We start from the raw sequence: 230,686 nt of genomic DNA on the forward strand, positions 1-230,686 counted from the left end.
GCCGCCTTGGCCGAGTACGGCACCGACCGCAGCCAGCAGTCCTCGTAGAGCGCCACGTAGGAGCGTACGAGGGCCGGGCCGCGGATCATCATGACCGGGCCGGACGGGTCGTCGGGATCGGCCGACACCAGGGCGCTGTGACTGTCCGCGATCAGCAGGTCGAAGGGCACCTGCTGGGCCAGTCGCACCTCCACGCCGGTGGCCGCGAGGTCGGAGAGGTATTTGCGCTGTCGCGGGGCGGAATTGATGCTCTGCCCGTAAATGGCGCGAACCTGTACCCCGCGTTCCAGCAGGGCGGAGTCCGCGGCGAGTGAGTGGACGAGTACTTCCGAACCGGGCAGCGGGCCGGGATGCATGGAACCGGTGGCCTCGCTGATGGTGGCATTGAAGTCCTGGAGGAACTGCCGCCGCCGGTCCGCTTCGGTCAGCAGTTCGACCTCGATATCGGCGGTCTCGCGCATCACCGCGGGCCGGTATCGCTCTATCAGCGCCTCGGCGGCCTCCACGATCGACGACAATTCGTCCCGTTGCGCGCGCAGCGCCTCGCGCTGCCGCGCGAGGAGGGCGATCAACGCGGTGTCCGGCTCCACCGAGTCCACTTCTTCGGGTTGCCGGCCCGGACGTATCAGCCCCAGCTCGGACAATTCCGACCAGCCGGCCTTCGCTTCGGACTCGGTGAGGCCCAGCCGGGCCGCTGCCTCGTCCGGCGGCGTGGAACCGCCCGCGCGCAGGGCCTGGTAGAGGGCGAGCGCGACATCGGCCGCATCCGCCCCACTCCGAACAGCACTGGCCACGGCTTCCCCCTTTCATCACCGCGTTCCGGACCCCGAGGCGGACCGCGGTGTGGCGACAGCACCCGAAGCGACTTTAGCAACGGTTCAGTCCTGTGCCAGCGGCCGAGGTCACTCCGCTGAGGGCCGCGCACCCCATGCCGGCGATCCATAATCGATCATTATCGGCGTCCGCGCTACTGTCCCGACAGGGCTCGGCTCACCGGTCAGGTCGCCGGACGGTGATCGAACCGGCGAACGGACCGGGGCCCGGACGCGGGTCCACGAGCGCCGGGCGGGTACCAAGAGGTGTGATGTCGGCGGAAAACGAACGGTAAAGGAGGCCGAAATGCCGCTGCCCGTCGTACTGCCGGTCGCACTGATCGGCGCCGGCAAGGTCGCCCACGCCGCCCACGTGAGAGAGATCCGCGACCTGCCGGACGACCTGCGGCTGGTCGCGGTGGTCGAACGCGACCTCGCCCACGCGGCGGCCGTCACCGGCGGCCCGGCCGGTTTCCCGGACGCGGTGGTGTGTACGGACGTCGCGGACGCGGTACGCGCCGGCGCGCGCGCCGCCCTGGTGTGCACCCCCTGGTGGACCCACCGGGACGTGGTGCTGGAGTGCCTGGCCCAGGGGCTGCCGGTGCTGTGCGAGAAGCCGGTCGGCCTGGACCTCGCCGAGATCGACGAGATGATCGCGGCCGAAGCCGCCGCCCAACTGCCGGTCGCCGCCGGCTACATGAAGCGGCACGACCCCATCGTGCGGATGTTCGTCGACCACTGCCGGGCGCACCTGGACCGGGCCCGCCGGCTCACCGTGGACATCCACGACCCCAACGCGCCGCACCAGGTCGCGCACCTGATGCCGTACCCCCCGCCGCCCTTCGGCCCGCAGCCGCCGGCCGCCCGCGCCGCACTGGCCGCGGCCCTGGGCCCGCAGGCGAGCCCGGAGCAGCAGGACGCGTACGCCCGCGGGCTCGGCGGGTCGCTGATCCACCAGGTCAACATCGTGCACGCGGTCCTCGACGGATCAGGGCGCGAGCTGGAGGGGCGGCTGCTGCACGCCGACCGGTGGGCCGGCACCGACGGCGTGGGCTGCCGGTGGCGGCCGGACGGCGAGTTGGTGGTGGACCTCACCCACCAGCGGCTGCCCGAGCACCGCCGCTACCGGGAGGTGCTGGAGTTCACCGCGCAGGACACGGTCGCCACCCTCACGCTGCCCTCGCCGTACGCCCGCGACGAGGGCGCCCGGCTCGACATCGACACCTGGGACGCGGCCGGCGGCCTCGCCGATCGGCACACCCGCACCGCCGGCCCCGGCGCCACCGGCTTCCGCCGCCAGTTGCTGGCCTGGGCCCGCTCACTGTCCGGCGACGGCCCGCCGCTGCCCGGACTGGCCGAGGTACGCCGCGACGCCCGCGTGATGCGCGAGGCGGCGCTGCGGCTGTCCTGAACCTGGCCGCCGGCCTGAACCTGCCGCCGGTCTGAACCCGATCGCTGTCCTGCGCCTGACCAGCGTCCCGAACCTGACCCCACCTCATCCGCCGTGGCCATTCGGCGGCTTCGTCAGGTGCATGCCCGTATGGGCTGCGTGTGCGCGCCGGACCGGGGTAGCCGTAGGTCAAGGAGCCCCGATGTCCGGAGGTGACCGACATGCTGATCCTGGGTTTGCTGCTCCTTGCCGGTACGGCCGTATTCACCGGCATCGTGATCGGAGACAACCGAACCGGTCTCCCTGACCACAACGTGACGGTGTTCGGCCAGCACATCGCCACGATGAACTCGCTGGAGACCTTCTGCGCGGGTATCGCCCTCGCACTGATCTTCGCGTTCGGCCTGCTGCTCGTCGCGGCGGGCAGTGCCCACCACCGCCGCCGTACCCTGAAGATCCGCGCCGCCCGCAAGGACGCGGCGCAGGCCGCCAGGGAACGGGACGAACTGGCCGCGCGGCTGAACGCCGGCGACCCGTACGCCACCACCGGCGACCCGTACGCGAGCGACGCGGCGCCGACCGTCGCCGAGCCCGCCCCCTACACCGCCGATCGCTCCGCCGACACGAACCGGGCGCCGGACGCGGACAGCGTTCCGGAACCGGCCCGTGAGTCCGAGCCGTCCACCGGGTCCACCCGGGCCGTGACGGTCCCGGAGCGGAGCCACCGGCGCCACGCCCGGCACCTGTTCGGGCACTGAGAACGCGGACCGCACCCGCGGCCCGTCACCCCGCACAATCCTCGACTGTTGTGCACACGGTCCCCCCGCCCGGCATCCGGGCGGGGGGACCGTGTGTGCGCGTGCGCTACGGCAGGGGCCAGGCCAGCCTCAGCCGTCGATGCGGTGGGTGGTCCAGAAGGACGTCAGGTCGGTGCTGGTCGCCGCCTGGGCCGCCGCCTTGAACTCGGCGGTGGTGGACACCCCGTACCAGTGCGCCGCCGCGTAGTCGTGCAGCAGCGTGGTCATCGCGGAGTCGCCGATCAGCCGCCGCAGGTCGTGCAGCGCGCACTTGCCGTACCCGTAGACCACCGTGGAGTACCGGGAGGAGTGCGCGTCCCAGTACGCCATCGAGTTGGTGATCTTCTCCGCGGACGACGCCCACGAGACGCTGTTCCAGCAGTTCGTGCCCGTCTTGCCCTCGGCGATGTCGGTGGAGTAGTCGGCGAACGCCTCGTCCAGCCACGGGTTGTTGTACTCGTCGTCGCCGACGATGCCGTACCACCACTGGTGGGCCAGTTCATGGGTGAGCGCGTTGCTGTCCACCAGGTCGAGCACGAAGCCGGGGTACTCCATGCCGCCGAACCAGAAGTTGTTGTCCAGCACGGCGTCCACCTCGGTGTACGGGTAGGCGCCGAACCGGCCGGCGTGCGCGTCGACCGCCGACTCGGAGGTGGACAGCATCGACTGGGCGCTGCTGGTGCTGATCCCGCTCACCGCGTACACGTTGACCTTCACCCCGCCCGGTGAGGTGCCCGACACCTTGCTGAACGCGCCCGCCGCCCAGGCGAAGTCGCGCACCTTGGTGGCGGTGGCCGTGGTGACCGTACGTCCCGAGGCGCCGGGGGTGTCCACCGAGGTGCCGGTGGCCGGGACCAGCAGGGAGGTGGGGTGGTCCAGGGTCACCCGGAAGTCCGCGGCCAGCGAGTAGAAGCTCTCGCCGTTGTTCGTGTACGGGTCCAGGTGCCAGCCCGAGGCGTCCCGGATCGCCAGCACCGGCAGCGCGTTGCCGATGAAGCTGAACGCCCCGTCGCGCCCGAACCGGTCCGCGCCGCTGGGCACCGCGATCTTCAGGTCGAACCCGACCGTGCCCGACTGGCCCTGGGCCAGCGGCGCCGGCAGGGTGACGTCCAGCGCGGTGCAGCCCACCGAGAGCGCGCCCGCCGTGCCGCCGGTCACGTTGGTGACCGTGATCGGCGTGGTCGGGCAGGAGCCGTGGTAGTTGTCCCACAGCCGCAGGTAGACGTCGTTCAGCGGGGTCGCCGAGGCGTTGGTGAAGGTCACGCTCTCGTGGCCGTTCCAGTTCGCGCCGGTGCTGTCGCTGGTCAGGCTCACCGTGTACGCGGGCGCGGCCGGGGTACGGGTCGCGTCCGACGGCGGCGGGGTGGTGGGCGGCGGCGTGGTCGGGGGCGGGGTCGTGCCGTCGCCCGAGGTGTTCAGCGCGACGTCGTCCAGCACGAAGCTGGTCTGCAGGCTCGAGTCCTCGGCGCCGGTGATCGCCAGGCTCGCGCTCTGCCCGGCGAACGCGGACGCGTCGATCGTCTTCTGCACGTAGCCGGTGCCGGCGTCCAGGTTGGAGTACGTGGCCAGGGTCGTGCTGCCGAGCTTGACGGTCAGCTTGTCGTACGCCGTGGAGGTGCTGGTCTCGGCGGTGTCGACGTGCAGCCAGAACGTGAGGGTGGCGGTGGTGCAGCCGGCCGGGATCGCCAGCGACTGGGAGAGCGTGTCGGTGTGCGTGCTGCCGTAGCCGTCCAGCCAGGCGAAGGAGCTGCCGGTGTGGGCGCTCTCGCCGCCGCCGGTGGTGATCACGCCGCTGGAGCTGGTCCACGGTGACGTGCCGCTCTCGAAGCCGCCGTTGGCGACCACCTGGGCCGGGGTGCAGGCCGCCGGGGCCGCGGCGGCCAGCGGGGTGCCCGCGGCGCCCGCCGCGCCGGCCAGGGCGACGCTCGCCGCGAGGGCGAGGCCGGCCGCTCCGGCGCCGGCGATCAGGGACAGTCGTCGGTTCCTCATCGTCTCATCGGGTCCTCTCGGTGGGGGGATGAGCCGTACGAAACGGGACCGTGCGGTGGAAAAGGCCCCGTTGTGCGGGGCCTTGCCCAGAGTGTGCACATGACAATGCTGTGAGCGGTAGAGGGCGTGGGGCGGATGTCCCCCCGGGGTGGTCGCCCGTTGGGGGCGGGTGCGGTTCGGGGCGGGCCGGCCGGGTCAGTCCTGGCGGCCGGAGGCGAGGGCGGCGAAGCGGAGGGCGACGTCGCGCCAGACGCGGGCGGATTCCGGTTCGTCGGCGAGGGCCCGGTGGTGGAGGGCGCCGCGGTCGAGGCCGTGCGGGGTGAGGCGGGCCGGGTCCCAGCGGGTCAGGCGGTCCGCGGCGGCCTCGGGGTGGAACTGGACGCCCCAGGCCCTGCTGCCCACCCGGAAGGCCTGGTAGGGGCAGCGCTCGCTGCTGGCCAGCCAGCTCGCTCCGGCCGGCAGCCGGACGATCCGGTCCACGTGGTTCTCGATCGCGGTCGGCCGCTGCGGCAGGTCCCGGAAGAGCGGGTCACGCGCCGCCTCGGCCCGCAGCGCGAGCCGCGTGCTGCCGAACTCCGGCTCCCCGGACCGCCCTTCCACCGCGCCGCCGGCGACCTGCGCCAGCATCTGGCCGCCCAGGCAGATCCCGAACACCGGGACCTGGTCCGTCAGCGCTTGCGCGACCAGCGCGCGTACCGGGCGCAGCCACGGCGCCCGCTCGTCCTCGTCCGGCAGGAAGCCCCCGCCCAGCACCACCAGGGCGGCGTAGGACGTGAGTTCGTCCGGCACCCGCGCGCCCGGCTCGTACGCCCGGACCACCTCCGCGCCCAGCCCGCCCTCGGCGAGCCACCCGGCCCACCGGCCCAGGTCCCCCGACACGGTGTTCTGCACGACCAGTGCCGTGGCTCCGCCCGCCACCCCGCCCGCCACCCCGTCCGTCACCCGGTCCTCCCGCTGTCCGTGCCGTCCTTGATCCGCCGCTCATTGTCGTCCTCCCCCAGCCCGGCGGCCGGGGGTGCCCCCAGCCGGGTCGTGCCGGTGGCGGGGCCCGGAGATCGTCGCCCGCGGAAACGGTCCGTTCCCTTGACAGTTCCTCCGCGCGTTGGTGACATCTGACGGGTCACGTTTGATCGTGTTTGCAATCTCCCCTCAACTCCCCCCATTTCCCGCACAAATCCACAGGTGTGCGGCCGCGCGGTCAGGGCGCGGCCAAGGAGGAGAACCCGATGAGCTTGAGCACGGACCACCGGCCGAGCGCCGGCGGCGACAGACCGGACGCCCAGGGCCGCCTCCGGATCCGCACCCCCTTCCGCGGCAGCGACCGCGCCCGGGCCCGTAGCACCGCCCCCGGCACTCCCTTCGCCACCCGCGTCCGCCGCCGGCTGGTCGCGCTCGGCGCGGCCGGGCTGCTGGTCGCCGCCGGGGTCACGGCCACCGCGGGCGCCACCGCCGCGCCCGCGCAGGCCGAGGACAACGGGGTGGGGGCCAAGCCCGCGCTGGGCTGGAGCAGTTGGAGTTTCGTCCGGCACGACCCCACGGCGCAGACCATCGAGGCCACCGCCCGGGCGATGAAGGACAGCGGCCTGGCCTCGGTGGGCTACCAGTACGTCAACGTCGACGACTTCTGGTACCCCTGCCCGGGCGGTCAGGGCCCGGCGGTGGACGAGTACGGCCGGTGGGCCACCGACACCGCCAAGTTCCCCTCCCAGGGCTCGGAGAACGGCATCCAGGCCGTCGCCGACTACGTCCACTCCCTGGGGCTGAAGTTCGGCCTGTACGTCACGCCGGGCATCTCGAAGCAGGCCGTGGCGGCGAACACGCCGATCGAGGGCACGCCGTACCACGCGCAGGACATCGCCACGACCGCCGGTGAGGCGAACTACAACTGCGGCGGCATGGTCGGCATCGACTACACCAAGCCCGGCGCGCAGGAGTTCATCGACTCCTGGGCCAAGCAGTTCGCCGGATGGGGCGTGGACTACGTCAAGATCGACGGCGTCGGCACCCCCGACGTACAGGACGTGCAGGCCTGGTCCCAGGCGCTGCGCGGCACCGGGCGCCCGATCCACCTGGAGCTGTCCAACGGCCTTGACATCAACAACGCCGCCACCTGGAACAAGCTGTCCAACGGCTGGCGCACCGGCGGCGACATCGAGTGCTACTGCGGCCCGAACGGCAGCAGCTACCCGCTGACCACCTGGTCCTCGATCTCTTCCCGCTTCGACCAGGTGGCGGCCTGGGCGCCGTACGGCGGGCCGGGCGGCTTCAACGACTACGACTCCCTGGAAGTCGGCAACGGCGCGAACGACGGGCTGACCCTCGACGAGCGCAAGACGCAGATGAGCCTGTGGTCGCTGGCCGCCTCCCCGCTCATGCTGGGCACCGACCTGACCCACCTGGACCCGGCCGACCTGGCGCTGCTGAAGAACACCGACGTGCTGGCCGTCGACCAGGACGCGATCGACGCCCACCGCGTCAGCCGCGACGGCAACACCCAGGTGTTCGCCAAGACCGAGCAGAACGGCGACACGATCGTCGGCCTGTTCAACACCGGTTCCGGCTCCCGGGTCGTCTCGGCGAGCGCGGCCGCCCTCGGACTGCCCGCCGCGCCCGACTACTCCGTGCAGGACCTGTGGAACCACACCACCACCGAGTCCGGCGGCACCGTCGCGGCGGCCGTCCCGTCGCACGGCGTGGCCCTGTTCCGGGTGCACGCCCTGGCCAAGGTCTCCGCGAGCCTCGCCCCCAGCACCACCGTCTCGCTGAGCGGCCTCGACGCGCCCACCCAGCAGGCCACCACGACCGTGACCGAGTCCTTCACCGACTACGGCGCCCGCCCGGTGAAGAACGTCCGCCTCGACCTGACCGCGCCCGCCGGCGCCACCGTCGCCCCCTCCTCGGGCGCCCGGTACGGCTCGGTCCCGGCCGGCGGCACCGCGCAGTTCTCCTTCACCGTCACCGCCGCGTCCGGCTCGGGGCTGTGGGACTCCGCCCCCGTGACGGCGACGGTGACCTACGACGACCGGTCCGGCACCGGCGGCCAGGCGACGGCCGCCGACACGATCACCGTCGGCAGCCCGGTCGCCGCCCCGTACAAGACCTACGCGTCCACCGCGGCCGGCTTCAGCCAGTCCGGTACGCAGCTGGGCATCCGTGCCCAGGGCGCGGACGTCTACGGCGGCACCGACGAGTACGGCGCGGTCTACCTGCACGGCGCAGAGCACGACGGGTCGACGACCGTGGTGAAGGTCGGCGCGCAGACCAACACCGACGCCTGGGCCAAGGCCGGGATCATGGTCCGCAACGACATCACCAACGCCTCGTCCTCGCCCGGCTTCGTCATCCTCGCCGTGACCCCGGGCAACGGCTACGCCCTCCAGTGGGACAGCAACGGCGACGGCCAGCTCGACTCCAACCAGTCGCACGCCACGGTCACGTACCCCTCGTGGCTGAAACTGGTCCGTGCCGGCACCACGTACACCGGCTACTGGTCCACCGACGGCAGCACCTGGAACCTGGTCGGCAGCGTCAGCGTGCCGCCGGCCGCGGCCACCCAGGACGTCGGCGTCTTCGCCACCGCGCACGCCGCGGGCACGACGGGCGAGGCGGACTTCGACGCCTTCTCGACCAGCTGACCGGTAGACCGAGCTGACCGGTAGACCGAGCTGACCGGTAGGCGCTGTTGACCGGCTGAACCATTCATGGCCCGTGGCCCGTACGGCTCCTCCCGCCGTACGGGCCACGGTCATGTCCGGGGTGCTCCGGCGCCCTCACCGGTCACGGGGTGAGCGCGTGCGGGGCCGGGGCGCGGCGGATGCGGGCGGTCAGGGCCGCGACGTCGTCCTCGGCGTGCTCGGCGTCCAGGTTGCCGAGGATGAAGTCGAGGCTCTGCTGCACCCCGGCGCCGGGCGGCAGCCGCAGGCCGGCCAGCCGGGCCAGGGACACGTCGATGTCCTCGTGCCGGCGCTCCACCAGGCCGTCGGTGAACATCACCAGCGTCTCGTCCGGGCCGAGCCGGCAGGTGGTCTGCTCGTAGCCGCCGATGCCGGTGCCCAGCGGCGGGCCCACCGGCAGCCGCAGCAGCGTGCCGGTGCCGTCCGGGCCGAACACCACCGGCGGCAGGTGCCCGGCGCTGACCAGCGAGCACGTGCCGCGGGCCGGGTCGACTCGGACCAGCAGGCAGGTGGCCGGGCGCCGCGAGCCGTCGCGGGCCGCGGCGGCGTCGAGCTGCCGCAGCACCCGGTGCGGGGGGAGGTCGGTGGAGGCGATGTAGCGCAGCAGCGACCGGTACGCGCTCATGTCCACGGCCGCGTCAAGCCCGTGCCCCATCACGTCGCCCATCACCAGCAGCGTGCGGCCGAAATGCAGCCGTACGGTTTCCAGCCAGTCGCCGCCCACCAGGTCGCCGCCGCCGGCCGGCAGGTAGTGCGAGGCCACGTCGAGGTTGGCGTGCGGGCGGCCGGGCTCGGCCAGCAGCGCGCGCTGGAGGTTCATCGCGGCGTCCCGTACCGCCTCGTGCCGCCGCGCGTGCCCCAGGTGGATCGCCGCGAGGCGGGCGGCGTGGTGCAGCACTGTCACCTCGGCGCCGGTGAAGGCCAGGCCGGTGCGGATGGCGACCACCGCGCCGTAGCGCCGGCCGCGGGCGACCAGCGGGACGGTGATGGCCCGCACGTCGCGCGGGGTGTGCGGCGGAAGTAATTCCGGACGCCCGGCGGTCGCCGCGCGCGCCAGTGCCTCGGGGCCGCCGCCGAGCCGGGCGGCCGGTACGTCCTCGGGCAGCAGCTCCACCGCGGCGGCCTCGCACAGCTCCCGCCGGACCAGGAACCCGGCCAGCTCCCTGCACGTCGCCGGTTCGTCCAGCGACGTCCCGATCGACTCCGCGGCGTCCTCCAACGCCCCCGCGGCGGCTTTTTCCCGGGCCTCCGCGGCGGCCGGTCCCGCCGTGTCCGCGGCGCCCTCGCCGAGCCGCTCCAATACGCCACCTCCGGACACGCCCGTCTCCCCGTGATGTCCCCGTCGTTCCGGTCACCGGCGGTGGGCGAGCGCGCCGCGGATTCGTTCCGGGCGTCCCATCCCACCAGTCGACAGGTAACCGGCTGCACCACGGCTCCGGGCGATCCGACGAACGTCGGATGAACGGTACGCTTTTCGGGGTTCACCGGGAGTGGGCCCGCCTGGCGGCGGGCCGGTTCGCCCAAGGACGCGGCTGCGCCGCGGGGCTCGCCGGGGATACTCCGGGCCCACCTGGCGGAGTGCGGTTCGCCGGGAGCGCCCCGCAGGGGCGTGGGGAACTGCGCGACAAGCCCTCCCGGGAGGTACCCCCACCGTGGCGCGGGTCGTCACCGGCCCGAAGGGGCAGTTGCTGTCGTCTCCGGACCACCGGCCGCATGTGGTTGCTCGCGCAGTTCCCCGCGCCCCTAGGTTTTCCCGGCGAACCGAACTGCGTCAGTTCTCGGTCCAGCCGTGGCGTTTGGCGACGTTGACGAGGACGCGGCGGATGGCGACGATCTGTTCGCCGGTGAGGGAGGGCACGCCCTCCAGAAGGACCTCGGTGACCTCGCGGGTGTACTCCTTCGCGCTGAGCACGTCGCAGAGCAGATTGTCCCCGTCCATCGGCACCGCGTCATCGGCGAGGCGGACGGCGGAGGCCTTGGGGCCGCGCTCGCCCTCCTCGATCTCGAACTCCACGGCCAGCCCGGTCCGCACCTGCGACTCCGGGATCAACATGTCGTTGACGTGCAGGAACACGTCCTCGCCCCCTTGCTGCGGAGCGATGAAACCGTAACCCCTCGACGGATCGAACCGCACCACACGACCAGCAACCACCGCACGAACCCCCAACCCTGCCAGCAACATCCCCGCGCCGGACCTCCGTGGCCCGGACAGCACCTACCACCCGCACGATACTGTCCTCCGCCCCCGGTCAAGCACCCATCCGCGCGACCTCGTCCTTCCGGGAGGGCCCGACGGCGGTCGGGGGGTGTGGGGCGACGGAGTGTGAGCCGGGGCGAAACGGACGCCGTACACGCCTGCCGTACGGGTGAATGCCCGGCAAAAGAGTGGACATTCCGGGCGGGTGGCCGGTCAATGAGAGGGCCGAACCGGTGGACCGCCCGTCCTCTGCGAGGAGTTCAGCCGCCGGCTTCCGCTTCGCCTGCCCTGTGAGGCCCGGCGCCAGGTCCCGCCATTCCGTCCCGGTCCCTCCGTGCTGCCCCCGGAGGACGGCGGGCGCCACGTGCCCCTTTGCCGACACCCCGGCCGTACCCCTTGCCCGTCAGGCCGCACACCGCACCCAACCATGCCGTCAGGCAGGAGACTCATCATGACCACGCTCGTCCCCAGCGCTCAGCAATCCCCGAACCAGTGGTTCCCGGGGCAGTGGAACCAAGGCCCGTTTCAGCAGCCCTGGCCCTTCGGGCCGCTGCTCTTCGCCGACCTGCCCCTCTCCGGGCCGGCGGCCGGCGGCAACACCGTGATGCTCGTCGGGCTCGGTCTCGGCGGCGCCACGCAGGTGCTGTTCGGCACCACCCCGGCCACCATCAGCGGCGGCGACCCGCTCGGCTTCACGCTGACCGTCGTCGCGCCGCCCGGAACCGGCACCGTACTGGTCACCGTCGTCACGCCGAGCGGCACCAGCAACCCGGTGCCGTACACGTACAGCGTCGGCACCGGGGCGCCGACGGCGGCCAGCATCCTGCCCAACCAGGGGCCGACGACGGGCGGTACGCCGTTCGTGATCGTGGGCACCAACCTGACCGGCGGCACCGTGACGTTCGGCGGCAACGCGGCCACCGTCCTGGCCACGACGCCGCTGGCGATCATCGGCCTGGTCCCGCCGCACGCGGCCGGCAACGTCCCGGTGGTCGTGACCACGCCGAGCGGTACCGCCACCGTGCCCGGCGGCTTCACGTACCTCGCGCCGCCGCCCCCGCCGCCGGTCGTGACCGGCACCGTCACGCCGAACACCAGCGTGGCGGCCGGCGGCGGCACGTTCACCATCGTGGGCACCAACCTGACCGGCGCCACGGTGACCTTCGGCGCCACGCCCGCCACCATCACCACCAACACGGGCACCACCATCACCGGCACCATCCCGGCGGGCACCGCCGGAACCACTGTGCCGGTCCTGGTCACCACCCCGGGCGGCACGGCCTTCGCCGGCACCCTCACCTACCTGGCGCCCCCGGTCGTCACCGTCACCGTGACGCCCCTGTCCGGCCCGGCAATCGGCGGCACCCCCTTCACCATCGTCGGCACCAACCTCTCCGGCGCGACGGTGACCTTCGGCGGCAACGCGGCCACCATCACCACCAACACGGGCACCACCATCACCGGCACCACCCCGGCGGGCACCGCGGCCACCACCGTCCCGGTGGTCGTCACCACGGCCGGCGGCTCCGTCTCCGGCGGCGCCTACACCTACGTCTGATCGTCCCCGGCACCACACCTACGAGCGGTGTCCCCGGGCCCTCCGCATCTGCGGCGGGTCCGGGGACACCGGCATGTCGTGCGGGACGGTCAGTGGCAGCCGACGCGGTAGGAGCCGTTGCCCGAGGCGGCGGAGGGGGAGGTGGCCACGGTCAGGCCGATGTAGGGGCGGCTGCGGTCCTTGGCGAAGGTGAAGGTGTCGGTGAAGGTGTAGTTCTGCGAGCCCTTGGGGAAGCGGGCGGTCTGCTGCGGCATCGTCGTGGCGCCCTGGGGAGTGGCCGAGGTGTTGCGCCACCAGGTGAGCAGGAGGGTGCCGGACGCGGTGCCGTCGTAGTGGACGGAGACCGTGGCGGTGGCCGTGCGGTTGCCGGTCGAGCAGGTGAAGCCGGTGACGGCCACGGAGGATACGTGCGGGCCGCCGGGCACCGGGGCGACGGGCCTGCTCGGGTGCGCGGACGGGGCCGCCGGGGCCGTGGCCGGCACGGTCGTCGGGGTGACCGGCGGGAGCGTCGTGGGAGCGGCCGGCGTCGTTGCGCTCTCGGTCGTCGGCGGAGTGGTGCTCGGGGAAGGCGACGCGGAGGGCGTCGCCGTGGTCGCCACGGCCGAGGGCGAGGTGGCCGCCGGGGCCGCCGCCGAGGGCCGCGCGGTGGTGGCCGTGGGACTCGGGTCCGCGCTGGTGGTCGTCTTGTCGCTCCCGGAGGCCACGGCGCTGATCGCGACGGCGCCCACCACGATCACGCCCGCGACCGCGGCGGCGAGCACCTTGGCGCGCCGGCCGAACCGGGGCGCGCGGCTCTCCCCGTCGCCCGCCGGTTCCGGCAGGGGCGGGGTGCCCGGCACGCCCACCCCTGCGGCTACGCCGGCCACCGCGGGCGGGGCCGGGGGCGCCACCAACGGTACGACCAGCGCGGCCAGTTGCCGCTGCCCGCGCTCCTCCCAGCCGGCGCCGTACGCGGCGGCGGCGACCGTGTCGACCTCGGCCACGAAGTCCGTGGCCCCCTGCGGCCGTTCACCCGGCTCCTCGGCCAGCCCGCGGGCCACCAGCGGCCGTACGGGCTCCGGCACCTGCGCGGCGAGTCCCGCCGCGGCGACGGCCGTGTTCGCCTCGGCCACGGAGTCGGTCGCGCCTTGCGGCTGTTCGCCCTGCTGGTGTGCGTCCGGGACCGGGGCGTTGGTGTGCTGTGCCGCGAGTTCCGCGGAGGCAGCGACCGTGTTCGCCTTGGCCACGGAGTCGGTGGCGCCTTGCGCTTGTTCGCCCTGCTCCTGCGCGTCCGGGACCCGGGCGGTGGCGTGCTGCGTGGCGGGATCCGCCGCTGCGGCGGCCGTGTTCGCCTTGGCTGCGAAGCCGGTGGTGTTCTGCGGCTGTTCGCCCGGCTCCTGCGCGTCCGGGGCCGGCGTCCGGGTCTGCTGGGCCGCGTCGGTGGCCGTGTACGGAGGTGTGCCGGTCAGGCCGGCGAAGAAGACGGCCGCCGTCGCATAGAGGTCGCTCGCCGGGGTCGCCGGGGCGCCCGCCCGCAGTTCGGGCGCGGCGTACGGGGACGCCGCCGCGGGCGTACGGCTCTCCGTACCGCCTTCCGCGCCGGCCGGTGCGTTGCCCGCCGCGCTGTTTCCCTCGGCGCGGGCCGCCAGACCGACCCCGCCGAGCTTGACCGTGCCCTCGGGGGTGACCAGTACGTTCGCGGGTTCGTACGCCCGGTGGACGACGCCGGCCCAGTGCGCGGCGGCCAGCCCGAGCAGCGACCCCTTCAGCACGGCCAAGGCCGCCTCGGGGGCGAGCGGGCCGTGCTCCCGCAGCAGGACGTCCAGGCCCACCCCGTCGACCGGCTCCGTCACGACCGCGGCGTGCGGGCCGTCCTCCACGTACGCGTGCAGGCGTGCCACATACGGCGATTCGAGCCCGCCGAGCTTGTCGGCCTCGCTCCGGAACGCCTCCCGGAAGGCCGCGTCCTGCGCGAGCTCCGCCGACAGGTACGTGATCGTGACGGGCACACCGCTCGCCTCGTGCCGCGCCCGCACCACCCGGCCGAACGCGCCCGTACCCAGGTCGCGCTCGGGTACGTAGCCGGCGAGCTGCCAGGGTGCGGCGTCGGGGGCGGTGGGCGCGTCGGGGGAGGGGCCCTGGGGTGCCGCCGCCTCGGGTGAGGGGGCGGCACCCTTGGCGGTCCCGGCTCCCTTGGCCGCGGCGGCGGTCGGCTGCGGCTGCTGCAGTACGGGTTCGGTGGCCGCCGTCTTCGCGTCGGCGGCGGCCTTCTTGGCGGGCGCGGCCTGCTTGGCGGCGGTGGAGGCGGTGGCCTTCCGGGCCGGGGTGGCCTTCTTCCCCGGCGCTGCCTTCTTGGCCGGGACCGCCTTCGTACCGGCGGTCGCGGCGACCTTGCGGCCCTTCACCGCCGGTGCCGCGGGCTGCGCCGGGACGGCCGCGGGAGCTTCCGCGACGGGAACCTTTTCCGCGGGCGCCGTCTGCCCGTTCGCGGGGGTGGCCTGCGCCGACTCCTCGGCGGCCACAGTCTCGCCCTTTGCGGCAGACTCCGAAGGCGCTGCCTGCCCGTTCGCCGGGGCGGCCTGCGCCGACTCCTCGGCCGTCACAGCCTCGCCCTTTGCGGCAGACTCCGAAGGCGCCGCCTGCCCCTTCGCCGGGGCGGCCTGCGCCAGCTCCTCGGCCGCCGCGGTCTCCTGACCCTTGGCGGCGGGCTGCGAGGACGTCGCTTCTCCGTTCCCAGCCGCACCCTTCCCCGCGGGCTCCGAAGCCGCCTGCCCCTCCGCAGCAGCCCCCTGACCCTCCGTCACCGCCGAAGCAGCAGCCGCATCCTTCTCGGGCCCACCCGCGGGCGCCCCCTCCTCGGGCCCACCCGCGGCCGCCCCCTTCGCGGGGGCCTCCCCAACCGGCGCGCCCTTCACCGGCGACCCCTTCTCGGGAGCCGGAGCCTGTGTCGTCTTCCGGGGCCGGGCGGCCGCGGCCTTCCCCGTTTTCGCCGCGCGCTTCGGGGCCGGGCCCGAAACGCGCCGCTGTGCGGCCGGCTGCTGCGCGTCAGCGGCCGATCCGTTGTCCTTGCCGGGTATGCCCGTGCCGTCGTGGTTGTCCACCTGATCCGCTCCTCGCGCTGCCCCTTGGGGAGGAGCCGCTGTCCGTTGCCCGCGACGCGGCTCCTCGACGCCCGCATCCGTACTCGGGCTGCTCCACCGGCGAACGGTCCGATCCGCCGGGGCCCACGGATCCTCGTCCCGCGGGAGGGCCGACGCCGAAGAGACGGCCGGGGGCCCCGGGAAACGCTCAGGGGCCGCAGGGGGGAGGAGCCGTGAGGGTCAAGAGGGTACTGCCGTACGGGGGTTCGCAAAGGATCGGGGCAGCGGCGCAACCGGGCCCGAACCCGGCCACCCGACCCGTACGCCCCTCACGTCGTCCGCCGCACCACCAGGCGTACGAAAATGGCCAACCTGTGAAAGCGCTTGCTACCGGTGTTGTCACGCCCTGGCGCACTTCCTACGCTGGGAGCGCTCCCATCCGGCCGCGGAAACGCACGAACCACGCACACCACCCTCACCGGGGGTCCGTACGTCGTACGTCCGTACGCCCATTCCCGGCCACCGCCTTCGCGGCGGCCATCTCCGCCGAGCCGGACCGGCGCGCATCCCCCCACCTGGCGTGCGCCGGCGAGCGAACGACCCCGTGCCGTACGGCCGTACCTCCGTACGTACGGCTGGGGCCGCGCCCGCCGGCCGCGCGCATGTCATGGAGGTCCCTATGCGCTTCCCCAGATATCGGCCACGGGCGTGGGCAGCCGCCGTCTTCCTGGCCGCGGCGGGCCTGACCACCACCGCTCTCGTCCCGCAGGCGGGCGCGGTCAGTGCTCCCCGGGCCGTCGCCCGGGCGGTCCAGGCCCAGTCGGCCGGCGTGGCTCAGGCCCCGCAGGCCGCTCAGGCCGCAGCCACCGCGGGCGTCGAGGACGACGGCGCCGACTGCGCGGTGCCCGCGCCCGGCTCCCTGACCGCCAAGTCCCTGCTTCCCGACCCGTTCACGAAGATGAACGGCACCCGCGTCACCACCACGGACGACTGGCGGTGCCGGCGCGAGGAGATCAAGCAGCAGGCGGAGCGGTACGTCTACGGCGCGAAGCCCGCCAAGCCCGCGAGTGTCACGGGCACGGTCAGCCGGACCGGCATCACCGTCAACGTGAGCGACCAGGGCCGCAGTTCGAGCTTCACGGCGAGCGTCGACCTGCCCAGCGGCACCGGCCCCTTCCCGGCCGTCATCGTCCTGGGCGGCCTCGGCGCGGACACCGCCACGATCAAGGCGTCCGGTGCCGCCGTGATCAACTACGACCCCACCGCGGTGGGGAAGGAGGGCACGCCCCGAACCAACAAGCAGGGCGCCTTCTACAGCATTTACGGCTCGTCCAGCAGCACCGGCCTGCTCATGGCCTGGTCCTGGGGCGTGAGCCGGATCATCGACGTCATCGAGCAGTCGGACGGCAGCGTTCTGCGGGCCAACGCGACCGGCGTGACGGGGTGTTCGCGGTACGGCAAGGGCGCGTTCGTCGCGGGCGCCTTCGACCAGCGCATCGCCCTGACCATGCCGATCGAGTCGGGCAGCGGTGGCGCGCCCATCTTCCGCGGCATCCCCGGGGAGAGCGGCTCCCAGCCGCTGAGCAGCGCCTTCACCGAGCAGCCGTGGCTGGGTGACGCGTTCACCTCCTTCACCGGCAACCCGACCACGCTGCCGGTCGACACGCACGAGATCGTGGCGATGGTCGCGCCGCGCGGCCTGTTCATGATGGAGAACCCGCACATCGACTGGCTGGCCGCGAAGTCCGGCAGCGTGGCCGCCCAGGCCGGGGCCGAGGTCTACAAGGCGCTCGGCGCGGGCGCCGACATCTCCTACTGGTCGGACGTCCAGGACGGCACCCACTGCGCGGTCCGCCCGGAGTGGAAGGCCCCGCTCCAGCAGAGCATCGCCAAGTTCCTGTTCAACACCGGCACCGCGCCCGGCGTGTTCCGCATCTCCTCGCTGAAGTCCGGCTCCCTGTCCTCGTGGCGGGACTGGACCACTCCGACCCTGACGCCAGGGGGCTCGACGAACGGCGGCACGTCGTCGGGTACGACCGCGGGCACCACGGCGGGTACGACCGCCGGTACGACGTCGGGCACGTCCTCCGGAACCAGTTCCGGCACGTCATCGGGAACCACGACCGGCACCACGGCCGGCACGACCGCCGGTACGACGTCGGGTACGACCTCCGGAACCAGTTCCGGTACGAGCTCCGGCACCACCGCGGGCACCACGACCGGCGGCACGACCGGCGGAACCGGTGGCGGCGCCTGCGCCGCGACGTACACCACGGTCAGCGCCTGGACCGGCGGTTACCAGGGCGAGGTGGCGGTGACCAACACCAGTGCCGGCGCGATCAACGGCTGGACCGTGACCCTGACCCTCGCCTCCGGCCAGACCATCACCAGCCTCTGGAACGGCACGGCCAGCGGGACCAGCGGCGCCGTCACGGTGCACAACGCCGCGTACAACGGCACGGTCGCCCCGAACGCGAGCACCACCTTCGGCTACACCGCCAACGGCGCCTCCTCGACGGCGCCGACCGGCATCACCTGCACCAGCCCGTGATCCCCGCCGTATGACACCGCGCGTCCCGCCCCGGCCGGCACCTCCGGCCGGGGCGGGACCGTACGGCACCGGGGCCCGGCCGGGATCAGTCCGTGGCCCACTCCGCGAGAACCTGCGCCGTGTGCTCGCCCGGCAGCGGGGCCGGCCCGGGGACGTCGGCCGGGGTGCGGTCGAAGCGGGACGCCGGGGCCGGCTGGAGAGCGCCGTCCACCGTCACGAAGGCGCCGCGGGCGGCCAGCTGCGGGTGGTCGGCGGCCTGCGCGGGCGTCAGCACCGGGACCACGCACGCGTCGCCGCCGGCCTGCGCGAACACCTGCGTCCAGTGCGCGCTGTCCCGCGCCCGGAAGGCAGCGGCGAGCAGGGCGCGCAGCGCGGGCCAGGAGGCGGGGTCGTCGCGGTCCGGCAGCCCGGGCGCGTCGAGCAGGCCGAGCCGGTCGAGCAGGTTCCGGTACAGCCGCGGCTCGATGGCGGCCACCGCCATGTGCCGGCCGTCGGCGCACGCGTAGAAGGTGTAGTACGGGGCGTCGGTGACGGTGTGGTTGCCGGGGACGTCCCGCCACTGGTGGACCAGGGTCGCGACGAGCGCGGCGCCGTCGCTCAGGGCGGTGTCCACGACCTGCCCGCGCCCGGAGGAGGACCGCTCGTACAGAGCCGCCAGCACCGCCTGCACATGCGCCATCGCGCCGCCGGCGAAGCTGGACAGGTACGCGGAGGGCGGGGGTACGGGGGCGCCGGTGCCCGGGTCGGTGTCCAGGGCGCCGGTCAGCGCCAGCACCGCCAGGTCGTGCGCCGCCCGGTCGGCCCAGGCGCCGTCCTGCCCCCAGCCGCTGACCCGGCCGTAGACCAGTCGCGGGTTGCGCTCCAGGGCGGTCTTCGGGCCGATGCCCAGCCGCTCACTGACGCCGGGTCGGAATCCCTCGACCAGCACATCGGCCCGCGCGATCAGGTCCAGCGCGGTCGCCACGCCCTGCTCGCTCTTCAGGTCCAGCGCCACCGAACGGCGGCCGCGGCCCAACGGGTCGGCCACCCGGCCGGCGCCGGGCGCGGCGGCGGCCCGGTCGATCCGTACGACGTCGGCGCCGAGGCCGGCGAGCACGGTGCCGACGAACGCCGTCGGTGCGGAGCCGGCGAATTCCAGTACGCGGACGCCTGCCAGCGGTCCCACGCCGATCAACCCCTTTCGCATTCCTGAGTGTTCCTTGGTGTTCCTCGGTGTTCTCCGTTGTTCCCCCGGTTTTCCCGGGCACATTTCCGTGTGCTGCCGGATGACGACGTTATGCGGACGCATCGATCCGGTCACTGCGGAAAGCCGTAGCGTGCCGGTGACTTGTCGCGGCCGAGACTGGGGCGAATGTCAACGTGCCCTCGTATTACGGATCTCCCAGGATGGATGTCCAGGAAGGAAAGGTGAATTTCCGTGGCGGTTCTGTACACGGCCGAGGTGGCCTCCACCGGTGACGGCCGCAACGGCGCGGTCCGGTCGTCCGACGGCATTCTCGACATGGGGCTGACCAGCCCGAAGGAGCTGGGCGGGGCGGGCACCTCGACCAATCCCGAGCAGTTGTTCGCGGCCGGGTACGCGGCCTGCTTCCACAGCGCGCTGCGGGCGGCGGCCCGTGAATCGAAAACCGTGCTGAACGGCGACACGGTGACCGCCCGGGTCACCCTGAACAAGGACGACGGCGGTTACCACCTTTCCGCGTCACTCACCGTCGAACTGCCCGGACTGGACCGGGAACAGGCCGAATCCCTGGCCGCGGCGGCGCACGGCCGCTGCCCGTATTCGAAGGCGGTCGCGGGAAACGTGGACGTCGCGGTGACCGTCGCCGTCTGAGTCCGGGAGCGCCCGTCCGAGTCCGCGCACAACCCGCCGGCCGTCCGGGAAATCCGGACGGCCGGCGGGCTTTTGTACGGCATCGGCCCCCGCGTCAGGCCCCGGCCGCCGCGGCCGCGGCAGCCGGCAGGGCCCGGACCACCCGGTCCACCGCCCCGTCGTCGTGGGACGCGGAGACGAACCACGCCTCGAAGGGCGACGGCGGCAGGTAGACGCCCTGGCGCAGCATCTCGTGGAAGAAGGCGGTGTACCGGCGGGACTCGGTGGCCCGTACGTCGTCGAAGTTCAGCACCTCGCGGTCGGTGAAGAACACCGAGAACATGGTCCCGGAGTACTGGACGCGGTGGGCGACCCCCGCCGCGTCCAGCGCGGCGGAGACCTCGCGGCCGATGGCCGTGGCCACGGTGTCCAGCCGCTCGTAGACCTCGGGCGTGCAGTGGCGCAGGGTGGCCAGGCCGGCCGCGGTGGCGACCGGGTTCCCGGACAGCGTGCCGGCCTGGTAGACCGGGCCGGCCGGGGCCAGGTGCGCCATGACGTCCGCGCGCCCGCCGAAGGCCGCGGCCGGGAAGCCGCCGCCCATGACCTTGCCGAAGGTCATGAGATCGGGTGCCACGCCGTCGACCCCGTACCAGCCGGAGCGGCCGGCCCGGAAGCCGGTCATCACCTCGTCGGAGACGAACAGCGCGCCGTACCGCCGGGTGATGTCCCGCAGGCCCGCGTTGAAGCCGGGCAGCGGCGGCACCGCGCCCATGTTGCCGGGCGCGGCCTCGGTGATGACACAGGCGATGTCGGTGCCGATCTCGGCGAAGGTCTTCTCCACCGCCGCCAGGTCGTTGTACGGCAGCACGATCGTGTCCGACGCCTGGGCGCCGGTCACGCCCGGGGTGTCGGGCAGGGCGAAGGTGGCCAGGCCCGATCCGGCGGCGGCCAGCAGCGCGTCCACGTGGCCGTGGTAGCAGCCGGCGAACTTCACCACCTTCGAGCGCCCGGTGAAGCCGCGGGCCAGCCGGATCGCCGACATGGTCGCCTCGGTGCCGGAGGACACCAGCCGCACCTGCTCCACCGGCGCCACCCGGGCCACGATCTCCTCGGCGAGTTCCACCTCGGCGGTGGTGGGCGTCCCGAAGGACGTGCCCCGCCGCAGCGCCTCCTCGACCGCCTCCAGCACCGCGGGGTGCCGGTGCCCGAGGATCATCGGACCCCAGGAGCAGATCAGGTCGACGTACTCCTTGCCGTCGGTGTCGGTGAGGTACGGGCCCTGCGCCGAGGCCATGAACCGCGGGGTGCCGCCCACCGCGCCGAACGCGCGCACGGGTGAGTTGACGCCGCCCGGGATGACCTGCCGCGCGCGGCCGAACCACTCCTCGCTGGTCACCGCGCACCTCCGGCGGCCGGGACGGCGGTCGCTTCGACGGTCGCTTCAGCCGAGGCCGTCGCGGCCGGGCCGGTCAGAGCGGCGTCGAGCACGACGGCGCCCTGGGACAGGACCCGCACCGGGTTGAGGTCGAGCGAGAAGCCCTGGGGCCAGTCCTGGACGAGTTCGGCGACCCGGTGCAGGACGTCCGCGGCGGCGGCGACGTCCACGCCCGGGCGGCCGCGGGTGCCCGCCAGGACCTTCGCGCCGCGCAGTTCGGCCAGCATCTCCGCGCCCTCCCCGGGGCGCAGCGGAAGCAGCCGGTGCGCGACGTCGTCCAGGATCTCGGTGAAGATCCCGCCGAGCCCGGCGGTCAGCACCGGCCCGAGGTCGCTGGAGTGCACGCCGACGATCAGCTCGACGCCGTCCCCGACGACCTCCTCGGCCAGCACGTCGCCGCCGAGCGCGGCGATCCGCGCGTACGCCAGCGCCGCGCCGTCGGCGGTGACGCCGACCTCGACGCCGCCCGCCTCGGTCTTGTGCAACAGCCCCGGCACGACGGCCTTGAACACCGCGCTGCCGCCCAACTCCTCGACGGCACGTACCGCGTCGTCCGGGCCGGTCACCGTCCGGCCCCGGGGTACGGCGACACCCGCGTCGGCCAGCAGCCGCTTGAGCTCCGGCTCGGTCGCGCCGGGCAGCGGACCGGTGGTGCCGGCGCCGACGGACGCCTCGGGCAGCGCGGTGCGGGGCCGGCTGACCTCCCACAGGGCGGCGGCGGCCCGCAGCGCGCGGGCCGGTGTCGGGTACTCCGGCAGCCCGGCCTCCCGCAGGTCGCGCGGCGCGTCCGGGGCGAGGAAGTCCGCGCCGGTGCGGGCCACCAGGATCGGCTTGCCGCCCTTCTCCGCCGCCTTGGCCAGGCTGGTCACCGCCTTCTCCACGTCCGGGCCGGCCATCACGCAGAAGCAGGCGACGATGATGTCCACCGAGTCGTCGGCGATCAGCACGTCCAGCGACCGGTCGAAGAGCGTGGGGTCGCTGAGCACGGTGGCGGTGATGTCCACCGGGTTGTCGATCGCGCCGAACGCGGGCACGATCCCGGCCAGCGCCTCCTTGCTCTGCGGCTCCAGGGTGCTCAGCTCCAGGCCCTCGGCCTCGATGGCGTCGGCGGCCAGGATTCCGGAGCCGCCGGAGGTGGTCACCACCGCGACCCGGTTGCCGGCCGGGCGCCGCTCGGACTCGAAGACCCGTGCGACGTCGAGGAGTTCGTCGATGTCGTCCACGCGCACGATGCCGAGCTGGCGCAGCGCCGCGTCCAGGACGCGGTCGTCGGTGGCCAGGGCGCCGGTGTGCGAGGCGGCCGCCCGGCCGCCGGCCTCGGTGCGGCCCGACTTCAGCAGGGCCACCGGCTTGCCGGAGCCGGCCAGCGCGCGCAGGGTGCCGATGTCGGGGGCGTCCTCCAGGTACCCCAGCAGCCCGGAGACGCTCGGTTCCTGGCTGAGTTCGCGCAGCACCTCCAGGGCCGTGACATCGGCGTCGTTGCCGGTGCTGACCACCCAGCCGGGGCGCAGGCCGCGCTCCAGCGCCAGGCTCGCGGCGCCGAAGCCGAGCGCGCCGCTCTGGCTGACGAAGGCCAGGCTGCCGGGCTCGAAGGGCACCTCCTCGGCCCCGAACAGCGGGCTGAAGGTGGCCATCACCCGGTTCTCGTAGCCGACCGCGCCGATGCAGTTGGGGCCGATGACCCGCATGTTCCCGGCCCGGGCCCGCGCGACGACCTCGGCCTGCAGCCGGGCGCCCTCCTCCCCGGTCTCGGCGAAGCCGGAGGAGGCGATCACCGCGAGCGGCACCCCGGCGGCCACGCAGTCGTCGACCGCGCCGAGCACCCGGTCAGCGGCGACCATGATCAGCGCCAGGTCGACCGGGCCCGGCACGTCCCGCACGCTGGGGTAGGCGGGCACGCCCAGGATCTGCTCCGAGCGCGGATTGACCGGCAGGATACGGCCCTTGTAGCCGTACCGCAGCAGGTAGTCCATGGGCTTGCGGCCCAGCGCTCCGGGGCGTTCGCTGGCCCCGATCACGGCGACCGAGCGGGCGTTCCACAACGCCGAGATGTCACTCATGCGATGGCCTCGACCTTCGTCTTGTCCGGTGGGCGGTGGGCGCCGGGGGCGCCCGGCACGAACAGCTCCCCGAGCGCGTCGAGGTACCGGGCGCCGTCGGAGGAGGCGGCCAGTTCCCGGACCCGGACGGTGGGCTGGTGCAGGATCTTGTCGACGATCCGCCGCACGCTGCGGCTGATCTCCTGATGGGTGCTCTCGTCGATGTCGTTCAGCCGCCGCGCCAGCCGGCTCAGTTCGGCCTCGGTGGCCTCGGCCGCGGCGTTGCGCATCGCGGTGAGGATGGGGGTGGCGCCGGCCAGCCGCAGCCCGGCCGAGAAGCTGCCGACCTCCTTGGCCACGATCTCCTGGGCGGCCACGACGCTGGCGGCCGAGATCTCGTCGCCCTCGCCTTCCTCCGCGATCCGCTGAAGATCGACGAATGTGACGCCGGGCAGGGCCGCGGCCTCGGGCGCGATGTTGTGCGGCATGGCCAGGTCCAGGACGAACAGCGGCCGGCCGGCGCGCTCGGCCATCGCGGCCTCGACCGTGCCGACCGGGACCACCCGGCCGGTGGCCGCGGTGGCGCCGACCACCACGTCCACCTCGGTCAGCAGCCGCGGAATGTCGTCGAGGCCGAAGCCGTCGCCGTCCGCGGTCGCGGCGAGCCGCTGCGCCTTCTCCGGCGTGCGGTTGGCCAGGTGGACCCGGCTCAGCCCGGAGCGGCGCAGCGCGGCGACCACCACGCCGGCCATCGAACCGGCCCCGATCACCAGGGCGGTCCGGCCGGTGAGCGAACCCACCTGCCGTTCGAAGAAGCCGAGTCCGGCGGTGGCCAGCGAGCGGCCGGCCTCGTTCAGGCCGGTCTCGTTACGGGCCCGGCGGCCGACCCGCAGCGCCGTCTGCACGGCCCGGTCGAGCACCTTGCCGGAGCGCTCGAGCTGCTGGGAGCGGTCCAGGCCCTGCTTGACCTGGCCGAGGATCTGGTCCTCGCCGACGACCACCGAGTCCAGGCCGGACGCCACGGCGAACAGGTGGCGTACCGCGTCGTCGGCCTGATGGGTGTACAGGTGCGAGTCCAGGGCGCCCGGTTCGAGGTCGGCGTGCCGGGTGACCAGCTCGCGCAGCGCGTCGCCGCTGGCGTCCGGGCGGGCCTCGGCGTAGATCTCCAGCCGGTTGCAGGTGGACACCACGACCGCGGCGTCGAAGCCGTCCACGGCCGTGATGTCACGTATCAGGTCGTCCAGCGGGCGCTCGGTCTCGGACAACCGCTCCAGCAGGTCCAGCGGCGCGGTGGCGTGGCTGATGCCGAGCACGAGCATGCCGGGCGCGGCGGAATCCGGGGCGGCGGGCGCGGCCTGCCCGGCAGCGGCGGAGGCGGCGGAAGAGGGGGGAGTGGGGGTGGTCACGGGGTCACCGGTCCAGGCTGTCGGCGAACTCGGCCGCCCAGTAGGTGATGACCTGCGTGGCGCCGGCCCGGTGGATGGCGGCCAGGCTCTCCCGGACGATCTGGTCCCGGTCGATCCAGCCCTTGGCTGCCGCGGCCTCGACCATCGCGTACTCGCCGGAGACCTGGTAGGCGGCGACCGGCACCTGCACCTGGTCCGCGATCAGCCGCACGATGTCCAGGTAGGCCAGCGCCGGCTTGACCATCACCATGTCCGCGCCCTCGGCGACGTCGAGTTCGACCTCGCGCAGCGACTCGCGGATGTTGCCCGGGTGCTGCTGGTACGTCTTGCGGTCGCCGCGCAGCGTGGACTCCACGGCGTCCCGGAACGGGCCGTAGAAGTGCGAGGCGTACTTCGCCGAGTAGCCGAGGATCGCCACGGACTGGTGGCCCGCGGCGTCCAGCGCCTCACGGATGCGCCGCACCTGGCCGTCCATCATGCCGCTGGGCGCCACCACCTGGGCGCCGGCCTCCGCCTGGACCACGGCGACCCGCGCGTACAGCTCGATGCTCGCGTCGTTGTCGACGTCCCCGTTCGCGTCCAGGACACCGGTGTGCCCGTGGTCGGTGTACTCGTCGAGGTTGATGTCGCCGATGACCACGGTGGCGTCGCCGACCTCGGCGGACACGTCGCGCAGCGCGACCTGCAGCACGCCCTCGGGGTCCAGGGCGCCGGAGCCCCGCGGGTCCTTGTGCTCGGGGATGCCGAACAGCATCAGCGCGCCGACACCCTTGTCGACCGCCTCCACGGCGGCCTTGCGCAGGCTGTCGCGGGTGTGCTGGAACACGCCCGGCATGGACGGGATCTCGCGCGGCTCGCTCAGCCCCTCGCGCAGGAAGAGCGGCTGGACGAGGTTGGCCGGACCGATCCGGGTCTCGGCGGTGAACCGGCGCAGCGCCGGGGTACGGCGCAGCCGGCGGGGGCGGTAGTACGGTCGTGTGCCGCCGTCGGGGAAGACGCTGGGCCCGTGGGCAAGGGACATGACGGATTCTCCTAGCGGTGTGCGGGTGGGGTGGGGCGCCCGGGCCGGGAGGGACCAGGGACACGGCCGCCGCTATCGGTTCAACCGGCCGGGAGGGGCACCCGGCGCGCCGCCCGGACCGGGCGGCGGCGCGGATCAGGTGGTGCCGTGCATCAGGGGTGGTGCCTGGATCGGGGGTGGTGCCGTCGATCGGGGGTGGTGCCGTCGGTCAGGGGTGGCGCCGTGGATCAAGGCGGCGCACTCGGGTCACTCGGGCCGCGGCGCGGTCACAAGGTGGCGCCGAGGAAGACCTTCTCCAGGTGGGCGGTCACCGCGGCGTCCGGCCGACTGAACCAGTAGCCGTGGCCGCTGCGCGCGAACAGGCCGAGTTCGCCCAGGTTGACCAGGGTCTCGGCGAGCTTGACCGCCAGGCCGGCCGGGTCGACCACCGGCAGGCCGTGCAGCTCGTGGATGCCCAGGTGCCACAGGATCTCGTTGGGGATGCCCTCGGCGGGGATGACGACCTCCGCGCCGGCCCGGGCGGCGCGCTGCGCCGCGGCCGAGTACACCTCGACGAACTGGTCGAAGTCGCCCTCCAGGGACCGGTGGACCGAGTCCCAGCCGCCGGGTACCACCTCGTAGGAGGCGAGCGAGGAGGTCAGGCCGTAGCGCGTGATGTTGGCCCGGATCGGCTCCTCCAGCGGCGGCATGAAGCCCAGCAGCCCGAAGCGCTGCCCGGTCATCGCGGACAGGAAGAACGCGGCCTCGCCGTAGCCGAGGGTGGGGATGGCCGCCAGGTGGCGGGCGTCGCGCAGGCCGGGGTCCTGGCCGGCGGCGATGATCCAGGCGTCGTAGCCCTGGCGCTCGGCGGTCACCGCGGCCTGCGCGAAGTGCTGGCTGAACAGCACCTGGGCCGAGTGGTGGCCGACCAGCCCGAACGGGGTGCGGTCGGGGTACGTCTCGGCCGGCAGGGTCTTGATGTCGACGGTGGTGCCGGGTGCGGTGATCGCGTCCAGGTGCTCCCGGTACCACTGGTCGAGCAGCGGGAGCCGTCCTTCGACGGTGTGCTTGTGGAACCAGATCCGCATGGGAATCGCCCCTCAGTCCTCCCGCTGGCGCGGGTGCCGGTGTCGTGGTGTCGTTTCCGCGGTTCTCTTTCCGTGGCCGTGGTTCCGGCCGTGACGGTGGCGGCGGCCGTGACCGTGGCTCACGTCCTGGCCGCCGCCGGGCCGTTGGCGCCGGTCGCTTCCGGGGACCGGCGGTCTCATCGGACGGCCTGCCGGACCGCGCTCCCCGGCAGGGGGAGGGGAGCGCAGTCCAGCAGGGACGCCTTGACCAGGTAGTCGGTGGCCGCGCCGGGGTCGGCGGCGGTACGGCGGATGCCGTCGAGGGCCCGCCGCAGGGCGTCGCCCCCGTCCAGCCCGGCGGTCCTGGCCTCGCTGCGGGGGATCACCGACGTCTCGGCCACGGTGCGGCGTTCCTCCACCGCGGCGTCGAGGTCGGCCTCGCCGGCCCGGCCGGACAGCAGCGCGGCCAGCGCCCGCCCGACGGCCACGGCGTCGTGCAGGCCGCAGTTCATGTTCATGCCGCCCGCGGTGGAGGTCAGATGGGCCGCGTCCCCGGCGAACAGCAGTCGCCCGGCCCGGTAGCGGGGCAGCACGAAGGCCGCGAGCCGGTACGTGTGGGCGTCCGCCACCTCCACCCGCGCCCCCACGCCGGGCAGCGCGGCCGCCAGCCGGTCCCGTACGGCCGCGGGCTCCACCGCCCGCTCGCGGGAGTCCGTGGCCGGGACCCGGAAGATCAGCCGCCAGTGGTCGGGCATGCCGAGCACGCTGTACGACTGCCGGGCGTCGCGCACGTAACTGAGCGGCGCCAGGTCCGGGACCAGCCGGTCCAGCGGGGTGCGGGTGACGACCCGCAGCGCGAAGTGGGGGTACTCCCGTGCGGTGGACGGCAGTCCGGCCGCCTCCCGTACGGTGCTGTGGCTGCCGTCGGCGGCGATCACCCAGGCGTGCCGGCTCTCCTGCCGCTCGCCGGCGCTGTCCGGTCCGAACGCCGTGGTCAGCCGTACCCCGTCCGCGTCCTGGCGCACGCCGGTCACCGCGGCGGCGAACCGCACCTCGGCGCGGCCGGTGGCCTCCAGCGCGGCCAGCAGCAGCGGGGTCAGCCGGGACTGCTCCACATGCAGCCGGTACGGGTGGCCGGTGCGGCCGGCCAGCAGCCGGTAGTCGAGTTCGGCGTGCACCTGCCCGTCCAGGTCCCGCCACTGGATCCGGGCGACCTCGCGGCCGGCCCGGTGCAGCGGCTCGGCCACGCCGAGTTCGTCGAGCAGGTCCAGGGTGGCGGGGTGGAAGGTCGAGGCGCGGGAGGCCGCGGACAGCTCCGGCCGCGACTCCAGGACGGTCACCGGCACGCCCGCGCGCGCCAGCACCAGGGCCGCGGTGAGCCCGACCGGACCGGCGCCGACCACGGCGACCGGTGAACCGGCGGGGGGCCCCGCCGCCGTACTCATGCCGCGACCGTCCGTTCGGCCAGGCGGCGCAGCAGCGGGTGGGCGGCGGGCGTGCCGGCCGGCAGGCCCGCGGTGTCCAGCGCCCACCAGGTGCTGGCCAGGTTCGAGGTGAGCAGCACCTGGCCGGTGTCGCGGCCGAGTTCGGCCAGCGCGGCCAGGGTGAACATGCCGGTGCCGGTGAACAGTACGGCCGTGTCGTCCGAATCCCCGGGCAGGTCCGCGGCGCGCACCTGGGCCACCAGTTCCTCGGTGGTCACGTCGTACGGCGAGAAGCGGTCCCCGGCGCGTACCTTCACCACCCGCTCCACCGTCAGGCCGGCCTGCTGCCAGTACCGCGCCGACAGTTCGGTGAGCCAGGGCTGGTAGGGCGAGATCAGCACGAGCCGGTCCACCCCGGCGGCCCGGGCGGCGGCGAGGATGGCGCCGGCGGCGGACCGTACCGGGACGCCGTGCCGCTGCGACAGCTCGTCGCACAGGACCCGGTCACCGGCGGGCGTGAGCAGATAGTGCGACCCGGTGCAGGCCACCACGGCGGCGTCCAGCCGCAGGTCGCCGAAGCCGGACAGGGTGCCGGGCAGGACCTCGTTGTACGTCTCCAGGCGTTCGCGCAAGTCCTTTCCCGGCAGGACCGGGAACCGTACGGTGTGCACATTCATCGCCGAATTCGTCAGTTCACCGATTTCCGGTTCGACTGCCGCATTGGCCGGCGGAACGACAACTCCGAGCCGTGGTGCCGAGTGCAGAGCCATGGCGGATTCTCCCCAACTCGCCTCCAACATCGGCAACACCCTAGGCCGGGCCCGCACCCCGGACACTACGGGAGTCCGCACAGCCGGACCTTCGGATGCGCCCCGAAACAACCGGAGCGCGGCCCGGTTCCGTTGCGGATGCAAGAATCGCGTAAAGAAGGGTAAAGAAAATCGGCGGTACGGCGGTCGGGCCGCACCGCCGATTCGGCGGTACCACGTGCGTATTCCGCTATTACTTGCTCCGGACGCGCTCTAGCCCTGCGCGGCCTGCGCTATCAGTTCGTCCAGCTTCGCCCGCCGGGTCAGCCCGGCGTTCACCGCCCAGTACCCCTCCGGGATCTCCTTCACGATCGTCCACACGGGGGTCTCGTCGTCGGCGCCGTACTGCGCCTCCTCCCGGACGATCCGGGTGATCTCGGCGGCGAGCGACTCGTTGCGCTCCGGGGTGAGGAAGTTCTCCAGGGCCGTCACGACGACCAGGAACCCCGGGGTCGCGCCGGGCAGGGCGGTGGCGCCCCGGCCCTTCTCGGCCTCGTGCAGATAGACCCAGGTGGCGCCGGCGAAGAAGTCGGTGCCGGGCAGGCCCATCCAGGTCAGGACGGCCCGGGCCACCCGCTGCTGGACCGTTTCGACGGCGGTCTCCGGGAACGCCCCGGCGGGCGCGGTGATTTCGACCAACGGCATGGTGCATCCCTGACTTTCCGGTTGGCGGATCGACGATTACGGACGGGCCGGACGGGCCGGACGGGCTCGGACGGGCTCGGCCGGGCTCGGCCGGGCGACGCGGCACCGCACTCAGGCGATGGCGACGGGTGCCCGGCCCATGGCCGCGGCGAGCTGCGCGCGGCGGCGGATGTCGAGCTTGCGATAGATGCGGGTGATGTGCAGTTCGACGGCGCGGGTCGAGACGGTGAAGGCGTCCGCGATCTGCTTGTTGGTCATGCCGTCGAGCATCATCGAGGCGATGCGGACCTCGTGCGCGGTCAGCTCCTCCTGGGCCGCCGTCCGCCGCGCCGGCTGCGGGCCGCGCCGGCCCGGCAGCGGCGCGGTCGCCCCGCCCCGGATCAGCTCGAACGACCCGGCGCCGGACCCGGCGCGCTCCAGGCCGGCGAGCAGCACATGCCCCATCACCGCGTCCCACTCCCGTACCCGGATGTCGCCGATGACGTGCGACTGCGTGTACGGATCGGCGTACAGCACCTTCAGCACCGAGCCCCGGTCGCCGGCGTCACAGAGCAGCAGTTCCCCGGTTCCGTCGCGCCACGGGCCGCCGCCCAGCAGGAACCCCTGCTCGGCCATTCTCTTCCAGTAGGAGCGGTGCGCCTCGCCGAATCTGAGCCGCTCGGTCGCACTTCCACGGAATGCGATCTCCACCACGTAAGCCACTGATACCCCTTGTAAGGAACTCGCCTCGACGGACAGCGAGTTGCGACGTCTGCTCGGACACGTGCATCGAGGACGCGCTCGTGTACCCGGCCGCGGGAGAGCAGCCGGGTGCACATGTGAACGTATGGAACCTGTGGAACAGGCGAAATCCCGCCGGCCGGGCGTCGTCATCGTCCGTCCGGCCGGCCGGGTTCGCCGTCGATCACCGAAGTACCGATGTCCGGCCCGCTATTTGGCCGCCACGCTGCTCACCTGTGCGGCCGGCGCGGCGCTCGGCGCGGGCTTGGGCTTGCGGCGCAGCAGGCCGGTGGCGGCGAGCACCGCGACCGCACCCACCCACACGGTCCAGTTGAGCGGCTCGTTCAGCACCACCGCGCCGAGGACGACGGCCACCGCGGTCATCAGGTAGGTCACGGTGGACGCCACGGTCGCACCGTCCTTGATGATCAGTTCGAAGTTGAGCAGGGCCGCGACGCCCGTGCACAGCACGCCCAGCACGATGACCGACAGCACCGAGTCGGTGCGCCAGGTCACGCTCTGCAGGCCCAGGAACGGAAGGGCGACGACCATCATCCCGGTCGCCACGCTCAACTGCCCGCCGGCCAGCATCAGCGGCGGGATGCCCCGCTTGACCAGGAACTTGCCCATGTACGCGAAGCTCGAGCCGAAACTGATCGAGCCGAGCACGAAACACAGCAGGCTGGTGCCGTCACCGGACTCGCCGCTGCTCCACGGCGAGGCGATCAGCGCGGTGCCGCCGAGCCCGAGCAGCACACCTGCCGCCTTGGTGCCGGTGACCCGCTTCTCCTGGCCCAGCAGCAGCGCCGCCGCCAGCGTCCAGATCGGCGCGCTGCCGTTCACGACGGCGGCGACGCTGCTGGATCCGTGCCGCTCGCCCTCCGCGTACAGCGTCCACGGGACGGCGTTGCCCAGCAGCGCGGCCACACTCAGGTGCCCCCAGGTCGCGGCCCCCTTGGGCAGCCGCAGCCCCCGGGCGTACCCGATCGCCACAATGACGAGCGCCCCCATCGCCAGCCGGATCAGCACCATTTGGACCGGCGAAAATCCGTAGCCGGACTTTTTGATCCACAGGAATACCGAACCCCAGATGAGGCTCAGCGCGGCCAGCCGCGCATACGTCGCTTTGGACATGGGAATGCCGTCCTCCGGCCAAGGGCGTCAAGGAAAATGGCGAGCCAGCCGCCATGATGAATTACCGTGTCCAAGCGTCGCATTGCACCGTTGCCCGGGTCCATCAATAACCCGTGGACGGTACCGTCCACATTCACTTGCGGATCGGGCGGCCGGATTCCGCCGTCACCGGGCCGGGATCACCCTGCCGAGGTCACCGCCCCGCCGTCACCGGGCCGACGTGACCGTGTCCGGCACTCCGGGACCCGCCCCCGTGTCCGCCACCGCGCCCGTCGCCACCTCGCGCAGGGCGTCGAGCACCGCGGCGATCTCCGGGGACTCCTGGCTCCCCTCGCGCACCGCGGCGAACACGAACCGGCTCGGCGCGGCGCCGGAGAACGCCCGGATCGTCACGTCGGGCCGCGGCGCCGGCTTGGCCAGCCGCGGCACCAGGGAGACCCCGAGCCCGAACCGCACCGCGGCCAGCGTCGCGTCCCAGTCCCCGATGGCGTGCGAGGCCAGCGGGGTGAACCCCGCGGCGGCACAGGCCGCGACACCGATGTCATGGCACAGCCCGGTCGTGGCGAAGATCCAGGTCTCCCCGGCCAGGTCCGACAGCCGCAGGTCGCCCCGGTCGGCCAGCCGGTGACCGGCCGGCAGGGCGACGTCGAAGGGGTCCTCGCACAAGGTCACCCGGTGGTACCGCGAGGCCTCGGCGCCCGCCTCCCGCATGGTGTCCGCGGAGATCACCACGTCGGTGTCCCCGCGGTGCAGCATCGCGAAGCTCTCCGGCGGATCGGCCTCGGCCAGGACCGTGCGCAGCCCCGGCCGGTCCTTCCGCAGCCGCGCCACGGCCGGCAGGATCAGCGCCGACAGCGTGGTGGAGAAGCCCGCGACCGCCACCTGGCCCGCCTCGCCGCTCTGGTACGCGGCGAGCGCCGCGTGCATCTGCTCGACCTGCGAGAAGACGGCGTCGGTATGGCGCAGGACGATACGGGCCGCGGCGGTCAGCCGGAGTCTGCGCCCGGCCGGCTCGGTGAGCTGGACGCCCAGCTCCTTGCCGAGTGCGCTGATCTGCTGGGACACGGCCTGCGGCGTCAGGTGGAGAGCCTGTGCTGCCGCGCCCACCGTGCCCCGCTCGCTCAGTTCGCGTAACACCCGCAGCTTCCGCAGGTCCAGTTCTCCCATGGCACCCGCCTCCTCCGGCCGGCCGTCCCCCGACCCGCCGCCGCGCCAGGAGCCCGATTGCTCCCGGTCATCAGATGTTCACAATAGGCGACCGCTGTCGACATCCACGACTTCGTTCACGAACATTTCAAGAACCTCCAAGTCAGCCTCGGTGCGCCCCTTCGCCCGCTGCTCGCCCGGGAAGGTCGGATCGAGGATGACGTCCTGCGCGCCCATCTCGTACAGCATGCCCAGATCGTCCCGGATCTGCTCGACGGTCCCCTCACCGAGCAGCCGCCCCGGCCCCAACGGCCGCCGGGTCACCCGGAGTTTGATCCGCGGGTTCACCGCCGGACAGGGCAGGCCCTCCTCCTCGGCGGTCTGCCGCAGGGCCGGCACCCCGATGCCCAGCAGCCAGTCGCCGGGCACCGACGTCGGATGCCAGGCGTCGCCGTACCGCACCGCCCGGCGCAGCGCGCCCAGGCTGTGCCCGCCGACCCACACCGGCGGCCCCGGGCGCTGCACCGGCAGCGGCCCGGTGTGCACCTGGCGGAAGGAGACGTGCGCCCCGTCGAACGAGGCCACCTCGTCGGCCCAGCACGCCTTGATCGCCGCCAGGTACTCGTCGCTGATGGCGCCGCGCTTGCGGTAGGGCACGTCCAGCACGGCGAACTCCCGGGCCGCCCAGCCCGCCGCCGCCCCGAAGACCAGCCGCCCGTTGCTGAACCGGTCGATGTTGGCCGCCATCCGCGCGGTGTGCACCGGATGCCGGTACGGCAGGATCGCGACCGTGATGCCCAGCCCGATCCGCTCGGTGGCTCCCGCGAGGTAGGCCAGCGTGGTGAACGGGTCGTAGAAGGGCGCGGGGAACAGGTGGTTGACGTCCGGCGTCAGCGCCACATGGTCGCTGACCATCGCGTAGTGGAAGCCCGCCTTCTCGATCCTGCGCACCCACTCGACCATGGCGTCCGGTGACGCCTCAGGGCCGTAATTCGGGAGATTCACGCCGAGTTTCACAGTGGGTTCCCTTCGGTGGTGCCGCCGGGTCGGCGGGGTTCGGGCCGGCGGCGGCCGGGGACGCCGGCAGCCGCATGGAGACAAGGTTGAGAAGCAGACCGGCGAGGGCCACCAGCGCGGCGAGCAGCGGCAGCCGGCCCGCGCCGAGCCCGGCGGCCAGTGCCGCGCCGCCGAGCGCGGCGCCCACCGAACTGCCCAGGTAGGTGGCGGAACTGTTCAGCGCGACCGCCGCGCCGCCCTGTGCGTCGGCCCGGATCAGCCGGTGCTGCTGCGGCACGACGAACCCCCAGCCCGTCGCGCCCCACACCGCCAGCGGCAGCAGCACCAGGCCGGGCAGCGCGCCGCAGCCGGGCAGCACCGCCAGCGCCAGCCCGAGCAGCCCCAGCAGCACCCCGGACAGCACCGCGGGCCGCCCCAGCCGGTCGGCCACCACACCGGACAGCAGGCTGCCGCAGACCCCGCCGATGCCCCACACCCACAGGTACGGCGTCGGGTTCCCGGTGTGCCCGCCGGCGGCGAGAATCGGCTGAAGATACGTATACGAACCCAGGCTCGCGACGCCCTGGAGGAACGTCACCACCACGACCGCCGCGATCCCGGGCCGGGCCAGCCCGGACAGCCGGGCCCGCAGCGTCGGCGCGGCGCCGGGCCGTACCCGCGGCAGCCGGGCCGCCACCCCCGCGCAGGCCACCGCCCCCAGCGCCGTCACCAGCCACATCGAGGCCCGCCAGCCGTGATCGGTGGCCAGCAGCAGGCCCAGCGGCACCCCCAGGACCGTGCCGCCGCTCATCCCGCCGAGCACCACCGCCAGCGCCCGGCCCCGCTTGTCCTCGCCGGCCAGCGCGGCCGCGGCGGTCGCGGCCGTGGGGCTGTACAGGCCCGCGCCGACCCCGGCGACCGCGCGCGAGACCAGCAGCACCGGGTAGCTGCCGGCCAGCGCGGCCGCGGCGTTCGCGGCGGTGAACACCAGCAGCGCGGTGACCAGGACCGTACGGGTGCTCAGCCGGGCCAGCGCGGCGGACAGCAGCGGCGCGGAAACGGCGTAGCAGAGGGTGAACACGGTCACGCACTGCCCGGCCCGGGGGAGCGAGACGCCGAGGTCCCGGCCGATCCCGGCGAGCAGCCCGGTCATGACGTAGGCGTCCATGCCCATGGCGAACGCGCCGAATCCGAGCAGGGGGACGCCGCGCGGGGCACCCGTCACGGGCATCGCACTCTCCGGGGTGATCTGGGGCTGGTCCGGCCGTCGCCGTGGCCGCGGGTGTCGGTCGCAGGGTCGGTCGCGGGCGCGGCCGTTGCGGGCCGGCGGACGCGGGGCACCGGCACGCGGTACGCGCACGGTGGGGCGCCGGCGAACTCTCCGGCCGACTCCGCGTCGCAGAGCGGCTTCGGGGGAACGTACCGAAGCCGATGGGTGGTCACCACAGGGAGATCCTCCGCGAGTCCGGGCCGGGCGATGCCGTACCGGGCGCCACCCGCTGCCCCGTCTCTCCCGCGCGGAGGGCTGTGAGCAGTGGGTTCCCGGCCTGTTCCGCATGGTGCGGCGGGAGTCGCCGGCCCGCCATGGGACCCGCCGAAAAGCGCAGAAAAGGGTTCGGGGTTCCGCAGCCTCGCCGCCCGCGGGCCCGGTTTCCGGTTCGGCGCCGCCTACCGTGGGACCGACCCGGAAGGAGCCCACCGTGTCCGACCGCACCGTGTCAGACCTTTCCGCGCAGCCGACCTTCTCCGGTCCTTCCGGCCCGGCCCTCGACGCCGCGCTGTTCCCGCCGGACCTGCCCCGTCCCAGCGACTGGGAACGGCGGTACCCGCCGCGCCACCTCCCCCCGGGCGCCGAGGTCACCCGCTTCGCGCCCAGCCCCACCGGCAAGCTGCACATCGGCGGCCTGTACACCGCCGCGGTCTCCCGGGCGCTGGCCCACCAGTCCGACGGCGTCCACCTGTTGCGCGTCGAGGACACGGACCAGGCACGGCTGGTGGAGGGCGCGGCGCAGTCCTTCGTCCACCTGCTGGAGGCGTTCGGGCTGGGACCGGACGAAGGGGGCGCGGAGTTGGGGGACGGCGGTACGGAACCGGCGGGCGGCGGTACGGAACCGGCAGGCGCTGGTACGGAGTTGGCGGCCGGGGATTCCGTGGCGGACGGCGAGGCCACGGATCCGGCGGACGGGCGGTGGGGCCCGTACCTCCAGTCGCGGCGCCGGACGGTCTACCTCAGCTACATCGCGGACCTGGTGCGCCGTGGCCTGGCCTACCCCTGCTTCTGCGGCAAGGACGCGCTGGCCCGGCACGCCGAGGAGCAGCGGGCCTCCCGGTCGCCGCTGGGCTACTACGGGAAGTGGGCGCCCTGCCGCGTCCTCGACCCCGGGACGGCCGCGGCGCGGGCCGGGGCCGGTGAACCGTACGTGATCCGCTTCCGGTGCCCGGACGAATTCCCGGGCCGGATACGGTTCCAGGACCGGATCCGCGGGTCGATGGTGATGCAGGACAACGGCAACGACGTGGTGCTGCTGAAGTCCTCGGAGCTGGTGCGGCCGCTGCCCACCTACCACTTGTCCCATGTCGTCGACGACCACCTGATGCGGGTGACGCTCGTGGTGCGGGGCGAGGAATGGCTGCCGTCCACGCCGCTGCACCTCCAGCTCCACCGGGCCCTGGGCTTCGAGCCGCCGCAGTACGCCCACCTGGCGCCGCTGATGAAGGCGGAGGGCAGCAGCCGGCGCAAGCTCAGCAAACGCAAGGACCCCGAGGCGTCGGTGGGTTACTACCTGAGCGCGGGCTATCCGCCGGCCGCCGTACAGCACTACCTGCGGGGCCTGGCCAACGCCCGTCTGATGGACGGCCCGACGGCGCTGGTGCTGGCCGCGCAGGTGCGGATCGAGGAGATGCGGCCCACCGGCCCCCTGCTCGACCTGCCCAAACTCCAGTCGATCAGCCGGGAGTTCATCGCGGGCCTGGCGACCGGGGAACTGCTCGGGCAGCTCACGCGGTGGGCGGCGGAGTACGACGAGGAGCTGCACGCGGCGCTGCGGGAGGATCCGGAACTGGCCCGGCGGGCGGTGGCGGTGGCCCAGGACCGAGGCGGCGGCCCGGCCCGCAAGGACCTGGCGCGGTGGTCGGACTTCCGGGAGAAGTACGGCTTCTTCTTCCCCCGCTTCCTCGGCCCCGCCCCGGCCCCCGGCGACGAGCGCTTCGGCCCGCTCCCCGCGGACCTCACCCGACGCGTCGCGGCCGACTTCGCCCACCACTACCGCCACGAGGACGACCCGGCCGCCTGGCTGGCCCAACTGCGCGACCTGGCACTCCGCCACGGCTTCGCCCCGGACACCCCCACCTGGCGCCGCACCCCCGCCGCCTACGCCGGCCCGCCCCGCCACGTCGCCAACGTCGTCCGCGTCTGCCTCACCGGCTCCTCCCGGAGCCCCGACCTGTTCACGGTGGCGCACGCGCTGGGGGAGGCGGAGGTGCGCAGGCGGCTGGTGCTGGGGGAGTGAGCGGGCTCCCGGCGCCGCGGCGATCCACGGGATCAGGGCGATCTCCGGGACGACGGCGGTGACCGTGATGACGCCGGTTTCTCGGCCAGGGCCGCACGATCAGGTCATCGACGCCCGGCAGCCGTTTGAAAGCGAGGCGCCGACCGCACAATGTCTGTAGACATGCGGGGGGTGCGTGTTCTGAATGCGAGCGCGGGATCTTCGGGGGACGAGGCACCGGGCGGCGGCCGGCAGGACGTCCGCAATGAGCTCAGCGGGAGTGTGACCGGGCCGAGCGTGCAGGCCGGGACGGTGTACGGCGGGATCCACATCACCGCCGCGCCCGCCGGTCCGACCGGGTCCGCCGAGTCCGCCTCGGCGTTCGTGCCCGTCGTGCCGGTCGTGCCCGTCGTGCCTTTCGAGCACAGGCCCTGGCAACTGCCCCCGGTGGGGCGCCTCGCCGACCGTACGCTCGAACTGGCAGCGCTGGAGGACTTCCGGCGCGGGGCGGCCGGCCTCGGACATCCGACCCTCGCGGCGGTGAGCGGCATCGGCGGGGTCGGGAAGACCGTACTGGCACTGTCCTGGCTGCACGGGTTGCGGGACGACTTCCCCGACGGGCAGTTGTACGCGGACCTCGGCGCCCAGCCACAGGACGGCGCGCCGGTCAGCCCGTTCGAGGTCATCGGCCGTTTCCTGCGCGCGCTGGGCGTGCCGGCCGACCGGATTCCCCAAGCGGCGGACGAGCGGACGGGTTTGTACCGGTCGCTGACCGCCACCCGGCGCCTGGTGGTCCTGCTCGACGACGCGGTGACCGCCGCCCAGGTACGGCCGTTGGTGCCCGGCGGGCCCAGCGTCGTGGTCGCCACCAGCCGCTGGCGCCTGCCCGGTCTGGCCATGGACGGCGGCTACCTGCTCCACCTCGAACCGCTGGGCACCGACGCGGCGGTGGAGCTGCTGGCGATGACCCTGGCCGACGACCGGGTGCGCGCCCAGCCCACCGACGCGCGGGCGCTGGTGGAACTGTGCGAGGGCCTTCCGCTCGCGGTGCGTGTCGCGGGCGCCCGCCTCGCGGCGCGACCGGGCCGCGGGATCAACGCGATGGTGCGCGAACTGTCCGACGAGCACAGCCGCTTGGGGGCGCTGGCCATCGACGGAGACCACGGAGTACGGGCCACGCTCGACCTCGCGTACGGCGGACTGCCGCAGGACGCGGCCCGCCTCTACCGATTACTCGCCCTCCACCCCGGGCCGGACTTCACCGCCGACGTGGCGGCGGCCGTCCTCGGCGACGCCGACCGCGCGCGGGCCGAACCGCCGCGCCTGCTCGAACTCCTGCACGACGCCAATCTCCTCACCGACACCGGGGACGAGCACTACCGCTTCCACGACCTCGTACGGCTGCACGCCGCATCGAAGGCGGAGACCGACGAGGACCCGGCGGAGCGGACCGCCGCCGAGCGCCGCGTCCTCGACCACTACCTCGCCACCGCGACCTGCGCCGAGGAGATCCTCGACCCGCACCACCGCTCCCTGCCGCGGGATCACGGTGCCGGGCCCGTCGTGGTGACGGCCTTCGGGGACGACGGGAGCGAGGCGGCCCTGGCCTGGCTGGAGCGGGAACTGCCCAGCCTGATGCGGGTGCTCCGGCACGCCCGGCGGTCCGGGCATCCGGCCGTCACCTGGCAGCTCGCCGACGCCATGTGGTCGCTCTTCGTCCGCCGCAAGCACTACGAGGAGTGGCGCGCCGCCCACGAGGAAGGCGCGGCCGCGGCACGCGAACTCTCCGACACCGCGGCCGAATGCCGGATGCTCACCTCGGGCGGCCTGGGCGAGCTCGACACCGGCCAGCATGCCCGCGCCCTGGAGTCGTTCGAACGTGCGGCCCGTCTCTTCGAGGCCCAGGGAGACGGCCTCGGCTTCGCCCGCACCCTCAACTACCGTGGCCTCGCCCACCAGGGCCTCGGCCAACTCCGGGAAGCCGCCGCGCTGTTCGAGCAGGCGGCCGCCGAACTGCCGCGCTGCGGCGACGTACGAGCCGGCGGCCTGGCCCGCTTCAACCTCGCGGAAGTCGCCCTCGCCGAAGGCCGCTACGAGGCGGCCACCGCCGACGCCGAGGCCGCCCACCGCACGCTCACCGCTGAACGCGACCCGTACAACGCCGCCCGCGCCGCCCGCGTGTCCGCCACCGCCCACCTCGCCCTCGCCCACCCCGACACCGCCGAGCCCCGCCTGCTCTCCGCCCTGTCCGCCCTCCACGGCGTCTCCGACTTCGAAACGGCCCAGACCCTTGAGGTCCTGGCCGAGTTGCTGGAAAGCCGAGGCCAACCGGGCCCCGCCCGCGACCGGTACGAGGAGGCCATCGCCCTGTACGAAGGGCTGGGCCTCACGACGCGGGCGGAGAACGTACAGGCGCGGCTGGACGGGGAGGAGGGTACGGCGGGGTAGCGGTCCCGCTCGGCCTGGGGCGCCGAATCCCCTTCCGACGAGCCGTTCCGGTGCGGCGGCCGTCCCCGTGCCCCGGCCGCCGCACCATGTGCCGTGCCCCTACCGGTTGTGCCGCCGCTTGCCTGCGGCGCCGGGATTCCCTCCGGCGAGCCATTCCGGCGTCCCGGGTCGGCCCGACACCCCGGCCGCCGCAGGACATCCGTGCCCCTACCAGTGGCCCTGCCACGCCTCCTGCATCACCCCCACCTCCTCCCGTACCGCCGTCTCGGCGCTGCCGGTCGGCCCGAGCAGAAGGGCCGACGACGTGCGAACGGTTTCCGCCGGGATGCCTGCCACCAGCCAGGAGTGGACCAGGGACGCCCACACCGGCCAGGGCGGATCCGTACCGGCCGCCGTGCCGGGGTCGGGTCGCCGCCAGCAGGCACGTACTCGGGAGTCCCGGGGACTGCCCAGCAGCAGCCAGCAGTCGGGTCCGTCGTGGGCCGCCACCACCAGGGCGCCCGGGTGGTGGCGGGCCAGCTCGGTCACCTGCTGCGGGCCGCCGCGGGTGACCAGCACGTCGGCCACGACGCGCCACGGGTCCGGGGCGTCGGCATCGGCCTCGACGCGCAGGTGACGGTCGACGGTCACCGCTCCCGTGTCCGCGCGCACCACCTGTACGACGGTCGGGGCCGGCCCGGTTCCGGCCGGGCCCGGGCCGCCGAGAACGGCCAGGGCCCGGGGTTGACCGGGATCGTCGGGGAAGAGCAGCACGGCCGTCATGCCACGACGTCGCCGGAGCGGTCCGGCCCCACCGTGAACGGCAACCGGGCCGGTTCCGTGACCCAGCCGGCGACCGGGGGCCGCAGGCGGAGCTTGCGGTAGAGCAACGCCCGCATGCGGCGAGTGAAGCGGCCGGGCTCCGAGGTGATCCGGGCCGCCACGCGCCCGTACCGCTCGGCGTCGTAGCCGGCGGAGCTGCGGTCGAGCTGCTTGCGGATGGGGCGTTCGCAGTTCAGCCGAAGGGCGAACGAACTCAGTTCGGCCACGGGCGAGTCCGGGGACACGTCCGCCGCCGGATAGCTGCCCATGAGCACGGGCGCGCCGGACGCGGCACCGTAGAGCGCCATGGAGCCGTGGTCGCAGACCACGTAGTCCGCGGCCACCAGCGGTCCCAGCTCGTCCGCGTGCTGGCTCACCAGCAGCAGGCCGGCCCGGCACAGATCGGCCAGCCAGGCCCGGACCTGCCATTCGCCGTGCGCGTTCCAGACGTGCGGGTGCAGCATCGCGGCGACGCGGTACTCGTCCCGGGGCAGTTCGGCCATCAGCTTTTCCAGCACGTCCGGCGTCTGCCCCAGCAGCGACCGCGGACCCCAGGTCGAGATCACCACGACCAGCCGCTGCCGCGGGCCGACCCCGAGCGCCGCGCGGTACAGCGCGCGGCCCGGCAGGCTGGCCATCATGCGGTCGTAGGCGGGATCGCCGATCACCCGGGCCGCGGGAAGGGCTTCCGGGCATTCCCGGGCCAGGCGGGCGAGGTCCTCCTTGTGGGACAGCACGATGGTGTCGGGGACCACGACGCCATCGCGTACCAGCCATTGCCGGTTCAGACCGTAGACCTCCCGCGTCGCGGCGAGCCCGCGCCGGCCGTCTGGGAGCAATTTGTTGTGACCCGCGCCGTGCGGGAGCACGATGACCGGCGCGTGCAGTTCATGGATGTCGCCGTGGGCGGCGGCGATGGCCAGGTCGAATTCGATCTCCACCGCCTGCTGCCACGGCAGCACGACGCCCCCGAGACCGTCCAGGAATTCGGCCACTCCGTGGCTGAACACATCCGGTGCCGCCGTGAAGACCACTTGTACCCGAAGATCACCCTCGAGCAGCCGGACGGCTTCCATAACTCGCCTTCCGGAGACCACCGTGTGCACGACGGCCAGGACTTTCCTGCGTACCTGCCGAGTTGCCCAGCGTTCCACATCCAGCCGTACCGGAACGTGACGCCAAGCGGCGTCTGCCACACTCATTGGATTCCCCCCGAACATTTTCCGTCATGGCGCCCGTTTCCGAGTCGGGCGCACCCTCTCGTACGGCATGTGCCCGGGGCCGCAGACGGAAGGCTTGCAGAAAACTTGCACCCGGCATGAGGTCGTTCACCGCGCTTTGCTGCATATGCATATGCGCCCCTTTGCTTCCGTGCGCCCTTGCCCGCGGTCGGCGAACGAGGGATCCGTAAGGAGAGAATTTGCGCGCTACGCAAGCGCCTGGCCATAGGTCCGTACCGGGAGGCGCGAAGACGTGGGAGCGCCAGGGCCGACCAGCTGGGGGTGCTGGTGGAATTACGGATCTTAGGGCCGCTCGAAATCTGGTATCAGGGCCGTGCCTGGAAACTGGGCACACCGAAGGAGCGTGGTGTCCTCGCCGCCCTGGCGGCCTCCGCCGGTGAATCCGTCTCCGTGCAGACCCTGGCGGACCGGATCTGGGCGGGAGCACCACCCCGCAGCGCCGTCGCGACGCTGCACAGCTATCTGTCCAGGCTGCGCAAGCACCTGAAGAACACGGTCGGGGACCAGATGCGGCTGGAGCGCCCCACCACCCGGACGTACCGGCTGTCCGTCGCCCCGGAAGCCGTCGACCTGCTGCGCTTCCGGCGGCTGCGGGACCAGGCCCGCACCGCCGCGCGGCAGGGAGATCCGGAACAGGCCGTCGACCTGCTCCGGGCGGCGGAGGCCCTGTGGCGTGCGGAGCCGCTGGCGGAATTCTCCGGCGAGTGGTTCGACGCGCTGCGCGAGCGCCTGCGCGAGGACCTGCGCAGCACCCGGAACGAACGGATCCGCTACGAACTGGGGCTCGGCCGTCACGCCGACCTCATCGGTGAACTGCGCGCGCTGGTCGACGAAGACCCCCTCGCGCAGAGCACGGTCGCCGATCTGATGCTGGCGCTCTACCGGGCCGGCCGGCACAGCCAGTCCCTGGCGCTCTACCAGAGCACCCGGCGGCACCTGGACGAGGAACTCGGGCTGGATCCCGGCCCCGAACTCAGCCGGCTGCACCAACTGGTGCTCGCCCAGGACCCCGCGCTCGACCTGCCCGTGACCGGGCCGGGGGCCGGCGCCGGCGCGTGGCCGCCGGCCGGCCCCTGGTCGCCGCCCGCGCCCGCTGTCCGGACCGGGCCGCGCAACTTCCTGCCGCGCGACAACAGGGACTTCACCGGCCGCGACGACGAACTGCGGGACCTGCTGGCCCGGCCCGAGCCGGACAGCACCGCCCTGCCGGTCACCGTGGTCCACGGAATGCCGGGCGTCGGCAAGAGCACGCTGGTCATCCATGCCGCGCACCGGCTGCGCGACGACTACCCGGACGGCGTCTTCTACGTCGACCTGCGGGCCCACCGCGAGCAACCGCCGTGCGAGCCCGGCGAAGCGCTCGCGGCCCTCCTGAACCAGGCCGGCCAGCCGGTGGCAACCGACGCCGCCGCCACCGCCCAGAGCCATGACGCACTCGCCGCCCAATGGCGCGACTGGCTGTCCGACCGGCGGGCCCTGCTGGTCCTCGACGACGCCCACGACGCCGAGCAGGTCCGCCCGCTGCTCCCCGGCTCCGCCACCTGCCGGGTCTTCGTCACCAGCCGCCACCGGCTCGCCCACCTGGGCGGCGCGGGATCGGTCGAGCTGGAGGTGATGTCCGGGTCGGAGGCGGCCGCGCTGTTCACCCGTATCGTCACCGCGGCGCGGGTCTCCGACGCGGCGGCCCTGGACCGCGTGGTGGACATCTGCGGCCACCTGCCGCTGGCGGTGCAGATCACCGCGCACCGCTTCCGCCACCGGGACTCCTGGGACCAGGACGTCCTGATCGACCGCTTGACGCAGGCCGCCGACGTCCTGGAGGAACTGGACCTGGAGCCGGGAATCGCCACCGCGTTCCAGCTCTCCTACAGCCAACTCGGCCCCGCGGAAAGGTTCCTGTTCCGCCGCCTGGCCCTCCACCCGGGACCCGACCTCACCCTGCAAGCCGTCACCGTACTCACCGGCTTCGGCACCGCCCAGGCCCGGCGCGGCATCGAAGAGCTCCTGGACACGCATCTGCTGGAGGAGCCGCTCGCGGGCCGGTACCGATTCCACGCTCTCGTACGGGCCTTCGCCGTGCGGGTCAGTGCCGGCGCCGAGGAGCCGCAGGCGGCACGGCAGTCCGCCGTACGCCGGCTGCTGACGCATTATCTGACCGCCGCGGACCGGGCCGACCGCCTCGCCCATGCCGAGCGGCGCAGGATCGAGATCGGGGCGGGGCGGTGGGAGCCCGAGGGGGTTCCCTTCCCGGGCGGCCCGGCGGATTCCCCTGCCTTTTCCCCTGCCTTCGCGGACGCCGCCGAGGCGTCGGCCTGGCTCGACGTGGAGCGCGCGAATCTGCTGGCCGCGGCTCACGAGGCGGCGGTGACCTCGCCGGAGCATGCGGCGCTGTTTCCGCACGTACTGGCTCCGTCGTTCAAGCGCTGGGGCGCTCACGCCGCCGCCCTGGAACTGCAGAGCACGGCCCTTGCGGCGCTGCGCGCGGGCCACGACAGCAGCGCCTTGGCCCTGACCCTGGTGGAACGCGCCGAATTCCTGTGCCACGAGGACCACGAGGAGGCACTGCGCTGCGCCCGCGAGGCGCTGGCCCTCTTTTGCGACCTCGCGGACGTACGTGGCCAGGCTGACGCCCTGGTCGAGGTCGGGCGCGCCGAGTTGTCGGCCAGTCGCAGGTCCGCTTCCCTGGCCCACCTCGACGAGGCGCTGGCCCTTTACCGGCTGATCGGGCACCGCCACGGAGAGGTGAAGACCCTCAACGTGCAGGCTGTGTTGCTGCACTTCGCCGGTGAATTGGCGGAGGCCCGGCGGCGGTTCGGCGTGATGCTGGAGATTGCGCAGAGCCTGGAGGATCTCTACTGGCAGGCCACCGCATTGATGAATACGGGTGAGCTGGATCTGCTGGAGAAGAACTACGAGCGGGCGCAGGATTACCTCGAGCGATCGCTGGCACTCGCCCGCCGCACCGGCGACCGCCAGCTACTCGCCCATGTCCACACCAACCTGGGAAACCTCTGCCGTGCCACGGGCCGGACCGACGAAGCACTCGCTCAATTCCGTACGGCGCTCAACAGCTACCGTGCGGCTCACGACCTGCGCTCCGAGGCCAACACTCTCCTCAGCATGGGCACCACCTACCGGGAAACCGGCCGCCATTCCGAGGCGATGCACCACTTCACGATGGCCGAGGAATTGGCCCGTGCCGTCGCCAATCCTTACGAGCAGCAGAGCGCGTTGCTCGGCATCGGCACGACCCAGTGGATATCCGGGCAGCCGACCGCCGCGCTGGCCACCCTTCACGAAGCCCTGCGGCTCGCCGAGGAAATCGAAATCCCCCTCGGCATGGCACACGCCCTCGACGGAATTTCCCAGATCCTCCTCCGCACGACGGGCCCCGCCGCCGCCAAGCAGTACGCCCAGCGTGCCCTTCTCCTCTACCGCTCGCTGGGAGTGCAGGAAGACGTGGAAAGGGTGGGCCGACAGCTCGCGGAGTGCTGAGTTGAGCCGCACCGGCCGGGCTGTGCGGGCCGAGCTGCGACGGGTGGTCACGTCTCCATGTAGATGCCATGGCATATAGTGCACTGGAAGCTACTTCGGAGGAGTGCACCCATGAGCAAGGAACAGCGCGCCCGGATCGATGCGATGATGCGGCAGCCGCAGCCCGACGGCCCCCGGTCGATCGAGGCGCTGCGAACCGGCTTCGAGGCGCTGATGGCCGGGATGGCCGTGCCCGACGGCATCCGCACCACGCGCACCACGCTCGGCGACCGGCCCGCGCTCCATGTCGAGCCGGACAGCCGCCCGCGGGCCGGGACGATCCTGTACTTCCACGGCGGTGGCTGGGTCGTCGGCTCCCCCGAGACCGCCCTGTCGCTGACGGCTCATCTGGTGACCAGGACCGGCTTCACGGCGTACTCGACGGACTACCGGCTCGCCCCCGAGCACCCGTTCCCGGCCGCGATCGACGACACCCTGAGTGCCTACCGCGCCCTCCTCGACAGCGGCGAGGACCCGGCGGCCATCGCCTTCGCCGGGGACTCCGCCGGCGGCGGGCTCACCGTCACCACCTGCCTCGCCGCCCGCGACGCGGGCCTCCCGCTGCCCGCCGCCATCGTGGCGTTCTCCCCGGGCCTGGACGCCACCCGCACCGGCGCCAGCATCGACACCAAGGAAGGCATCGACCCGATCTTCACCCGCGCGTCCGTCGAACACACCGGAGCGATGTATCTCGCAGGAGCGGACCCGAATCAGCCCCTGCTCAGCCCGGCCGTCCTCGCCGATCTGACCGGCTTCCCCCCGACCCTGATCCAGGTCGGCACGAATGAGATCCTGCTCGACGACTCCACGCGGCTCGCCGCGCGTGCCAGGGCTGTCGGGGTAGACGTGATCCTTGACGTCACCGCGGACGTGCCCCACGTCTTCCAGTCCTTCGCCGGCCTCTTGGACGAGGCGGACGAGGCCCTGGACCGGGCGGCGCTCTTCCTCACCCAGCGCATCGGCTCGGGGAGGCGGTGCGCGGATCAGTGGGGTAGGCCCGGCTGGGCCGGCCGGCCGGGCCCTTCGGGTGCCGCTACTTGGCGCTCAGGGGGGCCGACCAGTGCATGATCGGCGGCTGAGCGGCCTCGGCCTGGGTGGCGGCAACGCCGATGAGAAGGCCGACGGCAATGGCGACGGCAGCGAGGCCGGTGCGGACGTGGCGCATCGTGACAACTCCGGGGCGAACGTGAGGACTTGGTGACCTCGGCCCTGGTGATCATACACGTCCCTGGCACGCGTACCTCCGCATTCACTCCCAGCGCACGCCCCCCTCAACCTGCACCGTTTCCCAGAGTGAGCCGTCAGGTTGCGTAGTACCTGCGAAGTTCAAGTCGGTGCCGTATCTGTTTCGGCAAACCCATCCCGCAATTTTCTGCAACAGCTTGCGCAGGCGGTATTGACGCCGCCTCCCCCCACGGCGATGGTCGTCTCGCCCACCGCACCGGCTCTGCCCGCCCGCACAAGGCGCAGCTTGCCGGTCGTCACCCGAGGCGCGCGGGTGCGCGATGTGGCGATTCGACCAAACGCCTACAGGGGGTACTCAGTCATGAGCCCAGTCCTACGGCCGCGCAGCGCCGATGCGGTCGAACAGCGTCACCCCGGAACACCCCGCGGCCGAGGGAGCCGCCGCCTCCTGCCCGGAGGGCTCCTGCTCGCGTCGGCCCTCGCGGCAGGCGCCCTGCTGCCGCTGTCCTTGCAATCCGCGGCGCACGCCAGCAGCCCGAACGGTGGCGACGTGATCGCCAACCTCTTCGAGTGGAACTGGCCTTCCGTGGCCCAGGAGTGCACGGATGTGCTCGGCCCGAAGGGGTACGGCGCCGTCCAGGTCGCCCCGCCCGAGGACTCGATCCGTATCGGCGGGGCACCGCACGCCTGGTGGGACGTGTACCAGCCGGTCGGCTACGACCTCAACAGCCGTATGGGCACCGAGGCCCAGTTCAAGGACATGGTGACCGCCTGTCACACGGCAGGGGTCAAGGTCTACTCCGACGTGGTGCTCAACCACATGGCCGGCGCGGACCAGTCGAGCACCGACTCGTACGGCGGGGACACCTTCTCCACCGGCGCGCAGTCGTACAGCCAGGTGCCGTACAGCTCCGCGGACTTCCACCAGTACCCGGCCAACTGCCCGAACTCCGGCATGGCGATCAACGACTGGAACAACCAGACCCAGGTCCAGGAGTGCGACCTCTCCAATCTCGAGGACCTGTACTCCGAGTCGGACGACGTACGGACCAAGGAAGCGGCCTACCTCAACAAGCTCATCGGCTACGGCGTCGACGGATTCCGCGTCGACGCCGCCAAGCACATCAACCAGAACGACTTCGCGAACATCGAGTCCCGTCTGAACACCACCCTGTGGGGCCAGCGCCCGTACATCCTGCAGGAGGTCTTCCCCGGCAGCGGCGGCAACCTCGCGCCCAGCGCCTTCGAGGCCAACGGCAGCGTCATCGGCTTCGACTACGCCGACACGCTCAAGAGCCAGTTCCAGGGCAACATCGCGGGCCTGAAGACCTTCGGGTCCTCCGGCCTGGAGCCCAGCGCCAAGGAAGGTGCCATGGTCACCAACCACGACACCGAGCGCGACGGCTCGACGCTCAGCTACAAGAACGGCTCGCAGTACACGCTGGCCACCGAGTTCATGCTGGCCCGGGGCTACGGCACGCCGTCGGTGTACTCCGGCTTCGCCTTCGCGAACCGGGACGACTCACCCCCGGCCGACTCCTCCGGCTTCGTGACGCGCACCGACTGCGGCTCCGGCGCCTGGGTGTGCACCGACCGGGTACGTGGCATCGCGAACATGGTCGACTGGCACAACGCCGCCGCCGGCCAGTCCGTCGCCAACTGGTGGGACAACGGCAACAACGCCATCGCCTTCTCCCGCGGCAGCACCGCCTGGATCGCGCTCAACAACAGCGGCGCCGCCGTCACCCAGACCTTCAGCACCGGGCTGGCCGCGGGCACGTACTGCGACATCATCCACGGCGACATCAGCTCCTCCGGCACCTGCGGCGGCCCCACGGTCACCGTCGACGCCGCCGGAAAGGCCACCGTCACCGTGAACCCCGGCGACTCCGTGGCCCTCTACGCCCGCACCGCCCCCTGCACCACCGACTGCCCGACCAGCCCGCCGCCGTCGGGCACGGTCAACGAGACCTTCAACGAGACCAAGACCACCGTGCCGGGCCAGAACGTCTACCTCACCGGCTCGATTCCGGCACTGGGCAACTGGTCCACCGACGCCGCGATCGCGCTGTCCTCGGCCAGCTACCCGGTGTGGCGCGCGACCGTCGCACTGCCCGCCAACACCTCGTTCGAGTACAAGTACATCGTCAAGGACGCGGCCGGGACCGTCACGTGGGAGTCCGGCGCCAACCACACCGCCCGTACCGGCTCCACCGACGGCACCCTCAACGACACCTGGGGCTCCACCGGCCAGGTCACCGTCACCTTCGACGAGACGAAGACCACCGTGCCGGGCCAGAACGTCTACCTCACCGGCTCGATCCCTGCCCTCGCCAACTGGTCCACCGACGCCGCGATCAAACTCTCCCCGACCGCCTACCCGACCTGGACCGCCACGCTGAACATCCCGGCGAACACGTCCTTCGAGTACAAGTACATCCTCAAGGACGCCGCCGGGACGGTCACCTGGGAGTCCGGCAGCAACCGCACCTTCACCATCCCCGCCTCCGGCCCGGTGACCCTCAACGACACCTGGAAATAACTCCACGCACGGCGCCTGCGGCGGCCCTCCTTGGCCGCCGCACGGCGCGTACTTGCCCCTTACTCGTTGGCCGGCGCGCCGAGCCGAATGTCCCGCCACTGACGTACGTGCTCACGCTGCCAAAGCTGATCCTGACTTCGGGTGGACAGCCACCCGCCGAGCACCACGGCGAACAACGTGACCATGGCCGTGATCCCGTTGCTGACGAGATTCATCGACTGAAGCCCCTTACGTGGACGGACGCTTGTGCCCGATAACGGCGCCTTGGTGATCAGGGCCTTTCACTGGTCGGTGGGCAATGCTCCGGCCGGGAACGGATCCTCGGAGCGAGGGGCATCGGCAAGCCGTTCGGCTGCTGACCGCGCTGCTTCCTCCCACGCGCGGAGCGTTTCGGGCCGCTTGGCCGTGACGTACTCGAAGTAATACTCGACACCGATCGCATCCGCGAACCCTCGCTCGAGTTCGGTCCGCGCAGACGTCTGGTGCCAGATCTGACACGCTGCCGCTGCGGCCGTCAATGAGCCCTCCGCGATGCGCGCCGCCACGTGGTGAAGCAGACAGCGCTCGGCGGCCTCCTCGTCGGGAACGGAAACCCTCAGCTCGTCCATCGTCTCCATGAACAGCCCGCGGACCTGGTCGGCGTCCTCACGTCGGCTACGTCCCGCCAGGTCACACAGTGCGGGCGAGTCCCAGCCGGCGACGAGCAGTTGGGCCGCTGCCATCGGCACGTCTTCGACGGCCAGCACACCGACGACGTACCGCCAGGCAAGGGTGAACGGATGCTCCATGCCCGCATCTTGCCGATACCGCCCATGCACGGCCACCCATTTGACCGAGAGCCTCGGCAATTCCGGAGCTCGCGTATGTTAGTGGATCTCTGATGCTGCCAGTCTCACGAATTGCTGGAGCGCTTCCCGGGCCTGTTCGCCGCGCGCGCTCAATTCCGTCTTGTCGGCAGCTTTGTGAACCCCGGATGTGAGGTCGTAGGCATGATGTGCCGCCTCCACCAGCGTCGGGCCGCTCGCTATGAGTTCCACCCTGAACAGCGCGTGCAGGGCAACGCCCCGCAGGCGGTACGCCTCGACCCGGGCTTCGAATGCGGCCTGGCCGGCCGGATCCTCATGCTTGCGATGCCAGCGGTCGTGCTGGCCTCTTCGGAACTCGGTCACCGCGCCCGCGAAGTCGCTGTACACGGCCATCCGTTCCGAGCGGAGTTGCTGCTGGGCGGCGAACTGGCGCGAGCTCCGCGTTTCACTCCGCTGGAACAGATACGTCAGGGTGGCGCCCAAGAGCGTGCCGAGCACTGCGATCAAGGTCGAGAGGGTACCGTCCACGGCAGCCAAGCACACCACAGGACCGGCCCATGGGGGTATCCCGCTGAGTGGTGCCTATACAGGGGTGCGGCCACTCCGGCCTGGGCGAAAGCCCACCAAGGTCATTACGCCATTACTACGCGATCACCGGCTGACGCCTGCCTTCGCCCACATCCGCCTGCACACATGCAAAGACCCCGCACTCAGCGTCCTGGCTGGTGGCGGGGTCTTTCGGCACCTTCTGCGAGGTGCCCCCGGCAGGATTCGAACCTGCGCACACGGCTCCGGAGGCCGTTGCTCTATCCCCTGAGCTACGGGGGCGGGGCTGTTGCCCCTGGTGGGGGCGACGGGAAGAACACTATCAGGTTGCGGGGGGTGGACGCGTACAGGGTTTTCCGGGGTAGCCCCGCGCGGCGGGCGCGGAACGGGGGAGGTCGCGGCCCGGCCCGGACGGGGGCGCCGGGGTCCGCGAAGGGCACCCCACCCGACCCGCGCTAGCCCCGAGGAGGGCACCCCACCCGACCCGCGCAAGCCCCCCGCACGGGCACCCCACCCGACCCGCGCAAGCCCCGAGAAGGGCACCCTCCAGAGCCGCGCAAGCCCCCGCAAGGGCACCCCGACCCCCGCAGCCCCCGGAGGGAAGCGCACGCCACCCCCGCCGGCCCGCCGCAGGCGGGGATCACTCGCGGGTAGGGAGAAATGGGCAAAACGCGGACGCATTGAGAAGGGCGCGCCTAGGCTTTTGGGTGTGGCGGGCGCGTCCGGCCGGGTGCTGGTTGTTGACGACAACAAAGTGATCCGGCAACTGATCAGGGTCAACCTGGAGCTGGAGGGCTTCGAGGTCGTGACCGCGGCCGACGGTGCCGAGTGCCTGGAGATCGTGCACCGCGTGATGCCCGACGTCATCACCCTCGACATCGTCATGCCCCGCCTCGACGGCGTCCGCACCGCCGCCCGCCTCCGGGCCGACCCCCGCACCCGCCAGGTCGCCATCGTCATGGTCAGCGCCGGCTCCGCCCCCGACGGCATCGGCGCCCCCGGCGGCCCCGACGCCTACGTCGCCAAGCCCTTCGAACCCGCCGACCTCGTCGCCACCGTCCGCGCGCTCCTCTGCACCCCCATCGCGCCCCCCGACGACGACAGCGACGACAACGATGGCAAGGACGCCGGCGCCCTCGGCGAAACCGCTGCCACCCCCTGAGCCCCGAAACCCACTGCACACCCCACCCCTCTGCTCGCCTACGCTTTGGGCGTGACCCCCGCCGAGCTCTCCCGCGCCGTCATGACGGCGGTACGCCGTGCCGTCGCGGCCGACGAGCTGCCCCCGGTCGACGTGCCCGAGCGGGTCGTCGTCCAGCGGCCGCCCCGGCCCGGCTGCGGGGACTACGCCACCAACGTGGCCCTCCAGCTCGCCGGGCCCGCGGGCCGCACCCCCCACGAGGTCGCCGAGGTCATCGCCCGCCGCCTGCGCAAGGAGCCGGGCATCGCCCAGGTCGAGGTCGCCGACCCCGGCTTCCTCAACATCACCCTCGACGCCCAGGCCTACGGCGACGTCGTACGCCAGGTACGCACCCAGGGCGCGCGGTACGGCCACGGTGACGGCCTGTCCGACGAGGCCGTCACCGTACGCGCCGCCCCCGACGACCCCCGCGGCCGCGTCGTCGCCGAGGTCGTCAACCGGCTCGCCCGCGCCACCGGCGCCCCCCCGGCCGACCCGCCCGAGCCCCTCCTGCTCGCCCCGGCCCACCCCGGCGAGCCCCCCACCGACCTCGGCCCCGACGAAATCCGCTGGGCCCTGCTGCGCCCGCCCGCCGAGGACACCCCCCGACTCGACCCGGCGCTGCTCACCCAGCACGAGACCAACCCCCTCTTCCGGGTCCGGTACGCCCACGCCCGCGCCCAGGCCGTGCTGCGCAACGCCCATGACCTGGGCGTCGACGTCGATGCGCCGGCCCCGTACGGACAGGGCGACGGCGAGGGCGCCTACCACCACCCCGCCGAGACCGAACTGCTCGGCCTGATCGCCGACTTCCCGCGGGTCGTCGAGACCGCCGCCCGCCGCCGCGCCCCCGACCGGGTCGCCCGGCACCTCGAGCGGCTGGCCGACGCCTACTTCCGGTTCCACGACGAGTGCCCCGCCCTCCCCAAGGGCGACGAGAAACCCTCGGCCCTGCACGCCGCCCGCGCCCGCCTCACCGACGCGACGGGCATCGTCCTCGCCACCGGCCTCCACCTGCTCGGCATCACGGCCCCCGACCACCTGTGACCCGGACCGGCACCGCCCGCACCGCCGTACGAGAACCCGTACGGGCAGCCGTACGACGACCCGCACCCCCCGGCCGTACGAGAACGAGAACCAGCACCCGCCCGCACGAAGGAAAGCCCCAGAAGTGAGCCGTTCCGCACACCCCGCAGGCCCCCGCCACGCCGACGTCCTCCCCGAAGGGCACTGGTCCGCGCCGCCCGCCGACCTCAATCACCTCGACCAGCGGATCTGGTCGCGCACCGTGGGCCGTAACGGCGACGGCGCCGCCGAGGTGGCCGGGATGGACGTGCGCGACCTGGCAGCCGAGTTCGGCACCCCCGCCTACGTCCTGGACGAGGCCGACTTCCGGGCCCGCTGCCGGGCCTGGCGGGCCGCCTTCGGGCCGGACGCCGACGTCTTCTACGCGGGCAAGGCGTTCCTGTCCCGCGCGGTGGTGAAGTGGCTGTACGAGGAGGGGCTGAACCTCGACGTCTGCTCCGGCACGGAACTCGCGGTCGCCCTCGACGCGGGCATGCCGGCCGCCCGGATCGCGCTGCACGGCAACAACAAGACCACCGCCGAGATCGAGCGGGCGGTCACCGCCGGGGTCGGCCGGATCGTGCTGGACTCCTTCCAGGAGATCGTCCGGGTGGCCGACGTCGCCCGCCGGCACGGCGTACGGCAGAAGGTGCAGATCCGGGTGACCGTCGGTGTCGAGGCGCACACCCACGAGTTCATCGCCACCGCGCACGAGGACCAGAAGTTCGGCCTCGCGCTGGCCGACGGGCAGGCCGCCGAGGCGGTGCGCCGGGTGCTGATGCTGGAGGACCTGGAGCTCATCGGCATCCACAGCCACATCGGCTCGCAGATCTTCGACACCGCCGGCTTCGAGGTGGCCGCCCGCCGGGTGGTCTCGCTGCTGGCCGCGATCCGCGACGAGCACGGCGTCGAGCTGCCGGAGATCGACCTCGGCGGGGGCCTGGGCATCGCGTACACCCCCGAGGACGACCCGCGCGACCCGCACGAGATCGCCAAGGCGCTCGGCGAGATCGTCGCCCGCGAGTGCGAGGCGGCCCGGCTGACCCCGCCGCGGCTGTCGGTCGAGCCCGGCCGGGCCATCGTCGGCCCGACCACCTTCACCCTGTACGAGGTCGGCACGGTCAAGCCGCTGGAGGGCCTGCGCACGTACGTCAGCGTGGACGGCGGCATGTCGGACAACATCCGGACCGCGCTCTACGACGCGGAGTACAGCGTGGCGCTGGTCTCCCGTACGAGTGATGCCGCGCCGATGCTCAGCCGGGTGGTGGGCAAGCACTGCGAGAGCGGTGACATCGTGGTGCGGGACGCCTTCCTGCCGGCCGACCTGGCGCCGGGGGACCTGATCGCGGTGCCGGCCACCGGCGCGTACTGCCGCTCGATGGCCAGCAACTACAACCACGCGCTGCGGCCGCCGGTGGTGGCCGTCGCCGACGGGCAGGCCAAGGTGATCGTGCGGCGCGAGACGGAGGAGGATTTGCTGCGGCTGGATGTCGGCTAGCCCGGATCGGCGCATGATCGCCGGGCCGGACCGCAAATACCGCCGTCCCCCGCCCGGAACACCGCCGTCCGCCGCCCGGGTCTCGGGATCCGGACAGGAGATGGTTTTGCCGGTCCGGTGCGTGAGACTGGTGGTCCCCTTTGACCCGCCGGATCCGACGCCGGATGCAACCTGCCGGATCCAACCCGCCGGACCCCTGGCGGACGCCGGTTCCCGCCGGCTCCCCGCCGGACCTGATGGACCCCCGGCCGGCCCCGCCCGACGGGCCGCCGGGACAAACGGAACGAGAGACGAGGTCGGATGATGCGTACGCGTCCGCTGAAGGTGGCGCTGCTGGGCTGCGGTGTGGTCGGCTCCGAGGTCGCGCGCATCATGACGACGCAGGCGGACGACCTCGCCGCACGCATCGGCGCCCCGGTGGAGCTGGCCGGGATCGCGGTCCGCCGCCCCGGCCGGGTCCGCGCGGGCGTGCCCGCCGACCTGCTCACCACGGACGCCACCGCGCTGGTCAAACGCGGCGACCTCGACGTCGTCGTCGAGGTCATCGGCGGCATCGAGCCGGTCCGCACCCTCATCACCACCGCCTTCGAGCACGGCGCCTCCGTGGTCTCGGCGAACAAGGCACTGCTGGCCGCGGACGGCGCCGCGCTGCACGCCAAGGCCGCCGAGCACGGCGTGGACCTCTACTACGAGGCCGCGGTGGCCGGCGCGATCCCGCTGCTGCGGCCGCTGCGCGAGTCGCTGGCCGGCGACCGGGTCAACCGGGTGCTGGGCATCGTGAACGGCACCACCAACTTCATTCTCGACCGCATGGACGGCACCGGCGCCGGCTACAGCGAGGCCCTGGACGAGGCCACCGCGCTGGGCTACGCCGAGGCCGACCCGACCGCCGACGTGGAGGGCTTCGACGCCGCCGCGAAGGCCGCGATCCTGGCCGGGATCGCCTTCCACACCCGGGTGACCATCGACGACGTGCACCGCGAGGGCCTGACCGAGGTCACCGCCGCCGACATCGCCTCGGCGCGCAAGATGGGATGTACGGTCAAACTGCTGGCCATCTGCGAGCGCACGCCCGACGGGCGGTCGGTGACCGCCCGGGTGCACCCGGCGATGATTCCGCTGAGCCACCCGCTGGCCTCGGTCCGCGAGGCCTACAACGCCGTCTTCGTCGAGGCGGAGGCGGCCGGGCGGCTGATGTTCTACGGTCCCGGCGCGGGCGGCGCACCCACCGCCTCCGCCGTCCTCGGCGACCTGGTGGCCGCCTGCCGCAACAAGCTGGCGGGCGTCACCGGTGCCGGCGAGTCCGCGTACACGCAACTGCCGGTGAGCCCGATGGGCGATGTGGTCACCCGCTACCACATCAGCCTTGACGTGGCGGACAAGCCGGGCGTCCTGGCACAGGTCGCCACGGTGTTCGCCGAGCACGACGTGTCCATCGACACGGTGCGGCAGCAGAGCAGGATCCAGGGCGGCGACGAGACCGCCGTCGAGCAGGCCGGCCCCCGGCGGGAGGGCGGCGAGGCGTCCCTCGTCGTCGTCACCCACCGCGCGCCGGACGCCGCGCTGTCCGCGACGGTCGGCAGCCTGCGGAAACTCGACACCGTACGGGGCGTCGCCAGCATCATGCGTGTGGAAGGGGAGTAGACCCGCTATGAACGTCAAGCTCGACCCGGGCCGAATGCCCGACGAGGCCCGAATGCCCGAGCAGGGCGGCCACCAGTCCCAGCGACGGCCCGAGGAAGTGCGCATGTCCGGCACCCACCAGTGGCGCGGCATCATCGAGGAGTACCGCGACCGGCTCCCGGTGACCGCCGACACGCCCGTGGTCACCCTGCTGGAGGGCGGCACACCGCTGGTCCCGGCCCAGTTGCTGTCCGAGCGGACCGGCTGCGACGTGTACCTGAAGGTGGAGGGGGCCAACCCCACCGGGTCCTTCAAGGACCGTGGCATGACCATGGCCATCTCCAAGGCCAAGGAGGAGGGTGCGCAGGCCGTCATCTGCGCGTCGACCGGAAACACCTCGGCCTCCGCGGCGGCGTACGCGGTACGGGCCGGCATGGTGTGCGCGGTGCTGGTGCCGCAGGGCAAGATCGCGCTCGGCAAGATGGGCCAGGCGCTGGTGCACGGCAGCCGCATCCTCCAGGTCGACGGAAACTTCGACGACTGCCTGGAGCTGGCCCGCGGGCTGAGCGAGAAGTACCCGGTGGCGCTGGTGAATTCGGTCAACCCGGCCCGGATCGAGGGCCAGAAGACCGCCTCGTTCGAGGTCGTGGACGCGCTCGGCGACGCGCCCGACATCCATGTGCTGCCGGTCGGGAACGCGGGCAACATCACCGCGTACTGGCGCGGTTACCGCGAGTACGCCGAGACCGGCCCGGCCACCCGTCGGCCGCGGATGTGGGGCTACCAGGCGTCCGGGTCGGCGCCGATCGTACGCGGCGAGCCGGTGCGCCAGCCGCAGACCATCGCCACCGCCATCCGGATCGGCAATCCCGCCTCCTGGCGCTCGGCCGAGCAGGCCCGCGACGAGTCCGGCGGCCTCATCGACGAGGTGACGGACCGTCAGATCCTCTCCGCCTACCGCCTGCTGGCCGCGCGCGAGGGCGTCTTCGTCGAGCCCGCCTCGGCCGCCTCCGTCGCCGGCCTCCTCAAGGCCGCCGAAGCCGGCCTGGTCGACCCCGGCCAGCGCATCGTCTGCACCGTCACCGGCAACGGCCTCAAAGACCCCGACTGGGCCGTCGCCGGTGCCCCCCAACCCCTCACCGTCCCCGTCGACGCCGACGCTGCGGCCGAGAAGCTGGGCCTGGCCTGACGTGGAGGGCCGCGCAGGCCGCCATGGCCGACGTGGCCCAAACCAAGCCTGCGCGGCGATTGAGCGCAAAGGCATGATCTGCGGCGAACGTGTGAGCCTGCGCGGCGATTGAGCGCAGACAGACGGCCGAGGGCACCGATCAGGCCCGCTGGGGGCACCTCCCAGCGGTAGCTGGGGGAACCTGAGCGCAGAGAGACGATCCATGCCCACGGACAGGGGCGCACACCCGCGAAGCGACACGCATCACGCGCGGTGCGTGCGCCCTATGTCCGCGGAGAACCCCTCTTCGATAAGATTGCAGCAGCGGCACCCCGATGTGCCCGCCTCCGGCGGACGCCACTTTGCATCTCCGCCCTCTTCAGCCCGCCGCCCGGCAATGGAGCCGCTTGGGCGCTGCAGGCGAACCGCACCGCCGCACAAGGAGATTCGTCGAACGATGGCCGGTCCCGCATTCCGCGCCGCCGCAACACGCGTGCGCGTCCCCGCGACCAGCGCCAACCTGGGCCCCGGTTTCGACTCCTTCGGCCTGGCCCTGGGACTGTACGACGACGTCGTGGTCCGCGTCGCCGACGCCGGCCTGCACATCGACATCGCCGGCGAGGGCGCCGACAGCCTGCCGCGCGACGAGAAACACCTGGTCGTCCGGGCCCTGCGGACCGCTTTCGACCTGCTCGGCGGCCAGCCGCGCGGCCTCGAGGTGGTGTGCGCCAACCGCATTCCGCACGGCCGGGGCCTCGGCTCGTCGTCGGCCGCCATCTGTGCCGGCATCCTGGCGGCCAGGGCGGTGACCATAGGCGGGCCCGCCGTGCTCGACGACACCGCGCTGCTGGAGCTGGCCACCGAGATCGAGGGCCATCCCGACAACGTGGCGGCGTGTCTGCTCGGCGGATTCACCCTCGCCTGGACCGAGGGCGGCGCGGCCCGCGCGGTCCGGATGGCGCCGGTGGAATCACTGGTTCCGGTGGTCTTCGTACCGGCCACGCCGCTGCTCACCGAGACCGCCCGCGCACTGCTGCCGCGTACCGTCCCCCTGGTGGACGCGGCGGCCAACGCCGCACGGGCCGCGCTGCTCGTGGAGGCGCTGACCAGGCGTCCCGAGCTGCTGCTGCCCGCCACCGAGGACCGGCTGCACCAGGAATACCGGGCGCCGGCCATGCCGCAGACGCTCGCCCTGGTGAACCGGCTGCGCGCGGAAGGCGTCCCCGCTGTCGTATCGGGAGCCGGGCCGACCGTGCTCGCGCTGACCGACGCGGGGGCCGCCGACAAGGTGTCCCGTTTCGCGGGCGAGGACTGGGCGGCCAACCGCCTGGACCTGGACACGGCGGGGGCCAGTGTCCTGCCGCTCGCGGGAGGGCAGTGACACGATTGCCGGCCGTAGAGAGGGGGAATGTTTGTTGGATCCGGTAGTGTTAATCTCAAGTCAGCATTCGCCGCCCGATGGGCGCGATGCGTTGTGTCCCCGCTAGGGACCGCACTTCTTCCGGGAGCCTCCCACACCGCATCGGCAGCCTGCTGAACAGGGACAGCCTGCCCGCCGTTGCAGTGCCGAGCACGCTCCGGAGTCGGTACGAGATTCTCCCGTACCGAAGCACGTATGTATTTTCTGCCGCCATCAGGCGGACCACCGCCCCGGTTCTGGACAGCGGAAACGCCCAGATCCGGACAGCACGACCGGTCGCCGAGCCAGACAGGCCGACGTCCGCTCCAGGGAAGGACCCTTCGTGAGCGACACCACCGATCTGATGGGCGTGCGCGCAGACACCACTGTCGCCCCGTCCGATGCCGCCGCGCCCGCCGCCGGTGCTGCCACGGCCCCCAGTGCCTCGCGGCGCCGTCGGTCCGGCACCGGTCTGGACGGCATGGTCCTGGCCGAACTCCAGCAACTCGCCTCCGGTCTCGGGATCAGGGGCACGGCGCGCATGCGCAAGAGCCAGCTCATCGAGACGATCAAGGAGCGGCAGGCCGCCGTGGCGGCCGGCACCGCCCAGTCTCCGGCCGCGGCCTCCGCCGACGGCGCCGTGGCGGACAAGCCCAAGCGCCGCGCCACCTCGCGGACCCGGCTCGACCAGGCCGCCGCGACGGAGCCGGAGAGCGCCGCCCCGGCCACCGCGACCGCCACGGCCACCGCGCCGCCGGAGCCCAAGCAGATCGAGATTCCCGGCCAGCCGGCCGGTGAGCAGGCCAAGTCCGCCGCGGCCACCGCGGTGAAGGCCGACCGGACGGCCGAGCAGGCCGCGGACACCGCCGAGGGCCGCGTCACGGAGAAGGACGCCCGGACCGGCGGGGACGGCAAGCAGCAGCAGGCCGGTCAGTCCGGCCAGGGGGGCCAGGGCGGTCAGGCCGACGACCGCCAGGACCGGTCCCGCCGGGACCGCCGCGAGCGGCAGCGCGACCGCCGGCGCGGCGAGGACGGCGGCGACGGCGGCGGCCGGCAGGGCCGCGAGCGCCAGCAGGGCGGCCAGGGTGGTCAGGGCGGCCAGGGCGGCGGCCAGCAGGGCCAGCAGCAGGGCGGTCAGGGCGCGGGCGCGCAGGACGACGACGAGTTCGGCGAGGGCCGGGGCCGGCGTCGCGGCCGGTACCGCGACCGTCGCGGGCGCGGCAACCGGCGCGAAGACTTCGGCGGCGGCGAGCCGCAGGTGGCCGACGACGACGTCCTGATCCCGGTGGCCGGCATCCTGGACATCCTTGACAACTACGCGTTCATCCGGACCTCCGGCTACCTGCCCGGCCCGAACGACGTGTACGTCTCGCTCGCCCAGGTCCGCAAGAACGGCCTGCGCAAGGGCGACCACGTCACCGGCGCGGTGCGCCAGCCCAAGGACGGCGAGCGCCGCGAGAAGTTCAACGCGCTGGTCCGGCTGGACTCCGCGAACGGCATGGGCGCCGACTCCGGCCGCGGCCGTCCGGAGTTCAACAAGCTCACCCCGCTGTACCCGCAGGACCGGCTCCGGCTGGAGACCGACCCCGGTGTGCTGACCACGCGGATCATCGACCTGGTCTCGCCCATCGGCAAGGGCCAGCGCGGCCTGATCGTGGCCCCGCCGAAGACCGGTAAGACCATGATCATGCAGGCCATCGCCAACGCGATCACCACCAACAACCCCGAGTGCCACCTGATGGTCGTGCTCGTCGACGAGCGGCCCGAAGAGGTCACCGACATGCAGCGGTCGGTGAAGGGCGAGGTCATCTCCTCGACCTTCGACCGCCCGGCCGAGGACCACACCACGGTCGCCGAGCTGGCCATCGAGCGGGCCAAGCGGCTGGTGGAGCTGGGGCACGACGTGGTGGTGCTGCTGGACTCGATCACCCGTCTGGGCCGCGCGTACAACCTGGCGGCGCCTGCCTCCGGCCGCATCCTGTCCGGTGGTGTCGACTCCACCGCGCTCTACCCGCCGAAGCGCTTCTTCGGCGCCGCGCGCAACATCGAGGACGGCGGCTCGCTGACCATCCTGGCCACCGCGCTGGTCGAGACCGGCTCGCGGATGGACGAGGTGATCTTCGAGGAGTTCAAGGGCACCGGCAACATGGAGCTCAAGCTGGACCGCAAGCTCGCGGACAAGCGGATCTTCCCCGCGGTGGACGTCGACGCGTCCGGTACCCGCAAGGAGGAGATCCTGCTCGGCGGCGAGGAGCTGTCCATCGTCTGGAAGCTGCGCCGGGTGCTGCACGCCCTGGACCAGCAGCAGGCGATCGAGCTGCTGCTGGACAAGATGAAGCAGACCAAGTCCAACGCCGAGTTCCTGATGCAGATCGCGAAGACCACGCCCGGCTCGGTCGACTGAGCCGTCGGGAACACCCACCCGTAAAACCCCGCACCACCCTGCGCCCGCTCACCGGACCCCCGGTGAGCGGGCGCATTTTCGTATCGTATGATCGGCGGGCCGCAGGTGGGGGGGAGCTCATCTTCGGACCAGGCCCAGCGCCGCGGTTGTCGACGCCACCGACGTCACCACACACCCGCCCGCGCTCCGGGCCCGGTCCGCCCTTGCGTTTTTTCGCCCCGCCTCCTGTGGGCACTGACTGCCGCACCGGCCGCGCTCTCGCGCCGTGCGGCACTGGTCACGACGACAGGAGTTCCGAGTGTTCGCTGCCCCCAAGGGCAAAGGTGCCGGGAGACGCCTGCGGGCGATTCCCGCGACTGCCCTGGCCGTCGGTGCCACGGGGCTGTTCCTGACAGCTCCCGCGGCCCACGCCGACGGCACCCCGCAGCCGGCCGCATCGCAGCCGGCCGCGTACCAGGCGCCCAGCCAGGCCGATCTGCGCGCCCGTGTCGCCCATGCGATCGACCTCCAGCAGGCCACGACGGCCCGGTCGACCCAGTCCGCGACGACCACCCCGTCCACCTCGGTGTCCCCGTACATCATCGGCGGCACCACCACCACGATCTCGACCGCGCCCTGGATGGCTCAGCTCTGGTACTACGACGACCGGGGCACCACGAGCACCAGCGACGACATCGGCTTCTTCTGCGGCGGCAGCGTGGTGTCGCCGACGAAGATCCTCACCGCCGGGCACTGCGTGCACGGTTACAACTGGGCCCGGAACGGCAGCATCATCACCGGCACCGACCAGCTGCCCACCGAGAACCTCGACAACACGCTCGACCTGCACGGCGGCACCGCCACCGGGGCCGTCCGGCAGTGGAACCACCCGTCGTTCACGGAGACCGCCAGCGGCACCGCCGAGAACGACATCGCGGTCATCACCCTCGCCAAGCCGGTGACCGTCACCCCGCTGCTGCCGACCCGGGGCACCGACACCGCGTCGTACACCCCGGGCAAGCAGGCGACGGTCTACGGCTGGGGACGCACCTCGTCCACCACCCAGGACCTGTCGGGGACGCTGCGCAAGGCGACGCTGCCGATCGACTCCGACGCCACCTGCACCTCGCAGGCGGTGTACGGCTCGGACTTCAAGCCGGGCCAGATGGTCTGCGCGGGCACCTCGGCGACCGGCAGCGACACCGGCACCGTCACGCCCTGCAACGGCGACTCCGGCGGCCCGCTGGTCTACGGCGGCCGGATCATCGGCCTGGTCTCCTGGGGTGTGACGGACTGCGTCGCCAAGGGCGCGCGGGCCGTGTTCACCAAGGTCAGCACGTACGTCCCCGCGCTCGACCCGCGTCTGGACGACGCGAGTTGGACCGGCGACAACCTGGCGGACCTGTTCGCCCGGACGCCGGCCGGTGAGGGCTACGTCTACCGCTCGACCGGCAGCGGGCTGGCCACGCGGGTCGACGTGGGCAACTGGAGCGGGCTGAACATCGTCCGGCAGACCGACCTCAACCGCGACGGCCGCCAGGACGTGGTGGCCCGTGACACGGCCGGCAACCTGTGGCTGTACGCGGGCACCGGTTCGGCCTCCGCGCCGTTCGCCGCCCCGGTTCAGCTCGGCTCCGGCTGGAACGTGTTCCGGACCTTCGTCACCCCCGGCGACATCACCGGCGACGGCCTGCCCGACCTGTTCGCCGCGGACGTCAACGGCGTCTCGTGGGTCTACCCGGGCAACGGCAAGGGCGGCTTCGGCGCCCGGATCCGGATCGGCTCCGGCTGGAACATGTACAACGGCGTGCTCTACGGCAAGGGCGATCTGACCGGCGACGGCCTGCCCGACATCGTGGTCCGCGACGGTTCCGGCGTGCTGTGGCTGTACCGGGGCACCGGTTCGGCCTCCGCTCCTTGGGCGAGCCGCACCAAGATCGGCGCCGGCTGGAACATGTACAACGCCTTCTCCGCCACCGGTGACGTCACCGGCGACGGCAGGGCGGACCTGATCGCCCGCGACACGGCCGGCAAGCTGTGGCTGTACAAGGGCACCGGCAAGGCGTCCGCGCCGTTCGCCACCCGGGTCCTGATCGGCTCGGGCGGCTGGGGGATGTACAACCTGTTCGGCTGAGCACGTCGAAGGCGCCCGCGCACTCCCACCAACGGGGTGCGCGGGCGCCTTCGCGTTTTCCTGTACGGGCTTCGCGTGGGCTTCGCAGGGTCCACGAGGGCTTGACGCGGGGCAGTGTTGTTCCTCACCCGGATGTGGTGTTTGGCTTGCGCGGCAATGGTTCTGACGATCCATATGGTGCATTTGGCGGGCATTGTTCATTGCCCACTTTTTACGTATTCGAGGATTCGAAAGGGTGGAATTTTCCATTCCGTTAGGTCGATTCATCGGCCCGGCGCGACCCCTTCCTCGCTGTGTGGCTGCTGTGTGAAGATTTCCCGGTTTTTCGGGGGGCTGTACATGACAGTCACAGCCTGTTGCCACGCGAAGGAGAAGCAGTGAACAGAGGGTGGGGGGGTCCCCGGCGTACCGCGTCGGGTGGTCCTGCGAGATCGTCGTCACGGTGGTTACGGCGAACAGCCGTGGCGGCGGTGACGGCGCTGGCCGCCTCGGCGGCCACAGTGGCGGGCGACACGGGTACGGCGCTGGCCGCGCCCCGGGCCGCCGCGCCCGCCGAGGGGGTGGCCCGGCCGGCCGCGTCGGTCGGTCCGGCGCAGGCGCAGGACGCGGCGTCGGCGCGGTCGATGGCCCGGTCCCAGCACCGCCGGATCGAGGTGCTGGGCGACCGTACGGATGCGTCGCAGACGTTCGTGAACACCAACGGCACGATGACCTACACCGCGTTCGCGGAGCCGAAGTGGGTCAAGCGGGGCGGCGCGTGGGCGGATCTGGACGCCACGCTGACGCTGCGGGCGGACGGGACGGTCCGGCCCGCGACGGCGGAGTCCGGCCTGGTGCTGTCCGGCGGCGGATCCGGTCCGCTGATGTCGATGACGGTCGACGGCAAGGCGATGTCCCTGGCCTGGCCGTCGGCGCTGCCGGTGCCGGCGCTGTCCGGCGCGACGGCCACCTACGGCAACGTGCTGGACGGGGTGGACCTGCGGGTCACCGCGACACCCCAGGGCGGCGCCGAGGAGACGCTGGTGGTCAGGACCGCCGCCGCGGCCGCCGACCCGCGGCTGTCGGATCTGGTGCAGACCGTCTCCACCGGTACGGGGACGACCGCGGTCACCGACGCGGGCGGAAACCTCACCGTGAAGGACTCCGGCGGCCGCCTGCTGGTGAACTCCCCGGCCCCGGCGATGTGGGACTCGGCGACCGGCGCCAACGGGACGGCCGCCACGACCGTCGCCTCCGCGGCCACCCCGAGCGCCACCGCGGCCACTGCCGGCGCCCGGAGCGGCCCGAGCCGGTCCACCGACCGGGGCCCGGGCGTGCGCGCCCACCGGGCCGCGGTGCGGGCGAGCCTGAAGGACCACACGCTGCACCTGGTCCCGGACCGGGGACTGCTGTCGCAGAAGGACACGGTCTTCCCGGTGTACATCGATCCGGCCTACGTGCCGCACCCGGCGAGCGGCTCGACGCTGCACTACGACCTGGTGCAGCAGGCGCTGCCGACGTCGTCGAACTACGACATCCCGCCCGCCATCGGCAACGGGGCCGGTCTGGAGGCCATGTACCCCCCGACCGGTATCGAGCGGACCTACTACCAGGTGGGCATCCCGTCGAAGATCTGGGACGGGCACGTGCTCAGCGCGTCCATGAAGTTCACCGAGGAGAACTCGGCGAGCTGCGCCGCGACCACGTACGCCGTGCAGACCTGGTCGACCAACCCGATCAGCGCCTCCACCACGTGGAACAACGCCCCGGCCAAGGTCGCGGAGCAGAGCTCGGTGAACTTCGGGCCGGCCTGCACGACAACCCCCAGCGGCACCTTCAGCTTCATGAACCAGGTGACCAATGCCGCGGCCAATCACTGGTCGAACATCACCTTCGTGCTGGTCAACAGCAGCGAGACGAACAGCGCCCAGTACAAGCAGTTCGCCAACCCCTCGCTGTCCATCACCTACAACACCCCGCCGGCCACCCCGACGAGCATGAGCTTCTCGCCGGCCGGCGGCCTCTGGAACACGGTGTCCAGCACGGGTACTCCGACCTTCACGGCGCAGGCCACCGACGCCGACAGCGACACCGTCCGGCTGGACTACCAGGTGCTGTCGCGCACCACGGTGGTCGCGTCGGGCAGTTCGGCGTTCGTGACCTCCGGCACCGCCGGGACATGGAAGCCGTCGTCCGCTGTGCCCGACGGCAGCTACACCTGGCAGGTACGTGCCTATGACGGCGCCGACTACTCCGCCTGGAGCACCGGCCAGTTGCTCAGGATCGACACCGCGACCTGCGGTGGCGCCACGGGCGGCCTGGCCCCGACCGATCTCCAGGTCGGCGGGCTGAGCACGGGGGCGCCGGTGCTGTCGGGGATCGTGCGCGCCTCGGCCGGCGGCGCCGGAATCCTGACCGGCAACATCTACCTGGTGGACTCCTCGGGCCAGGCCGTGGGCGGTTCGCCGACGGCCACCGGTACCGCGCCCAGCGGCAGCCGGGTCAGCTGGCGGGTTCCGCCCGGGGTCCTGACCGCCGGCGGCAATTACACCTGGTCCATGGGAACACCGGACGCCTGCGTCGTGCACACCACGGCCGGGCCCGCCTTCACCGTGCCCACCGACACCACCGAAACGGCACCCACCGGTCCCGGCAACGCCACCATCAGCGGGTCGGCACTGGTCATCACATCAGCGGCCGCCGACGCCACGAGCGCGCCGGCGACCGGCGCACCGTTCAGCGTCGGGGGAGACGGCACCAACCAGTGGGTGGCCGCCCTCAAGGCCGACCTGAGCGCGATCCCCGCGGGCTCCGCGATCGACTCCGCGACCCTCACGATGAATCCGGCCGGGTGCCTCGGCCCCTGCACCGCGGACACCGTGACCATCGGCCAGGCCACCTCGGACGTCAGCGCCGCCGCCACCGGTACGGACCTGGCGGCGGTGACCACCGGCGCCTCGTACAGCGCGTCGCAAAGCGCCGGCACGTACGACGTGACGACGCTGGTGGGCGCCTGGACGACCGGCGCCGTGTCCAACGACGGCCTTCTGCTGACCGGTACCGCGTCCGGGGAGGCGTACAGCGGCGCGAGCCTGCACGTCAACTACACCCCGCCGACAGTGCCGTCCGCACCGCAGTCGCTCACGCTGACGCCCGGTGACGGTGGCGTCATCGCGGGATGGGCGCAACCGTCCTCGACCGGCTACCTCGACCCCACGGGCGACGCCGACGGCATCACCGCCTACCACGTGACCGTGACCGGCCCCGGCGGCACCGTGGCCGCCACGACCACCACGACCGACACCTCCGCGGTCCTGACCGGGCTGACGGACGCCACCGCTTACACCGTCTCGGTCACCGCCGAGAACCCGGTCGGAACAGGCGCCGCCGCCACCGGTACCGCCACACCCCAGGCCGTCCCCGGCGGCAAGCAGCAGTATCTGGACGCCGTCACACAGTTCCTCAACGCCCGTGACTCCCTCCAGACGGGCGCCACGACGACCGCGGCGGCGGCCACGGCCGGCGACAGCCAGCAGACGGCGATCACCGGATGGCTGAACAACGAGGTCTCCGCGGACACCGCCATGGCCACCTACGCGACGTCCATGCAGCAACAGGAGACCGACGACACCACCACTCTGTCCGACCAGTTGGTCGCGCTCGATCCCACCGGATCGACGGTCAACGTGTTCGCCACGGCGGACGAGACCTTCACCACCGTGGACACCAGCACCGGCACGGCGCAGTCGGTCCCGGGCCAGGAGACCGACGCGGTGGAGTACTCCTTCTCGGCCGGCGGCAGCCCGGCGATCACCCAGTACACCGACGCCGACGCGGTGGTCGTGCCGGTCAGCGCGGAGACCGCCCCCACCGCGTATTCGGCTGTCCTCGATGACCTCACCGGGACCACGCCGGACGGGGTCGGCGTCGACTCCACCGGGACCCACTTCACCGATCCGCCCGCCGGAACGATGCGGCCCATGGCGCACTACGGGAACCGGACCGGCATCAAGAACTGGGCCGACGCGCACTGGAACGGCAGCTACAACGGATTCAGCGACGACTGCACCGACTTCGCCTCCCGGGCGATGCACTCCGGCGGCAAGATGCCGGAGAACGTGCCCATCTCGCCGATCCTTTCGTACAAGAACGACTCCTACTGGTTCCAGTACACGTACTGGTACGGCTACACCCAGACCAGCTACTCCTGGGCCGGGGCCGTGCACCTGGCGAACTACCAGTCCCGCCAGGGGGCTTGGTTCATCCCCTACGCCAGCTGGGTGTCGGCGGGCGACCTGATCTTCGCGAACTGGTCCGGCGGAGGATTCTCCGGCATCACGCACACCGGCGTCGTCGCCGCTGTCACCAGCCACAACATCTACATCGACCAGCACTCCAAGAAGCGCTATCACGAGCCGCTGTGGAAGGCGGCCGGCTACACGACCTGGCAGGGCTCCAACCCGCGGCTGAGCGTGTGGGTCGCGGAACCGTACGAGCGGAACTGAGGCGCTGACGCGCAGCCTCCGACCGGCCGTGTCCGCAGTGAGCGCCGGCCCCGCCCCGCATCGGGCGGGGCCGGCGCCCCTGCGACGGCCATGAGGCACCCGTGAAACATCCACGGCTGGCATTTCCCCAGGTCAAGGGGTATGTCGCCGGCCGCCGGGTCGCCCGGATGGCGGTACGCCGGTGCCGGGCGCACGATGGAACGCCAGGGCCCGTCCCATGCCTGACCGCACCCATTGGGGGTAGCCGCAGGAACGACACAGCAGGGAGACGAAAGCCGAGGTACCGCCATGCCGGACGACGATCTGCCGGGCCTGGGGGCTCGCCCGCTCGGGGCGGCCACGGCCCGCGCACGACGGCGCCGGGGGCTGCGGATCGCGGCCTGGACAGCGGCCGGCCTGGTCCTGCTCGGCGCGTCGGGCGCCGGATACATGTACTTCCGGCTCAACGACAACATCCACCGGGTGAACATCGACAGCGCGCTGCACCAGGAGCGGCGGCCGGCCCGGCTCGACAACGGCGCCATGGACATCCTCGTCCTCGGCTCCGACTCGCGCTCCGGCGCCGACAGCGTCTACGGCCGGGACACCGGCACCGCCCGCTCCGACACCGCCATGGTGATCCACCTCAACCGCGGCCACACCCGGGCGACCGTGGTGAGCATCCCGCGCGACACCCTCGTCCACCGCCCGCCCTGCACCACCCCCCGCGGCGGCACCGCGCCCGCCGCCGACGAGGTGATGTTCAACAGCGCCTACGAGGTCGGCGGCCCGGCCTGCGCGGTCAAGACCGTCGAGTCGCTGAGCGGACTGCGCATGGACCACTACGTCGAGGTGGACTTCTCCGGCTTCCGGCACCTGGTCGACGCCCTCGGCGGGGTCCCGCTGACCACCACGGCGGCCATCCACGACCCGGACAGCCACCTGGACCTGCCGGCCGGCACCCACACCCTGAACGGCGCCCAGGCACTCGGCCTGGTGCGCACCCGGCACGGCGTGGCCGACGGCAGCGACCTGGGCCGGATCAAGCTCCAGCAGGCGTTCCTGCGGGCCCTGCTGGACCGGATCGGCGGGCTGGGCCTGCTCACCAGCCCCGGCAAGCTGTTCTCGGTCGCCGACACCGCCACCAGCGCCGTCACCACCGACACCGGGCTCGGCTCGGTGAACAAGCTGATGAACCTGGCACAGAGCGTGCAGCACATCGACTCCCGGCACACCCACACGGTGACCCTGCCGGTCGAGTACGCGCCCACCGACCCCAACCGGGTGCGGCCCATCGCCTCCGGCGCCACCATGGTCTGGGCCGCCCTGCGGGCCGACCGCCCGGTCCCGCCGGCCGCCGTCCGCGACTCGGTCGCCGAGAAGTCCCCCGCCTCGAAGGTCGTCGGCCGCCCCTGAGGCGCCCTGGCGCGCCTCGACGAGCCTGGATGCGCCTTGACGCGTACAGCTCGGGAATGATCCCGGTCCCGCCCCGGTTTTGTCCGGTGCGGGCGGTCCTGGCAGACTTGACCGCTGGCCCCGGTTCACGCGACGCAAACCCGCGGAAGCGACCCGGTGCCCTCCCGGACCTAGGAGCATCCTTGAAGCGCGACATCCACCCCGAGTACGTCGAGACGCAGGTCACCTGCACCTGCGGCGCGTCGTTCACCACGCGCAGCACCGAGCCGAGCGGCCAGATCCGCTCGGACGTGTGCTCCGCGTGCCACCCGTTCTACACGGGCAAGCAGAAGATCCTCGACACCGGCGGCCGCGTGGCCCGCTTCGAGGCCCGCTTCGGCAAGGCGAAGACGGCCGGGTCCGCGAAGAAGTAGCGACCCGAGAGCGCCGGTCCCCGGTCGCCCCGCGCAGGGCGGCCGGACCGGCGCTTTGTCGTCCGGCCACCAGTCCGCACTTCCCAGGGATCCATGATGTTCGAGGCGGTCGAGGAACTCATCGGCGAACACGCCGACCTCGAGAAGCAGCTTGCCGACCCGTCGGTGCACGCCGACCAGGCCAACGCGCGCCGGCTGGGCCGTCGTTACGCCGAGCTGACGCCGATCGTCACCACCTACCGCGCATGGCGGCAGACCGGTGACGACATCGGCACCGCGCGGGAACTGGCGGCCGACGACCCGGAGTTCGCCGCGGAGGTCAAGGACCTGGAGCGGCAGCGCGAGGAGCTCACCGAGCGGCTGCGGATGCTGCTGGTGCCCCGCGACCCCAACGACGACAAGGACGTCATCCTCGAGGTCAAGGCCGGCGAGGGCGGCGAGGAGTCCGCGCTGTTCGCCGGCGACCTGCTGCGGATGTACCTGCGGTACGCCGAGCGGGCCGGCTGGAAGACCGAGATCCTGGACGCCAACGAGTCCGACCTCGGCGGCTACAAGGACGTCTCGGTCGCGGTCAAGGCCCGGGCCGGCCACGAGCCCGGCCACGGCGTGTGGGCCAGGCTGAAGTACGAGGGCGGCGTGCACCGCGTGCAGCGGGTGCCGGCCACCGAGTCGCAGGGCCGGATCCACACCTCCGCGGCCGGGGTGCTGGTCACCCCCGAGGCCGAGGAGGTCGAGGTCGAGATCAACCCCAACGACCTGCGGATCGACGTCTACCGCTCCTCCGGGCCCGGTGGCCAGTCGGTCAACACCACCGACTCCGCGGTACGCATCACCCACCTGCCCAGCGGCCTGGTCGTCTCCTGCCAGAACGAGAAGAGCCAGCTCCAGAACAAGGAGTCGGCGATGCGCATCCTGCGCTCCCGGCTGCTGGCCGCCGCGCAGGAGGAGGCCGAGAAGGAGGCCTCCGACGCGCGCCGCAGCCAGGTGCGTACGGTGGACCGGTCCGAGCGGATCCGCACGTACAACTTCCCGGAGAACCGGATCTCCGACCACCGGACCGGCTTCAAGGCGTACAACCTGGACCAGGTGCTCGACGGGGAGCTCGACACGATGATCCAGGCGTGCGTGGACGCCGACGCCGCCGCCAAGCTGGCCGCGGCCGGCGAGGCGGCGGGCTGACCGGCGCCGGCCGGGCCCAGGGCTGAAGGGGACGAGGGAAGTGAACCTGCTGCTCGCCGAGGTGGCGCAGGCCGCGCAGCGGCTGGCGGAGGCCGGGGTGCCGTCGCCGCGCTTCGACGCCGAGGAGCTGGCCGCGTACGTGCACGGCGTCAAGCGCGGACAGCTGCACAGCGTGGCCGACGGCGAATTCGACGCGCGCTACTGGGAGGCCGTCGCCCGCCGCGAGGCCCGCGAGCCGTTGCAGCACATCACCGGCCGGGCCTTCTTCCGCTACCTGGAGCTCCAGGTGGGGCCCGGGGTGTTCGTGCCGCGCCCGGAGACCGAGTCGGTGGTCGGCTGGGCGATAGACGCGGTCCGCGCCATGGACGTGGCCGAGCCGGTCGTGGTGGACCTGTGCACCGGCTCCGGCGCCATCGCGCTCGCCCTGGCCCAGGAGGTGCCGCGCTCCCGCGTGCACGCCGTGGAACTGTCCGAGCAGGCCCTGGAGTGGGCCCGCAAGAACGTGGCGGGCAGCAAGGTCGACCTGCGGGCCGGGGACGCGCTGAGCGCCTTCCCCGACCTCAACGGCCAGGTCGACCTGGTGGTGTCCAACCCGCCGTACATCCCGCTGCGCGAGCGCCCGCTGGTGGCCCCCGAGGCCCGCGACCACGACCCCGAGCTGGCCCTGTTCTCCGGCGAGGACGGCCTCGACGCCATCCGCGGCATCGAGCGCACCGCCCACCGGCTGCTGCGCCCCGGCGGCGTGGTCGTCATCGAGCACGCCGACTCCCAGGGCGGCCAGGTCCCCTGGATCTTCCACGAGGACGCCGGCTGGGCGGACGCGGCCGACCACCCCGACCTCAACAACCGTCCGCGCTTCACCACCGCCCGCAAGGCGGTGCCGTGAGGATCGGGGATGCGCGGGAGAATCTGCCGGGGGTCCGGGGGTCGTCCCCCGGGAGATGGCGGCACCACGGCCCGCAAGGCGGTGCCGTGAGGATCGGGGATGCGCGGGAGAATCTGCCGGGGGTCCGGGGGTCGTCCCCCGGGAGATGGCGGCACCACCGCCCGCAAGGCGGTGCCGTGAAGGCACCGATGCAGCACGACCGCCTGCAAGGCGATGCCGTGAGTACGTTCCTGGGTACGTCTTTGGAGGTCAGCTAATGGCACGGCGATACGACTGCTCCGACGCGAACGACCGGGCCACCGGCCTGCGCGAGGCCACCTCGGCGGTCAAGCGCGGCGATCTGGTGGTGCTGCCCACCGACACCGTCTACGGCATCGGCGCCGACGCCTTCGACGCGGAGGCGGTCGGCGACCTGCTGCAGGCCAAGGGCCGCGGCCGGGCCATGCCCTCGCCGGTGCTGGTGGGCTCCCCGAACACCCTGCACGGCATCGTCACCGACTTCTCCGAGCAGGCCTGGGAGCTGGTCGACGCCTTCTGGCCGGGCGCGCTGACCCTGGTCACCCGGCACCAGCCCTCGCTGAACTGGGACCTCGGCGACACCCGCGGCACCGTCGCGGTCCGCATGCCGCTGCACCCGGTCGCGATCGAGCTGCTGACCGCCACCGGGCCGATGGCCGTCTCCAGCGCCAACCTCACCGGCCACCCCTCGCCGCAGGACTGCGACGCGGCCCAGGAGATGCTGGGCGACTCGGTCGCGGTGTACCTCGACGGCGGGCCCACCCCGGCCGCCGTGCCGTCCTCCATCGTGGACGTCACCGGCAAGGTGCCGGTGCTGCTGCGGGCCGGGGCGATCAGTGCGGAGGAGCTGCGCAAGGTCGTACCCGACTTGCAGGAGCGCAATTGACGCCCGGCGGACACCGGTCCGAGTGGCGTGGCATACGGGGACCGGACGTCCCGCCGGGCGTACCGGGGCAGGGGCGTGACCTCTTCCGGGTGCTGCACGTCTGCACCGGCAACGTGTGCCGCTCGCCGATGGCCGAGCGGCTGATGCGGCACGGCCTGGCCGGGCGGCTCGGCGACGGCGCCGCGGGCATCCTGGTGGAGTCCGCGGGCACCTGGGGCCACGAGGGCGCGCCCATGGAGGCCCACGCCGCCGCGGTGCTCGCCGAGTACGGCGCCGACCCGGCCGGCTTCACCGGCCGGGAGCTGCTGGACGACCACGTCATCGACGCCGACCTGGTGCTGACCGCCACCCGGGACCACCGGGCCCAGGTCATCGCCATGGGCCACGACGCGGGCCTGCGCACCTTCACCCTCAAGGAGTTCACCCGGCTCGTGCGCGCGATAGACCAGGCCACCCTGCCCGAGGACGGCGTGACCGAGCGGGCCCGGGCCCTGGTACGGGCCGCGGCGGCGCTGCGCGGCTGGCTGCTGGCCTCCACCCCGGACGCCGACGAGGTCAACGACCCCTACGGCGCCCCGATCACGTACTTCCGCAGCATCGGCGAGGAGATCCAGCTCGCCCTGGACCCCGTGGTCACCGCCCTGACCGGAATCCCGGCCGCCGTTTAGCCGTCCACAGCAGGGCGGCCGGGCGCGGGCGCGCCTACAGTGGGACCGGGATCACCTCTCCTCGCCCGGGAGGCAGCCATGCCGGTCTCGGCCGCAACGCCCGCCGAAACACCCGCCGCGCCGGCCGCGGAGCCGGCCTCCGCCGCGCCCGCCGGAGGGAGGGCCGCGCCGCCCGGCGGGTCCGCCGCCTCCGGCCGGGCCGGGGCCCCGCCCACCGGGCTGCCCGCGGACTTCTCGGCGCTGCGCCGCCAGGACCCGGAGCTGGCCGGGCTGCTGCTGGCCGAACTGGACCGGCAGAGCCGGTGCCTGCAGCTCATGGCGGGGGAGAACTTCGCCTCGCCGGCCGTGCTCGCCGCCCTCGGCTCGCCGCTCGCCAACAAGTACGCGGAGGGGTATCCGGGCCGCCGCCACCACGCCGGCTGCGAACTGGTGGACCTGGCCGAGCGGCTGGCCGTGGAGCGCGCCTGCGCCCTGTTCGGCGCCGAACACGCCAACGTGCAGCCGTACTCCGGCTCCTCGGCCGTCCTGGCCGCCTACGCCGCCCTGCTGGTCCCCGGTGACACCGTGCTGGCCACCGCGCTGCCGCACGGCGGCCACCTCACCCACGGCTCCCGCTCCAACTTCTCCGGCCGCTGGTTCCGCTTCGTCGGCTACGGCGTGCGGGCGGACACCGGCCTGATCGACTACGACCAGGTGCGCGACCTGGCCCTGGCGCACCGCCCCAAGGCCATCGTGTGCGGCACCATCGCCCACCCCCGGCACCTGGACTGGGCGGCCTTCCGGGAGATCGCCGACGAGGCCGGCGCCTACCTGATCGCGGACGCCGCCCACACCCTCGGCCTGGTCGCCGGGGGAGCGGCTCCGAACCCGGTGCCGTACGCCGACGTGGTGTGCGCCACCACCCACAAGACGCTGCGCGGCCCCCGCGGCGGGCTGATCCTGTGCGGCGAGCACCTGGGCCCCCGGGTGGACCGGGCGGTCTTCCCGTTCTCCCAGGGCGGCCCGCACCTGCACTCCATCGCCGCCAAGGCGGTCGCCTTCCAGGAGGCCGCGGGCGCCGGCTTCGCCGCGTACGCGCACCAGGTGGTCGCCAACGCCCGCCTGCTCGCGCGGGAACTCGCCGGGCAGGGCCTGGACGTGCTCACCGGCGGCACCGACACCCACCTGATCACCGCCGACCTGGCACCGCTGGGCCTGTCCGGAGGCAGCGCCCGCGGCCGGTGCGCGGCCGCCGGCATCGTGCTGGACAAGTACGCCCCGCCGTACTCCCGGGCCGGCGAGGAGTGCTCCGGGATCCGGCTGGGCACCGCCGCGGTCACCACGCAGGGCATGGGCGGCGCCGAGATGACCCGGATCGGGGAGCTGATCGGCCGGGCGCTGCGCGAGGAGCCGGCCACGGTGACCGAGGTCACGGCCCTGACCCGGCGCTTCCCGCCGTATCCGGTGACCGCTGCGTGACGGCTTGCTCACCCGGCCGTAACATGCCCGACCTTCGTACATTCCCACCGCGGACGGAGTGCAACCGCAAAGGTTCCCTGTGAGTCTTCCCTTGTGTTGGCTGTCCCGGCCCGGCCACCACTAGGGTGTGACGCTGTGAGGAACCCCCGGACGCGTGCGCATGACGGCTGCGCCCCCGAAAACGGCGGAGGCTGCTCGTGCGCGAGTATCTGCTGACTCTGTTCGTGACCGCGGCCGTCACGTACCTGCTGACCGGGCCGGTACGGAAGTTCGCGATCGCGGCCGGCGCCATGCCCCCGATCCGGGACCGGGACGTGCACCGCGAGCCGACCCCGCGACTGGGCGGCATCGCCATGTTCGGCGGGCTGTGCGCGGGTCTGGTCACCGCCGCGCACCTGACCAACCTCGGGGCCGCGTTCAAGCTCTCCAACGAGCCGCGCGCCCTGCTGTCCGGGGCCGGGCTGATCTGGCTGCTGGGCGTCCTGGACGACAAGTGGGGCGTGGACGCCCTGATCAAGCTGGGCGTCCAGATGATCGCCGCCGGCGTGATGGTCATGCAGGGCCTGACCATCCTGTGGCTCCCTGTGCCCGGCATCGGCACCGTCGCCCTCACCCCGATCCAGTCCACGCTGCTGACCGTCGCGCTCGTGGTGATCACCATCAACGCCGTCAACTTCGTCGACGGACTGGACGGTCTGGCCTCCGGCATGGTGTGCATCGCCGCCGTCGCGTTCTTCATGTACAGCTACCGCATCTGGTACGGCCACGGCATCGAGGCCGCCGCGCCCGCGACGCTGTTCAGCGCGATCCTGATCGGCATGTGCCTGGGCTTCCTGCCGCACAACATCCACCCGGCCCGGATCTTCATGGGCGACTCCGGCTCCATGCTGATCGGCCTGGTGCTCGCCTCCGGTGCGATCTCCATCACCGGCCAGGTCGACCCGGACGCGATCACCAGCTTCACCGGATCCACCCGCAACACCGTGCACTTCATGGTCCCGGTCTACATGCCGCTGCTGCTGCCGCTGACCATGATCGCCATCCCGGCCACCGACCTGGTGCTCGCCGTGGTCCGCCGTACCTGGAACGGTCAGTCCCCGTTCGCCGCCGACAAGGGCCACTTGCACCACCGGCTGCTGGAGATCGGCCACTCGCACAGCCGCGCCGTACTGATCATGTACTTCTGGGCCGCGCTGTTCGCCTTCTCCGCGGTGGCCTTCTCGGTCAACTCCTCCAGCCTGTCGATCGTGCTGGTGATCGTGATCCTCAGCGGCTTCGGCCTGGTGGTCCTGCTGCTGCCGCGGGTGCGGCCGCGGGCGCCGCGCTGGGCCGAGTCGTTCGTGCCGCCGCGCTACCGCAACCGCCGCCGCCGGCTCGCCGCGGCCGCGACCGCCGCCGAACGCGAGATGCACTCCGCCGACCGGCCCGCCCTGCACGGCTCGACCGCGGTCGGTGACCGCACGGCGACACAGGATCGCCGCCGTGTCGACAGCACGCGTGTGTGACAGGCAGCACATCTCCATGGTAAAGACCGCATCAAATACTTTGTGATACCGTTCACGAAAGCAGGGACCGCGCCGTTACACCCTGAGAACGGTCGAAACGGCGCCCGGAGGACCCCCGCCCGAGGCGGGGGCCGTCCTCTGCCCTGACTTGCCTTGACTACGCTCGTCTCCGACGACATCCCGCTTGTCCCAACTCCCGCCGGAGGAGCCGCCCCCATGCAGCCCAACGACGCCCGGATCCTACGCGGATCGGCGATCATCGCCGCTCCCGTGGGAGTTGTCGCCACCGTGGTCAGCGCCGTCGCCGCCGGCGGCAAGGGACTACTGGGCGGCCTCGTCGCACTGGCCGTGATGGCCGCCTTCTTCGGCCTGGGCTCCTGGGCGCTGATGCGGATCACCCAGGACAAACCGCAAGTGGTGATGAGCGCGGGGATGCTCGTCTACACCGTGCAGATCCTGCTGATCGGCATCTTCGTCATCGCGTTCAAGGACACCAGCGCCTTCAACGGCCGGGCCTTCGCGCTGACTCTGCTGTGCACCGCGCTGGCCTGGGTGGGCGGCCAGGTGCGGGAGAGCCTCACGGCCAAGATGCTGTACGTGGACCCGGAACCGTCCGTACCGGCGAAGCCCGCGGCCGAGCCGTCCAGGGAGGACGCGCCTTCGCTGAAGACGGGCTCCTCCCATGGCGGGTAACCCCTGGCCGGACGCCGTACGGGACCAGGCCCTGGATAAGGCCAGGGTAAGGGCCCGTCAACCTCATCTGCTATCGTCCGGAAGCGCATCCGGACGTGGGGGCCCCTCTCGCAGGGAGAAGGTGCCGCCCCCTCGTCCTGCGGTGTACTCGGAACCGGTGCCGCCGCTCAGGCGGAGGTCCCGGGTACCCGGTCCTCGATGCGGGCTCTCAGCGGATCGCGGTGGCTCCGCCACGCCACGTTCCCGGTGCCGACCAGCGGTCCCAGCGACCGCGCCGACACAGACAGTTGCAGTCTTCAATGCGTCACGACGAAGGAGTCACGGGTGAGTGCCCACACGCTGCTCGCGGAGAGCGGATGCCACATCAACCATGACTGCGCGTTCCCGGCTCCGGGCCTCAACTCGTTCGACTTCAAGCCGATCTTCAGCATCGGCAGCTTCGACTTCACCAAGCCCATGCTCCTCGCCATCATCTGCGTGGTGCTCGTCGTGGGCTTCTTCTGGGCTGCCTTCAACAAGCCCAAGCTGGTCCCGGGCAAGCTGCAGCTCGTCGGTGAGATCGGCTACAACTTCGTCGCCCGCAGCATCGCCCGCGAAGTGATCGGCAAGAAGGGCGACAAGTACGTGCCCTTCCTCACGTCGATCTTCTTCTTCGTGTGGATCATGAACGTGATGTCCATCATCCCGTTCGCGCAGTTCCCGGCGAACTCCAAGTTCGCGTTCCCGGTCGCGCTCGCGGCGCTGGTCTTCATCACGTACATGTACCTGACCTTCAAGACGCACGGTTTCCGCGGCGGCGTGAAGAACCTGGTGTGGATCGAGGGTCTGCCCAAGTTCCTGGTGCCGCTGATCGTGCTCCTGGAGTTCATCCAGAACGTGATCACCCGCCCGTTCACCCTCGCGGTGCGGCTGTGGGCCAACATGTTCGCCGGTCACCTGCTGATCGTCCTGTTCAGCGTCGCGAGCTGGTACCTGCTGACTCCCTCGTTCCTGTCCGCCGTGGCCGGCGGCTCCTTCGTCCTGGCCGCCGGCATGACCGCCTTCGAGCTGCTGATCCAGTTCCTGCAGGCGTACATCTTCACGCTGCTCGCCTCGATCTACATCAGCGGAGCGCTCGAAGAGGGTCACTGACCCGCGACGAGCCCCGCAGTCCCCGCACCACCCCCGCCGGGAAGCCCCTCGGCGGACACCACCGCATCGCACACATCACGAAAAGGAAGACAGGGAAATGTCTGCCGAGCTTGTGAACCTCGCCGCCGCCACCACCGCGGGTCGCCTGGGCGCCGTCGCCTACGGTCTGGCCGCCATCGGCCCCGGCGTGGGTATCGGTCTGGTCTTCGGTCACTCCATCGAGGCCATGGCCCGTCAGCCCGAGGCCATGCCGATCATCCGCACCAACATGTTCCTGGGCTTCGCGCTCTGCGAGGTGCTGGCGCTGCTCGGTCTGGTCGCGCCCTTTGTCTTCCAGAAGTGAGCTGTCCGCACCGATAGCCACACTCGACGAAAGGTTCAGAGATCATGTTGTTCCTCGCGGAGGGGGCGCAGAACCCGCTCATCCCCGGCGGTGCGGAACTGGTCGTCGGCCTTCTGTGCTTCTTCATCGTCTTCGGCCTTCTTGGCAAGAAGCTCCTGCCCAACATCCAGAAGACCTTGGAAGAGCGGCACGACGCGATCGAGGGTGGCCTGGAGCGGGCGGCGGAAGCGCAGGCGGAAGCCAACCGCACCCTTGAGCAGTACAAGGCGCAGCTCGCCGAGGCCCGTCACGAGGCGGCCCGGATCACCGAGCAGGCCCGTGAGCAGGGCGCGCAGATCATCGCCGAGATGCGCGAGGAGGGCCAGCGCCAGCGCGAGGCCATCATCGCCGCGGGCCACGCCCAGATCGAGGCGGACCGCCGTCAGGTGACGGCCACGCTCCGGCAGGAAGTCGGCCGGATCGCCACCGACCTGGCCGGCAAGCTGGTGGGCGAGTCCCTGGAGGACCACGCCCGGCAGAGCCGCACCATCGACCGCTTCCTCGAGGGACTTGAGGGCTCGGCGGCCGAGACCGGGGCGGCACGATGAACGGAGCCAGCCGCGAGGCCCTGGCTGCCGCCCGGGAGCGACTCGACGCGCTCGCCGACCACGTGTCGGTCAACGCGACGCAGCTCGCCGACGAGCTGGCCGCCGTCACGGGTCTGCTCGACCGCGAAGGCGCCCTGCGCCGCGCCCTGACCGACCCGGCCCAGGCCGGCGAGACCAAGGCGGCGCTGGCCGGCCGGCTGCTGCGCGGCCAGGTCGGCGAGGACACCGTGGACCTGGTCGGCGGCATGGTCAGGTCCCGCTGGTCGCAGCCCCGCGACCTGGTGGACTCCCTGGAGGAGCTGGCCGACGACGCCGACCTGATCGCCGCCGAGCGGGCCGGCGACCTGGACGACGTCGAGGACGAACTGTTCCGGTTCAGCCGCATCCTGAACAGCAGCGGCGAACTGCGGGCGGCGCTCGCCAACCGGCTCGCCGGCAGCGACGCCAAGGCGGAACTGCTGCACACGCTGCTGGGCGGACGGGCCAAACCGGTCACGGAACGGCTGGTCACCCGGCTGGTCACGGCTCCGCGAGGACGTAGCCTGGACAGTGGGATCGAGACCCTCTCGAAGCTGGCCGCCGCTCGCCGCAACCGGATGGTCGCGGAAGTGGTGTCGGCGGTCCCGCTGACCGACCGGCAGCGGGAGCGGCTCGGCGCCGCGCTGGCCCGTATCTACGGCCGGCGGGTGCACCTCAACCTGGACGTGGACCCCGAGGTCCTCGGCGGGGTGCGGGTGCGCATCGGCGACGAGGTGATCAACGGCTCGATCGCCGACCGTCTCGACGAGGCGGCCCGGCGGATGGCCGGCTGACCGCGGCGCCGCGGACCACACCGTCCTGACACCGTCCAGAACGGCGTCAGACAACACCGTCCCAGCAACAAGCATGAAGGCGGCCCGGGTTGGGCCGACAGAGTCCTTCGGGGCACGCCCCCGGAGGCCCCAGAAACTTCGGGCCCAACAAGGAGAGCAGGGAACCCAGATGGCGGAGCTTACGATCCGGCCGGAGGAGATCCGGGACGCGCTGGAAACGTTCGTCCAGTCGTACACGCCGGACGCCGCCTCGCGCGAGGAGGTCGGCACGGTCAGCGTTGCCGGAGACGGCATCGCGAAGATCGAGGGGCTGCCCTCGGCCATGGCGAACGAGCTGCTGAGGTTCGAGGACGGCACCCTCGGGCTCGCCCTCAACCTCGAGGAGCGGGAGATCGGCGCCATCGTCCTCGGCGAGTTCAGCGGCATCGAGGAGGGCCAGCCGGTGCAGCGCACCGGTGAGGTGCTCTCGGTCGCCGTCGGCGAGGGATACCTGGGCCGGGTCGTGGACCCCCTGGGCAACCCGATCGACGGCCTCGGCGAGATCGAGACCGAGGGCCGCCGCGCCCTGGAGCTGCAGGCGCCCACCGTCATGCAGCGCAAGTCGGTGCACGAGCCGATGCAGACCGGCCTGAAGGCCGTCGACGCCATGACCCCGATCGGCCGCGGCCAGCGCCAGCTCATCATCGGCGACCGCCAGACCGGCAAGACCGCCCTGGCCATCGACACGATCATCAACCAGCGCGACAACTGGCGTTCCGGCGACCCGAAGAAGCAGGTCCGCTGCATCTACGTCGCCATCGGCCAGAAGGGCTCCACCGTGGCGGGCGTGCGCGCCTCGCTGGAGGAGGCCGGCGCGCTGGAGTACACCACCATCGTGGCCGCCCCGGCGTCCGACCCGGCCGGCTTCAAGTACCTCGCCCCGTACACCGGCTCGGCCATCGGCCAGCACTGGATGTACCAGGGCAAGCACGTCCTGATCGTCTTCGACGACCTGAGCAAGCAGGCCGACGCCTACCGCGCGGTCTCCCTGCTGCTGCGCCGTCCGCCGGGCCGCGAGGCCTACCCGGGCGACGTGTTCTACCTGCACTCCCGCCTGCTGGAGCGCTGCGCCAAGCTGTCCGACGACCTCGGCGCGGGCTCCATGACCGGCCTGCCGATCGTGGAGACCAAGGCCAACGACGTCTCCGCGTTCATCCCGACCAACGTGATCTCGATCACCGACGGTCAGTGCTTCCTGGAGTCCGACCTGTTCAACGCCGGCCAGCGGCCCGCGCTGAACGTCGGTATCTCGGTCTCCCGGGTCGGCGGCTCCGCGCAGATCAAGGCCATGAAGTCGGTCGCGGGCCGGCTCCGCGTGGACCTCGCCCAGTTCCGTGAGCTGGAGGCGTTCGCCGCCTTCGGTTCCGACCTGGACGCGGCCTCCAAGGCGGCCCTGGAGCGCGGCCAGCGCATGGTCGAGCTGCTCAAGCAGCCGCAGTACGCGCCGTTCGCGATCGAGGACCAGGTCGTGTCGATCTGGGCCGGCTCCACCGGCAAGCTGGACGACGTACCGGTCGCCGACATCCGCCGCTTCGAGCGCGAGCTGCTGGACTACCTGCACCGGGAGCACAAGTCGCTGCTCACCGGCATCGTGGAGACCGGCAAGCTGGAGGACGGCACCATCGACGCGCTGACCGAGGCCGTCGCGGCCTTCAAGAAGCGGTTCGAGACGTCCTCGGGCGCGCTGCTGGTCGAGGGCTGATCGTATGGGCGCACAGCTTCGGGTCTACCGGCGCCGGATCAGGGGCGTCTCCGCCACCAAGAAGATCACCAAGGCGATGGAGATGATCGCCGCCTCGCGCATCGTCAAGGCGCAGCGCCAGGTGGCGGCCTCCACTCCGTACGCCGATGAGCTCACGCGGGCGGTGACGGCGGTCGCGACCGGCTCCAACACCAAGCACCCGCTGACCACCGAGGCCGAGCACCCGGCCCGGGCCGCGGTCCTGCTCGTCACGAGCGACCGCGGTCTGGCCGGCGGCTACTCCTCCAACGCCATCCGCACCGCCGACCGGCTCACCCAGCGGCTGCGCGGGGAGGGCAAGGAGGTCGACACCTACGTCGTCGGCCGCAAGGGCGTGGCCTACTACGCCTTCCGCGACCGTGCGGTGGCCGAGTCGTGGACCGGGTTCTCCGACAGCCCGCAGTACGGGCACGCCAAGGCCGTCGCGGCACCGATGATCGAGTCGCTGCTGACCGACACCGCGGCCGGCGGGGTGGACGAACTGCACATCGTCTTCACCGAGTTCGTCTCGATGATGACCCAGACCCCGGTCGACCGGCGGCTGCTCCCGCTGTCCCTGGACAACGGGGCCGACGGGGCCGCGGACGGCGAAGGTGCCGAGCGCCGCAAGGGCGAGGCACTGCCGCTGTTCGAGTTCGAGCCGTCCGCGGAGGGCGTGCTGGACGCGCTGCTGCCGCGCTACGTCGAGAGCCGGATCTACAACGCCCTGCTGCAGGCCGCCGCCTCCGAGCACGCGGCCCGCCGCCGGGCGATGAAGTCCGCGACCGACAACGCGGAAGACCTCATCAAGTCGCTCACGCGGCTTGCCAACGCGGCCCGACAGGCCGACATCACCCAGGAAATCAGCGAGATCGTCGGTGGCGCGAGCGCTCTCGCCGACGCTAGCGCGGGGAGTGACTGACCACTATGACCACCACTGCAGAATCCGCCCGCACGGCCACCGGGCGCGTGGCGCGGGTCATCGGCCCGGTCGTCGACGTGGAGTTCCCCGTCGACGCCATGCCGGAGATCTACAACGCGCTGACCGTCGAGGTCGCCGACCCGTCCGCGGACGGCGCGACCAAGACGCTGACCCTCGAGGTCGCCCAGCACCTCGGCGACGGCCTGGTCCGCGCGATTTCCATGCAGCCCACCGACGGCCTGGTCCGCCAGGCCCCGGTGACCGACACCGGCGACGGCATCACCGTGCCGGTCGGCGACGTCACCAAGGGCCGCGTCTTCAACACCCTCGGCCGGATCCTCAACGACCCGGCGGCCGAGGCCGAGGTCACCGAGCGCTGGCCGATCCACCGCAAGGCGCCGAACTTCGACGACCTCGAGTCGAAGACCGAGATGTTCGAGACCGGCCTGAAGGTCGTCGACCTGCTCACCCCGTACGTCAAGGGCGGCAAGATCGGCCTGTTCGGCGGCGCGGGCGTCGGCAAGACCGTGCTCATCCAGGAAATGATCATGCGTGTGGCCAAGCTGCACGAGGGCGTTTCCGTGTTCGCCGGCGTCGGCGAGCGCACCCGTGAGGGCAACGACCTGATCGCGGAAATGGAAGAGTCCGGCGTGCTGCCGCAGACCGCGCTGGTCTTCGGGCAGATGGACGAGCCGCCGGGCACCCGGCTGCGGGTCGCCCTGGCCGGCCTGACCATGGCGGAGTACTTCCGCGATGTGCAGCGGCAGGACGTGCTGTTCTTCATCGACAACATCTTCCGCTTCACCCAGGCCGGTTCCGAGGTCTCCACGCTGCTCGGCCGCATGCCCTCCGCCGTGGGCTACCAGCCGAACCTGGCCGACGAGATGGGTCTGCTCCAGGAGCGCATCACCTCCACCCGCGGTCACTCGATCACCTCGATGCAGGCGATCTACGTCCCCGCGGACGACCTGACCGACCCGGCCCCGGCGACCACCTTCGCCCACCTCGACGCGACGACCGTGCTCTCGCGGCCGATCTCGGAGAAGGGCATCTACCCCGCGGTGGACCCGCTGGACTCCACCTCGCGCATCCTGGACCCGCGCTACATCTCGCAGGACCACTACGAGTGCGCGACCCGGGTCAAGGGGGTCCTGCAGAAGTACAAGGACCTCCAGGACATCATCGCCATCCTCGGCATCGACGAGCTGGGCGAGGAGGACAAGCTCACCGTCCACCGCGCCCGCCGGATCGAGCGCTTCCTGTCGCAGAACACCCACGCGGCCAAGCAGTTCACCGGCATCGACGGCTCGGACGTGCCGCTGGACGAGTCGATCTCGGCCTTCAACGCGATCGCCGACGGCGAGTACGACCACTTCCCGGAGCAGGCGTTCTTCATGTGCGGTGGCCTGGAGGACCTCAAGGCCAACGCCAAGAAGCTCGGCGTCAGCTGATCCGGTGACCGGGGGGCGGGCCCGGACTCCCCACGGAGCCCTGGGACTCGCCCCCCGCTCGCACCCCGTATTCTGTGTCGGCAGAAGCCCGTGTCGGCTTCAGGCCCGCGCAAGCCCAGTAGCAGTACATCGGAAGTACGACGCATCCCCGCGGACGGTGGGTGCCGAACCGAGGAGCCGTCTTGGCCGACCTTCACGTCGAGCTGGTCGCGGCGGACCGCAATGTGTGGTCCGGCGAGGCCCACATGGTCATCGCCCGCACCAAGTCCGGTGACATCGGCATCATGGCCGGACACCAGCCGCTGCTCGGTGTGCTCGAGTCCGGGCCGGTGACCGTCCGGACCAGCGACGGCGGCACCGTGATCGCCGCCGTGCACGGCGGCTTCATCTCCTTCGCGGACAACAAGCTCTCGATCCTCGCCGAGATCGCCGAGCTGGCCGAGGAGATCGACGTCGCCCGGGCCGAGCGGGCGCTGGAGCGGTCCAAGTCCGAGGCCGACGCGGCGGCCGAGCGCCGCGCGGAGGTCCGGCTGGCCGCCGCCGCGGGCGCGCACTGAACACTGCGCGGACCCGTTCCGTACTCAAAGGCGTCCCGCACGACACGCACGTCGCGGACGCCACGCACGTCAAGGTGCCGCGGACTGCCCCACCGGGCGGTCCGCGGCGCCGCCGCAGTCAGTCATCTCTGGGCGAGGAGGCATGGTGGACGTGATCCTCGCATTCGAGGTGGCCGGCGTGATCATCGCCGTGGGGCTGTTCGGCCTGTTCCTGTTCGGCCTGCGCCGCCGACTGATCCAGCGCCCCGGCGGCACCTTCGACTGCTCACTGCGCGAGGCGCCGCCCGAGGGCACCGAACCCGGTGGCAAGGGCTGGGTGTACGGGGTGGCCCGGTACAGCGGTGACCGGGTCGAGTGGTTCCGGGTGTTCTCCTACGCCTTCCGCCCGCGCCGGGTGCTGGAGCGCCCCGCGATCGAGGTGCTGGGCCGCCGCCATCCGCAGGGCTCGGAGGAGCTGGCGCTGCTGTCGGACGCGGTGGTGCTGGCCTGTTCGCATCGCGGCATCAGGCTGGAACTGGCCATGAGCGACGACGCGCTCACCGGCTTCCTGGCCTGGCTGGAAGCCGCCCCGCCCGGCCAGCGGGTCAACGTGGCCTGACCGAGCCGCCCGCCCGTGGCGGTTTTTTCGTACCTGCTTCGTACCTGCTTCGTGCCTGTTCACATGGGACCGGGAGCCGACGGGCGGCAGGGTGTCGGCTCCCGGCTGCCCGGAGCGTAAAAAGGTCTGGACCACCGGTCAAGAGGTCTGGACCATTCCGGGGCGGGCTTAGGCCGGCCTTAAGGTTCAGCGGTTCTCGCCCGGCACCCACAGGACGTCGCCGCGCTCCTTGTTCGCCGTGCGTGCCAGGATGAACAGCAGGTCGGACAGCCGGTTGAGATACGTGGCGGTCAGCGGGTTCATCGTCTCGCCGTGCTCGGCCAGCGCCGCCCAGGTGGACCGCTCCGCCCGGCGCACCACCGTGCACGCCTGGTGCAGCAGGGCGGCGCCGGGGGTCCCGCCCGGCAGGATGAAGCTGCGCAGTTTCTCCAGGTCCTCCAGGAACCGGTCGCAGTCGGCCTCCAGCCGGTCCACGTAGGACTGCTCGACCCGCAGCGGCGGGTACGCCGGGTCCGGCACCACCGGGGTGGCCAGGTCAGCGCCCACGTCGAACAGGTCGTTCTGGACCCGGACCAGCACGGCGGCCACCGGCTCCGGCAGCCCGCCCAGCGCGATCGCCGTGCCGATCACCGCGTTGGCCTCGTTGGCGTCGGCGTACGCGGCGATCCGGGAGTCGGTCTTGGCCGTACGGCTCATGTCGCCCAGCGCGGTGGTGCCGTCGTCGCCGGTACGGGTGTAGATGCGGGTGAGGTTGACCATGTCTGCGAGCGTAGGCCCTCGAGTGGCCCGGTGTGCGACCAAGGACACACGGTGACGCGGGCGACAACCTGCTGCGCCCGGCGGTGAACGGGCGTTAAGGTCCGGCGACGTACCCCGAATCAATGGCGAACGGAAGGTGTGTGCCGTGACGAAGAAGCTCGCCGTCATCGGAGCCGGACTCATGGGCTCCGGCATCGCGCAGGTCTCGGCCCAGGCGGGGTACGAGGTGGTGCTGCGGGACGTCACGGACGAGGCGCTCACCCGCGGCACGGACGCGATCCGCTCCTCGTACGAGAAGTTCGTCGCCAAGGGGAAGCTCGCCGCCGAGGACGCCGAGGCCGCGCTGGCCCGGATCACCCCGACCACCGACCTGGAGGCCGCCGCCGGCGCCGACCTGGTGGTCGAGGCCGTCTTCGAGAAGATCGAGGTCAAGCAGGAGATCTTCCGCGCCCTGGACCGGATCGTCGGCGACGACGCGGTGCTGGCCTCCAACACCTCCGCCATCCCGATCACCAAGATCGCCGCCGTCACCGGGCGGCCGGAGCGGGTGGTCGGCACCCACTTCTTCTCGCCGGTGCCGCTCATGCAGCTGTGCGAGCTGGTGCGCGGCCTGAAGACCAGCGACGAGACCCTGGCCCGCGCCCGGGAGTTCGCCGAGGCCGTCGGCAAGACCTGTGTGGTCGTCAACCGCGACGTGGCCGGCTTCGTGACCACCCGGCTGATCTCCGCGCTGGTGGTCGAGGCGGTCAAGCTCTACGAGTCCGGCGTCGCCTCGGCCGAGGACATCGACATCGCCTGCAAGCTGGGCTTCGGCCACGCCATGGGCCCGCTCGCCACCGCCGACCTGACCGGGGTGGACATCCTCATGCACGCCACCGGCAACATCTACACCGAGTCCCAGGACGAGAAGTTCGCGCCGCCGGAACTCATGCGGCGCATGGTTGACGCCGGTGACCTGGGCCGCAAGAGCGGACAGGGCTTCTACAGCCACTGATCCGGCCCCGGATACGACGGCGGATGCGACTGCGGACACGGCTGCGGATCATGTACCCCGCTTCACTCGCCAGGGTGATTTCGGTGTCGGTTGGCTCACAGACGGCAACTTCTGCGTACGAGGGGCTGTCAGTTGTGTGAAGACAGAGGGAACGGTGCCGGACCGGCGGAGCCCGGCCGGCGGTCCGCACGGTTCCCCACCGCGCTTCGAGGAGTGACTATGCACATCAGGGGCGACCACACCGAGCTGGTCGTCGGGGGCCGCCTCGACGTGCGCAGCGCGGCGGACGCCCGCACCGTCCTCCACGACGCGGTCGACTCCGGCCGCGGCGACCTGGTGCTCGACCTCACCGAACTCGACTCCTGGGACGCGACCGGACTGGGCGTCATCATGGGCGTCCACCGCCGGGCCGGCCGCGCCAATCGCCGCCTGGTGCTGCGCGGGGTGCCGCCGCAGATGCAGCGGCTGCTGGTGGCCACCCGGCTGCACCGGATCCTGGCCATCGAATCCCAGCCGTGACCCGTGGCCCGGGGCGGACCCCTGCACTTCATGGATGCGGCGCGAACCAATAGAGTTTGTGCGCGCGGGTTCCGGCCGGTCCTGCCGGTCCGGGGAGGCCCCCAAATGTGACGCAAGCCGTGACGCACCTGGGGGGCGTACGAGATGGATCAGCACACCGGCGAGCCGGACCAGCGGCGGCCGGGGCAGGAAGAGACCGAGCACTTCGACGCGTTCGGCACCGGGCGCGCGACGGGCAACACCCCCGGAAGCACCGCGGGGAACACCACGGGTAACCCGGCCGGCAGCGCTTCGGGGAGCACGACCGGGAGCACGACGGGAAACCACAGCCTGCCCGTTCGCGACACCTCCGCGGGCGCGCTGGGCCCGAGTTCCGCTTTCGGGCCGCTCGGCTCGGGCGACGGCTCCGAGGACGCCGACTCCTTCGACGCGTTCGGCACCGGCCGGGTGCGGGCCGCACTGCCACCCGCCTCGCTGTCGCCGATCGCGCTGCCCGGCGCCGCCGACGCCCCGCCGCCGGAGGCCGCGTCCCTGTTCGACAGCACCGCGCCGCTGCCCAAGGTGACGCAGCGGCCGCCGCGCGACCCGCTGGTGCCCGACCTCGGCAGCACGCCGGGCGCAGGCAGCGCCCGGGCCCGCCGGGTGGTCGCGGGGGAGTACCTGCTGACGCTCAATCCGATCGACGGCACCGAGATCGTCGCCTGCCCGCCCGAGCAGCGCCCCGAGCCGCAGCGTCGTACCCCGCAGGACCGCGCCGCCCGGATCGCCGCGGCGCGCCCCGCGCCCCCGCCCGGCCCGCCCACCACCGAACTGCCGCTGCTGGAACGGGAAGAGGAGCGCGAGCGGCTCACCCGCCTGCTGGCCAGGGGCCGTTCGGTCCGGGTCACCGGCCCGTCCGGCGCCGGCCGCACCGCCGTCCTGGAAGCCGTCGCGGGCGCCTGCGACGACCTCGCGCCGGACGGCGTGCTGTGGCTCTCCGGCTACCGGCGCAGCCCCGCCGACCTGCTCCAGGAGCTCTACACCGTCGTCTACGGCGGCGACGGCTACCGCCCCGGCCGGGCCGAACTGCCCGCGCTGCTGCGCGAGGTCGGCGCGGTGGTCGTGGTGGACGACCTGGAGTTCGGCGCCGCCGCCCTGGAGGAAGTGCTCGCCACCCTGCCCGAGTGCGCCTTCCTGATGTCGGCCACCCCCGACGTGCCGGCCCCGGCCGCCGAGTCGGGGATCGAGGAGGTCTTCCTGCCCGGGCTCAGCCGCCCGGCCTGCGTGGACCTGCTGCAACTCGCCGCGGGCCGGCCGCTGGCCGAGGACGAGCGGGCCTGGGCCGCCGACCTCTGGTTCGAGTCCGAGGGGCTGCCGCTGCGCTTCGTCCAGGCCGGCGCCCTGCTGCGGCAGCGGGACGCGCTGCGCGCCCCGGCCGAGCCGGACTTCGACGACTCGGTCTGGGAGAACGGCACGCCCGCCGCGGGCGTGCCCCCCATACCCGACCTGACCGGCTTCGACGACCCGCAGGACGCCCAGCCGCTCGCCCCGCCCACTGCGCCCCCGCTGCCGGCCGCCGACGTGCCGCTGCCCTCGCTCGCGGAGAGCGCCGCCCCCGCGGTCCTGCTGGCTTCCCGGCTCGGCGAGTCCGCACGCGAGGCACTGGCCTTCGCCGTCGCCCTCGACGGCGAGTGCCCGCACCCCTCCCACCTGCCCGCGCTCGTCGGGGACACCCACGGCGACGCGGCTCTCGGCGAGCTCACCGCCGTCGGGCTCGCGGTGCCCGTCGCCTCCCACTACCGGCTGGCCGCCGGCATCGTCCCGCAGCTCGCCGCGGCCCTGGCCGCCGACGGCGAACTCACCGAGGTCCAGGCGCACAGCGCGGCCCTGCACTACTCCTGGTGGGCCGGGCACCCCTCGGTCGCCGCCGAGCGGGTCGCCCTCGAGGCCGAGGCGATCATCGCGGCCCTGGCGGCCTGCCGGGACGGCGGGAACGCCAGCGCGGCCGTGCTGCTGGCCCGTACGGTGGCGCCGGTCTTCGCCGTCGCGCTGCACTGGGGGGCCTGGGAGCGGGCGCTGCGGATCGGCCAGGAGGCCGCGCGGCTGTCCGGCGAGGTCGCGGAGGAGGCGTACTTCCACCACGAACTCGGCGTGCTCGCGCTGTGCACCGGCAACCACGACCGGGCCCGGGCCGAACTGGAGGCGTCCATAGCGCTCCGGGGTGCCCTCGCCGACCGCCAGGGCTCCGTGGTCGGCCGCCGCACCCTCGCCCTCGTCAACGACGTGGCCCCGCAGGCCCTCCCGGCGCCCGAGCCCCTGCTCGCCCTCGAAGCAGCCCCCGCCGCCGCTCCGGCCGAGACCACCCTGTTCCTCCCCGAGCCGGTCCCCCCGGTCGCCCTCATCTCCCCGCGGCCCCACGCCCAGGCCCCCGCCCACGCCACACCCCCGGGCCGCCTCGCCCTCCTCGCCTCCCGCCGCAACCTCGTCGCGGCCGGCACGGGTGTCGTCCTGGCCGGCGTCCTCGGCACGATCGTCACCCTCGGCGCGACCTCCAACAGCTCCTCCGACACCCCCAACCAGGTCAAACCCATCGAATCCGTCCAACAGGACGCTCCCGACACCACCACGGCTCCCCCCGAGGACGCGACCACGGCCTCCCCGCCCCCGACGACGGCTTCGACGTCAGCTTCGCCTTCGGGGTCGCCCTCCACGACGTCCGCGTCCCCGGCTTCTACGCTGACGGACGGCGGCCTGTCGACTCCGCCCGACACTCCTTCGGCCCCGGCCTCCAGCCGTCCGCCTGCCGGCGGCACCAGCGGTGGCTCCGGCAGCGGTGGCACTTCCACAACCGGTGGCACGGGAGGACACGGCACGTCGGGCGGTACGACCGGAGGTACGGCGAGCGGTGGTACCACAGCCGGCGGCACGTCCGGCGGTCCGACCACATCCGGCGGCACCTCGACGGGAACGTCCGGAGGCACGACGACCACCGGGGGAACGTCCACCGGCTCCACGACCGGCGGATCCACCGGCGGCTCCCCGACCTCGGGCGGCACCTCCACCGGCACGACGGGCAGCCCCACCGACGGCGGCACCTCCACCGGCTCCACCGGCACCCCGACCGACGGCGGTACGACCACCGGCACGACCTCCGGCGGCACCACGACGCCCTGAGCTGAGCACCCATCTCAGCCACCGACCGGAACCCGGGCAGAAGGGGGCCCTTGGGGGGAGCGCCGGCCTCCCCCCAAGTCCGCCGCGACGGCGCTCAGCCGAGACGGCGCGACCCGGCGGTGCCAAAACAAACTCAGCCGACGAGGCCGAACCCAGCAAGGTGCAGGGGCCCTTGGGGGGCGGCCACGCCCCCCAAGTCCGCCGCGACGGCGCTGAGCCGAGACGGCGCGACCCGGCGGTGCCAAAACAAACTCAGCCGGCGAGGCTGAACCCAGCAAGGTGCAGGGGCCCTTGGGGGGCGGCCACGCCCCCCAAGTCCGCCGCGACGGCGCTCAGCCCAGACGCCGCGGCCCGGCGGTGCCCAAACAAACTCAGCCCACGAGCCGCACCCTTCAAGAAGCAGGCACCTCACAAAGGGCCCAACCCCGAAAGAAGCAGGCGCACTTCGAGGAGCCGAGCCCTCCCCGGCTCACCCTCAGAAGAGGCGCAGCTTCTGATCCTCGATGCCCCGCAGCGCGTCGTAATCAAGCGTGACGCAGTCGATCCCGCGGTCGGTGGCCAGAACCCGCGCCTGCGGCTTGATCTCCTGGGCCGCGAAAATCCCCCGGACAGGGGCGAGCAGGGGGTCCCGGTTGAGCAGATCGAGGTAGCGGGTCAGCTGCTCGACCCCGTCGATCTCACCGCGCCGCTTGATCTCGACGGCCACCGTGCCGCCGCCGGCGTCGCGGCAGAGGATGTCCACCGGCCCGATCGCGGTGGGGTACTCGCGCCGGACCAGGGACCAGCCCTCACCGAGCACCTCGATCCGGTCCGCGAGGAGCTCCTGGAGGTGCGCCTCGACGCCGTCCTTGATCAGCCCGGGGTCCACCCCGAGCTCGTGCGAGGAGTCGTGCAGTATCTCCTCGACGGTGATGATGAGCTGCTCCCCGCCCTTGTTGGTGACCGTCCAGATCCCGTCCTCGCCCTCCTTGAGGGCGCACGGCGGGGACATCCAGTTGAGCGGCTTGTAGGCACGGTCGTCGGCGTGCACCGACACACTCCCGTCCGCCTTGATCAACAGCAACCGGGTGGCGGAGGGCAGATGAGCCGAGAGCCGGCCCGCGTAGTCGACGGAGCAGCGGGCGATCACGAGACGCATGGAGCGCAACGCTACCCGCCCGCGCCCGGCGCCGGAAAGTTGGCTGGTTGTGGGCCTCCCCGCCTGGTGCCGCCGCGCCGCGGGCCCCTACGGTTGAGGCCCCCGGAGCCGCCGTACCGCAGGCACCGGAGGCTCCCGGCATTCGTCGTCCCCCACCCCCTCCCGGGCTGGGGGCGCCAGCTGGCCCTGCCACCGCACGGCTGGGTCATGAGAGGAGTACCCATGTCGCTCGACGTCTCCCCGGCGCTGCTCGAACAGGCCGAACGAGGCGAAGTCGACGAGCAGGAGTTCGTCGACTGCGTCCGGACGTCCCTCCCTTACGCGTGGGAAATGATCAGCTCGCTGGTGGCTCAGCTCGAGGTCGACGGGGGTGAGTTCGCCGACAACCAGGTGCCGCCGCCGAGTGAGAAGGAGCGCGGGCAGCTGCTGCGGGCGCTGGCGAGCGACGCGATCCGTGGCGCGCTCCAGCGCCACTTCGGGGTACGGCTGGCCTTCCAGAACTGCCACCGGGTGGCGGTCTTCCCGCTCGATGCGGCGGCCGACCGGAGCCTGGCCGACTACACGTCGGTGCGCTCGCAGGTGCTGAACCAGTCGCCGGAACTGCGGGACTGCTGATCCGCCGGCGCGGGTCCGCCTCGGTGCCGCCGGCGCCCTAAACGATCAGCTGGCCCCGGCACAACAGGGCGTGCTCCCGCAACTGGCCCGTCACCACGTATTCAGGCCAGTTCTGGGAGTACGTCGCTGCCGAGGCGGGCCACGTTCGCCAGGGTGGCGGCCAGATCGCCGGAGCCCTCCGCGAGCAGGGCGAACCGGGTGATCCCGGTCCGCTCGGCGGTCGCGGCCAGCCGGTCCGCGCACAGCCGTGGCGGGCCCACCGGGTGGAGTGAGCACAGCAGTTCGGTGTAGCCGACGGGATCGCGCATCGTGCGCGGACTGCCGTCGTACGTACGGTGCGCCGCCAGGCCCTGCTGGAACCAGCCGGGCATCGCCTTGAGCAGGGTCTCGGCGGCGTCCGTACGGGAGTCCTCGATCTGGACCACCCCGACGGACACGTGGCCGGCCGTCGCGACCGCGTCGGGTCGGTGCCCGGCGGCCAGCGCGCAGGACCGCCACAGCCCCACCATCTCGGCCTTCTCCTCGTCCCCGGCGTGCATCCCGAGCAGCATCGGCAGGCCCCGCTCGGCCGCCAGCCGGACCGACCCCGGCGAGGTGCACGCCACCACGACCGGCGGACCGCCGTCGTCGTCGGCGTCCGGGCCCGGCTCGTCCGGCCGCGGCACCACCGGCACCTCGGGGAAGGCGTACCGCGGGCCGTCGGCGGCCACCGCCGGCTCCCGCAGCCAGCGCATCAGCAGGTCGAGGGACTCCGGGAAGCCGCTCTCGTAGGCCGCGATGCCCGCGCCGAAGACCTCCAGGTCCACCCAGGGGCCGCCGCGCCCGACGCCGAGCGTGAACCGCCCGCCGGAGACCAGGTGCAGCAGGGCGGACTGCTCGCCCAGTGCCACCGGATGCGCGGTGGGCAGCACGCTCACCGCGGTGCCGACCCCGATCCGCGAGGTGCGGCCCAGGAGGACACCCGCCAGGGTGATGGCCGACGGACAGACGCCGTAGGGCACGAAATGGTGTTCCGCCAGCCACACCGCGTCCAGCCCCGCCCGCTCGGCCGCTTCGGTGGTGCGTATCGCCCGGTGCAGCGGCTCGGCCTGGGCCTGGCCGGGGAACTGAGCCGCCAGGACGAACGTCCCAACTCGCATAGCATCCTCCCTCCTTGACCATCTAACGCCTGGCACGTGCCAAAGGCACGGCTTTCGGCAAACGCGAGGAGTACCGCGGGTACGGACCCGGCCGGTCACAGCGCGTACGCTGGAAAGAACCGACTGCAGGACCCGAGGCGACGCGGCAAGCCGCGAGAGGGAAGCGAGGTGCGGGCGTGTCACCGCGACGGAACCGGCCCAGCGGCCCGCGCCGCGCCGACGACCACGAGGACGAGCGCGAATCGGGCTTCGGCGGCGGCGCCCGGGAGGAATGGCAGGGGGAGGAGTGGGTGGTGCGGCCCATCGCGGGCAGCGCCTCCACGAAGTTCTACCGCTGCCCGGGCTGCGACCAGGAGATCCCGCCCGGCGTCGCGCACGTGGTCGCCTGGCGCGAGTACCAGGGCCTGGACGACCGGCGGCACTGGCACCGGGCCTGCTGGCAGGCGAAGGACCGCCGGACCCGTAAGGTCCAGCGGTCCCGTAACGCCCCCCGCTACTGACGCCGCGCGGCGGCGCCGGCTCAGGCGTCCCGTTCCTTGAGCACCAGATAGCCGCCGACCAGGGCGGCGGCCACCCACACGGCCATGATGAGGATGCCGGTCCAGGGCCCGTACGGGGTCTGGGTGTCGCTGGACGGCACCACTTCCATGATCTTCTGGCCGGCCCGGTCCGGGAAGTAGCGGGCCACGTTCTTGACCTTGGGCACCGCCGACAGGATCGGCGAGATCAGGAAGAAGAACGGCATCAGGATGCCCAGGCCCAGCATCGGGCTGCGCAGCATCGCCGCCGCGCCCACGCACAGCAGCACCAGCAGCGTCATGTACAGGCCGGCGCCGAAGACCGCGCGGAAGACCCCGGGGTCACCGATGTGCGCCTTGTGCGAGCCCAGCAGCGACTGGCCGACGAAGAAGGTGATGAAGCTGGTGGCCATGCCGACCACCAGCGCCAGCAGGCCGGCCACCGCGACCTTGGCGGCGTAGAAGGTGCCGCGCTGCGGCACGGCGGCCAGCGAGGTACGGATCATGCCCGTGCTGTACTCGCTGGAGATCACCAGCACCCCGAAGACGATCAGCGCGAGCTGGCCCAGGTTCATGCCGAAGAAGCTGGTCCGGGTGGCGTCGAAGGTGAGCTGGTCCGAGCTGCTCAGGCTGCTCCAGGTGTTGTTGAACACCAGGCAGATCACCGCGCCGAGGGCCGCGGTGACCAGGAAGGCCAGGGCGAGGGTCCACACGGTGGACCGAACGGAACGGATCTTGGTCCACTCCGACTGCAGGACGGCGGCGGGAGCGGCCATGTCAGCGCCTCTTTCCGGAACGCGGGTTGTTGCGCCACTGGGCACCCCACTGGGGCTGCCCCTGGCCTTCTGCGGGCGGGGTCTGCTGGCCCTGCGGGGGAGCGTACGGCGGCTGCCCGGGCGGCACCGGCTGCCCGGACTGCTGCGGCGGACCGTACGGCGATCCAGGCGCGGCCGGCACCGGCGGCTGCCCGGGCGGCAGAGCCGGGCCGCCGGGCGGCACGGCGCCGGCGTGGTACTCCACCGAGTCCGCGGTCAGCCGCATGAACGCGTCCTCCAGGGAGGCCCGCTGCGGGCTCAGCTCGTGCAGCACGAGCTGGTGCTGCGCGGCCAGTTCGCCGATCGTGGCCGGTTCCACGTCCGCCACCTCGTACGATCCGTCGCCGGTCTGCACCGGGATGTGCCCGGCGGCGGTCAGCACGTCCTTCATCCGCTCCACCTGCGGGGTGCGGATCCGTACGAAGGCGCGGGAGTTCTGCGCGATGAACTGCGCCATCGAGGTGTCCGCGAGCAGCCTGCCGCGGCCGATGACGATCAAGTGCTCTGCGGTCAGCGCCATTTCGCTCATCAGGTGACTGGAGACGAAGACGGTGCGGCCCTGCGCGGCGAGCCCCTTCATCAGGTTGCGGATCCAGCGGATGCCCTCCGGGTCCAGCCCGTTGACCGGCTCGTCGAACATCAGGATCTCCGGGTCGCCGAGCAGCGCGCCCGCGATGCCCAGGCGCTGGCCCATGCCCAGCGAGAAGCCCTTGGACCGCTTCCTGGCCACCGCGGTCAGGCCCACGGTCTCCAGCACCTCGTCCACCCGGCGGCGCGGGATCCGGTTGGCCTGCGCCAGGCACAGCAGGTGGTCGTACGCGCTGCGCCCGCCGTGCACGTCCTTGGCGTCCAGCAGCGCGCCGATGTACTTCAGCGGTTCGCTGAGCTGCGCGTAGTGCCTGCCGTCGATCCGCACGTCACCGCCGCTCGGCCGGTCCAGGCCGAGCACCATGCGCATCGTCGTGGATTTGCCCGCGCCGTTCGGGCCCAGGAATCCGGTCACCACGCCGGGGCGCACGGTGAAGGTCAGATGGTCGACAGCGGTCTTGTCCCCGTACCGCTTGGTGAGCCCCTGCAACTCAATCATGAGGCCGAGGCTAGCAACGTGGCGGAACCCCCGCCCGGGACGGGACGGGGGTTCCGCGAATTCCGCACGAACACCGGGCGCAACCCGGCCGGCGTGCTGAGCGGGGCCGGCCGGCGGGCGCCGGTCGGCGTCAGCGGGACTGCTGGGCCGGGACGCCGCGGGAGATCGGCTCGTCGTCCGCGGGGGCGACCGCCGCGACCGCGGCACCGGTGAGCGTGGCCAGCATCTCGCGCACGTTGGTCAGCTGCGCGTTGATGCTGTCGCGGCGGTTGGTGAGCGCCGCCAGCTCGCGCTCGGACTCGCTGCGGATCCGGTCGGCCTTGGCGTTCGCGTCCGCCACGATGTCCTCGGACTGGCGCTGCGCGGTCTCCACGGTCTGGCGGGCACGGCGCTCGGCGTCGGTGCGCAGCTTCTCCGCCTCCAGGCGGAGCTGCTCGGCGCGGTGCTCGATCTCCGCCAGCCGCTTCTCCGCCTTGGCCTGACGGGACGCCAGGTCCCGCTCGGACTGCTCGCGCCGCTTGGCCAGGTTGGTCTCGAAGTCCGCGGCCGCCTGCGCCGCCTTGGCCCGCGTCTCCTCGAACAGCGCGTCGGCCTCCTCGCGCTTGGCCTGCGCGTCCTTCTGCGCCTCCGCCCGGAGCTGGCCCGCGTCGCCCTTCGCCTTCTCGACGATCCGCCCGGCCTCCTCCTCACCCTTGGCCTTGCGGTCCGCGGAGTACGCCTCGGCGTCGCTGCGCACCTGCGCGGCCGCGGACTCGGCCAGCTCGCGGTGCTGCTCGGCGGACCGGCGGGCCTCCTCGCGCAGGTCCTTCGCCTCTTCCTCGGCGAGGCGCAGGATCTTCTCCACGCGCGCGCCGAGACCGGCGTAGGACGGCTCCGCGTCGTTGACCACTGCCTGGGCGTTCTGGGTTTCGAGGTGCAGTTCCTCGATGCGCTTCTCCAGCGCGGTGATCCTCGTCAGGGCGCTGTCACGGTCGGCGACGAGCTTGGTGATGCGGTCGTCCACCTGTCCGCGGTCGTATCCGCGCCGCACGAGCTCGAAGCCGAAGGGGGAGGAAGTGTCGCTCATGAGGTTCCTGTCGATTCAGACCGGTGAGGTGATAGGGGGAATCCTAGGGGGCCCGGACGGCGTGTCACCGGGCCATTGCGGATTGGGTACGAAATCCGTCCGCTCAATCGAGTGGGGCGTCGTCGATGCGCTTGCCGCCCGTCCGCGTCCCACCCGCGCCCGCACCTGCGGCGACCGTGCTCTTGCGGTCGCCGGCGGCCGGGGTGTCGAACGACTTGGGCGCCTCGAACGACTCCAGCGCTTCCAGTACGTCCTGGACCCGGGAGATCTCCGCGTTGATGTCCTCTCTGCGGCGCGCCAGGGTCTCCAGTTCTCGTCTGCCTTCGGCCACGACGCGTTCGGCCTCGGCCCGTGCCTCCCCCTTGACCCGTTCCGCCTCGCGCTCGGCCTCCGCCTTCTTCTGCTCCGCCTCCTTCAGCAGCCCCTCGACCTTCTTCACGGCGGCGATACGGACCTTGCTCGCCTCCGAGGTGGCCGTGGTCTTGATCTCCTGTGCCTTGGCCTGCGCCTCGGCGAGTTGCTCGGTCGCGGCGGCCACCAGCTTGTCGACCCGCTCGCCCACCGACTTCATCGCCTCCGCGGCCTCCTTGCGGGCCCGCTGGTGCAGTTCCTCGACCTCGGACTCCACGCGCACGCGCAGGTCCTCGGAACGTTCCCGGATCGAGGTCGCGTCGTGACGCGCCTCGGCCAGCAGCGTATCGGCGTCCGTCCGGGCCTTCTCCACCAGCCCGTTGGCGTCCATGGTCGCCTCGGTGAGCAGCCGGTCGGCCTCGGCGCGCGCGGCGCCCACCATGGCGTCGGCCTGCTCCTCGGCCGCCGCCTGGGTGCGCACCGCCTCGGTCTGCGCCTCGCCGATCAGCTCGTCGGCCTGCTCGGCGGCCTCGCTGCGGCGCTTGTTGGCGGCCTCCCGGGCGTCGTCCAGGATCCGCTGGGACCGCTGACGTGACTGCTCGGCCTCGTTGTCGGCCGCCTCCAGCGTCGCCCGGGCCCGCGCGCCGAGCCGCTCGGCCTCCTCGCGGGCCTTGGCCACCAGCTGATCGGCCTGGTTCGCCGCGTCGGCGCGCATCCGGTTGGCGTCGTCCCGGGCCTCGGCCCGCAGCCGGTCGGAGTCCTCGATCGCCTCGCCCACCGTACGGTCGGCGAGCTGACGGGCCGCCTCGGCCTCCTCCTGGCTCTCCCGGCGCACCCGGGCGGCGTCCTGCGCGGCCCGGTCCCGCTCCGCGTTGGCGTCCGCGTGCATCCGGTCGGCCTCGCCCTGGGCGTCGGCCCGCAACTGCTGCGCGGCGTGCTCGGCGGCCGAGCGCAGCCCGGCGATCTCCTCCTCGGCCTCCTGGCGCAGCCCCGAGACCGAGTCCCGCACCTGGTGCGCGGTCAGCTCGGCGCCCGCGATCAGGTCGCCGGCCCGCTGCTCGGCCTCGGCGGCCAGCCGGTCGGCCTCCACCGCCGCGTCCTCCACCCGGCGGCGGGCGGCGGCCAGCAGCTCCTCGCTCTCCTGGTGCGCCCCGAACCGCTCCTGCTCGGCCTCGGCCCGGGCGGCGGTGAGCAGCTCCTCGGCCTCGCGCCGGCGGCGGGCGGCCTCCTCCTGGGCGGCGGCCAGCGTCTCGGCGGCCTCCACCGCGATCCGGTCGGCCGCGGCGGCGGCCTCGGCCCGCAGCCGGTCGGCGGTCTCCTGCGCGTCGGTGCGGCGCTGCTCGGCCTCCGCGGTCGCCTCGGCCTGCAGGCGTACGGCGACGGCCTCGCTCTCCGCGCGGGTCTGCGCGGCGTCCGCGGCGGCCTCGTTGCGCAGCCGTACGGCCTCGGACTCGGCCTGGTCCAGCAGCGTACGGATCCGCTCGGCGGTCTCCTGGCGCAGCCGGTCGGCCTCCTCGGCGGCCTCCATCCGGATCCGGTCGGCCTCGTCCGTGGCCTCCCGCAGGTGCTGCTCGGCCGACGTCAGGCGGGCCTCGGCCTCGCCCCGCAGCCGGACCAGGTCCGCCTCGGTCTCGGCCCGCAGCCGGGCGGCCGCGGCCTCGCTGTCGGCCCGCTGCTCGGCGGCGGCCCGGTCGGCGTCCTCGGTGACCGCCACCGCCTGCCGCTCGGCCTCGGCCCGCATCTCCTCGGCGTCGGCGCGGGCGCTGCGCAGCGCCTCCTCGGCCTTGAGCTGGAGCGCGGAGGCCCGCTCGACGGACTCGGTGCGCATCCGGTCGGCCTCGCCGGCCGCGCCCTGGCGTACCTCGTCGCCGTCCGCCTTCGCCTTGGCCAGCAGCTCCTCGGCCTTGCGCGCGGCCTCCTCGATCTGCTGGACCGCCTCGCGGCGGGCTTCGCCGCGGATCCGCTCGCCCTCGGCGACCGCCTCGGACCGCAGCTGCTCGGCCTCGCCGCGCAGCCGGCGGGCCTCCTCCTGGAGCTCGACGGTGCGGGCCCGGTACTCGGCGGTGTCGTCCTGGGCGGCGCCGCGCAGCTCCTGCGCCGACTCCTCGGCCTCCGCGCGCAGCCGCTCGGCCTCCGCCTCGGCCTCCCGGCGGATCCGCTCGGCCTCCTCCGCGGCGGCCTTGGTGGTGGACTGCGCGTCCTCCGAGGCCTTGGTCAGGATCTCCTCGGCCGAGCGGGCGGCCTGTGCGAGCTGCGCCGCCGCGTCCTCGGAGGCCGCGGCCCGGGCCGCCTCGGTGGTCTCGGCCGCCAGCCGGTCGGCCTCGGCGCGGGCGTCGGCGACGGCCTGCTCGGCCTCCGCCTTGGCCGCGTCCGCCTCCTTGGTCGCCTCGGCGACCATCCGCGCGATCTCGGCCCTGGCGGTACGGGTGCGCTGCTCGTTCTCGGTCTCGGCCAGCGCCAGCCGCTTGGCGGCGCCCGCGGCGGCCTCCTCGCGCAGCCGGTCGGCCTCCGCGCGGGCGGTACGCAGCGCCTCGTCGGCCTCCCGGATCCGCTCCTCGGCCAGCCGGGACAGCTCCGCGGCCCGGACCCGGGCGTCGTCGGACTCGCTGCGGCTGCTGGTGCGCAGCTGCTCGGCCTCGGTGGTGGCCTCCTGGGCCTGCGCGGACGCGGCGGTCAGCAGCCGCTCGGCGTCCGCCCGGGCCCGCCGCAGCACCTGCTCGGCGTCGGTCCGGGCGGCCTGCGCCTCGGCGGTCAGCCGCTGGCTGGTCTGGTCGGCGACCCGGGTGGCCTCGGCGCGGGCGGCGTTCAGCGCCGCCTCGGCCTCCGCGCGGGACTCCTCCAGCAGCCGCCGGGCCTGGGACTCGGTCCGGGCCCGCAGCTGCTCGGCCCAGGCCACGTTCTCGTTGACGTGGGTCTCGACGGTGGCGCGGCGCTCGGCCAGCTCCTCGTCCAGCGCGCGGCGCCGGGCGATCGCCTCGGCGTGCCACTCGGCCTCGAACCGGGCCTGGTGCTCGGCCTGCTCCTGGAGCAGCCGCTGGGTCTGGGCGCGGGCCTCGCGCAGCTCCCGCTCGGCCTCGGCGCGCAGCTGGTCGGCCTGGATCTGGGCGTTGCGCAGGAGCTGGTCGGCCTGATGACCGAGGTTGTCGTACGCGGGGCGGGCGGCCAGGTTGCGGCGCGCCTCGTGCAGCTTGGCGCGCAGCACCTCGACCTGGTACCCCAGGTCGTCGGCGTGGTCGACGGCCTTGCCCCGCTCGGTCCTCAGCCGTTCCATCTCGGCTTCGAGCAGCGAGAGGTGGTCGTCAGCCCGGTAGCTGTCACTAGCCCGGTAGCTGTCGTTGCCCCGCACTCCGCGGTCCCATCCGTCTCCTGGCGTCCTCACCCGCCAACCGGGTGAGATTCCCGTCCCCTGTCGCTTCGGCCGAGCCGAAGGGCTCCGGCAGAAGTTCTACGGGGAATGGTGTCAGATCAACGTCGCGGAGCGGGAGCGTACCCAGGCGCCTGAGCCCTGCAGCGCCTCGGCCGCCCACCCCGGTCGGCCCGGTAACTCTACCGGGCCGGGCCGGTCGGGGGTCAGTGGTCCGAGTGGTCCGTGGTGGACCCATGGGTGTCGTCCGGGCCGTGGCCGGCGCCGGAGTTGCCCTGGTCCTTGGCCGAGGTCACCAGCTCGGTGAGCACTCCGTGACAGTCCTTGGGGTGCAGGAAGGTGATCCTGGACTCCATCGAACCGCGCCGGGGCTCGTCGTAGAGCACCCGCACGCCCTTGTCGCGGATCGCGGCCGAGTCGGCGTCCACGTCCTTGGTGCCGAAGGCGATGTGGTGCACGCCCTCGCCGTTCTTGGCCAGCCATTTGCCGACCGCGGAGTCCTCCCGGGTCGGTTCCAGGAGCTGGAGGTACGAGGCGCCGCCGTCGGACGTCTCGTTGATCTTGAGCATGGCCTCGCGAACGCCCTGCTCCTCGTTGACTTCGCTGTGGAACACCTCGAAGCCGTACGTGGCACGGTAGAACTCGACGGTCGCGTCGAGGTCGTGACAGGCGATCCCGATGTGGTCGATCCGAGTCAGCATGGGCACAGTCCATCGCAGCGCGTCATGGTGACGCAACGTGCGCGCCGTCACACGTTTCGAATCGTGACCCGGCCATTACCGCTGAGTACATTGACGATAACCCTCGTTAACCTCTCTTCGCCAGAAGGGGCCGCGCCATGACCAGCCAGGCACGCAGCTCAGTGATCGTCGCAGGTGCCCGTACCCCGATGGGCCGGCTGCTCGGCAGCCTGCGCGGCTTCTCCGGGGCCGACCTCGGCGGGATCGCCGTCAAGGCCGCCCTGGAGCGGGCCGGCGTCACCGGCGACCAGGTGCAGTACGTGATCATGGGCCAGGTGCTGCAGGCCGGCGCCGGCCAGATCCCCGCCCGCCAGGCCGCCGTCAAGGCCGGCATCCCGATGTCGGTGCCGGCACTCACGATCAACAAGGTGTGCCTGTCCGGGCTCGACGCGATCGCGCTGGCCGACCAGCTCATCCGGGCCGGCGAGTTCGACATCGTGGTGGCCGGCGGCCAGGAGTCCATGACCAACGCCCCGCACCTGCTGCCCGGCTCCCGCGAGGGCTGGAAGTACGGCGCGATCGAGGTGCTCGACGCCATGGCGCACGACGGCCTGACCGACTCCTTCGAGAACATCGCCATGGGCGAGTCCACCGAGCGGCACAACACCCGTCTGGGCATCGAGCGGGCCCCGCAGGACGAGTTCGGCGCGCTGTCCCACCAGCGGGCCGCCGCCGCCCAGAAGAACGGGCTGTTCGAGGCCGAGATCGTGCCGGTGGAGATCCCGCAGCGCAAGGGCGAGCCGGTGGTCTTCGCGCACGACGAGGGCATCCGCCCGGAGACCACCGCCGAGTCGCTGGGCCGGCTGCGACCCGCCTTCGCCGAGGGCGGCACCATCACCGCCGGCACCGCCTCGCAGATCTCCGACGGCGCCGCCGCGGTGGTCGTGATGAGCCGGGAGAAGGCGGAGGAGCTCGGCCTGGAATGGCTCGCCGAGATCGGCGCCCACGGCAACGTGGCCGGCCCGGACAACTCGCTCCAGTCCCAGCCGTCCAACGCGATCAACCACGCCCTGGGCAAGGCCGGGATGACCGTCGCCGACCTCGACCTCATCGAGATCAACGAGGCCTTCGCCGCGGTCGCCGTCCAGTCCATGAAGGACCTCGGCGTGACCCCCGAAAAGGTGAACGTGAACGGCGGTGCGATTGCCCTGGGGCACCCCATCGGCATGTCCGGAGCCCGTATCGTGCTGCACCTGGCCCTGGAGCTCCAGCGACGCGGCGGCGGCACCGGCGCCGCGGCCCTGTGCGGCGGCGGCGGCCAGGGCGACGCCCTGATCATCCGCGTCCCGGCGGCCAGCGCCTGAGTCCACGGCGGCAATGGCGTCACAGGACAGGCCACACAACAGGAGGAACGATGGCGGTGGACGTCTCCGCGCTGGTGGAGCAGGCCCGGGAGGGCCGGCCGAGGGCGGTGGCGCGGCTCATTTCGCTGGTGGAGGGGGCGTCCCCGCAGTTGCGCGAGGTGATGGCGGCGCTCGCCCCGCTGACCGGCGGCGCGTACGTGGTGGGCCTGACCGGCTCGCCCGGCGTGGGCAAGTCCACCACCACCTCGGCGCTGGTGACCGCGTACCGCAAGGCCGGGCGCAGGGTCGGGGTGCTGGCGGTGGACCCGTCCTCGCCGTTCTCCGGCGGAGCCCTGCTCGGCGACCGGGTCCGGATGTCCGAGCACGCCTCCGACCCGGGCGTCTACATCCGCTCCATGGCCACCCGCGGCCACCTCGGCGGGCTCGCCTGGGCCGCCCCGCAGGCCATCCGCGTGCTGGACGCGGCCGGCTGCGAGGTGATCCTGGTCGAGACGGTCGGCGTCGGCCAGTCCGAGGTGGAGATCGCCGCCCAGGCCGACACCTCCGTGGTGCTGCTCGCCCCCGGCATGGGCGACGGGATCCAGGCCGCCAAGGCCGGCATCCTGGAGATCGGCGACGTCTACGTGGTCAACAAGGCCGACCGGGACGGCGCCGACGCCACCGCCCGGGAGCTGAACCACATGCTCGCGCTCGGCGAGTCCCGCACCCCCGGCGCCTGGCGGCCGCCCATCGTCAAGACGGTGGCCGCCCGCGCCGAGGGCGTCGACGAGGTCGTGGAGGCCCTGGACAAGCACCGCGCCTGGATGGACGAGCACGGCGTGCTCGTCGAGCGGCGCCGCCGGCGGGCCGCCCACGAGATCGAGAACATCGCGCTGACCGCCCTGCGCTCCCGCATCGGCGACCTGCACGGCGACCGCCGGCTCGACGCCCTCGCCCAGCGCGTCACCGAGGGCGCCGTGGACCCGTACACGGCGGCCGACGAACTCGTCGCCGGCCTCACCGAGAAGTAGCGAGGCCCCCCGTCCCGTCCGTGCCCCGCCCGCCACCGGGCGGGGCACGCGCGCGTCAGGCCGCGCTCACCAGCGCGGTCCGCGAGCGCCTGACCGAGCGCACCACCGCCACCACCGAGGCCGTACCCAGCACCCCGCTGCCGCAGATCACCGCGTACGGCGGCACCCAGTCGGCGATCGCGCCGCCCACCGTCATGCCCACCCCCTGAAGGGTCATGATGCCCGCGCCCATCAGGGACATCGCCTGGCCGCGCAAAGCGTCGGGGACCGCGTCCACGAACCACTTGTCCATGCCGAGCGTGTAGGCCGCGCACAGCCCGGTCAGCAGCATCAGCCCGATCGCCACCGGCATCGGCGGGTCGGCGACGAAGGCCGCCATCGGCAGCAGCGACACGCAGGCCAGGGGCGCGGCGACCCGGTCCCGGCCCGCGGTCTTCAGCAGCGTGCCGGCCGCTATCTCGCCGGCCACGGTGCCGGCCGGCATCGCGGCCAGGAACAGGCCGAAGCCGAGCGAGCCCGCGCCGACCCGGTTCGCGAAGGGCGCCGCGACGCCCTCGGCGACCACGAAGAACATCGGCGGCACCCACCACATCAGCAGCAGCGCGCGGATCCGCGGCTGGGCCAGCAGCCGCCCGGCCGAGGCGAGCGAATCCCGCATCAGCGTGCTGTTGCCGGTCCGCCGGGCCGGCCGGTCCACGGTGCCGAAGCGCAGCAGCATCGCCGAGGCCACGAAGGTGCCGGCGGTCACCCACAGGGTGCCGCGCGGCGACAGCCACACCAGCACCAGGCCGCCGAGCCCGTACCCGGCGATCTGCGAGGTCTGGGTGACGATCCGGACCAGCGAGCGGCCCAGGATGTAGCGGTCCCCGTGCAGGATGTCGGCGAGGCTGGCCGCCCGGGTCCCGATGAACAGCGGCGAGATCATCGAGACCACCGTGCGCAGCACGAAGATCACCGCGATCGGGGCGCCGGGCACCGCCATCACGGCCACGCACGCCGCCGACAGCAGGTCGCAGGTCACCAGCACCCGGCGGGCCGGGTAGCGGTCGGAGACACCGGACAGCAGCACACCGCTGAAGGCGTACGGCAGGAAGGTCAGCGCGAAGATCAGACCGGTCAGCAGCGCCGACCCGGTCTCCTTGAACACCAGCACCGCCAGCGCCACTTCGCAGAAGACGATGCCCAGCATGGACAGCACGTGCGCCACGAAGATCGGGCGGAACTCCCGGACCTCGAACACCGCGCAGTAGCCGATGGCATCGTCCTGCGCCGCGCCCTGCGTTTTGTCCGCCGTGTCCCCGGGGGTGGTGGGGGCGTCCTGAGGTCCGGCCGGCGAAGGGGGTGGCCCACCGTGTGGCGGGTGCTCGCTGTCCGTTGTCATGACATCACACTGGTGGCAGCAGCACCACTCGTCGTAGTCTTTCGGATCCAGCCGAATCTTGGGGGGCCTGGTGTCGCTTCGTACGCGGTTTGCCGCAGAGGATCTGCTGCGCTGCCGGTTCGCGATATCACCTCTGAGAGAGGCTCAGGGCGCGGTGCGCACCCTGTCCCGCCCCGACCGGCACGGCTTCCACCTGCCGTGGCTGCGTCAGGTGCGCGGCCAGGCCGCGGGTCTGGACCTGGCGCCGCTGTGGCTGCTGGCGCCGGACGGCGGCTGGGGCCCGGATTTCCTGCACCCGTCCCCGCTGGGCCCGTTGGCGGCCCTGGAGGACGAACTCGGCGCGATCCGCGCCACCCCGCCGCAGACCGTGTACCGGCAGATCGAGGCCGCGCTCGCCCAGACCCCGGGCGCCGCCACCAGCCGCCGCGGCCGGGCGATGCTCGCCGATCCGGCAGCGGCCGCCCACCAGTTGGCCCGGCTGTACGAGAAGGTCTGGTCGGCCTTGCTGGCCCCGCACTGGCCGCGGCTGCGCGCGGTGCTGGAGGCGGACGTCGCTTATCACGCCCGACGGCTCGCCGACGGCGGCATGCAGCGGCTGTTCACCGGGCTGCACCCCAAACTGCGCTGGTCCGAGGGCGCGTTGACCGCCCAGGGGCACACCACGCTGCCCGAACCCGGCGTCCAGGGGCTGGTGCTGGTGCCCAGCGTCTTCTTCTGGCCCGAGGCCGGCAGCGCCTTCGACCCGCCGTGGCAGCCCACCGTCATCTACCCGGCGCGCGGCATAGGCGGGCTGTGGACGCAGACCGGGCCGGCCGCATCCACCGCCCTGGTCCGGCTGCTCGGGTCGAGTCGGGCGGCCATCCTCACCGGCCTGGAGGCACCCTCCACCACCACCGCGCTCGCCCACCGGCACGGCATGGCCATGTCCTCGGTCTCGGCCCACCTGGCCGTGCTGCGCGACGCCGGCCTGCTGGTCTCCCGCCGCTACGGCCACCAGGTCCTCTACGAACGCACCGCCCTCGGTATCGCGGTCGCCACCGGCGGACTGCTCTAGCGGACTACTGCGCCAAGTGCCGTTCGACCGTCTCGACCTTCGAGGTCAGGCCGTCCGTGACACCCGGGCGGATGTCCGCCTTGAGCACCAGGGACACCCGCGGGGCACGGGCCTCCACCGCGGCCACGGCGCGCTTGACGACCTCCATGACCTCGTCCCACTCGCCCTCGACCGAGGTGAACATCGCGTCGGTGCGGTTCGGCAGCCCCGACGCGCGCACCACCCGAACGGCGTCGGCCACGTAGGAGCCGACGTCCTCGCCCACGCCGAGCGGGGTGACGGAGAAGGCGACGATCATGCCGCGCTCACCTGGTCCGCCGCGTCCGGCTCACCGGCCGCCGCGCGGGCCGCGACCACCCGCTCCTCGGACTCCCGGCGCAGCCGGCGCTCGGCGAAGAAGCCGCCGGTGGGCAGGACCGACATCACGAAGTACCAGGCCGCCGTGCCCTTGGACCAGCGCGCGCGGTTCCAGGCGTCCGCCCAGAACGCCACGTAGAGCAGGAACAGGACGCCGTGCACCATGCCCATCACCGGGACGGCGTTGAAGTCGGTGGTCCGCTTGAGCACCGAGCACACGCCCAGGATCAGGAAGGACACCGCCTCCGGAGCGGAGACCAGACGGAGCCGGCGCAGCGCGCTGGCGGTCTTCAGGTCCATGGCAACCTCACTGACTGTACGACGGGGCGGGGCACATCTCGGGCAGTCTTGTGATTCGCTTCACAAGACGATCCCCTCCATTATCACCGGACCGTATCGATGCTCCCGCCCGGGGGTGGCAACCGGGCCCCGGCCGGTAGCGTCGTCCCTTACGGCACCAACCGATCACCACTGATCACCACCACGGGGAACCGGATGAGCATCGACTGGAACCGCCGGACGTGCGCGCGCAAGGGACACATCACCTACGCGCCCGACGAGCCCGGACTGCGGGAGCGGCTGCACGCCGAGACCGCCGTGGGCACCGTGTGGCGCTGCCTGCGCTGCGGCGACTTCGCCGTCGGCGAGCCGCACGGCTCCGGCCCCGCCGACCACGCCCCCCTGGTGCCGCGTGGCAAGGCCCTGCGCGACCTGCTCATCCTGCGCTTCCTGGCCGTCGAACGGCTGCTGCGCGGCCTGCTCATCCTGGTCGCCGCCTGGGCGGTGTGGAAGTTCAGCAACTCCCAGGACGCGGTGCGCCGGCTCTTCGAGAGCGACCTGACCGCCCTCAAGCCGTTCGCCTCCCACTTCCACTACGACCTGGACCACTCGCCGGTCGTGGAGACCATCCGCAAGAGCTTCGACTACAAGAAGTCCACCCTGCACACCGTGGCCGGCCTCATGGTCGGCTACGCGCTGATCGAGATCGTCGAGGGCTTCGGCCTGTGGTGGGCCAAGCGCTGGGCGGAATACCTGACGGTGGTGGCGACCGCGGCCTTCCTGCCGCTGGAGGTCTACGAACTCACCGACAAGGTCAGCTACTTCAAGATCGGCACCCTGGTGCTCAACGCGCTGGCCGTCCTCTACATCCTGCTCACCAAGCGGCTGTTCGGGCTGCGCGGTGGCGCGGCGGCCTTCGAGGCCGAGCGGCGCAGCGCCTCCCTGCTGGAGGTCGAGCAGGCCGCGGGCGAAGTCCCCGGCGGCCCGGACCCCGACGGGCCCGGCAGCCCCGCCGAGCCCCCGGCCAAGCAGCCCCTGCCGGTCCGCCGCCGCTCCGCGCCGGCCGGCACCGAGCCCCGCTGACCGCCGTGTCGGGCTTCCGGCTGCACGGCTCCCGGGTCCTGGCCGTCGACCTGGCGGGCGACGCCGTCAAAGCAAAGAACGGCGCGATGATCGCCTACGAGGGCGAGATGTCGTTCAAGAAACTCACCGGCGGCGGCGAAGGGCTGCGCGGCATGGTCACCCGGCGGATCACCGGCGAGGCCATGGCCGTCATGGAGGTCCGCGGCACCGGCACCTGCTATTTCGCCGACCGCGCCACCGAGATCAACCTGGTCCGGCTGACCGGGGAGAAACTGTGGGTCGAGGCAAGCAACCTGCTGGCCACCGACGCCGCGCTGCGCACCGCCACCGCCTTCACCGGCCTGCGCGGCGCCGCCCAGGGCAACGGCCTGTTCACCACCACCGTCGAGGGCACCGGCCAGGCCGCGATCCTCTCCGAGGGCCCGGCCGTCGTCCTGCGCGTGACCCCCGCCACCCCGCTCGTCGTCGACCCGGGCGCCTACGTGGCGCACACCGGCCGGCTGAACCAGCAGTTCCAGTCCGGCGCCTCCTGGCGCACCCTGATGGGGGAGGGCTCCGGCGAGAGCGTCCAACTCCGCTTCGAGGGCGACGGCCTGGTCTACGTCCAGCCCAGCGAGCGCTGGGGGCACCCCCGGCGGAGCCAGGGGGAGATCGGGGGACAGGTCTGATGCCGTTCACCCGGATCAACCCCACCATGGTCGAGGCCCGGATCACCTCCGGGCAGCGGGTGTTCAGCCAGCGCGGCGCCATGCTCGCCTACCGCGGCCGGGTCTCCTTCACCCCCAGCATCACCGGCGGCCAGGGCGGCCTCGGCTCCATGATCGGCCGCCGCCTGGCCGGCGAGGCCGCCCCGCTGATGACCTCCGAGGGCGAGGGCACCGTGCTGTTCGGGCACGGCGGCCACCACGTGCACACCGTGGACCTGACCGGCGACACCCTCTACGTCGAGGCCGACCGGCTGCTGGCCTTCGACGGATCGCTGCGCCAGGGCACCATGTTCATGGGCTCCCAGGGCGGCGTGATGGGCGTCCTGCGCGGCCAGGCCACCGGCCAGGGCCTGTTCACCACCACCCTGGCCGGCCACGGCTCGGTGGCCTTCCTCGCCCACGGCGGCGTCGTCGAACTCCCCGTCGTCCCCGGCCGCACGGTGCACGTCGACCCGCAGGCGTACGCCGCCCACCGCGGCGACCTGCGCAGCCGGCTGTCCACCGCCATCGGCTGGCGCGAACTGGTCGGCCGCGGCTCCGGCGAGGCCTTCCAACTCGAACTGTCCGGCCAGGGCACGGTCTACGTCCAGGCGTCGGAGGAGAAGCTTTGACTGCTCCCTTCCCTGAGGGAGGGGATTTGTGGCTCAGGCTGCCTGCGGGAGCGGCGCTCCCACAGGTCTTGCGCCCTCGACACCAGCCGGGTTCAGACCAGCCCGGAGGAGCATCACGCGGGCGGAGTTCTTGTCCCTGGGGAACACGGCTCCGCAACGAGTGCAGGTGTAAGTACGTTCGGAAAGAGGAAGTGCGTGCTTGGTTCTCGCTCCGCACGATGCGCAGTCCATGGTGGTGTGCGCGGGGTTGACGAGGCGGATGTCCCGCCCGTGCTTGCGGCCCATCTCGATCAGGGCCGTCTTCGTGGCGGCAATGCCGGCGTCGGCTGCCTTGCGTGCCATCGTGGAGTGGGCGAGGAACTTCGGGCGGAAGTCCTCCACCGCAACCGTGTCGTGGGCAAGTCGCTGGGCGGCCTTGCGGCCGTGCTCGGCGTGGGGCAGGTCGTGGTCATCGGAGGTGGTGGTGGCTGTCTCCTTCACGCCCCAGTCGACGCCGAGCACCCTGCCCGTGACGGGCAGGGGTTGGGTCTGTGCGGGGACGACGAACGAGGCGTACCAGTGGCCGAGGCTGTCGCGGTACACACGCACCGAGGACGGATCGGCGGGCAGGGACCGCGACCACACCACGGTCACGACGATTCCGCCCGCCAGGTGCAGGCGCCCGTCCCTGAGGCCGAACCCGCGCTGGGTGTAGTTGAGTGTGGGCGGCGCCTCCCGCTTCTTCTTCGGCTTCGGCATCCCGGCCCGACGCCGCACCGGCAGCCGGTCCCTGATGTCCTTGAGCGCCTTCGCGCGGGCTTTGCCGAAGTCACGGATGATCTGCTGTTGCGGCACCGAGGAACCGTCTGCCAGCCACGGAGTATGGGCACGGGCCTGCGTCAGCATCCTGTCCAGCGCCGCGGGGCCGCACTCCTCGCCGTCGGCATAGGCCTTTTTCGAACGGGCCGCGCACTCGTTCCAGATCCACCGGCACCGCGACCACTCGGCTTCCAGCCCAGAGCGCGCAGTCGACGACACACGCAGCCGGCAGGTGTACCGGGCACGCCCGGAATCCTCCCCATTTCGCTGCGTTGGTGTGGTCACGGCCGTCATGCGACACCAGCGCAGTGTCACCAGTCAAATACGATAGGTACACAGAAGATGAGGAGCGCATCACGCTCCGCATCCCGGCCGACGTTCACACCCGGAGCCTCGCACAGGCCCGCAAAGCCCGCCGGTCCCTCCACTCCGAGATCGTCCACCGCCCGGAGGCCGAACGCGCCGACAGCCCAATCAACACCGCGTCGCCCTGACGGCAAACCCGCTTCCCCCGCCTCGCTCCATGGCAGTCCGATCCCTCCCCCGCCCGAAGGCCCAGGCATCCCCGGAGGAACCCGGTGACCTACCCGCCCCCGCCCGCGCACGCCCCCGGCGGTCCCGTGGTGTACGACCCCTACACCCTGCCGGCCGGCGACAACGTCAACCCGTATACCTTCAGCGTCCAGCTCGAGGGCCAGTGGTTCCTGCAGAAGGGGAAGATGATCGCCTACTACGGGCGGGTCGACTTCCACGCCATCGGGCACGGCCCGCTGGACCACCTGATCGCCGCGAGCTTCCACTCCCCGCTGCACGCCGCGGACTGGGTGGTCGCCCAGGGCAAGGGCGCCATGCTGCTCGCCGACCGCGCCCACCACGTGGACTCCTACGACCTGGACAACGGCAACCTGACCATCCGCTCCGGCAACCTGCTGGCCTTCGAACCGGGCCTGGCCCTCAAGCAGTCCGTGGTCCCCGGCTTCCTCACCCTCATCGGCACCGGCCGGTTCGTCGCCGCCTCCAACGGACAGGTCCACTTCGTGGAGCCGCCGGTCCGGGTCGACCCGCAGGCCCTGATCGGCTGGGCCGACTGCCCCTCGCCCGCCCACCACTACGACCACGCCTACCTGCGCGGCGTGATCGGCGGCCTGCGCCGGGCCACTGGCATTGGCGGAGCGTCCGGCGAGGAGCACCAGTTCGAGTTCACCGGCGCCGGACAAGTGCTGCTCCAGTCCACCGAGGTGCTGCTCGACCCGGCCCCCACCGGCGGCGTACCCGCGAGCGCCGGCCCCGGCGTACCCGGCGCGGGCGGAGCCTGACCGACGCTCCACGAGGGTCGGCCCGGGGACTTCGCGCGCGGTCCAGCGGAGGCGGGGGCACCCCCAGTGACCACCCGATCACCCTTACGATCATCCGTCGTTCAACTGACGGTAGAATTCACCCATGGAGACCGAGACCGCGGACGCCGTCACCCACTGGCTCACCGACGAGGAGCAGCGGGCCTGGCGCATCCACCTCGAAGTCAGCCGGCTACTGATGTACCAGCTCGAACGGGACCTGCAACCCTTCGGCCTGACCAACAACGACTACGAGATCCTGGTCAACCTCTCCGAGGCCGAGGACCACCGGATGCGGATGAGCGACCTCGCCAAGTCCACCCTGCAGTCCAAGAGCCGTCTGTCCCACCAGATCACGCGCATGGAGGCCGTCGGCCTGGTGCGCCGGGAGAACTGCGACACCGACCGCCGCGGGCTGTTCGCCGTGCTCACCGACCACGGCTGGGACACCATGCGCAAGGTCGCCCCCCAGCACGTCGCCTCCGTCCGCGCCCACTTCATCGACCTGATCAGCGCCGAGGCCCTCACCTCCTACCGCGAGGCCCTGCAGCCCGTCGTGGCCCACCTGCGCAGCGAACGCGGCCGCTGAGCCGCACTTCTCCACGCCCCCCACCCCCCTTCACGCCACCCCACGGAGACCGCCCGCGGTTTGGAACCGCCCGGCGCGGCAACGAGTACCCCGGCGAACGGAGGCGGAACCGTCGGCCCCGGCGGTCCGCCTCCGATGCACGCCTGCCGCCACGGACGGCGGGCCGGCCGAGATCGGCAACCGGCACGACCCGATCGAACCGCTGCTGACAAGGATCTGACTCCCGTGGACCGCATACCGCTTTCCCGTCCTCACCGCCTTCCTCGCCTTCCCCGTCGTCCCCGCCTCCGCCGCCCGCCGCGGCCGCGCGCGCTCGCCCTCCCTGCGCTGCTGCTCGCGCTGGCGACGATCACGACCGCGTGCACCGGCAGCGGCGGCTCGGCGGGCGCCGACTCCCGGAACGGCAAGAGCACCCAGACCACCGGCTCCTCGGCCAAGGTCGCGGTGACCCCGGCCGCCGGCACCAGCGGCGTCAGCCCCGGCGCCCCGGTCAAGGTCGCCGTCACCGGCGGCACTCTGCGTACGGTCACCGTGACCCCCGTCGGCGACGCCACCGACGGCGTTCACCCCATCGAGGTCACCGGCGCCCTCGACGCGGCCCGCACGAGCTGGACCTCGAACCGCACCATGACGCCCGGCACCGCCTACACCGTCACGGCCACCGCCGCCGACAGCGCCGGCCGGCAGACCCGTACCACCAGCACCTTCCACACGATCACCGCCGGCCGGATCAACGGCGTCACCCCGACCCCGCTCAACAACGCCGTGGTCGGCGTCGGCCTGCCGATCTCCCTCCAGTTCGACAAACCCGTCGCCGACAAGGCCGCCGTCCAACGGGCGCTGTCCGTCACCACCACCCCCGCCACCCCCGGAAGCTGGGGCTGGGTGACCACCCAGACCGGCTACGACCGAGTGGACTGGCGCCCGGACGCGTACTGGAAGCCCGGCACCAAGGTCACACTGACCGCGAAGCTGTCCGGCATCGACACCGGCGGCGGCCGCTACCTGCGCCGCGACGTCCACGACACCTTCTCCATCGGCCCGTCCCGCATCTCCTACGTGGACCTGCGCGCCCACCGCATGCGCGTCACCGAGAACGGCCGCACCGTCAAGGTCTTCCCCGTCTCCGCCGGCCAGGCCCGCTTCCCCACCTGGGACGGCACGATGGTGGTGATCAGCAAGCAGTCCACCGTCCGCATGACCTCGTCCTCCGTCAACATCGCGACCGCCAAGGACTCCGCCGACTTCTACGACAAGGACGTGCACTGGGCCGTCAACATCACCACCTCCGGCACGTACACCCACGCGGCGCCCTGGAACGCGGCCTTCATCGGCAAGGAGAACAAGAGCCACGGCTGCATCGGCATGAACACCGCCGACGCCAAATGGTTCTTCGACCGGGCCAAACGCGGCGACCTCGTGATCAGCACCGGTTCGAACCGCGGCACCGTCGACCCGGGCAACGGCTACGGCGACTGGAACCTGTCCACGGCACAGTGGCACGCCCGCAGCGCGCTCGATCGGTGAGACAGCTTCGACCGGTATGTGACCGGCGGGTAGGCTCGGGGGCGTGTCCAAGCCGCTGAGCCTGCCCTTCGATCCGATCGCCCGCGCCGACGAGCTGTGGACCAGGCACTGGGGGGAGGTGCCCTCGATGGCCGCCATCACCTCGATCATGCGGGCGCAGCAGATCCTGCTCGGCCAGGTGGACGCGATCGTCCGGCCGTACGGACTCACCTTCGCGCGCTACGAGGCACTGGTGCTGCTCACCTTCTCCCAGGCCGGCGAACTGCCCATGTCCAAGATCGGCGAGCGGCTGATGGTCCACCCCACCTCGGTGACCAACACCGTCGACCGCCTGGTCACCGCGGGCCTGGTCGCCAAGCGCCCCAACCCCAACGACGGCCGCGGCACCCTCGCCTCCATCACCGACAAGGGCCGCGAAATCGTCGAGGCCGCCACCCGCGACCTGATCGCCATGGACTTCGGCCTGGGCGCCTACGACGCCGAGGAATGCGGCGAGATCTTCGCCCTGCTGCGGCCGCTGCGGATAGCGGCGGGGGACTTCGACGAGGGCTGAGGGCGGCTCCGGGGGACGAAACGGCACCGGTTAGGCTGCTTGCCATGAAATCCAGCGTGCTGACCCGCTACCGGGTGATGGCCTACGTGACGGGTGTGCTGCTGATCGCGCTCACCCTCGGCGTCATCGCCAAGTACGTGCTCGACATCAATGGCGCGGGCACCTTCACCACCGCCGTCGGCTTCGCCCACGGCTGGCTCTATGTCGTCTACCTGGTTTTCGCCTTCGACATGTGCTCCAAGGCGAAGTGGCCGATCGGCAAGATGGCCTGGGTGCTCCTCGCGGGTACCGTCCCCACGGCCGCGTTCTTCGTGGAGCGCCGCGTCCACCGTGAGCTCGCCCCCAAGGTGATCACCGCCGACTCCGCGGAGCCGGTCAAGGTCTGAGACCTCCGAGGCTCTGAGTCCGTCGCGGCTCTGAGACCCGGCTCACTCACCCGGTGAGCCGCTTCGCATCGACATTTACTTGGACGTCCTAGTAAATTTGAAGGTATGGACGCCCACGGCATTGAGCAGGGCCGCCAGCGCTGGCAGGCCCGGTATGACGCCGCCACCAAGCGGCACGCCGACTTCACCACCCTCTCGGGCGATCCCGTCGCGCCGGTGTACGGGCCACCGCCCGGCACCGACCTGCCCGGGTTCGAGCGAATCGGCTGGCCCGGCGAATACCCCTTCACCAGGGGGCTGTACCCGACCGGCTACCGGGGCCGTACCTGGACCATCCGGCAGTTCGCGGGGTTCGGCAACGCCGAGCAGACCAATGACCGCTACCAGAAGATCCTCAAGGCCGGCGGCGGCGGACTGTCCGTCGCCTTCGACATGCCCACGTTGATGGGCCGCGACTCCGACGACCCGCGTTCGCTGGGCGAGGTCGGCCACTGCGGGGTCGCGATCGACTCCGCCGCCGACATGGAGGTCCTGTTCCGGGACATCCCGCTCGGCGACGTCACCACCTCCATGACCATCTCCGGGCCGGCCGTGCCGGTCTTCTGCATGTACCTGGTCGCCGCCGAGCGCCAGGGCGTGGACCCCGGCGTGCTCAACGGCACGCTGCAGACCGACATCTTCAAGGAGTACATCGCCCAGAAGGAGTGGCTGTTCGAGCCCGGCCCGCATCTGCGGCTGATCGGTGACCTGATGGAGTACTGCGTGGCGCGCATCCCCGCGTACAAACCGCTGTCGGTCTCCGGTTACCACATCCGCGAGGCGGGCGCGACGGCCGCGCAGGAGCTCGCGTACACCCTGGCGGACGGTTTCGGGTACGTGGAACTGGGGCTGTCCCGCGGCCTGGACGTCGAGACCTTCGCCCCGGGCCTGTCCTTCTTCTTCGACGCGCACCTCGATTTCTTCGAGGAGATCGCCAAGTTCCGCGCGGCCCGCCGGATCTGGGCCCGCTGGATGCGCGACGTGTACGGCGCCACCACCGACAAGGCGCAGTGGCTGCGCTTCCACACCCAGACCGCTGGGGTGTCGCTGACCGCCCAGCAGCCGTACAACAACGTGGTGCGCACCGCGGTGGAGGCGCTGTCGGCGGTGCTCGGCGGCACCAACTCGCTGCACACCAACGCGCTCGACGAGACGCTGGCGCTGCCCAGCGAGCAGGCCGCCGAGGTCGCGCTGCGCACCCAGCAGGTACTGATGGAGGAGACCGGCGTCGCCAACGTCGCCGATCCGCTGGGCGGTTCCTGGTACGTGGAGGCGCTGACCGACCGGATCGAGGCGGACGCGGAGAAGATCTTCGACCGGATCAAGGAACTGGGCGCGCGGGCGGTGCCGAGCGGGGAGCACCCGATCGGCCCGATGACCTCGGGCATTCTGCGCGGCATCGAGGACGGCTTCTTCACCCAGGAGATCGCCGAGTCCGCGTTCCGCTATCAGACCGCGCTGGAGAAGGGCGAGAAGGCGGTGGTCGGCGTCAACCGGCACACCGGCTCGGTCACCGGCGACCTGGAGATCCTGCGGGTCAGCCACGAGGTGGAGCGGGAGCAGGTGCGCACGCTCGGGGAGCGCCGGGCCGCCCGCGACGACGCCGGCGTACGGGCCGCGCTGGACGGCATGCTGGCCGCCGCCCGCGACGGCGGCAACATGATCGAGCCGATGCTGGCCGCGGTGCGCGCCGAGGCCACGCTCGGCGAGATCTGCGACGCGTTGCGGCAGCAGTGGGGTGTGTACGCGGAACCCGCCCGGTTCTGACCGATGTGCCGGTCCTGTCGGGCCGCGGCCGGTTCCCGCCGGTCGCGGCTCCGGGACCGCGGTGGGGTTTACGTACTCTCGTACGAACCCAACCGGCCCCCCAGGGAGTGAACTTCGTGTCCCTCGAAGCGACCGTCGGCGACGACGGGATGATCTACATCCGTGAGACAGACGAACCGGACGTGGTGGCCGTGACCACCCCCGCCAAGTGGGAGGCGTTCGTGAAAGGCGTCAAAGCGGGGGAGTTCGACCACTTCGTGGACGACGACAGCTTCATGGACGACAGAGTGGTGGAACAGGGCGCCTGGGCGGAGGGCGCCTAGGCGGCGTGCAGGCCGCCGATGCCGGCGACGAGGAGCAGGGCGAGGCGGTCCGCCCACTCCTCGTCCACCGGTTCGGAGCTGACCATCACCCGGTGCACCACCGAGCCGGCCACCACGTCGAAGATCATGTCGTCCCGGCCGGGGTCCTCGGTGCCGTCGTCGGGCGGCAGCTCGCCGCGTTCCTGGGCGCGCATGCGGCCGAGCAGCACCAGGTGTTTTTGCCGGTCGACGATCGCGTCGCGGATCCGGCGGCGCAGCGGCTCGTCGGAGGTGGCCTCGGCCACCACCGCCATCAGCGCGGTCCGGGTCTCGGGCATGTTCAGCAGCTCGGCGAAGCGAAGCACGACGCCCTGGATGTCGGCCCGCAGGCTGCCGAGGTCGGGCAGTTCCAGACGTTCCTCGAACAGCGCCGCCACCGCGTCCACGACCAGCTCGTTCTTGCCCGGCCAGCGCCGGTAGAGGGTGGTCTTGGCCACCCCGGCCCGGGCCGCCACGTCGCCGAGGGTGAGCCCGCCGAAGCCCAGCTCGACCAGTGCTTCGCGGGTCGCCTCCAGAATTGCCCGGTCCGCGTCGGCACTCCTGGGGCGTCCGGTCCGTTTATGGTGCGGGACAGGTGGGGGGGAGGGGCGCATAGCCGGACCATACCGGCCGGTAACGAGCCAGGCGAGTGATCCGAATCACATCGAACGGGCGCGCGAATGAAGCTACCGGCCAGTTACGCTACGGCTCGTAGCGAAACCCGTGGCGGTCCTTACCCGCCGCGCACCGCGACGACAACCACGGGCACGGATGGGGATCCGTGCCGCAGCACCACCGTTGAGCACCGCTCAGCACCACCGCACCAGCACCTCGGCAGCACGAGATCAACCGCACCACCGGCCGCAGACGTGCGCTGTGGGCCCCGCGATCCGGCGGGGTTCCCGGCTCAGTGCACGGTTTGCCTCACAAGGGGGGAGGATTGGCCTCATGCAGCCTAGGAACATGTCCATGAGCGGCGTGGTCGACCTCGCCGCGGTGAAGGCGGCCAGCGAGGCCAAGGCCAAGGCCGAACAGGCCAGGGCGCAGCGACAGAGTGGCGACGCCGGTGCGGCGCCCGCCTCCCCGCTCGTCATCGAGGTGACCGAGGAGACCTTCGAGAGCGACGTCCTGCAGCGCTCGGCCGAGGTACCCGTCGTCATCAGCTTCTGGGCCGACCAGGCCGAGCAGAGCAAGCAGCTCAACACGGTGCTCACGCGCCTGGCCGGGCAGTACCGCGGCCGGTTCGTGCTCGCCACCGCCGATGTCTACGCCAACCAGCTCCTCTTCCAGCAGTTCGGTGTGCAGGGCGTGCCCGCGGTCTTCGCGGTGCTGGCCGGCCAGGCCATGCCACTCTTCCAGGGCGCCGCGCCCGAGCCGCAGATCGCCGAGGTGCTCGACCAGCTCATCGCGGTCGCCGAGCAGCGGTTCGGCATCGTCGGCCCGGAGGTCGACGCGCAGGCCGTGCCCGAGGCCGAGCCGGAGCCGCCGCGGCTGCCCACCGCGCAGGAGCTGGCGCTGTCCGCCGGCCACGACGCGCTGGACGCCGGTGACCTGGGCGGCGCGATCCAGGCGTACAAGAACGTGCTGGCCGACGAACCCGCCAACATCGAGGCCAAGCTGGGCCTGGCCCAGGCCGAACTGCTGAACCGGGTGCAGGGCGCCGACCCCGCCGCGGTGCGCGCCGCCGCGGCCGAGCGGCCCACCGACGTCCAGGCCCAACTCGCCGCCGCGGACCTCGATCTGGTGGGCGGTCATGTCGAGGACGCCTTCTCCCGGCTGGTGGACACCGTGCGCCGCACCTTCGGCGACGACCGGGACACCGCCCGGCTGCGGCTGCTGGACCTGTTCGAGGTGATCGGGCCGGACGACCCCAGGGTGACGGCCGCGCGCGCCGCGCTCGCCCGGGTGCTGTTCTGACCGGTTCCGGGCGCTGGTTCCGGACAGAGCACGCTCGAAGGTTTGATCACTCAGCGTCGATCGCTGGACGCCCCCACTCCGAGGTGAGCAGGGGGTCTCGTCCACTCTGCGTTGCCCGCCGTAGAGCGATTTGACGACACGGCGACCGCACTTTATCAAACCGTGATAAAGCGCGGTCGCCGTTACTTCGGGTAAGAACAGTGTCCTGATTTGGTGGGTCATGCCACCTGATGCCGGTTTTTGCGACGCCGTGCCTCGTGACGCAGGGTGAGGCTACCCCCTGTGATGATCATGCGAGCGACACGCTTGCGTTACTCGCTGGTAATGAACCCCCTTGTGCGCCGCGCCCGAATGGACCACGATCGGCCAAGCTCGGTCCGTAGCCACTGCCCGGCAGCCAGCCGGTGCCGCGGTCACGGGTCCCCGCCGAGTGGGAGTGCGCGGTGCGAGCCCGCGGCTCCGGGACAGGGGGGTCTCCGTCGCCGGTCACCACCCGTGGACCCGTCATGGACCCGTCCCCGGACGGCAGCTGTGCGGAGCCTGTCCCGCAGGTTGCGCGCGAGCGTGGCCAGTGGTTGTCGCTCGGGGGTGATCGCCGATGATCCGGACGGCGCCGTCCGCCCTCTCCTTGTGGGACGTGGGACGGTACGGGCCACCGATCCCCGGCGCTCTCCTTCCCGAGGACGTAGCACTTCTCCCATCCCAGGCCGGGACCTCATTCCGGGCCGGAGATGTACGTCCGAGAAGGAGGAAGTATGGAGTCCCACGTTCGTGGCGGTACCAGATGGAAGCGGTTCGCCGTGGTCATGGTGCCGAGTGTCGCGGCCACGGCCGCTATCGGCGTGGCGCTGGCGCAGGGCGCGCTCGCCGCGTCGTTCAGCGTTTCCGGGCAGCAGTTCAAGGTCACCGCCAAGACACTCCACGGGTACGGGTTCGAGCAGTACGGCAGCGTCGACGCGCCGAGCGGGAAGGGTCCCGTTCCCGTGGTCGTGTCGGCGTTCACCGACGCCGACATCACCGGCATGTGCCAGTCGGTCGTCGTCCCCGCGCCGTTCATCGGCGATGTCACGGTGAAGCTGACCGCCGGCAACGACGGCAAGGTGGTCAAGGCCCACAACCTGTACATCGACCTGGACCAGCTCGACGCCGACGCCACGTTCACCGACATCAACATCGGTGTCGCCACCGGCGCTCTCAGCGACGGCCCCGGTGTCGAGCCGTCCGTGAAGGACAACTACCCGGGCAACTTCGCGCAGGAGGCGAAGGAGGCCTACTTGACCGACGTCAAGCAGACTGCCTGGGCGACGAGCGCCGGCACCTTCAAGCTGTCCGGCGTGAGCCTGCGTCTGCACAAGGGCTCCGGGCCCGGGGTCGAGTGCTACTGAGCACCGCCTGAGTGGTCACGGGCGAGCCGCGCGGGATGCGGCTCGCCCGAGACCCCCCTGACTTATCGCAAAGCCAGTCCCAGGGAGCTGTTTTCCATGAGCGCCGAGTCGACAGGACTGCGTGCCCGGATCCACCGCGTCCGTCTCGCCTTCCGCCACTGGCGGTGGCAGCGCCCGTTCTGGGCGGGTCTGTGGACCCTCCTGGGCGGGCTGCCCATCGTGTACTTCCCGTATGCGAACCTCACGCTCGGCCAGTTGACCATCCGGATGGCCACGACGGCGGGTTCCGGTTCGCTGATCATCGGTGTCCTGCTCTTCGTCCTCGGCCTGACCATGTGGTTCCAGAGCCAGGTACGGATCTTCGCGGGCGTGGCCTCGATCCTGCTCGCGCTGGTCTCCCTCGTGATCTCCAACTTCGGCGGTTTCCTGCTGGGTTTCCTGTTCGCGCTGTTCGGCGGGGCGCTGGCGGTCGCGTGGTCGCCGGGCAGCCCGGCGACCGACGCCCCCGGCGGGACGGCCGAACTGCCCGGCGACCTGCCGGAGTCCGGCGACCTCCCGGTCCGGCACGAGGTGCCCGCCGGGCCCGTCGTGCCGGTGCAGGGCGGGGACGCGTACCCGGCGCCGGTGCTCGCGGGAGCGCTGCCCGAGGAAGAGACCACCGAGAAGAACGGGAGGCACCGTGCTGGGTGACCAGGCTCAGCCGGCCGAGAGCGACGGGGCCCGCAACAGGGCGACCTCCGGTCCGCGTCACGCGGCCCCCCGCAAGTCGATGCTGACCAGGCTGCACGTCCCCGCCGGGAAGGCGGTGGCGCTCGCGGCCATGCCCACCGCAGTGCTGATGGGCATGGGCTTCACGCCGCACTTCGCCCAGGCGGACGAGATGCCCAAGGACACGTTCAAGGCAGGACCCTGCGTCTCCCAGACGGACAACTCCGCGCACACGGCCGCCAAGCCGTCCGCGGCGGGGTCCGCTGCGAAGGGGGACAAGGGCACGGGCGCGGCGAAGGACAAGTCCGCGCCGGGCGACACCGGTTCCGGTACGGCCGGTTCCGGTGGTACGAAGCCCACGCCGTCGGCGAGCCCGTCGCCGTCCGCGCAGGCGCCGGGGACGAAGGGCGGCAGCCCGGTCACGAGCCTGCTGCCGTCCGGCACGGACACGGCCAAGCCGCAGCCGAGCGCGAGCCCGACGCCGAGCACGCCGGCCTCCGGTTCGGCCGGCTCCGGTGGTTCCGGGTCGTCGGGTTCGTCCGGGTCGTCCGTCGACCCGCAGGACCCGCTGGGCCTGGGCCACCTGCTCGGCGGCCTGCTGGGCACCGGCAAGACCAGCCCGACGCCGTCGCCCTCGCCGACCGCCACGCAGACGCCCAAGCCGTCGCCCTCGCCCACCGCGAGCGCGCCGAGCACGAGCCCGGCTCCGCAGGCGCCGGGCAAGCCCTCGTCAGGCGGCTCGGGTTCGTCGGGCTCGTCGACGGGTTCGGCGTCCGGTTCGTCGTCGGGTTCGTCCGCCGGGACGTCCTCGGTCGGCCGTACGGTGGAGGACGCCGGGAAGGGGGCCGCGGGCGCCGTCACACGGACCGTGAAGGACCTCACGGGGGCCACGGGGTCCCATGAGTCCAAGGCGGGCTCCACGGGCGCCACAGCGGCCTCACAGGGCCCGCAGTCCTACCCGTGCCCCACCTACGACGCGAAGGCGTTCGCCGACGCGCCGGTGGAGGGCGGGATCCCGCTGCTGCCGGACGACCCGTGGACGCTGAAGAGTTCCAAGCTCTCGCTGCACGGGCTCCAGTACGACGGGATCAGACGGGTGCAGACCTGGAGCGGGCAGTTCAAGGAGGTGCTGAAGTTCACCGCCACCGGCGTGGACATCGACGACCTCTGGCAGATCGTCAACGGCCCCCGCGGCTCGCACACCTGGGTCCAGGCCCGGGCCGGGTCCACGTCCACCATCACCAACGGCACGGTGACCATGTACACCGAGTCCCTCAGCGGCAACCTGCTGGGCCTGATCCCGATCACCTTCACCCCGAAGGCGCCGCCGCCGCTGACCCTGCCGGAGCTGTTCTTCACCGATGTCACGGTCATTCAGGCCGGGCAGTTCGGCGGTGACCTGTTCGTCCCCGGCATGCACGTCGTGCCGAACCAGCCCTGACCCACCCGCACCGCCCCTACCCCCATCGCCGCGCGGCCCGCACCCCGAGGATTTCCGACGGGGGTACGGGCCGCGCGGCGTTCCGGCCGTCCGGCTCAGGTGTTACCCGACGGTGAGCGTCACCTTGCCGGTCACGCCGCCCGCCGTGACGGTGATGTCCGCCGTGCCGGGCCGGTTCGCGGTCACCTCACCGGTGACGGCGTCCACCGAGGCGACCCTCGGGTCGCTGCTGGACCACACGTGCGAGACCGGGTCGGCGATCGGCACCGTCGGCGGGGTGAAGTTGTCCCCGGCGATCTGCGTACCGGTCGCGGTCAGCGTCTCGTGCCCGCCCACTGTGAGGCCCGGCTGCGGCGCGGTCACCCCGATCGAGGTGAAGACGCCCTCCACCGAGAACTGGATGTCCCCGCTCGGGCTGACGTGGAACAGGCCGAAGTGCTCGAAGCCGCCCTTGTCGGAGGTGGCGTACGCGGGCATGCCCAGGTCGGCCACGGTGAACTGGGGCACCCCGCCGGCCTTCGCCGGCACGTTGTTCCCCTGCGGGTCGAGGATCTGCTCGGCGAAGCCGCGCGCGTGCCCGTAGAGCATGATGACGTGCTTGTCCGGGTGCGACGCCTGGTACTTCTGGACGATGCGCAGGTACATCTGCGCCTCCCACCGGTCGCCGAACTGGCTGTTGGCCGCCGGGTGCGGGTCGTAGGCGGGCATGTGGGTGACCACGAAGACCGCCTTGGACTGCGCGTTGGTGAGCTGGTCCACCAGCCACGGGTACTGCGACCGGGCCGGCACCTGGTAGGCGTCGGAGGACAGCAGGCCGCCGTGCGCGTTGTCGGTGACGATCACGTCGGCGGCACCAGCCGTGTAGGAATAGTGCGTGTCGCCGAAGGCGGCGGCAAAGTTGCCGTTCTCCGGCAGCGCCCCCTGGCTGATCTCGTGGTTGCCGACCACGTCGTGGTAGGGCACGCCGAACTCCGAGATCTTCTGCTTCGCGTACGCCAGGTCAGCGGGTGCTCCGTCGTCGGGCATGTCACCGAGCATCTGCACCTGGTCGGGCCGGGCCTGCGCCGGCAGCGACGGAATCCGCGCCTTGGCGGCGTCCAGCACCTTGCTGGAGGCGGAGCCGGGGTCCGAGGCGACCATGTGCGCGTCGTCGCCGAGCAGCATGGTGTCGCCCTGGGACGAGAAGTTCGCCGCGTTCTCCTCGTAGGACAGCCAGGACGGGTTCTGCGGCACGGCGGTGTAGGTCGGCGCGACCACCGGCCGCGGCGAGTACAGCGCCTCCAGGCCGCCCACCTTGACCGTACCGGCGTAGGTGGAGGTCGTGTTGAGCGCCAGGAAGTCCACGAAGCCGATGTGCAGCGGGAAGCTGAGCCCCGGCGGAATGTCCGCGGCCACGAGCTGCCAGCCGTTGAAGGTGACGTACGTCGGGTACAGCGTGGTCGTGGTGCCGGCGATGTCCACGTAGGACTCCGCGAACCACAGTCCCTTGGCGTCGCCCTTGACCCAGATGCCGATCCGGGCCGGGTCGACGCCCTCCGCGTCGGGGCCGACCGTGAGCGTGTTCTTCGGCGACAGCACCAGTTGCCGGACGCCGGAGCCCGCCGGCATCGTGTAGGTCAGCGCCATGGAGCCCGGGGCGGTGGAGCCGGGCGGTACGTCGCCGGGGGAGTTGGCGAGCGTGGCGGGCTGACCGGTGGTGTTGCGCAGGCTCCAGTCGGCCACGTCGTCCATCGGGTCTACGGTGCTCGCCACTTCGCCGACCGCGATCGTGGAGGTGGCGCCGGCCCCGCCGACGGTGGCCGTGACCTTCTCCAGGCCGCCGTTGTCGCTGTCGGCGGTGAACAGGCCGTGCGCGTCGACCGAGCCGAGGCTCGGGTCGCTGACCGACCACTGCGCGGCTTCGGCCGGCACCTGCGCGGCGGTCCCGGAGGCGCCGTCCGCGGTGCCCTTCAGGGTCAGCTGCTGGGTGTGCCCGTTGGGCAGGTCGGGGGCGTCCGGCGAGACGGACAGCGAGGTCAGCTTCTTGGCGACCTCCAGCGGCTGGCTGGTGGTGGCGCCTGCGCTGGTCGCGGTGATCGTGCCCTCGCCGGTGCCGGTCACGGTGAGCTCGCCGTTGGACCAGGTGGCCAGCGAACTGGGCTGGACCTGGACGTCAACGGTGCTGTCGGACGGGTTCTGCAGGGCGTCGGTGGCGTACACCGGCACCGCGATCGTCGCGCCGGGCACGGTGGTGACCGGCGTGCCGTCGTTGATCACGACGTTGGTCGCCTCGGTGGGCGCCGGCGCCGTGCTGTAGACGAAGATGCCGTTGGCGACCGGGCGCTCGGCCCCGTCGGACGGGGTGTTCATGACCGAGACGTGCGCGTCACCGGGCTTGCGGGCGACCATCTCGGTGGAGCCGCCGGTGTCGAACAGGATCGCGTTGTACGCGCCCTGCTTCATCATCCACTGGGCGAACTCCGGTCGGGTCAGGCCCTCCGCGACGCCCTCGGTGAGCCGGCCGTCGAAGGTCGCGATGATGACGTGCTTGCCGTCCTTGGAGACGCCGAGGCCCGTCACCGGGTAGTCCACGTTGTTCTCGCCGCCGGCCTGGAGCGGTACGGACATCTTGCCGTCCTGCACCAGGAGGGCGCCGCCGGAGATCGCGGTCCGCACGCCGTCGTCGGGGGAGAGCTTCTCGGAGACGGCCAGCGTGTCACCGACGTGCACATTGGTGTTCAGCCAGGTCGCCGACGCCTTCGCGCCGACCAGCGCCTCGGTGCCGTCGGGCAGGGCGCCCAGCGACTTCACGCCGGTGGCGACCGAGTCGACCACGAAGCCGCCTGTGCCGACCTTGCCGGTGACCACCGTGGAGGACGGGATGGTGCCGCCGGCGCCGAGGTCCGGGGTGACCCGCACCAGGCTGTTGGACGACAGGTCGTCCAGCGTGTTCACCGACTTGATCGCGTGGCTCGCCGAGCCGTCCGTGACGGTGCCGGCGTAGGTCTCGGTGCCGATGCCGACCGTGCCGTCCTGGCGGACCCACATGTCGGAGGTCCAGCCGGAGTTGGGGCTCTTGATCAGCTTGCCGTCGGTGACGACCATGCCGGAGGGCCGGTTGGTCGAGTTGATCGCGAAGAAGTCGCCGTTGACACCGGCGACCGCGCCGGTCCGGTCCGCCATCGAGCTGATGGCCTCGGCCGGCGGGTCGGTCAGCTTGTCGTGCGCCTCCACGGTGCCGAGGCGGACGTTGGAGTTCGTCAGATCGGCGTGCAGCACTTGGGCGTGCTGCCGGCCGGCCACGGTGTCGTAGGTCTCGCTGTGCTCGGTGACCCCGGAGGTGATCGGGATCGACGGCGTCCTGGACTGGTCGACGACCGTCGGCCACAGGTCCGGGGTCGTCGGCAGCCAGCTCTGGGTGGCGGAGGGCTGGTCGCCGGTGTCCGCGTGGGCCAGGACGGGTCCGCCGAACATCGTGCCGGCGGCCGCGGCCGTCAGCACGCCGATGCCGAGGCTGCGCCAGCCCCGGCGGGTTGTTCTGTTGTACGCCGGGCGCGCTGCGGCTCCGGCTCTGCTCTTTCGCATGCTCCTGCCTCTGCAGTCGTTTTGTGTCGCCACGCGGTGCGTGGCGACGCCCACTGCAGCCAAACAGGGCCGGGTCGACGGTACGTGGTGACTACAACGAAGTAGTCGAGGCGGGCAGATGAACAGGTACGACTGCGCGACCGGCGGTGACGGAACCGTCAGAAGACGGATTCCGCCTCCTGCATCCGGTCCTCCGGGACGGTCTTGAGGTGGGTGATCGCGTCGGCCAGTGGGACCATGGTGACGCGCGTGCCGTGCAGGGCGGTCATGTGGCCGAAGACGCCCTTGTGGGCCGCCTCCACCGCGTGCCAGCCGAAGCGGCCGGCCAGCACGCGGTCGTACGCGGTGGGGACGCCGCCGCGCTGCACGTGGCCGAGGATCACCGGGCGGGCCTCCTTGCCGAGCCGGGCCTCCAGCTCGCGGGCGAGGGTGGCGCCGATCCCGGTGAACCGCTCGTGACCGAACTTGTCGATCTCGCCGACGCCGTATTCCATCGTGCCCTTGGCCGGGTGCGCGCCCTCGGCCACGCAGATCACCGCGAACCGCTTGCCCCGGTTGAACCGCTCCTCGATCATCGACACCAGGTCGGCCGGGTCGAAGGGCCGCTCGGGCACGCAGATGCCGTGGGCGCCGCCGGCCATGCCGGCCTCCAGCGCGATCCAGCCGGCATGCCGGCCCATCACCTCGACCACCATCACCCGCTGGTGCGACTCGGCGGTGGTCTTCAGCCGGTCGATCGCCTCGGTCGCCACGGTGACGGCGGTGTCGAAGCCGAAGGTGCGGTCGGTGCCGTTGATGTCATTGTCGATGGTCTTGGGCACGCCCACCACCGGCATCCCGGCGTCGGACAGCATCCGGGCGGCGGTCAGCGTGCCCTCGCCGCCGATCGGGATGAGCACGTCCAGGCCGTACTCGGCGCGCAGTTCGCCCGCGTTGTCGGCCGCCTCGCGCAGCCGGGCCCGCTCCAGCCGGGCCGAGCCGAGGATGGTGCCGCCGCGGGCCAGGATGCCGCTGACCGAGTCCAGGTCCAGCGACCGGTAGCGGCCCTCCAGCAGGCCGCGGAACCCGTCCTCGAAGCCGATGACCTCGTCGCCGTGGGCGGCCAGCGCCCGGTGCGTGACGGACCGGATGACGGCGTTCAGGCCGGGGCAGTCACCGCCCGCGGTGAGGACTCCGATACGCATCAGAAATCGCTCTCCACTATTCCCGGGCCCGGTCGGGGGGCCCGACATCCCTCCACGGTCAGGCAGCCGGCGGGCACACGGCCCGCGTGCCCGGACTCCGCGCGGCCCGGCCCGGTGGCCGGTGCTCCGCGGTCCCGCGCACTCACGGCGACCTCGGCACCAGAGTGCACTCCGTGATCCGCCCGGCGAGATAATCGTCCACATTGCGGACGGTGGTGGCGATGATCTCGTCGACCGCTTCCTCGGTGAAATACGCCTGGTGCGAGGTGACCAGCACATTCGGGTACGTCATCAGCCGCGCCAGGGTCTCGTCCGTCATCACCTCCAGCGACCGGTCGGGGAAGAAGATCCCGGTCTCCTCCTCGTACACGTCCAGGCCCACCCCGGACAGCCGGCCCTCGCGCAGGGCGCCGTCCAGCGCGGCGGAGTCGATCAGCGCGCCTCGGCTGGTGTTGACCAGGATCGCGCCGTCCTTCATCCCGGCCAGCCGGCGCGCGCCCAGCAGGTGGTGGGTGGAGGGCATCAGCGGCACGTGCAGGCTCACCAGGTCCGCCTCGCGCAGCAGCCGGTCCAGCTCCACGTACTCCATGCCGAGTTCCGCGCACTCGGCGTTCGGCGTGATGTCCCAGCCCAGCAGGCGCATCCCGAAGCCCTGGGCGATGCGCGCGAAGGCGGTGCCGATCCGGCCGGTGCCGATCACCCCGGCGGTGCGGCCGCGGAAGTCCCGGCCGAGCAGGCCGTCCAGCCGGAAGTCGAAGTCGCGGGTGCGGCCGGCGGCCCGTACGATCCGCCGGTTCAGCGCCGTGGCCAGCGTCCAGGCGAACTCGGCCACGGCGTACGGCGAGTAGCCGGTCACCCGGGCCACGGTCAGGCCGAGCCGCTCCGCGTGGTCCAGGTCGATGTTGCCGAAGCCGGTCGAGCGCTGGGTGACGAAGCGGGTGCCGCCGCGTACCAGCCCCTCCAGGACCGGGGCGTCCAGCACCGCCTCGGCGCTGGTGCACACCGCCTCGTAGCCGGCCGCCAGCGGCAGGGTGTCGGCGTTCAGCGGGGTCTCCAGGGAGCGTACGTCGTGCCGCCCGGCGAAGGCCGCGGCGAGCCGCGGGCGCTCGTCGCGCTGCACTCCGGTCGCCAGGATCTCCACCGCACCGCCCTCCTCATCGCCGCACGCTTCTCTCCTTTCGCTCACCCTATTCTCCGCGCCCTGCACCGCGCTGCGGCTCGCCGGGAGTGCCCCGCAGGGGCGCGGGGATCATGCGCGCTGCGGTTCGCCGGGAAAACCAAGGGGCGCGGGGTCCCCCAGACTCCGTCCGGGGGTGCCCCCAGCGCGACAAGCCCTCCCCCAGAGCCTTCGGCCTGGGAGGTACCCCCACCGTGGCGCGGGTCGCCACCGGTCCGAAGGGGCAATTGCTGTCGTGTCCGGACCTCCCCCAGAGCCTTCGGCCTGGGAGGTGCCCCCAGCCGTCAGTGGTTGCTCGCGCAGTTCCCCGCGCCCCTGACTACTCCCGGCGAACCGCCCGCGCGGTGGGGAGCCCCGAGGAGCAGCGCCCGGCGGCGCGGGTTAGCGTCGGACGTGCGTGTGCCCGCACTCCGCGTGAGGCGGCGGGCGGCACGCCGAACCGCACTGAATCAGAAACGATCAGCAGGGAGCACAGGGGTGACGCGCAGCGTCTATGTCACGGGGGTCGCCCGCGGCGACGGCCGCCAAGTGGTGGAGCTGGGGGTGATGGAGCTGCTGACCCGGCAGGTGGACCGGGTCGGGGTCTACCGCCCGCTGGTGCACGACACCCCCGACCGCATGGTCGAGCTGCTGCGGTCCCGCTACCGGCTCGTCCAGGACCCGGCCACGGTCTACGGCATGGGGTACGAGGAGGCCGCCGCGCTCCAGGCCGAGCAGGGCCAGGAGGCGCTGACCGCGCGGCTGGTCGAGGGCTACCTGCGGGTGGCGCGGGACTACGAGACCGTGCTGATCCTCGGCTCGGACTTCGCCGGTACCAACCTGCCGGCCGAGCTCGGGGTGAACGCCCGGCTGGCCAACGAGTGCGGCGCCTCGGTCGTGGCGGTGATCGGCGGCCGGGACCAGAGCGCGGAGTCGGTGGTCGCCGAGGTCCGCAACGCCCACCACGCGTACACCAACCTGGGCTGCGACGTGATCGCCATGGTCGCCAACCGGGTGGGCCAGGGGGTGGCGGCGGAGGCGGCCGGAGCGCTGCGCGCCACCCTGGACGTACCGGTGTACGTGCTGCCCGAGGAGCCCACGCTGTCCGCGCCGACGGTTTCGCAGATCGTGGACACGCTCGGCGCGCGGGTCCTGCTCGGCGACGAGGCCGGGCTGGCCCGGGACGCGCTGGACTTCGTGATCGGCGGCGCGATGCTGCCCACCTTCCTGCCGGCCCTGACACCGGGATGCGTGGTGGTGACGCCGGGCGACCGGGCGGACCTGATCGTGGGCGCCATGGCGGCGCACTCGGCCGGCGCCCCGCCGATCGCCGGTGTGCTGCTCACCCTGGACGAGAAGCCGCCGCCGCACGTGCTGGCGCTGGCCGCGCGGCTGGCCCCGGGCACCCCGGTGCTGGCGGTGCCCACCCTGACCTTCCCGACCGCCACCGAGCTGTTCACCCTGGACGGCAAGCTGGGCGCGGGCACCCCGCGCAAGGCCGAGACCGCGCTCGGGGTGTTCGAGACCCATGTGGACACCGCCGAGCTGACCGGGCGGCTGTCGGTGGCCCGCTCCGAGCGGGTCACCCCGATGATGTTCGAGCACGCCCTGATCGAGCGGGCCCGCGCCGACCGGCGGCGGATCGTGCTGCCGGAAGGCACCGAGGAACGCATCCTGCGGGCCGCCGAGGTGCTGCTGCGCCGCGGGGTGTGCGACCTGACCCTGCTCGGCGAGCCGGACGCGATCCGCAAGAAGGCCGGCGACCTGGGCATCTCGCTGGACCACGAGTCGGTGCAGATGATCGACCCGCAGACCTCGCCGCTGCGTGAGCGGTTCGCCGAGCGGTACGCGCGGCTGCGCGCGCACCGGGGCGTCAGCTACGAGCTGGCGTACGACGTGGTGGCCGACGTGTCGTACTTCGGCACGCTGATGGTGGAGCAGGGCCTGGCCGACGGCATGGTGTCGGGCGCGGTGCACTCCACGGCGGCGACCATCCGCCCGGCCTTCGAGATCATCAAGACCCGGCCGGGGGCGGCCATCGTCTCCTCGGTGTTCTTCATGTGCCTGGCCGACAAGGTGCTGGTGTACGGGGACTGCGCGGTCAACCCGGACCCGGACGCCGAGCAGCTCGCCGACATCGCCGTGCAGGCGGCCGGCACCGCGGCCCGCTTCGGGGTGGAGCCGCGGGTGGCGATGCTGTCGTACTCCACCGGCACCTCCGGCACCGGAGCGGACGTGGACAAGGTGCGGGCGGCCACCGGCCTGGTCCGCGAGAGGCGGCCGGACCTGATGGTCGAAGGGCCGATCCAGTACGACGCGGCGGTCTCGCCGTCGGTCGCGGCCACCAAGCTGCCCGATTCGGAGGTGGCCGGCCGGGCGACCGTGCTGGTCTTCCCGGACCTGAACACGGGCAACAACACGTACAAGGCGGTGCAGCGCTCGGCGGGCGCGGTGGCGGTCGGCCCGGTGCTCCAGGGGCTGCGCAAGCCGGTCAACGACCTGTCGCGCGGGGCGCTGGTGCAGGACATCGTGAACACCGTCGCGATCACCGCGATCCAGGCGCAGGGCGGGGACGGCGACCGGCCGGACGCGGGCGGCGACGGGCAGGAACGGACAGAGGGGGGCGCGGCATGAGCGGCGCATCGTGGGTTCTGGTGCTCAACTCCGGCTCGTCGTCGGTGAAGTACCAGTTGCTGGACATGGCCACCGAGCGGCGGCTTGCGGCCGGGATCGTGGAGCGGATCGGCGAGGAGGGGGGCGCCGGGGACCACGCCGAGGCGCTGCGCCGGGCCGCGACCGACCTCAAGGAGCGCGGCTTCGGCCTGGACTCGCCGGAACTGGCCGCGGTGGGCCACCGGGTGGTGCACGGCGGCACCCGGTTCACCCGGCCCACCCTGGTCACCGACGAGGTGCTGGCCGGCATCGAGGACCTGGTGCCGCTGGCACCGCTGCACAACCCGGCGAACGTCACCGGCATCAAGGTCGCCCGCGAGCTGCGCCCGGACCTGCCGCAGGTGGCGGTCTTCGACACCGCCTTCCACGCCACCATCCCGGAGGCGGCGGCGCGCTACGCGATCGACACGGAAGTGGCCGACCGGTTCGGCATCCGCCGCTACGGTTTCCACGGCACCTCGCACGCGTACGTCTCGCGGGCCACCGCGGCCCTGCTCGGCCGCGAGCCGGCGGACGTCAACGTGATCGTGCTGCACCTGGGCAACGGAGCCTCGGCGTCGGCGGTCCGGGGCGGGGTGTGCGTGGACACCTCGATGGGGCTGACCCCGTTGGAGGGTCTGGTGATGGGCACCCGTTCGGGTGATGTCGACCCGGCGGTCATCTTCCATCTGGAACGGGTTGGTGGTATGGGCACCGACGAAATCGACACACTGCTCAACAAGAGGTCGGGCCTGCTGGGCCTGTGCGGCGCCAACGACATGCGGGAGATCGGCCGCCGCATGGGCGAGGGCGACGCGGCGGCGCAGACCGCCTTCGAGGTGTACGTGCACCGGCTGCGCCGGTACGTGGGCGCCTTCACGGCGGTGCTCGGCCGGGTGGACGCGGTGGCGTTCACCGCGGGCGTCGGGGAGAACTCGGCGGCCGTACGGGCGGCGGCGATGGCCGACCTGGAGGGGCTGGGCATGGTGGTCGACCCGGTGCGCAACGCGGTGCGCTCCTCGGCCGCCCGGCTGGTCTCGCCGGACGGATCGCGGGTGGCGGTCGCGGTGGTGCCGACCGACGAGGAACTGGAGATCGCCCGGGACACGTACGCACTGGCCCGCTGATCAGCGGGCCGGCCGGGGCCCGCGCCCGCCCGGTGGACACCGGGCGACGGCGTGTGCGGCCCGGGCCCCCTGGAATATTCCGGAGCGGAACAAACCGATAGGATAGCGCCCATGCGCCGAGCCAAGATCGTCTGTACCCTGGGTCCCGCCGTCGACTCGTATGACCAGCTCAAGACGCTGGTCGAAGCCGGCATGAATGTGGCCCGCCTGAATTTCAGCCACGGCAGCCACACCGAGCACGAGGACCGCTACAACCGCGTGCGCAAGGTCGCGGCCGAGACGGGCAAGGCGGTCGGCGTGCTGGCCGACCTCCAGGGGCCCAAGATCCGCCTCGGCAAGTTCGCCGACGGGCCGGTGGAGCTGGTGGCCGGCGACGAGTTCACCATCACCACCGAGGACGTGCCCGGTGACCGCACGATGTGCGGGACGACGTACAAGGGCCTGCCCGCCGACGTGTCGGCCGGCGACCCGGTGCTGATCAACGACGGCAACGTGGCGCTGCGGGTCATCGAGGTGGACGGCCAGCGGGTGCGCTGCCTGGTGGTCGAGGGCGGCGTGATCTCCGACCACAAGGGCATCAACCTGCCCGGCGCGGCGGTCAACGTGCCGGCGCTGTCCGAGAAGGACATCGAGGACCTGCGGTTCGCGCTGCGGATGGGCGTGGACATGGTGGCGCTGTCCTTCGTGCGCGACGCCAAGGACGTGCGCGACGTGCACCGGGTGATGGACGAGGAGGGCCGCCGGGTCCCCGTCATCGCCAAGGTGGAGAAGCCGCAGGCGGTACGCAACATGCAGGACGTCGTCATGGCGTTCGACGCGGTGATGGTGGCCCGCGGCGACCTGGCGGTGGAGTACCCGCTGGAGCAGGTGCCGGTGGTGCAGAAGCGGCTGATCGAGCTGTGCCGGCGCAACGCCAAGCCGGTGATCGTGGCGACCCAGATGATGGAGTCCATGATCACCAACTCCCGGCCGACCCGCGCCGAGGCCTCCGACGTGGCCAACGCGATCCTGGACGGCGCCGACGCGGTGATGCTCTCCGCGGAGTCCTCCGTCGGCAAGTACCCGGTGGAGACGGTCAAGACGATGGCCCGGATCGTCGAGGCGGCCGAGGAGGAGCTGCTGCGGCGCGGGCTGCAGCCGCTGTCGGAGGAGAAGAAGCCGCGCACCCAGGGCGGCGCGGTGGCCCGTGCGGCCGCCGAGCTCGGCGACTTCCTCGACGCGCGCACCCTGGTGGCCTTCACCAAGTCCGGTGACACCGCCCGCCGGCTGGCCCGCTACCGGGTGCCCGCCCCCATCCTGGCCTTCACCACCGACCCGGCCACCCGCAACCAGCTCGCCCTCACCTGGGGCGTCGAGTCCTTCGTGGTCGAGCACGTGGACACCACCGACGCCATGGTCGCCCTCGTCGACCGCGAGATGCTGCGCCGCACCGAGTACGGCCGGGGCGACACCGTCATCATCACCGCCGGCTCCCCGCCCGGCGTCCCCGGCACCACCAACCTCGTCCGCGTCCACCACCTGGGCGACATGACCGCCTGACCCGCACAACCCCGCGCGGCCCGTACCCCTGCCAGGAAATCCCGGGGGTGCGGGCCGCGCGCATGCCCGCCGAGCTCTCCGCCCGCCCTACGCCAGCGGCTTCAGCCACACCGTCGACAGGGGCGGGAGGGTGAGGGTGATGCTGTGGGGGCGGCCGTGCCAGGGGACGGGTTCGGGCTTGAGGAGGGGCTCGGGGGCCGCGCCGGAGCCGCCGTAGCGGGGGGCGTCGGTGTTGAGGACGGGGGTCCACTGGGTGTCGGGCGTGCCCAGGCGGTAGTCGTGCCGGACCACCGGGGCGAAGTTGCTGACGCACAGCAGGGGTTCACCGGTGGCGGGCAGGCGCAGGAAGGAGAAGGTGTTGTCCTCGATCGCGCCGCCGTCGATCCATTCGAAGCCGGCCGGATCGGTGTCGAGCTGCCAGAGGGCGGGCGTGGCGGTGTAGACGGCGTTGAGATCGCGGACCAGTTCGCGTACCCCGCGGTGGTCCCCGGCCGCCGAGTACGTCTCGTCCAGCAGCCACCAGTCCGGGCCGTGGTCGTGCGACCACTCCGCGCCCTGCGCGAACTCCTGGCCCATGAACAGCAGTTGCTTGCCCGGGTGCGCCCACATGAAGCCCAGGTACGCCCGCTGGTTCGCGCGCTGCTGCCACCAGTCGCCCGGCATCTTGTTGACCAGCGACCGCTTGCCGTGCACCACCTCGTCGTGCGAGATCGGCAGCACGTAGTTCTCGCTGTACGCGTACACCATCGAGAACGTCATCTCGTTGTGGTGGTACTTGCGGTGCACCGGCTCGTGCCCCATGTACTCCAGCGAGTCGTGCATCCAGCCCATGTTCCACTTCAGGCCGAAGCCGAGGCCGCCGAAGCCGGTCGGGCCCACCAGGTGGGTGGGGCGGGTCACGCCGTCCCAGGCGGTGGACTCCTCGGCGATGGTGACCGCGCCCGGGCAGCGGCGGTAGACGGTGGCGTTCATCTCCTGGAGGAAGGCCACCGCGTCCAGGTTCTCCCGGCCGCCGTGCGCGTTGGGCGTCCACTGGCCCGGCTCGCGCGAGTAGTCCAGATACAGCATCGAGGCGACCGCGTCGACCCGAAGGCCGTCCACGTGGAACTCCTCGCACCAGTAGACGGCGTTGGCCACCAGGAAGTTGCGCACCTCGCTGCGGCCGAAGTCGAACTCCAGCGTCCCCCAGTCCGGGTGCTCGGCCATCCGCGGGTCCTGGTGCTCGTACAGCGCCTGCCCGTCGAACTTCGCCAGCGCCCAGTCGTCCTTGGGGAAGTGGGCCGGCACCCAGTCCATGATCACCCCGATCCCGGCCAGGTGCAGCGCGTCCACCAGGAAGCGGAAGTCGTCCGGCGTGCCAAGCCGCGAGGTCGGCGCGTAGTACGAGGTCACCTGGTAGCCCCACGACCCGCCGAAGGGGTGCTCGGCCACCGGCATCAGCTCCACATGGGTGAAGCCCAGCTCCTTCACGTACGCGGGCAGCTGCTCGGCGAGCTGCCGGTACGTGAGCCCGGGCCGCCACGACGGCAGGTGCACCTCGTACACGGAGAACGGCGCGCGATGCACGGGGACGTCCGCGCGGTGCGCCATCCACTCCCGGTCGCGCCACTCGTACGCGGACTCGGTCACGATCGACGCGGTCTTCGGCGGCACCTCGGTGGCCCGCGCCATCGGGTCGGCCCTGAGCTTGTGGCCGCCGTCCCGGGCGACGATCTCGTACTTGTACGCCGTGCCCGCGCCGACCCCCGGCACGAACAGCTCCCACACGCCCGTCCCCCCGAGTGAGCGCATCGGATACGCGGTGCCGTCCCAGAACGTGAAGTCCGCGGCCAGCCGCACCCCTTGCGCGTTCGGCGCCCACACCGCGAACCGGGTCCCGGTCACCCCCTCGTGCTCCATCACCCGCGAACCCAGCGCCCGCCACAGCTCCTCGTGCCGGCCCTCGCCGATCAAATGCAGGTCCAGCTCCCCGAGCGCCGGCAGGAACCGGTACGGGTCGTCTGCGACGTGCTCCCCGTCCTCGTACGTCACCGCCACTTTGTATGCGGGGATCCGCTCCAACGGCACCAGCGCGGAGAAGAGGCCGTCCCCCTCCGCCGCGAGCTCCACCCGTCGGGCTGCGCCCGCACCCCCCTCGATCAGTACGGCTGCCGCGTGCGCGTAGGGCTTCAGCACGCGGAACCGCACTCCGCCCGCGTCATGATGCGCCCCGAGCAATCCGTGCGGGTCGTGATGTGTGCCGTGCAGCAGGCGCCACCGGTCGCCTTCGGCGAGGCTGTTGGGGGCGGTTCCCTTCGGGGATTCCTTGCGGGTGCTTGCCGCTGACGCCGCGTCCGCCCTCGGCGCCGTACCCGAAGCTTTCGGGCGCACAGTTTCTTCGCTGTAGCCGCGCGCGGCGGCCTCGGGCGTGCGGCCGGACGAACGGTCAGGTGTGCGCGAGCTCACGGCGGGTTCTCTCCTCGACGTTGCGTTTACGGGGTGCGGTCACAAACAGGGGCGCGGGGAACTGCGCGACCAGCCCAATTCCGTGGCGCGGGTCGCCACCGGCCCGAAGGGGCAGTTGCTGTCGCATCCGGACCTCCCCCAGAGCCTTCGGCCTGGGGGCACCCCCAGCCGGTGGGTGGTTGCTCGCGCAGTTCCCCGCGCCCCTGCGGGGCGCTCCCGGCGAACCGCCCGCCGCCAGGCGGGGCCCGGGTACTCCCGGCGAACCCTCATCGCGACGGCACCGCCGTGGCCAGGCGCGCGAGCGCCGACAAAGGGATAGGAAGCCAGGCAGGCCGGTGCCTGGCTTCATAGCGGGCCTCGTACACCGCCTTGTCCGTCTCGAAGGCCCGTATGAGGACGGGCTGTTCCCGCGGATCGGCCCCGGAGACCTCGGCGTAGCCGAGACAGAAGGCGTCGCGGTGCCGGGCGGCCCACGCCCCGTTGCCGCTGTGGTGGGCGGCGTAGTCGAAGGACCGCAGCATGCCGGCGACGTCCTGGACCGGGGGAGCCGGGCGGCGGCGCTCGGCGAGGGGGCGGGCCGGTTCGCCCTCGAAGTCGATGAGGACCCACTCCCGGTCGGGGCCGCGCAGGGCCTGCCCGAGGTGGAGGTCGCCGTGGATGCGCTGGGCGGTGACCGTGCCACGGGCACCCGTGCTCGCGCCGAGTTTGGCCAGGTCGTCGTAGGCGGCGCGCAGGGCGGCGGCGTAGGGGCGGACCGCCGGGACCTCGGCCGCGGTCTCCTCCAGGCGGTGGGTCATGCCGGCGGCGAGACGTTCCAGCGCCTCGCCGCCGAGTTCCTGGACGGGCAGCGCGGCGGCCAGGGAGGCGTGCACCTCGGCGGTGGCGCGGCCGAGCGCGGCGGCCTCGGCGCGGAAGTCGCCGTCCTCGGCCACGGAGGCGAGGGCGAGTGCCCAGCCGTCGGTGGAGCCGGGCAGGAAGCGTTGCAGTACGCCCAGCGTCATCGGCTCGCCGTCACCGGCCGGGTCGGCGGAGTCCGCCTCGAACCAGGCCACCGGCTCGGCGACCCGCCGTGAGCCGGCCCGGGCCAGGGCGAGCGACAGTTCCAGGTCGGGGTTGGCGCCCGGCGAGACCCGGCGGAACAGCTTGAGGATGAACGCGTCGCCGTACACCACCGAGGTGTTGGACTGCTCGGCGGTGGACACCCGCGGGGTCAGCCCCGGCGGGAACTGGGCGTGCGGCTCGGTGGTGAAGCGCAGCCGCCCGATCCGGCCCGGCATCCGCAGCCGTTCCAGCAGCAGCGCGGCCAGCCGGGGGTCGTGCGGGGCGTCGTAGAGGGTCAGGCCGTCGTAGGGGCCGCCGACCGCGGGGCCGAGGGCGGCGCGCACCAGTGCCGAGGGCAGCAGCGGATGGGCGCCGAGCAGCAGTTGGTAGCGGTCGGCGGGGCGGCCGGGCTGGGTCACGTCGATGAGCACGTGCAGCAGGCCGAGCGGGCCGAGCCGGCCACCGGGCGGCACCAGTTCCGTGGCGGAGGTCAGGCGGAACTCGCCCACCGGCAGGCCCTTCCCGGCGAACCAGCGCTGCCGTGGCAGCCAGGCCCGCAGCAACGGGTCGAGCGAGCTCATCAGGCCCGGCACCAGGGCGCGTCCGGTGGCGGGCGGGACACGGGTCCAGGAGCTGTCCGACATGGCGTCCTTTCCCCGGGGGAGTCGCGCACCCGGCCGCGCGTGCGAACGGCAGGGGGCGCCAGCCTCCCGGATGACGGGTTCGGGCTGTCCGACGACACGGGGGAGCCTGCCCCGGGCGGGTGACAGGAAACCGCCGTACGGTGGGGTGCGCGGCCGGTACGGGCCGGCGGTCCCCGGGGGTGCGGGGGACACGGCCACGAAGTGCTGCGGGGGTACGTCTGGATACTGCCAAAGGTGCCCGGCACCCGCTACTCGGACGGGGCACCGCGGGAGCGGACCGACACCGTCCGGGCCGGTCTGCGCCGGTCCGGGCGACCGTACGGCCCGGGCTGTCCGACGTGTGCCGTCACGGGGGGCCGAACCGTAGAAGCCGGCCCCCCGGTCGTCAGGACGGGTCCTTGCGCAGCCGGAACCAGTAGAAGCCGTGTCCCGCCAGGGTGAGCAGGTACGGCAACTGGCCGATCGCGGGGAAGCGCACCCCGCCGATCAGCTCCACGGGGTGGCGGCCGGCGAACTGCCGCAGGTCCAGCTCGGTGGGCTGGGCGAACCGCGAGAAGTTGTTCACGCACAGCACCAGGTCGTCGCCGTCCTCCCGCAGGAAGGCCAGCACCGCCGGGTTGCTGGAGGCCAACTCGGTGTACGAGCCCAGGCCGAACGCGCGGTTCTGCTTGCGGATCTCGATCATCCGCCGGGTCCAGTGCAGCAGCGAGCTGGGCGAGCTCATCTGCGCCTCGACGTTGGTGACCTGGTAGCCGTAGACCGGGTCCATGATCGTCGGAAGGTAGAGCCGGCCCGGGTCGCTGGAGGAGAAGCCGGCGTTGCGGTCCGGGGTCCACTGCATGGGGGTGCGCACCGCGTCGCGGTCGCCGAGCCAGATGTTGTCGCCCATGCCGATCTCGTCGCCGTAATAGAGGATGGGCGACCCGGGCAGCGACAGCAGCAGCGCGGTGAACAGCTCGATCTGGTTGCGGTCGTTGTCCAGCAGCGGCGCCAGGCGCCGGCGGATGCCGATGTTGGCACGCATCCGCGGGTCCTTGGCGTACTCGCTGTACATGTAGTCGCGCTCCTCGTCGGTGACCATCTCCAGGGTCAGCTCGTCGTGGTTGCGCAGGAAGATCCCCCACTGGGTGCCCGCCGGGATCGCCGGGGTCTTGGCCAGGATCTCCGAGACCGGGTAGCGCGACTCGCGGCGCACCGCCATGAAGATCCGCGGCATCACCGGGAAGTGGAAGGCCATGTGGCACTCGTCGCCGCCGGACTGGAAGTCGCCGAAGTAGTCCACGACGTCCTCGGGCCACTGGTTGGCCTCGGCCAGCAGCACGGTGTCCGGGTAGCTGGCGTCGATCTCGGCCCGTACCCGCTTGAGGAACTGGTGCGTGCGCGGCAGGTTCTCGCAGTTGGTGCCCTCCTCCTGGTAGAGGTAGGGCACCGCGTCCAGCCGGAACCCGTCGATGCCCAGGTCCAGCCAGAACCGCAGCGCCGCCAGGATCTCCTCCTGGACGGCCGGGTTCTCGTAGTTCAGGTCCGGCTGGTGGGAGAAGAACCGGTGCCAGTAGTACTGCTTGCGCACCGGGTCGAAGGTCCAGTTCGAGGTCTCGGTGTCGACGAAGATGACCCGGGCGTCGGGGAACTGCTTGTCGTCGTCCGCCCAGGTGTAGTAGTCGCCGTACGGGCCTTCCGGGTCGCTGCGGGAGGCCTGGAACCACGGGTGCTGGTCGCTGGTGTGGTTCATGACGAAGTCGATGATGACGCGCATGCCCCGCTGGTGCGCGGCGTCCACGAATTCCACGAAGTCGGCCAGGTCGCCGAACTCCGGCAGCACCGAGGTGTAGTCGGAGACGTCGTACCCGCCGTCGCGCAGCGGCGAGTTGAAGAAGGGCGGCAGCCACAGACAGTCCACGCCGAGCCACTGCAGGTAGTCCAGCTTGGCGGTGATGCCCTTCAGGTCGCCGACACCGTCGCCGTTGCTGTCCTGGAAGGACCGGACGAGGACTTCGTAGAACACCGCCCGTTTGAACCAGTCGGGATCACGGTCCTTGACGGGGGTGTCCTCGAAGGTGTCAGGGACGGGTTCGTTGACGATCAACTGAGTGACCCTCCGATCGATGGAGACGGTCGCAGCGACAAGATGTGCGCGGGCGCACGGCCCGGCTCCAGGCGCACATAGTTGTCCCTGCCCCAGTGGTAGGTCTCCCCGGTGAGCTCGTCGCGCACCGGGAACGACTCGTGCCAGGAGAGGCCGAGTTCTGGCATGTTCAACGACAGCGTCGCCTCCTGGGTGTGGAACGGGTCCAGGTTGACGACCACCAGTACGACGTCCCCGCCGCGCCGCTTGGAGTAGGCCATGAGCGCCGGGTTGTCCACGTCGTGGAAGGTGATGTCCCGCAGTTGCTGCAGCGCCGGGTGGCGGCGGCGCAGCCGGTTGAGGGTGCTGATCAGCGGGGCCAGGGAGCGGCCCGCCGCCTCTTCCGCGGCCCAGTCGCGCGGCCGCAGTTCGTACTTCTCGGAGTCGAGGTACTCCTCGCTGCCCGGGTGGGCGGGGGTCGCTTCGCACAGTTCGAACCCCGCGTACACCCCCCAGCTCGGGGACAGCGTCGCGGCCAGCACGGCCCGGGTCTCGAAGGCCGGCCGACCGCCGTTCTGCAGGTAGGCGTGCAGGATGTCAGGGGTGTTGACGAAGAAGTTGGGGCGCATCCAGGCGGCGGTCCCGCCGCTGAGCTCGCGCACGTAGTCGGTGAGCTCGTCCTTGCCGTTGCGCCAGGTGAAGTACGTGTACGACTGCTGGAACCCGATCTGGCCGAGCGTGTTCATCATGGCCGGGCGGGTGAAGGCCTCGGCGAGGAAGATCACGTCGGGGTCGGTGCGGTTGATGTCGGCGATGACCTTCTCCCAGAAGACCACCGGCTTGGTGTGCGGGTTGTCCACCCGGAAGATCCGCACCCCGTGGCTCATCCAGTGCCGCAGCACCCGCAGCGTCTCGCGCACCAGGCCGTCGAAGTCCTGGTCGAACGCGATGGGGTAGATGTCCTGGTACTTCTTCGGCGGGTTCTCCGCGTACGCGATGGTGCCGTCGGCGCGGTGCGCGAACCACTCCGGGTGCTTGGCGACCCAGGGGTGGTCCGGGGAGCACTGGAGGGCGAAGTCGAGCGCCACCTCAAGGCGCAGCTCGCGGGCCCGCGCCACGAAGGCGTCGAAGTCGGCCAGGGTGCCCAGGTCCGGGTGGATCGCGTCGTGACCGCCCTCGGGGGCGCCGATCGCCCAGGGCGAGCCCACGTCGTACGGGCCCGGGGTCAGCGTGTTGTTGCGGCCCTTGCGGAAGGCGGTGCCGATGGGGTGGATCGGCGGCAGGTACACCACGTCGAAGCCCATGGCGGCGACCGCCGGCAGCCGCTCGGCGGCGGTGCGGAAGGTACCCGAGCGGGGCGGCTCGCCCTCGGTGACCACCGCGCCCTCGGAACGCGGGAAGAACTCGTACCACGAGCCGAACAGCGCGCGCTCCCGCTCCACGTGCAGCGGCAGCGGGCGGGAGGCGGAGACCAGCTCGCGCAGCGGGTGCCGGTCGAGCACCGCGACCACCTCGGGGGCCAGCGCCGCCCGGTGCCGGTCGGCGGCCAGCCGGGTGGTGTCGCGCAGCACGTCGACGGCGGCCAGCACCACCGCGCGGCCGGCGCTCTTGGGTACCCCGGCGGCGGCCCGCTCGTGCAGCAGGGCACCCTCGGCGAGCACCAGTTCGGTGTCGATGCCGGCCGGGATCTTCACCTCCGCCACGTGCCGCCAGGTCGCCACGGGGTCCGACCAGGCCTCGACGGTGTACGTCCAGCGGCCTTCGGCGGTGGGCGTGACGAACGCGCCCCACCGGTCGGTGCCGGGGGACAGTTCGCGCATGGGCGTCCAGGGGCCGGACCGGCCGGCGGGGTCGCGGAGCACCACGTTGGCGGCCACCGCGTCATGACCCTCGCGGAAGACGGTTGCCGTCACCTGGAACGTCTCGCCGACCACCGCTTTCGCCGGCCGGCGGCCGCAGTCCACGGCCGGACGGACATCGAGAACGGGAATACGACCGATCATTTCCTCACCTGGCAGTTCGGGTTCCCGGCAGCGCGGGAGACAGGACGGCGGCCCCCGCTCTTTTTAACTGTTCTTGGCCATGGGGGCCTGTCCGCGTGGCCACTCGGGTCCGCGTTCACCCGGGTGGCGGGACCAGGGGAAGCCTGCCCGGAGGAGCGGCGCCTACGGCTGCTGCGATGGGTGATTCTGATGCGTTGCGTGCTCGGCTGCGAAACGGGACGGGGGCATGCACGAACCAGATTGCTCCCTTGTCTACGCGCGAAGCCAGCCACCTGACGGGCTTTCGGGAGCGCGCCGCCGAAGCCCCAACTTGCGCCCCCGGCGCATAAGCCGTCCATGTCCTTATTGCTCCCCCGTTCCAGCGCGAGTGCGCCCCTGAACGCGCCCCCGCGTACGCCTGTGCACCCCGCGAAGCTCCCGAAGAGCGGCGCGGGGGTCGTGCGGTTCAAGCCACCAGGATCGCACCCGATCGCCCACGGCGCACGGCCCGTGATCCGTTCCCTCACATCCGCGCACACTGTCCCGCAAGCGCCCGGCGCCCGTCCACCGAAACGGTTCGCTTCAATGAGCCGCCGTTCGAGCGTTTGAACCAGCGGATCGCGGAGAGAGGCCACAGCGCCCCTGCTCGCGGGACTACGGTCGGGGATGTGAAGGCAATCCGTCGATTCACCGTGCGCACCGTCCTGCCGGAACCTCTGCGCCCGCTGGGGGAACTGGCCCAGAACCTACGCTGGTCGTGGCACCAGGAGACCAGGGAGCTGTTCCAGAGCGTCGACCCCGAGGGCTGGCGGGCGGCCCAGGGCGATCCGGTACGGCTGCTCGGCGCCGTCTCCAAGGAGCGGCTCACCGCCCTCGCCGGTGACCGCCGCTTCCGGCGCCGGCTGGCCGCAGCGGCAGAGGACCTGGCCGACTACCTGGCGGGCCCACGGTGGTACCAAGAACAGCAGGGCCGGCCGGAAACCAGCGACCTGCCGGCCGCCATCGCCTACTTCTCGCCGGAGTTCGGGATCACCTCGGCGCTGCCGCAGTACAGCGGCGGGCTGGGCATCCTCGCCGGCGACCATCTGAAATCGGCCAGCGACCTCGGCGTCCCGCTGATCGGCGTCGGCCTGCTCTACCGGCACGGCTACTTCCGGCAGAGCCTGTCCCGGGACGGCTGGCAGCAGGAGCACTACCCGGTGCTGGACCCGAACTCGATGCCGGTCGACCCGGTCCGCGAGGCCGACGGCCGGCCCGCCGAGGTCGTGCTCACCCTCACCGGCGGCCGCAGCCTGCGGGCCCGCATCTGGAAGGCCCAGGTGGGCCGGGTGCCGCTGCTGCTGCTCGACTCCGACGTCGAGGGCAACCAGGCCGCCGACCGTGACGTCACCGACCGGCTCTACGGCGGGGGCAGCGAGCACCGCCTGATGCAGGAGATGCTGCTGGGCATCGGCGGGGTGCGGGCCGTACGCGCCTACTGCCGCATCACCGGCCACGCCGAGCCCGAGGTCTTCCACACCAACGAGGGCCACGCCGGCTTCCTCGGCCTGGAGCGGATAAGGGAACTGTCCCAGCAGGGCCTGGACTTCGACGCGGCCCTGGAAGCGGTGCGGGCCGGCACCGTGTTCACCACCCACACCCCGGTCCCGGCCGGCATCGACCGGTTCGACCGCGAGCTGGTCGCCCGCCACCTCGGCGAGGGCGGCGAGCTGCACGGCGTGGACGTCGGCAGCATCCTCGAGCTGGGCATGGAGACCCAGCCGGGCGGCGACCCCAACCTGTTCAACATGGCCGTCATGGGCCTGCGGCTGGCCCAGCGCGCCAACGGCGTGTCCACCCTGCACGGCGCGGTCAGCCGGGAGATGTTCGCCGGCCTGTGGCCCGGCTTCGACCCGGAGGAGGTGCCGATCACCTCCATCACCAACGGCGTGCACGCCCCCACGTGGGTGGCCCCCGAGGTGCAGCGGCTGGCCGCCCGCCAGGCCGGCCAGCAGGTCGCCGAGGACGCGATGACGGTGGGCGGCGCCGACCGCTGGAAGTCCGTCGCCGAGATCCCCGACGCCGCGGTCTGGGAGCTGCGCCGCACCCTGCGCGAACAGCTCGTGGACGACGTACGAACCCGGGTGCGCGCCTCCTGGCGGCAGCGCGGGGCCGGCGAGGCCGAACTCGGCTGGACCGACTCCGTCCTGGACCCGGACGTGCTGACCATCGGCTTCGCCCGCCGCGTCCCGTCGTACAAGCGGCTGACCCTGATGCTGCGCGACCCGGACCGGCTGCGCGCCCTGCTGCTGCACCCCGAGCGGCCGATCCAGATCGTGGTGGCCGGCAAGGCCCACCCGGCCGACGAGGGCGGCAAGCGGCTGGTCCAGGAGCTGGTCAAGTTCACCGACGACCCGCGGGTGCGGCACCGCATCGTCTTCCTGCCCGACTACGACATGGGCATGGCGCGGCTGCTCTACCCCGGCTGCGACGTGTGGCTGAACAACCCGCTGCGCCCGCTGGAGGCGTGCGGCACCTCCGGGATGAAGGCCGCGCTCAACGGCTGCCTGAACCTGTCGGTGCTGGACGGCTGGTGGGACGAGTGGTTCGACGGCGACAACGGCTGGGCGATCCCCACCGCCGACGGCGTGGCCGACGAGGACCGCCGCGACGAGCTGGAGGCCGCCGCGCTCTACGACCTGCTGGAGCGGCAGGTCGCGCCGCGCTTCTACGACCAGGGCCGCGGCGGCCTGCCCGAGCGCTGGATCGAGATGGTCCGGCACACCCTGGCCACCCTCGGCCCCAAGGTGGTGGCCGGCCGCATGGTCCGCGACTACGTGGAGCGGCTGTACGCCCCGGCCGCCCGCTCGCACCGGGCCATACACGGTCCGGACGCGGCGGACCTGGCCGCCTGGAAGCGCAAGGTGCGCGGCCACTGGCACGAGGTGACGGTGGAGCACGTGGAGACCGGCTCGACCACGGACACCCCGGAGCTGGGCGCCACCCTCACCCTGCGGGCCCAGGTCACCCTTGGCGGCCTCGAGCCGGCGGACGTGGACGTGCAGCTCCTGTCCGGCCGGGTGGACGCCGCCGACCGGCTCGCCTCGCCCGCGGTGGTCTCGCTCAAGCCCACCTCACGCCCGGACGTCTCCGGCCGCTGGTGCTACGAGGGCCCGCTGACCCTGGACCGCACCGGCGCGTTCGGCTACACCGTCCGGGTGCTGCCCGCCCACAAGCTGCTGGCCGGCCCGGCGGAGCTGGGCCTGGTCACCGTGCCGCCCGAGGCGGAGGGCATGACCGCGGGCGTCCTGCGGTAGGGAGCGGGGCCAGGGAGCCCGGAAAGGGCGGGGCCCGCACCGATGTCGGTGCGGGCCCCGGCCCTGGTCGTGCCGGTGGGCACGGAACCGTCAGGCCAGCTTGCGGATGTTCTCGGCCTGCGGGCCCTTCACGCCCTGCGTGACGTCGAACTCGACCTTCTGGCCTTCGAGCAGCTCACGGTAGCCCTGGGCAAGGATGTTGGAGTAGTGCGCGAAGACGTCGGAGCCGCCGCCGTCCTGCTCGATGAAGCCGAAGCCCTTTTCCGAGTTGAACCACTTCACGGTTCCGGTTGCCATGTTCTCTCCTCCGCATGGGGCTGTGTTCGCATCCGCACTGTACGGACCGGGATCGGTGCGGACGATCACCCCACACCGGACACAACGTCACAATACGCCTACCCGGGCCGGCAGTGGGGGTGCCGGCCCGGGGGCGTACCGCCGTCCCGGTGAACCGGGGCGGCATCGGGGTCACATCGGGACGATCAGCCGACGTTGACCGCGGTGTCGTCGATCACGAAGGAGGTCTGGAGGCTGGAGTCCTCCGTACCGGTGAACTTCAGGGTCACGCTCTGGCCGACGTACGGGGCCAGGCTGATCGACTTCTGCACGTAGCCGCTGGCCGCGTTCAGGTTGGAGTACGTGGCCAGGGTGGTGGAGCCGGCCGCCACGGTGAGCTTGTCGTACTGGGTGCTCGTGGTGGTCTCGGCCGTGTCCACGTGCAGGTAGAAGGTGAAGCCGGCCGTGGTGCAGCCGGCCGGGATGCTCACCGTCTGGGACAGCGTGTCGGTGTGGGTGGTGCCGTAGCCGTTCAGCCACGCCTTCCAGGAACCGCCGTGGGCGGGCTCACCGGTGCTGTTGTCGATCACGCCGGAGGACGCGGTCCACGGGGAGGCGCTGCCGGTCTCGAAGCCGGGGTTGCCGAGCAGCTGCGCCGGGGTGCAGCCACCGCCGCCGGAGCCGGTCACCGTCCAGGTGAAGGACGCCGAACCGGTCGCGCCGGTGGAGTCCTTGGCGGTCACGGTCACGCTGAAGGAGCCCGTCGCGGTCGGGGTGCCGGAGATCAGGCCGGTGGAGGCGCCGATCGACAGACCCGTCGGCAGGCCGGTCGCCGTGTAGGTCAGGGCGCCGCCGTTGGTGCTGGTGGCCTGGATCTGCAGGCTGGCCGCGGTGTTGACCACGGTGCTCTGGTTGGCCGGCTGGGTCACCGTCACGCCGCTGGTGGAGACGCGGCTGCCGACGTTGATCGCCGCCCAGGTGTTGGCGACCGTGTTGTACGTGGCGCTGCCCGCGCCCCACAGGTCCGCCGCCGCCTGGAGCGACTGGGTGCGGGCCGAGGCGTAGTTGGTGGTGGAGGTGAAGCGCTCGCTGAGCGCCTTGTACCACAGCTTCAGCGCGTTGTCCCGGCCGATGCCCGGCACCGGCAGGCCGTCGGAGGTCGGGCTGTTGTAGCTCACGCCGTTGACGGTCTTGGCGCCGCTGCCCTCGGAGAGCAGGTAGAAGAAGTGGTTGGCCGGGCCGGAGGAGTAGTGGACGTCCAGGCCGCCCAGGCTGGAGGACCAGTAGTCCTTGGACGCGCCGTCCTTGCTCGGCTGGTCCATGTAGCGCAGCGGGGTCCCGTTGCCGTTGATGTTGATCTTCTCGCCGATCAGGTAGTCACCCGGGTCGGACGAGTTGTTGGCGTACCACTCCACACCCGTGCCCAGGATGTCGGAGGTCGCCTCGTTCAGGCCGCCGGACTCCCCGCTGTAGTTCAGGCCCGCGGTGTTGGAGGTGACGCCGTGGCTCATCTCGTGCCCGGCCACGTCCAGCGCGGTCAGCGGGTGGGTGTTGCCGCTGCCGTCGCCGTACGTCATGCAGAAGCAGGAGTCGTCCCAGAAGGCGTTGACGTACGAGTTGCCGTAGTGGGCCCGCGAGTACGCGGCGACGCCGTCGCCCCGGATGCCGTTGCGGCCGAAGGTGTTCTTGTAGAAGTCCCAGGTCTCCTGGGCGCCGTAGGCCGCGTCCGCGCCGGCGGTGGTCGCCGTGGTCGGCGTGCCGTCGCCCCAGGTGTCGGAGGACTGAGAGAACAGGGTGCCGGTCCCCGAGGTGCCGTGGTTGAGGTTGTAGGTCTTGTGCCCGCCACGGGTGCCGTCGGTCAGGTTGTAGGTCGACCCGGACTGGGTGCTGCCGATGGTGACCTGGCCGCTGTACTCGGTGTTGCCGACACCGGTCTCGATGCCCTGGTACTCGAAGAGCTTCGCGCCGGTGGTGGCGTCGGTGATCACGTGCAGCTGGTTCGGCGTGCCGTCGTCCTGGAAGCCGCCGATCACCGATTCCCAGGCCAGCACCGGGGTGCCGGAGGCGGCCCAGATCACCTTGCGCGGCGCGTTCGTGGCGGCCGGGGCGGCGGCGCCCTCGGCCTTGGCGCGGCCGAGCGCGAAGGACTTGGCGGAGTCGGCGGTCTTGGCCGCGGTGGTGGAGGCCACCTTGATCGCGGCGTTGGTCGCCTTGTCGACCCCGGTGGTGGCGCCCGCCTTGTCGGTGTGCACGATCAGGTCGCCGCCGAGCACCGGGAGTCCGGCGTACGTGCGCTCGTAGCGGGTGTGCGTCGTGCCGTCCGCGTCCTCGGTGACGGACTTGACGACCAGCTTCTCCTGCGCGCCCAGGTGCAGCGAGGCGGCGGTGGTCGCGACGGCGCCCTGCGCCTTGGTGACCAGGGTCTTCTGCTGGGCCGGGCTCAGGGCGGCGGGCAGCGCGCCCGCGCGCGGGCTGACGTGCGTGGCGGCGGCGTTCGCGGCCGCCGGGGCGGCGGGCGCCGCGCTGGCGGTGCCCGCGGGGAGCGTGACCGCGACCATGGCGGCGCCGGCGATCAGGGCGCCGGCCGCTGCTGCTGTGCGGGGGGATCTGCGCACTCGAACTCCTTCTGCTGCGACCGCGTGTGGCGGCCGGGACAGACCGGGCAGGTGGGGTTGGTGGGCTGCCCGGTTACAGCGGGGTAGTGCGAAGGAACTGGGGCACAGATTGACAGCTTTACTTGTTCATGTCATTCCCATGACCTGAAATTGGCCGAAAATCGTTCGGTGTGCGGAGGGTGGGGTCCGCATAGCGGGCGGGTGTGACACGGATGTTGCCCGGTGAATAAATCTGTGCACCGCCAATTCCGCGTGACGCAGGAGGAATCGGGCGTGGGCTCGTGGAGCGGGCGGCTCCGGTGTCAAATTCCGTACGGGCCGCGGTGGCGCGAAATCGCCCCGGCCGGGAGCCGATTGCGGACAACGGTTCTCAGCGGCCCGGCGGCCGCGAACCGGTCAGACCAGGCTGTCCTGCCACGCCTGGTGCAGGCCCGCGAAGTGGCCGCTGTCGGCGATGAGTTCCTCCGGGGTGCCGTCCTCCACGATCCGGCCGTCGCGCATCACCAGGACCCGGTCGGCGATCTCCACGGTGGACAGCCGGTGCGCGATGATCACGGCGGTGCGGCCGTGCAGCACCGTGTGCATCGCGTGCTGCACCGCCCGCTCGCCGGGGATGTCCAGCGACGAGGTCGCCTCGTCCAGGATCAGCACCCCCGGGTCGGCCAGCAGCGCCCGGGCGAACGCGACGAGTTGCCGCTGCCCGGCCGAGATCCGGCCGCCGCGCTTGCGCACGTCCGTGTCGTAGCCGTCGGGCAGCGCCGCGATGAAGTCGTGCGCGCCGATCGCCTTCGCCGCCGCCTCCACCTCCGCCCGGCTCGCGTCCGGCCGGCCGATGGTGATGTTCTCCGCCACGGTCCCGGAGAACAGGAACGACTCCTGCGTCACCATGACCACCCCACGCCGCAGATCGGCCGGGGCCAGTTCGCGCAGCGGCACCCCGTCCAGCATGATCCGGCCGTCGGTGGGGTCGTAGAACCGGGCCAGCAGCTTGGCCAGGGTGGACTTGCCGGCCCCGGTCGCGCCGACCACCGCCACCGTCTGCCCGGCCGGCACCCGCAGCCCGAACACCGGCAGCACCTCACCGCCGGTGCGGTACGCGAACCGTACGTCCTCGAAGACCACCGCCCGGCCCGGCTGACCGGCCGGCCGCTCCGGCAGCGGCACCGGACGCGCCGGCTCGGGCACCCCCGGCTCCTGCGCCAGCAGCCCGGCGATCTTCTCCAGCGACGCGGCCGCCGACTGGTAGGAGTTCAGGAACATGCCCAGCCGGTCGATCGGGTCGTACAGCCGCCGCAGGTACAGCACGAAGGCGGCGAGCACGCCGAGCGCGAGGCCGCCCTGCGCGACCCGATAGGCGCCCCACAGCACGATCGCCGCGATCGCGATGTTGGCGATCAGCCGGGAGCCCACCACGTAGCGGGCCATCTCCAGGATCGCGTCGCCGTTGGCCCGCTCGTGCCGGTGGTTCAGCTCGCCGAAGGCCGCGTCGTTGGGCTCCTCGCGGCGGAACGCCTTGACGGGGCGGATGCCGTTCATCGTCTCGGTGAACTTCACGATCACCGCAGCGGTCGCCGTCGAGCGCTTGCGGTAGGCGACCATCGACCGGCGCTGGAAGGAGCGGATCGCCACGTACAGCGGGCCGTAGGAGACCATGGTGGCCAGGCCCAGCCGCCAGTCGAGGATCAGCAGCAGCACCGAGATGTACACAGCCGACAGCACGACCTCGATCAGTTCCTCCAGGCCGTCGCTGAGCAGTTCGCGGATCGACTCCACGTCCGAGGTGGCCCGGGAGATCAGCCGGCCCGAGGTGTAGCGCTCGTGGAAGTCCAGGCTCAGGCTCTGGGCGTGCCGGAAGATCCGGCCGCGCAGCTCGATCAGCACGTCCTGGCTGATCAGGGCGGCGACCCGGATGAACGCCCGCTGCAGGATCCCCGAGGCCAGCCCGCAGCCCAGATAGCCGCAGGCCACCGCGATCAGCGCGCCGTGCCGGCCGTCGCGCACCGCCGGGATCGCGTGGTCGATCGCGTACGCCACCAGCAGCGGGCCTGCCTGCACGGCGGCCTGCTGGACCAGCAGCAGCACGGTGGCCAGCCACAGCCGGCTGCGGTGCGGGTGCAGCAGGGAACGCAGCAGGATCATCTGCGCGTTCCTGGGCGCCGGCAGCACGTCCTGGTCGAAGGGGTCGACTCCCGGGGGAGCAGCCGTCGTCATGCCTCGCTCCTCTCCAGCGGCAGGTCCGTCAGCGGGCTGTCCGCCTGTGGGGCGCCCGCTGGTGCCGGGTCCGTCTCCGCCGCGTCCGCCGGCGCCCTGCTCTCCTCCCGCGCCCCGTCCGCCGTGCCCGACATCAGGTGCCGGTACTCCGCGCTGTCCCGCAGCAGTTCGGCATGGGTGCCGACCGCCGTGATCCGGCCCTCGGACAGCAGCGCCACCCGGTCGGCGAGCAGTACGGTCGAGGGCCGGTGGGCGACGACCAGAGCGGTGGTTTCCCGCAGCACCTCCCGCAGCGCGGCCTCCACCAGTGCCTCGGTCTGCACGTCCAGCGCGGACAGCGGGTCGTCCAGCACCAGGAAGCGGGGCCGGCCGACCACCGCCCGGGCCAGCGCCAGCCGCTGCCGCTGCCCGCCGGAAAGGCTCAGCCCCTGCTCGCCCACCTGGGTGTCCAGGCCGTGCGGCAGCCCGGCCACGAAGTCGCACTGGGCGACGGCCAGCGCGCGTTCGACGTCGGCCTCGGTGACGCCGGCCGGGCCCGCGCCCATGGCGACGTTCTCCCGTACCGAGGCGGAGAAGAGGGTCGGCTCCTCGAAGGCGACGGCGAGCAGTTCGCGCACCCGGGCCACCGGCAGGCCGGCGATGTCCGCGCCGTCCAGGGTGATCCGGCCGCCGGTCGCCTCGTGCAGCCGGGGCAGCAGCGCGGTCAGCGTGGTCTTCCCGCTGCCGGTGGCGCCCACCAGGGCCATGGTCTCGCCCGGCCGCACATGCAGGTCCACCCCGCTCAGCAGGTCCGGGCCGCCGTCCGGCGCGTCGGGATAGCGGAAGCGGACCCCGGTCATCCGCAGCCCGTCCCCGGCGGCGGCGTCGCCGGTGCCCGACCGGTCCGCCTCCGGGGTGTCCATCGCCTCGAAGTAGCGGTCGGCGGCGGTGGCCGCCTCATTGCTCATCGCCAGCAGGAAGCCGATGGACTCCACCGGCCAGCGCAGGGCCAGCGCGGTGGACAGGAACGCGACCAGGGTGCCCGCCGACAGCTTGTGGTCCGCGACCTGGAGCACCCCGACGGCCAGCGCGCCGCCGATCGCCAGCTCGGGCAGCGTCATGATCACCGCCCAGATGTCGGACAGCAGCCGGGCCTTGCGCATCTCGGTGCCCCACAGCCCCCGGGCCTGCCCCCGGAAGGCCGCGGCCTGGCTGCGGTGCTGCCCGAACGCCTTGATGATCCGGATGCCCAGCACCGACTCCTCCACCACGGTGGCCAGGTCACCGGCCTGGTCCTGGGCGGTACGGGCGGCCAGCGCGTAATGCGTCTCGAAATACGAGCACACGATCATCAGCGGCACCACCGGGGCGAGCAGCACCAGCCCCAGCAGCCACGCCTGGGCGAAGAGGATCGCGAAGCCGATCAGGATCGTCGCGCCGTTGACCACCAGGAAGACCAGCGGGAAGGCCAGGAACATCCGCAGGATCTGCAGGTCCATGGTGGCCCGGGAGAGCAGCTGGCCCGACGCCCAGCGGTCGTGGAAATCGACCGGCAGCCGTTGCAGGTGCCCGTACAGGGCGGCCCGCATCGACGCCTCGACCCCGGCCAGCGGGCGGGCCACCAGCCAGCGCCGGACCCCGAACAGCCCCGCCTCCAGCAGGCCCAGCAGCAGGAGCAGCCCGCCGCCCAGCCACACCCCGGCCGTGTCCTTGTCGTGGACCGGGCCGTCCACCATCCACTTGAGCACCAGCGGGATCAGCAGCGACATGCACGAGGCCACGACCGCGACCGCCGCGGACAGGCCGAGTCTGATCCGCACGGGTCTGACGTACGGCCACAGCCGCAGCAGCGAGCGGATCACGGATCGGTGACGGACGGCGGGCGCGGGGTCAGGAGTCGTGGCAGGCATCGCTCCTGACATTAAGGGGGGCCACCGACACCGCTCACCCTGTTTTCCCGCCGTCGTCACGGCGTCCGGCGCAGCCCCCGTACCGCGGGCACGGACAGCAGGGTGACGGCGACCGCGAGGGCCACCGCGGCGCCGGCCAGCAGGACGTGCCGGGTGCCGAAGGCGGACGCGGCCGGGCCGGCCAGCGCCTGGCCGACCGGCACCATGGCCACCGAGCCGGCCACCTCGTAGGCGTGGATGCGGTTGAGGATGTCGCCGGGGACCTGGGTCTGCACGCTGGTGGCCCAGTTCACGCCCCAGTACGCCGACCCGGTGCCGGCCACGAACACGCAGGCGCAGACCGCCGGCACCGGCAGGCCGAAACCCACCGAGGCCGGCATCAGCGCGGTGGCGAACAGGGCCAGCGACCCGGCCCGCAGCGGGTGCTCGGCGCGCAGCCGGATCGCCAGCAGCGCGCCCACCGCCGTCCCGGCCCCGAGTGAGGAGTTGACCAGGCCGTACGAGCCCGCGCCGTGGCCGGTGATGATCTGGCCGGCGGCCAGCGGGGTGAACGGCCCCACCATGCACACCATGTAGACCATCCACACGACGATCACCGACCACATCCAGGTCCGGGCCCGGAACTCCCGCCACCCCTCGGCCAGATCCGTGCGGAAGGTGCTCGCCGCCTTCTCCCGCGGCGGCAGCGGCGCCAGCCGCAGCGCGATCAGGCACACCGCGCTGGTCAGATACGTCGAGGCGTGCACCGCGAACACCGCGCCGGGCGAGACGAACCCCACCAGCATGCCCGCCAGCGCCGGCCCGGCCATGGCCGCCAGCGACTCCGCCGTCCTGGTCGTCCCGTTGGCCCCCTGCACGTCGGTCGCCACCCGCACCACCGTGGACGCCACCCCGGGCTGGAACATCGCCGCACAGGTCCCGTTGACCACGGCGATCACCACCATCTCCCACAGCCGCACCCGGTGCGTGAGGAACAGAACGGCGGCCAGCGACTGCGTGCACACCCGCACCACGTCGGCCCCGATCATCAGCGCCCGCGCGTTCAGCCGGTCGGCGAACACCCCGCCGAACACCACCAGCCCCGCGAAACATGCGGTGGCCGCGGCCATCACCAGCCCGATGTCCCCCGCGGAATACCCGTACGACAACAGCCCCGCCGACAGCGCCACCGGCAGCATGGTGTCCCCCAGCATGGCCACGGTCCGCGCCGCGAAATACAGCCGGAACCCCCCGGACCACAGCCCGCGTTCCCCTGCCGTCCCCTCGGCCCCGACCCCGGTCGTGCCGATCCCGGTCCCCCCGGACCGCCTTGCGGAAGCTCTCACCCGCTCAATATGGACTGGACCACTTGCCGCAGTCCACCCGCCCGCCCGCTCGCCGCACCCCCGGTGAACTGCGGTGTCGGTGCCCGGCGTTCACTCCGTCACGCGGTACAGCCGCACCGAGCGGGCCGGTACGCGGATCGTCGTGCCGGAGGGGGAGAGGGTGGCCGGGGGGTGGGACTGGTCGTCCAGGGCGGTGTCGAGGAGGAGTTCGTAGGCGGCGGCCCAGGGCGGCCCGGGGAGGTGGAAGGGGAGGGGGCGGTGGCCGGCGTGGGCGAGCAGCAGGAAGCTGTCGTCGGTGATCGGTTCGCCGTGGGGGTCGCGCTCGGGCAGGCCGTGGCCCGAGACGTACATGCCGAGGGTCGCCGAGGAGGCGAACCAGTCCGCGTCGGCCATCTCGCGACCGTCCGGGCGGAACCAGGCGACGTCGCGCAGGCCGTCGGGGCCGAGGGGGAGCCCGGAGAAGAAGCCGCCGCGGCGCAGCGCGGGATGCGCCCGGCGCAGGGCGGTCAGCCGGGCCACCAGATCCCGTATCCGCGCCCATTGCGGCTCGGCCAGCAGCGACCAGTCCACCCAGCCGACCTCGTTGTCCTGGCAGTACGCGTTGTTGTTGCCGCCCTGGGTGCGGCCCATCTCGTCGCCGGCCACCAGCATCGGCACCCCGGTGGACAGCAGCAGCGTCGCCAGCATGTTGCGGATCTGCCGCCCGCGCAGCGCCGGCACCGCGGGGTCGTCGCTCTCGCCCTCCGCCCCGCAGTTCCACGACCGGTTGTCGTCGCTGCCGTCCCGCCCGTCCTCGCCGTTCGCCTCGTTGTGCTTGCGGTTGTACGACACCAGGTCGCGCAGCGTGAAACCGTCGTGCGCCGTCACGTAGTTGACCGAGGCCCGCGGGCGCCGCCCGCCCCGGTCGTAGAGGTCGGAGGAGCCGGTCAGCCGGTAGCCGAGGTCCCGTACGTCCGGGGCCGCGCCGCGCCAGAAGTCCCGTACGGTGTCGCGGAAACGGTCGTTCCACTCGCTCCACAGCGGCGGGAAGGCGCCCACCTGGTAGCCGCCGGCGCCCACGTCCCAGGGCTCGGCTATCAGCTTCACCCGGCGCAGCACCGGGTCCTGCGCGATCACCGCGAGGAAGGGGGCGAACATGTCCACGTCGTGCCGGGTCCGGGCCAGCGCCGCCGCGAGGTCGAACCGGAAGCCGTCCACGCCCATCTCGGTCACCCAGTGGCGCAGCGAGTCGGTGACCATCCGCAGCACGTGCGGCTGCACCACGCTCAGGGTGTTGCCGCAGCCGGTGAAGTCGGCGTAACGGCGCGGGTCGGCGGCCAGCTTGTAGTAGCCACGGTTGTCTATGCCGCGCATCGAGAGGGTCGGGCCGCCCTCGCCGCCCTCCGCGGTGTGGTTGTAGACGACGTCGAGGATCACCTCGATGCCGGCCGCGTGCAGCGCCTTCACCATCCGCTTGAACTCGCCGACCTGCTCGCCGCGGGTCCCGGCGGAGCTGTAGGCGCCGTGCGGCGCGAAGTAGCCGATCGAGTTGTAGCCCCAGTAATTGCGCAGGCCCCGCCGCTCCAGGTGCTCCTCGTGCGCGAACTGGTGCACCGGCAGCAGTTCCACCGCCGTCACGCCGAGCCCGGTCAGGTGCGCGATCGCCGCCGGGTGCGCCAGGCCCGCGTAGGTGCCGCGCAGTTCGGGCGGCACGTCCGGGTGGCGCATGGTGAAGCCGCGGACGTGCAGCTCGTAGATCACCGTCTCCGCCCAGGGCGTCCCGGGCCGCCGGTCGTTGTCCGGCCCGTCGTCCTCGTCGGCCACCACCACGCCCTTGGGCACGTACGGCGCCGAGTCCCGGTCGTCCCGTACGGTGTCGGCGACCGCCGGGTCCGGCCAGTGCCGCACGTGCCCGTACGTCTCCGGGGCCAGCGTGAACTCGCCGTCCACCGCCCGCGCGTACGGGTCCAGCAGCAGCTTCGCCGGATTCCACCGGGCCCCCGTCCACGGGTCCCAGCGCCCGCCGACCCGGAACCCGTACCGCGCCCCCGGCAGCACGCCCGGCACGAAGCCGTGCCACACCTCGTCCGTCAGCTCCGTCAGTGGCGCCCGCGTCTCGCTGCCGTCCGCCCCGAAAAGGCACACCTCCACCCACTCGGCGCCCCGCGCCCACAGCGCGAAATTCGTCCCGGCAGGCCCGTCGGGGCCTTTACGGAACCGCGCCCCGAGCGGCTCCGGCGAGCCCGGCAGGACAGGGACGAGCTCCGCGCCGGCCGGCCGCGGATCCCCGTCCCGGCGGGCGCGCGGCAGGGCCGGCGCGGAGGCGGCGGCCTCGAGCGCCGTGGTGACGGAGACGAGCCCCGGTGCGGCTCCGATGCCGCCCGACTCGGCGAACCCGGACTCGCGTGGCTCGGACACGGACTGCCTCCAGCGGCTCTCCACAACAACTCCACGGGCGGACCCCGACCTCTTCCGCGACGGTTCCGGGCATCCCGACCCGGCCCGGCGAACGAGCCCCCCGCCCCTTCCATTCCCCCAGCCCTCAGCACGTACCCCGTGCATACCCGGCCTGAACAAACCGGTACTCACCGGTGCACGGCGCGGGGCGGGCGTACTGCCGGCTCCGGCACGCTTGCGGCGCCGTACGGGTGGCGGTCGGCCGTGTCCGGCGCGGCACCGCGCGTCGTACCGGGGTGGCGCGCCGGGTACCCGCGTACCGCCCGGCGCCGAGCGGCCGTGCCCACCCCTCGCCCGGTCACCCGGCCCCCGGGTGGACGGGTTCGCGTTTCCCCGGCGGGTACGCCGTCGTTGGGTGTGCGTGACGAGAGCGGTGAGGCGCGTGGTACGCGCAGGCGCGGTGCTGTGCGCGATGGTGGTGGCGGGGTGCGGGGCGGGACTGGGGCAGGACGGCAAGCGCGGCACACCGGAACCGACGGCGACCGCTGCCGCGACGGCCTCGCGGGACGCGCGCGCGGACATCGCGGTCAGTCCGCGCGACGGCGCCCAGGACGTGCCGGCCACCGGGCCGCTGCGGGTCTCGGTCGCCCGCGGCACCCTCACCGAAGTGGTCGTCACCAGCGGCGACGGCCTGCCGGTGCCCGGCACCGTGACCCCGGACGCCCGCGCCTGGCAGGCGAACGGTCCGCTGCAACTGGCCACCACCTACACGGTCGACGCGTACGCCATCGACGACCGTGGCCGGCCCGCCGCCCGCCACTCGGACTTCACCACCCTGGTGCCCCCGCACACCGTCATGGGCTTCTGGACCCCGCAGGACGGCTCGGTGGTCGGCACCGGCATGATCGTCTCGGTGCGGTTCAGCCGCCCGATCGCCGACCGCGCCGCCGTCGAACACGGCATCACCGTCACCGCCGACCCGCCCGTGCCGGTGGCCGGCCACTGGTTCGGCGACAGCCGGCTGGACCTGCGGCCGGCCGAGTACTGGCGCCCCGGCACCCGCGTCACCCTGACCCTGCGGCTGCGCGACGTCCGGGCCGCGCCCGGCGTGTACGGCGTGCAGTCCCGCACCGTCACCTTCACCATCGGCCGCGACCAGCGCTCCACCGTCGACGCGGCCGCGCACGTGATGACGGTGCGCCGCGACGGGGTGGTGCTGCGCACCCTGCCGGTGTCGGCCGGCAGCCCCGAGCACACCACGTACAACGGCGTGATGGTGATCGCCGAGAAGTTGCCGCTCACCCGGATGGACAGCCGCACCGTCGGCTTCGGCGCGGCCTACGACATCCCCGACGTGCCGCACGCCATGCGCCTGACCCGCTCCGGCACCTTCGTCCACGGCAACTACTGGTCGCCGCCCACCGTGTTCGGCACCACCAACGTCAGCCACGGCTGCATCGGCCTCAGCGACACCAAGGGCGGCGGCCTCGCCACCCCCGCGGGCTGGTTCTTCACCCACTCCCTCATCGGCGACCCGATCCGCGTGGTCAACTCCCACGACACCACCGTCGCCCCCGACAACGGCATGGGCGGCTGGAACCTCACCTGGCCCCAATGGCGCGCAGGCTCCGCCCTCTGACCCGCACGGGCCGGACGAAGCCGCCCCCCAAGGGACGCGGGGCTGTTCCTTATATGCGGCTGGCGCCGCGTGGGCGCGCCGGTCGGAGGGGGCCGCCCCCAGGGGCGCGGGGCTGTGTCTTGTGTGCGGCTGGCGCCGCGTGGGCGCGGCAAGCTGCGGTTCACCCGTGCCAGGCGGAGGGGGCCGCCCCCAAGGGGCGCGGGGAACTGCGCGACAAGCCACAACGCGCCGGGCATCCGGCAAGGCACCGCGGGTGCAACGGCGGGTTGCCGCCCACAACGCGCCGGGCATCCGGCAAGGCACCGCGGGTGCAACGGCGGGTTGCCGCCCACAACGCGCCGGGCATCCGGCAAGGCACCGTAGGTGCAACGGCGGGTTGCCGCCCACAACGCGCCGGGCATCGGCACCGCACCGCGGGTGCAACGGCGGGTTGCCGCCCACAACGCGCCGGGCACCCGGCACCGCACCGCGGGTGCAACGGCGGGTTGCCGCCCACAACGCGCCGGGCATCGGCACCGCACCGCGGGTGCAACGGCGGGTTGCCGCCCTGAACGCGCCGGGCACCCGGCACCGCACCGTAGGTGCAACGGCGGCCCGCCGCCCAGACGGAGCAGCCCGCACGCCGCACTTGACGCGAAACACGCCCACCCGGCGGCAGCCGACCGCATCCGGTACTGAACGGTGACACGATGGCGCGCCCCCTCGTGTGATTCGTGTGATTTCCTTGCGCTCGCCGGGGGGAATCCGGGGTTCCGTCGCGTCAGGGGAGTCGAGAAGGTGGAGCCGAGAGCCTGGGCGCCCGGTGGGCGCAGAGGCGGCGTCGCGCGCCCCACGGCAGAGGCACGGCGGGCGGCGGCCCAGGCGCTCCCGGCCGCCTTGCCGGGCGTTCTGACGGCCACCCTGCTGGCGCTCGCCGCACTGCTGCTCGCCGGCTGCGGAGCACCGGGCGTGGGATCCGGCGACGACGCGGGTCGTACCGCGCGCAATGTCGTGTCGGGGACGGCCGTCTCCGCCGCGGCAGTGGCCATCGCGCCCGCCGACGGCGCCACCGATGTCGCCACCAGCGGCACCCTGAAGGTCACCGCCTCCGGCGGCGAGTTGTCCTCGGTCGTGGTCAAGGACGCCTCGGGGCTGACCGTACCGGGTGCGATCAGCGCGGACGGCGCGGTCTGGGCGCCCACCGCGCGGCTGCGGACCGCCACCGCCTACACCGTGGACGCCACCGCCCGTGACAGCCGTGGCCGTGAGTCCGACCGGCACTCGGCCTTCACCACGGTCGTCCCCGACGACACCTTCGTCGGCTTCGTCACCCCGCAGGACGGTGCCGAGGTCGGTGTCGGCATGGAGGTGTGGCTGCACTTCAACCGGGCGGTCACCGACCGCGCCGCGGTCGCCCGCGGGCTGACCGTCACCGCCGCGCCGCCGGTGGCCGTCGCCGCCAAGTGGTACGGCGACCAGGACGTCTACCTGCGGCCGCAGAAGTTCTGGGCGCCCGGCACCCGTGTCACCCTCGCCGTCGACCTGGCCGGTGTGCGGGCCGCCCCCGGGGTCTACGGACGGCAGCGCGAGAGCGTGCACTTCACGGTCGCCCGCAGCCAGGTCAGCGTGGTGGACGCGGCCCGGCACACCATGTCCGTCTACCGTGACGGCCGGCTCCTGCGCGCCCTGCCCGTCACCGCCGGCGTCCCCGGCCACGACACCCCCGGCGGCACCCTGGTGATCGCCGAGAAGTACGGCCGCACCCGCATGACCGGCGACACGGCCGGCTTCGGCGGCGAGTACGACATCCCGGACGTGCCGCACGCGATGCGGCTGACCACCTCCGGCACCTTCCTCTACGGCGACTACTGGTCACCGCCCGCCGTGTTCGGCACCGCCGACACCAGCCACGGCGGCATCGGCCTGCGGGACGCGCGCGGCGGCGCCGATTCGGCCGCGCCCGCCGCCTGGTTCTTCGCCAACTCCCTGGTGGGCGACGTGGTCGAGGTCACCGGCGGCAGCGGCCGCAGCGTGCAGTGGTACAACGGCCTGAACGGCTGGAACCTCGACTGGCCGCAGTGGACGGCGCTCTGACGTACCGGAGTCCGCCGTCACGGGCAGGTCCGGCGTCGTCGCGGCCCGCGCGGGTGCTGCCGTACGCTCCCGGCATGACTGTGACCCTCGAAGTCGACGAAGGCGTCGGCACCATCCGGCTGGACCGGCCGCCGATGAACGCGATGGACGCCGCCGTGCAGGACCTGCTCAAGGCGGTCGCCGAGGAGGCCGCGCGGCGGCCGGACGTACGGGCCGTGGTGGTGTGGGGCGGCGAGAAGGTGTTCGCGGCCGGCGCCGACATCAAGGAGATGCAGGGCATGTCCTACGAGGACATGGCCGACCGGGGCGCCGCCCTCCAGGGCGCCTTCACCGCGGTCGCCCGCATCCCCAAGCCGGTGGTCGCGGCGGTCAACGGCTACGCGCTGGGCGGCGGGTGCGAGCTGGCGCTGTGCGCGGACATCCGGATCGCCGCGGAGAACGCCAAGCTGGGGCAGCCGGAGATCCTGCTCGGCCTGATCCCGGGCGCCGGCGGCACGCAGCGGCTGGCCCGGCTGATCGGCCCGTCCCGCGCCAAGGACCTGATCTTCACCGGCCGCATGGTGGCCGCGCAGGAAGCGCTCTCCCTCGGTCTGGTCGACCGGGTGGTGCCGGCCGAGGAGGTGTACGGCGCCGCGCGCGAGTGGGCGGCGCGGCTGGCGCGCGGTCCGGCGTACGCGCTGCGGGCCGCCAAGGAATCGGTCGACAAGGGTCTTGACGCGGACCTGGACACCGGACTGGCCCTCGAACGGCAGCTGTTCGCCGGCCTGTTCGCCACCCGGGACCGGGAGATCGGCATGCGCAGCTTCGTCGAGGAGGGCCCGGGAAAGGCGCAGTTCACCCCATGATTTGACGGTGCGTGACGACGGTGATCCCAGGGTACCAATTCCCGGGGTTACCCCACGCAACACTCCGGTTACAGCCATGATGATGGCATGTCGGGTCGGGGAGGATCGGAGCAGCCGCGGCCGGCCGAGCCCGCGCCGGGGGCCGCGCCGGTTCTCGCCGCCGACGTGGACGACGGAGCTGTCGCGGGCGTCGCCGACGTCACGGATGCCCCGGCCGTCACGGATGTCACGGATGTGGCGGACCACGCCACCGACACCGATGACATCGATGCCGCCGAGGACCCGGCCCCCGCGGCCCCGGACCTGCCGGGCGACCCGTCCGTCGCCGAGGTGCTGCTGCCGACCTCGGACCGCCGGTCCGCCGCCAAGGCCCGCCGGATGTCACTCTCCGTACTGCGGAGGTGGGGCCTGCTCCAGTTCGCCGACCCGGTCGAACTGCTGGTCTCCGAGCTGGTGGGCAACGCCGTACGGCACACCGGCGCGCACACGATGGGGTTACGGATGCACCGGCGGCGCGGCTGGATCAGAGTGGAGGTCCGCGACCCCTCGCGCGCGCTGCCGTGCCTGCTGCCGGTGCGCGAGCTGGACATCAGCGGGCGCGGCCTGTTCCTGGTCGACACGCTCGCCGACCGCTGGGGCGTCGACCTCCAGGCGCGCGGAAAGGTCACCTGGTTCGAGCTGCGGGTCGCCCCCGAGCGCTGACCGGCGCCTTGTGCCGACGCTTTGCGCCGGCGACTCGTGCCGGAGCCCGGACAGGAGAAGAGGCCCTCCGCGTCGGGGGGGGGTGACAGCGGTAGGGCCTCTTCCCAATTCGCCGCGCGACAGGGGGGGTGTGCCCGCGGCGTCCGTGGAACGGCTGAGCCCGGGTCAGCGGCCGCCGTTGTCATCGACTGTTGCACGGGCAGGGGGGCAGAGGCAAATAGGCATACCGGGCAAGTCGGACATTCACCTGTCAGGGCTTGGCAAAATAATGGTGATGTCCACCACCCGCCTTCTAAATGATGGCCAAGCGCTCTCATTTCCTTCTCATCTTGGCCGACGTGTGGACGGACACGTACGGCGGGCGCGCCTTGCGGGTGATTCCGGCGGGCGCGGGCGAGCATACGTAACCGTACGGCCCGGTCGTACGGGTACGGCCGGGCCGTACCGCAGCCCCCCTCCGACCGCCCCGAGCCCCGAGGATCGTGAGCCGCATGACCAAGTCGATCGCCTTCAGCGAATACGGTTCCGTCGACGTCCTGCAACTGCAGGACACGCCGCCGCCCGAGCCCGGCCCGGGGCAGGTACGGATCGCGGTGCGGGCCTCCGGGGTCAACTCGCTGGACACCAAGATCAGGTCGGGGGTGATGCGGCAGGCGTTCCCCGTCACCCTGCCGCACATTCCCGGCACGGAGGCGGCCGGCGTGATCGACGCGCTGGGCGAGGGCGTCACCGGACTGACCACCGGCGAACCGGTCTTCGGCCCCACCCTCACCGGCTCCTACGCCCAGCAGGCGCTGCTCTCCGCGGAGCTGGCCACGATCATCCCGGACCCGCTCGGCTTCGAGCAGGCCGCGGCGCTGACGGTCGCGGCCGAGACCTCGTACCGCACCCTGGAACTGCTCGCGCTGCGCCCCGGCGAGACCCTGCTGATCCACGCGGCGGCTGGCGGCGTCGGCTCGATCGGCGGCCAGATCGCGATCGCCCGCGGCATCACGGTGATCGGCACCGCGAGCGAGGCCAACCACGACTACCTGCGCTCGCTCGGGGTGATCCCGGTGACGTACGGCGACGGGCTGGCCGAACGGGTGCGGGCGGTCGCCCCGGGCGGGATCGACGCCGTCCTGGACGCCTCCGGGCGCGGCGTGGTCGGCGTCTCCGTCGAACTGACCGGCGACCCGGACCGGGTGGTGACCATCGCCGACAACGCGGGCGCGGCCGAGTACGGGGTGCGCTTCAGCGGGGCCGCCCCGGGCGCGACCCGCCATGTGCCGGCCCTGGAGGAGGCGCTCGCGCTGTTCGCCGCCGGCAAGCTCAAGATCACGATTCAGCGGGCCTACCCGCTGGAGCAGGCCGCGCAGGCGCAACGGGAGATCGAGGCGGGGCACGTGACCGGGAAGATCGTGCTGACGGTCTGATGGCGTACACGACGAACGGGCCGGACTCCGAGGAGCCCGGCCCGCCCTTTCGTCCGTGTGCCGCGGTCAGTTGCCGTCAGCTGCCGAGGACCTGGAACTCCCACAGGGAGTAACCGTATTGAGTGGCGCGCTGGGTGCCGTACACCCGCACGTACCGCCCGGAGCCGGAGACGTTGAGCGTCTGGTTGCCGCCGGTGCCGGTGGTCGTGGAATAGATCGTGGTCCAGTTGGTGCCGTCGTTCGAGGTCTGGATCTGGAACGCCTTGGCGTACGCGGCCTCCCAGTTGAGGTTCACCTGGGAGATCGTGTGGGTGGCGCCGAGGTCCACCTGGAGCCACTGCGGGTCGCTGAAGGCGCTGGACCAGCGGGTGCCGGTGTTGCCGTCCACCGCGGCCGAGGCCGGGGTGCCGGCGTTCTCGGTCGAGGAGGCGGTGGCCGACTTGCCCTGGGAGAGCAGGTTGCCGGTGCCGCCGGTGCTGCCCGGCGCCTTGTTGTAGACGGCCACGTAGTCGATGTTCATCTGGCCGCCGGAGGCCGTGGCGGAGTTGGGCCCGCCGCCGAAGGCGTCCGGGAAGCCGCCGCCCATGGCCAGGTCGTAGATGATGAAGAACGGGTGGTCGACCGCGTTCGCCCAGGTGGTGGCGTCCACCTGGGTGGACTTGACGGTGAAGTAGTTGTTCCCGTCGAGGTACCAGCGGATCTGCTCCGGCGAGACCGAGCGGTCGATCTGCACGGCGTAGGTGTGGTACGCGGTCTGGCAGCCGGAGCAGGCCCGCTCACCGCTGCCGATGCCGGTCGACTCGTTGCACGGGCCGCCCGGGTTGGTGCCGCAGTGCAGCGTGCCGAAGACCGAGCTGCGGGAGTTGATGTCCTCCAGGATGTCGACCTCGCCCGAGGTCGGCCACGAGGTGCCGGAGCGCAGGGTGGAGCCCAGCATCCAGAACGCCGGCCAGTATCCGGCGCCGTTGGCCGTGGTGAGGTTGGGCTGCTGGATCGAGGACTGCATCATGACGACGCCGCCGGGGGGCGCCCCGAAGGTGGCCGCCTGGGTCTCGATCCGCCCCGACGTCCAGCCGGAGCGCGGGTCGGTGCCGCTGTGCAGGGCCTTGAGCACCAGGTGGCCGTTGCCGTCCTGGTACACGTTGGACGTGCTGTTGGTCATGGTCTCGATCTCACCGGTGCCGAAGCTGCTGCCCGGGCCGGTGTCGTACTTCCAGTTCCCGGTGTTGACACCGGTGTTGGCGCCACCGCTGAAGTCGTCGCTCCAGGTGGTGGTGAAGCCGGCCGGGGCCGCGGGCACGGCGTTGGGGGCCGCCGCGGCCTTGGCCGCCGTGTGGGCCTGGGGTGCGGCCTTGGCTGCCACGGGGGTGGCCGCGCCGCCCGGTGCCGCGGCCACGGTGAGCCCGGCCAGGCTCAGCGCGGCCACCGCGACGGCCGCGAGCGGCATCCTCAGCCGCGAACGCCGCCGGCGGTGCGTTTGGCGCTCTTCCCGTGCGTGATGCTCTGCCTGTCCACTGGACATGCGGGTTTCTCCTGTCCCGTACGAGCCCGAATGTGGGGGGTGGGCGCCCTTGGGGGGAGCCGACTTTCGTGAAAGCGCTCCCATGCCACGTCGGCCGGCCGCCCCGTAAGCGTTTCCGGCTCCCGCGCCCGGATGCCCCGGTCCCGCCCGGCCCATCCGTGAGAGCGCTCTCTGAGTCACGCAGTTGTCTATAGCCCCACCCGTCACGGGTCAACCCCTCCCACAGAATCCCTCCGGGGCTGGCGGGAGTTGGAGTAGCCCGAGCGGGCCGGGGGAAGGGTGAGGATTTGCCCTGCGGTCAGTCCTGTACGTGGAGGTCGAGGACCATCGCGTCGTAGACGGGCGCGTCGGGGAAGGGCTGGGAGGTTGCGACGGCGCGGTAGCCCCAGCGTTCGTAGGTGGCGCGGACTCGGGGGTGGGCGCGTTCGACCAGGAGGGAGGCGCGGGATTCGGGGCGATGACGCATGAGTTCGTCGTGGATCGTGCGGGCGATGCGGGTGCCGCGCCAGGGTATGCGGACCATGATCTCGCACAGGCCGAACATGTCATCGCCGACGCCGTAGTCGTAGACGCGGGGGCTGACGACATCGGACACTTGGCGCCATTGGTCTTCGGAGTCGGGCCTGCCGTAGGCATAGCCGACGATCTCGCCGCCGATCTCGCCCACCGTGCCGGCCCAGCCCGTGCGGCGGGCGTGACCGTCGAGCCGGGCGGTGAAGCGCGGCAGCGAGAAGAAGGGATCGGCCTCCGCCTCCCGCGCGTACACCTCGGCGTATACGTCGATGAGTTGCTGCCGGACGCGCGGGAAGTCGGCCTGCGCGTAGTGGGTGACAGTCAGGAGCTGGGGCGCGTTCACCGGCCCACCGCCCGGTACCGCTCGGCGAAGTCCCGGCCGGCCGAAGCCGGACCGTGGTGCTGTACGGCCTCGGCGAAGTCGGCCAAGTGCACCGCCCAGCGTGGGCTCTTGACGCTCGGCAGAAGGTCGAGCGCCCGCTCTCCTGCCTGGAGCGCTTCCTCGGCGCGGCCGGCGGCAAGGCTGTTGCGGGCGAGCGAGACCTGCATGGCGAAGCCGTTGCGGCTGAAGCCCTGCGGCAGCAGGGCAAGCGCGTCGACGTCACGGCTGGCGGCATCCTGGTAACGGCCGAGGTTGTAGTCGCACATAGCGGCTAGGCCGGCCACTTCGGCGGGGCCGCAGAATGCGAGCCATGGTGCTGGCGTATCCGAGGCGCGGTCGAGGGCTTGCTCCGCACGGTGCAGGGACTGGCCGGTGCGGGCGCTTTCACCGGTGAGCGACTGGCCGAGGGCGACGCGGGTGTGCAGGAGCGCCGACAGCCGTGCGTCACGCCGCGTGCGGGTGCGGTCCAGGGCCACGCGGGCCATGGCCACCGCCTCGCCACCGTGGCCGAGATCGCATGCCTGACGGGCCATGCAGCACCAGATGCGGGCCTGGAGCATCACGTCGCCGGCGAGGGTGGCGTACCGGAGGCCGAGGTCCCAGTAGCGCCGGGCGTCCTCGTGACGGCCCGCGTCGTAGGCGAACCAGCCGGTGGAGGCGGCCAGTTCTCCCAGTGCATGGTGCAGGCGGTTCTGGACGGTGCCTCCGTACGTGCAGGTGCGCGCTGCTTGCTCGACGTGCTGGATGTAGGCAGTGGCCACGGTGACGACTTGGGCCCCGCCGTGCTGGAAGTCGAGGCCGTCCAGCCGGTTCGTTGCTGCCTGGATGGCGTCGACGTCCGCGTGCCCGAGCCTGCCCGAGGCCGGAAGCGAGGGAAGGGCGACCACCGCCCCCAGCCCGATGATGAAGTTGCGGCGTTGCACTGACGTTCCCTCCGACGAAGGACCTGTCGTCAGATTATTGCGCTGCCAACCAGGCGGAGCCATGAAGCCGAGCTCCTCGGCGGGCAGTCCGAAGACGGCTTCCAGCAGTTCACGGTGCCTGTCCCAGGGCCATGACACCTCTCCCGACACCCACCGTCCCACGTGTCTGGGCGAGACCTTGACGGGGTCGCGGCCGAGCACGAGGGCCATGTCGCACAGATCCTCGGCAAGCCCCTCGAACGTCAGATGCCTTTGGGCCATGAGATCCCGAAGCACCTCGTTGCGCTTCCTGTCCATGCGATCACGGTAGCGGTGCGGACACTGAACGTCACGAAGAAAAAGTGTCCTGAATCTGCGCAGTAATGAGTAGTACGACTGTCCTTGGGGTCGATTACGCAGGGCGAGAAGCTGTTCACAGAGTCGGGCCGTGGAGACCTCGTCGTAGCGGCTCGCCGTCCCCCTGCCGAGGCAGCGAAAGGTTCCGCGTCATGTCCCGCACCACGCCCCCGCGTCGCGGTCCCGCCGAGCCCGGCGGTCCCATCAGTCCGTATGGTCCCGCCGGGTTCCGTGTCGAGGCCGAGGCCGAAGCGGTGCCCGAGGCACGGCGGCGGGTCGTCTCCGTCGTACGCGGCTGGGAACTGCCCCTGCCCGAGGGGACGTACGACGACCTGGAGTTGTTGGCCAGCGAATTGATCACCAACGCGGTCCGCTACTCGGGGGCCGCGTGCGCCGTGGCCGTGCGGTGGACGGGGGAGCGGGTCCGGGTCGAGGTCAGCGACACCATTCCTGTACGGCCCCGCCCCCGCCGGGCGGCGGTTGAAGCCGAGGGCGGGCGCGGCCTGTTCCTGGTCGAGTCGCTGTCCGCGGCCTGGGGCACGACGCCCGATCCCGCGGGCAAGACCGTCTGGTTCGAGCTCGGGCCGCCCGAACCGCACGCTGCTCCGGGTCCGCGGCGTCTGGCCGACCAGATCCGTGCCGTCCTGCCGGTCGCCGATTCCGCCCCCCACCCCATGGCGCCGCGCCGCCTTCGGACTCACCGCGCACCTGTTCCGCAAGCCTGAACCCGCCCATTCCCGAGCTTGAAGGAGCCCGACATGCCGTCCCTCACCGTTGAGGTCGACCCCACGCTGCTGCAGCCCACCCCGTGGAGCGGCCAGGGAACGTGGACAATCACCACCGACGCCGGGGACACGATCTCCGGCCATCTGCCCGCGTGGGCCGAGGAAGACCCCAGCGAGAACGGCGTCCCCGTCGACCAGCTCGCCTTACGTCTGGCCGGTGTCAGCCACCGCACCTTCTTCGAGGGCCAGATGATGCCCCTGGTCACTCCCGACCTGTCCGCCGAGGTGGAGGAGGACGCGGTCTTCGAGGGCAGCATCGACTGCAACCCCTATGCCCCGGACATCACCTTGCGCCAGCCGCACGTCACCCTCCAGGTCACTGCCGGCCACTGGATCCGCGGCCTCGACCCCGAAGACCTGACCCGTATCGCCGCTCAACTGCGTGCCCAGGCCGATCTCCTGGACCACGACATCCGCTCCGCCCTGATCGCCGCCCGCGACGACTGGGCCACCCGGGCATGACGAGTGCGACTCATCGATTGGAGGGAGCACACGTGACGACCGCAGCATTATCGGCACGGAATATCGGTACGCGGCTGCTCTGGCTGGACCTGACCCGGAGTTGCCAGCTTCACTGCGTGCACTGCTACAACGGTTCGGGGCCGCAGGGCGGCCACGGTGCCATGACCCGGGAGGATTGGCTCGACGTTCTGGATCAGGCCGCCGGCCACGGCATCACGCACGTGCAATTCATCGGTGGCGAGCCGACCATGCACCCCGACTTCCCGGGACTGGCTGACCGTGCCCTGGACCTCGGCTTGGACGTCGAAGTATTCACCAACCTCGTCCACGTCTCCCGCGAGTGCTGGGAGCTGTTCCGGCGCGACGGCGTCAGCCTCGCTACGTCCTACTACTCCGACCAGGCCGCGGAGCACAACGCGATGACCCGTCGGCCGTCGCACGGCCGCACCCGGGCCAATATCGAGCAAGCCGTGTGCCTGGGCATTCCAGTGCGCGTGGGTATCGTCACCGGGAAAGGCGAGCAGCACGTCGGCGCGGCCCGGAGCGACCTGGAGGGCCTGGGCGTCACCCGGATCGGCGTGGATCACGTCCGCCCCTTCGGGAGGGGCGCGGGCGACCACGCGCCGGACATGTCGAAGCTTTGCGGCGATTGCGGGAACGGTAAAGCCGCCATCGGCCCGGACGGCACGGTGTCGCCCTGCGTTTTTTCGGGCTTCATGGACGTGGGCAACGTCCGGGCGGCGCCGCTGGCCGATATTCTCGGCGGCGTCGCCATGGCCGAAGCCAATGCGACTGTCCGAAGCGCGATCCGGGCGGCCAGAGCCTGCATGCCCGACACCGCCCCATGCAGCCCGGACAATGCCCCTCCTCAGACGTGCGGGCCCGATGACAACGCCGAGTGCAGCCCGGGAACCCCGCCGAGTACGTGCAATCCCAGGAGATGACCACCGGATGACCCCCGACCCCGAGTTCCGGGCGCTGATCGAGCCGCACACGGGCATCGTCTCGGAGATCCGCCGCACCAAGTACGGGTTCAGCTCGGACCTGACGGCCGTCGTCGAGTGCGAAAAGGGACCTTTCTTCGTCAAGGCGATGCACAACCGGCCCGGGGGCCGTCGCGACTCCATCACGCGGGAACGGCTCATCAATCCCTTTGTCCAGCCGATCTCCCCGGCCTTGCGATGGCACGCGCAGGACGAGCGGTGGATCGTCCTCGGATTTGAGGCCGTTGAGGGGCGGCCCTCGGACCTCGCGCCGGGCTCGCCTGATCTGCCGATCGTGGTCGAACTCGTCAACGCTCTTGGGGGGCTGCCCCTGCCAGCGGTGGCGGGTGACTGGCCCGAGACGCGGTGGGACCGGTTCGCACGCGACGCGGCGGAGGCCGAGCTGTTCCGCGGCGACACCCTCCTGCACACGGACATCAACCCGGACAACGTCCTCATCGGCGCCCGGAACGGCTGGCTGGTCGACTGGGCATGGCCCACTCGGGGCGCGGCCTTCATCGACCCCGCGACCCTGGTGTTCCAATTGGTGGCAGCCGGTCACAGTGCCGAGGCCGCCGAGGGCTGGGTTGCCGACTGCCCGGCCTGGAGGACCGCGGACCCGAAGGCAATCGACGCGTACGCCGCCGCCAGCCTCCGGATGCAACAGCGGTTCGCCGAACGCCGGCCGGACGCCGAATGGCTCGGCGCGATGGTGAAGGCCGCGCAGGAGTGGGTGACGCACCGCGGGGTGTCCGTTTCCTGATTCGGCACGCGAAAGGAAGCCGACCCTGGCGTATGGCACCGACCGGTGCGGGGAAACACGCCGCACCCCCGTACCGGTCGGGCCACGGGACGCGTCGGGCGCGCACACCGATGCGGAATGAAGCTCTGCCGGGTGGACACCGACCGGATTCCTGAGGATTTCGTGGCCACCACCACTCTGGCCCTGCATGGCTATTTGACGGGCGCGCCGGAGTGGTGGAGCGGGGGTTCTGAACCGCCGCCACTGTCGACTACCCCTTGGGCCGCCGTGAGGCGAGGTACGCACGGCGGGCGTTGATGAGGGGTTGCAGGTCCGTCAGGGGTTCGAAGGCCAGCTCGCCGATGGGACCGCGGCCGGTGGCCAGGACGTGCAGGGGGGCGTGCCCGGTGCGCAGCAGCCAGGCTGTGGTGGGGAGTTGGGCAAGGGTGCCGGGCGCCGGGTCGGCGTCGATGGTGACCGTGACGGGGTCGGGTGGGGCGGCCAGGAGGTCGGCGGGGGCATCGGGGACGAAGTCCTGGCCGGGGAGGTCCCGCCAGGTCGTGACCCGGACGTGCGGCTGATCCGTGTCCCAGGAGCCGTAGATGAGGGTCACCGATTGGAGGATGCCGTTCACCGTGTGGCTCTCGCCCAGGTAGGAGGGGGACAGCCACGGAGTCCGCAACCCGTACATCGGCACGGGGCTCGCCCGGAAGGACCGTTCCAGTGCTTCGTACGTCGCTTCCTGAAGGGCCCGCGCCCGGTCACCGGAACCGCTGCGATTCATTGCTCCAGCCTGCCAGGTGACCGTGATCGCCGGCCAGACTTCGCGGAACCACCGTCCCAGGAGCGGGGCCCCGAACGCAGCGGCGGCGTTCAGCCTGACCCGAGCCCGGCAGAACAAACGAAAAAGCGGGCGGCGGTCCGGGGAGAAGGCCCGGACGCGCCGCCCGCCGCTGCGGGGTGGGGAAAAGGACTACGGCTGGAGGCGGATCACCTGCGGGTCGTGGTCGCTGGTCTGGTCGGCGAACTCGGAGTTGATGTGGACCACGTCGTAGTCCACGTCGTCCCGCAGGTTCGGGCTGACCAGGATGTGGTCCAGCACCTGGGAGTTGCCCTCGTACACGTACGAGTAGCGCTCCTGGACCGGCAGGGTGTTGACCAGGTCGGTGAGGACCGAGCCGTTGCCGGTCAGGCCGAGGACCGCGGGGGAGAACTGGTAGTCGTTCAGGTCGCCGAGGACGACGACGTTCGCGTGCGGGTCGGCCTTCTCGAGCTGCTGCACGAAGTCGTGCTCCACGATGGCCTGCTGGATGCGCTGCACCTCGGAGCTGCGCACCGGCGGCTGGAAGCGGCTGTCGATGCCCTGGTCGCCGCCCTTGCTGATGAAGTGGTTGGCGATCACGAACAGCTTCTGGCCGCGGAAGGTGAACTCACCGGCCAGCGGCTTGCGGGAGTCGGTCCACGCCGGGTCGTCCGGGGCGATGCGGCCCGGCGAGAAGGTCAGGTCGGTGTTCTTGCCGGTGCCGGTGACGCCGACCGCGGTGGTCGAGTCGCCGCCGGACCGGTCGGTGAAGGACACCCGGTCGGGGTTGAACAGGAACGCCTGGCGGATGTTGCCGCCGGGCTGCCCGCCGTCCTTGTCGTTGACCGGGTCGATCTCCCGCCACTGGTAGTGCGGGCCGCCGGCCGCGGCGATCGCTGCGGTGAGCTTGTTCAGCGTCTGGTCGGCGGCCACCGTGCCGTCGTCCGTGGCGCCGTTGTTGTCCTGGATCTCCTCCAGGGCCACGATGTCGGGCGAACGCAGGCTGGTGACCAGGCCCTTGGCCAGCCGGTCGAACTTCGCCTGGTCGTTGGAGGGCGCCAGGTTCTCCACGTTGTACGTGGCGACGGTCACCTGGTTCGGGCGGGCCTTCGCGGTGACCTCGGGGGTGATCCCGCCGTCCTTGACCGCGCCGATCACGCGCGCCTGCACGGCGTACGTGCCCCCGTACTGGTTCCAGTCCAGCGGTCCCTCGGTGGCGCCGGTCAGCGTGTCGCCGACGTTCGCGGTCGGGAAGGGCTGGCCGGCCAGCGGGATCAGCGACTGGACCATCAGCCGGCCGGAGTTGGGCTGGTCGTAGCCGGTGTAGAGGGTGCCGCCGCGCTTGGTCGGGTTCTGCCGCGGCTTGACGGTGACCCACAGCTCGGAATACGGGTCGGTGGCGCCGACCACGCGCGTGTCCGCGATCCGTACGTTCATGCCTTCGAGCGACGCGTACAGGTCCAGCGCGTAGTCCGCGGGGCGCAGCGGCAGCGACTCGATGTTGCCGCCGCCGGCGCTGGGCGCGAAGGCGTCGGGCACGTCGGAGGCGTCCAGCACGACCGGGGCCGGCACCGGGTTACCGCTGGAGATCACGGTGGCCTTGGCCTTGCCGAGTTCGGTGATCGCCTGGCCGCCCGCGCTCGCGCCGCCCGGGTAGTACTGGGAGACCGTCGCGTCCAGGCTCACGCTGTCGCCGACGGCCACGGCCGGGCTGGTGGAGCCGGTGAAGACGAAGATGCCCTCGCTGGTCCGCGGGTCGGCGTCGGGCTGCGGGTCCTGCACCCAGTAGCCGCGCGAGGAACCGTAGTCGCGCACGCCGGTGACGATGCCGGTCACGCCGGTGACCGTGCGGCCGGCCAGCGGGGACACCCGGGTCGGGCCCTGGATGTCGTGGATCTTGGCGGCGACCGGGGGCGTGGTGCTCGGCGGGGTCGTCGGAGGCGTGGTGGGGGGCGTGGTCGGCGGCGTGGTGGGCGGCGTGGTCGTGCCGCCGCTGCCGCCGGAGTTCTGCGGGGTGGGCGCGCCGGCGGTGAGGTCGGCCGCGTTGTCGTCGGTGTCCTTCAGCGCGTCGTTACGGGCCACCGACGCGGTGTTACTCGCGCCGGCCGCGGCGCCGCTGCCCTCGTGGACGACCGCGGTGCCGTAGCCGACCAGGTCCTTCACCCGGGAGTCGGCGGCGCAGGACGCGGGGTCCAGGCAGGTCAGCGGGTCGGCGCCGGAGACCAGCGCGACCGTGCCGGTGGTCCCCGACATGTTGATGGCGCCGGTCGCGTCGGGCGCGGGCAGCGGCGTGGTGCCGCCGGTGCCGGCCGCCTCCTGCACCAGGAACCGGCCGCCCCCGGCCAGCGTCCCGGTGAGCGCGGTGACCTGCCACTTGGTCGTCGCCGACGGGCTGCCCGGCAGGTACTGCACGCTGTAGCCGCTCAGGTCCACCGGTGCGGCGCCGGCGTTGCCCAGCTCCACGAAGTCATTGGTGTACGTGGCACCGGAGTTGCCGCCGCCCCCGTACACCTCGCTGATCAGCGCGTCCGCCGACGGCGCGGCGAACGCGGAGTGGACACCCACCCCGGCCAGCACGACGGCACCGGCTATGCCGACCGGCAGCAGCCGCTTCCTGAGCCCGGCACCGGTCCGGCGGCCGGCGGCGGCGCCCGCCGCCGCCCCGTCCGAACCGGCGGCGCCGGATCTCGCTGGTCCTGCGTTGTCCTCTGTGTGCTCCGTGGGGTGCGACACCGGGGCGTTCTCCTTCGAGCTTCGGCTTCTTCTGCGTACGCGGCGGTCGTGTGCGTACGGAAACGGTTCGTCGCGGCGGGCCGGGGTGACGTGGCGTCATGCGGCCGCCGTGGCGGACGATCCGGGCCAAGATACGCGCGTAGACCGAGTCTTCGAAGGGGTTTTCAGGTTAATTCTGGGTGGCTCGGGTTTTTGATCGGATGCGGGGGAGGGGGCGAGAGCTTTCCGCCGGACTGGTGGTGGGACCTGATCGGGCGCGGCCGGCGGCAGCGCGTCCTGGGTACGTCCCGGGCTCAGCGCTCGGCGCGTCCGTCGAGCCGATCCGCCGGACTGCCGAGCCGTTCGGTCGGGCCGCCGAACGGCAGGACGAGCGTGCGCGTCGCCAGCAGCCAGGTGCCGTCGATCCTGCGGAACGTGTCCTCGTAGTGGCCGATGTTGGCCGGCAGCCGCGGCGGCACCAGCCCGTCCCCGGAATAGCCGTCGACCCGGTACGTGGCGAAATACGTCGTCGCCGTCGCGGAGTCGGGCGCGTCGACGGTGACCAGGATGTTCGTGCACATCCGCCGCGACAGCCGATCCGCCGGCCGGCCCCCGAAGTACGCGCGCAGCGCCTCTCGCCCCTGGACCCGTCTCCCGTCGTACGGCCACTGCCACACCCCGTCCGGCGTGAACAGCTCGGCGACCGACTCCGGTTCACCGAGGTCCAGCCGCCGCACGAGCTCCAGGATCACGCGCTCGCAGGCGCGTTCCGCGAGAAGCCGCTGCATCGGGTCGAGTTCGTCGGTCGCCATTTCGACGTCCTATCAGCTCGGCCCGCGGGCTCACGAGTCCTTTTCGGACCCACGGCACTGGAAAACCGGTGGAGCGGCGAGGCTGTGCGCCCTTACCGTGCTGCCGACCGAGTCGTCTGGTGAAGGACGTGCCGTTGTACACCGTGTGAGACCTCCCGAGAGCTGATCTGTCGCGCGTCGTGCCTGTGCGCCGCGCTGCTTCTTGCTGCGGACTTCTCACTGAAACCGGTGTACTTCTGTGCTCAACAGCTGGGTGGTCATGCCCACGTGCCTGCCGCTCGTCCTCCGCCGTTGCCACGCGTGCACGTCGGAGCGCTTCCGGACAAGCGGCAAATTCCGCGTCAACGCCAACCACAAGCTCATCGACGCCTGGCTCCTCGCGCTCTGCACGGGGTGCGGGGAAACGGCCAAGCTCACGGTCCTGGAGCGGACGAATGTGCGTTCCGTACGACCCGAACTGCTGGACCGGCTGCACGACAACGACCCGGGCCTGGCAGCCGATCTGCTCCAGGATCCGGTCGTGCGGCGCCGTAATCGCATCGCCCTCGACTGGGACGACGCCTGGCGCCTGGACACCGGCGGATCGGATCACCTGGACCTCGAGGTGATCGACGTCTCGGTCCGCTTCGCGGCCCGAATCCCCGTCCGGCCGGTACGCCTGATCGCCGAAGGCTGCGACCTTTCCCGGGCCGAGGTCGAGCGCCTGATCACGGAGGGAAAGCTCGTCTCTGCGGTCCGCCTGACCGGCAGGCTCTCCGGCGACTTCACCTTCACGCTCAAGCGCTGAGCCCGCCTGGGGTGCAGGGCCTGTCCGGCACGATCCGCCGGACAGGCCCCGGACTGCTCAGGCCGCCGAGAGGGAGACCGTGCCGCGCAGGCCCGTGACGAGGAGGAGGACGCCGCGGCGGTAGTAGGAGTCGCGGCTGGCGCAGGAGACCAGGGCGTCGGCCGAGGCGATGAGGTGGGGGTAGCGGCGGGGGGAGAGGGTGAGGAAGAGGGCGCGCTTGGCGCGCAGGGCTTCCTCCTGGGCGTCCGGGTCGGGGCCGTGGGCGCGGCCGGGCTCGGAGACGACCAGGCTGATCAGGGAGGCCAGCACCTGGCAGGCGGTGTCGGCGGCGTCCTCGCGGGTCATGCCGGCCTCGAAGAGCAGGGACAGGGTGCGCTCGGTGAGGTCCAGGCCGGGCTCGCAGCCGAGAATGCGCAGGGTGAGCAGGGTGGCCGCGTTGGGGTGCGGCATCAGGGCGTCCAGGATCGCGGTCATCAGGTCGTGCATCTGCTCGTGCCAGGGGCGGTCGTCGGGCTCGGGGCACCGGACGTCCGACAGCAGGCGTTCGGCGATCGCGTCGAGGACGCCTTCCTTGTCCGGGAAGTGCCGGTAGAGCGCCATCGGCGTGACCTCGTGGTGCTGGGCGAGCCGGCGGATGGTGACCGCCTCCAGCCCCTCGGCGTCCACCACGGCCAACGCGGTGCTGACCAGTTCGTCCCGGTTCAGTCGCTTCTGGGCCGCCATCGCCGCCGCCTCTCCGTCATCCCGTCATATGTCCGCCGCGGGCAGTGTACATCGTAAACAAACGCGAACGGAAGGCTTGTGTACGGCGTAGACCTGTGGTGTATGGTGACGGCCAACGCTTATCTCGTATACCTACGACGTAGACGAAAGGCCGCTCCATGCGACGCAGCCCCTGGGCCACCCTGGTGGTGCTCGCCCTCGCGCAATTCATCGTGGTGCTCGACGTGACGATCGTGAACGTCGCACTGCCCAGCATTCAGAGCGATCTCGGTTTCAGCACCGACGGCCTCCAGTGGGTGATCAGCGCCTACACCCTGCTCTTCGGCGGCTTCCTGCTGCTGGGCGGGCGGGCCTCGGACCTGCTCGGCTCGCGCCGGGTCTTCATGGCCGGCCTCGTGCTCTTCGGCGTCACCTCGCTGGCCGGCGGGCTCGCGCCCTCGCCCGGCTGGCTCATCGCGGCCCGCGCCGTGCAGGGCCTGGGCGGCGCACTGCTCTCCCCGGCCGCCCTGTCCATCCTCACCGTCACCTTCGAGCACGGCCGCCGGCGCAACATCGCCATGGGCGTCTGGGGCGGCCTGGCCGGTCTCGGCGGCACCGCCGGCGTGGTCGTGGGCGGCATGCTGGTCGACTCGCTGAGCTGGCGCTGGGTGTTCATCGTGAACGTGCCGATCGTGATCGCCCTGGTCGCGGCCACTCCGCTGATCATCCGGCACATCGCGCCGCACGAGGGGAACCGTTCCTTCGACCTGCTCGGCGCGATCCTCGGCACCGGCGGCCTGCTCGCCATGGTCTACGGCGTGGTCCGCGCCGAACCCGTCGGCTGGTCGTCCTTCGAGGTCATCGGCTTCCTGGCCGCGGGCGTGGTGCTGCTGGCCGCCTTCGTCGCCGTCGAGGCGCGGACCGCGGCGCCGCTGGTCCCGCTGCGGCTGCTCCGCTCGCGCGCGCTGAGCACCGCCAGCGGCGCCCTCGGGCTCAACGGCGCGGCCTTCCTCGCGATGTTCTTCCTGACCGCGATCTTCATCCAGCAGGTCCGGGGCGCCTCGGCGCTGACCGCCGGCCTGGAGTTCCTGCCCATGGGCGGCGCCGCCATCCTCGCGGCCGTCGCCACCACCCCGCTGGTCACCCGCTTCGGCACCCGCCCGGTCCAGGTCGCCGGCGCCGTACTCGACGTCGTCGGCCTCGTCCTCCTCGCTCGCGCCGGCGCGCACGACTCGTACGCGAGCGGGCTGCTGCCCGGCCTGATCCTCTTCGGCATCGGCATCGTCGCGGTCTCCGTGCCCGCGCAGATCGCCGCGGTGGTCGACGTCGCCCACCGCGAGGCCGGCGCCGCCTCCGGTGTCGTCCAGGCCTTCTACCAGGTAGGCGGCGCGCTCGGCCTCGCCGTCGTCACCACCCTGTCCACATCGAAGGCCAACTCCGCGATCGCCGCGGGCGCGAGCCAGGCGGACGGCCTGACGGCCGGATTCCACCGGGGCCTGCTCATCGCTGCGGCTGTTTCTCTGGGCACCATAGCGGTCAGCCTGATGTCGCCCCGCCTCGAGCCCGACCCCGAACAGATCGCCGAGGCCGCGGCTGCGGCGTAGCCGCACCTACCCGGGAAGGGCCCGCCTGGCGGCGGGCCGGTTCGCCCGGAGCGCCCCTTGGTTTTCCCGGCGAGCCCCCCCGCCGCCAGGCGGGCGCAGAGGTACTCCCGGCGAACCCGTACTTACGCGGCCGAGGCCGAAACCTCGGCTTCCGCGCAGGCGGAGGCGAGCTCGTCGAGGGAGAGGCCGAGCGCAGCGGCGAGGGCGGCGATGGTGAAGAAGGCGGGGGTCGGGGCGCGGCCCGTCTCGATCTTGCGGAGCGTCTCCGCGGAGATGCCGGCGGCCACGGCCACCTCGACCATGCTGCGGTCGCCGCGGGCGGCCCGCAGCAGCGCGCCGAAGCGTTCGCCGCGGGCCCGCTCCTCGGGGGTCAGGGGAGTGCGTACCATGTCCGTGATACTAATACCGGTATAAGAATTGGGACCTAGGGGGCCGCGTGGGCGGTCCCAGGGGAGACGACCGGTGATGGTGGAGTTCAAGTCCGACGCGTCCTTGGCGGCGATGCGCGAGGCCGGGCGGGTGGTCGCGCAGGCCCTGGCCGCGGTACGGAAGGAAGCCGCGGTGGGGGTACGGCTGCGCGAGCTGGACGAGGTGGCCCACGAGGTGCTGCGCGCGGCCGGCGCCGGCTCGCCCTTCCTGGGGTACCGCCCCTCGTTCGCGCCCGTGCCCTTCCCGGGGGTGATCTGCACGTCCGTCAACGACGCGATCGTGCACGGCGTGCCCGGCGACTACCGGCTGCGCGACGGCGACCTGCTCGGCGTGGACTGCGGCGCCGAACTCGACGGCTGGACCGGCGACGCGGCCGTGACCTTCTCCGTGGGCACCCCGCGCCCGGCCGATCTGGAGCTGGTCGCGGCCACTCAGCGGGCCTTGGACGCCGGGATCGCCGCGGCCACGGTCGGCAACCGTATCGGCGACATCTCGCACGCCGTCGGCTCGGTGGCCCGCGCGGCCGCCTGCGGCATGCCGGCCGACTTCGGCGGCCACGGCATCGGGCGCCGCATGCACGAGGACCCGCACGTGCCCAACCGCGGCCGCCCCGGGCGCGGCTTCCCCCTGCGGCCCGGGCTGGCCCTGGCCATCGAGCCGATGTTCCTGTCCGGCGGCAGCGACGCGTACCGGGTGGCCCCGGACGGCTGGACCATGCACACCGTCGACGGCACCCGCGCGGCCCACATCGAGCACACCGTGGCGATCACCGAGGAGGGCCCCCGCATCCTGACCGCGCTGTGAGCGCGGTGAGTCCCGCGGGGGTTCGCCGGCCGTACGTACACGTCCGCGGCTGTACACGCACGTTCACGGCTGTACGCGCACGCCATGGCCGTACGGGCGGACCGCCCCGATCCGGCGGCGCCCCGGCTGCTGCGCCCGAGGTGCAGGCCCCGCGTGCGCCTGCCGCAGGGGACGGGCCGCCCCGTCGCGCGATCAGTCGGCAGCGGGGCCGGCGTGGCCGCCCCGGGCGCCACGTCCGAGGCGCCGGTCCCCACGTACACCCCCCGGCAAGGGCCCGACCGACCGCGCGGGCACGGGTCAGCCGGGCCACCCCGGCTGCCGTTCCCGAGGTCCCGGCCCCCACGCCCCCACGTACACCCGCCGCGAGGCGTCGACCAGCCGCGCGAGCACGTGGCAGCCGTGCCGGCCGAATCAGCCGGGCCACCCCGGCTGCCGCGTCCGAGGTGCGTGCCGGCTTCCATGTACGCCCGCAAGGGACCGGCCGCGCTGTCGCCCGAGCGTGCGGAGCCTGAGCATCAGGCGCCTGAGCCGGCCGGAACCCCCTCCCCGGCGCAGGTGAACCCCCGGTGGCCCCTGCCCCAACTCCTGCCGGCGCACCGCCCATCAGTGCAAGCCGCACCGGCAATCGCTGAACGCCCCGCCGTGCGGACCCGTATCCCTGGGCGGCTCCGAAACGGTCGGCGATGGCGCCGGCCCCGTACAGGGAGAAGCACGATGATCAGAAGACTCCTGCCCGCCGCGGCTGTCGCGGCCACTGTCACGGTGACCGCGGCACTGGCTGTGGCGGGCCCGGCCGCCGCTCATGACGCGGACCACGGGCTGCCGGCCGCCGGCCGGACGCTGGCCGGCGTCACCCGGACCGACCTGGTCTCCGACCAGCCGGGTGCGGCGCAGCTCACCGACCCGAACCTGGTCAACGCGTGGGGGCTGGCGCACGGCCCCAACACGCCGCTGTGGGTGTCCAACGCGGGCACCGGGACCTCGACGCTGTACACCGGTGGGGTGAACGGCAGCCCGGCCGCCGCGTCCCCGCTGGTGGTCAAGGTGCCGGGCGGCCCGGTCACCGGCCAGACCTTCAACGGCACGACCGGGTTCGACGTGCCGGGCACCACCACCCCGGCGGCCTTCCTGTTCGCGACGGTCGGCGGTGCCATCGACGCCTGGGCCGGGGCGTCCGGTCCGCAGGCGGCCGTAGCGGCGACCGTGCCCGGCGCTCAGTACACCGGCCTCACCCTGGCGAACAGCCCGTTCGGGCCGCTGCTGCTGGCCGCGGACTTCCACGACGGGCGGGTGGACGTCTTCGACTCCGCCTTCCACAAGCTGGACGTGCCCGGCCTGTTCAGCGACCCGCGGCTGCCGCGCGGCTACGCGCCCTTCAACGTCCAGGTGCTGGGCGACAGCGTGTACGTCTCGTACGCGCTCCAGGACGCGGCCAAGCAGTTCGACGTGCCCGGCGTGGGCCACGGCTTCGTGGACCGCTTCACCCTCTACGGCACCCCGGCCGGGCGGGTCGCCGCACGCGGCGCCCTCAACTCGCCCTGGGGACTGGCCGTCGCGCCGCAGGGCTTCGGCCGGTTCGCCGGCGACCTGCTGGTGGGCAACTTCGGCGACGGCACCATCCACGCCTACGACCCGGCCACCGGCCGCTTCCTGGGCACCGTGGCGGACACCAGCGGCAAGGTGATCCGGATCGACAAGCTGTGGGCGCTGACCGTCGGCGACGCGGTGGCCGGCGGCCCGGACTCCATCTGGTTCAGCGCCGGCCCCGGCGACGAGACCCACGGCCTGCTCGGCCTGCTGACCGCCAAGTGAGCGCCGATCCAACGCAGTCCCTGACCCCACGCAGTCCCTGACCCGACGCGATCCCTGACCCGGACCCCCGTCCGAGTCGTACGCGGGGCGCGCCGGGCCCCGGCCCCGGAATTGGCCGGGGCCCGGCGCAGCCCCAGCGTAGAGCCTGGCGCACCCGCCACGGGGGGTACGAAACGCCGGTCCCGCGGGGTCCCGAAGTGCCCGCCGCGTCCCCGCGCCCGCCCGCGGGTACAGGCGTACGCTCGACAACAGAGGTCCTCCACGACCGCGCCGAAGGACGAGCTGCGCGAGTGAGGAGAGCGGACGATGCACGTGCACAAGGGCGATGTGCTGCGGTTCACCGGACGCACGGTGGGCACCCCTGAGCACCGGGCCGAGGTTCTCGAGGTGCTGGGCAGCGAGGGCGAGCCGCCGTACCGGGTGCGTTACGAGGACGGCCGGGAGGCCGAGGTCTTCCCCGGTTCCGACTGCGTGCTCGACACCACCGCGACCACGGCGGCGCGAGGGCGCTGACCGCGGCGCCGCGGATGCTCACCGAGCCGGCCGGATCCGGGCGCGAGCCGTCCGGGTCCGACCCCTACCTTCCGATCGCCGAGCACGGGCTCATCGGCGATCTGCGCACCGCTGCGCTCGTCGGCACCAACGGCACCATCGACTGGTACTGCTGCCCGCGGTTCGACTCGCCCAGCGTCTTCGCCTCGATCCTGGACGCCGATCGCGGCGGCAGGTTCGAGCTGGCCGCGGACGTGTCCGCGCGGACCCGGCAGTTCTACTTCCCCGACACGAATGTGCTGATCACGCGGTTCTTCGCGGCCGACGGGGTGGCCGAGATCCAGGACTTCATGCCGGTCGAGGACGAGTCCACGGAGGGCGGCCGGCACCGGCTGATCCGGCGGGTGATCTGCGTACGCGGTGTGCTGCCGTTCACCGCCCGGGTGGCCCCGCGGTTCGGCTACGGCGCGGTCCGGCACACCGCCGAGCTGCACGGGAACGCCGCCGTCTTCCGGTCCGCGCTCTGCTCGATGGGGCTGACCGCGACCGTGCCGCTGGAGTGCGACGGCCAGGACGTGTACGCCCGCTTCAAGCTGACCGAGGGCGAGTCCACGGTGTTCGCGCTGGACCGGATCGGCGACGGTCCGCAGGGCGATCTGCCGACGATGTGCCCGCAGGCCGAAGCGGAGGCGCAGTTCGAGGCCACCGTACGGTTCTGGCGCAGCTGGCTGCACCAGTCCCGCTACCACGGCCGCTGGCGCGAGATGGTGCACCGCTCCGTCCTGGCCCTGAAGCTGCTCACCTACGCCCCGACCGGCGCCATCGTGGCGGCCCCCACCACCAGCCTGCCGGAGTTCGTCGGCGGCGAGCGCAACTGGGACTACCGGTACGTGTGGATCCGCGACGCCGCCTTCTGCGTCTACGCCATGCTGCGGCTGGGCTTCACCGGCGAGGCCGAGGCCTTCATGCGCTTCCTGTCCGAGCGCGGCCGCCCGCCCGCCGACGGCTCGCTGGGCCCGCTGCAGATCATGTACGGCATCGACGGCCGCGAGGAGCTGCCGGAGTACGAGCTGTCGCACCTGGCCGGCTACCGCGGCTCGGCGCCGGTGCGGGTCGGCAACGCCGCCACCGGGCAGCTCCAGCTGGACATCTACGGCGCCCTGATCGACTCGGTCTACCTGTACGACAAGTGGGGGCAGCCCATCACCAGCGACCGCTGGGACGAGGTCGGCGGGATGGTGGACTGGCTGTGCGACCACTGGGACCAGCCGGACCAGGGGGTGTGGGAGTCGCGCGGCGGGCGCCGGGACTTCCTGTACTCGCGGCTGATGTGCTGGGTGGCCATCGAGCGGGCCATCCGGGTGGCCAACCAGCACGGCCTGCCCGCCTACCTGCCGAGCTGGCTGAAGAACCGGGACGCGATCTACCGCCAGATCATGCAGCGCGGCTGGTCCGCCGACCGCGGCGCGTTCGTCCAGCAGCTCGACGGGCAGGTGCTGGACGCCTCGGTGCTGATGATGCCGATGGCCAAATTCATTTCGCCCATGGACCCCAAGTGGCTGTCCACCCTGGACGCCCTCACCGCCGACCTGGTCTCGGACTCGCTGGTATACCGCTACGACCCCGACGCCAGCCCCGACGGCCTGCGCGGCGGTGAGGGCACGTTCTCCATCTGCTCCTTCTGGTACGTCGAGGCGCTGGCCCGGGCCGGCCGCACCGAGCAGGCCCGGCTGGCCTTCGAGAAGATGCTCACTTACGCCAACCACGTGGGGCTGTACGCCGAGGAGATCGGCCCCACCGGGGAGCAGCTCGGCAACTTCCCGCAGGCGTTCACCCACCTGTCGCTGATCAGCGCGGCCTTCAACCTGGACCGGGCGCTGGGCTGAGCGCCCGCGGTGGGGGCGGGGCGGGCCGGGGCCAGGGGCCCCTCGTTTTCCGTGCTTGTGCGTGTACCGCCTGTTCCGGGGCACCAGGACGGGCACCAGGACCGTGTCAATGAGCGTTAAGAATGCGTATGAACTTGTCGCCAGGTCGACCCGGCGGGCCCGTGATCCCGCACCCTGGCGCAGGCCATGAAGGAAGCGCGGCAAAGGGGCATGCGCGGCGGTCCGTGGGACGCGGAACCGGTCGCGGGTCACCGGCGGGTGCGCGGTTCGCGGTGAATCGCACGAATAAGCTGATTTCCGCGTCGCACAGCACCGCCGGCATGGCCGGATGCCCCCCACAGACCAGGAGCAGATGACGGATGGCCGCCACTTCGGAGACGAGCGCCCCTGTCGAGGAGGGTGCGCCGGGCCGGCTGCAGACGTGGTTGCTGGCGGGACTGTCGGACATGGCCGGGCACCAGCCCGGACCGCACGCGGCTCCGGAGCCGGCCCACAAGGGCCAGCGCTGGTGGCGCGTGATGTGCCTGACCGGCGTGGACTACTTCTCCACCCTGGGCTACCAGCCGGGCATCGCGGCACTGGCCGCCGGTCTGCTGTCCCCCATCGCCACGGTCGTGCTGGTGATCGTCACCCTGGCCGGCGCCCTGCCGGTGTACCGCAGGGTGGCCTCGGAGAGCCCGCACGGCGAGGGCTCGATCGCGATGCTGGAGCGGCTGCTGTCGTTCTGGCAGGGCAAGCTGTTCGTGCTGGCGCTGCTGGGCTTCGCCGCCACCGACTTCCTGATCACCATCACCCTGTCGGCCGCCGACGCCTCCACCCACCTGGTGGAGAACCCGCACTTCGCCAACGCCCTGGCCGGGCACCAGATGGTGATCACGCTGGCGCTGGTCGCCCTGCTCGGCGCGGTGTTCCTCAAGGGCTTCCTGGAGGCCATTGGGGTCGCGGTGGTGCTGGTCGGGCTCTACCTGGCGCTGAACGTCGTCGTGGTCGGCGTCGGCCTCTACCACGTGCTGAGCGCCCCGCACCTGGTCACCGACTGGACCAGCGGGCTGACCGCGGAACGCGGGAACGTCTTCATGATGGTCGGCGTGTCCCTGGTGATCTTCCCCAAGCTGGCGCTGGGCCTGTCCGGCTTCGAGACCGGTGTCGCGGTCATGCCGCACGTGAAGGGCGACGAGGGCGACACCGAGGACAAGCCGACCGGCCGGATCCGGGACACCAAGAAGCTGCTGACCACCGCCGCGCTGATCATGAGCGTGTTCCTGATCACCACCAGCTTCATCACCACGGTGCTCATCCCCAAGCAGGACTTCCAGACCGGCGGCCCGGCCAACGGGCGCGCGCTGGCGTACCTGGCCCACCAGTACCTGGGCTCCGGCTTCGGCACGGCGTACGACTTCTCGACCATCGCCATCCTGTGGTTCGCCGGCGCCTCCGCCATGGCCGGCCTGCTCAACCTCATGCCGCGCTACCTGCCGCGGTACGGGATGGCGCCGCACTGGGCGCGGGCGGTCCGGCCGATGGTGCTGGTGTTCACCCTGGTGGCATTCCTGGTCACCTGGATCTTCGACGCGAACGTCGACAAGCAGGGCGGCGCGTACGCCACCGGTGTGCTGGTGCTGATGAGCTCGGCCGCGGTCGCGGTGACCATCTCCGCGCACCGCTCCCATCAGCGCAAGTGGACGGCCGGCTTCGGGACCATCGCGGTGGTGTTCCTCTACACCACGGTGGTCAACATCGCCGAGCGGCCGGACGGTGTGAAGATCGGTGCCTGCTTCATCGCCGGGATCGTGCTGATCTCGCTGCTCAGCCGGCTGGCCCGGTCCTTCGAGCTGCGGGTGACCAGCGTGGAGATGGACGACCTGGCCACGCGGTTCGTCCGGGACATCGCCAGCCGCCGGATCCGCTTCATCGCCAACGAGCCGGACCGGCGGGACCTGGCCGAGTACCGGGACAAGGTCAAGCAGATCCGGTACGACAACGACCTCGGGCCCGAGGACGACGTGGTCTTCGTCGAGGTGACCGTGCGCGACCCCTCGGAGTTCGAGTCCGCGGTGACCGTGCGCGGCGAGGTGATGCACGAGCGCTACCGGGTGCTCACGCTGGACGGCACCTCGGTGCCGAACTCCCTGGCCGCGCTGCTGCTGCACGTACGGGACACCACCGGCTGCAAGCCGCACATCTACTTCGAGTGGACCGAGGGCAGCCCGTTCGCCAACTTCCTGCGGTTCTTCCTGTTCGGCCACGGCGAGGTCGCGCCGGTCACCCGCGAGGTGCTGCGCGAGGCCGAGCCGGACCCGAAGCGGCGGCCCCGGGTGCACGTGGGCTGACGCCCCCCCGGCACCCGCCCGCGGGCACATTCACCCGTACGCACCCGCGCTGCGCGGCCGCGCCCGCCCGCGGCCGCGCGAGGATCGGTGACACCGGACTCCACACCCCTCGTCCGACCCGGCCCCTATGCGGAGGACCCGCCGTGCTGATCGACCTCTCCGGCCGGACCGCGCTGGTCACCGGCTCCTCGCAGGGCATCGGGTACGCCATCGCGGCCGGCCTGGCCCGGGCCGGCGCGCAGGTGGCGGTCAACGGCCGCCGCGCCGACGCCGTCGCCGCCGCGGTGACCCGGCTGCGGGCGGACACCGGCAGCGACCTGCTGGTGGCCGCGCCCGGCGACGTGGCGACCGACGAGGGCACCCGGGCGGTGGTCGACGCCGTCCCGGAGGCGGACGTGCTGGTCAACAACCTGGGCATCTTCGCCGCCGAGCCGGCCCTGGAGATCAGCGACGACCAGTGGCGGCGCTACTTCGAGGTCAACGTGCTGGCCGCGGTGCGGCTGATCCGCAGCTACCTGCCGGGCATGAAGGAGCGCGGCTGGGGCCGGGTGCTGGCGATCGCCAGCGACTCGGCGGTGGTGATCCCCGCCGAGATGATCCACTACGGCATGACCAAGACCGCGCTGCTCGCCGTGACCCGCGGCTTCGCCAAGGACGCCGCGGGCACCGGCGTCACCGTCAACTCGGTGATCGCCGGGCCCACCCACACCGGTGGCGTCGAGGAGTTCGTGCGTCAGCTCGTCGGCCCCGACCTGCCCTGGGACCGGGCCCAGCACGCCTTCATGACCACCTACCGCCCGCAGTCCCTGCTCCAGCGGCTGATCGAGCCCGAGGAGATCGCCAACATGGTGGTCTATCTCAGCTCCCCGCTCGCCTCGGCCACCACCGGCGGCGCCCTGCGCGTGGACGGCGGCTACGTGGACGCGATCCTGCCCTGAGCCCGCGCCGTACGGCCGTACGTACGGCTCAGGAACTCGTGAGCACCACGAGCTGCCCGGTCGCGCGGGTCATCGCGACATAGCGGTCGACCGCTCCCGCCACGCCCTCGCCGAACTCCTGCGGGTCGACCAGGACGACCAGGTCGAACTCGAGCCCCTTCGCCAGCTCCGGGGTCAGCGACCGGACGCGGGACGTCGCCGGGAAGGAGGGGGCGCCGATGACGCAGGCGATCCCGTCGGCACGATCGGCGAGCCAGGCGTCGAGGGTCGGGTCCAGGTCCGCGACGGAGCCGTGCACGACGGGGACGCCGCCGCTGCGTACCGAGGTCGGCACATTGGCGTCCGGGAGCACGGCCCGGATGACCGGTTCGGCCTCGGCCATGACCTCCCGGGGCGTGCGGTAGTTGATGCTCAGCGACGCCACCTCGATCCGGTCCAGCCCGATCCGCCGCAGCCGTTCCGGCCAGGACTCGGTGAACCCGTGCCGGGCCTGGGCGCGGTCGCCGACCACCGTGAAGCTCCGGGACGGGCAGCGCAGCAGCAGCATCTGCCACTGCGCGTCGGTCAGCTCCTGCGCCTCGTCCACCACGATGTGCGCGAACGGGCCGGCCAGGGGTTCGGGGTCCGTGCCGGGCAGCGCGGTCTCGTCGACCAGGCTGTCCCGCAGGTCCCGGCCGAGCAGCATCGTGACCGCGCCTTCGCCGTCGTCGTCGGCCCGCAGCAGGTCGTCGACGACGTCGGCCATGCGCTCGCGCTGCGCGGCCAGCGCGGCCTCGCGCCGCCGCCCGCGCACCTCCGCGTCCGGGTCGCCGAGCCGCTGCCGCGCCGCGTCCAGCAGCGGCAGGTCGGACACCGTCCAGGCCCGGTCGGCGTCCGGCCGCCGCAGCCTGGCGACCTCGTCCGGACCGAGCCAGGGCGCGCACATCCGCAGGTAGGCGGGCACCGACCACAGGTCCGCGACCAGGTCGGCCGGATCGATCAGCGGCCACGCGCGGTTCAGGGTCCCGATCAGCTCCTTGTCGCGCAACACCGACCTGCGGAACACCTCCAGTGGGACGTCCTCGTCGCCGAAGTCGTCGAAGTCGTCGAAGTCGTCGGGGCCGCGGAGGTCGCGGAGGTCGCCGAGCTTGTCCCGCAGGATCGTGACCAGTTCCTCCCGGATCAGGTCGCGCGCCTCGTTGTGCGGGGTGCCCGGGCCCGCCGCCTCGAACGCCTCGGCCCAGTCGTCCGGGCTCAGCGGGATGTCGGCCCAGTCGGTCGAGACCGTCATCCCCTCGGCGGGCGGCTCCTCGTAGCACCGGACCGCCGCCTCGATCGCCTTCACCATGCCCACCGAGCCCTTCAGCCGGGCCACCTCCGGGTCGGCCTCGGTGCCCGCCGCGGCCCCCTCGGCGACCAGGTCCCGCAGGGTGCAGGTCCGTACCCCCTCCTCGCCGAGGCCGGGGAGCACATCGGAGACGTAGGCCAGATACGGCTGGTGCGGGCCGACGAACAGCACGCCGCCGCGCCGCCGTTCCAGACGCGGGTCGGAATAGAGGAGGTACGCGGAGCGGTGCAGGGCGACGACCGTCTTGCCGGTACCCGGGCCGCCGTCCACCACGAGGGCGCCGCGGGAGGAGGCCCGGATGATCGCGTCCTGGTCGGCCTGGATGGTGGCCAGCACGTCCCGCATCCGCGCGGACCGGCTGCCGCCCAGGCTCGCGACGAACGCGGACTGGTCGTCGAGGGCGGCGTGTCCCTCGAGCCCGTCGGCGGTGAACACCTCGTCCCAGTAGTCGCTGATCCGCCCGCCGGTCCAGCGGTACCTGCGGCGGCGCACCAGACCCATCGGGTTGCCGTGCGTCGCCGCGAAGAACGGTTCGGCCGCGGGGGAGCGCCAGTCGATCAGCAGCCGCCGCCCCGCGCTGTCGGTGAGGCCGAGCCGCCCGATGTACACGGGCTCGGGGTCGTCCGCGCGGACGATGTGCCCGAGGCACAGGTCCAGCCCGAACCGGCGCAGGGCGCGCAGCCGGCCGGTCAGCCGGTGGATCTCGGTGTCCCGGTCCATCGCCGCCCGGCCGACGCCGCCGGGCGCCTTCCGGGCGGCGTCGAGGCGGCCGGACACATCGGCGATCGCTTCTTCGAGGCTCTGCTCGACGGCCGCGAAATGCCGCTCGTCACCGGCGATCAGCGCCGGGTCGGCCTTGGACGAAAGGTGGGCAGGAAGGGCGAACGCACGCACGTCGTGAATCTCTCATTTCCGCGGTTTTTGGCGTCGGCCTGCGATTGTGCGGCATCAACGGGGCCTTGCCGCAAGACCCCCCGTGCGCTATATGTTGAGAGTGGCGAGGAGCGGCGATACTCCTTCGCCTTTCTTTTTTGCCTTCGCCGGCGCTCTCCACCGGCCGCGGCGGTATTGCGTCGTCGGTATTTTCCGGCTTATCCGGCCGGCCGCACCGCGGGATATCCCGCGGTCAGGCGGCGTGGGACTCGTGGGTGCCGAGAGGCGCAACGAGGGCCAGGGGGTTCCCGGGGTCGCGCGGGACGGGCGGGAAGTGCGATGACCTGGTGTGCACGCATCGCCCGTCGTTCATCTTTTCTCCGTTCGGCCTTCGCTTTTCTGTGAGCCCCCGGGCCTCACGGACCGAGACTGTCAGCCTGCACTTGGGGATGCTTTTTCGGCCTGTGGCGGCGACACCGCCTGGGTGGAGGGGGATGGGCCCGGTGGTCCACTCGCGATTTCTGTACGTATCATCCGATGATCTTGGCAGGTTCCTGCCAGTAACAGCGGACCGCGCCGAATCGGCGCCGGTCACGGGCTCAGCCCTGCCCGAACGGCAGCAGGCGACCCGAAGACCGGACTCCGACCGGGCGACGGCCCGACCAGCCCGGGCCGACCGGCCCGTGAGCCCGGTCGGCTGGCGCCTCATCGGCGGGAACAACCGCGAACTGGGCCGCAGTGCGGCCACGTTCGACGGCCTGGCCGCGTGCCGGGCCGCCGTCGAGCGCCTGCGCGAGGGGGTGTCCCGCGCGCACGTGGTGCTCACCATGTCCGACACCCAGGGCACCTGGACCTGGCGGCTGGAGCTCGACGGGGTCGACGTCGCCGTGTCCGGCCGCCGCTACCAGCGGCAGCGCGAGGCACAGCACAACCTCAGCCTGTTCCTGGCCGCGGTCCCGCAGGCCCAGGAGGCCGGCAGCGCCGTGGCGCACCGGCCCCGGCTGCGCGGGCTGCGCCCGTTCGGTCCCTCGGGGGAGGGCCGGAACGGGACGGCACCGGCGGCCTCCGACCCGGAGGACGGCGAACGCCGTCCTCTCGCAGCCACGAGGCGAACATGAGCGCGACCGCTTACGAGCCCGCACACCCGGCCGAGGACGTGGACGACGTCCCCCGGGTGCTGCGTGGCGCAGGGGAGTGGCAGGACAAGGTCTTCCGCGGGATCGCCCGGGGCAGCGGCGCCGTCGTGCTCGGCATCATGCTGCTGGTCGGCGTCTTCCTCGGCTACCGGGCGACGAAGGCCCTGCACGTGGCCAAGTGGAAGTTCCTCACCACGGCCGCCTGGGAACCGGACTCCCATCACTTCGGCATCGCCGCGGTGCTCACCGGCACCGTGCTCATCGGCCTGGTCGCGATCCTCATCGCGGTGCCGCTGGCCATGGGCACGGCGCTGTACATCTCCGAGTACGCGCCGCGCCGCATCCGCCGCACCCTGGTCAGCCTGGTCGACCTGATGGCGGCGGTGCCCAGCGTGGTGTACGGCCTGTGGGGCGCGTTCTTCCTCCAGGGACACGTCACCGGCGTCGCCCGCTTCATCTCCGAGTACTTCGGGTGGATCCCGCTGTTCAAGGTGAGCGGCACGGACCCGCGCGATCCGCTGTCCACCAACACCGTGTACACCTCGTCCACCTTCATCGCCGGCATGGTCGTCGCCCTGATGGTCACGCCCATCGCCTGCTCCGTGATGCGCGAAGCATTCACCCAGGCACCCGGCGGTGAACGGGAGGGCGCCTACGCGCTCGGCGCCACCAAGTGGGGCATGATCCGCACCGTCGTCCTGCCCTTCGGCCTGGGCGGCATCATCGGCGGCACCATGCTGGGCCTGGGCCGCGCGCTCGGCGAGACCATCGCCGTCTACATGATCATCTCCCCGGTGTTCGCCATCCAGCCGCACCTGCTCCAGAACGGCGCCAACTCCGTGTCCGCACTCATCGCCCTGCGCTACGGCTCGGCGAGCAACTTCGGTACGTCGGCCCTGATGGCCGCCGGCCTCGCCCTGTTCGTCCTGACGCTGATCGTCAACTTCGTCGCCTCCTCGATCGTGGCCCGCAGCCGCTCGGGCGCCGGGACGGAGGCCTGAGATGAGCGACCTGATCAAGACCGAGCCGGCCGGCACCGACGAGGAGACCGCGGTCACCTTCGTCCCGACGGCCACCGAGCAAGGCGCCCAGCCGGGACAGGGTCCCGAGGCCCGCCGCAGCGTCTCGTCCTGGCACGCCACCGACCTGCTGGCCGTGGCCGGCGCGGCGGTCGCCGCCGTCGCCCTGACCTTCCTGCTGTTCGGCTGGGTCGCGCCGTTCGACACCCCGCTCGGCTTCGTGGTGGTGGCGTACCTGCTGTTCCTCGGCACGTACACGGTGCTGGTGTCCTTCGACGAGAACGGCGCCGCGGTCCGCGACCGGCTGGCCGCCGTGCTCTGGCAGAGCATCGCCGTCCTGCTGCTGGTCGTGCTGGTCTTCGTCATCGGCTACGCCCTGTGGCGCGGTCACCGGGCGCTGGTGCACCCGAACTTCTACACCCACGACATGTCGGTCACCGGCCCGCTCGACCCGCTCACCAAGGGCGGCGTGCTGCACGCGATCATCGGCACGCTGGAGCAGATCACCATCGCCCTGGCCGTCACGGTCCCGCTGGGCCTGGCCTGCGCGGTGTTCCTCAACGAGGTGCCCGGCCGCTACGCGCGCCTGGTGCGGACCATCGTCGAGGCGATGACCGCCCTGCCCTCGATCGTGGCCGGCCTGTTCATCTACGCCACGCTGATCCTCTCCCTGGGCATGGACAAGTCGGGCCTCGCGGCCGGCATGGCGCTGAGCCTGATGATGCTGCCGATCATCATCCGGGCCTCCGACGTGGTCATCCGCCTGGTGCCCGGTTCGCTGCGCGAGGCCTCGTACGCGCTCGGCGCCAGCCAGTGGCGCACGGTGCTCACGGTGGTCCTGCCCACCGCGCGGTCCGGCCTGACCACCGCGGTCATCCTCGGCACCGCCCGCGGCATCGGCGAGACCTCGCCCGTCCTGCTCACCGCCGGCTTCACCGCGAACCTCAACGGGAACCCCCTCAAGGGGCCGCAGGTCTCGCTGCCGCTGGAGACGTTCGAGCTGGTCAGCTCCCCGCAGCCCAACATGATCGCCCGCGGGTTCGGCTCCGCCGGCCTGCTCATGGGCCTGGTGCTCTTCCTCTTCATCGTGGCCCGCATCATCGGCGGCCGCGCCCCGGGGGAGTTGAGCCGCTCCCAGCAACGGCGGCGCCTTGCGGCGTCACGCCGCCGTGATGCGGAACGCCTCCGGGGAGGCGGTGTCCCTCCAGGGGCGCGGGGAACTGCGCGCTCAGCCCACCACCGGACCGGAGGTCCGGATCCGGCCGTAACCACCCCTTCGGGTCGGTGACGACGTGCACCCTCGTCCGAGCTGAGCGCCCACTGCCTTGCGCCCTGAAGGGGCGCCGGAGAACCGGCCCGTATCACTGCAAGCCCAACCCAGGAGCACCCGCCATGCCCGGAGTACGTCCGGCACGCCCCCGTCGAAAAAGACTTCTTACCGTGCTGGCCATGATGGCCGCGCTGCTGTGCACCGCGCTGCCGCTGGCGAGCAACGCCGCCGCGGCGACCTACGTGCCGATCTCCGGCGCCGGTTCGACCTGGAGCGCGGTGGCGATCCAGGCGTGGGAGGCCAACGTCAAGCAGTACGGGATGACGGTCAACTACCAGGCCACCGGGTCGTCCGACGGCCGGAACCAGTTCCGTAACGGCACCGTGGACTTCGCCTCGTCGGAGATCCCGTACGGCGTCGAGGACTCCGGCGTGATCGACCCGCCGCCGTCCCGGCACTACGCGTACATGCCGATCGTGGCCGGCGGCACCTCGTTCATGTACAACCTGACGATCGGCGGGCGCCGGGTCACCAACCTGCGGCTGTCCGGCGACACCCTGGTGAAGATCTTCACCGGGAGCATCAAGCTCTGGAACGACCCGGCGATCAAGGCCGACAACCCGGCGCTGGCCGCCGCGCTGCCCGCGCGCCGGGTGGTCCCGGTGGTCCGCTCCGACGGCTCGGGCACCACCGCGCAGTTCACCACCTGGATGAGCAAGCGGTACCAGTCGATGTGGGACGCCTACTGCGCGAAGGCCGGCCGGCAGACGCCGTGCGGCACCACCTCGACGTACCCGACCATCCCGGGCAGCGGCTTCGTCTCGCAGTCCGGCTCCAACGGCGTGTCCGGGTACGTGGCCCAGGCAGGCAACGTCGGCACGATCACCTACGTCGAGTACGCGTACGCCAAGTACACCACCGGCTTCCCGGTGGCCAAGATCCTCAACTCGGCCGGCTACTACACCGAGCCGACCGCGCAGAACGTCGCGGTGGGGCTGCTGAAGGCGCGGATCAACGAGGACGCGTCGTCGCCGAGTTACCTGACCCAGATCCTCGACGACGTCTACACCGACCCGGACCCGCGCACGTATCCGCTGTCCAGCTACAGCTACTTCATCCTGCCCACCAAGCTCGAGTCGAACTTCAACGACCAGAAGGGCAAGACGCTCGGCGCGTTCGCGTACTACTTCCTGTGCCAGGGCCAGCAGCACGTGGACGACCTGGGGTACTCCCCGCTGCCGATCAACCTGGTGCAGGCCGGCCTCAACCAGGTCCGCAAGGTGCCGGGCGTCGACGTGCAGAGCATCGACATCAAGACCTGCCACAACCCGACGTTCTCCACCAACGGCACCAACACCCTGGCCCAGACCGCGCCCTTCCCCGCGTCCTGCGATAAGCAGGGCGCCACGCAGTGCTCGACCGGGACCGGCGGCAGCAAGACGTCGACCGTGGTCCCCGGCGGTTCCGGTGGATCGGGCGGCGCGTCCGGCGGCACCGCGGGCGGTACGGGCACGGCAGGCGGCACCGGCGGCGGCTCGGGCACGACGGGCGGCTCCGGCGGCGGAGGCGGCAGCGGCACCAGCGGCGGTTCGGCGGCCGGCGGCGGCGCCGGCGGCGGCAGCGCGTCCGGGGGCACGGCGGCGGCCGGCGGCGCCGGCGGCGGCTCCACCGCCGGGCCCACCAGCCACGTCGACCCCGACACCGGCCAGGTCGTCCAGGACGGCACCGGCGCCTCCGGCGGTGGTGGTACGGACGGCGGCGGCGCCTTCCCGGTGCCGGTCAGCACCGCCAGCGGCATCAGCAGCGGCACCCAGCACGCCCTGATGGCACTGGCCGCGGTCCTGCTGGTGGTCGTCACGCTCGGGCCCCCGCTGCTGACCAGCCGGCTGAAGCGGAGGAAGCAGTGAGGCAGCCGCGCATGTCCCGCCCGATACGCGCCCGGCGCCGTGCCGCGGCCCTGCTCGTCGCCCTGTTCGCCCTGGTCACGGCCGGGATCACGGCCGGGACGTTCGGCGCGAGCGCGGCCCCGCAGGCGGCGCCCGCCGGCGGCGAGTCGTCGGCGGTCACCGTCACCGGCCACGACGACTTCGCCGGCCTGAAGGTGACCGTCCACCAGACCCAGCACCTGGTCAACCAGGTGGTGAAGATCTCCTGGACCGGCGGCGTACCGACCGTCTCGGACACCACCTTCGCCGCGAACTACCTGCAGATCATGCAGTGCTGGGGCGACAAGAGCCCGGATCCGGACCAGTGCCAGTTCGGCGGCTCGTCGTCGCTCGGCGCCGGGACCGGCGCCCAGGCGGCCGGCGCGTTCAGCAACACGCGGCAGCTCAACTACGGCGGACTCGCCGACCCCGAGCAGACGACGCTGCCGCCGCCGGTCGCGCCGAGCACCAACTCGTACGTGCCCTTCCGGTCGGTGACCGGCGATGTGAGCAAGTCCGGGAACTGGAACGACTTCTACGACGGCAACACCTCCAACGAGGTGCCCTACGGGCGGACCGGGTCCAACGGCACCGGCGAGGTCTACTTCGAGATGGAGACCTCGCTGGAGGCGCCGGGCCTGGGCTGCGGCGACGTGCCGGCCGGCGCGCCGAGCACCCAGGGCCGCTCCTGCTGGCTGGTGATCGTGCCCCGCGGCACCCGGGAAGTGGACGGCAGCTCCTACCTGAGCCAGCCCAACGGCCTGCTGCGGTCCTCCCCGCTGAGCGCGTCCAACTGGAAGGAGCGGCTGGTCGTCCCGCTGCACTTCGAACCGGTCGGCAACTACTGCCCGATCGGCGCCGACGAGGTCCCCACCCTCGGCGACGAGGTGGTGGCCGAGGCGATGTACCGCTGGCAGCCCGCGCTGTGCCAGACCGGGAAGAAGACGATCTACAGCTACGCACCGGCCACCGACGACACCTCGCGCTCCAAGCTGGCCTCCCTCGGCGACCCCGGCCTGGTCTTCCTCAGCCGGCCGCCGGCCGCCGACCAGCAGCCGGCCGACCGGCGGCCGGTCTACGCACCGGTCACGCTGTCCGGGCTGACCTTCGGCTTCTTCATCGAGAGCCAGGCCGGCTTCAACGCCGACGACCAGCTCAAGGCCCGCAACGGCACCCGTCTGACCAGCCTGAACCTCACCCCGCGGCTGGTCGCCAAACTCCTCACCGAGTCCTATCAGGACGGCAACTCCCGGTTCGCGCCCAGCACCCAGAAGAACCCGTTCAACCTGGGCAAGGACCCGGAGTTCCTGAAGTACAACCCGGACTACAAGGGCATGGACTTCGGCGGCGCCCTCGGTGACGCCCTGGTGCCCGAGCCGCTGGCGGACGCGACCTGGCAGCTGTGGAACTGGGTGGACAAGGACCCGGCGGCCCACGAGTTCCTGTCGGGCGTCCCGGACAACCAGGGGACGTACGGCGACCCGTCCTTCTCCGGCATGACGGTGAACCCGAACTACAGGAACATCGCGCTGCCGGTCACCGACTACCCCAAGAGCGACCCGTTCTGCCAGCAGTTCACCGACCACCCGGACGCACCGCTGTGCGTGCAGGACAAGCACCCGTACGCCCAGGACATGCACACCGGCGCCCGGTCGGTCGCGCGCGGTGACACGCTGGCCCGCTCCACCTGGGACCCCACCAGCCTTCCGCCCGGCTACAAGAAGAACCCGCCGCAGAGCGCCGGGCAGCGCGCCATCCTGTGCATCACCGACACCGCGACCGCGGCCCGGTACGGCCTGGTCACCGCCAAACTGCAGAACGCGGCGGGCGCGTTCGTGGCGCCGACGAGCACAAGCCTGCTGGCCGGCGAGGCGGCCATGAAGCCGACCGGCGTCCCCGGCGTGCTCCAGCCCGACCCGCGGGCGACGAATCCCGCCCTCTACCCGCTGAGCCTGCTCACCTACGCCGCGACCGTGCCCGAGGCCCTGACCAAGGCCGAGGGCCAGGATCTGGCCACGCTGCTGACGTACGCGGCCGGCACCGGGCAGCAGCCCGGCGTCGCCCCCGGCACCCTGCCCGACGGCTACGCGCCGCTGCCCAAGGCGCTGCGGGAGCAGACGCTGTCGGCGGCCGCGGCAGTGGTGTCCCGGTCCAGCGGCTCGGCGGGCGCCGGCTCCTCCGGCGGCGCGAGCGGCGGCTCCTCGGGTGGATCCACCGGCGGTTCGTCCGGCGGCGCCGGCGGATCCACCGGCGGTTCGTCCGGCGGTTCCGCGAGCAGCACCAGCGGCGGTGTCACCGGAGGCACTTCGGGCGGCTCCTCCGGCGGCGCGGCCGCCCCGGGCGGCAAGCCCGGCGCGCACGGCTCCGGCGCGAGCCCGTCGCCGAGCGGCTCCGCGAAGCCGGGCGCCACGCCGGGCGCGCAGGCACCGGCCGCGAGTCACACGCTTCTCACCCCGCCCTGGGCGCTCGGCGCACTGCGCTACGTCCTGCTGATCGCCCTGATCCTCGGGCTGATCGCCGCCCTGGGCGGGCCCCTGCTGCCCCGTGTGGTGCCGCGGCTGTCCGCGGACCTGCGGACCTGGCTCGACCACCGGGGCAAGCCGTGACGCCGTACGACGAAAGGGGGTGATGCCCGAACCGCACTCTTCGACAGGTCCGTGCCAGCGAACCGTCCATCGAAACACGCCGGGCACCACCCGGCGCGAGTTTATCCGAAAGGTTAACAGCAGTGAACTTGAGGAAGATCATCGTGGCCGCCGTCGGCGCCGCGGGTCTGCTCACCGGCGCCGTCTGCGGTGGCGTGGCCGTCGCCGACCCGTCCGGCGCGCCCACCTACCGTCAGCTCGCGGGTGTCGGCTCCGACACCACGCAGGGCGTGATGAACGGTCTGTCCAACGTCGTCACGATCAACGGCACGAAGGTCCTCGGCTCCTACGACGCCGTGGGTTCGGCCAACATCACGACCAAGGACCCGGCCACCACCCCGGGCTGCACCATCGCCCGGCCGAACGGCTCGGGCGCCGGCCGCACCGCGCTGTCCACCTCGCTCGCCGCGAACAACGGCTGCCTGGACTTCTCCCGGTCCTCCAGCCTCAACCTGGCGGCGGCCCAGCCCGGCCTGACCTACGTGCCGTTCGCCGTGGACGCGGTCACCTACGCGATCACCCCGACCAGCGCGGTGCCCCGCAAGCTGGGCCTGGCCGACCTGAAGGCCATCTACCACTGCGACCCGAACTACGTGGGCACCGGTCCGAACTACTCGCTCACCGTGTACCTGCCGCAGGCGGGTTCCGGCACCCGTTCCTTCTGGGAGTCCACCGTCGGCATCTCCGACGCCGACGTGGTCGCGGGCGTGTACCCGTGCATCAAGGACCACACCAAGGACGGCGCCATCGTCGAGGAGCACGACGGCCGCGTCCTGGACGACAACTCCATCGCGCCGTTCTCCATCGCCCAGTACATCGCGCAGAGCTCGCAGACCATCGCGGACCTGCGCGGCCGGGCCATCCTCGGCACCATCGACGGCCTCTCGCCGACCGCGCTGAACAGCAACTTCGGTGTGAAGCGTGACGTCTACAACGTCATTCCGACCAGCAAGATCGCCACGGCCCCGTGGAGCACGGTCTTCGTCGGCAAGAGCTCGCTCATCTGCCAGCAGACCGACGTGATCAACACCTACGGCTTCGCCGCCAACCCGAACTGCGGCGACACCAGCCAGCAGACTCCGTGAGCCGTGCCGGATCCTCCGGCTGCCCAGCACCTTCCGAAGCTTTTGATCCTTCCGATAGGGAGAGCACGAAAGTGTTGCAGAACAGACTCTCGCGAGCCCTGGCGGGCGGTCTCGCGAGCCTGGTGGCCGCCACCGCCGCGGGCCTGATCGTGGCCCCGTCGGCGCACGCCGCCACCATCGGCACGGCGGACGTCACCCCGGCCACGGGCTCGGACACCTCCAGCATGTCGCTGACCACGTCCGACGCCTGTCCGACCAGCGCGACCAACGTCATCGTGTCGGTCACCGGCCAGGGCTTCCCGGCCGCGGGCCAGAACGTGGTCGGCAACTCGCCGATCACCACGTACAGCACGACGGGCAACGGCGGCATGATCATCCCGCTGACCCAGACGATGCGCGACTACGCCAACACCGCCGGTTTCACCACCCTGACCGGCAAGTACACCTTCACCGTCACCTGCCGGACCGCGTTCAACGCCACCAGCCTCGGTGACTTCCCGGCGTCGGTGTGGTTCACGTCGAACACGGCGTACCAGAACACCGACCCGAGCGTGAAGACCGACACCACCACGTCCCTGGCGGTGTCCCCGGCCAGCCCCGCGACCGCGGGCACGCCGGTGACGCTGACCGCCACCGTGGGCCCGGCCGGCACCGCCGGCCAGGTGCAGTTCAAGGACAACGGCGCCGCCCTCGGCAGCCCGGTCGCGGTCTCCGGCGGCACCGCCGCGCTGACCACCAGCGACCTGCCGGCCGGCACCCACTCGCTGACCGCGGAGTTCACTCCGACCAGCCTGTCCTTCAACCCGTCGGCGTCGACCGCCGTGGCGTTCGTGGTGAACCCCGCGCCGGCCACCGCGACCACCACCGCGCTGGCCGTCTCCCCGGCCGGCACGTCCGAGCAGTTCAGCCCGGTCCAGTTCACCGCCACCGTCGCCCCCGCGGCGGCCGGCGGCTCGGTGAAGTTCCAGGACACCGTGGCCGGTACCACCACCACGCTGGCCACGGTTCCGGTCTCGGCCGGCACCGCGACCTACACCACCACCAGCCTCGGCACCGGTGACCACTCGTTCTCCGCGACCTTCGTCCCGGCGGACAGTGCCGCCTTCCTGGGCTCTGACTCCCCGGCCATCGCCTACACCGTCGGCGCCTTCGCCGGTGTGACCGCGTCCGAGGACATCACCACCACCGTGCAGGCCGGTGCGCTGGTCATCAGCGTCGACAACCCGCACGTGACCCTGCCGTCGCCGGTGCTGAACGCCAACGGCGACCTGCTCACCACCACGGGGAAGATCAACCCGGTCACCCTGACCGACACCCGCGCCGGTAACCCGGGCTGGTCGGTCAGCGGCCAGGTCTCCGACTTCTCCGACGGCGGCTCGCACGCCATCAACGGCGAGAACCTCGGCTGGACCCCGAACGTCGTGGACAAGTCCCCGGCGCAGACCGTGACGGCGGGCTCCGCCGTCGCCGCGGCCAGCGGTGTCGCCCCCGGCGACCCGGGCACCGACGGCCTGAGGTCCTCCCGCTCGCTGGCGGTCGGTACCGGCCTCGGTACCGCCCACTTCGGGGCCGACCTGGCCCTGAACGCGCCGACCTCGACCGTGGCCGGCACGTACACCGCGACCCTCACCCTGACCGCCATCTGACGGTCGGTTCGACGGGGCGCCGGGCGCAGGTCCGGCACCCCGGCAGGGCCGTGACACCAGCTCCACCAGCTTGACCGGCTTCACCAGGGGCGCCGCCACGCCGGGGCGCCCCGGGCCGGGACGGGCACACAGCCCGTCCCGGCCTCACCCGCGCAAGCGGCCCCGCTCGACCCACCGGCTACGAGCCGCCGCCGACCTGCCCGCGCCCGATCGGACGACCTGACATGATCACGAGTTCAGCACGCCGCCTGGCCGCCTATGTCGCGGCCTGCCTCCTCATCGTCCTCGCGGCCGCCGGGACCGCGTCGGCCGTCCCGGCCCGTCCCTCCGCCCTCGCCCCGCAGGGCGCGCCCCGGCCCGCGGCCGGCCCCGCGCCGCAGGACGGCTCCTCGCCCGGCCGGGCCACGTTCGGTGTCCAGCCCTCCGGCGCCAAGGCGCCCGACGCGCGGCCGAACTTCTCGTACGGTGTGACGCCCGGCGCCGCGGTGAGCGACCACATCGCGGTCTGGAACTACAGCACCCGGCCGCTGACCCTGCGGGTGTACGCCGCCGACGCCATCAACACCGAGGACGGCGGCTTCGACCTGCTCGCGGCCGGCAAGAAGTCCAAGGACGCCGGCGCCTGGGTGAAGCTCGCGCAGAACCAGGTCACCGTGAAGAGCCGGTCCAAGGTCATCGTCGGCTTCACCCTCACCGTGCCGGCCAAGGCCACCCCCGGCGACCACATCGGCGGCATCGTCGCCTCACTGTCCGGGGTGCGCACCGACGACAAGGGCGACAAGGTCACCGTCGACCAGCGGGTCGGCGCCCGCGTCTACCTGCGGGTGGCCGGCGCCCTGGCCCCGCGGCTGGCCGTGGAGGACCTGCACACCTCCTACCACGGCACCGCCGACCCGTTCGGCTCCGGCTCGGCCACCGTCACGTACACCCTGCGCAACACCGGCAACATCCGGCTGGCCGCCCATCAGACCGTGCGCGTGCACGGCATGTTCGGCGACGCCCGCACCGCGCAGCCGCGCGACGTGCCCGAACTCCTGCCGGGTTCCTCGCTGCGCGTCACCGCCGCCGCCACCGGGCTGTTCCCGTCGCTGCGCGGCACCACGACCGTGACCGCCGACCCGCAGGCCGTGCACGGCGACGTCGCGCAGGCCCCGATGCCGCGCACCACCGTCTCGGCCGGCTTCTGGGCGGTGCCCTGGACGCTGCTGGCCGTCCTGGTCGTGCTGCTGGCCGGTCTGACGCTGCTGGTGGTGCGGTACGTGCGCGGCCGCCGCGGGGGTCCGGACCGCAGCGGCGCCGGCCGCAGCTCCGCGGAGAAGGGCCCGAAGCGGCCGCGCAGGTCGCGCGCCGCCGCGCCCGCCGCGATGGCGCTGGCCGCCGCCGTGCTGTGGGCCGGCGCGCCGCACGCCGCCGCCGCGCCCGCCGCGCAGCTCACCGTGACGCCGGGCAAGGGAAGTTCCACCCAGACCATCACGCTGACCGCCGCGCAGGCCTGCCCGGCGGGCACCACGAACGTCATCGCCCGGATCGAGGGCGCCGGCTTCCCGCAGGGCGGCCAGATCGTCGTCGGCAACTCCCCGCTGAGCACCTACCCCAAGGCGGCCGCCGGCGGACTGTCGATCCCGCTCACGTACACCATGCGGGACTACGCGATGACCGCCGGGTTCACCACCCTGCGCGGCACGTACACCTTCACCGTCACGTGCCTGAAGGGCGCCTTCTCCCACCAGGGCGTGCAGGAGTTCACCGGGTCGCTGCGGTTCACCTCCGCGGACGCCTACCGGGACGGCACGCAGGTGCCCGGGGTCGACCCGGCCGCCTCCACCGACCCGAACTCCGACCCGGCCCCGACCGGGCCCGCCGCGCCCGGTGCTTCCAGTGCCTCCGGTGCTCCCGGTGCTTCCGGGCAGGGCGCGCAGCCCGGGGCGAGCGCGGGCACCTCCGGCGGCACGGCCGCCCCCGGGCAGTCCGCACAGCCCGGGCAGCCCGCGCAGCCGTCGCAGGGCGCCACCGCCGGTACGTCCGCCGGCGCCGGACGGACTCTCGACACAGCCGCCAGCACCGTCAGGCAGGGCGACAACACCCCGCTCGTCGTCTGGTCGGTGGCCGGTTTCGCGGTCGCCTTCCTGGTGCTCGCGGCGGGCGCCGTCCACCGGGTGCGCGGCCGCCGGGCCGCCCGCGCGCAGAACACCTGACCAGATCCGTAACGCAAGAGGAGAGCATCGTGTCGTTCACCCGACTGTCCCGCCCGGCCGCGGCCGGCGTGGGCTCGCTGATCGTGGCCTGTGCCGCGGCCGGCGTTTTCACCGCACCCGCCGCCCACGCCGACGCGGTGGGCACGCTGACGGTGACGCCGCACACCGGCCTGGACAGCAGCGGCATCAACCTGCAGACGTCGGCCCTGTGCCCGGACCCCGCGACCAACCTGATCGTGACGGTCAAGGGCAGCGGCTTCCCCGCCGCCGGCCAGAACGTCGTCAGCAACTCGCCGCTCACCACCTACAACGCGGCGGGCAGCGGCTTCACGGTGCCGCTCACCCAGACCATGCGGGACTACGCCAACACCGCCGGCTTCAGCACCCTCCAGGGCAAGTACGACTTCACGCTGACCTGCCGGACCGCGTTCAACCCGACCAGCCTCGGCGACTTCACCGGGTCGATCTGGTTCACCTCCAACACCACGTTCCAGGACACCGACCCGAACGGGCCGACCACGCCGCCCACCACCCCGACGGGCACGCCCACCGGCACCCCGACGTCCACGCCGACGGACACCGGAACGCCCACGAGCACGCCGACCGACACCGGGACGCCCACCGGCACCCCGAGCGACACGCCGACCGACACCGCGACGCCGACCGGCACCCCGAGCGACACGCCCACCGACACCTCCAGCCCGACCGGCGCCCCGACCGACACGTCGGCCGCCGGCGGCGACTCGGGCACGTCGGGCACGTCCGGCACCTCGGGCGGCTCCGGCTCCGGCGGCTCGCAGGACGTGTCCACCACGGTCAGCGGCGGCAGCAACGGCGGCGGCTCGCTCGCCGCCACCGGCACGAACGCGGCCACGCTCGGCTCCGTCGCGGCCGTCCTGGTGCTGGCCGGCGGCGCCGCCGTCTGGCAGACCCGCCGGCGCCGTACCGCCGCCGCCGACTCCACCACCTCCAACGACTGACCGGGAGATACCCCACATGACGTCCCTCACCGCCCGCCGCCCGCTGTCGGCCGCGGTCGCCGTCCTCGTCGCCGCGGGCACCTTCGCCCTCGGCGCGGGCAGCGCCCGTGCCGACGTCCTCGGCGGCATGGAGGTGTCCCCGGCCACCGGTTCGGACACCACCGGCATGTCGCTGACCACGGACGGCCCGTGCCCCGACGCCGCGACCAACCTGATCGTGTCGGTCAAGGGCAGCGGCTTCCCCGCGAGCGGCCAGAACGTGGTCGGCAACTCGCCGATCACCACCTACGGCACGTCGCCGCAGGGCGGCATCGTGGTGCCGCTCACCCAGACCATGCGGGACTACGCCAACACCGCCGGTTTCAGCACCCTTCAGGGCCGGTACGACTTCACGCTGACCTGCCGCAGCGCGTTCGGCGCCACCACCTTCGGCGACTTCACCGCGCCGATCTGGTTCACCTCCAACACCGCCTACCAGAACACCGAACCGGTCCACACCGTGGCGACCACGACCGCGCTCGCGGTCAGCCCCGCCGGCTCGGCCACCCAGGGCACCTCGGTCAAGCTCACCGCGACCGTGGCGCCGGCCGCCGCGGCCGGCTCGGTGCAGTTCATGGACGGGACCAAGGCGCTGGGCAGCCCGGTCGCCGTGGCCGCCGGCAGCGCCTCGCTGACCACCGCCGCGCTCGCGGCCGGCGGCCACAGCCTGACCGCGCACTTCACGCCCACCGACCCGACCGCCTTCGGCCCGTCGGCGTCCACCGCCGTGGCCTACACCGTCAAGGTGCCCAAGCCGGTCGTGGTCTCCGCGCCCAAGGTCACCGGCACCGTACGGGTCGGGGCGACCGTGACCTGCGCGGTGTCCTTCAGCGGCGGCACGTCCCAGATCTGGTCCTGGCAGCTCGACGGCGTCACCGTGCGCGGCGCGACCGGCCGTACCTACCTCCTGCCGGACGCCGACTACAAGCACAAGATCGCCTGCCGCAGCGTGGCCAGCAACAGCTCCGGCAGCACCGGCGCCACCAGCCCGGCCGTGACCGTCGCCGTCGGCGCCACCCTGCGCAACACCGCGCTGCCCAGCTTCACCGGCACCGTCGCCACCGGCCACACCGTGACCGCGCGCGGCGGCAGCTGGACCCCGGCGGCCACGCACTACGTGATCATCTGGCGGCGCGACGGCAAGGCCATCACCGGCGCCACCCGCTCCACCTACACGCTCACCAAGGCCGACCACGGCCACCTGCTGTCGCTCACGATCATCGCCCAGCGCACCGGCTGGACCAGCGGCACCGCCACCTCCAGGTCGGTGAGGGTGGGATGACCCCACCTCCAGCACCGTCCGGCACCACCGTCCGGGCCGCGGCACCCGCCGCCGGCCCGGGCCCCGCCGCACGGAACACCGGCCGGGCGCGCACCGCGCGCCCGGCCGGGCCCGGGCTGCGGATCGCGAGCACCGCGCTGACCATCCTCGCGGCGCTGCTGCTCGGCTTCGTCGTGGACGCCGGCCTGCTCAGCCACATCCGGCACGCCCGCGACCGGCAGGTCGACTACGCGACGCTGCGCGGCGACCTGGCCAACGGCGTCGCGCCGGTCGGCACGGCGGCCGCCGCGCAGAGCCCGGGCGCGGGCGCCGCGGGCCCCGGCGTGAAGCCGCTGAAGCCCGGCGCCCTGCTGGCCGTGCTGAGCATTCCCGAACTGCACGTCAGGGAAGTCCTCCACGAGGGCACCACCGCCCGGATCCTGGCCCGCGGACCGGGCCACCGCCGGGACACCCCGCTGCCCGGCCAGGCCGGCGTCAGCGTCATCATGGCCCGGCAGGCCACCTACGGCGGCCCGTTCCGGCACATCGGCGACCTGCACGCCGGCGACACCTTCTCCGTGACGACCGGTCAGGGCGTGGCCCGCTACCGGGTCATCGGCGTGCGCCGGTCCGGCGACCCGCAGCCCTCCGCGCTGCCCGCCGGCCAGGGCCGGCTCACCCTCATCACCGCCTCCGGCACGCCCTTCATGCCCAGCGGCATCCTGCGGGTGGACGCCGACCTGGTCTCCCAGGTGCAGCCCGGGGACGCCCCGCCGGTCGCGCCCGAGGCGCTGCCGGCCGACGAGAAGCCCATGGCCGTCGAAGGCGACGGCTGGCTGCCCCTGGTGCTGTGGGGACAGGGGCTGCTGCTCGCCGCGGCCGCCCTGACCTGGGCACAGGTGCGATGGGGCCGGCGGCAGACCTGGGTGGTGGGCGTACCCCTGCTCGCCGTCCTCGGCCTGGTGGTCGCCGACAACGCGGCCCAGCTCCTGCCCAACCTGATGTGAGGACCAGTTGATCCAGCAGCGCGACGAGTACGGGACGGCGGACACCGCCGCCGCGGCCGCCCACCCCGCGGCCGGAACCGGGAGGCAGACGATGTCCGAAACCGAGACCACCATGATCCTGCCGCCTCAGGGGGACGGCACCGGCTCGACCCTCGAAGGACGGCGGGTCTCCGCCTGGTTCGGCGACCGCAAGGTGCTGGACCGGGTGTCGCTGACCATGCCGTCCGGCCAGGTGACCGCCCTGATCGGCCCGTCCGGCTGCGGCAAGTCCACCTTCCTGCGCATCCTCAACCGGATGCACGAACTGGTGCCGACCGCCTCGCTGGCCGGCGAGGTCCTGCTCGACGGCGAGGACATCTACGCCCCCGGCCGCCGGCTGACCGAGGCCCGCCGCAACATCGGGATGGTCTTCCAGAAGCCCAACCCCTTCCCGGCGATGTCGATCTACGACAACGTGCTCGCCGGCCTGAAGCTCACGGGCCTGCGCAAGTCCGGCGGCGAGAAGGACCACCTGGTCGAGGAGTGCCTGACCAAGGCCGGGCTGTGGAAGGAGGTCCGGGACCGGCTGCGGCAGCCCGGCGGTGCCCTGTCCGGCGGTCAGCAGCAGCGTCTGTGCATCGCCCGCTCGCTGGCGATCCGGCCGCGGGTGCTGCTGATGGACGAGCCCTGCTCGGCGCTGGACCCGACGTCCACCCGGCGCATCGAGGAGACGATCGGCGAACTCGCCCACGAGGTCACCATCGTGATCGTCACCCACAACATGCAGCAGGCCGCCCGCGTCTCGCACCAGTGCGCGTTCTTCCTGGCCGAACAGGGCACCCCGGGCGCGATCGTCGAGCACGGCCCGACCCCGGCGATGTTCGGCTCGCCGACCGACCCGCGCACCGCCGACTACGTGGCGGGCCGCTTCGGCTGAGTCCGCCTCCCCCTCCCGCCGTACGCGCCGGGCGGTACGTGGCCGCCGTCCGGTACGTACCGCCCGGCCCTGAACCGGCCCTGAACCGTCCCCGCACCTGCCCGGGCCCGTCCGAGCCTGCCCTGAACCTGCCCGTATCGTCGGCCGGAACAGCCCGGCCCGGCCCCGTCACCTGCTGCCCCGTACCGCCGCGGCCCCCGCGAGGCACGATCGGAGTAGCCCGGCGCGAGTGGGGTGATGACGATGGTTCCCGGCGACGATCGTCGTCTGAGGGGTGTGACGGACGAGGCCGGCGATCGCGGTGCGCGGGTACGCCGGGCGGGAGGGCGACAGCAATGGCGGAAGCATCCTTCGTGCGGCGGACCCGGAGCCCGGGACTGGCACTGCGGCTGGGGCGGATCAGCGGCGTCATGGTCGCCCACGCCGTGATCTTCGCACCCGGCATCGTCGGCGGGTTGCTCCGCCGCAAAGCCCCGGCCCGTACCGGGGAACGGCTGGCCGCGCTCCTGACCGCGCTCGGCCCCTCGTACATCAAGATCGGCCAGCTGATGAGCACCCGGCGGGACCTGCTGCCGGACCGGATCTGCGACGCGCTGGGCAAGCTGACCGACTCCAACCCGGCTCCGCGCCGCTCCCGGATCCAGGCCGCGGTGCGCGACGCCTACCGGGGCCGCGAGTGGCCGTTCACCGAGTTCGACTGGACCCCGGTGGCCAGCGGCAGCATCGCCACCGTGCACCGCGCCGTCACCACCGACGGCCGCACGGTCGCGGTGAAGGTACGGCGCCCCGGCATCGAGACCGTGATGCGCCAGGACTTCCAGCTGATGAGCATGGCGGTGCGGATGCTCAGCCGCCTGCCGCGGCTGCGCGAGATGCCGCTCGGCCTGATGCTCGACCAGGTCGGCGGCGCGGTCCTGCACCAGGTGGACCTGGGCGCCGAACACGACTCCCTGGTCGCGCTGCGCACCAACCTCGCCTCGCTGACCTGGGCCCGGATTCCCGAGCCGGTGACCGAACTGTGCCGCGACGACATCCTGGTGATGGAGTTCGTCGAGGACCTGATCCGCTTCTCCCCGGACGAGCTCCAGCCCGAGGCCCGCGGCACCGCCGCCCGCCGCGCCCTGGCCGCCATCTACGAGATGCTGTTCGTGGACGGCATGGTCCACTGCGACCTGCACCCGGGCAACATGTACGTGGACCGCGACGGCTCCCTGGTGATCCTCGACGCCGGCTTCGTGATCAAGCTGCCGGAGGCGGTACGGGTCTCCTTCGCCGACTTCTTCATCTACATGACCATGGGCAACGGCCCGGTCGCCGCCCAGATCGTCATCGACAGCGCCGCCAGCATGTCCGAGAACTGCGACCTGGAGGGCTTCCGCAAGGAACTGTCCGACCTGGTGATCGCCTCCGCCGGCCAGCGGTCGGGCGAGTTCAGCCTCGCGGTCTTCGCCGGCAAGCTGTTCGACATGCAGCGCCGCTTCGGCCTCTACCCGGCGCCGGAGTTCGCCTTCCCGCTGCTGTCCATGCTGGTGATGGAGGGCATGGTGCAGGGCTTCGACCCCGAGCTGGACTTCCAGAAGGAAGCGGTGCCGGTGCTGATGCGCCGCAACGAACCGCGCGAGCCGGTCGCCTGAGCCCTCCTCGTACGAACCGCCGTCCACCCCCTCTCCGGCGCGGCACAATGGCAGCCGCGGCACGACGGGGAGGGAGTGGCGGGTGGCCAGGCAGCGGGTGTCCCGGCAGGAGCTGAACCGGCGCCGCCGGGCGAGCGGATTCGTGGGCCGCACCGGTGAACTGAGCCTGTTCCGCGACAACCTGACCCGCGATCCGCAGGACGAGACCTTCCAGTACCTCTTCCATGTGCACGGTCACGCCGGGGTCGGCAAGACCTCCCTGCTCCGCCAGTGGGAGGCCGCGGCGCGCAACCGGGAGGCGGCCACCGCGTACGTGGACGACGGCGTGCACAGTGCGGTCGAGGCCATGGAGGCGGTCGCCGTCCAGCTGGACCGGCAGGGCCTGCCGCTCAAGGCATTCCAGGAACTCCTGGCCACCTACCGGCAGCGCCGCCACGAGGCCGAAACCGCCCCCGCCGCCCCCGAGCTGACCGACCCCTCCGGCCCGGCCGGACCCGAGCGGCGCGCCTCGACGGCCGGCACGGTGATGGCCCAGGCCGGCCTCGCGGGCCTGGGCCTGGTGCCGGGCCTCGGGGCGGTGGCCGGCGCCATGGATCCGCAGCAGGTCGCCCAGCAGGTGACGCAGGGCGCGGACCGGCTGCGCGCGGCCGTCGGGGCGCGGCTGCGCAGCCACGACGACGTACGTCTCGTGGTCTCCCCGCTGCGGGTGCTCACCCCGGTCTTCCTCCAGGACCTGGCCCGGGCGGCCGAGAAGCGGCCCTGGCTCGTCCTCTTCTTCGACGTCTTCGAACGCACCGGCCCGCTGCTCGGCGAATGGCTGCGCGAGGTGCTGGTCGGCGAGGAGCACGGCGAACTCCCGCTCAACGTGGTGGCCGTGCTCAGCGGGCAGGGCGCGCTGGACGCCGCGCACTGGGGCGACCACCGTGACCTGGTCTGCGACGTGCCGCTCGAGGTCTTCACCGAGGACGAGGCCCGCGACCTGCTGGCCGCCCACGGCATCACCGACGAAGCCGTCGTCGAGGTCGTCCTGCGCCTCACCGGCCGCCTGCCCGTCCTGGTCGACCTGCTCGCCCAGACCCGCCCCGGGCACCCCACCGACGTCGAGGACCCCTCCGACACCGCCGTCGACCGCTTCCTGAAGTGGATCACCGACCCCGCCCGCCGCGACGCCGCCCTGGCCTGCGCCCTGCCGCTCCAGCTCGACGAGGACGTCTACCGCGCCGCCGTCCCCGACACCGCCGCCGACCAGTACGCGTGGCTGCGCGGGCTGCCCTTCGTCACCGGCCAGGGCGGGCGAGCCCGCTACCACGACGTCGTCCGCACCCCCATGCTCCGCCTCCAGCGCACCCGGTCCGCCGCCCGCTGGCAGCAGCAGCACCTGCGGCTGGCCGCCGCCTATCGGCGCTGGCGCGAGGACCGCGAGGCCGCCCTCACCCCCGACACGTACGGCGACGACCCCGACTGGCGCGAGCACCGGCTCGGCGAGACCTACCACCTGCTGTGCGCCGACCCGGCCCGCGCCTGGCCCGACGCCCTCCCCGACGTCGTCCGCGCCTGCGAACAGGGCACCCCCGCGCTGCGCCGCTGGGCCCAGCTCCTCACCCGCGCCGGCCAGGACGCCGCCCACCCGCCGCTGCTCGCCTGGGGGCGCCGCCTCGAAGCCGCGGCCGAGGACCCGGTCGCCGCCGTCACCCACCTGCTGACCGCTCGTGACCTCACCCCCACCACCCGCGCCCTCGCCCACGCCGTTCGCGGCCGCCACCACCGCGCCGCCGCCCGCCACGACCAGGCCCTCGCGGACTGCGCCACGGCGCTCGACCTCGACCCGGAGTGCGTACCCGCCCTCTTCGGCCGCGGCGAGACCTTGCGGTTGGTGCGTCGGTACGAGGAGGCGGCGGCCACCTTGACCCGAGCGATCGAGCTCGACCCGACGCACTCCCGTGCGGTGGGCAGCCTTGCGATGACCCACTATGCGCTGGGCCGCTACGAGGAGGCGCTGTCGGGCTTCACCCGGGCGATCGCGCTGGACCCGACATATGCGTGGGCTTTCGGCAGCCGGGCGCTGACCCATGAGGCATTGAGCCGTCGGGAGGACGCGCTGGCGGATTACGGGCGGGCGATCGAGCTCAATCCGTCGTACGCCTGGGCCTACGCCAACCGGGCGAACACGTATCAGGGCATGGGCCGGTACGAGGACGCGCTCGCGGCTTACGGGCGCGCGATCGAACTCGACGGCGACTACGCCTGGGCGTACGGGAGCCGGGCCGGTACGTACCGGATCCTGGGCCGTTACGAGGACGCGCTGGCGGACTACGGGCGGGCGATCGAACTCAATCCATCGTATTCCTGGGCATACGCGAACCGGGGGAGCACGTATCAGGAGATGGGCCGTTACGAGGACGCGCGCGTCGATCTCGGCCGCGCGCTCTCCCTCGACCCGGACAGCCCCGGCCTCCATCACGAGACCGCGATCGTCCTGCGCCTGCTGGCCGATCCGGCCGAGCACGACCACTGGCGCACCGCCGCGGACCTTTACACGGCCCGGTCGTCCGCCGAAGGGCACTCCGGCACCAGTGCCCTCGGGAACCTCATGGTGGTCCGCTGCGCCACCGGCGACTGGCCGGCAGCCGCGCACACCCTCGGCCGCTTCCTGGACCGCAACCCCAACTCGTACCACCTGCGCGAAGCCCTTGATGACCTGGCCGACCTCGTCGAACCCTTTGACCTGCCGGCCGACCGTCTCGCCCCCCTGCGCGACCGCCTGAACGCGGCGATCGCGGCCCTCGCGCCACCGGGCTGAGCCCTCACGGCCGGTGCCCGTGCCCGTGGTGTTTCTGCCGGCCGGGCGGGACGAAGGACGGGGCCGTGGCCGCGAGCAGGGTTTCCGGGGTCGTGCCGGAGGCGGGCGCGTGCTTGCCGTGGGGGGTGTGGCGGCCGGCGGCGGCGTTGTCCTTGGCCGGCTGAGGGGCGGGCTGCGCGGCGGCGGTGGGGAGGTGGGTCGCCGAGGGCCGCTGCGGGGCGGCGGCCTGCGGGGGAGGCGCCGCGGGCGTGGGCTGCGTGGTGGGGGAATTCCCGTCGGCCAGCGGCGCGGCCAGCGCGAAGACCGCGGCGGCCACCGCGACGACCGCCGTCGTGGCACCGGCCAGCGCGGGCACCGTGCGGCGGGCGCGTACGGGTGCTTCGGCGGGAACGGTCACCGGGTCGCGCCAGGCGCCGGCCGCGAACCAGTCCCTGACCTCTTCCGCGGTCGGGCGGGCCGCCGGCTGCTTGGCGAGCATGCGCAGCAGGAAGGCGTCGAGGGCGGCGGGCACCTCGGGACGCAGCTCGCGCGGGGGAGTCGGGGCGCACTCGACGTGCTGGCGCAGCACCGCCAGGGGGTGTTCGGCGGTGAACGGCGGCCTGCCGACGAGCAGTTCGTAGAGGGCGCAGCCCAGCGAGTAGACGTCGCCGGCCGGGCCGAGCTCGCATCCGCAGGCGGCCTCCGGCGACATGTAGAGGGTGGTGCCGGTCACCGTGCCGGTGCGGGTGGCGTCGGTGACGGTTTCGCCGCCCGCGTCCCGGGCGATGCCGAAGTCGGCGATCTTCGCGGAGCCGTCGCCGGCCAGCAGGACGTTGGAGGGCTTGATGTCCCGGTGGATCACGCCCTGTCGGTGCGCCGCCGCCAGGCCGTCGGCGATCTGCGCGGCGACCGCCGCCACCCGGGCGGGCGGCCGCGGCCCGTGCTGCCGCAGTTCGTCGGCGAGGCTGTGGCCGGCCACCAGTTCCATCACCATGTACGGGCCGTCGTCGGCCACCCCGAAGTCGTGGACGCCCACGACGTGCGGGTGATCGATGTGGGCCGCGGTCCGCGCCTCGCGCCGGAAACGCGCCGCCGCCTCGTCACCCGCCGACCCGGCCAGCATCTTCACCGCCACCGGACGGCCCAGCCGGGTGTCCCACCCCGCCCAGACGTCTCCCATGCCCCCGCGCCCCAGCAGCCGGTCGAGCCGGTACCGATCCGCCAATTCCACCGAACCCACCTCCTCCACGGGGATCGAAGGTCGGTTAACCCGTAAAGCGCCGGACAAACGGGTCGGGCCCGGACAGCGGGGCGGCGCGGCGGACCCGAGGGGCCGCCGCGCCGCGTGTCGTGCGGGTACTCATTTCTGTGGCGTTGCGTTCGCTTACGCCGGACTGCAGGAGACCGTCGGCCAGGTCCAGGTGCCGTTGGTCTGGATCGTGACACCCCAGTTGTTGCCGCTGCCGTTGGGCTTGGCGGTGAGGACCTGGGCGCTGGGCCAGGTGGCGTTGATGTTCCAGGTGGCGATGATCTTCTCCGGCGCCGGGACGTTCATGGTGACCGTCCAGGTGCTGGAGCCGGTGACCGCGACGTTCAGGTTGTAGCGGTCGCTCCACTGCTGGCCCGCGGACAGGGTCGCGGTGCAGCTTCCGCCGCCACCGCCGCCGGTCGTACCCCCGGTCGTACCACCGGTGGTGCCGCCTGTCGTGCCGCCCGTCGTGCCACCGGTCGTGGTGCCCCCGCCGGTGGGGGCCACCGCGCGGCCGGTCTGCGGGGAGATCATGCCGGCGCACAGGCCCTTGCCCGCCAGCATCTGCGCGATGCGCGGAATGGCGGCGAGCGTGTTGGCGGGCCACTCGTGCATGAGGATGACCTGGCCGTTGGTGAGCTGGGAGTTGGCCTGGACGATCGCGTCCGTGGTCGCGCCGTTCCAGTCCTGCGAGTCGACGTCCCAGATGATCTCGGTCAGGCCGTACTTCGCCTCGACCGACTTCAGCGTGGCGTTGGTCTCGCCGTACGGGGGGCGGAACAGCTTCGGCGTGCCGCCGCCCGCGCCGGAGATCGCCTGCTGCGTGCGGGAGACCTCGGAGTCGATCTGGGCCTGGCTCTCCTGGATCAGGTGGGGGTGGGTGTAGCTGTGGTTGCCGACCCACATCCCGGCGCTGATCTCCGCCTGCACCTGTGCCGGGTACGAGGCCGCGTACTGGCCCTCGTTGAACATCGTGGCCCGCAGCCCGTTCTGCTTGAGCGCGTTGAGGATCGCGGGCGTGTGGTCGTTGGACGGGCCGTCGTCGAAGGTGAGTCCGACGTAGCCGTTGCAGGTCGCGGCCTGCGACGGCACCGCGCCCGCGCCGAGGGCCAGCGCGGCGGCCACCGCGGTGACGGCCACCGCCAGCCCGGTGATCAGGGAGAACAGCGACCGGCGTGGTCTGCTGCGGGGGTTCGTGATGCGCATGCGCAGGTCTCCTTCCGCGTGGGCTCGCCGGTCAGCTCGCGCTGCAGGAGACGGTCGGCCAGGTCCAGGTGCCGTTGGTCTGGATGGTCACGCCCCAGTTGTTGCCGCTGCCGTTGGGCTTGGCGGTGAGGACCTGGGCGCTGGGCCAGTTGGCGTTGATGTTCCAGGTGGCGATGATCTTCTCGGGGGACGGGACGTTCATCGTCACGGTCCAGGTGCTGGAGCCGGTGACCGCGATGTTGAGGTTGTAGCGATCGCTCCACTGCTCGCCGGCCGAGATGGTCGCGGTGCAGCTTCCACCGCCGCCACCGCCGGTCGTGCCACCGGTCGTACCGCCCGTGGTGCCACCGGTGGTGCCGCCCGTCGTGCCTCCGCCGCCGGATCCGATGGTGATGTTGGAGTTGCCGCTGCTCTGGTAGCCCTCGGTCGCCAGGATCTGGTAGTTGAAGGTGCCCATGTTCATGCCGTGGCTGGCCCAGGCGCTGAAGTGGTTCCCGGTGCTGATGGTGCCGCCGGTCCGCTTGGACTGCCGCACGCTCCAGTACTGGTTGAAGGTCGCGGTGCCGATGATGGACGGGGCGTTGACGCGCTGCGTCTCGTAGATGTCGTACGTGCCGCCGTCGCTGGTGACCGTGCCCTTGTACGTGCCGGTGGGCCGGTACGTGCCCCAGTTGTCGACGATGTAGTACTCGACCAGCGGGTTGGTGGTCCAGCCGTACAGCGACAGGTAGGCGTTGCCGGACGGGTTGAAGCTCCCGGAGTAGGTCACGTTCTGCTGCGAGCCGGTGCTCCAGCCCTTGCCGGCCACGAAGTTGCCGACGTTGCTCCACGAGGTGCTGTAACTGCCGCCGGAGCCGAGCGACATGGAGGACGAGCCGTTGCCGTCGCTCCAGAACGAGTAGAAGTAGCCGTTGTTCGTGCCCGTCTGGTTGGACGAGACGACCGTGTCGGCGTTCGCGGTTCCGGGCAGGATCAGCGCCGCCACGGCGACCAGTGCGGTCGCGCAGACGGCGCTCAGGAGCAGCCGGAACCGGCTCAGCCGGCCGGAGCGGCCGCGGGTGCGGGGTGCGGGTGCGGATTGTGCGGGTGCATCGTTCATGTGCGCGCTTCCTCCTGGTGCGAGTGGGGGGCCAGGCAGCGTGAACACGGCTCTGCGGCAGCGTCGTTCGACACGGGCTGGGGCAGAGCTGGACCGGTCGCCGTGCGCGCGGCGACCGCGGGCCTGTCGACGGCGACCAGTGTTGAACCGCTCACATCGAGTGTCAACACTTTCGGCAAGCTCGCCGAAAGCTGCGATCAGGGGACTGTTTCCCGTGCCGTCATTGGCGCTGATCAGCGCACCACTTCGGCCGCTTGATTGCCCGTGACGTCAAAGATCCTGGAAAGTGCCCTCGAAACCCAAGATCGTTCGATCCGAAATTTTCGAAAAAGTTTCGGACAGGAATGGGCGAGCCGACCCCCGCGTCAGGCAGGAACCCGGGCAGGCGTAGTGTCGTCTACACCGCTGTAGTCATCTCTCGCAGACAGCCCGCCGAAGGCGGCCCGGCGCCTTCGCGGCAAGGGCACGCGCGGCCTCCCGAACAGGGGCCCTTGATGTCCACCTTGACCTATACCGAGGCCGTGAGCGTCGGCCTGCTCCAGGGCGTGACCGAGCTGTTCCCCGTCTCCAGCCTCGGCCACAGCATCCTGCTGCCGGCCCTGCTCGGCGGACACTGGAAACGCGACCTGAACGTGTCCGCGGACAACTCGCCGTATCTGAGCGTGCTGATCGGCCTGCACCTGGCCACCGCGCTGGCCCTGCTGGTGTACTTCCGCCGGGACTGGGCGCGGGTGATCGGCGGGCTGTTCAGCTCCATACGCCGGCGCCGGATCGAAACCGTGGACGAGAAGCTCGCCTGGATGCTGATCATCGCGACGATCCCGGTCGGCATCGCCGGCCTCGCCCTGGACCACGTGTTCCGCACCGCGCTCGGCAAGCCGGTTCCCGCCGCGATCTTCCTCGCCCTGAACGGCCTCGTCCTCTACGGCGCCGAACTCCTGCGCCGCGGCGGCACCGGCCGGCGCCGGGCCGGACACGTCCCCGCGCCGGGCGAGGAGGAACTCAGCCCCGACGAGCTGTCCGACCGCCGGATCACCAAACTCAGCTACGGCCAGGGGACCATGATCGGCGCCGCCCAGATCCTCGCCCTCATGCCCGGCATCAGCCGCTCCGGCGTCACCATCTCGGCCGGCATCTTCCGCGGCCTGTCCCACGAGGACTCCGCCCGGTTCGCCTTCCTCCTGGCCACCCCGGTGATCGGCGCGGCGGCCCTGCTCAAGGTGCCCTCGCTGATGGGTTCGGAGGGCGACGGCATCCGCGGCCAGGTCCTCGCCGGCAGCGTCGCCGCCTTCGTCGCGGGCTACATCGCCGTCCGCTTCCTCACCCGCTACTTCGAGAACCGGACGCTGACGCCGTTCGCGATCTACTGCGCGGTGGCGGGGGTCGGCAGCCTGGCGTACCTGAGCATGCACTGACGGGGTTGGGCGGGGCCGGGGATCACCGTTCGGGGAACAGGCCGGGCACCCGGGCCCGCAGCAGGCGGGCGGTGACGTATTTGAGGGCCGTCGGATCCCCGGCCGTGGCGAGTCCCGCGGTGAGCCGGCCGGCGTCGCCGAGCAGCCGCTCCGCCCGCTCGCGCAGTTCGTCCCCGAGCGTTACGGCCAGGCCGATGCGGTCGGCGAGCGCGGAGATCCGTTCCGCCGCCGCGGTGCCGCCTTCCCGCAGGTGGCGGACGACCGCGTCGGCCGCTTTGGTCTCGCCGCGGCCGGTCAGGGTCTCGTGCAGGGCGATCAGCGGCCAGGTGGGCTTGCCCGCCCGCACGTCGTCCATCGGGGCGGGAGCGGCGGGCGTGCCGAAGAAGTCCGCGTAGTCGTCCGCCAGTTGGTACAGGACCCCCGCCTCGATGCCGAACCACTCGGCCAGGCCCGCCCGTTCCTCCGGTACCCGGGCGAGATAGGCCGCGATCCAGGCCGCGCAGCCGAACAGCGCACCGGTCTTCCAGGCGATCATCCGCTCGTACGGATACGCGCCCAGGCTCTCGTACCACCCGTCGAGCCACCCGATGTCGATGGACTGCCCGAGGTACAGCCGTACGGCCGCGTCGTCGGCCCGGTCCCGCACGGCCAGCTTCTCGGCCGCGCCGACCAGGGCGGACCGGTGCAGCGGCCGGTAGGCGAGGGTGCGGACGATTCCGGCGAGGTTGATGGTGCTGCTGACCCCGGCCGAGACGTGCACGGCCGGCGCGCCCCGGCGGAAGGCGGCGTTGTCCTGGATGTCGTCCAGCACCAGCGACGCCAGATGGTGCAGCTCGATCCCGACGGCCGCCGGCACCATCCGCCCCGGGTCCCCGCCGAACGCCTCCACCACGCCGAACATCAGCATCGGCCGCAGCCGCTTCCCCCTGCGCCCCACCTGCGTCCGGACCAGCCGCTCCATCTCCGGCAGCGCCTCCCACGGCCACCGCCCCAGCTCCTCCTCGACCCCCCGGTCCAGCTCGCCCAGCCACTCGGCCAGCCCGGCGGGCAGCGGTTCGGCCATGGTGATCACCGGCTGCCCACAGCTTCGGCGAGCCGGTCCGGCGAAACGCTTCCCTGCATGTCCTGACTCCCCGGCCGACCGACGACGCACGGGCTGACGCCCCGCACGAATCCCCTCCCAGTGAGCCCCACCCCCGCCCGCGACGCCTCCCGAACGCGTCCACCCGTGGGACGCCGCCTTCGCAGTCCGCGCCGGGAACGTCGTCAGGCGGACGTCGGCGACAGGTCGTAGAGGCGCATTCCGCTCCGGGACGTGTCGCTGACGGCAAGCAGCAGGAAGCCGTCCGGGCGCCGCAGTACGGCGGGGTTCACACCTGGGAACTCGGAGTTGGTGACGGCGCCGGTGACGATGTCGCGGACCTGGAAGACGCCGTCGAGGGTCGAGACCAGCAGGCGCCCGTCGCCCTCCAGGCAGGCTCCGGTCACCGCGGTGGCGTTCTCGCCGAGTTCCAGAGGGGTGCCGATCTCCTCCCCGGTGGCCGCGTCCCAGCGGGACAGCACGCCGTTCATGTCGAGGGAGGCCAGGACGGCTCGTCCGTCCGGCAGGGACAGGGCGATCATGCGCATGTTGTAGCCGGCGGGACCGTGGACGGGCTTTCCGAACGGCTGGCCGGTGGCCGCGTTCCAGCGCAGCACGACGCCGACCTCGTCCTGTGAGGCGATGAGCGCGGTGCCGTCGGGAAGCGTGGCCGAGGTGATGGTTTTGACGGGGTAGCCGTGGCCGGTCAGCGGGCCCAGGGGTTGTGCGGTGGCCGCGTCCCAGTGGTGGACCAGGCCGTTGCAATGTCCGGCGCCGGCGACATACGCCTGCCCGCCGGGCAGCGGGCCGCTGGTGATGTCCCAGATGGTGTCGACCTCGGCCATGTCCTCGTCCGGAACGGCCTCGCCGGAGTCGGCGTCCAGGCGTTCGACCCCCATGTCCGTGGCCACGGCGACGACGGGACCGCGCCCGGCCGGGTGGGCGACGGTGACCGCCGAGACCAGGTCGGTGCCCGGGAAATGCCACAGCGGCTCACCGGTGCCCGCGTCCCACCGGCGCACGTCGTAACCCGCGCCGGTCGACAGCAGCACGACACCGCCTCGGCTGTCATGGGCCAGTTCCGGCACCGCGAACTGCCCGGGTGCGGCAATCGTCACAGTCGGCCTGGCCCGGAGCGGCTTCAGCACGGCGTCTCCCACCGCGTAGGCAACGCCTCGAATGTCATGGTCACCCACCTGTTCACGCTCGCGTGGAACGTCCGCCCGGCGAGTATGCACCACCGGTGAGTCCGTCCCCTCGGCGAGGCCCCCACCGGCAACGAGGCCCGGGCAACGGGACGAACCGGCAACTTGCTCCCATGTCCACCGCGGAGCGGCAATCGCGGTTGGATGGGCAGCGGATCGGGGAAGAGCGGTCCACGCGCGGGCATATGCGCAGATTCATGGGGGGAACCATGCTTATCACGTCAAGGACGCCACGCCTGCTGAGCGCCGCGTTCACCGGAGCAGTCGCGGCCGGGCTGACGCTCGCCGTGCCGGCGGGGCCCGCCGCCGCGGCGACGGAGGAGTTGAAGGCGGCGGCCATCGATGTGGGGTCGGGCTATTACGACGAGGCGGGTGTGGCGGCCACACCCGATGGCACGGAATACATCGGCCTGCAGGACAACACCTCCGACGGAATCTTCGGGAAGACCGGGCACGTCGCGCTGGTGAGGAACAACAAGCTGGCCAAGACCATCACCGTCACGACCAATCCCATCGACGCCTCGTCGGCGGGCGGCACCGTGTTCTTCCTGGGGGACGGGGCGTCGAAGTACACGGGCAAGGTCGTCACCGTGAACGGGGACACGCAGACCGCCGACATTCCCATCACGACGTTCGACCCCACGGCGGTGGCGGCCCGGTCGGCGGACCTCGCGTATGTCGTCGGTGAGGACTGGGACGTCCTGAGCAGCGGCCTCGACGGGTGGCTGCTGCCCGTCGGGTCCGGGGCGACGGCGCTGCCGACCGAGCGGGTCATGCCCCGCCCCGAGGGGATCGCGATCGGCAAGGACGGCACGCTGTACGTGGCCGGCTATGCCAGTGACGATCCGAACGTGCCGACCGGCGGGGAGCTGCTGGCCATCGCGCCGAACGGCACCCGGACCACTGTGCCGCTCGACGGCAAGCCGCAAGCCGTCGCCGTCGGTCCGGACGGCACCGTGTGGGTGACCTCCGACCGCCCCGGCGCGGGGGTCTACGACAGCTACCTGTACGCGCTCCAGGGCAGCAGGATCAGCCATATCGTGCACGTACCCACCAGCACCGGAAACCTCGCGGTCACCCCGAGCGGCACGGTGTACGGGGTGGGCGGCCTGTCGCGGTTCGCCGTGCGCAACGCCACCGTCGTGGCGCAGAGCAACAACTTCATCTACTACAGGGGCATCGCCGTCGCGCCGAACGGCCGGGTGTATACCGGCTCGCACAACCAGGGCCTGATGCTGCTGGCGGCCGACGACGCCACCCGGCCCACCTTCCCCGGCGCACCCGCGCTCTCGGTACGGACCGGGACCGTGACCGCCACCGCCGCCCCCGTCGCGCTCACCTGGAAGGCCGCCGACAACCACGCGCTGGCCCAGGTGCAGGCGACCTCACCGGCGAAGCTGACCTTCGGACCCACGGCCACGGTGTGGAACACCACGATCCGGCCGGGCGGGAACGTGGTGTGGTCGCTCACCGCCCGCGACACCTGGACCAATACGGCGACGGCGTCCGTGACCCGCTCGGCGGCCCTGGTCACCGAAGGGTCGGGACACCGCTCCGGCACGTGGCGGGTCGTCAAGGGCAAGGACTACCTCGGCGGCCAGGTCCTGACGGCCAACGGCAGGAACGCGGCACTGGCGTGGACGGTCACCGGCCGCTCCGTCGGCCTCACCGCGGTCAAGGGCCCCACGCAGGGCCGGGCGCTGATCTACGTCGACGGCCACAAGATCACCACCGTCGACCTGCACGCCTCCAGGACCGCCGACCGGCAGGTCGTGTGGACCCGCACCTGGAGCACGGCCGGCTCGCACACCGTCAAGATCGTGGTCGAGGGCACCGCCGGCCGCCCCAACGTCGCCACGGACGGCCTGACCGTCATCCGCTGACGCACCGACTGACGTCTCAACTCACGTACCAACCGGCGCATTCACCGGCATTCACGGACAGCGGCATCGCGCACCGGGTCCCGCCCCCGACTTGGGCGGGACCCGGTGCAAGCTTCGATTGCCGTTCACCAGCGGTTTTCTCGTACGGCAACGTGTCGAGGTGTGATCCTTGACGATCCTCACGACGTGCGGATCAGTCGCAAGAAGGAGACCACGAATGTTCGACCGTTCCAGCCGCCCGGCGGGCCGGGCCAGACGCACCGCGCTCGGGGTGGCCGCCTCGATCGCGATCGGCGCCTGCATGGTGAGCGTGTCCGGCGGCCCGGCGGTGGCCGCCCCCGCGGGCAAGTCCCCGCTGATCCCGGGTGACCTGCTGGTGAGCCGGGTGCACTACACCGGCACCGCTTCCATGATCACGCCCGGCGTCACCGTGCTGCCGACCGGCGCCGTCGCCGTCGCGGACGGCTCGTTCGCGCACGTCTGGGACAACGTCTCGGTCGACGAGAACTTCGGGGTCACCGCGCCGATCCACCTCGACCAGATCACTCCGTCGGGCACCACGGTCGACTCGATCACCGCCCCCGACGGCACCCCGAGCGCCGCCAGCCGCGGGCACGACCTGCTGATGGGCAGCTTCTCCTCGAAGTCGGAGCTGGCGCTCAACCTGTCCACCGGCGGCGACGCGGTCACCCTCATGGGCTACGTCACCCCGGCGAACACGCTCGACGCGTCCAACGGCAACACCCCCGGCGTGGTGGACCCGACCAACCCGGACGCCCAGTCCGTCTACCGCGCGGTCGGCGAGCTCGACGCCAACGGCAAGTTCCACGTCACCGAGACCAACGCCTACAGCGGTGACAACGGCCGCGCGGCGATCCTCGACGACGCCACCGGCACGTACTACACCGCCGGAAACTCCAACAACGGCTCCGGCACCTCCGTCCCGGGCACGATCTACGGCACGGGCGCGCAACTGGTCACCCCGGCCCACACGCCCGAGCAGGCGCAGAACCCGGGTCAGCCGACCCCGGTCGGCGGCTTCAGCGTGACCCAGCTGCCCGGTGTCACCAAGGCGGACAAGCTCGGCAAGGACACGAACTTCGCCTCCGTCGCGCTCCACGACGGGGTGCTCTACTACACCAAGGGCTCCGGCAGCAACGGCGTCGACACCGTCTACTTCGTCGACACCACCGGCACCGCCTGCCCGAGCGGCGTCGGCACCCCCGTGCCCGGCGCGCCGCTGCCGACCGCGGCCGACACGTACGACGCCGAGACCGGTCAGCCGGCCGACAACATGTGCGTCCTGGCCGGGTTCCCGACCGCGCCGGCCAAGTCGATCAAGACCCCGGACACCGGCGCGTCGAGCAACACCGCCGACTTCGGCGCGATCTGGTTCGCCAACCCGACCACGATCTACGTCGGCGACTCCGGCAACGGCACCGACACCTACAGCAACGGCAGTTTCACCGCCGCCGCGGCCCAGAACCTCGCCGGCATCCAGAAGTGGTCGCTGGTCAACGGCACCTGGACCTACGACTACACCCTCAACGCGGGCCTCGGCCTCGGCGTGCCCTACACCGTCCCCGGCCTGCCCACCGGCACCAACCCGGTCACCGGCACCCCGTGGACCCCGGCGGTCGACGGCATCCGCAACTTCACCGGCAAGGTCAACTCCGATGGCACGGTGTCCCTCTACGGTGTGACCACCGCGGTCGGCGGCGTGTCCGACTACGGGGCCGACCCGAACAAGCTGGTCTCCATCACCGACAACGTCGCGGCCACCAGCCTGCCCGCCGGTGAGAAGTACACCACCCTGAAGACCGCCGCCGCGGGCGACGTCCTGCGCGGTGTCTCCTTCACCCCCGGCAGCACCCGCTGACGTAACGCGAAACGCGAGTCGGCGGGAGCGGGCCCCACAACCACGCCCGCCGACAACGGCGACTCCGGTCAGGCAGGCGGGATCTCGCGGGCCGCGATGGCGGTGAGCGCCTCGGCGGTCGTGGCCCGGTACAGGGTGGGTGCCACACCGGGGAGGGGCTGCGGGGCGACGAGGGCGGTGCGGGTGCCGGCGCGGTGGCCGGCCTCGATGTCGCCGGCGGAGTCGCCGACCATCCACGAGGAGGACAGGTCGCGGTCCAGGTCGCCGGCGGCCTGGTGGAGCATTCCCGGGGCCGGCTTGCGGCACGAACAGACGACGGAGAGCCGGGGCACGACACCGCCCGGATGGTGCGGGCACAGATAGATCCCGTCCAGCCGGACCCGGTGAGGGGCCAGGAGTTCGCGCAGGCGCCGGTGCATCGGTGGAACGGCCGCCTCGTCGAACAGGCCGCGGGCCAGTCCGCTCTGGTTGGTGACCACGACCAGAGCGAAACCGGCCTGCTGAAGGGCGCGCAGCGGCGGCCCGACGCCCGCCTGGAGCACCAGGTCCTCGGGGCGGGACGGGTAGTGCCGCGGTTCGGTGAGGGTGCCGTCGCGGTCGAGGAACACCGCCGGCCGCCGAAGGGTGCCGGTGCGCGCCGGGTCGTTCCTGGGCAGGTTCACGCGTGCGACGGGGCGTGGACCTTGAGCACATTGCGCAGGTAGCCGGCCGCCGCGGACGTCTCGGCCAGGAGAATCGACCGCGCGCAGTGCGGTTCGAGCGTGAGGTACCCGTCGTAGCCCGCGGTGGCCAGGCTTTCCACGATCGCCGGCCAGTTCAGTTCCCCGGCGCCGAGCGGCGCCGTGTCGTACGCCCTGCCGTGATCGGTGTACCGGGTCCAGCCGTCGGCCGGGGTGTCCGCCGGCGCCCGGCGTACGTCCTTCACGTGGGCGTAGCGCACCCACGGCAGGAGCAGCGGCAGCGCGTCGCGGTCCGGGGATACCGAAGCGCACAGGAAGTTCGCGGCGTCGAAGTTCAGGCCGAACCAGGGCGAGTCGACCCGCTCGAGCAGTGCCGCCAGCGCTTCCGGCCGCCTGCTGACGTCGGACCCGGCCGGGTCCCAGCCGAACGCGTCGAACTCGTTCTCCAGCACGACGACGACCTCCTCGGCCGCGGCGTGGTCGAGGACCGGTGCCAGCGCGTCGGCGTACGCCGCGACGGCATGGTGGTCATCGACCACCGGCGCGTGGCCGAAGTAGGTGTTCACCCGGTCGCAGCCGGTCCGGGCCGCCAGCGTGATCGCCTCGTGGAGCAGCGCGACGCCCTCCACGCGGCCGGCGCCGTAGAGCGTGCTGGGGGTCGATACGCAGGCTGTTCGCAGCCCGGCGCGGTCCAGCTCGCGCAGCGCGGTGTCGACACCGTCCCGCGCGGCGTTCTTCGGATACCAGAATTCCACCGCGTCGCATTGGGCGGACCCGGCCATTTCGATCAGGTCGTCCACGCCGTCGGCGTCCGTGAATTCGGTGCCGGAAACCGCGATCGACATTCCTTGCAACGTGATTTCCTCTCTGCTTGCTGCTCTCTGATCGGCGCTGCCGGTGCCTGTCGCCTGCCTGTGACGCGCCGGTCACCCGGCGAGGATCGCCCGGCGAAGGTCACCCGGCGAGGATCGCTCCGAGCCGCTTGCCGAGCGCGAGCGTCGTCATCGACGGGTTCGCCGCTCCCGTGCGCGGCATCACCGACGGCCCGCACGCGTACAAGCCCGCTATGGCGGTGAACTGGTGGTCCTGGTCGAGGACTTCACCGAAGGCCAGCGTGCCGCCCTCGTGCTGCTCGGAACCGAGCGGGAAGCTGTACGTACGTGGCGTCGGTGTGCGGGCCGCGGTCAGCCGGTCGGCCAGGTCGGGCGAACCGTGCTCCGCCGAGAACTCGAGCGAGTCGGCCGGGACCCCGAGCAGTTGCGCCGTTTCGGCCCACAGTTCGCCGAGCAGGTGCTGCTGCGCGGCGCGTACCTCCTCGTCGGCCGCTTCGAGCCGGGCGTGCACGGTGGTCGGCCAGGGCCATTCGTCGCCGCCCTCGCACCGCACCCGGCCGTGCGGGCCGCGGCGCTGCTCGCCCATGGTCCAGCTGTCCAGGCCGACCGTGCCGTCGGCGCCTTCGGTGAAGCGCACGAACTGGTTGGACCGGGTGCCGGCGGTGCCGGTGCGATGGTAGATGTGCCCCTCACGAGCAGCGGCCCGGACCGCATCGGGAAGCCGTTCGGCATCGGCGACGGCGACGTTGAACCCTTGCGAGATCTTGTCCACGAGGCCTGGCAGCTCACGCGGCGCGTCGGCGCCCGAGCCGGCCAGCGCCTGGATCGCCAGCCGGCTGTTCACGACCGTACCGGCGGCCAGCACCACCCGCTTGGCTCGCAGATCGCGCAGTTCGCCGTCCTCGGCGCGGACCAGCACGCCGGTCACCCTGCCGCGCTCCACACGGACCGCCAGGACGTCGTGGCCGGCCAGGATCGGCACGCGCCGCACCCTCGGGTCGCCGTCGTCGTCCCACCACGCCAGCGGACTGAACGCGCTCCACCCGCCGCCGGGTTCGGTGCGGGTGGCGTGCGGCGTACGCCCGAACTCCAGTTCCCCGACGGTCAGCCCGGCGGCTCCGGGAGCCTCGGCGCCCCAGGCGACCACGTCGTCGACGACCCGCTCGTACAGCGACGGGCCCCCGTCCCACGTCTCGGTCAGTTCCTTGACCACCGCGTCCGGCCACTCCTCGGACAGGGCCCACCGCTCGACGGGCAGCAGTACGCCGCCCCAGTAGAGCGAGCGGCCGCCGACCCGGCGCCGCAGGCCGGCCAGGTCGCGGTAGACCCCGCCGGCGCTCTCGTACGGACGGCGGAAGTCCGGGTCGGTGTCCGGACGCAGCCAGAGCCGTAGCGCTTCGGCCGGGGAATACTGGTTCTGGATGTGTGCGCGGCCCCGGTCGGGCCCGGCCTCCAGAACGGCCACCGACCCCCCGTCCCGCCGGCCGATTTCCGCCGCCGTCGCGAGACCGGCCATTCCTGCGCCGATGACGAGTGTTTCCACGTCGACCGACGTTCCCATGAACACCCCACAGTTGTGTTGGTAGTCCGAGTGCTGTCATCGGGCGGCGAGGCGACCGCTCGGGCGGTGCGTCACCCCGTCACACCCGGCACGGCTGCTCCAGGCTCGCCGCCATGGTGAGCGCGCTGCTGCTGGGCAGTTCGAGCTTGTAGGCGTAGTCACCGCGGGTCAGGTCGAAGGTGTCCGTTCCCTGGCCGACGAGTTCGGTGGCCATCGCGGCGATCAGCAGGTGCCCCGGCGAGTCACGGCCGTGGCTCATGTTGTAGGCCGCGCGGTAGGCGTAGTAGGTGCGGTCGTGCCGGAAACCGAACCACCCGGCGAGCAGGGTGTCGTCCAGCCACAGCTCGTGCAGCCGCGCGGCGCTGGACGGCTCGGCGGCGACGGCCGCGTACGTCCGGTCGATCACTCCGCCGTCGAACGGCGCCACCGCGTCGGGCCGGTCACCCCACTGCTGGTTGTGCAGGGCGATGAACGCCGGCAGGCGGGCGGCGATCCCCTCCGAGGTGTCCGCGCAGGTCAGCCGCAGCGTGCCGAGCCGTTCGATCCGGCGGCGCTTTCGCCGCATGTCGCGCCGTTCGCTGACCCGTTGGACGACCTCGGGGTCGGTGAGGTCGAGCCGGAACACCGTCTCCGACGGCTGGGGCGCCGCGCCCAGCTCGGACACGGCGCGCACCAGCGGTCCCTCGGCCACCAGGTTGCTCAGCTCCAGGCGGGCGCCGAACTCCCGCTGACACCGGCCGATCGCCTCGGCCAGCCCCTCGATGTCGGGCCCGGGCCCGGTGGGCGACGCGTCGCCCACCTCCGCGACCTCGTGGTAGTCGGCCCACGGCCAGGACAGCGGGCGCAGCACCGCCGTACCGCCGTCCTGGTGCAACTGCAGGCCGACCACCACGGTGGGCCGGTCGGTACGGGTCAGGTGGACCAGCACCGGGGTCGCGCCCTCGGCGTCGGCCGCCTCACGAATCCAGGCCCGCCACCAACCGCGCGTCTGGAACGGCGTCCGCGCCGAGAGCCGGTGCGCGTCCAGGAAATCCGTCGCGGCCCGTGCGCCGTACTCGAACGCGACCGCAGTCATGCGGTCCGCTCCCTCGGCCGCGACCCCGGTGCGGCGCTCATGACGCTGCCTTGGCCGCGTCCTCGACAGTGGTGCGGAACAGCCGTGCCGCTGCCTCGATCGCCTCGGCGTCGGCGTCCACGTCGATGCCCACCGCGCTGCCGAGGTAGGAGTCGACCACCCCGACGCTCAACGCGATGGTGCGGCTGAGCAGGTCGTCCGTGCGCGGCAGGCTGACCGGCGGGTAGGACGGACGCAGGACCGCGCGGTCCGGCCGGCGCCGCTCGGACGCCGTCGACGCCGCCTGATCCGGCCGCAGCTGCGGCATGTTGACGTAATTGTGCTTGCCCGACTGGCTCAGGGTGATCGTGCCCAGCCGGGTCGCCACCTCGGCGGCCAGGGCCGGGTCCGCGAAGGTGTACGCGAGCACCGTGGCGCAGTCGCCGTCCGGGTCGTGCAGTGTGCGGGGCGTCACCCCGGGCAGCTCGCCGATCGCGGCCGCGAGCTTGTCCCGGTTGGCCCGCAGCGTGCGCAGGGTGTCCGGCACCTTGCGCACCTGGGCGAGCGCGACCGCGCCGGTCAGCTCGTGCATCCGCAGATTCAGGCCGAACAGCGGCGGCCCGTCGGTGACGCCCAGCCGCAACGGCGCGGCGCCGTGGTCGTGCAGCGCGAACGCCGTCTCGTACAGCTCCTTGTCGTCGGTGAGCAGCACACCGCCGTCGCCGGCCGTGAAGGTCTTGAAGACGTTGAGGCTGAACGCGCCGAACCCGCCGACCGTCCCCAGGTGCCGGCCGTGGTACGTGCCGCCGCCGGCCTGCGCGCAGTCCTCCACGAGCAGCAGCCCGTGCTCACGGGTGACGGCCTCGAGGGCGTCGAGATCGCACGGCGCACCGAGCATGTGCACGGCGATCACCGCCTTCGTACGCGGGGTGATCTTCGCGGCCACGTCCGCAGGATCGATCAGCAGGCTCTCGTCGATCTCGGCGAGCACCGGCTCGGCCCCGGTGTGCACGACCGCGGCGATCGAGGCGATGAAGGTGTAGCCGGGCACGATCACCTCGTCACCCGGGCCGATCCCCGCGGCGAGCAGACCGGCGAACAAAGCACTGGTGCAGCTGTTCATGCCCAGGCAGTGGCGTGCGCCGGTCAGGGCGCGGAACTCCTGCTCGAAGCGGGCGACCTTCGACGGCTGCGCGGCCCCGTCGTGGTTGTCGAAGCGGTACCGGCTCAGCTCGCGCTCACGTATGACGTCGAGCAGCTCGGCCTCCTCTTCCGGGCCGATGCGGGAAACTCCAGGTCCGGCCATGGCGGACTCCTTATCTACGATTCTGTCGTGTTATCCGTGCCGGCCGGCGGTCGCGGGCGGGGATGCGGACACCCGGCCGGCCAGGTCGCCCGGGACCAGATCCATCAGGAGCGCGTCCCGCCACGTGTCGCCGTGGCGTTCGTACGCCCGCATCAGGCCGACCTGCTGGAAACCCACCTTCGTCAGGCACCGCACGGCGGCCCCGTTGCCGGCATTGGGCGCCACGGTGATGCGGTGCCGGCCGGCGGCGAAGACCGACTCGGCGAACAGCCGCAGCGCCCGTGTCCCGATCGACCGGCCCCGGTCGGCCGCGTCGGCCACCGCCACCGCGTCGAGCTGGATGTGGTCGAAGTCCGGGTCGGCATCGGTGCGGTACTCCAGGAAGCCGACCGGACGCTCCCGCTCGAGCACCACCAGGCAGCGTTCGTGCTGGAATCGGCTGAGCACCCCGTCGGTCGGTTCCAGCGCTCGCCACGCCCGCACGTCGGCGTCGCCGAACGCCCGGCGGAAGAGCTCGAGGTCGCCCGGTATCGCGCGGCGCAGGCCGATCCCGCTCTCGTCGACCTGGTCGTCCTCGACGACGGCGGCACCGGGCCGTACCGACACCTGCTCGCCGTCCGCGATCAGCGCTTCCAGCAGGTCGACCAGTCCGGCGGCGTCCTCCGGCCGCGGGTCCGGTACGACGCGGCAGGTGGGCGCCGCGAGCGCCTCGGCGGTGAGGAACGGGTGGTTGCCCAGGACCAGCAGCGGGCGTCCGGTGTCCAGGGCGAGACCGATCTCGGTGAGCGTGCCGTAGCGCCCCTCGAACGCGATCATGCCGTCGCCGCACCAGTTGAGGATGTTGCTCCGGGCCAGGTCCATCGAGGTGGGCAGGGCCCAGGTGGTCCCGTCCTCGGCGTCGGACAGCCGGTTCCACTTCAGCAGCGCGAGGGTGTCGCCGCCGACCGCCTGGCAGCCCTTGTTGACCGCGGCCGCCACGCCGCCCTCGCCGCCGCTGATCACGCCGTAGCCACGCCTGGCGAGTTCCTCGCCGATCAGCTCCGCCAGCCGCAGGGCGTCGGTGCCGGCATTGCCGGGCCGGCCACCGAGCACCGCGATCGCGCGCCGCCGGGTCATTTGACCACCTCCTGGTGATGGGCCCGCCGCATGCTCCATGCCAGCTGGTCCAGTTCGATCAGTACGTCCGCGGGGCGCACGCCGGCCGCGCACGGCGCCGGACAGCCGGAGTAGTAGCGCCGGCAGGTGCCGTTGGGCTTCATGTAGGAGCAGGACAGCGCGATGGCGCTCTGCACCGCGCGCGAGACGTCGGGAGCCGCCACCGGCGACCAGATGTTGCCGTCGGTCGCCAGGAACAGCGTGACCACCGGGCAGCCCAGCGCGGCCGCCAGGTGCACGGCCAGCGTGTCGTTGCTGACCAGCACGTCCAGCCCGGCGATCCAGTCGCGCAGCGTCTCCAGGGAGCGCAGGAACACCGTGTCGGTGACGGCCGGCTCCGCCGACAGCCGATGCGCCAGATCCTGCTCGTCCGCCGCCAGGCCGACCGCGACCTCGACGGTCAGCCCCCGGTCGCCCAGCTCCGTCATCAGCGTCGACCAGTCCTCCGCCGGCCAGCGCTTGACCGCGGCACTGGCCCCGACGTAGCAGCCGACCACGCCCGTACGGGGCTGTCGCCGGTCCTCGAGCCAGGCCGGGTGGCCCAGGTCGACGGGGACGTCGTGCGCGCGCAGGAGATCGGCGGCCTGCTCACCGAAGGGCCGCCGCTGCGGCCGGCTGCCCATTTCGTGCAGATCCCAGCACTCGACGCCCCTTTTCGCCGCCTCGGACCGGAAATCGAAGTAGTTTCCGTCCTCGGTGGCGAATTCCATCCTGAGGTTGACGACCAGTTCCACGCCGTTGCGGTCGATGAAGTCCCACAGGGCCTTCCGGTCGGCCGGCAGGAACCGTCGCCAAAGTTTCGGGAACGTGCCGGAAGCGCCCCGCATGCCGACCGCCGAGCGCACCCATTCCGTGTCGAGCGCGGTGTTCGGCGACATGAAGTAACGCAATTCCGGGTGACGTCGCTCGAGCGCCGCCAGCAGCGGCGCCACAATGATCCCGTTGCCCACGCCTTCGTTGATCACGACCATTGCCGTACGCATATTCGCCCTTTCAGGTCGGCGTCCAGGGGCTGGTCAACGCCCAGGCCGGCAATGACGCCTAGGCGTCGGCTCCCGTTCGGGCGGTCTGCCGGCCGAAGAGCCGGGGGCTGGCGAGCCGGTCCAGGTACTCGGGCTCGTTGCGCGCGCGGTCGATACCGGGACGAAGGTCGATCAGGTAACGGACCGAGTCGATCACCTTGATGCCGATGCCCAATTTCTGCGCCATGCGGTCGTAGAGCTTCCGCGCGGGACTGTTGTCGGGGTGGGTCTCGCCCTCGGCGAACTCGTAGCCGCGCCGCATCGCCTCCACGAACGCCGCGGCCATCAGGTACGCGCCGATGCCCCGGGCACCACGATGGGTCTCGGTCACATAGACGTCGTGCACGTACGCCACGTTGTCGGCGAACTGGAAGTTCGGAATGGGGTCGACCATCACCAGGCCCACGGCGACGCCTTCTTCCATCGCCACGATCTGGAAGGTCGGTCCCCGGTCGACGATGCCCTCGAAGAAGGCACGGGTCATGGCGAGGTCGACCTTTTTTCCGAAGTCCTGCTGCTGCTCGACGACCAGCGGCATGAGCACGTCCAGCTTGTCGTGGGTCACCAGGACCGTATCGATACTCACGTGTTCTCCGAGTTCTGTGTTTCCGTGTCTGTGAAATGCAGGTACAAATCGTGGGCGGCGCTGCGCAGGTCGTCCGGGCCCGGGCGGGGCCGCGTCGGGAGCGAGGTGTCCAGCGCGGACATGTCGGCGCACGTCCAGTACTGGTACCGGCCGACGTGGGGGTTCGCGATCAGCCGCACGTTCAGCGGCGCCTGCGCGAAGTCCGAACACCAGTGGAGCACTTCGGCGAAGCTGACCGCGTGGCCCGATCCGAGGTTGTAGATGCCGGAGGGCGCCGCGGGATCGGCCATGAGGACGCACGTCCGCGCGACCGTGTCGACGGGTACGTAGTCCCGGCACGCCTCCAACGTGTCGGCGAAGACCGTGAGCGGTTCCTGCCGCGCGGTGGCGAGGAGCAGCTGGCCGATGATGGAGGCCATCGACTTCTTGTGCAGTTCCCCGGTGCCGAAGACGTTGGTGAAGCGCAGGCCCGCCCATCCCGGTCCACCGTCGGCGTCGAACTCACCGGTCATGTGAGTGTCGAACAAGGCCTTCGATCGGGCGTAGGCGTTCAGCGGGCCGGAACTCGCTGGAGACCCCAGCGCGGTTTCCGGCACCGGCCGCCGTGCGGCCGTCTCCCCGTAGACGCTGAACGAGGACGCGTAGACGAAGCGCGTGCCGCTGCGCGCACAGCGTTCCGCCAGCGCCGCGGGCCCGGTGACGTTCGTCTGCTCCAGGGCCTGCCAGTTGTCCTCGAGGGTGCTGCTGATGGCGCCGAGGTGCAGAACCGCCGCGAACTCGCCGTCACCCACTGCCTGGAGGATCGCCGGATCGTCGAACGAACCGGTGTGGACGGTGGTGTCCCGGCACAGGTCGGGCGGCGGCGTGTTGAGGTCCACCGTGGTGACCCGGTAGCCGGCGTTCAGGCAGGCCCGTGCCACGTGCCTGCCGATGAATCCGGCCGCTCCCGTGACGAGTACGCTCTGCCCGCTCGCGCGAGGGGGATGGAGTTCGGTCATCACGGCGTCCGTGCCGACTCGATCAGCGACGACGTCGACCAGCCGGCGACGAAAGGCACGACCACGGTGCGTCCGCCCAGGGAGCTCACCAGTTCGTTCTCGGGAATCTCCATCCCCGAGTAGTCGCCGCCCTTGACCCAGACCGCGGGTTGCAGCGCGCGGATCGCCTCGTCGGGCGTGTCCTCGCCGAACACGAGAACGGCGTCCACGGAGGCGAGGGCTTCGAGCACGAGAGCGCGTTGTGCCGCCGGAACGATGGGGCGCGACGGGCCCTTCAGCCGGGTCACGGAGTCGTCGCTGTTCAGGCAGACGATCAGGCAATCGCCCAATCGGCGGGCCTGTTCCAGCAGCCGGACGTGCCCGACGTGCAGCAGGTCGAAGCACCCGCCGGCGGCGACCACGGTGCCGCCCCTGGCACGTACCGCGTCGGCGAGCTCGATCGCCGCCTCGGCGGCCTCCTCGGGCCCGGCAGCCGAGGGACCGGCACTCACCGGACCGGCATTCACGATTTCGGCCATCGGTGCGGCGTCGTCGGCCGGGTGCTCCAGGGACGTGGGACCACCCGCCGCGACGTACCCCGAGGCCGCCGACACCGCCGATGTCACCGCCTCGCTGGGCAACTGGCCGCTCGCCAGCATGGTGGCCAGGTGACCGGCGAAGAAGTCCCCGGCCCCGCAGGGATCGGCGTTCCGTCCCGCGGCGACCTTCGTGGGCACGACCAGCGGCGGCAGATCCGGGTCGGTGAGCAGGACGGCGCCGTGCTCGTGCCGGGTGAGCGCCACCTGGACCGGCCCCCACGCGCGCCACACACCCCGTGCCGCTTCGACGTCGTCGGACAGTGTGTCGCCGCCCGCGAAGGAGGCGATCCCCCGGGCCTCCCGGCTGTTCGGCGTCACGACAGCCGTATGGGGGACCGGGGCCGTGCCGCGCGGATGCGGGTCCCAGACCAGCGGGGACCGCCGGGCGGCCTCGGTCAGTACGGCCCGCAGGCCGGCGTGCGCGGTGACGCCCCGGCCGTAGTCGGACACCAGGACGCCGTCCGCCGCCATCAGCACGCGGCGCGCCGCGACCAGCGCCTTTTCGCTCTCCCGCCCGACCGGCGGGCAGACGTCGTGTTCGTCCAGCATCACGATGGTGCGCCCGGCGGCACGGATCCGCGTCTTCACCGCGGTCGGGCCGTCCAGCCCGAGATCGACCACCTCGACCCGCGCCTCGTCCAGCAGCGTGCGCAGCCGGTCGCCGACCGCGTCCCGGCCGAGCGCGGTGACGAGGGTGACCGCGTGGCCCTGCCGCGCCCGCAGTACGGCGGCCAGTGCGGCGCCACCGGGGCGCATGTGCGTGGTGCCGCCGGACACGACCAGGGCCGGCTCGTCGGACGCGACCCGCTCCACCCGGCCGATGTGGTCGTGGTCGAGGAACGCGTCGCCGACCACCACGAGATGCGTGCGGGCTCCGCGTGCCGCGGCCGGCCGGCGTTCCGCCACCGGCTCCGGTGCCGAGGCGGACGCGAGCGGCGGTACGGGCAGGGCGGCGCCGACGGTGGCCGCGGCGGCATTCCGGGCGGCGGCGTCCCCGGCGGCGGCGGTGTCCCCGGCGGCGACGGCGGCGTCCATGGCGGCGCACATCAGGTGGATCGCCACGAGGTGGCATTCCTGCACGGTGGACGTCGCCTGCGCCGACACGGTCACCGCTTCGTCCACCAGCGCTGCCAGCGGGTTGGGGCTCGCTCCGGTCAGCGCCCAGGTCACCGCGCCGACCTCGCGCGCGGCCTCCGCGGCGCGCAACACGTTGGCGCTGCTGCCGGAGCCGGACATCAGCATCACGATGTCGCCGGGACGGGCGTGTGCCCGGACCTGCCGGGCGAAGACGTGCTCGTAGCCGTAGTCGTTGCTGATCGCGGTGACCGAGGACGTCTCGGCGTGCAGCGCCAGCGCGGACATCGGCGGGCGTTCGGTCTGGAACCGCCCCACCAGCTCGGCCGTCAGGTGCTGGGCCTGCGCCGCCGACCCGCCGTTGCCGGCCACCAGCAGACGCCGGCCGTCACCGCTGGATCGGGCCAGGCGTAATCCCCAGTCCGCGATCCGGGCCAGGTTGAGTTCGCCCAGGGCAGCCGTGAGCCGGTTCAGGTAGTCCGTAGCGGTAGCGGTCGAGGTGTCGGCCGTCATGCCGGTGCTCCTACTGTCGGGCGGCCCTGGAAGTCGTTGAGTTCGATGGTGTGGCGATCCGGGTCGGCCACGAACGCCACCGTCTCCTGCTTGATCCGGTACGGCTCGGTGACGACGTGGTAGCCGAGCGCGCGAATGTGCTCCACCAATGCCGGAACGTCGGAGACGCTGAACGCTATGTGCTGCGTGGGATGCGGGTTCGGCACGAGGTCCTGTTCCTGCCAGAGTTCTACGCCCCCCGGTCTGCCGTCCGGCGCCATCTGCAGGATGGTGCGATCGGACAACTCGTAGCGCACGACGCTGGACAGCCCGAGCGCGTCGGCGTAAAACCGTTCAGCGACATCGATGTCTGCTACATCGAGCCGGATGTGGTCGAAGGCGGTGACCGAGGTGACGGTGCGCACGCGGTCCTGCGATTCGCTGCCCAAGTCGCGCTCCTCCTTCAGGAGTGACGGAATTTCTCCACCGGTCTGCTGC

174 protein-coding genes and 1 tRNA gene (1 of these 175 only partly in view) are annotated in these 230,686 nt (G+C 72.3%); 98 read left to right on the plus strand and 77 right to left on the minus strand.

Annotated features, from left to right (window positions below):
• Positions 1–794 carry the 5' portion of a helix-turn-helix transcriptional regulator gene (locus tag ITX44_RS42535; protein ID WP_205355517.1) on the minus strand. The gene continues 211 nt to the left of window position 1, outside the view, so only the first 794 of its 1,005 coding nucleotides appear in the window; it begins with the start codon at positions 792–794; its stop codon lies beyond the left edge, outside the window.
• Positions 795–1,119: 325 nt separating this feature from the next.
• On the opposite strand from ITX44_RS42535, the gene ITX44_RS03675 reads away from it, so the two are divergent.
• Together ITX44_RS03675 and ITX44_RS03680 are read left to right on the plus strand one after the other, a co-directional pair.
• Positions 1,120–2,223 (plus strand): Gfo/Idh/MocA family protein, encoded by a 1,104-nt coding sequence (locus ITX44_RS03675; protein WP_205355518.1) that lies wholly within the window; start codon positions 1,120–1,122, stop codon positions 2,221–2,223.
• A gap of 200 nt (positions 2,224–2,423) precedes the next feature.
• Positions 2,424–2,960 carry a hypothetical protein gene (locus tag ITX44_RS03680; RefSeq protein ID WP_205355519.1) on the plus strand — a complete coding sequence of 179 codons (537 nt, stop codon included), beginning with the start codon at positions 2,424–2,426 and terminating at the stop codon, positions 2,958–2,960.
• A gap of 129 nt (positions 2,961–3,089) precedes the next feature.
• Here the strand turns inward: ITX44_RS03680 and ITX44_RS03685 are convergent, their stop codons facing one another.
• Together ITX44_RS03685 and ITX44_RS03690 are read right to left on the minus strand one after the other, a co-directional pair.
• Positions 3,090–4,988: a M1 family aminopeptidase gene (locus ITX44_RS03685; RefSeq protein ID WP_205355520.1), complete on the minus strand. Its 1,899-nt coding sequence runs from the start codon at positions 4,986–4,988 to the stop codon at positions 3,090–3,092.
• A 195-nt stretch (positions 4,989–5,183) separates the two neighbouring features.
• Positions 5,184–5,918, minus strand: a complete 735-nt coding sequence (locus ITX44_RS03690; RefSeq protein ID WP_372440836.1) for a type 1 glutamine amidotransferase — start codon at positions 5,916–5,918, stop codon at positions 5,184–5,186.
• A gap of 296 nt (positions 5,919–6,214) precedes the next feature.
• On the opposite strand from ITX44_RS03690, the gene ITX44_RS03695 reads away from it, so the two are divergent.
• Positions 6,215–8,623, plus strand: coding sequence for an NEW3 domain-containing protein (locus ITX44_RS03695; protein WP_205355521.1), 2,409 nt, complete (start codon positions 6,215–6,217; stop codon positions 8,621–8,623).
• Positions 8,624–8,765: 142 nt separating this feature from the next.
• Here ITX44_RS03695 and ITX44_RS03700 read toward each other — a convergent pair whose 3' ends face one another.
• Positions 8,766–9,980, minus strand: coding sequence for a PP2C family protein-serine/threonine phosphatase (locus tag ITX44_RS03700; RefSeq protein ID WP_307795078.1), 1,215 nt, complete (start codon positions 9,978–9,980; stop codon positions 8,766–8,768).
• A 453-nt stretch (positions 9,981–10,433) separates the two neighbouring features.
• A complete protein-coding gene (locus ITX44_RS03705; RefSeq protein WP_307795079.1) occupies positions 10,434–10,814 on the minus strand; it encodes a cold-shock protein in 381 nt (126 codons plus the stop codon).
• Positions 10,815–11,310: 496 nt separating this feature from the next.
• Here ITX44_RS03705 and ITX44_RS03710 point away from each other — a divergent pair, with 496 nt between their 5' ends.
• Positions 11,311–12,417: an IPT/TIG domain-containing protein gene (locus tag ITX44_RS03710; protein ID WP_205355523.1), complete on the plus strand. Its 1,107-nt coding sequence runs from the start codon at positions 11,311–11,313 to the stop codon at positions 12,415–12,417.
• A gap of 89 nt (positions 12,418–12,506) precedes the next feature.
• Here the strand turns inward: ITX44_RS03710 and ITX44_RS03715 are convergent, their stop codons facing one another.
• Entirely contained in the window at positions 12,507–14,918 is a 2,412-nt protein-coding gene (locus tag ITX44_RS03715; RefSeq protein WP_205355524.1) for a serine/threonine-protein kinase, read from the minus strand.
• 1,237 nt (positions 14,919–16,155) lie between these two features.
• Here ITX44_RS03715 and ITX44_RS03720 point away from each other — a divergent pair.
• The gene (locus ITX44_RS03720) at positions 16,156–18,027 is read left to right on the plus strand and encodes a glucuronyl esterase domain-containing protein (protein ID WP_205355525.1); all 1,872 of its coding nucleotides are present in this window, start codon (positions 16,156–16,158) and stop codon (positions 18,025–18,027) included.
• Between the two features lie 85 nt (positions 18,028–18,112).
• Here ITX44_RS03720 and ITX44_RS03725 read toward each other — a convergent pair whose 3' ends face one another.
• The gene (locus ITX44_RS03725) at positions 18,113–19,213 is read right to left on the minus strand and encodes a CaiB/BaiF CoA transferase family protein (RefSeq protein ID WP_205355526.1); all 1,101 of its coding nucleotides are present in this window, start codon (positions 19,211–19,213) and stop codon (positions 18,113–18,115) included.
• Positions 19,214–19,444: 231 nt separating this feature from the next.
• Here ITX44_RS03725 and ITX44_RS03730 point away from each other — a divergent pair, with 231 nt between their 5' ends.
• The gene (locus ITX44_RS03730) at positions 19,445–19,861 is read left to right on the plus strand and encodes an organic hydroperoxide resistance protein (protein WP_205355527.1); all 417 of its coding nucleotides are present in this window, start codon (positions 19,445–19,447) and stop codon (positions 19,859–19,861) included.
• A 94-nt stretch (positions 19,862–19,955) separates the two neighbouring features.
• Here ITX44_RS03730 and hemL read toward each other — a convergent pair whose 3' ends face one another.
• The 13 genes from hemL to ITX44_RS03795 all read right to left on the minus strand — a co-directional run bounded on the left by hemL (position 19,956) and on the right by ITX44_RS03795 (position 34,892).
• Positions 19,956–21,236, minus strand: coding sequence for a glutamate-1-semialdehyde 2,1-aminomutase (gene hemL / locus ITX44_RS03735; RefSeq protein WP_205355528.1), 1,281 nt, complete (start codon positions 21,234–21,236; stop codon positions 19,956–19,958).
• The gene (locus ITX44_RS03740; protein ID WP_205355529.1) at positions 21,233–23,335 is read right to left on the minus strand and encodes an acetate--CoA ligase family protein; all 2,103 of its coding nucleotides are present in this window, start codon (positions 23,333–23,335) and stop codon (positions 21,233–21,235) included. The genes hemL and ITX44_RS03740 overlap by 4 nt, the downstream gene beginning before the upstream one ends.
• Positions 23,332–24,720, minus strand: coding sequence for a glutamyl-tRNA reductase (gene hemA / locus ITX44_RS03745; protein ID WP_307795080.1), 1,389 nt, complete (start codon positions 24,718–24,720; stop codon positions 23,332–23,334). The genes ITX44_RS03740 and hemA overlap by 4 nt, the downstream gene beginning before the upstream one ends.
• 4 nt (positions 24,721–24,724) lie before the next feature.
• Positions 24,725–25,741: a porphobilinogen synthase gene (gene hemB / locus ITX44_RS03750; RefSeq protein WP_205355530.1), complete on the minus strand. Its 1,017-nt coding sequence runs from the start codon at positions 25,739–25,741 to the stop codon at positions 24,725–24,727.
• 266 nt (positions 25,742–26,007) lie between these two features.
• Positions 26,008–26,808: an aspartate/glutamate racemase family protein gene (locus ITX44_RS03755; protein WP_205355531.1), complete on the minus strand. Its 801-nt coding sequence runs from the start codon at positions 26,806–26,808 to the stop codon at positions 26,008–26,010.
• Between the two features lie 176 nt (positions 26,809–26,984).
• The gene (locus ITX44_RS03760; RefSeq protein WP_205355532.1) at positions 26,985–28,232 is read right to left on the minus strand and encodes an FAD-dependent oxidoreductase; all 1,248 of its coding nucleotides are present in this window, start codon (positions 28,230–28,232) and stop codon (positions 26,985–26,987) included.
• Positions 28,229–28,981 carry an aspartate racemase/maleate isomerase family protein gene (locus tag ITX44_RS03765; RefSeq protein ID WP_205355533.1) on the minus strand — a complete coding sequence of 251 codons (753 nt, stop codon included), beginning with the start codon at positions 28,979–28,981 and terminating at the stop codon, positions 28,229–28,231. The genes ITX44_RS03760 and ITX44_RS03765 overlap by 4 nt, the downstream gene beginning before the upstream one ends.
• A gap of 252 nt (positions 28,982–29,233) precedes the next feature.
• A complete protein-coding gene (locus ITX44_RS03770) occupies positions 29,234–29,665 on the minus strand; it encodes a hypothetical protein (protein ID WP_205355534.1) in 432 nt (143 codons plus the stop codon).
• A 111-nt stretch (positions 29,666–29,776) separates the two neighbouring features.
• Positions 29,777–30,367 (minus strand): LuxR C-terminal-related transcriptional regulator, encoded by a 591-nt coding sequence (locus tag ITX44_RS03775; protein WP_307795082.1) that lies wholly within the window; start codon positions 30,365–30,367, stop codon positions 29,777–29,779.
• Between the two features lie 228 nt (positions 30,368–30,595).
• A complete protein-coding gene (locus ITX44_RS03780; RefSeq protein WP_205355536.1) occupies positions 30,596–31,519 on the minus strand; it encodes a DMT family transporter in 924 nt (307 codons plus the stop codon).
• Between the two features lie 207 nt (positions 31,520–31,726).
• Entirely contained in the window at positions 31,727–32,686 is a 960-nt protein-coding gene (locus ITX44_RS03785; protein ID WP_205355537.1) for a LysR family transcriptional regulator, read from the minus strand.
• Positions 32,687–32,764: 78 nt separating this feature from the next.
• Entirely contained in the window at positions 32,765–33,682 is a 918-nt protein-coding gene (locus ITX44_RS03790; RefSeq protein WP_205355538.1) for a TIGR03619 family F420-dependent LLM class oxidoreductase, read from the minus strand.
• Positions 33,645–34,892 carry an MFS transporter gene (locus tag ITX44_RS03795; protein ID WP_205355539.1) on the minus strand — a complete coding sequence of 416 codons (1,248 nt, stop codon included), beginning with the start codon at positions 34,890–34,892 and terminating at the stop codon, positions 33,645–33,647. Before ITX44_RS03795 ends, ITX44_RS03790 begins: the two co-directional genes overlap by 38 nt.
• Before the next feature lie 469 nt (positions 34,893–35,361).
• Here ITX44_RS03795 and ITX44_RS03800 point away from each other — a divergent pair, with 469 nt between their 5' ends.
• Together ITX44_RS03800 and ITX44_RS03805 are read left to right on the plus strand one after the other, a co-directional pair.
• Complete coding sequence (locus tag ITX44_RS03800; RefSeq protein WP_307795083.1) at positions 35,362–37,170, plus strand: glutamate--tRNA ligase; 1,809 nt, start codon at positions 35,362–35,364, stop codon at positions 37,168–37,170.
• A gap of 261 nt (positions 37,171–37,431) precedes the next feature.
• Complete coding sequence (locus tag ITX44_RS03805) at positions 37,432–39,597, plus strand: ATP-binding protein (RefSeq protein ID WP_307795084.1); 2,166 nt, start codon at positions 37,432–37,434, stop codon at positions 39,595–39,597.
• A 207-nt stretch (positions 39,598–39,804) separates the two neighbouring features.
• Here ITX44_RS03805 and ITX44_RS03810 read toward each other — a convergent pair whose 3' ends face one another.
• Both ITX44_RS03810 and ITX44_RS03815 read right to left on the minus strand, forming a co-directional pair.
• Positions 39,805–40,359 carry a hypothetical protein gene (locus ITX44_RS03810; protein ID WP_205355542.1) on the minus strand — a complete coding sequence of 185 codons (555 nt, stop codon included), beginning with the start codon at positions 40,357–40,359 and terminating at the stop codon, positions 39,805–39,807.
• Positions 40,356–41,600 carry a hypothetical protein gene (locus ITX44_RS03815; RefSeq protein ID WP_205355543.1) on the minus strand — a complete coding sequence of 415 codons (1,245 nt, stop codon included), beginning with the start codon at positions 41,598–41,600 and terminating at the stop codon, positions 40,356–40,358. The genes ITX44_RS03810 and ITX44_RS03815 overlap by 4 nt, the downstream gene beginning before the upstream one ends.
• A gap of 300 nt (positions 41,601–41,900) precedes the next feature.
• Here ITX44_RS03815 and ITX44_RS03820 point away from each other — a divergent pair, with 300 nt between their 5' ends.
• From ITX44_RS03820 to ITX44_RS03830, 3 genes are all read left to right on the plus strand, one after another.
• Entirely contained in the window at positions 41,901–45,134 is a 3,234-nt protein-coding gene (locus ITX44_RS03820) for an AfsR/SARP family transcriptional regulator (protein WP_307795085.1), read from the plus strand.
• A gap of 111 nt (positions 45,135–45,245) precedes the next feature.
• The gene (locus ITX44_RS03825; RefSeq protein ID WP_205355544.1) at positions 45,246–46,241 is read left to right on the plus strand and encodes an alpha/beta hydrolase; all 996 of its coding nucleotides are present in this window, start codon (positions 45,246–45,248) and stop codon (positions 46,239–46,241) included.
• A 667-nt stretch (positions 46,242–46,908) separates the two neighbouring features.
• Positions 46,909–48,900 carry a carbohydrate-binding module family 20 domain-containing protein gene (locus ITX44_RS03830; RefSeq protein WP_307795086.1) on the plus strand — a complete coding sequence of 664 codons (1,992 nt, stop codon included), beginning with the start codon at positions 46,909–46,911 and terminating at the stop codon, positions 48,898–48,900.
• Between the two features lie 59 nt (positions 48,901–48,959).
• On the opposite strand, the gene ITX44_RS03835 is transcribed toward ITX44_RS03830, so the two are convergent.
• The 4 genes from ITX44_RS03835 to ITX44_RS03850 form a co-directional block, all read right to left on the minus strand.
• Positions 48,960–49,115, minus strand: coding sequence for a hypothetical protein (locus ITX44_RS03835; RefSeq protein WP_205355546.1), 156 nt, complete (start codon positions 49,113–49,115; stop codon positions 48,960–48,962).
• 66 nt (positions 49,116–49,181) lie between these two features.
• A complete protein-coding gene (locus tag ITX44_RS03840) occupies positions 49,182–49,688 on the minus strand; it encodes a hypothetical protein (RefSeq protein WP_205355547.1) in 507 nt (168 codons plus the stop codon).
• A 78-nt stretch (positions 49,689–49,766) separates the two neighbouring features.
• Positions 49,767–50,204 (minus strand): plasmid transfer protein KilB, encoded by a 438-nt coding sequence (gene kilB / locus ITX44_RS03845; RefSeq protein WP_307795108.1) that lies wholly within the window; start codon positions 50,202–50,204, stop codon positions 49,767–49,769.
• 258 nt (positions 50,205–50,462) lie between these two features.
• Positions 50,463–50,534: transfer RNA gene (locus ITX44_RS03850), tRNA-Arg, on the minus strand.
• A gap of 427 nt (positions 50,535–50,961) precedes the next feature.
• On the opposite strand from ITX44_RS03850, the gene ITX44_RS03855 reads away from it, so the two are divergent.
• The 27 genes from ITX44_RS03855 to ITX44_RS03985 all read left to right on the plus strand — a co-directional run bounded on the left by ITX44_RS03855 (position 50,962) and on the right by ITX44_RS03985 (position 84,447).
• On the plus strand, positions 50,962–51,414 hold the full coding sequence (locus ITX44_RS03855) for a response regulator (protein WP_205355549.1): 453 nt from the start codon (positions 50,962–50,964) through the stop codon (positions 51,412–51,414).
• A gap of 51 nt (positions 51,415–51,465) precedes the next feature.
• A complete protein-coding gene (gene nrtL / locus ITX44_RS03860; protein WP_205355550.1) occupies positions 51,466–52,479 on the plus strand; it encodes an ArgS-related anticodon-binding protein NrtL in 1,014 nt (337 codons plus the stop codon).
• A gap of 124 nt (positions 52,480–52,603) precedes the next feature.
• Positions 52,604–53,995 carry a diaminopimelate decarboxylase gene (gene lysA / locus ITX44_RS03865; RefSeq protein WP_205355551.1) on the plus strand — a complete coding sequence of 464 codons (1,392 nt, stop codon included), beginning with the start codon at positions 52,604–52,606 and terminating at the stop codon, positions 53,993–53,995.
• Between the two features lie 300 nt (positions 53,996–54,295).
• Entirely contained in the window at positions 54,296–55,639 is a 1,344-nt protein-coding gene (locus tag ITX44_RS03870; protein WP_205355552.1) for a homoserine dehydrogenase, read from the plus strand.
• 97 nt (positions 55,640–55,736) lie between these two features.
• Complete coding sequence (gene thrC / locus ITX44_RS03875; RefSeq protein WP_205355862.1) at positions 55,737–56,807, plus strand: threonine synthase; 1,071 nt, start codon at positions 55,737–55,739, stop codon at positions 56,805–56,807.
• A gap of 436 nt (positions 56,808–57,243) precedes the next feature.
• Positions 57,244–58,167 carry a homoserine kinase gene (gene thrB / locus ITX44_RS03880; RefSeq protein ID WP_205355553.1) on the plus strand — a complete coding sequence of 308 codons (924 nt, stop codon included), beginning with the start codon at positions 57,244–57,246 and terminating at the stop codon, positions 58,165–58,167.
• Between the two features lie 361 nt (positions 58,168–58,528).
• Entirely contained in the window at positions 58,529–60,589 is a 2,061-nt protein-coding gene (gene rho, locus ITX44_RS03885; protein ID WP_205355554.1) for a transcription termination factor Rho, read from the plus strand.
• Between the two features lie 298 nt (positions 60,590–60,887).
• The gene (locus ITX44_RS03890; protein ID WP_205355555.1) at positions 60,888–62,702 is read left to right on the plus strand and encodes a trypsin-like serine protease; all 1,815 of its coding nucleotides are present in this window, start codon (positions 60,888–60,890) and stop codon (positions 62,700–62,702) included.
• A gap of 461 nt (positions 62,703–63,163) precedes the next feature.
• The gene (locus ITX44_RS42540; RefSeq protein WP_205355556.1) at positions 63,164–67,186 is read left to right on the plus strand and encodes an amidase domain-containing protein; all 4,023 of its coding nucleotides are present in this window, start codon (positions 63,164–63,166) and stop codon (positions 67,184–67,186) included.
• A 288-nt stretch (positions 67,187–67,474) separates the two neighbouring features.
• Entirely contained in the window at positions 67,475–68,581 is a 1,107-nt protein-coding gene (locus ITX44_RS03900) for an LCP family protein (protein WP_205355557.1), read from the plus strand.
• Positions 68,582–68,763: 182 nt separating this feature from the next.
• The gene (gene rpmE, locus ITX44_RS03905; RefSeq protein ID WP_205355558.1) at positions 68,764–68,994 is read left to right on the plus strand and encodes a 50S ribosomal protein L31; all 231 of its coding nucleotides are present in this window, start codon (positions 68,764–68,766) and stop codon (positions 68,992–68,994) included.
• A 96-nt stretch (positions 68,995–69,090) separates the two neighbouring features.
• Complete coding sequence (gene prfA, locus ITX44_RS03910) at positions 69,091–70,173, plus strand: peptide chain release factor 1 (protein WP_205355863.1); 1,083 nt, start codon at positions 69,091–69,093, stop codon at positions 70,171–70,173.
• 40 nt (positions 70,174–70,213) lie between these two features.
• Positions 70,214–71,059, plus strand: coding sequence for a peptide chain release factor N(5)-glutamine methyltransferase (prmC, locus tag ITX44_RS03915; protein ID WP_205355559.1), 846 nt, complete (start codon positions 70,214–70,216; stop codon positions 71,057–71,059).
• 256 nt (positions 71,060–71,315) lie between these two features.
• Positions 71,316–71,963, plus strand: a complete 648-nt coding sequence (locus tag ITX44_RS03920) for an L-threonylcarbamoyladenylate synthase (RefSeq protein ID WP_205355560.1) — start codon at positions 71,316–71,318, stop codon at positions 71,961–71,963.
• 32 nt (positions 71,964–71,995) lie between these two features.
• Positions 71,996–72,631, plus strand: coding sequence for an arsenate reductase/protein-tyrosine-phosphatase family protein (locus tag ITX44_RS03925; RefSeq protein WP_307795110.1), 636 nt, complete (start codon positions 71,996–71,998; stop codon positions 72,629–72,631).
• 78 nt (positions 72,632–72,709) lie between these two features.
• Positions 72,710–74,089 (plus strand): serine hydroxymethyltransferase, encoded by a 1,380-nt coding sequence (glyA, locus tag ITX44_RS03930; RefSeq protein ID WP_205355561.1) that lies wholly within the window; start codon positions 72,710–72,712, stop codon positions 74,087–74,089.
• A gap of 197 nt (positions 74,090–74,286) precedes the next feature.
• A complete protein-coding gene (locus tag ITX44_RS03935; protein WP_205355562.1) occupies positions 74,287–75,594 on the plus strand; it encodes an MraY family glycosyltransferase in 1,308 nt (435 codons plus the stop codon).
• A 216-nt stretch (positions 75,595–75,810) separates the two neighbouring features.
• Positions 75,811–76,287 carry a Cg1360 family ATP-synthase-associated protein gene (locus tag ITX44_RS03940; RefSeq protein WP_205355563.1) on the plus strand — a complete coding sequence of 159 codons (477 nt, stop codon included), beginning with the start codon at positions 75,811–75,813 and terminating at the stop codon, positions 76,285–76,287.
• 324 nt (positions 76,288–76,611) lie between these two features.
• Complete coding sequence (atpB, locus tag ITX44_RS03945) at positions 76,612–77,418, plus strand: F0F1 ATP synthase subunit A (protein ID WP_205355564.1); 807 nt, start codon at positions 76,612–76,614, stop codon at positions 77,416–77,418.
• Between the two features lie 97 nt (positions 77,419–77,515).
• Positions 77,516–77,761 (plus strand): ATP synthase F0 subunit C, encoded by a 246-nt coding sequence (gene atpE / locus ITX44_RS03950; RefSeq protein WP_205355565.1) that lies wholly within the window; start codon positions 77,516–77,518, stop codon positions 77,759–77,761.
• A 44-nt stretch (positions 77,762–77,805) separates the two neighbouring features.
• Entirely contained in the window at positions 77,806–78,348 is a 543-nt protein-coding gene (locus tag ITX44_RS03955) for a F0F1 ATP synthase subunit B (RefSeq protein WP_205355566.1), read from the plus strand.
• On the plus strand, positions 78,345–79,160 hold the full coding sequence (locus tag ITX44_RS03960) for a F0F1 ATP synthase subunit delta (protein ID WP_205355567.1): 816 nt from the start codon (positions 78,345–78,347) through the stop codon (positions 79,158–79,160). The genes ITX44_RS03955 and ITX44_RS03960 overlap by 4 nt, the downstream gene beginning before the upstream one ends.
• Positions 79,161–79,329: 169 nt before the next feature.
• The gene (gene atpA / locus ITX44_RS03965) at positions 79,330–80,901 is read left to right on the plus strand and encodes a F0F1 ATP synthase subunit alpha (protein ID WP_205355568.1); all 1,572 of its coding nucleotides are present in this window, start codon (positions 79,330–79,332) and stop codon (positions 80,899–80,901) included.
• A 4-nt stretch (positions 80,902–80,905) separates the two neighbouring features.
• Positions 80,906–81,841 (plus strand): F0F1 ATP synthase subunit gamma, encoded by a 936-nt coding sequence (locus ITX44_RS03970; protein WP_205355569.1) that lies wholly within the window; start codon positions 80,906–80,908, stop codon positions 81,839–81,841.
• A gap of 5 nt (positions 81,842–81,846) precedes the next feature.
• Positions 81,847–83,292: a F0F1 ATP synthase subunit beta gene (gene atpD / locus ITX44_RS03975; protein ID WP_205355570.1), complete on the plus strand. Its 1,446-nt coding sequence runs from the start codon at positions 81,847–81,849 to the stop codon at positions 83,290–83,292.
• A gap of 182 nt (positions 83,293–83,474) precedes the next feature.
• On the plus strand, positions 83,475–83,849 hold the full coding sequence (locus tag ITX44_RS03980; RefSeq protein ID WP_236060013.1) for a F0F1 ATP synthase subunit epsilon: 375 nt from the start codon (positions 83,475–83,477) through the stop codon (positions 83,847–83,849).
• Between the two features lie 151 nt (positions 83,850–84,000).
• Entirely contained in the window at positions 84,001–84,447 is a 447-nt protein-coding gene (locus tag ITX44_RS03985) for a DUF2550 domain-containing protein (RefSeq protein ID WP_205355865.1), read from the plus strand.
• A gap of 186 nt (positions 84,448–84,633) precedes the next feature.
• On the opposite strand, the gene ITX44_RS03990 is transcribed toward ITX44_RS03985, so the two are convergent.
• Positions 84,634–85,206, minus strand: coding sequence for a cob(I)yrinic acid a,c-diamide adenosyltransferase (locus ITX44_RS03990; protein WP_205355572.1), 573 nt, complete (start codon positions 85,204–85,206; stop codon positions 84,634–84,636).
• A gap of 145 nt (positions 85,207–85,351) precedes the next feature.
• On the opposite strand from ITX44_RS03990, the gene ITX44_RS03995 reads away from it, so the two are divergent.
• The 3 genes from ITX44_RS03995 (at position 85,352) to ITX44_RS04005 (ending at position 89,872) form a co-directional block, all read left to right on the plus strand.
• Positions 85,352–86,200, plus strand: a complete 849-nt coding sequence (locus ITX44_RS03995) for a 3-hydroxyacyl-CoA dehydrogenase family protein (protein ID WP_205355573.1) — start codon at positions 85,352–85,354, stop codon at positions 86,198–86,200.
• A 219-nt stretch (positions 86,201–86,419) separates the two neighbouring features.
• Positions 86,420–86,719: an STAS domain-containing protein gene (locus ITX44_RS04000; protein ID WP_205355574.1), complete on the plus strand. Its 300-nt coding sequence runs from the start codon at positions 86,420–86,422 to the stop codon at positions 86,717–86,719.
• Positions 86,720–86,863: 144 nt separating this feature from the next.
• Positions 86,864–89,872: a superantigen-like protein SSL4 gene (locus tag ITX44_RS04005; protein WP_205355575.1), complete on the plus strand. Its 3,009-nt coding sequence runs from the start codon at positions 86,864–86,866 to the stop codon at positions 89,870–89,872.
• A 475-nt stretch (positions 89,873–90,347) separates the two neighbouring features.
• Here the strand turns inward: ITX44_RS04005 and nucS are convergent, their stop codons facing one another.
• The gene (gene nucS, locus ITX44_RS04010) at positions 90,348–91,010 is read right to left on the minus strand and encodes an endonuclease NucS (protein ID WP_205355576.1); all 663 of its coding nucleotides are present in this window, start codon (positions 91,008–91,010) and stop codon (positions 90,348–90,350) included.
• Positions 91,011–91,232: 222 nt separating this feature from the next.
• On the opposite strand from nucS, the gene ITX44_RS04015 reads away from it, so the two are divergent.
• On the plus strand, positions 91,233–91,625 hold the full coding sequence (locus ITX44_RS04015; protein WP_205355577.1) for an SCO5389 family protein: 393 nt from the start codon (positions 91,233–91,235) through the stop codon (positions 91,623–91,625).
• A 101-nt stretch (positions 91,626–91,726) separates the two neighbouring features.
• Here ITX44_RS04015 and ITX44_RS04020 read toward each other — a convergent pair whose 3' ends face one another.
• Entirely contained in the window at positions 91,727–92,764 is a 1,038-nt protein-coding gene (locus ITX44_RS04020) for an LLM class flavin-dependent oxidoreductase (RefSeq protein ID WP_205355578.1), read from the minus strand.
• Between the two features lie 176 nt (positions 92,765–92,940).
• On the opposite strand from ITX44_RS04020, the gene ITX44_RS04025 reads away from it, so the two are divergent.
• Complete coding sequence (locus ITX44_RS04025) at positions 92,941–93,264, plus strand: Rv1322 family protein (protein ID WP_205355579.1); 324 nt, start codon at positions 92,941–92,943, stop codon at positions 93,262–93,264.
• A gap of 20 nt (positions 93,265–93,284) precedes the next feature.
• Here the strand turns inward: ITX44_RS04025 and ITX44_RS04030 are convergent, their stop codons facing one another.
• From ITX44_RS04030 to mce, 5 genes are all read right to left on the minus strand, one after another.
• The gene (locus ITX44_RS04030; RefSeq protein WP_205355580.1) at positions 93,285–94,058 is read right to left on the minus strand and encodes an ABC transporter permease; all 774 of its coding nucleotides are present in this window, start codon (positions 94,056–94,058) and stop codon (positions 93,285–93,287) included.
• A 1-nt stretch (position 94,059) separates the two neighbouring features.
• Entirely contained in the window at positions 94,060–95,184 is a 1,125-nt protein-coding gene (locus ITX44_RS04035) for an ABC transporter ATP-binding protein (RefSeq protein ID WP_205355581.1), read from the minus strand.
• 130 nt (positions 95,185–95,314) lie between these two features.
• Entirely contained in the window at positions 95,315–96,250 is a 936-nt protein-coding gene (locus ITX44_RS04040; RefSeq protein WP_205355582.1) for a coiled-coil domain-containing protein, read from the minus strand.
• A 103-nt stretch (positions 96,251–96,353) separates the two neighbouring features.
• The gene (gene scy / locus ITX44_RS04045; RefSeq protein ID WP_205355583.1) at positions 96,354–99,947 is read right to left on the minus strand and encodes a polarized growth protein Scy; all 3,594 of its coding nucleotides are present in this window, start codon (positions 99,945–99,947) and stop codon (positions 96,354–96,356) included.
• Between the two features lie 224 nt (positions 99,948–100,171).
• Positions 100,172–100,666: a methylmalonyl-CoA epimerase gene (gene mce / locus ITX44_RS04050; protein ID WP_236060015.1), complete on the minus strand. Its 495-nt coding sequence runs from the start codon at positions 100,664–100,666 to the stop codon at positions 100,172–100,174.
• A gap of 161 nt (positions 100,667–100,827) precedes the next feature.
• On the opposite strand from mce, the gene ITX44_RS04055 reads away from it, so the two are divergent.
• Entirely contained in the window at positions 100,828–102,009 is a 1,182-nt protein-coding gene (locus ITX44_RS04055; RefSeq protein WP_205355866.1) for an acetyl-CoA C-acetyltransferase, read from the plus strand.
• A gap of 50 nt (positions 102,010–102,059) precedes the next feature.
• Complete coding sequence (meaB, locus tag ITX44_RS04060) at positions 102,060–103,019, plus strand: methylmalonyl Co-A mutase-associated GTPase MeaB (protein WP_205355584.1); 960 nt, start codon at positions 102,060–102,062, stop codon at positions 103,017–103,019.
• Between the two features lie 55 nt (positions 103,020–103,074).
• Here meaB and ITX44_RS04065 read toward each other — a convergent pair whose 3' ends face one another.
• Positions 103,075–104,400 (minus strand): MFS transporter, encoded by a 1,326-nt coding sequence (locus ITX44_RS04065; protein WP_205355585.1) that lies wholly within the window; start codon positions 104,398–104,400, stop codon positions 103,075–103,077.
• A 70-nt stretch (positions 104,401–104,470) separates the two neighbouring features.
• Here ITX44_RS04065 and ITX44_RS04070 point away from each other — a divergent pair, with 70 nt between their 5' ends.
• Positions 104,471–105,454, plus strand: coding sequence for an ArsR/SmtB family transcription factor (locus ITX44_RS04070; protein WP_205355586.1), 984 nt, complete (start codon positions 104,471–104,473; stop codon positions 105,452–105,454).
• Between the two features lie 4 nt (positions 105,455–105,458).
• Here ITX44_RS04070 and ITX44_RS04075 read toward each other — a convergent pair whose 3' ends face one another.
• Together ITX44_RS04075 and ITX44_RS04080 are read right to left on the minus strand one after the other, a co-directional pair.
• On the minus strand, positions 105,459–105,752 hold the full coding sequence (locus ITX44_RS04075) for an MTH1187 family thiamine-binding protein (RefSeq protein WP_205355587.1): 294 nt from the start codon (positions 105,750–105,752) through the stop codon (positions 105,459–105,461).
• The gene (locus ITX44_RS04080) at positions 105,749–106,111 is read right to left on the minus strand and encodes a DUF3817 domain-containing protein (RefSeq protein WP_205355588.1); all 363 of its coding nucleotides are present in this window, start codon (positions 106,109–106,111) and stop codon (positions 105,749–105,751) included. Before ITX44_RS04080 ends, ITX44_RS04075 begins: the two co-directional genes overlap by 4 nt.
• Before the next feature lie 195 nt (positions 106,112–106,306).
• On the opposite strand from ITX44_RS04080, the gene ITX44_RS04085 reads away from it, so the two are divergent.
• Genes ITX44_RS04085 through ITX44_RS04095 form a run of 3 tightly spaced genes read left to right on the plus strand, consistent with a single transcriptional unit; the run spans position 106,307 to position 108,491 of the window.
• On the plus strand, positions 106,307–107,173 hold the full coding sequence (locus tag ITX44_RS04085) for a DUF2127 domain-containing protein (RefSeq protein ID WP_205355589.1): 867 nt from the start codon (positions 106,307–106,309) through the stop codon (positions 107,171–107,173).
• Positions 107,174–107,178: 5 nt separating this feature from the next.
• Positions 107,179–107,841 carry an AIM24 family protein gene (locus tag ITX44_RS04090; protein ID WP_205355590.1) on the plus strand — a complete coding sequence of 221 codons (663 nt, stop codon included), beginning with the start codon at positions 107,179–107,181 and terminating at the stop codon, positions 107,839–107,841.
• Positions 107,841–108,491: an AIM24 family protein gene (locus tag ITX44_RS04095; protein ID WP_205355591.1), complete on the plus strand. Its 651-nt coding sequence runs from the start codon at positions 107,841–107,843 to the stop codon at positions 108,489–108,491. Before ITX44_RS04090 ends, ITX44_RS04095 begins: the two co-directional genes overlap by 1 nt.
• Before the next feature lie 33 nt (positions 108,492–108,524).
• On the opposite strand, the gene ITX44_RS04100 is transcribed toward ITX44_RS04095, so the two are convergent.
• Positions 108,525–109,583, minus strand: coding sequence for an RNA-guided endonuclease InsQ/TnpB family protein (locus ITX44_RS04100; protein ID WP_205355592.1), 1,059 nt, complete (start codon positions 109,581–109,583; stop codon positions 108,525–108,527).
• Positions 109,584–109,867: 284 nt separating this feature from the next.
• On the opposite strand from ITX44_RS04100, the gene ITX44_RS04105 reads away from it, so the two are divergent.
• The 7 genes from ITX44_RS04105 to ITX44_RS04135 all read left to right on the plus strand — a co-directional run bounded on the left by ITX44_RS04105 (position 109,868) and on the right by ITX44_RS04135 (position 115,807).
• Complete coding sequence (locus ITX44_RS04105) at positions 109,868–110,605, plus strand: AIM24 family protein (protein ID WP_205355593.1); 738 nt, start codon at positions 109,868–109,870, stop codon at positions 110,603–110,605.
• Between the two features lie 124 nt (positions 110,606–110,729).
• The gene (locus ITX44_RS04110; RefSeq protein WP_205355594.1) at positions 110,730–111,212 is read left to right on the plus strand and encodes a MarR family winged helix-turn-helix transcriptional regulator; all 483 of its coding nucleotides are present in this window, start codon (positions 110,730–110,732) and stop codon (positions 111,210–111,212) included.
• 225 nt (positions 111,213–111,437) lie between these two features.
• Positions 111,438–112,739 (plus strand): L,D-transpeptidase, encoded by a 1,302-nt coding sequence (locus tag ITX44_RS04115; RefSeq protein WP_205355595.1) that lies wholly within the window; start codon positions 111,438–111,440, stop codon positions 112,737–112,739.
• Between the two features lie 43 nt (positions 112,740–112,782).
• Positions 112,783–113,292 (plus strand): MarR family winged helix-turn-helix transcriptional regulator, encoded by a 510-nt coding sequence (locus ITX44_RS04120; protein WP_205355596.1) that lies wholly within the window; start codon positions 112,783–112,785, stop codon positions 113,290–113,292.
• A 44-nt stretch (positions 113,293–113,336) separates the two neighbouring features.
• Complete coding sequence (locus ITX44_RS04125) at positions 113,337–113,678, plus strand: DUF3817 domain-containing protein (protein WP_205355597.1); 342 nt, start codon at positions 113,337–113,339, stop codon at positions 113,676–113,678.
• A 105-nt stretch (positions 113,679–113,783) separates the two neighbouring features.
• The gene (icmA, locus tag ITX44_RS04130) at positions 113,784–115,484 is read left to right on the plus strand and encodes a coenzyme B12-dependent isobutyryl-CoA mutase large subunit (RefSeq protein WP_205355598.1); all 1,701 of its coding nucleotides are present in this window, start codon (positions 113,784–113,786) and stop codon (positions 115,482–115,484) included.
• A gap of 116 nt (positions 115,485–115,600) precedes the next feature.
• The gene (locus tag ITX44_RS04135) at positions 115,601–115,807 is read left to right on the plus strand and encodes a DUF397 domain-containing protein (protein WP_372440827.1); all 207 of its coding nucleotides are present in this window, start codon (positions 115,601–115,603) and stop codon (positions 115,805–115,807) included.
• Here the strand turns inward: ITX44_RS04135 and ITX44_RS04140 are convergent.
• The gene (locus ITX44_RS04140; protein WP_205355599.1) at positions 115,804–116,439 is read right to left on the minus strand and encodes a TetR/AcrR family transcriptional regulator; all 636 of its coding nucleotides are present in this window, start codon (positions 116,437–116,439) and stop codon (positions 115,804–115,806) included. The two genes, ITX44_RS04135 and ITX44_RS04140, sit on opposite strands and share 4 nt — an antisense overlap.
• A 334-nt stretch (positions 116,440–116,773) precedes the next feature.
• On the opposite strand from ITX44_RS04140, the gene ITX44_RS04145 reads away from it, so the two are divergent.
• From ITX44_RS04145 to ITX44_RS04160, 4 genes are all read left to right on the plus strand, one after another.
• A complete protein-coding gene (locus ITX44_RS04145) occupies positions 116,774–117,742 on the plus strand; it encodes a tetratricopeptide repeat protein (RefSeq protein WP_205355600.1) in 969 nt (322 codons plus the stop codon).
• Between the two features lie 755 nt (positions 117,743–118,497).
• A complete protein-coding gene (locus tag ITX44_RS04150) occupies positions 118,498–119,127 on the plus strand; it encodes a DUF6230 family protein (RefSeq protein ID WP_205355601.1) in 630 nt (209 codons plus the stop codon).
• A 96-nt stretch (positions 119,128–119,223) separates the two neighbouring features.
• Positions 119,224–119,817 carry a DUF6114 domain-containing protein gene (locus tag ITX44_RS04155; protein WP_205355602.1) on the plus strand — a complete coding sequence of 198 codons (594 nt, stop codon included), beginning with the start codon at positions 119,224–119,226 and terminating at the stop codon, positions 119,815–119,817.
• Positions 119,807–121,276: a hydrogenase expression protein HypF gene (locus tag ITX44_RS04160; protein ID WP_205355603.1), complete on the plus strand. Its 1,470-nt coding sequence runs from the start codon at positions 119,807–119,809 to the stop codon at positions 121,274–121,276. The genes ITX44_RS04155 and ITX44_RS04160 overlap by 11 nt, the downstream gene beginning before the upstream one ends.
• A 102-nt stretch (positions 121,277–121,378) precedes the next feature.
• On the opposite strand, the gene ITX44_RS04165 is transcribed toward ITX44_RS04160, so the two are convergent.
• The 3 genes from ITX44_RS04165 to ITX44_RS04175 all read right to left on the minus strand — a co-directional run bounded on the left by ITX44_RS04165 (position 121,379) and on the right by ITX44_RS04175 (position 127,165).
• Positions 121,379–124,840 carry a phosphodiester glycosidase family protein gene (locus tag ITX44_RS04165; protein ID WP_205355604.1) on the minus strand — a complete coding sequence of 1,154 codons (3,462 nt, stop codon included), beginning with the start codon at positions 124,838–124,840 and terminating at the stop codon, positions 121,379–121,381.
• 158 nt (positions 124,841–124,998) lie between these two features.
• Positions 124,999–126,024 carry an ATP-dependent 6-phosphofructokinase gene (locus ITX44_RS04170; RefSeq protein ID WP_205355605.1) on the minus strand — a complete coding sequence of 342 codons (1,026 nt, stop codon included), beginning with the start codon at positions 126,022–126,024 and terminating at the stop codon, positions 124,999–125,001.
• A gap of 142 nt (positions 126,025–126,166) precedes the next feature.
• A complete protein-coding gene (locus tag ITX44_RS04175) occupies positions 126,167–127,165 on the minus strand; it encodes a 2-hydroxyacid dehydrogenase (RefSeq protein WP_205355867.1) in 999 nt (332 codons plus the stop codon).
• A gap of 513 nt (positions 127,166–127,678) precedes the next feature.
• Here ITX44_RS04175 and pta point away from each other — a divergent pair.
• From pta to pyk, 3 genes are all read left to right on the plus strand, one after another.
• Positions 127,679–129,814, plus strand: a complete 2,136-nt coding sequence (gene pta / locus ITX44_RS04180; protein ID WP_205355606.1) for a phosphate acetyltransferase — start codon at positions 127,679–127,681, stop codon at positions 129,812–129,814.
• Entirely contained in the window at positions 129,811–130,959 is a 1,149-nt protein-coding gene (locus ITX44_RS04185) for an acetate kinase (protein ID WP_205355607.1), read from the plus strand. Before pta ends, ITX44_RS04185 begins: the two co-directional genes overlap by 4 nt.
• A gap of 111 nt (positions 130,960–131,070) precedes the next feature.
• Positions 131,071–132,498 (plus strand): pyruvate kinase, encoded by a 1,428-nt coding sequence (gene pyk / locus ITX44_RS04190; protein ID WP_205355608.1) that lies wholly within the window; start codon positions 131,071–131,073, stop codon positions 132,496–132,498.
• An 87-nt stretch (positions 132,499–132,585) separates the two neighbouring features.
• Here pyk and glgB read toward each other — a convergent pair whose 3' ends face one another.
• The 4 genes from glgB to ITX44_RS04210 form a co-directional block, all read right to left on the minus strand.
• A complete protein-coding gene (gene glgB, locus ITX44_RS04195) occupies positions 132,586–134,943 on the minus strand; it encodes a 1,4-alpha-glucan branching enzyme (protein ID WP_205355609.1) in 2,358 nt (785 codons plus the stop codon).
• Between the two features lie 266 nt (positions 134,944–135,209).
• Positions 135,210–136,628, minus strand: coding sequence for a maltokinase N-terminal cap-like domain-containing protein (locus ITX44_RS04200; protein ID WP_205355610.1), 1,419 nt, complete (start codon positions 136,626–136,628; stop codon positions 135,210–135,212).
• A 385-nt stretch (positions 136,629–137,013) separates the two neighbouring features.
• Positions 137,014–138,714, minus strand: coding sequence for a maltose alpha-D-glucosyltransferase (gene treS / locus ITX44_RS04205; RefSeq protein ID WP_205355611.1), 1,701 nt, complete (start codon positions 138,712–138,714; stop codon positions 137,014–137,016).
• Positions 138,711–140,696 carry an alpha-1,4-glucan--maltose-1-phosphate maltosyltransferase gene (locus ITX44_RS04210; RefSeq protein ID WP_205355612.1) on the minus strand — a complete coding sequence of 662 codons (1,986 nt, stop codon included), beginning with the start codon at positions 140,694–140,696 and terminating at the stop codon, positions 138,711–138,713. Before ITX44_RS04210 ends, treS begins: the two co-directional genes overlap by 4 nt.
• 647 nt (positions 140,697–141,343) lie before the next feature.
• On the opposite strand from ITX44_RS04210, the gene glgP reads away from it, so the two are divergent.
• Entirely contained in the window at positions 141,344–143,971 is a 2,628-nt protein-coding gene (gene glgP, locus ITX44_RS04215) for an alpha-glucan family phosphorylase (protein WP_205355613.1), read from the plus strand.
• A gap of 90 nt (positions 143,972–144,061) precedes the next feature.
• Here the strand turns inward: glgP and ITX44_RS04220 are convergent, their stop codons facing one another.
• The 6 genes from ITX44_RS04220 to glgX form a co-directional block, all read right to left on the minus strand.
• Positions 144,062–144,268, minus strand: coding sequence for a cold-shock protein (locus tag ITX44_RS04220; RefSeq protein WP_205355614.1), 207 nt, complete (start codon positions 144,266–144,268; stop codon positions 144,062–144,064).
• A gap of 185 nt (positions 144,269–144,453) precedes the next feature.
• On the minus strand, positions 144,454–146,862 hold the full coding sequence (locus ITX44_RS04225; RefSeq protein WP_443609194.1) for a M4 family metallopeptidase: 2,409 nt from the start codon (positions 146,860–146,862) through the stop codon (positions 144,454–144,456).
• Between the two features lie 396 nt (positions 146,863–147,258).
• On the minus strand, positions 147,259–149,073 hold the full coding sequence (locus tag ITX44_RS04230) for an ABC transporter ATP-binding protein (protein WP_205355615.1): 1,815 nt from the start codon (positions 149,071–149,073) through the stop codon (positions 147,259–147,261).
• A complete protein-coding gene (locus ITX44_RS04235; RefSeq protein WP_205355616.1) occupies positions 149,070–150,962 on the minus strand; it encodes an ABC transporter ATP-binding protein in 1,893 nt (630 codons plus the stop codon). The genes ITX44_RS04230 and ITX44_RS04235 overlap by 4 nt, the downstream gene beginning before the upstream one ends.
• Before the next feature lie 56 nt (positions 150,963–151,018).
• The gene (locus ITX44_RS04240) at positions 151,019–152,251 is read right to left on the minus strand and encodes an MFS transporter (RefSeq protein WP_307795111.1); all 1,233 of its coding nucleotides are present in this window, start codon (positions 152,249–152,251) and stop codon (positions 151,019–151,021) included.
• A 126-nt stretch (positions 152,252–152,377) separates the two neighbouring features.
• On the minus strand, positions 152,378–154,576 hold the full coding sequence (glgX, locus tag ITX44_RS04245; RefSeq protein WP_236060079.1) for a glycogen debranching protein GlgX: 2,199 nt from the start codon (positions 154,574–154,576) through the stop codon (positions 152,378–152,380).
• Between the two features lie 559 nt (positions 154,577–155,135).
• On the opposite strand from glgX, the gene ITX44_RS04250 reads away from it, so the two are divergent.
• The 5 genes from ITX44_RS04250 (at position 155,136) to ITX44_RS04270 (ending at position 161,337) form a co-directional block, all read left to right on the plus strand.
• Positions 155,136–156,302 (plus strand): L,D-transpeptidase, encoded by a 1,167-nt coding sequence (locus tag ITX44_RS04250; RefSeq protein ID WP_205355869.1) that lies wholly within the window; start codon positions 155,136–155,138, stop codon positions 156,300–156,302.
• 777 nt (positions 156,303–157,079) lie between these two features.
• Positions 157,080–158,375, plus strand: coding sequence for a L,D-transpeptidase (locus ITX44_RS04255; protein ID WP_307795089.1), 1,296 nt, complete (start codon positions 157,080–157,082; stop codon positions 158,373–158,375).
• A 74-nt stretch (positions 158,376–158,449) separates the two neighbouring features.
• Positions 158,450–159,220, plus strand: a complete 771-nt coding sequence (locus ITX44_RS04260; protein ID WP_205355619.1) for an enoyl-CoA hydratase/isomerase family protein — start codon at positions 158,450–158,452, stop codon at positions 159,218–159,220.
• An 87-nt stretch (positions 159,221–159,307) separates the two neighbouring features.
• Entirely contained in the window at positions 159,308–159,922 is a 615-nt protein-coding gene (locus tag ITX44_RS04265; protein ID WP_205355620.1) for an ATP-binding protein, read from the plus strand.
• Positions 159,923–160,413: 491 nt separating this feature from the next.
• Positions 160,414–161,337: an NADP-dependent oxidoreductase gene (locus tag ITX44_RS04270; protein ID WP_205355621.1), complete on the plus strand. Its 924-nt coding sequence runs from the start codon at positions 160,414–160,416 to the stop codon at positions 161,335–161,337.
• A 76-nt stretch (positions 161,338–161,413) separates the two neighbouring features.
• On the opposite strand, the gene ITX44_RS04275 is transcribed toward ITX44_RS04270, so the two are convergent.
• The 3 genes from ITX44_RS04275 to ITX44_RS04285 all read right to left on the minus strand — a co-directional run bounded on the left by ITX44_RS04275 (position 161,414) and on the right by ITX44_RS04285 (position 164,974).
• Positions 161,414–162,784, minus strand: coding sequence for a discoidin domain-containing protein (locus ITX44_RS04275; protein ID WP_205355622.1), 1,371 nt, complete (start codon positions 162,782–162,784; stop codon positions 161,414–161,416).
• 373 nt (positions 162,785–163,157) lie between these two features.
• Entirely contained in the window at positions 163,158–163,715 is a 558-nt protein-coding gene (locus tag ITX44_RS04280) for a GNAT family N-acetyltransferase (RefSeq protein WP_205355623.1), read from the minus strand.
• A complete protein-coding gene (locus tag ITX44_RS04285; protein ID WP_205355624.1) occupies positions 163,712–164,974 on the minus strand; it encodes an NsdA family TPR-like regulatory protein in 1,263 nt (420 codons plus the stop codon). The genes ITX44_RS04280 and ITX44_RS04285 overlap by 4 nt, the downstream gene beginning before the upstream one ends.
• 191 nt (positions 164,975–165,165) lie before the next feature.
• Here ITX44_RS04285 and ITX44_RS04290 point away from each other — a divergent pair, with 191 nt between their 5' ends.
• The 4 genes from ITX44_RS04290 to ITX44_RS04305 are packed head-to-tail and all read left to right on the plus strand — an operon-like array spanning position 165,166 to position 168,006.
• Positions 165,166–165,738 carry an ATP-binding protein gene (locus tag ITX44_RS04290; RefSeq protein WP_205355625.1) on the plus strand — a complete coding sequence of 191 codons (573 nt, stop codon included), beginning with the start codon at positions 165,166–165,168 and terminating at the stop codon, positions 165,736–165,738.
• A gap of 33 nt (positions 165,739–165,771) precedes the next feature.
• Positions 165,772–166,260, plus strand: coding sequence for a DUF6907 domain-containing protein (locus ITX44_RS04295; RefSeq protein WP_205355626.1), 489 nt, complete (start codon positions 165,772–165,774; stop codon positions 166,258–166,260).
• Between the two features lie 32 nt (positions 166,261–166,292).
• Positions 166,293–167,204 (plus strand): radical SAM/SPASM domain-containing protein, encoded by a 912-nt coding sequence (locus tag ITX44_RS04300; protein ID WP_307795090.1) that lies wholly within the window; start codon positions 166,293–166,295, stop codon positions 167,202–167,204.
• A 7-nt stretch (positions 167,205–167,211) separates the two neighbouring features.
• Complete coding sequence (locus ITX44_RS04305; RefSeq protein WP_205355628.1) at positions 167,212–168,006, plus strand: protein kinase; 795 nt, start codon at positions 167,212–167,214, stop codon at positions 168,004–168,006.
• Between the two features lie 250 nt (positions 168,007–168,256).
• On the opposite strand, the gene ITX44_RS04310 is transcribed toward ITX44_RS04305, so the two are convergent.
• The 3 genes from ITX44_RS04310 to ITX44_RS04320 form a co-directional block, all read right to left on the minus strand.
• The gene (locus tag ITX44_RS04310; RefSeq protein WP_205355629.1) at positions 168,257–168,769 is read right to left on the minus strand and encodes a hypothetical protein; all 513 of its coding nucleotides are present in this window, start codon (positions 168,767–168,769) and stop codon (positions 168,257–168,259) included.
• A gap of 189 nt (positions 168,770–168,958) precedes the next feature.
• Complete coding sequence (locus ITX44_RS04315) at positions 168,959–171,394, minus strand: DUF8508 domain-containing protein (protein WP_205355871.1); 2,436 nt, start codon at positions 171,392–171,394, stop codon at positions 168,959–168,961.
• 419 nt (positions 171,395–171,813) lie between these two features.
• Positions 171,814–172,311 carry a nuclear transport factor 2 family protein gene (locus ITX44_RS04320; RefSeq protein WP_205355630.1) on the minus strand — a complete coding sequence of 166 codons (498 nt, stop codon included), beginning with the start codon at positions 172,309–172,311 and terminating at the stop codon, positions 171,814–171,816.
• Positions 172,312–172,549: 238 nt separating this feature from the next.
• Between ITX44_RS04320 and ITX44_RS04325 the strand changes: the two genes are divergently transcribed.
• Positions 172,550–173,098, plus strand: coding sequence for a DUF1062 domain-containing protein (locus tag ITX44_RS04325; RefSeq protein WP_205355631.1), 549 nt, complete (start codon positions 172,550–172,552; stop codon positions 173,096–173,098).
• 57 nt (positions 173,099–173,155) lie between these two features.
• Here the strand turns inward: ITX44_RS04325 and ITX44_RS04330 are convergent, their stop codons facing one another.
• Positions 173,156–173,821: a TetR/AcrR family transcriptional regulator gene (locus ITX44_RS04330; protein WP_205355632.1), complete on the minus strand. Its 666-nt coding sequence runs from the start codon at positions 173,819–173,821 to the stop codon at positions 173,156–173,158.
• 158 nt (positions 173,822–173,979) lie between these two features.
• Here ITX44_RS04330 and ITX44_RS04335 point away from each other — a divergent pair, with 158 nt between their 5' ends.
• Positions 173,980–175,404 (plus strand): MFS transporter, encoded by a 1,425-nt coding sequence (locus ITX44_RS04335; RefSeq protein WP_205355633.1) that lies wholly within the window; start codon positions 173,980–173,982, stop codon positions 175,402–175,404.
• 122 nt (positions 175,405–175,526) lie between these two features.
• On the opposite strand, the gene ITX44_RS04340 is transcribed toward ITX44_RS04335, so the two are convergent.
• Positions 175,527–175,793 carry a helix-turn-helix domain-containing protein gene (locus ITX44_RS04340; RefSeq protein WP_205355634.1) on the minus strand — a complete coding sequence of 89 codons (267 nt, stop codon included), beginning with the start codon at positions 175,791–175,793 and terminating at the stop codon, positions 175,527–175,529.
• Positions 175,794–175,869: 76 nt separating this feature from the next.
• On the opposite strand from ITX44_RS04340, the gene map reads away from it, so the two are divergent.
• The 6 genes from map to ITX44_RS04370 all read left to right on the plus strand — a co-directional run bounded on the left by map (position 175,870) and on the right by ITX44_RS04370 (position 184,095).
• Positions 175,870–176,637, plus strand: coding sequence for a type I methionyl aminopeptidase (gene map / locus ITX44_RS04345; protein WP_205355635.1), 768 nt, complete (start codon positions 175,870–175,872; stop codon positions 176,635–176,637).
• Between the two features lie 714 nt (positions 176,638–177,351).
• Positions 177,352–178,449 carry a TIGR03118 family protein gene (locus ITX44_RS04350; RefSeq protein WP_205355636.1) on the plus strand — a complete coding sequence of 366 codons (1,098 nt, stop codon included), beginning with the start codon at positions 177,352–177,354 and terminating at the stop codon, positions 178,447–178,449.
• Positions 178,450–178,755: 306 nt separating this feature from the next.
• The gene (locus ITX44_RS04355) at positions 178,756–178,962 is read left to right on the plus strand and encodes a DUF1918 domain-containing protein (RefSeq protein ID WP_205355637.1); all 207 of its coding nucleotides are present in this window, start codon (positions 178,756–178,758) and stop codon (positions 178,960–178,962) included.
• Between the two features lie 14 nt (positions 178,963–178,976).
• Positions 178,977–180,827, plus strand: coding sequence for a glycoside hydrolase family 15 protein (locus tag ITX44_RS04360; RefSeq protein ID WP_205355638.1), 1,851 nt, complete (start codon positions 178,977–178,979; stop codon positions 180,825–180,827).
• Positions 180,828–181,186: 359 nt separating this feature from the next.
• Positions 181,187–183,157 carry an APC family permease gene (locus ITX44_RS04365; RefSeq protein ID WP_205355639.1) on the plus strand — a complete coding sequence of 657 codons (1,971 nt, stop codon included), beginning with the start codon at positions 181,187–181,189 and terminating at the stop codon, positions 183,155–183,157.
• A gap of 143 nt (positions 183,158–183,300) precedes the next feature.
• The gene (locus ITX44_RS04370; RefSeq protein WP_205355640.1) at positions 183,301–184,095 is read left to right on the plus strand and encodes an SDR family NAD(P)-dependent oxidoreductase; all 795 of its coding nucleotides are present in this window, start codon (positions 183,301–183,303) and stop codon (positions 184,093–184,095) included.
• 28 nt (positions 184,096–184,123) lie between these two features.
• Here the strand turns inward: ITX44_RS04370 and helR are convergent, their stop codons facing one another.
• The gene (gene helR, locus ITX44_RS04375) at positions 184,124–186,316 is read right to left on the minus strand and encodes an RNA polymerase recycling motor ATPase HelR (RefSeq protein ID WP_307795091.1); all 2,193 of its coding nucleotides are present in this window, start codon (positions 186,314–186,316) and stop codon (positions 184,124–184,126) included.
• A gap of 662 nt (positions 186,317–186,978) precedes the next feature.
• Between helR and ITX44_RS04380 the strand changes: the two genes are divergently transcribed.
• From ITX44_RS04380 to ITX44_RS04445, 14 genes are all read left to right on the plus strand, one after another.
• A complete protein-coding gene (locus ITX44_RS04380) occupies positions 186,979–187,413 on the plus strand; it encodes a hypothetical protein (protein ID WP_205355641.1) in 435 nt (144 codons plus the stop codon).
• Positions 187,410–188,432 carry a phosphate ABC transporter permease subunit PstC gene (pstC, locus tag ITX44_RS04385; RefSeq protein WP_205355642.1) on the plus strand — a complete coding sequence of 341 codons (1,023 nt, stop codon included), beginning with the start codon at positions 187,410–187,412 and terminating at the stop codon, positions 188,430–188,432. The genes ITX44_RS04380 and pstC overlap by 4 nt, the downstream gene beginning before the upstream one ends.
• Position 188,433: 1 nt before the next feature.
• A complete protein-coding gene (gene pstA, locus ITX44_RS04390) occupies positions 188,434–189,738 on the plus strand; it encodes a phosphate ABC transporter permease PstA (protein WP_205355643.1) in 1,305 nt (434 codons plus the stop codon).
• A 161-nt stretch (positions 189,739–189,899) separates the two neighbouring features.
• Positions 189,900–191,627 carry a substrate-binding domain-containing protein gene (locus tag ITX44_RS42045; RefSeq protein ID WP_265934167.1) on the plus strand — a complete coding sequence of 576 codons (1,728 nt, stop codon included), beginning with the start codon at positions 189,900–189,902 and terminating at the stop codon, positions 191,625–191,627.
• Positions 191,628–191,638: 11 nt separating this feature from the next.
• Positions 191,639–194,251, plus strand: coding sequence for a hypothetical protein (locus tag ITX44_RS04400; RefSeq protein ID WP_205355644.1), 2,613 nt, complete (start codon positions 191,639–191,641; stop codon positions 194,249–194,251).
• A gap of 122 nt (positions 194,252–194,373) precedes the next feature.
• A complete protein-coding gene (locus ITX44_RS04405; protein WP_205355645.1) occupies positions 194,374–195,375 on the plus strand; it encodes a hypothetical protein in 1,002 nt (333 codons plus the stop codon).
• Positions 195,376–195,446: 71 nt separating this feature from the next.
• Positions 195,447–197,021 (plus strand): Ig-like domain-containing protein, encoded by a 1,575-nt coding sequence (locus ITX44_RS04410; RefSeq protein ID WP_205355646.1) that lies wholly within the window; start codon positions 195,447–195,449, stop codon positions 197,019–197,021.
• Between the two features lie 224 nt (positions 197,022–197,245).
• On the plus strand, positions 197,246–199,216 hold the full coding sequence (locus ITX44_RS04415) for a WxL protein peptidoglycan domain-containing protein (RefSeq protein ID WP_205355647.1): 1,971 nt from the start codon (positions 197,246–197,248) through the stop codon (positions 199,214–199,216).
• Between the two features lie 29 nt (positions 199,217–199,245).
• Entirely contained in the window at positions 199,246–200,196 is a 951-nt protein-coding gene (locus ITX44_RS04420) for a hypothetical protein (RefSeq protein WP_205355648.1), read from the plus strand.
• A 16-nt stretch (positions 200,197–200,212) separates the two neighbouring features.
• Positions 200,213–201,517, plus strand: coding sequence for an Ig-like domain repeat protein (locus ITX44_RS04425; protein WP_205355649.1), 1,305 nt, complete (start codon positions 200,213–200,215; stop codon positions 201,515–201,517).
• Positions 201,514–202,503 (plus strand): sortase, encoded by a 990-nt coding sequence (locus tag ITX44_RS04430; protein WP_205355650.1) that lies wholly within the window; start codon positions 201,514–201,516, stop codon positions 202,501–202,503. The genes ITX44_RS04425 and ITX44_RS04430 overlap by 4 nt, the downstream gene beginning before the upstream one ends.
• 112 nt (positions 202,504–202,615) lie before the next feature.
• Positions 202,616–203,419: a phosphate ABC transporter ATP-binding protein gene (locus ITX44_RS04435; RefSeq protein ID WP_205355874.1), complete on the plus strand. Its 804-nt coding sequence runs from the start codon at positions 202,616–202,618 to the stop codon at positions 203,417–203,419.
• A gap of 335 nt (positions 203,420–203,754) precedes the next feature.
• Positions 203,755–205,053, plus strand: a complete 1,299-nt coding sequence (locus ITX44_RS04440; RefSeq protein WP_205355651.1) for an ABC1 kinase family protein — start codon at positions 203,755–203,757, stop codon at positions 205,051–205,053.
• A gap of 82 nt (positions 205,054–205,135) precedes the next feature.
• Complete coding sequence (locus ITX44_RS04445; protein ID WP_205355652.1) at positions 205,136–207,853, plus strand: tetratricopeptide repeat protein; 2,718 nt, start codon at positions 205,136–205,138, stop codon at positions 207,851–207,853.
• 4 nt (positions 207,854–207,857) lie between these two features.
• On the opposite strand, the gene ITX44_RS04450 is transcribed toward ITX44_RS04445, so the two are convergent.
• From ITX44_RS04450 to ITX44_RS04460, 3 genes are all read right to left on the minus strand, one after another.
• A complete protein-coding gene (locus ITX44_RS04450; protein ID WP_205355653.1) occupies positions 207,858–209,063 on the minus strand; it encodes a serine/threonine-protein kinase in 1,206 nt (401 codons plus the stop codon).
• Positions 209,064–209,216: 153 nt separating this feature from the next.
• Positions 209,217–210,287, minus strand: a complete 1,071-nt coding sequence (locus tag ITX44_RS04455; RefSeq protein WP_205355654.1) for a polysaccharide deacetylase family protein — start codon at positions 210,285–210,287, stop codon at positions 209,217–209,219.
• A gap of 31 nt (positions 210,288–210,318) precedes the next feature.
• Positions 210,319–211,386 carry a glycoside hydrolase family 11 protein gene (locus ITX44_RS04460; RefSeq protein ID WP_236060018.1) on the minus strand — a complete coding sequence of 356 codons (1,068 nt, stop codon included), beginning with the start codon at positions 211,384–211,386 and terminating at the stop codon, positions 210,319–210,321.
• 494 nt (positions 211,387–211,880) lie between these two features.
• Here ITX44_RS04460 and ITX44_RS04465 point away from each other — a divergent pair, with 494 nt between their 5' ends.
• Entirely contained in the window at positions 211,881–212,801 is a 921-nt protein-coding gene (locus ITX44_RS04465) for an undecaprenyl-diphosphate phosphatase (protein ID WP_205355655.1), read from the plus strand.
• A 22-nt stretch (positions 212,802–212,823) separates the two neighbouring features.
• Here the strand turns inward: ITX44_RS04465 and ITX44_RS04470 are convergent, their stop codons facing one another.
• Both ITX44_RS04470 and ITX44_RS04475 read right to left on the minus strand, forming a co-directional pair.
• Entirely contained in the window at positions 212,824–213,864 is a 1,041-nt protein-coding gene (locus ITX44_RS04470) for a polyprenyl synthetase family protein (RefSeq protein WP_205355656.1), read from the minus strand.
• Positions 213,865–214,067: 203 nt separating this feature from the next.
• Positions 214,068–215,030 carry a WD40 repeat domain-containing protein gene (locus tag ITX44_RS04475; RefSeq protein ID WP_205355657.1) on the minus strand — a complete coding sequence of 321 codons (963 nt, stop codon included), beginning with the start codon at positions 215,028–215,030 and terminating at the stop codon, positions 214,068–214,070.
• A 266-nt stretch (positions 215,031–215,296) separates the two neighbouring features.
• On the opposite strand from ITX44_RS04475, the gene ITX44_RS04480 reads away from it, so the two are divergent.
• Positions 215,297–216,970, plus strand: coding sequence for an NHL repeat-containing protein (locus ITX44_RS04480; RefSeq protein WP_205355658.1), 1,674 nt, complete (start codon positions 215,297–215,299; stop codon positions 216,968–216,970).
• Between the two features lie 217 nt (positions 216,971–217,187).
• Complete coding sequence (locus ITX44_RS04485; protein ID WP_205355659.1) at positions 217,188–218,849, plus strand: hypothetical protein; 1,662 nt, start codon at positions 217,188–217,190, stop codon at positions 218,847–218,849.
• A 68-nt stretch (positions 218,850–218,917) separates the two neighbouring features.
• On the opposite strand, the gene ITX44_RS04490 is transcribed toward ITX44_RS04485, so the two are convergent.
• From ITX44_RS04490 to ITX44_RS04545, 11 genes are all read right to left on the minus strand, one after another.
• Complete coding sequence (locus ITX44_RS04490; protein ID WP_205355660.1) at positions 218,918–219,511, minus strand: D-glycero-alpha-D-manno-heptose-1,7-bisphosphate 7-phosphatase; 594 nt, start codon at positions 219,509–219,511, stop codon at positions 218,918–218,920.
• Positions 219,508–220,374 carry a sugar phosphate isomerase/epimerase family protein gene (locus ITX44_RS04495; protein ID WP_205355661.1) on the minus strand — a complete coding sequence of 289 codons (867 nt, stop codon included), beginning with the start codon at positions 220,372–220,374 and terminating at the stop codon, positions 219,508–219,510. The genes ITX44_RS04490 and ITX44_RS04495 overlap by 4 nt, the downstream gene beginning before the upstream one ends.
• A 109-nt stretch (positions 220,375–220,483) precedes the next feature.
• A complete protein-coding gene (locus ITX44_RS04500) occupies positions 220,484–221,923 on the minus strand; it encodes a GMC oxidoreductase (RefSeq protein ID WP_205355662.1) in 1,440 nt (479 codons plus the stop codon).
• A gap of 79 nt (positions 221,924–222,002) precedes the next feature.
• The gene (locus ITX44_RS04505) at positions 222,003–222,998 is read right to left on the minus strand and encodes a GNAT family N-acetyltransferase (RefSeq protein ID WP_205355663.1); all 996 of its coding nucleotides are present in this window, start codon (positions 222,996–222,998) and stop codon (positions 222,003–222,005) included.
• A 37-nt stretch (positions 222,999–223,035) separates the two neighbouring features.
• Positions 223,036–224,283 carry a DegT/DnrJ/EryC1/StrS family aminotransferase gene (locus tag ITX44_RS04510; RefSeq protein WP_205355664.1) on the minus strand — a complete coding sequence of 416 codons (1,248 nt, stop codon included), beginning with the start codon at positions 224,281–224,283 and terminating at the stop codon, positions 223,036–223,038.
• 30 nt (positions 224,284–224,313) lie between these two features.
• Positions 224,314–225,399, minus strand: a complete 1,086-nt coding sequence (locus ITX44_RS04515) for a GNAT family N-acetyltransferase (protein WP_205355665.1) — start codon at positions 225,397–225,399, stop codon at positions 224,314–224,316.
• Positions 225,396–226,409, minus strand: a complete 1,014-nt coding sequence (locus ITX44_RS04520) for a glycosyltransferase family 9 protein (RefSeq protein ID WP_205355666.1) — start codon at positions 226,407–226,409, stop codon at positions 225,396–225,398. The genes ITX44_RS04515 and ITX44_RS04520 overlap by 4 nt, the downstream gene beginning before the upstream one ends.
• A 70-nt stretch (positions 226,410–226,479) precedes the next feature.
• Entirely contained in the window at positions 226,480–227,046 is a 567-nt protein-coding gene (locus ITX44_RS04525; RefSeq protein WP_205355667.1) for a GNAT family N-acetyltransferase, read from the minus strand.
• On the minus strand, positions 227,043–228,044 hold the full coding sequence (locus ITX44_RS04530) for an NAD-dependent epimerase/dehydratase family protein (RefSeq protein WP_205355668.1): 1,002 nt from the start codon (positions 228,042–228,044) through the stop codon (positions 227,043–227,045). Before ITX44_RS04530 ends, ITX44_RS04525 begins: the two co-directional genes overlap by 4 nt.
• A complete protein-coding gene (locus ITX44_RS04535; protein ID WP_372440828.1) occupies positions 228,044–230,209 on the minus strand; it encodes a PfkB family carbohydrate kinase in 2,166 nt (721 codons plus the stop codon). The genes ITX44_RS04530 and ITX44_RS04535 overlap by 1 nt, the downstream gene beginning before the upstream one ends.
• Positions 230,206–230,637 carry a VOC family protein gene (locus ITX44_RS04545; protein ID WP_205355669.1) on the minus strand — a complete coding sequence of 144 codons (432 nt, stop codon included), beginning with the start codon at positions 230,635–230,637 and terminating at the stop codon, positions 230,206–230,208. Before ITX44_RS04545 ends, ITX44_RS04535 begins: the two co-directional genes overlap by 4 nt.
• Positions 230,638–230,686: the final 49 nt, after the last annotated feature.

The sequence above is a fragment of the Actinacidiphila acididurans genome (assembly GCF_016918855.1).
Lineage (GTDB): Bacteria > Actinomycetota > Actinomycetes > Streptomycetales > Streptomycetaceae > Actinacidiphila > Actinacidiphila acididurans.

What these genes read in the sequence shown, in the direction of transcription:
- ITX44_RS03675 (WP_205355518.1), top strand. Translation starts at nt 1,120, where the DNA reads ATGCCGCTGCCCGTCGTACTGCCGGTCGCACTGATCGGCGCCGGCAAG.
- ITX44_RS03680 (WP_205355519.1), top strand. Translation starts at nt 2,424, where the DNA reads ATGCTGATCCTGGGTTTGCTGCTCCTTGCCGGTACGGCCGTATTCACC.
- ITX44_RS03685 (WP_205355520.1), bottom strand. Translation starts at nt 4,988, where the DNA reads ATGAGGAACCGACGACTGTCCCTGATCGCCGGCGCCGGAGCGGCCGGC.
- ITX44_RS03695 (WP_205355521.1), top strand. Translation starts at nt 6,215, where the DNA reads ATGAGCTTGAGCACGGACCACCGGCCGAGCGCCGGCGGCGACAGACCG.
- ITX44_RS03710 (WP_205355523.1), top strand. Translation starts at nt 11,311, where the DNA reads ATGACCACGCTCGTCCCCAGCGCTCAGCAATCCCCGAACCAGTGGTTC.
- ITX44_RS03720 (WP_205355525.1), top strand. Translation starts at nt 16,156, where the DNA reads ATGCGCTTCCCCAGATATCGGCCACGGGCGTGGGCAGCCGCCGTCTTC.
- ITX44_RS03725 (WP_205355526.1), bottom strand. Translation starts at nt 19,213, where the DNA reads ATGCGAAAGGGGTTGATCGGCGTGGGACCGCTGGCAGGCGTCCGCGTA.
- ITX44_RS03740 (WP_205355529.1), bottom strand. Translation starts at nt 23,335, where the DNA reads ATGAGTGACATCTCGGCGTTGTGGAACGCCCGCTCGGTCGCCGTGATC.
- hemB (WP_205355530.1), bottom strand. Translation starts at nt 25,741, where the DNA reads ATGTCCCTTGCCCACGGGCCCAGCGTCTTCCCCGACGGCGGCACACGA.
- ITX44_RS03755 (WP_205355531.1), bottom strand. Translation starts at nt 26,808, where the DNA reads ATGCGGATCTGGTTCCACAAGCACACCGTCGAAGGACGGCTCCCGCTG.
- ITX44_RS03760 (WP_205355532.1), bottom strand. Translation starts at nt 28,232, where the DNA reads ATGAGTACGGCGGCGGGGCCCCCCGCCGGTTCACCGGTCGCCGTGGTC.
- ITX44_RS03765 (WP_205355533.1), bottom strand. Translation starts at nt 28,981, where the DNA reads ATGGCTCTGCACTCGGCACCACGGCTCGGAGTTGTCGTTCCGCCGGCC.
- ITX44_RS03770 (WP_205355534.1), bottom strand. Translation starts at nt 29,665, where the DNA reads ATGCCGTTGGTCGAAATCACCGCGCCCGCCGGGGCGTTCCCGGAGACC.
- ITX44_RS03780 (WP_205355536.1), bottom strand. Translation starts at nt 31,519, where the DNA reads ATGTCCAAAGCGACGTATGCGCGGCTGGCCGCGCTGAGCCTCATCTGG.
- ITX44_RS03785 (WP_205355537.1), bottom strand. Translation starts at nt 32,686, where the DNA reads ATGGGAGAACTGGACCTGCGGAAGCTGCGGGTGTTACGCGAACTGAGC.
- ITX44_RS03795 (WP_205355539.1), bottom strand. Translation starts at nt 34,892, where the DNA reads ATGCCCGTGACGGGTGCCCCGCGCGGCGTCCCCCTGCTCGGATTCGGC.
- ITX44_RS03810 (WP_205355542.1), bottom strand. Translation starts at nt 40,359, where the DNA reads ATGACGGCCGTGCTGCTCTTCCCCGACGATCCCGGTCAACCCCGGGCC.
- ITX44_RS03815 (WP_205355543.1), bottom strand. Translation starts at nt 41,600, where the DNA reads ATGAGTGTGGCAGACGCCGCTTGGCGTCACGTTCCGGTACGGCTGGAT.
- ITX44_RS03825 (WP_205355544.1), top strand. Translation starts at nt 45,246, where the DNA reads ATGAGCAAGGAACAGCGCGCCCGGATCGATGCGATGATGCGGCAGCCG.
- ITX44_RS03835 (WP_205355546.1), bottom strand. Translation starts at nt 49,115, where the DNA reads ATGAATCTCGTCAGCAACGGGATCACGGCCATGGTCACGTTGTTCGCC.
- ITX44_RS03840 (WP_205355547.1), bottom strand. Translation starts at nt 49,688, where the DNA reads ATGGAGCATCCGTTCACCCTTGCCTGGCGGTACGTCGTCGGTGTGCTG.
- ITX44_RS03870 (WP_205355552.1), top strand. Translation starts at nt 54,296, where the DNA reads ATGATGCGTACGCGTCCGCTGAAGGTGGCGCTGCTGGGCTGCGGTGTG.
- thrB (WP_205355553.1), top strand. Translation starts at nt 57,244, where the DNA reads ATGGCCGGTCCCGCATTCCGCGCCGCCGCAACACGCGTGCGCGTCCCC.
- ITX44_RS03900 (WP_205355557.1), top strand. Translation starts at nt 67,475, where the DNA reads ATGCCGGACGACGATCTGCCGGGCCTGGGGGCTCGCCCGCTCGGGGCG.
- prfA (WP_205355863.1), top strand. Translation starts at nt 69,091, where the DNA reads ATGTTCGAGGCGGTCGAGGAACTCATCGGCGAACACGCCGACCTCGAG.
- ITX44_RS03920 (WP_205355560.1), top strand. Translation starts at nt 71,316, where the DNA reads ATGGCACGGCGATACGACTGCTCCGACGCGAACGACCGGGCCACCGGC.
- glyA (WP_205355561.1), top strand. Translation starts at nt 72,710, where the DNA reads ATGCCGGTCTCGGCCGCAACGCCCGCCGAAACACCCGCCGCGCCGGCC.
- ITX44_RS03940 (WP_205355563.1), top strand. Translation starts at nt 75,811, where the DNA reads ATGCAGCCCAACGACGCCCGGATCCTACGCGGATCGGCGATCATCGCC.
- atpE (WP_205355565.1), top strand. Translation starts at nt 77,516, where the DNA reads ATGTCTGCCGAGCTTGTGAACCTCGCCGCCGCCACCACCGCGGGTCGC.
- ITX44_RS03955 (WP_205355566.1), top strand. Translation starts at nt 77,806, where the DNA reads ATGTTGTTCCTCGCGGAGGGGGCGCAGAACCCGCTCATCCCCGGCGGT.
- ITX44_RS03960 (WP_205355567.1), top strand. Translation starts at nt 78,345, where the DNA reads ATGAACGGAGCCAGCCGCGAGGCCCTGGCTGCCGCCCGGGAGCGACTC.
- atpA (WP_205355568.1), top strand. Translation starts at nt 79,330, where the DNA reads ATGGCGGAGCTTACGATCCGGCCGGAGGAGATCCGGGACGCGCTGGAA.
- ITX44_RS03970 (WP_205355569.1), top strand. Translation starts at nt 80,906, where the DNA reads ATGGGCGCACAGCTTCGGGTCTACCGGCGCCGGATCAGGGGCGTCTCC.
- atpD (WP_205355570.1), top strand. Translation starts at nt 81,847, where the DNA reads ATGACCACCACTGCAGAATCCGCCCGCACGGCCACCGGGCGCGTGGCG.
- ITX44_RS03990 (WP_205355572.1), bottom strand. Translation starts at nt 85,206, where the DNA reads ATGGTCAACCTCACCCGCATCTACACCCGTACCGGCGACGACGGCACC.
- ITX44_RS04000 (WP_205355574.1), top strand. Translation starts at nt 86,420, where the DNA reads ATGCACATCAGGGGCGACCACACCGAGCTGGTCGTCGGGGGCCGCCTC.
- ITX44_RS04005 (WP_205355575.1), top strand. Translation starts at nt 86,864, where the DNA reads ATGGATCAGCACACCGGCGAGCCGGACCAGCGGCGGCCGGGGCAGGAA.
- nucS (WP_205355576.1), bottom strand. Translation starts at nt 91,010, where the DNA reads ATGCGTCTCGTGATCGCCCGCTGCTCCGTCGACTACGCGGGCCGGCTC.
- ITX44_RS04015 (WP_205355577.1), top strand. Translation starts at nt 91,233, where the DNA reads ATGTCGCTCGACGTCTCCCCGGCGCTGCTCGAACAGGCCGAACGAGGC.
- ITX44_RS04020 (WP_205355578.1), bottom strand. Translation starts at nt 92,764, where the DNA reads ATGCGAGTTGGGACGTTCGTCCTGGCGGCTCAGTTCCCCGGCCAGGCC.
- ITX44_RS04030 (WP_205355580.1), bottom strand. Translation starts at nt 94,058, where the DNA reads ATGGCCGCTCCCGCCGCCGTCCTGCAGTCGGAGTGGACCAAGATCCGT.
- ITX44_RS04035 (WP_205355581.1), bottom strand. Translation starts at nt 95,184, where the DNA reads ATGATTGAGTTGCAGGGGCTCACCAAGCGGTACGGGGACAAGACCGCT.
- ITX44_RS04040 (WP_205355582.1), bottom strand. Translation starts at nt 96,250, where the DNA reads ATGAGCGACACTTCCTCCCCCTTCGGCTTCGAGCTCGTGCGGCGCGGA.
- mce (WP_236060015.1), bottom strand. Translation starts at nt 100,666, where the DNA reads ATGCTGACTCGGATCGACCACATCGGGATCGCCTGTCACGACCTCGAC.
- meaB (WP_205355584.1), top strand. Translation starts at nt 102,060, where the DNA reads ATGGCGGTGGACGTCTCCGCGCTGGTGGAGCAGGCCCGGGAGGGCCGG.
- ITX44_RS04065 (WP_205355585.1), bottom strand. Translation starts at nt 104,400, where the DNA reads ATGACAACGGACAGCGAGCACCCGCCACACGGTGGGCCACCCCCTTCG.
- ITX44_RS04075 (WP_205355587.1), bottom strand. Translation starts at nt 105,752, where the DNA reads ATGATCGTCGCCTTCTCCGTCACCCCGCTCGGCGTGGGCGAGGACGTC.
- ITX44_RS04080 (WP_205355588.1), bottom strand. Translation starts at nt 106,111, where the DNA reads ATGGACCTGAAGACCGCCAGCGCGCTGCGCCGGCTCCGTCTGGTCTCC.
- ITX44_RS04085 (WP_205355589.1), top strand. Translation starts at nt 106,307, where the DNA reads ATGAGCATCGACTGGAACCGCCGGACGTGCGCGCGCAAGGGACACATC.
- ITX44_RS04095 (WP_205355591.1), top strand. Translation starts at nt 107,841, where the DNA reads ATGCCGTTCACCCGGATCAACCCCACCATGGTCGAGGCCCGGATCACC.
- ITX44_RS04100 (WP_205355592.1), bottom strand. Translation starts at nt 109,583, where the DNA reads ATGACGGCCGTGACCACACCAACGCAGCGAAATGGGGAGGATTCCGGG.
- ITX44_RS04110 (WP_205355594.1), top strand. Translation starts at nt 110,730, where the DNA reads ATGGAGACCGAGACCGCGGACGCCGTCACCCACTGGCTCACCGACGAG.
- ITX44_RS04125 (WP_205355597.1), top strand. Translation starts at nt 113,337, where the DNA reads ATGAAATCCAGCGTGCTGACCCGCTACCGGGTGATGGCCTACGTGACG.
- icmA (WP_205355598.1), top strand. Translation starts at nt 113,784, where the DNA reads ATGGACGCCCACGGCATTGAGCAGGGCCGCCAGCGCTGGCAGGCCCGG.
- ITX44_RS04140 (WP_205355599.1), bottom strand. Translation starts at nt 116,439, where the DNA reads ATGCGCCCCTCCCCCCCACCTGTCCCGCACCATAAACGGACCGGACGC.
- ITX44_RS04145 (WP_205355600.1), top strand. Translation starts at nt 116,774, where the DNA reads ATGCAGCCTAGGAACATGTCCATGAGCGGCGTGGTCGACCTCGCCGCG.
- ITX44_RS04150 (WP_205355601.1), top strand. Translation starts at nt 118,498, where the DNA reads ATGGAGTCCCACGTTCGTGGCGGTACCAGATGGAAGCGGTTCGCCGTG.
- ITX44_RS04155 (WP_205355602.1), top strand. Translation starts at nt 119,224, where the DNA reads ATGAGCGCCGAGTCGACAGGACTGCGTGCCCGGATCCACCGCGTCCGT.
- ITX44_RS04165 (WP_205355604.1), bottom strand. Translation starts at nt 124,840, where the DNA reads ATGCGAAAGAGCAGAGCCGGAGCCGCAGCGCGCCCGGCGTACAACAGA.
- ITX44_RS04170 (WP_205355605.1), bottom strand. Translation starts at nt 126,024, where the DNA reads ATGCGTATCGGAGTCCTCACCGCGGGCGGTGACTGCCCCGGCCTGAAC.
- ITX44_RS04185 (WP_205355607.1), top strand. Translation starts at nt 129,811, where the DNA reads ATGAGCGGCGCATCGTGGGTTCTGGTGCTCAACTCCGGCTCGTCGTCG.
- pyk (WP_205355608.1), top strand. Translation starts at nt 131,071, where the DNA reads ATGCGCCGAGCCAAGATCGTCTGTACCCTGGGTCCCGCCGTCGACTCG.
- ITX44_RS04200 (WP_205355610.1), bottom strand. Translation starts at nt 136,628, where the DNA reads ATGTCGGACAGCTCCTGGACCCGTGTCCCGCCCGCCACCGGACGCGCC.
- ITX44_RS04210 (WP_205355612.1), bottom strand. Translation starts at nt 140,696, where the DNA reads ATGATCGGTCGTATTCCCGTTCTCGATGTCCGTCCGGCCGTGGACTGC.
- ITX44_RS04220 (WP_205355614.1), bottom strand. Translation starts at nt 144,268, where the DNA reads ATGGCAACCGGAACCGTGAAGTGGTTCAACTCGGAAAAGGGCTTCGGC.
- ITX44_RS04230 (WP_205355615.1), bottom strand. Translation starts at nt 149,073, where the DNA reads ATGACGACGGCTGCTCCCCCGGGAGTCGACCCCTTCGACCAGGACGTG.
- ITX44_RS04235 (WP_205355616.1), bottom strand. Translation starts at nt 150,962, where the DNA reads ATGCCTGCCACGACTCCTGACCCCGCGCCCGCCGTCCGTCACCGATCC.
- ITX44_RS04250 (WP_205355869.1), top strand. Translation starts at nt 155,136, where the DNA reads ATGGTGGTGGCGGGGTGCGGGGCGGGACTGGGGCAGGACGGCAAGCGC.
- ITX44_RS04260 (WP_205355619.1), top strand. Translation starts at nt 158,450, where the DNA reads ATGACTGTGACCCTCGAAGTCGACGAAGGCGTCGGCACCATCCGGCTG.
- ITX44_RS04265 (WP_205355620.1), top strand. Translation starts at nt 159,308, where the DNA reads ATGTCGGGTCGGGGAGGATCGGAGCAGCCGCGGCCGGCCGAGCCCGCG.
- ITX44_RS04270 (WP_205355621.1), top strand. Translation starts at nt 160,414, where the DNA reads ATGACCAAGTCGATCGCCTTCAGCGAATACGGTTCCGTCGACGTCCTG.
- ITX44_RS04275 (WP_205355622.1), bottom strand. Translation starts at nt 162,784, where the DNA reads ATGCCGCTCGCGGCCGTCGCGGTGGCCGCGCTGAGCCTGGCCGGGCTC.
- ITX44_RS04285 (WP_205355624.1), bottom strand. Translation starts at nt 164,974, where the DNA reads ATGGACAGGAAGCGCAACGAGGTGCTTCGGGATCTCATGGCCCAAAGG.
- ITX44_RS04290 (WP_205355625.1), top strand. Translation starts at nt 165,166, where the DNA reads ATGTCCCGCACCACGCCCCCGCGTCGCGGTCCCGCCGAGCCCGGCGGT.
- ITX44_RS04295 (WP_205355626.1), top strand. Translation starts at nt 165,772, where the DNA reads ATGCCGTCCCTCACCGTTGAGGTCGACCCCACGCTGCTGCAGCCCACC.
- ITX44_RS04305 (WP_205355628.1), top strand. Translation starts at nt 167,212, where the DNA reads ATGACCCCCGACCCCGAGTTCCGGGCGCTGATCGAGCCGCACACGGGC.
- ITX44_RS04310 (WP_205355629.1), bottom strand. Translation starts at nt 168,769, where the DNA reads ATGAATCGCAGCGGTTCCGGTGACCGGGCGCGGGCCCTTCAGGAAGCG.
- ITX44_RS04320 (WP_205355630.1), bottom strand. Translation starts at nt 172,311, where the DNA reads ATGGCGACCGACGAACTCGACCCGATGCAGCGGCTTCTCGCGGAACGC.
- ITX44_RS04330 (WP_205355632.1), bottom strand. Translation starts at nt 173,821, where the DNA reads ATGGCGGCCCAGAAGCGACTGAACCGGGACGAACTGGTCAGCACCGCG.
- ITX44_RS04335 (WP_205355633.1), top strand. Translation starts at nt 173,980, where the DNA reads ATGCGACGCAGCCCCTGGGCCACCCTGGTGGTGCTCGCCCTCGCGCAA.
- ITX44_RS04340 (WP_205355634.1), bottom strand. Translation starts at nt 175,793, where the DNA reads ATGGTACGCACTCCCCTGACCCCCGAGGAGCGGGCCCGCGGCGAACGC.
- map (WP_205355635.1), top strand. Translation starts at nt 175,870, where the DNA reads ATGGTGGAGTTCAAGTCCGACGCGTCCTTGGCGGCGATGCGCGAGGCC.
- ITX44_RS04350 (WP_205355636.1), top strand. Translation starts at nt 177,352, where the DNA reads ATGATCAGAAGACTCCTGCCCGCCGCGGCTGTCGCGGCCACTGTCACG.
- ITX44_RS04355 (WP_205355637.1), top strand. Translation starts at nt 178,756, where the DNA reads ATGCACGTGCACAAGGGCGATGTGCTGCGGTTCACCGGACGCACGGTG.
- ITX44_RS04360 (WP_205355638.1), top strand. Translation starts at nt 178,977, where the DNA reads ATGCTCACCGAGCCGGCCGGATCCGGGCGCGAGCCGTCCGGGTCCGAC.
- ITX44_RS04365 (WP_205355639.1), top strand. Translation starts at nt 181,187, where the DNA reads ATGGCCGCCACTTCGGAGACGAGCGCCCCTGTCGAGGAGGGTGCGCCG.
- pstC (WP_205355642.1), top strand. Translation starts at nt 187,410, where the DNA reads ATGAGCGCGACCGCTTACGAGCCCGCACACCCGGCCGAGGACGTGGAC.
- pstA (WP_205355643.1), top strand. Translation starts at nt 188,434, where the DNA reads ATGAGCGACCTGATCAAGACCGAGCCGGCCGGCACCGACGAGGAGACC.
- ITX44_RS42045 (WP_265934167.1), top strand. Translation starts at nt 189,900, where the DNA reads ATGATGGCCGCGCTGCTGTGCACCGCGCTGCCGCTGGCGAGCAACGCC.
- ITX44_RS04400 (WP_205355644.1), top strand. Translation starts at nt 191,639, where the DNA reads ATGTCCCGCCCGATACGCGCCCGGCGCCGTGCCGCGGCCCTGCTCGTC.
- ITX44_RS04415 (WP_205355647.1), top strand. Translation starts at nt 197,246, where the DNA reads ATGATCACGAGTTCAGCACGCCGCCTGGCCGCCTATGTCGCGGCCTGC.
- ITX44_RS04425 (WP_205355649.1), top strand. Translation starts at nt 200,213, where the DNA reads ATGACGTCCCTCACCGCCCGCCGCCCGCTGTCGGCCGCGGTCGCCGTC.
- ITX44_RS04430 (WP_205355650.1), top strand. Translation starts at nt 201,514, where the DNA reads ATGACCCCACCTCCAGCACCGTCCGGCACCACCGTCCGGGCCGCGGCA.
- ITX44_RS04435 (WP_205355874.1), top strand. Translation starts at nt 202,616, where the DNA reads ATGATCCTGCCGCCTCAGGGGGACGGCACCGGCTCGACCCTCGAAGGA.
- ITX44_RS04440 (WP_205355651.1), top strand. Translation starts at nt 203,755, where the DNA reads ATGGCGGAAGCATCCTTCGTGCGGCGGACCCGGAGCCCGGGACTGGCA.
- ITX44_RS04455 (WP_205355654.1), bottom strand. Translation starts at nt 210,287, where the DNA reads ATGCGCATCACGAACCCCCGCAGCAGACCACGCCGGTCGCTGTTCTCC.
- ITX44_RS04460 (WP_236060018.1), bottom strand. Translation starts at nt 211,386, where the DNA reads ATGAACGATGCACCCGCACAATCCGCACCCGCACCCCGCACCCGCGGC.
- ITX44_RS04465 (WP_205355655.1), top strand. Translation starts at nt 211,881, where the DNA reads ATGTCCACCTTGACCTATACCGAGGCCGTGAGCGTCGGCCTGCTCCAG.
- ITX44_RS04470 (WP_205355656.1), bottom strand. Translation starts at nt 213,864, where the DNA reads ATGGCCGAACCGCTGCCCGCCGGGCTGGCCGAGTGGCTGGGCGAGCTG.
- ITX44_RS04480 (WP_205355658.1), top strand. Translation starts at nt 215,297, where the DNA reads ATGCTTATCACGTCAAGGACGCCACGCCTGCTGAGCGCCGCGTTCACC.
- ITX44_RS04485 (WP_205355659.1), top strand. Translation starts at nt 217,188, where the DNA reads ATGTTCGACCGTTCCAGCCGCCCGGCGGGCCGGGCCAGACGCACCGCG.
- ITX44_RS04495 (WP_205355661.1), bottom strand. Translation starts at nt 220,374, where the DNA reads ATGTCGATCGCGGTTTCCGGCACCGAATTCACGGACGCCGACGGCGTG.
- ITX44_RS04500 (WP_205355662.1), bottom strand. Translation starts at nt 221,923, where the DNA reads ATGGGAACGTCGGTCGACGTGGAAACACTCGTCATCGGCGCAGGAATG.
- ITX44_RS04505 (WP_205355663.1), bottom strand. Translation starts at nt 222,998, where the DNA reads ATGACTGCGGTCGCGTTCGAGTACGGCGCACGGGCCGCGACGGATTTC.
- ITX44_RS04510 (WP_205355664.1), bottom strand. Translation starts at nt 224,283, where the DNA reads ATGGCCGGACCTGGAGTTTCCCGCATCGGCCCGGAAGAGGAGGCCGAG.
- ITX44_RS04515 (WP_205355665.1), bottom strand. Translation starts at nt 225,399, where the DNA reads ATGACCCGGCGGCGCGCGATCGCGGTGCTCGGTGGCCGGCCCGGCAAT.
- ITX44_RS04520 (WP_205355666.1), bottom strand. Translation starts at nt 226,409, where the DNA reads ATGGTCGTGATCAACGAAGGCGTGGGCAACGGGATCATTGTGGCGCCG.
- ITX44_RS04530 (WP_205355668.1), bottom strand. Translation starts at nt 228,044, where the DNA reads ATGACCGAACTCCATCCCCCTCGCGCGAGCGGGCAGAGCGTACTCGTC.
- ITX44_RS04535 (WP_372440828.1), bottom strand. Translation starts at nt 230,209, where the DNA reads ATGACGGCCGACACCTCGACCGCTACCGCTACGGACTACCTGAACCGG.